Raw genomic sequence first — 227,734 nt, 5'->3', positions numbered from 1 at the left:
CTGTTCGACCCGAAGATGGCCCGCATCCGCCGCTGACGAAAGGCCCAGCATCATGACCGAACTCCCGCCGAGCCTGCTCCCCACCCTCCCCGGCTCCTCCTACACCGACCCGGAGATCTTCGCGCTGGAGCAGGAGAAGATCTTCGAGCAGCTGTGGTTCTGCGCCGTGCGGGCGGGTGACCTCGACAAGCCCGGCAGGTTCCAGACCGTGCAGGTCGGCCGGGAGAGCGTGCTGGTGACCCGGGCCCGGGACAACACCGTCAAGGCGTTCCTCAACATCTGCCGCCATCGCGGCGCGCGACTGTGCACGGAGGAGACCGGCGAGGTCAGGCGGGCCTTCCAATGTCCCTACCACGCCTGGACCTACGGCCTGGACGGCAAGCTGGTCGCCGCGCCCCACCTGACCGGTATGCCGGATGTGGACCGCACCACCTACGGCCTGGTGCCGGTGCACGTGCGTGAGTGGCTCGGCTATGTGTGGGTCTGCCTGGCCGAGGAGCCGCCCTCCTTCGAGGCGGACATCCTCGGCGCGGCGACCGAGCGGCTCGGCGATCCGGCCGCCATCGACCACTACCAGCTCGACGAACTCTCGGTCGGCCGCCGGATTCGCTACGAGGTGCGCGCCAACTGGAAGTTGATCGTCGAGAACTTCATGGAGTGCTACCACTGCGCGACCATCCACCCCGAACTGACGGAGGTGCTACCGGAGTTCGCCGACGGCTACGCCGCGCAGTACTACGTCGGCCACGGTGCGGAGTTCGCCGGTGAGGCCGAGGGATTCACCGTCGACGGCAGCGCGGGCGTGGACCGGATACCGACCGTCACCGCCGAGCAGGACCGCAGGTACTACGCGATCACGATGAAGCCGCAGGTCTTCGTCAACCTGGTGCCCGACCACGCCATCGTGCACCGGATGTACCCGCTGGCCGCCGACCACACCGTGGTCGAGTGCGACTGGCTCTTCCTCAAGGACGTGGTCGAGGCGGGCCGCGACGTCTCCCGCTCGGTGGAGCTCTTCCACCGGGTCAACGTGCAGGACTTCGACGCCTGCGAGCGCTGCCAGCCCGCCATGGACTCGCGCGCCTACCGGGCCGGCGGCGTGCTGGTGCCGAGCGAGCACCACATCGCGGCGTTCCACGCGTGGGTCACCGATCGGCTGCGCTGATCGACCTCCAGGTGCGCAGGCCCCCGCTCGCGAACACCGTCACCCCTGTTCGCTACCTTGTGGCGTTCAGATCACGACGGCCCAAGACGGAGACCCGCCCCGCCATGAACCCGACGCACGTCCCCGAGGGCACCCAGCCCCCCGAGGCGCCGCCCGCCCCCAGCTGCTACCGGCATCCGCAGCACGAGACGTACATCCGCTGCACCCGGTGCGAGCGGTACATCTGCCCGAACTGCATGCACGACGCGCCGGTCGGCTACCAGTGCCCCGAGTGCGTGCGGGCCGGCCACCAGGGCATGCGCGAGGCGCGTACGGTCTTCGGCGCTCGCCTCATCGCCGTTCCCGTCCTGACGTACGTCCTGATCGCGCTCAACGTGCTGGCGTACGTCCTGGAGCTGGCCCGGCCCACCACGGTCGACCGCTTCGACAACCTGGGCCAGGGCCTGCTCGGCCCGGACGGCAGGGCCTACCTCATCCAGGGCTCCGGCGCCCTGCCGCCCGGCTTCCATCTGGCCGGTATCGCGCACGGCGAGTGGTACCGCCTGCTCACCTCGGCCTTCCTCCACGAGCCACCCGGCCAGGGCTTCGGCGTCCTGCACATCCTGCTGAACATGTACTCGCTGTGGCTGTTCGGCCGGGTCATGGAGGTACAGCTCGGCCGGGTCCGGTTCCTGGCGCTCTACCTGGTCTCCGCGGTCGGCGGCTCGGTGCTCGGCTACCTGATCTCGCCGACCGAGGCCGCCCTCGGCGCTTCCGGTGCGATCTTCGGACTGGTGGGCGCCTACTTCCTGATGACCCGCCGCATGCACTCCGACCCGCTGGGCGGCGGGCGCCAGCTGATCGGCTCCGTCATCTGGCTGGTCGCCTCGGCCGGCATCACCTCCTGGCAGGGGCACCTCGGCGGCCTGCTCGCCGGCCTGCTGCTGGGGATGGCCTTTGTCTTCGCCCCGCGCCGGGGACGGGCGGTCCTCCAGGTGGCGGCGGTGCTGGCGGTCGGCGCACTGCTGGTGGTCGCCGTGCTGACGCAGACCGCCACCCTCACCGGGTAGCTTGCCGGTACTCCTCCATCGCGTCGAGCAGCCAGTCCGCCAGGTACTGCGCGAAGGATCCGCGTACCAGCAAGCGGTAGGTCGGCTCCGCGTCCAGCTGGTGGAGGATCACGCCGACCTTCGAGAGCAGGGTCTGAGCGCAGTGACCGGGTCCGAAGGAGCGCGGGTGCAGGTCCAGGGCGCAGCCCTTCTCCAGCACCTCGCGGGCTGCGGGGCCGGCCAGTTCGAGGGTGGTGCGGTTGGCGGAGACGTCCACCAGCGATCCGGGCTGGTCCGCCAGCGCCGCGCGCAGCAGGTCCGCCGTCGCGGGCGCCGAGCCGTCCGGGCCGATGAGCAGCCACTCCTGCGGGCCGAGCCAGAGCACCCGCAGGTCGCCCGCTCGCACGGCGGTGTTCGGGGCGGTCGGTAGCGGCTCGCCCAGGGCCGACGCGATCCGCTCGGCGGCCGAACTGTGCGGGAAGAGCTGGAGGTTGAGCTGCGCCAGGAAGGGCACCTCGCGCAGCCGCACACCGCGCTCACCGGCGGTCGAGCGCGCGGCGAAGACGTCGGCGAGGTGCCCGAGCGGGCTGCGCCGCAAGGTTCGCAGATTCTCAGCCGTCACGGCGGGTCCCCTTCGGGTCGTAGAGCACGGTGTCGGTGATGGTGGCGGCGATCACGGCGCCGCTCGCCAGCGGTGCGTACACCGTCTCGCCCAGCCGCGCCCGCCCGCCGGCCACCAGCGCCAGGGCGAAGGTGCGGCCGAGCGCGGTGCTGCGGTAGCTGGACGTGACGTGTCCCAACGCCCGTGTGGGCAACGCGACTTCGGCCTCCGCCACGAGTTGCGCGCCTTCCGGCAGCAGCATGTCGGGGTCCACCGGCAGCAGGCCGACCAGTTGCCTGCGGTCGGTGCGCGCGGTGTCCGCGCGGGCGAAGGAGCGCCTGCCGATGAAGTCCTTGTGCCGGGAGACGACCCACTCCATGCCGAGATCGTGCGGGGTGACCGTGCCGTCGGTGTCCTGGCCGACGATGGGGTAGCCCTTCTCGGCGCGCAGGGCGTGCATGGTCTCGGTGCCGTACGGGGTGATGCCCAGGGGTTCGCCGGCCTGCATCACCGACTCCCAGGTGGCGAGGCCGTACCAGCTCGCGACGTTGATCTCGAAGGCCAGTTCGCCGGAGAAGGAGATCCGGCAGATCCGCGCCGAAACGCCGTTGGCCAGGGTGGTCTGACGGGCCGTCATAAAGGGGAAGGCCTCGTTCGACACGTCCAGCTCCGGGGCGAGGGCGGCGAGCACCTCACGTGATCCGGGGCCGACCACCGCGACCGTGGCCCACTGCTCGGTCACCGAGGTGAACCGCACCCGCAGCTCGGGCCATTCGGTCTGCAGCCACTCCTCCAGCCAGTCGAGGACGGCTGCGGCGTTCCCGGTCGTGGTCGTCATGACGTAGTGGTCGGCGGCCAGGCGCAGGGTCACGCCGTCGTCGAAGACCATGCCGTCGGCGCGGCACATCACGCCGTAGCGCGCCGAGTTGACGGCCAGCTTGGCGAAGGCGTTGGTGTAGACCCGGTTCAGGAACTCGCCGGCGTCGGGGCCGATGACGTCGATCTTGCCGAGGGTGGTGGCGTCCATCACGCCGACGCCCTGGCGGGCCGCGCCGCACTCGCGCAGGACGGCCGCCTCCATCGCCTCCCCGGGCCGCGGGTAGTACCGGGGGCGCTTCCACTGGCCGACGTTCTCGAAGACGGCGGCATGCCGGACGTGCCAGGGGTGGATCGCGGTGGTGCGCACCGGGTCGAAGAGGGCGCCGCGTTCGCGCCCGGCGAGCAGCGCGAACGTGAGCGGTACGTACGGGCCGCGGAAGGTGGTGGTGCCGACCTCGCCCGGCGAGCGGGCGCCGAGCAGCCGGGCGATGACGCCGGTGGCGCTCACCCCGGAGGCCTTGCCCTGGTCGTGCGCGGTGCCGATGGTCGTGTACCGCTTGATGTGCTCGACCGAGCGCATGCCGGCCCGGATCGCGCGCTGCACGTCCGCGACCGTCGCGTCGCGCTGGAGGTCGACGAAGTGGTCGCTCCACTGCGACGGGTCGCCCTCCTCGCCGGGGACGACCCACACCGGTCGCGGCCGAGCGGGCCGGCCGTCACCGGAGTTGGGCGGGGTAGAGGGCACGGCGACCGGGAAGCCGGCCAGTGCGGCCGCCTCGGCGCCGGCGGCGAACCCGTCGTCCAGGCACCCGGCCAGGTCGAGGACGCCGCGCGCGGCGCCGACGCTGTCGACCAGCTGCGCCGCCTCCGCCGGGACGAACGCGGCCAGTTCCTCGTCATAGCGCAGGCTGCCCTGGGACTGGCTCCACAGCTGAACGGCCGGGCTCCAGCCCCCCGAGACGGCGAGCAGGTCGCACGCCACCTCGCGGACGGGGCCGCTAGGGGGGCTCCCCCAGCCGAAGGCTGGGGGAGCGTCGTCGGCATCGAGCGCGGCGATCCGCACCGCCTCCACACGCGCCGCGCCCTGAGCACCGACCACGGCCGATCCGGCGATCACCTCGATCCCGGCGCGGCGCGCGCAGTCCACCAGGTCAGCCGGTGGCCGGGGCCGGGTGTCGACGAGCGCCGCCACCTGCGCGCCGGCCGCGACCAGGTCGAGCGCGGTGGCGTAGGCGTGGTCGTTGGTGGTCAGCAGGACGCAGTGGTGGCCGGGGAGCACGGCGTACCGGTTGACGTACGCGCGCACGGCGGCGGCGGACATCACGCCCGGCAGGTCGTTCCCGGCGAAGACCATCGGCCGCTCGTGGGAGCCGGTCGCCAGGACCACCCGGCGGGCCCGGAGGTGCCAAAGCCTCTGCCTGGAGACGCCGGGAACGGGGTGCGCGCCGAGGTGGTCGGTGCGGTGCTCGGCGACGAGCAGGTAGTTGTGGTCGTAGTAGCCGGTCGCCGTCGACCTGCTGAGGATCCGGGTGTCGGCCTGCGCGGCCAGCTCCGCCCGGACCTCTGCCACCCAGTCGAGCGCCGGACGGCCGTCGATCTCCTCCCGCCCGGCGAGCAGGGAGCCGCCGAGTTCCGGCTGGTCGTCGACCAGGACCACCCGGGCGCCCGAGCGTGCGGCGGTGAGCGCGGCGGCCAGGCCGGCCGGGCCGCCGCCGACGACCAGGACGTCGGTGTGGACGTGCATCTTGTCGTAGACGGCTTCGTCGGTGGCCGGGTCGAGGCGGCCGAGGCCGCGCAGGCTGGTCGCCGAGAGGCCTTCGTAGAGCTCGACCGTCGTCGCGAGCCGCATCGGCTCCGAGCAGGGACCCTCGAGCTGCACCAGGGCGTTGGGCTCCTCGACCCCGGCCGTGGCGATGCCGCGCGGCCGCCCGCGGTGCAGGCTGGGGGCGGTGTGCAGCACGCCGTTGGCGAGCAGGGCGGAGGCGAGGGTGTCGCCTCGCAGCCCGGTGTACTCCACGCCGTCGAAGGTGAAGCGCAGGGGAGCGGAGCGGTCGACCCGCCCGCCGCGCGCCAGGCGATGATGGTTCGTCATGGGAGCACCGGCTTCGGCTGACCGGCCGCCACCGGGCGATTGCTCTGCACGGCCAGGATCTCGTGGGTGACGGTGTGTCGGATCAGGTTGAACCAGCGCCGGCACCCGGCGGCGTGCGACCAGCGTTCCGCGAAGGGGCCCTTGGGGTTGTCGCGGACGAAGAGGTACTCGGCCCACTCACCGTCGGACAGGCCCTCGGGGTCCGCCGGGTAGGGGACATGGGCCTGGCCGCCGTAGTGGAACTCGAGCTCTTCCCGTTCGCCGCACCACGGACAGGCGATCAGCAGCATGCTGCACTCCTAGTGCGCGACGGCGGCGGCGCCGTGCTCGTCGATGAGCGCGCCGGTGGTGAACCGCTCCAGCGCGAAGGGCTCCGCCAGCGGGTGCGGCTCGCCGGTGGCGATGGTGTGCGCGTACACCCATCCGGAGGAGGGCGTCGCTTTGAAACCGCCGGTGCCCCACCCGCAGTTGAGGTAGAGGTTCTCGATCGGCGTCGGGCCGATGATCGGCGAGGCGTCGGGGGTGACGTCGACGATGCCGCCCCAGGTCCGCAGCACGTGCGCCCGGGCGAAGATCGGGAACAGTTCGAGCGCGGCCGCCATCTGATGCTCGATCAGGTGGAACGACCCGCGCTGCCCGTAGCCGTTGTAGGAGTCCACGCCCGCGCCCATGACCAGCTCGCCCTTGTGCGCCTGACTCACGTACACATGCACGTGGTTGGACATCACGACAGTCGGGTGCACGGGTTCGAGCAGTTCGGAGACGAGGGCCTGCAAGGGGTGGCTCTGGATGGGCAGTCGCAGCCCGACCAGGTCGGCGAGGACGCTGCTGTGCCCGGCGGCGGCCAGCGCGACCCTGCCCGCGCTGATCGGGCCCCGGTTGGTCCGCACGCCGGTCACCCGGTCGCCCTCGCGCAGGAACCCGGTGACCTCGCAACCCTGGATCAGGTCGACGCCGTACGCGTCCGCCCTGCGCGCCAGCGCCCAGGCGACATGGTCGTGCTTGGCGATGCCGGCCCGCGGCTGCAGGGTCGCGCCGAGGACCGGATAGCGCACGTCGGGAGAGGTGTTGACGATCGGACAGAACTCACGGACCTGGTCGGGGTCCAGCCATTCGGCGTCGACCCCGCCGAGCCGGTTGGCGTTCACCCGGCGGGTGCCCTCGCGGACGTCCTGGAGGGTGTGGGCCAGGTTGAGCACACCGCGCTGGCTGAAGAGGAAGTCGTAGTCCAACTCCTGGGGCAGCACCTCCCAGAGCTTCAGCGCGTGTTCGTAGAGCGCCGCGCTCTCCTCGCACAGGTAGTTCGACCGGATGATGGTGGTGTTCCGGGCCATGTTGCCGCCGGCCAGCCAGCCGCGCTCGAGCACGGCGACGTTGGTGATGCCGTGGTTGCGGGCCAAGTAGTAGGCGGTGGCCAGCCCGTGGCCTCCCGCGCCGACGATGATCACGTCGTAGGAGCGCTTGGGGTCGGGGGTGCGCCACAGCCAGTCGGGGTGTTCGGGCAACTGATGGGACGGCAACTGATGGGACATCGCGGACTACCTCCTCAATGCTGTTTCAGACTACGCACGCTGTTGCGTCAAGCACAACAGTGCGGCGAGGGGAGGCAGTGAGGGGGTTGACGAGCCCTGGAACGATCCGGAGACTGTTGCGCAATCTGAACTCGGTCTCTCCTAGAGAAACGCTCGACCTCCAGAGCTGAACTCGCCACCTCGCCAGACTTGGCAGGACACCCATGACCTTGCAGCAGTACGACTTCATCATCGTCGGCGGAGGTTCGGCCGGCTGCGGGCTCGCGGCCCGGCTCAGCGCCGACCCCGCCAACCGCGTGCTGGTGCTGGAGGCCGGCCGGCCTGACTACCCGTGGGATGTCTTCATCCACATGCCGGCCGCCCTGACCTTCCCGATCGGCAGCCGCTTCTACGACTGGCAGTACGAGTCCGAGCCGGAACCGTTCATGAACGGGCGCAGGATCTACCACGCCCGGGGCAAGGTGCTCGGCGGCTCCAGCAGCATCAACGGCATGATCTTCCAGCGCGGCAACCCGCTCGACTACGAGCGCTGGGCCGCCGACCCCGGCATGAAGGACTGGGACTACGCCCACTGCCTCCCGTACTTCAAGCGGATGGAGAACTGTCTCGCCGACGGGGGGAGCGCCTTCCGAGGGCATCAGGGCCCCCTCGTGCTGGAGCGCGGGCCGGTCGCCAATCCGCTGTTCTCGGCGTTCTTCGAGGCCGTCCAGCAGGCCGGCTACCCGCTGACCGACGACGTGAACGGCTACCGCCAGGAGGGCTTCGCCGCCTTCGACCGCAACCTGCGCCGCGGTCGCCGCCTCAGCGCCGCCCGCGCCTACCTGCACCCGGTCAAGGAGCGCCCCAACCTCGACGTGCAGACCCGGGCCCTGGTCACCCGCGTCCTGTTCGACGGCAAGCGCGCGGTCGGCGTGGAGTACAGCCACGGCGGCACGCTGCATCGCGTGAGCGGCGGTCGGGTGATCCTGTGCGGCGGTGCGATCAACTCCCCGCAGCTGCTCCAGCTCTCCGGGGTGGGCAACGCCGCGGAGCTGGACGCGCTCGGTATCAGGACCGTCCAGCACCTGCCCGGCGTCGGCGAGAACCTCCAGGACCACCTGGAGGTGTACGTGCAGCACGCGTGCAAGCAGCCGGTGTCGATGCAGCCGGCCATGAAGCTGTGGCGGCGCCCCTTCATCGGCGCCCAGTGGCTCTTTCTGCGCAAGGGCCCCGGAGCGACCAACCACTTCGAGGGCGGCGGCTTCGTCCGCAGCAATGAGGAGGTCGCCTACCCCAACCTGATGTTCCACTTCCTGCCCATCGCGGTGCGCTACGACGGCTCCGCGCCGGCGGGCGGGCACGGGTACCAGGTGCACATCGGGCCCATGTACTCCGACGCCCGCGGCTCGGTGAAGATCAGGTCGAGGGATCCGCGCGAGCACCCCGCGCTGAGGTTCAACTACCTCTCCACCGAGCAGGACCGGCGGGAATGGGTCGAGGCGATGCGGGTCACCCGCACGATCCTCGGTCAGGACGCCTTCGCCGAGTTCAGCGACGGCGAGATCTCGCCCGGACCGGGCGTCGAGAGCGACGAGCAGATCCTGGCGTGGGTGGCCAAGGACGGCGAGACCGCGCTGCACCCCTCCTGCACCGCCCGGATGGGCACGGACGAGATGTCGGTGCTCGACCCGGCCACCTTGGCCGTGCACGGGCTCGAGGGCTTGCACGTGGTCGACGCGTCCGCGATGCCGTATGTGACCAACGGCAACATCTACGCGCCCGTGATGATGCTCGCCGAGAAGGCCGCCGACCTCCTGCTGGGCAACACCCCGCTGGAGCCCGACACCGCCGAGTTCTACCGCCACCGCCGTCACCAGGCCTGACCGCGCTCAGCGAACGCCGTGGGGGACGGCCATTCATGCGGTGGTACACGGGGTGGCCGGCGGTCTGGAGGGACAGAGCCAGGGGCGGCGGCGGGATGTCGGTCTGCGGAAGTAGCTCGGGATCCAGCCGCGGACTCTTCTACTGCTGATGCTGAACATCGCGCTCCTTGGTGAGGCGGGGGGATGAGTGGACCAGGGCCGCTTCGGTGCGGTTGCGGACGCCGAGTTTGTCGAGGATGTGGGAGACGTGGACGGCGACGGTGCGGTCGCTGATGAACAGGGAACGGGCGATCTGGCGGTTGCTCTCGCCGTTGGAGAGGAGGGCGAGCACCTGGGACTCGCGTTCGGTGAGGTCGAAGCGGGCACGGACGGCGTCGGGGGGGCCGGTCGAGCCGGTGTGGTCGGTCAACCGGCCGCGCTCCGCCAGGTGATGGGCGAGTCGGAGCAGCGGCCGGGCGGCGAGGTGGCGGGCCAGGCCGGCGCAGGCGGCGAGGGCGCGTTCGGCCTGGTCGCGGCGTCCGGCGCGGATCGCCGTCTCGGCTTCGCGGTAGCGCGCGTACGCCTCGCGGTAGGGCTGGTCGGCGACCTGCCAGGAGTCGGCCACGGCGCGCCAGGTCGCCCGGTCGTCCGTCCGGTCCTGGCGGGCGCGTTCGGCGTGGACCAGGGCGCCGAGGGCGGCCACCAGCGGTTCGGTGCCGTGCTGGTCGACGATGGCCCGCGCGCGGTCGGTGAAGGTGTCGGCGGCCGGACCCCAGCCGATGGCCAGGTCGCGCGGGCGCATCGGGTCGGGCAGCAGGGCGAGGTCGGCGGCGACGCGGCTGCCGTCCGCGAGCAGCCGGATCTCCTCCTCGGGCAGCGTGCCCTTGCTCAGGACGGCCAGTCCGCGCAGCACCTCCTCGGCCGCCAGCGTCAGGTCGCCCGCGCTGAGTGCCTGTTCGGCGAGGCAGGCGTGCAACGGGCCGATGAGTCGGGGATCGTCGGGGGAGCCGGCCAGCGCGGCGGCCAGTTCCCCGGCGCGTTGCCTTTCGTCCCGGGCGACGGCCAACTCCATTTGCAGGAGGTGCAGATACCGTGTGACGTTCGGGGCGGACTCGCCGACCAGTCCGGCCAACAGGTGGTCGGCCTCGGTCCAGCGCCCGGTGGCGACCAGGACCGCGGCGGTGTTGTTGTCCAGGACGGCGGTGAGCGTGGGTGGGGCGCCCAGGCTGCGCGCCGCCCGCCGGCCGTCGCGGGCCACGTCGAGTGCCTCGGTGAAGCGGCCGGCCGTGCAGAGCAGGTACATGTGGCTGCTGGCGGCGCGCACCACGTCCTCGACGTTGCCGGCGCGGTGGGCCAGGGCGAACGCGGCGCGCAGGGCGTCGAGTCCGGCCACCAGCTCGCCGCGTTGGGCACGCAGGATGCCGAGCGTGGTGAGGGCGTGGGCGTGCTCGGAGACCGCGCCGACCTGTTCGGCCACCAGGAGCGCCCGTTGCGTCAGCGGCAGCGCCTGGTCGGGCTCGCCGAGCAGCATGTGTCCGGTGGCGGTCGCGGCCAGCACCCGGGCCTGCAGCGCGCAGGGCGGGACGTCGTCCAGCAGCGCCACCGCCTGCTCGGTGGCCGCTACGGCGGCCCGGGGGTCGCCGGACTCCCACTGGTAGCGCCCGAGGCGTTCGAGGAGACGGGCCCGGCCGCAGACCCGGGCGTCCCCGCTGCCGGCAGCGGTCTCCCGCGGAGCTGACGATACGTCAGAGGCCAGGTCGGCGAGCGCGCGCGCGACGTACCCGGTGGCCCGCCCCGGATCGCCGGCGAGGCTCGCCGCGTAGGCCGCCTCCTCCCACACCCCTGGCCCCCACTGGGCCAGCCACTGCGCCAACTCCACGACCAGTGCGTACAGTCGGTCGGCCTCGGGATAGGCGCGCGCCGCGACGGCCAGCCGCGCCGCCACCAGCGCCGCGGCTGCGGCCCGGTCCGGGCAGTCGGCCAACTGCCAGTGCCGGGCCAGGAGCGCCGGGTCGGACCCCTCCCGCTCGGCGAGCGCGCCGGCGAACCGCCGGTGCAGGCGGCGGCGTTCGCCCGGTAGCAGGTCGGTGTAGAGGATCTGCCGGGTCAGTGCGTGCGGGAGGGCGTAGCCGTCGCCGATCGCGACGAGCAGCCGCAGCGCCACCGCCTGCCGGGTGGCGGCCAGCAGCACGGGCTCGGGTAACGGCACGGTCGCCGCGAGGAGTTCGTGCGACATCCCGCTGTCCGTCACCGAGATCTGGTCGATCACCTCCCGGACCGGCGGCTCGACACCGGCCACCCGGGCCAGCACGACCTCGGCGATCGAGGCCGGCGGCCAGTGCGGGCCGGCCCGGACGAGTTCCTGGGCGTAGAGCGGGTTCCCGCCGGCGGCCGAGACGACGGCCGCCAGCCGGGCCTGGTCGGCGTCGGGCGGCAGCAACGCGCCGACCAGGTCGGCGACTTCGGCGTCGGCGAGGCCGACAAGGCGCAGCCGGGTCACCCTGGGGCGTCGCGCCAGTTCGGCGAGCCAGCGCCGGGCGTCGCGGCTCAGGTCCTCCTCACGGATCGTGGCGACGATCATCACCCGCTGCTCGCGCAGCCGGACCGCGAGGAAGGCGAGCAGTTCGCGGGTGGACTCGTCGGCCCAGTGCAGGTCCTCCAGGACCAGCACCAGCGGCGACTGTGAGGAAAGTTCGCCGAGCAGGCCGAGCATCCGCTCGAACAGGCGCTGGCGCGCGGTGAGCAGATCGGCCGCGCCGTCGTCGGCGAAGAGCCAGTCGGCCCGGTCACGCAGTGCCGCCACGAACGGCCCGTACGCCAGGGTCGTTCCGCTCAGCGGCACGGACTCGCCGATCCGCAGTTGGGCAGCGCCGGTGGTGGCACTGACCAGCACGGCCAACTCCTCGATCAGCCGGGTCTTTCCGAGGCCGGCCTCACCGCTGACCAGCAGAACCTGGGCCCGGCCACCGGCGGCCCGTGCATAGGCGAGGGCCACGGCGGTCTGCTCTTCGGATCGTCCGACGAAGGGTGCCGACTCAGTCATGCGCAGAGTTTCCCGATGTCGGTGCGCTCTGTCGATGGGATGCGCAGCAGCTGTGAAGACTGGCCTGAATTCGGTCCATCCTGGCTGCGGAAGCCGACGCCGGCAGGGGCGGGTAGTCAATTCCCGCCGACCGGCCTACGTCATGTTGTCGACGTGCCTGAGCCCGCTTCCCCGCAGGCTTGGCGACGTTCGCCGTCACCGTCGAACGCCCCGGTGAAACCCCTGCGAGAGGACCGGGAGGAGGAAACCCCATGAAGAAGATGTCGATCCGCAAGGCCGGCACCATCCGGCTGACCAGCGCCGCGTACTACTGCTGCTCCTTCTAAGGCGCAGACAACGGTGGGAGCCGGGCTCCCGCACCCTGCCGGAGCCCGGCTCCCACCCCCCCCGGCGCCGCCCAACCGTCCGCCCAGAGCTCCGCAGCACAGAGAGGCACACGCCGGATGACCGTGACCGCATCGGGTGGCAGCACCGTCCGCCTGCACAGGCTCACGATGGTCGCCGAGGACGAGGGCGTCATGGTCGGCCGGCCGGACATCGCCTCGTACGCCATGTTCCCCGAGGAGGGCGCGCAGGCCCTGCGGATGCTCGACTCCGGCCAGCCGGTCGCCGGCGTGGCGGCCTGGTACGAACAGACCTGCGGGGAGCCGCTGGACGTCGAGGACTTCCTGGAAGCCCTGGAGGAGCTGCAGTTCCTGCTGCCCGAGGGTGAGGAGGCGCCGGTCCAGGCGCCGTTGCGCTGGCGGCGGTTGGGGCGCTGGACGTTCTCGTGGCCGGCCTGGCTGTGCTACGGCGCGCTGACGGTCGCCGCGCTCGTCGCGATGGTGCGCCACTCCTGGCTGCGGCCGTCCTACCACGACGTGTTCTTCACCGAGCACCTCGCGCTGATCCCGATCACCCTGACCGTGGTGCAGATTCCCTGCATCCTGCTCCACGAGGGGTACCACGCGCTCTCCGGCCGCCGGCTCGGCCTGCCCTCCAGGCTCACGATCAGCCGCCGGATGTACTACCTGGTCGCCGAGACGCAGCTGGACTCCCTGTTCAGCGTGCCCAGGCGGCGACGGTACCTGCCGTTCCTGGCAGGGATGCTCTCCGACGCCGTGCTGATGGCGGGACTGACGCTGCTCGCGCTGCTCCTGCGCGGCCCCGGCGTTCCGGCGTGGTGTCCCGCGCTCTGCCTGGCCGTGTCGTTCACCTGCGTGATGCGCATGATCTGGCAGTTCATGTTCTACCTGCGGACCGACCTCTACTACGTCCTGACCAACGCCCTGCGCTGCTCGGAGCTGCACGACGCCACCCGCTTCTACCTGCGCACGCGCTTCCAGCGCCTGCTGGGCCGCACGCCCTCCGAGCCCGACGCCGACGCCGACTGGACGGAGCGGGACCGCGCGATGGCGCGGGTGTACGCGCCCTTCCTGGTGGCAGGCTACGGCTTCTCCCTCGGGAGCCTCCTGTGGGCCGGCATTCCCACCACCGTGCACTTCTGCACGCTGATCATCGACCGCTTCAGGGGATCGGGGACCGCGACCACCGGCATCCTCGACGCGGTCAGTTTCGTCGGCCTGACGTCGCTGCAGTTCGGTCTGCTGCTGTACGTCGCCGTGCGGGACCGGCGAGCCCGCAAGGCCTCAACCCAAGGAGCTCTGTCATGACCTCGTCCCCGACCCGCCACTACTGGGCCGCCGCCCCCGCCCGGGCCCACGCCGACACCCCCGCCGGCCGGCTCCCAGCCGCGCCCACGCCCCACGTCGAGGTGCGCTGTCACCGCCGGCTGCGCGGACCGTACACCGGCGGCGGGGACCTGCTGCGCCGCGTCGTACCCGAACTGGCCCAGCGCGACGCCGACTTGGTGGCGGCCCGGGCCATCGAGATCATCGCCCTCGCACCGGACCTCGCCCCGCTGGTCCCGATCGCGCCGCAGACGCTCACCAACCTCGCCAGCCGCGCCGAGCGCACCCGCTTCTACCCGGTGGCCCGCACCCTGCGCATCGCGCACGGCGTCGCCGAGCTGCTGACGGACTGGGCCCGGCTGTGCCACCCGGGCGGCGTGGTCGTCGCGTTCCGCGAGCTGGCGGACGCCGACCCCACCGACAGCGAGCTGGTGGGCGTGCTGCTGCGCCGGTGCGACCCACGCGTGCTGACCGTGCTGGTGGAGAGCGAGGGCGAGGTGGACGACGACGCCCTCGCCCAGGCGCTGGCCGGCCACACGGACCGGGTGGCGAGCCCGCGCCAGGCCCCGGCCGAACGGACCGAACCGACCGCCGACGCCGACCTCGCGCAGCTGTTCGTCGACTCCGACGGCACCAGCGGGGACCCGGAGCTCCGGGCCGCCTACGCCGAGCTGCCGGCCGACGAGCGGGCCCGTCGGCACAGCGAGCGCGCGGCCCGGCTGGCCGCCCTGGACGAACCGGCCGTCAAGCTGGGGGCGCTGCTGTACCACCTGGAGCACGGCACGGACCCGGCCGGGGTCGGCGGGGAGGCCTTCATCGAGGCCGCCGACGTCTGCTTCGACGGGGGCTTCTACGAGGCGGCGCTGGAGATCTCGCTGCGCGGCCGGCTGCTGTTCGGCGCCGAGCGGCCCCGGCACTACTGGAACCTCACCGCCAAGGTCGGGGCCTGCCTGTCCTACCTGCGGCGCGGCGAGAAGGGCTTCGACTACTTCGCCGAACTGCGCGCGGGCACCATCGACCCCGAGATCCACATGAGCAGCTGCTACATGATGGCGATGCTCTACACCCGCCACCTGCCCAAGGGCATGCACGACGAGAACCGGGCGCTGGAGTGGGTCAACACCGCGATAGCGCTGGCCGACCGCCACCCGGAACCGCACCGGCGCGTCTTCGTCGGCGCGTTCATGCGCAACGCGAAGGCCTTGGTCGAGCTGCACCGCGGCGACCTGGAAGGCGCTCTGGCACTGGTGAACGAGGCGATCGCGATGACCGACGCCGACCTCGGTCCGGGTGAGCAACTCCTGCACCGCAGCGTGCTGGTGTACAACCGGGCGCAGATCCTGGCCGCCCGGGGCGAGCACGACGGCTCACTGGCGGACTACGACCTGGTGATCAGTCGCGACCCGGACTACGGCGACTACTACTTCGAGCGGGCCGGCGAGCGCCGCGCGGCCGGCCAGTACGCCGAGGCGCTGGCGGACTACGCCGAGGCGATCCGGCTGAGCCCGCCGTTCCATGAGGCGTACTTCAACCGGGCCGACCTGCTGCGGGAGTTGGGGGAGGAGGAGGCCGCCCTGCGGGACCTGGACCACGCCGTGCTGCTCGATCCCGTCCACGTCGACTCGTACGTCAACCGGGCCGACCTGCTGATGGCGCTCGGCGAGCTGGAGCGGGCCGGTGCCGACGTCGAGGTGGGCCTGGGGCTGGATGCGAAGAACGCGAACCTGCTCTCCGCCCAGGGCTCGCTGCTCGCCGAGGCCGGCGACGTGGACGCCGCGTTCGCGAGCTTCACCGCGGCGCTGGAGCAGGACCCGGGCTTCGTGGCGGCCTGGGCGAACCGGGCCGTGCTGGCGTACTCCGCCGGCCGGGCGGCGCAGGCGGTCGACGACCTCGACCACGCGATCGCGCTCGACGACGACGCCGCCCTGCGGGCCAACCGCGCGCTCGCGCTGCAGGACCTCGGGGAGCACCGCCGGGCGCTGGCGGACCTCGACATCGCGGTCGCCGAGCTGGCCGAGGAGGATCCCGACCTGCTCTACCGCCGCGGGGCCAGCCGCCACGCGCTGGCGGACGTCGAGGGTGCCCGCTCCGACTGGCGCGCCCACCTGGCGGCGTACGGTCCCGGCGAGAAGTCGCCGTTCCTGGCACAGCTCACGCTGGACGGTGCCGGCCTGCTCGACGAAGCCGGTGCGCCGGAGGGTGTGGCGTGACGACGGTCGCCTCCCAGGCGCGGGCCTCGGGTGACGGGGAGGGCGCGGCCGTGCCGGAGGAGGCGGCGGCCGACGGGCCGGCGCGGGAGGGCGCGCCCGCCGTGGGGGCGAGCCTGTTTCGGGTGGTCATGCGCCACCACGCCAAGGGCGTCGCCGTCATCACCGCCGGCCAGGAGTCGCCCGTCGGCTTCTGCGCCACCTCGCTGGCCTCGATCTCGCTCGACCCGCCGTTGCTCTCGTTCACCGTCGGCCTGCACTCGGCGTCCTGGGCGACCGTGCAGAGCGCGCCGCACGTCATGGTCCACCTGCTCGCGCAGGACCAGGAGGAGCTGGCGCGCAGGTTCGCCGAGCCGGGCAGCGCGAAGTTCGGGCCCCGGACGGCATGGCACCGCGGCGTCCTGGGCCTGCCGGTGCTCGACGGCGTCCTCGCCTGGCTGGCTCTCGCGCCGATCAGTCGCCTGCCGGTGCAGGATCACGCGCTGGTCATCGGCCGGGTGGTCGAGGCGGGTCAGATCGGGGACGGCGGCGGTGGACCGCTGATCCATCATGGGGGCCGGTTCTCCCAGCTGGCCACGTGAGGGAAGGCAGCCACGACCGACCGCCACCCATGGGCGGTCGGTCCGGGCGTTCCGCGGCGCCGCGCGGGTCCCAGCCTTGACGTGCCGTGGCGTTGCTGGGTTACTTGACCTTGCCGCAGGATGACCGAATGTTCGGTTGGTGCCAAGGTACCAAGGTGCCAAGGTGCCAAGGTGCCAGGGTGCCAGGGTGCCAGCGCGGCGGGGTGCCAGGGCGGCGAGCAAGGCAGGGGCGCGATGAGCAGCAGTGAACCGAAGTGGCAGGCGTCCCCGCGAGCCCGCCTGGGGGAGCCCCTGCCCGCGGAGCTGCTCGACGACGCCGAGCGGATGTCCCGCGCGGAGCTCCGGGATCTCCAACTCGCCCGCCTCCAGGCGTCCCTGCGGCACGCGTACGACCACGTCGAGCTGTACCGCAGGAAGTTCGACGAGGCCGGGGTCACGCCCGCCGACTGCCGCAGCCTGGCGGACGTGGCCAGGTTCCCCTTCACCACCAAGGCCGACCTGCGCGACACCTACCCCTTCGGCATGTTCGCCGTGCCCATGGACCAGGTCCGGCGCTTGCACGCCTCCAGCGGCACCACGGGACGTCCCGTAGTGGTCGGCTACACCGACCGCGACCTCTCGATGTGGGCCGACGTGGTCGCCCGCTCGATCCGCGCCGCCGGCGGCCGCCCCGGGCACAAGGTGCACATCAGTTACGGCTACGGGCTGTTCACCGGCGGCCTCGGCGCCCACTACGGCGCCGAGCGGGCCGGCTGCCTGGTGATCCCCGCCTCGGGCGGCATGACCGCACGCCAGGTGCAGATCATCCGGGACTTCGAGCCCGAGATCATCATGATCACCCCCTCCTATCTGCTCACCCTGCTCGACGAGTTCGAGCGCCAGGGCGTCGACCCGCGCTCGACCTCGCTGAGGGTCGGCATCTTCGGTGCCGAGCCCTGGACCGAGGAGATGCGCCGTGAGATCGAGGAGCGGATGGACATCCACGCGGTGGACATCTACGGCCTGTCCGAGGTGATCGGCCCCGGCGTCGCCCAGGAGTGCGTGGAGACCAAGGACGGCCTGCACGTCTGGGAGGACCACTTCTACCCCGAGGTCGTCGACCCGATCACGGGCGAGGCGCTGGCCGACGGTGACGGTGGTGAACTGGTGTTCACCTCGCTCACCAAGGAGGCGCTGCCGATCATCCGCTACCGGACCCGCGACCTGACCCGCTTGCTGCCGGGCACCGCCAGGCCCGCCTTCCGCCGGATCGAGAAGATCACCGGCCGCTGCGACGACATGATCATCCTGCGCGGGGTGAACCTCTTCCCCAGCCAGATCGAGGAGATCGTGCTGCGCACCCCCGGCGTCGCGCCGCACTTCCAGATCCAGCTGACCCGACGCGGCCGGATGGACCACCTGACGGTCCAGGTCGAGGCGCGCTCCGCGGCGCTCGGGCCCGAGCAGCGCGAGGCCGCCGCCCGGGCGATCGGCAGGGGCGTCAAGGACAGCGTCGGGGTGAGCGTCGAGGTCGCGATCGTCGACCCCGAGACACTGGAACGCTCAGTCGGCAAGATCCGCCGGGTCAGGGACCTGCGCGAGCAGTGATCGGGCAGGCCCGGGCGAGCTGACGCAGCCCTATCAGATAGTCATACCCGCTCGGCAGGCCCGAGTTGTGGTGAAACATGTCACGGCTCCGACCCCTGCGCCGGCCCGGCCCGGCCGTGTAGGTTCCAGCGGCCAAGGGGAGGACGATTGCGGACCACAGATCCCCGTCCTCAGATCCCCCGTCCTCAGCTCCTGTCCTCAGCTGCTGTCCTGCGACGAGAGAGAGCCACCAGAGATGTCCGTACCCGGCTCCACGCACCAACCCCCTCAGCGCATCGGTGTGGTCACCGAGTCCACCCCAGGAGAGACCCGCGTCGCGGCCACCCCGTCGACCGTGGGCGGGCTGCTCGCACTCGGCTACGAGGTGGTCGTCGAGTCCGGGGCCGGCTCGGCCTCCGGCTTCACCGACGACGCCTACGCCGAGGCCGGCGCGAGCATCGGCGACGCCTGGTCGGCCGACGCCGTCCTGAAGGTCAACGCCCCGTCGACCGGGGAGATCGCCCGGTTGAGTGATGGCGCGACCGTGGTCGGCTTGCTCGCCCCGGCCCAGCGGCCCGAACTCCTTGAGGCGCTGTCCTCGCGTCCGGTCACGGCACTGGCGCTGGACGCGGTGCCGCGGATCTCGCGGGCGCAGTCGATGGACGTGCTCAGCTCGATGGCGAACATCGCCGGGTACCGGGCGGTGATCGAGGCGGCTCACGTCTTCGGGCGCTTCTTCACCGGCCAGGTGACGGCCGCGGGCAAGGTCCCCCCGGCGAAGGTCCTGGTGGCCGGCGCCGGCGTGGCCGGGCTCGCCGCCATCGGCGCCGCCTCCAGCCTGGGCGCGATCGTCCGCGCGACCGACCCCCGGCCCGAAGTCGCCGACCAGGTCAGGTCGGTGGGTGGTGAGTACCTCGCCGTCCAGGTCGCCCAGGAGGCCGGTACGGACGGCTACGCCCGGGCGACCTCCGCCGACTACGACCGCGCGGCCGCCGAGCTCTACCGCGAGCAGGCGCGGGAGGTGGACATCGTCATCACCACCGCGCTCATTCCCGGCCGTCCCGCTCCGCGCCTGCTCACCGCCGAGGACGTGGCGGCGATGAAGTCCGGCAGCGTCATCGTCGACATGGCCGCCGTGCAGGGCGGCAACGTCGAGGGCACCGTGCCGGGGCGCGCGGTGGTCACCGGCAACGGCGTCACCATCATCGGCTACACCGACCTCGCGGCCCGGCTGCCCGCCCAGGCCTCCCAGCTGTTCGGCACCAACCTGGTCAACCTGCTGAAGCTGCTGACGCCCGGCAAGGACGGGCAGTTGGCCCTCGACTTCGACGACGTGGTCCAACGGGCGGTGACCGTGGTGCGAGTGGGGGAGATCACCTGGCCGCCGCCACCCGTGGCGGTCTCCGCCGCCCCCGCCGCGCAGCCTGCCGCGGCCGCACCGGCCGTGCAGCCGAAGCAGTCCCGGCTCACTCCGGCGGCCCGCTTCGGCCTGATCGGCGCCGGCATGCTGGCGATGTTCGCGACCGTCGCCTTCGCCCCGGCCCAACTCGCCGAGAACTTCACGGTGTTCGCGCTCGCGGTGGTCATCGGCTACTACGTCATCGGCAAGGTCCACCACGCCCTGCACACCCCGCTGATGTCGGTGACCAACGCGATCTCCGGGATCGTGGTGATCGGTGCCCTGCTGCAGATCGGGCACGAGAGCGTGGTCGTCACGGTCCTGTCCTTCGTGGCGATCCTGCTGACGAGTGTGAACATCTTCGGCGGTTTCGCCGTCACCCGCCGCATGCTGAACATGTTCTCGACCGCCCCCGCCCCCGCCCCCGCCCCGGAAAGGCGCTGAGCCCCGATGACGTCCACCACAGCCTCCCACGCCGCCGATCTGGTCGCGGCGCTGCTGTTCATCCTCAGCCTGGCCGGCCTGTCCCAGCACCGCACCTCCCGCGCCGGCGTCGTCTACGGGATCGCCGGCATGGCCCTCGCCCTGGTCGCCACGGTCGTGGTGGCGGCCCAGAGCATCGCGGCCGGCGCGGCCGCCCTGATCGTTCTCGCGATGGCGCTGGGCGCGGCGATCGGCCTGTGGCGGGCGCGGCAGGTCGAGATGACGCAGATGCCCGAACTCATCGCCGTCCTGCACAGTTTCGTCGGCCTCGCCGCGGTGCTGGTCGGCTGGGACAGCTACCTGGAGGTCGAGTCGCACGGCTCGGCGCAGACCCGCATCGCCGCCGACCTGCTGGGTATCCACCACGCCGAGGTCTTCATCGGCATCTTCATCGGGGCGGTCACCTTCACCGGCTCCATCGTCGCCTTCCTCAAGCTGTCCGCCCGGATCCCCTCGCGCCCGCTGACGCTGCCCGGCAAGAACGCGCTCAACATCGGCGCGCTGGCCGCCTTCGTGGCCCTGACGATCTGGTTCACCGCCACCCCCGACCTCGCGCTGATGGTCGCGGTCACCGTGCTCGCGCTCGCGCTGGGCTGGCATCTGGTCGCCTCGATCGGCGGCGGCGACATGCCCGTGGTCGTCTCCATGCTCAACAGCTACTCCGGCTGGGCCGCGGCGGCCGCCGGGTTCCTGCTCGACAACAACCTGCTCATCGTCACCGGCGCGCTGGTCGGCTCCTCGGGCGCCTACCTGTCGTACATCATGTGCAAGGCGATGAACCGCTCCTTCGTCTCGGTCATCGCGGGCGGCTTCGGCATCGAAGCCCCCTCGGGCGAGGCGCAGGAGCAGGGCGAGCACCGCGAGATCCGTGCCCAGGAGGCGGCGGAACTCCTGGTCCGGGCCCGGTCGGTGGTCATCGCGCCGGGCTACGGCATGGCGGTGGCGCAGGCGCAGCACGAGGTCGCGGAGCTGACCCGCCGGCTGCGCGAGCGCGGCGTCGAGGTCCGCTTCGGCGTCCACCCCGTCGCCGGCCGCCTGCCCGGGCACATGAACGTGCTGCTGGCCGAGGCGAAGGTGCCCTACGACATCGTCCTGGAGATGGACGAGATCAACGACGACTTCGCCGACACCGCGGTCGTCCTGGTCATCGGTGCCAACGACACGGTCAATCCCGCCGCCACCGACGACCCGTCCAGCCCGATCGCCGGCATGCCGGTGCTGCGGGTGTGGGAGGCGGAGCAGGTCGTCGTCTTCAAGCGGTCGATGGCCTCCGGGTACGCGGGCGTACAGAACCCGCTGTTCTTCCGCGAGAACAGCAGCATGCTCTTCGGCGACGCCAAGCACAGCGTCGGGCAGATCCTCCAGGCCCTCCCCGCCGAGGCCCCGCGCACCCCGGAGCCGGCCGCCCGCCGCACGACGGTGGCCGGCTGAGATCGGGTAAGGCCGGGTCTGATGGCGGGGCTGCGGATATCCGCTCGTCCTCGGCGCTGGGCGGCCGTTACGGTGGGCGGCTGATCAGATGATCAGCCGAACGAGAGGTGCCCGATGAGTCAGGCGCAGTCAACGACGCTGTGGCGTCCGACCGGCCCGGAGGAGCTCGCGCTGGTTGAGGCGTCCGGCTGGCGGGCCTGGCCGCCGCGCCTGCCCGAGCAGCCCATCTTCTACCCGGTGTTGAACGAGGACTACGCGGTCCGCATCGCGCGGGACTGGAACGTGCCGGCTTTCGGTGTCGGTTATGTGACGCGCTTCGAGGTCGACGCCGAGTTCCTGGCGCGTTACCCGGTTCGCCAGGCGGGCGGTGAGACGATCCTCGAACTGTGGGTACCGGCCGAGGAGTTGGCGGAGTTCAACCGGCACATCATCGGCGCCATCGAGGTCGTCCACGAGTTCCGGCCGCCCGCGTGAACGCGGGCCCGGTGCCGGTGCTGCTGACCCCCGCTCAGCAGACCGGCACGACCGTGTTGCTCGCCGAAGCCGCCGTGCGCCGTGGCCTGGAGGTCGCGCGGCTGGACGGGCCGCTGCCCCCGCAGACGCTGGCCGGCCGATGCGTGCACTGGTACGGCGGGCCGCTCGCGGCCGATCGGATCGGCGGCCGGCTGGATCTGGCGCTGCTGCAGCCCGCCGACGACTGGCTCGCCGGGCTGCCGGAGGAGTTCACGGGCCGCTGCATCGAGCTGACCACACTGTCCGAGGCACGGACCGCGCGTCGCCCGCTGTTCGCGAAACCACCCAGCGACAAGCAGTTCCCCGCGGCGGTCTACGCGGACGGCAGCCGGCTGCCCCGCCAGGGTGAGCGGATCGACCCCGACACGTTGGTGCTGCTCTCCGACGTCGTGACGTTCGCCGTCGAGTATCGGTTGTTCGTGCTGGACGGCCAGATCGCGACCGGCAGCCGCTACGCCCGGTACGGACGGCTGGACACCGCCCGGCTTGACGGGGACGGCAACGAGACCCAGGTGCGCGCTTTCGCCGAGACGCTGCTGGCCGCTGCGCGCGACACGCTGCCCAGCGCCGTGGCCGTCGACGTCGGGCTCATCCAGGACCCGGACACCGGACGCGAGCAGTGGGCGGTCGTGGAGGCCAACATGCCGTGGTTCGCCCACAGTTACGCCGCTGACCCGGACGCGGTCCTCGACGTCGTGCTGCGCGCGACCGGGCCACACGCCCAGGTCGCCGCAGCTGACCAACGGTTCATCAGACAGCACGACTAGTACTCCAGTGTGACTTAGCGATCATGTCGGTCTCGCGGCATACTCTTGCTGGCCATGGGCTACGACGTGCACATCACCCGCCGTGAGAACTGGTGGGATGAAGAGGGCCAGGACATCAGCGCGGCGGTGTGGGAAGCGGTGGTCGCTGCCGATCCCGGCCTCATGGTGGTTCCGCTGTGGTGGAACGCCGGGCGGATCGTGTCCAAGAACCCGAGCGCGATGCGGTGATCGCGACGATGGGCGAGATGGCGAAGGCGCTGGGCGCGCGGGTTCAGGGCGACGACGGTGAGTACTACGACGCCTGATACGTGCGGCCACCGCGAGATGATCAAGGGTTTGTGTGGACTCTTGAAGATCGTGCGGTGGCCGCGGGCCATAGCGTAGACCCTGATCGATGGCGGGCGTTGTTCGACCACGGCATGGCTCGGATCGCGGGCCTGTTCGGGCGGGTGGAACCTCGGGCCACTGCCCGCGCCTATCTCCTCGGGTTGTTGCCCGGGACCGAGCGCAAGAACTGCTGGCAGCTGGCAGAGCACGCCGGCCATCATCGTCCCGGTCCGATGCAGCGGCTGCTGCGCAGTGCCCGCTGGGACGCGGCCGCGGCACGTGACGAGGTCCGCCGCTACGTCGTGGATCGTCTCGGCACCGGCGATGGTGTTCTGATCGTGGACGAGACCGGATTCCTGAAGAAGGGCCGCGGCTCGGTAGGCGTCCAGCGGCAATACACCGGCACCGCCGGTCGGATCGAGAACAGCCAGGTGGGCGTCTTCCTCGCCTATGCCTCCAGCAGGGGAAGGGCGTTGATCGACCGCCGGCTCTACCTTCCCGAACACACATGGAGCAAGGACACCGAACGGCGCCGCAGGACCGGAGTGCCCGAGGACGTCGTCTTCGCGACCAAGCCCCGTCTCGCCCTGCAGATGATCACGGCGGCTCTGGATGCCGGAGTTGGGACGTCGTGGGTGACCGGCGATGAGGCCTATGGCCAGGATCCCGGCCTGCGGGCCGGGTTGGAGGCCCGCGAGGTGGGCTACGTGCTGGCGGTCTCCTGCGCGACCAGGGTACGGATCAACCAGGGCCGCACCTTGATCCGCGCGGACGAGGCCGCCGACCGGCTGCCTGCCTCGACCTGGCAGCGGCAGAGCGCCGGTTCCGGGGCGAAGGGGCCCCGCTAGAGCGCTTCCAGACGGCCAAGGGTCAGGTCGGCCTGGACCACTACCAGGTTCGCAACTGGACCGCCTGGCACAGGCACGTCACCCTTGCTATGTTCGCCCTTGCGTTCCTGGCCACCGACGACGCGCGGCCGACCAGACCTGCGGATCCGAACCGTCCCGCCCGAGGCGGAGAGCCGGTTGACCTGACCGTCCCGGAAATCCGCCGCTTGATCGGCGCACTGCTCAGCCCGCCGGTCACGTCCCTGAACGCGCTCCTGCACTGGTCGAACTGGCGCAGAAGCCATCAAGCTTCGGCACGTCGCAGCCACTACCGACGGCGACTCTCCATTCCCTCAAGCACGTAGATCGCGAAGTCACACTGGCGTACTAACCCGCCCTCTGCCACCAAACTCACGTCTTGACGGCGCCAGCGTAAGCCTCGAGCCGCCTGGAGGCCGTCCGAGCCTGCCTCGGACGGCCTGAAGGGGGCCCACTCCCTCCCGCGCCGGGCCACGCAAGACGCAGCCGTGGCGTTGCATCGGAGACCGGATGGAGCATTCCCGCGACGTGGGGTACGCGCCAGGCGATTAACGTAATGAGATATGGCTGTCGCACCGGCCTTATCCATGCGATTCATGTCCGCCAGAGTGAAGTTTATGGCCTGGGTGAGAGGCGAGGTGAGGCGTTGTGGCTGAGACGGATCCACCAGTGCCGCGGAAGAAGGATCCATCAGAGCCCCGGAAGGGGAGACAGCGGTTTTGGATTCTTCGTGCACTAGGGACAGGAGAGGAGTGGAAGCGCGCAGATACCTTGGCAGTACTAGGAATCGTGGTGGCCATCGTTTTCGCCATCGTCGGCCCTTTGTTGGCGGTGGGCGGCGGAAGCGGCACCACTAATATTAACAATAATAAGTACTACGGCCCTAGTGTGAGCAGCGACCCCCAGGAACAGATCGTTCAGCAAACCGGCTCCTATAGTGTGGCGGGATTCCACGATGCGATCGTCAACCGCGAGAACAGCATTGTCGCCCTGTATCTCGAGTCAGGCATGCCTGCAACGACCCTTGACAAGGGTGCAAGTATTATCCTCTTCGGATTTCAGGGCGAGCAGAACGGCGATCCCGTTGCTTTGGTCAAGACCGTTCAAGCAGCCAGGTTCAAGGTCGATGAAGAATTGCAAGACAGCTATCTAATGGGGGCGCTCACGGACAATATCTTTCCGTTGACGTTCAACACGCCCCTGGCGCCAAAGGGCTACACGGGTGGTTACCAAGGGGGAACATTCGTCGGCTCGTTGCTGTTCTGGATTGTCCAGCGGGCGCTCGGGACTAGTGCCACCGACCAGGACCTCCAGGTAATTAAGTACCTGATCAGCCAAGGCGCGGACTGCAAGATTCCCCTGTCATTCATTGAGTACAACGGCCCCATCGCGTTGGCCGGTACATCTCCATACAATGAGCTGCTTCCGATGATGCAGAGCTGCGCCTGAAACGATACGTGCAGATCGGTGTGTTCGTATTGGGTGCTGCGGCGATGGCGCCGGCGACGGTGGCGATGGCCGCCACGACGATCGTGGGGCGGATATGGCGGCAACTATGGTGGGTCTTCGAATTTAGGCGGTGCGGAGGTGGTCGCGGGCTCGGCGGGTGGTGACGCAGCGTGTGTGTAGGCGCTGGCTGGCTGGATTGCGTCGCAGCCACTGCCGACGGCGACTCTCCATCCCCTCAAGCACGTAGATCGCGAAGTCACACTGGCGTACTAGGGCCTGTTCTGAGTTCAGATCACGGTTTGGTGGTTCGCCGACGCCGGACGGTCTCGGCCCGGTAGAACGGCGGTGTGACGCGTGGTGATCTGAGCGATGCCGAATGGGAGTTGGTGGAGCCGCTCCTGCCGCTGGGCGAGCGTGGGCCGATCCCCGACCTGCGCCGACAGCTCGATGCGGTGATGTGGAGGTTTCGGACCGGGAGTCCATGGCGGGACGTCCCTGAGCGCTACGGATCCTGGTCGACCGTCTACGGCCGGTTCCAGATCTGGGCGACCACGGGGACCTTCCAGGCGCTGATGGAGGGGATGATCGCCGAGGCCGCAGCCCGTGGACAGGTCGATCTCAGCCTGGTCAGCGTGGACTCCACGGTCGCCCGCGCGCACCACCACGCGGCCGGGATGGTCGTCGACCCGGAGTTGCTGCAGGATCTGGAGAAGGCCGCCACGAAGGAAAAGGGGCTCCACAAAAGGGGCAAACCGATCCAGTAGTGGCGGCGCCCGGCCCGGCCGGCGAGACGGACGACGCGACTCGCGAGGAACGCCGTCGTGTCCGCCGTCGCCGCAAGGCCCGGCTCCGCGCGGCCGAGCTGGGACGCTCGCGCGGCGGGCTGACCACCAAGACCCACCTCGCGGCCGAACGCCAATGTCGGCCGCTGTCCTTCGTGCTCACGCCTGGGCAGGCCGCCGACAGCCCCCGCTTCATCCCGGTCATCGAGCGGATCAAGGTCCGCGTTCCGGTGGGCCGGCCCCGCACCCGCCCGGACGCGATCGCTGGCGACAAGGCGTACTCCTCCCGCGCCAACCGCGCCTACCTGCGCCGACGCCGGATCAAGGCCGTCATCCCGGAGAAGGTCGACCAGGCCGCCAACCGCAGGAAGAAGGGCTCGCGCGGCGGCCGTCCCGTCACGCACGACGCCGACCTCTACAAGGACCGCAACACCGTCGAGCGCTGTATCAACAAGATCAAGGAGTGGCGCGGTCTGGCCACCCGCTATGACAAGACCCCCGACAGCTACCTCGCCGGACTCCACCTACGCGGCGCCGTCATCTGGCTCCGCAGCCTACGGCCCGCCACATGATCTGAACTCAGAACAGGCCCTAGCACGCTGTTCAGTGCAGGGCGTTCAGGGCGTTCAGGGCGGCCCTGGTGGCCTGGGCGATCAGGGCGTCGTCCGAGGTGGCGCCGGCCTTGCCGCGGTCGGACAGGATGGCGATGACGACAGGGCTGCCGCCGCCGGCCGGCCAGAGGACCGCGATGTCGTTGCGGGTGCCGTACCCTCCGTTGCCGGTCTTGTCCGCGACCTTCCAGCCGGCGGGGACGCCGGCACGGATGTAGGGGGCGCCGGTCGTGTTGCCGAGCAACCAGTCGGTGAGCGTCTGCCGCCGGTCGCCGGGAAGGGCGTCGCCGAGGACGAAGCGGCGCAGGTCGGTGGCGAGCGCGCGGGGCGTGCTGGTGTCCCGGGGGTCGCCTGGGGTCGCCTCGTTGAGGGTCGGCTCGGTGCGGTTCACGTTGGTGGTCGGGTCGCCGAAGGCGCGCAGCGCCTGCTGGAGGGCGGCGGGGCCGCCGAGGTCGTCCGAGACGAGGTTGGCTGCGGTGTTGTCGCTGTACTGGAGGGCAGCGGCGGCCAGGTCGCGCAGTCGCATGCCCGTGGCCACATGCTGCGACGTGATCGGCGCGTACGCCTGGAGATCCTCGGAGCGGTAGGTCACCACCTTGTCCAGGTCCGCTTCGGAGGCGCGGCTCAGCAGGACGCCGACGGAGAGGGCCTTGTAGGTCGAGGCGTGCGCGAACCGCTGGTCGGCGTTGTAGGCCACCTCCCGGCCACTACCGGTGTCCATCGCGTAGACCCCCAGCCGGGCGCCGAAGTGCTGTTCGAGCTGCTGGAAGGCGTCGGCGTCGGCGGCGGGAGTCGAGGACGCGGCGGGAGCGGTGCTGCGGGATCCAGCCGGTTGCCGGGCGTCGTTCGCTGCGCAACCGGCCAGTAGAGCGGCCGTGAGGACGGGGACCGTGACGAGCAGGGCGAGTCGGCGCTTCGTGAAGGTCATGCCCGACAGCCTGCCTCGGCTGTCTCATGCGGGCAAAGACCGCCAACTGGCTGGAGTTCAAGCGGAGGCGTCCTCGACAGCGACTCGTCGCACTGTACGCAGCGTCGACTGGAGACTGTCCAGATCGGTCCAGCGCCTTCAACCAGCACGTTCGAAGCTGGCGAAGGCTCACCGCTCGTCGGCGGCCTCCAGGATCGCGCGGAGCCGCGACAGGCATTCGCTGACGAAGGCGGGATAGCTGTCCCAGTAGTACGACACCCCGCTGACTCCGACGGCGATGGCCCATGCCCGGGCGCGAAGCCACGTCAGGTCGTCGAGGCTCATGGTGTCCCAGTACGCCTGGCGGGCCCCGGGTGGAAGATCCCACAGCGGCGAGTGCTCCGCGTCGGGAAAGCCGACCGAGAGACTGCCGAAGTCGATGACGGCGTGCAGCTTCCCCTGCTGGACCAGGAGGTTGGTGGGCCTGAGGTCGCCGTGGAGCCACACCTGGCGGCTGGACGGCTCGGGCAGGGCGAGCGCGCTCTGCCACAGGTGTTGTAGCCGCGCGAGGTCGAAGTCGAAGTCGAGATCGAAGTTGAGGTCGAGGCCCTGGATCGTTCGGCAGTTGTCGAAGCACCTGCTGACCCACTCGTCGCAAGCGTGCAGGTCACCCCCGCGGTACCAGCTGAGCTCGCCCTGACCTGTGGCTCCCATCAGGGGCGTGGAATGCAGGCTCCGCACGATCGTCGCCAGGTCGGCCCCGAAGGCGGGCCAGTCGGTGACCGAGCCCAGGCCGGCTTCATCGCCGTCGATCCAGCGGTACACCGACCAGGCGAGCGGAAACGCGGAACCCGGAGCACCGTCGTGCACCGGCTCCGGGATGCGGCAGGGGAGATGCGGCGCCAGCCGCGGCAGCCAGGTCTGCTCCTTGCGTACGGCCTGCGCGTTGTCCGGGGTGCGCGGCAGCCGGATGAGCAGCTGGTCGCCGAGCCGGTACATCCTGTTGTCCGTGCCCGCACCGGCCGGCGAGATGGGGAGGGCCGCCCATTCCGGTCGCTGCTCCCGCAGCAGGGACCGGACGACCGCCTCATCCACCCGGATCTCGTTCTCATGAAGCTTCACGGGGAGAGCCTTGTGCCCAGGCTCCGCCGACGCCAGCGATTTTTCCCGAGCCCGGTGGAGTGTCAGTCCGATCTCGTGCGGCGTGCTGGGGAGTTGCCGAGGCGGTCCACGGCGGCGACGACCGGGCCGGCGCCGTCCTCCTGACGGATGCGGGCGGCCAGGGCTTGGGCGCGACGGGTGTAGGACGGGTCGGTGGTGGCCTGGACGAGAGCCGCGGTCAGGTCCTGGGCGGTGAGTCGGCGCAGCGGGATCGCGGCGGGTGCGACGCCCAGGGCGGTGAGGCGGGCGGCCCAGAACGCGGCGTCGAACTGGACGGGGAGGGGGATGGCGGGGATGCCCGCGCGCAGTGCGGCTGCGGTGGTGCCCGCCCCCGCGTGGTGGACGGCTGCGGCCAGGTGAGGGAACAGCAGCTGGTGCGGCACCTCGTCGACGGTGAGCATGTCGTCGTCCTCGAAGCACAGTTCGCTCCAGCCGCGCTGGATCACCCCCCGCAGCCCGGCCGCACGCAGGGCGCGCACGATGGTCCGGCTCAGCCGCTCGGGATCGGGAACGGTGGCGCTGCCCAGGCCGACGAAGACCGGTGGCGGGCTGGCGGACAGGAAGGCGCGCAGCTGGTCCGGGAGTTGTGCCTGGGGCGGGTCGTGGGGCCACCAGTAGCCGGCGATCCGAAGACCGGAGCGCCAGTCGCGGGGGCGGTTGACCACGAGGGGGCTGAAGCCGTGGTAGATCGGCCAGTCCTGGCGCTCGCGGGCTCGGCGGGCTGCGCGCGGCCGGTGGCGGGGGAGGTCGAGGCGGGCCTGCAGGGTGCGGACGCTGTCCGCGAAGATACGGTCCACGGCGGCGTTGACGGCCCGTCCGGCCACCCGGTTGCCCAGTGGTCCCCAGGAACGGGTGCCGGTGACCGGGGGAGCGAACTCGCCGGTGGCGGCGAGTGGTTGGAGGTACACGCCGATGCTCGGCAGTCCGAGTCCCTCGGCGATGGTGTGGCCGAGCGGGCCGAGCGAGCTGGACAGCAGCAGGACGTCGCTGGTGCGGGCGGCCTGCAGCAGGTCGTCCGTCGTTCGGTCGACCGCGGACCGGGCCAGGGCGATGACCCGGAGCAGCTTCCCGGCGCCGGTGCTGCTGCGGTGCAGGGCCTGCCCGCGCGCGGACTGCAGCTCCGCGAGCGGGTCGACCGGCAGGGCGTGGAACTCCATGCCCGCCGCGGCCGCGAGCGGCGCGAAACGGGTGTGGGTGACGAGCGTGACCTGATGTCCGGCCCGCACCAGAGCATGGCCGAGCCCCGTATAGGGAGCCACGTCCCCGCGCGAACCCGCCGTCATGACCGCCACTCGCATGCCCGCCATTCTCCCGCAGGCGCCGCCCGCCGGCAGCCACGCCGCGCAGGGCGTCGACGGTCACGGCATGGACGGTCAGGGTGATCGGCTCACGCTACGGGGCTGACTTCCCTGGGGTTTCGGCTGGCGACCACCGTGGCCTGCTGGGTCAGTCTGCCTGCGACAGGTCGGATCGCTCGGCCACTGCCACTCGCCAGACCCATGAGGTGGGGCGGGGACGGTCGCCCAGGTCGCCCCGGCCGGTGCACCAGAGGAGGACGTGAGCCGGGTCGCCGGGTGGGGCGTCGGGGAACAGCCGGTGGAGCACCGCCGCGCAGAGCGGCGCCGGGGGCAGCCATGGCACGCCCAGCCCCTGAGCGATGTCATGGGTGTGCAGCAGGACTTCAGCTACACCCATCGCCGCGAAGCCTGACGGGTCGCAAGGACCCCAGTGCCATGCCCGCACCTCTGGGCTGGCCGTTGCCAGTGCACTCCCGAGCAGCCCTGCGCACGCCGTGACCACCTGGAGCACTTCGCGCGGGGAGCTGTCCGCGCGGATGGCGAGGTCGAAGGGCAGATAGGCGTCGGTAGGGCGTGCGGCGAGCTGCCCGGCGTAGGCCAGCAGGTCATGGGCGATATGGGCGGCCGTCGTCCAGCAGCTCCATTCCAGCGAACCAGCCGGCACCGACCAGTCCTGTGCGTCGTGCGGGCCGAGTACTCGCACCATCTCGGTCACGGCCTCGTTGACGTCTCGGTTGTCGATGCAGCGCATCACGCGATGCTATCCATGACTGCGGACAAGCGGTTTCATCCCTGCACGATCAGGCCGCCGCGCTCAACTTGGTGAGACCGCCTACAGAATGTTCCAGCGCATCTGGTGGTCGCCGTGCTGGAGCCCCTCGATGCGACGGGTCACCTCGGCCAGCGTGGCGCTGGCAGCGGCCGCGCGCTTGGCGTTGGTGGTGATCATTCGCAGCTCGCGAAGGTCCCGCAGGACCGTGTAGCCGTCCCAGGTTGTGACGTCGAAGCCGTACGCGTTGGCGAAGGCCGCGTAGTGGGCCGGTCCGTAGCCGAAGCGGCGGCAGTGGATCTCGATGGTGACGAGGTCCATCTCGGGGGAGCCGAAGGCTGTGGTGTCCCAGTCGCACAGCACGGCATGGTCGCCATCGTGGAGAGCGTTCCGGTGTTGTGGGTCGCCTTGGAGGACCGCGGGCGGGAGGGCGAAGTGGAGGTCGGCCAGCTCCTTCTCCAGGTGGTCCAGGTGGGAGGAGAGGTACTGGAGGTCCTCGGACGGAAGCGCTGTGATGGTGGCGATTGATCGTCGGATGGCGCCGACGGTGTCCAGCGGGCGGATCTCGAAGGGTGGGTGGGGGAGTTGGTGGAGGGTGCGGAGCGGGCCGGCGATCTGTTCGGCGGTGACGGGGTGCTCGGGCTGTGGCAGGTAGGTCCAGAAGGTTACTGAGTGCCCATCAACGAGGACGGGCTGCTCGACCGGGTGAAGTGAGACCGTGGGGAAGTCGAGGCTGGTCAGCCACTCGATGAGTCGCACAGTGCGGTGGACGTCGGCTGATCGCGTGCCGGACCGGGCGATCTTGGCCACCACGGGAGCGGTGCGTAGGCGGAAGACGGCGTTGGTGTGGCCGCGGAGGACGGCGGCGCCTTCCGGGTCGAGTCCCACGCGGCGACAGGCGGTGGCCAGGATGCGGTTCACTTCGGGCTCGGCGAATCCGCCGATCAGTGCCGGTGCGCTCATGGGGCAAGGCTGACTGACGAACGGCCGGCTTGTCACGTCGAGCCGGTGGGGAGCGTCAGGAGTTCAGCAGCAGGTTCAGGCCGGTCGGGGCCGGTTCGGGAGCTGGCATGTTCCCGCCATGGCGTGTTCCTGCATGACCTTTGCTCTTCTCAACTCCCTTGGAGGAGGTCGACGCTGGCCGACAAGTGCGGAGCGTGGAGCGCCCCCAGGCTGATCCCCCGCTCCGTGGAACCCCCACGTCAGTAGGAGATCGACCATGGCCCGACACCTCTTATGCATGGCCGGAGCCGCGGCGGCCCTCGCGCTCGCCACCGCCGCCGCGCTCGCCGCCCCCGCCCAGGCCGCGCCCGCAGCTGCCAACCCCAGCGCGCACTTCGGGCCCGCGAGCGGCCAGCACCGTGACGCCAAGGCCCTGCGCACCCGCTTCGACGGCGGGGTCTGGGGTGGCTACGTCGCTCAGGGCAGCGGGTTCCAGAGCATCTCGGGGTCCTGGACGATGCCGCAGATCCAGTGCAACTCCACCAACGACCTCTTCGCGCCCTGGGTCGGTATCGACGGCTACGGCTCGCAGACCGTCGAGCAGACCGGCGTCCAGGCCGACTGCTCCTCCGGCTCGCCCGTGCTCAGCGGCTGGTACGAGATGTACCCGGCGCCGCCGCAGTACTTCAACGACCCGGTGTCCGCCGGGGATTCCTTCACCGGCACGGTGAGCACCGACGGCTCGGGCAACTACGCGCTGGCCCTCACCGACAACACCCAGGGCTGGACGGAGAACACCCAGCAGCAGCTCGACGCGCAGAACGTCAGTGCCGAGGCGGTCATCGAGTCCCCGTCCCAGAGCTACCCGTCCTTCAGCCGGCTCGACTTCTCGGGAGTCACCGTCAACGGGCAGGCCTTCGACGCCTTCAGCCCGCAGGCGATCGACAGCGGCCAGTACACCGAGACCGCGCTGCAGAACGGCTCGTTCTCGATCGTCCCGGCGGGATTCAGCCCGTGGGCCGCGCGCCCGGCGCACTCCACGGCCACCAGGCCGGCCGTGCCGCGCTACTGACGGGCGCCACCCCCGGAACGGAACGCGCACGGAACGCACATACATCCGCATCTCCACCGATCTCCCGAATGCGAGTGACATGAAACTCTCCTTCCACTCCCAGGCCCTGCAGCGGCCCGCGGCCGCGCTGGGCGTCACGGCGGCCGCCGCGCTGCTCGCGGCGGTCCAACTCACCGGTGCACCTGCGGCCTTCGCGCAGAGCCCGAGTGCCGCCTTGAACGCCGTCCCGAACGCCAGCGCGCACGCGGTGTCCGGTCACTCCTCCGCCGCCGGCAACCGGTACGGCGCCTCCCCGGCCGCCCCGGCCGCCACGTCGAGCGGGATGCAGTACGGCGGCGGCCCGGTCCAGCATTCCCCCAAGGTCTACCTCGTCTACTGGGGATCCCAGTGGAACACCGACACCAACGGCATCAAGCCGTACATGACCAGCCTGTTCAACGGCGTCGGCACCAGCTCGGACACCTGGTCGAGCAGCACGACGCAGTACACGGACTCCAGCGGCACCGGTCCGACCTTCACCGGCCCGGTGCTCGCCGGGAGTTGGAACGACAACCGGGCCAAGGCACCGTCGTCGGCCGGGCAGCAGAGCATCGCCTCCGAGGCCGACAAGGCCGCCGCGCACTTCGGCGTCACCGGGAACCCGGACGCCCAGATCGTGGTCATGAGCCCGCACGGCACCCACCCCGACGGCTGGCCGTCCTCCGGCTTCTGCGCGTGGCACGACTACACGGGCAGCGTCTCGTACACCAACATGCCCTACCAGCTGGACGCGCCGAGCGGCAGCCGCTGCCCGAACTCCGCCCTGGGCGGCAAGTTGGACGCGTTCAGCATCGTCGAGGGACACGAGTTCGCCGAGTCGGTCACCGATCCGCAGCCGTCGAGCGGCTGGGTGGACAGCAACGGTGAGGAGATCGGCGACCTGTGTGAGAGCAACTTCCAGCGGGTGGCGCTCTCCACGGGGGCCTTCGCCATGCAGCCGCTGTGGAGCAACAACGACGGCGGTTGCGTGATCACGCCGGGCGGCCCCGTCAGCTGACCCACCCTCGTACCCTCGCACGCTGTGCCGTGCCGTTCCCGGGTCTTCCACCGGGAACGGCACGGCACAGCCATGCCCGTGGGAGCCCGAGCAGCAGCGGCGGTATGCGTATGACTCGTCTCACACTGGGTCCTGACTCTCCGTTATCACTGCTGGTCAGTAGCCTCCCCGCGATCCGCGTCCCCGCCGATGGCCGAATTCGTCACTAGGCCGTCATTGCCGCCATCCCGCGCCGGATACAGGCTGTGACCGTGCATCAGCGACGTGTGGTGGTGGTGATCTACTCCGGTGCCCAGGCATTGGACATAGCGGGGCCGATCGAGGTGTTCGACACCGTCAACCGGCTGCTCGCGCCGACGGGCATCCCCTATCGGATCGAGTTCGTCTCGGCGGACGCGCCGCTCGTGCGGACCTGCTCGGGCATGGTGGTCGCCGCCGAGCCGCTGGAGAGCGGCGACGGCCCGATCGACACCCTGCTCGTCCCGGGCGGCTGGGGTCTGCGGGACGCCCTGGCGGACCAGGAGCTGGTCGGCTGGATCGGCCGGGCCGCTGCCCGCTCGCGCCGGGTCGCCTCGGTGTGCGGCGGCGCGTTCCTGCTCGCCGAGGCGGGCCTGCTCAGGGGGCGCCGCGCCACCACGCACTGGGCCTACTGCGAGGAACTGGCCCAGCGCTACCCGGACGTGACGGTGGACCGTGAGCCGATCTTCGTGTGGGACGGCCGGTTCATCACCTCGGCCGGGGTGTCCACCGGGATCGACATGGCCCTGTCGCTGGTGGAGGCCGACCACGGCGCGGCGTTCGCGCTGGAGGTGGCCCGCTTCCTGGTGCTCTTCTTCAAGCGCAACGGCGGGCAGTCGCAGTTCAGCGCGATCCTGGAGGCCCAACTCGCCGACCGCGCACCGATTCGCGCCGCCCAGGAGTGGATCCTGGAGCACCTTGAGGAGCCGCTGCCGCTGCCCGAGATCGCCGAGCGCGCCAGCATGAGCCTGCGCAACTTCGCCCGGGTGTTCCGGCGCGAGGTGGGCACGCCGCCCGGCCAGTACATCGAGCAGATGCGCATCGCCCGGGCCCGCAAGCTGCTGGAGACCACCGACCTGCCGGTCAGCCAGATCGCCCGCCGCTGCGGGTTCCCGGCCCCCGAGACGTTCTTCCGCTCCTTCGGCCGCGCCCTGGAGCTGACCCCGAACGAGTACCGCCACCGCTTCCAGACCATCGCGCCGTCGGGCCTCATCATGCCGCCCGACCAGGCGGACAGGAGTCCCGTATGACTGCCGACAGGAGTCCCGTATGACTGCCAAGGTCCGGCTCGTCGACTACCTGGCAAGGGAGTTGGCCCAGGCAGGCGTCCGGCACGTCTTCGGCGTCGGCGGCGCGAACATCGAGGACCTGTACGACGCGCTGCACGCCACCGGTGACGTCATCCGCACCGTGGTGGCCAAGCACGAGTTCTCCGCCGCCACCATGGCGGACGGGCAGGCGCGCGCGACCGGGCGCCTCGGCGTGGTCGCGGTCACCTCGGGGGGCGGCGCGGTGAACCTGCTGCCGGGGCTGGCGGAGGCGTATGCCTCGCGGGTGCCGCTGCTGGCGTTCGTCGGTCAGCCGCCCACCGCGCTGGAGGGGCACGGGGCGTTCCAGGACACCAGTGGCCGGGCGGGCTCCTTCGACGCGCGGGAGCTGTTCGCCCCCGTCAGCCGGTTCTGCGCCCGGGTCGAGGACCCGGACGCGATCCCGGAGCTGCTGGACCGGGCGCTCGCGGCGGCCCGCAGCCATCCTCGGGGACCGGCGGTGCTGCTGCTGCCCAAGGACGTGCAGCAGGCGCTGGTCGAGGTCCGCGAGCCGCTGCCGGCGCCGCCCGCGCCGCCGGTGCATGCCGAACCCCGGCTGCTGGACCGTGCGGTGGACGTGCTGCGCAGCGCCGAGCGGGTCCTGGTGATCGCCGGCGAGGGGGTGGCCGCGGGCGACGCACGGGCCGAGCTGGCCGAGTTGGCGCAGCGGCTCGGCGCCTGGGTGGCGGTCGCCCCGGACGCCAAGGACGTGTTCGACAACCACGACGCCCGCTTCGCGGGGGTGGCCGGCGTGATGGGCCACCCGAACGTGCTGCGCTGCCTGCAACGGGCCGACGCCTGCCTGCTGGTGGGCACCAGGCTGCCCGCGATGGCGCGGGCCGGCCTGGAGCAGGCGCTGGCCGGGACGCCCGTGGTCTGCGTCGACCCCGAGCCGCCGTTCGTCCCGGGGCTCTGGCTGGGCGGCGAGCTGCGCGAGGCCCTGCGGACGGTGACCGACCGGCTCGCCACCGCCGATCCGCTCGACCCCGCCACGCGGCCGGCTCCCGCGCACACCGGCCCGTCCCCGCTGGCGACCCCGCCCCTCGCCGGGACCGCGCCCACCGCCGGCGGCCGGACCTCGTACGCGGCGGCGGTGGCCGCCGTCGAGGCCGCGCTGCCCGCGCACGCGCACGTCTTCGTGGACGCCGGCAACGCCGGGGCCAGCACGATCCACCTGCTGCCCGCCCCGCGCCACGGCCGCTTCGTGGTGGCCGTCGGCATGGGCGGCATGGGCTACACCTTCGGCGCCGGCATCGGCGCCGCGCTCGCCACCGGGCAGCGCACGTACGTGATCGCTGGGGACGGGGCCTTCTTCATGCACGGCATGGAGGTCCACACCGCCCTCGAACACGGCGCACCGGTCACCTTCGTGATCCTCAACAACAACGCCCACGCCATGTGCGCCACCCGTGAGCAGATCTTCCTCGGCGCCGCACACCCCAGCAACCTGTTCCGCCCGACCGACATCGCCGCGGGCGTGGCGGCCCTGTTCCCCGGCCTGGACGTGACCGGCGCGGCCGACGCCGCGCAGCTGCGGCAGGCGCTGCTGCGCAGCAACGCGAGCAGCGGTCCGGCCTTCGTCACGCTGGACTTCGATCCCGCCGAGATACCGCCGTTCCTTCCCTTCCTGCCCCCTGTCCCATCCCCTGCTGCCGGCCGCATGTCGGCCCAGAACGAGGAGAGTTCCCATGAGTGCGGACCAGTCCATGTCGGCTGAGACCCCCGGCCGGACCGCTGAGATCCCCGGCCTGACCAGGGTGGAGGACACCGACCTGGAACAGCTGATGACCCGCTGCGCCGAGCTGACCCTGCCCGCCTATCCGCACCAGCAGGTCTACGGGCGCTACTGCACGATCGAGGAGTACGTCGACTGCCCGCCCGAGCAGGCCTACGCGTACCTGAAGCAGGGCCACCACCTGGAGGAGTGGACCTTCAGCCTGCGCGACTTCGTCCCCGCCGGCACCCCCGGACTCTGGGTCGGCGACGACCGGTTGGCGCCGGACACCCGGATCTTCTGCCGGGTGGAGACCAATGAGCAGGCCATGACCGTGGACTTCCACTGCGCCTGGGACCAGGGCGAGGAGCTGTGGATGATCTACCTGATGCGCGTGGTGCCGGCCCAGCTGGTGCTCGGCAAGCCCGGTTCGGTGATCACCTGGACCAACTGCCGCCACCCGTACTACGACGCCAACCCGCACCCCCAGTTGGCGCCGCAGGCCGAGCGGCCGTGGGTGGGTGACTACTGGGACTTCTTCTACGCCGGCCACACCGTGGAGATGGCGAACCTCAAGGCGATCCTGGAGCACCGCCACCGCGGCGGCCTGCCGATCGGCACCGCCCCCGCCACGGTGGTGGCGCGGTGACCGCGGTCAGCCTCGTCGACGTCTCCGGCTACCTGCCCGGCGAGCCGATCCCCGCCGCGTTCTACACCGACTACCCCGGCGCGGAGGACAAGCTGCGCGACAACCCCATGTTCAAGGTCCCCCCGCTGCGGCACCACGTCGCCGCGGGCGAGACCAACACGGACCTGGTCGAGCGCGCGGTCGCCCCCCTGATCGAGCGGCACGGCCGGGACGAGATCCGCGCCGTGGACGTCCTGCTGGTGCACAGTCAGCTGCCGGACACGCCGTTCGTGGGAGCCGGTACGGAGGTGGCCCGCCGGCTGGGGATCAAGCCGCGCTGGCTGGTCGACGTGGCCAACGCGGGCTGTGCGTCCTTCGTCCACATGCTCGAACTGGCCCGGCAGATCCTCACCACCACCGACGCCAGGACGGCGCTGATCTGCAACGCGCAGAGCGCCGCGGGCCAGCTGTTCACCCAGTCCGACGTCCGCCGGCTGGCCCAGGCCGCGATCCCCGGCGACGGCTGCGGGGTCGGCTACCTGACCACCTCCGCCGCCTCCCCGGTGCTGGATGTGCTGACCCGTCATCTCGTCGACTACGGCGGCGACATGACCGCCGTGCTCGACGACGGGCGCAGGTACTGGGAGCCCGGCGAGTCCCAACTGCGGATCGGCTTCACCGAGGACGCCGTCGCCACCGTCCTGGAACGCGGCAACCGGCTGGTGCCCGAGGTCGTCACGGACCTGTGCCGACGGCTCGACGTCTCAGCCGCCGACATCGACCTGCTGGTGACCAACCAGCCCAACCGGACCTTTCTGCACAACTGGCGCCAGGCGCTGGGACTCCCGGCGGAGCGGCACGCCGACACCTTCGACAGCTGCGGCAACCTCTTCGGCGCGGCGATCCCGATCACCCTGGACCGCGCCCTGCGCTCGGGCCGGGTCAAGGAGGGCGACCTGGTGGTCCTCGGCGGCTTCGCCCACGCGGGCGACTACGCGGGCGCCGCCGCGATCCGCTGGGGCGCCACGGCGTAGCGACGGAGCGTAGGGCCACGGCGTAGGGCCTACGGGTGGCGGATGCGCAGGGCGAGTGCCGGGCACTGGCTCACGGCACGGCGGGCGCCGTGTTCCTGCCAGGGGGCGACGGGGATGGTGGTCGACGCGGGATAGCCGTGCGGGCCGAGCCGGATGAGACCGGGAGCCAGCACGCCGCACAGCCCGTGCCCGGCGCAGCGGGACCAGTCCACCTCCAGCTGTGCGCCTTCGTCGCGCGGGAGCGGCAGTACGCCGAGGACCGGCCTCCCGCACCCGGTGCCGGCGACGTGGGCCTCGACGTCCCGGGCGAACACGTCGAGCGCGCTCAGCACGAAGCGGGCCGTGCCGTCGGGGTGCGAGCAGGCGCCACCGCCCTGCGCGCCGCCCAGGGCGCGCTGGACGTCCTCCAGTTCCGCGGGCCCGCCGGCGCCCGTGGCCAGCGCGGCGAGCGCTTCGGCGGCGTCCGGCAGCCCGCGCTTGCACGGCCCGCACTGCCCGGCCGACTGGCCCGCGAGCCAGGCCGCGACCCGGGTGAGCTCGCCGAGCGGGCAGGTGGCGGCGGGGAGCGCGACGATCGCACCGGCGCCGAGGGTACCGCCGAGCGCGGCGAGACCCGTGCGGGAGAGCGCCGCGCTGGCGGCGTCCACCGGGTCCAGCCAGGCGCCGTGATAGCCGCCTACCAGCACACCGTCGCCCGGCCGCAGCCCACCCGTGTCCAGCACGTCGCCCAGCCTCGTACCGAAGGGAGCCTCGACCACCAGGGGGCCGGCCCCTGGGCGGTTGACCGTCAGCAGCACCGTGCCGGGTTCGGAGTCGGTGCCGACGGCGGCGTACGCCTCGGGGCCGAGCCGGGCGGCCACGGCGAGCTGCGCCCAGGTCTCGGCGTTGGACAGCAGCGTCGGGCGCCGTCGGACGCCCCCTGTTCCGCCCTCGGCCGCGCGGGCCTTCACCGCGGCGGGCAGGACCGCAAGCCCGTTGACCCCGCGGATCAGCGCGCCGGACTCGCCGGAGACGAAGCGCTCGGGGAGGCAGACGGTCCGGGCCGGGCAGGGCAGGTCGCGCTCGGCGAGGGCGGCGGGAATCGAGACCTCGCCGGGGCTGCCGGCGGCGACGCCGATCACGATCTCCTCGGCCCCGAAGGCGGCTGCGGCCAGGCAGGCGCCGTCGAGCACCAGGTGCGGAGCCCGGGCGAGCAGCATCCGGTCCTTGGCGCTCGGGGGCTCGCCCTCCGCGCCGTTCACCACGATGACCGGACGGGTCCCGGTGCGGTCGGCGGCGGCCAGCGCGGCCCGGGCCTTGCGGACGAAGGGGAAGCCCGCGCCGCCGCGCCCGCGCAGATCGACCCGCTCGGCCAGGTCCAGCAGGTTGTCCCGGCTGGGCCGGGGGAGCGGAGGGTGGAGGCGGGTGTGCATGGCGAGGTCGAGGCGCTGGAAGCGGTCCAGCCCAGCGGTCAGCCGGGCCGACCCCAGGTGGCGCACCTGCGGCAGGTCGCTCCGGGCACTCACCGGCCACCGCCGGACTGGGCCAGCCCCAGGGGTCCGGGTACGGGGGGCGCGGCGTGCCGCGGCAGGCGCGGCCCCGTGGCCGGGCGGGCCGGGCGCGGCGCGCCGGCATGGTGAGCCTTGGAGCGGCGCAGCTGACGAGTGACGGTCCGGCGGCGTCCCAGCCACGAGAGGCCTCGTACCAGCAGAGCGAGGGCGACCAGCGCCGCACACAGCCCGTAGCCCCACAGGACCCAGGCGTGCGCCGCGCGCCCGGCGGTCAGACCGTGGGCCAGCGCGATCGGCCAGCAGGCGTACGCGCCCGCATGCATCACCCGCCAGGCCCAGGCGTGCCGACTCCCCGCGAAACGCCCGCGGATCGCGCCCGTCGCCGCGACCAGGACGAGCAGGTCGGCCGCGACGGTACCCAGGCTCACCGCGAGGGCGGTGCCGCCGGTGAAAGGCAGGATCGCGCTCTGCGGGCCGGCGTGCTGCTCGGCGACCTTGACCGCGATGTGGACGGCCAGGAATCCGAGCGCCGCGACGGCGGTCGCCCGATGCACGGACTGGACGGCGACCCGCAACCGGGGCGTGAGGACCAGGCGGTCGGTGGCGGCGAGCCCGCAGACCACCGCCGCGGTCAGCGCGAGCAGGGTGAAGACCCCGGCGAAGTAGTCCAGGAAGGCCATGACGCGGCCCGGCACGTCGACCGAGGCGCCGTCGACCGATGCGCCTGCCAGAAGGGCTGCTCCGGACATCTGGGTACCTTCTTCCGTGGGTTCGTTCGGGGCACCCGGCGGTATCGGATCGGCTGGACCTGCCTCGAATCCACCTCGGGGAGCACACCACCCGGCTGTGGGACGGGCGGCGTGGCTTGACCCGCCATTCTTAGCAGCGCCCGCACAGGGGACAAAGGTCCCCGACTACGACACCGGGTAGTAGGACGACCCCGTCACGCGGCGCCTGTCGGCAATCCGAGCAGGGTGGCCGTGCCTACGACCGAACGTAGTAGGCACCCGGCGTGACGTAACCGGGCTCACGTGAACATGTCCAGCAGTGTTGGGTATCCGTACTCCTGTACCTGGGCAGCCGGACCCTCCACACTCTCAGGCATGACGACACCCGTGCCGAGCTGCCCCGACTGCGAGGCCCCGCTGGACCTGGGGCGGTCCACCCGCTGCCCGCAGTGCCGACTGCCGCTGGTCGGCGCCGATGCCGCGGCCCTGTGGCAGTTGACGCTCGCGCTGCGGGGACTGGAAGTCCATCGGCTGACACTCGTGCAGCAGCGGGAGCGGCTGCTGGCCGGTCTGCGTGCGCGGCGGGACGATCCGGACATCGAGCTCGAGCGGGCCTGGACCGCACCGGCACCGAGCGGGGTCGACACGAGAGGGTGGACCGTACCGCCGCGCCGGGGCAGCGGGCGGGAGGTCTCCGGACCCTCGGCGCAGACCGTCCTGCTGGTCCTCGGTGGGCTGCTGGTCACGGTGGCCGCGCTGGCCTTCACCGTCGTCAACTGGGGACGGCTGGGGATCGGCGGGCGGACCGTCGTGCTGGCGGCGCTGACCGGCTGCGCCCTCTCGCTGCCGTACCCGCTGAGGCGCCGGGGGCTGAACGCGACCGCCGAGACCTCGGCCGCGATCGGGCTGGCTCTGGTGATGATGGACGCCTATGCCGGCCGGGCCGCCGACCTGGCCGGACTCGGTGCGGTGAACGGCCTCGGCTACTGGGCGGTCGCCACCCTGGTGATCAGCATCGGCGCCGGGGCGTACGGGTGGGCGACCGGGCTGCGCCTGCCGCTTGCGGCCGGCTTTGTGATCGGGCGTCTGCCGGCCCTGCTGGCGGTCAACGCGGTCGGGCTGCACGGCGCCGATGCCGGCGCGAGCGCGATGGTGGCCACGGCGGCCGTCGACTGCGCACTCCTCGTCAACCGGCCGCTGCGGACCGCGTCGCTGCACAGGGCGGCGGTCGCCGGCGCCGCGCTCTGGGGAGTGACGGGCGGGGCTGTCGCGGCTGTCGCCTCGTTGACGGCCGCACTGTCGTCGACCGTCCCGACGGCGGCGACGTCCGATGCCCTCGCCACCACCGCCTGGGCCTGGCTGCCCTTGGGCGGACTCGCGTTGCTCGCGCTCCTCGTGGCGCTGCGGCACCCGGAACTCGGACTCGGCGCGGGCCGCTCGGCCGGCTGCGTCGCGGGGGTGGCCGTCCTGGTGGCGGCGGGCGGATCGCTCGCCGTGACGTTCCCGCAGAGCTGGGCCGCCCTCGCCTACGCCGTGCCGGCCGCGCTGCTCGTGACGGTGTCGGCGGCGTTGCTGCGACGGGACCGGGGGGCGGCACCGGCGCCACACCTGCCTGCCCTCACCGGAGCGTTCTACGCCGCCGGCGGTGCGCTGCTCGCCGCCTCGATGCCCCTGATACCCGACCTCGCGCGCTCCGTCGCCGAGCCGCTCCGCCACGCTCGCGCTGCCTGGGCGGGCGGGCCGGGGCCCGGCTGGGACTGGACCGTCGCGCCCGCCGCCCTCACGGGGCTATGGCTGCTGGCCGGTGTCGTTGCCGTCGTCGCCGTCCTGCGCGTCACCACCGTCCCCGCCGCCCCTCTGCAAGCCGCCCTCGCACTCATGGCCGTTCCCGCCCTCGGGTTGCTGCCGGTGGCCTGCGGGCTGCCGTACGGTGCCGCAGTCGGCATCCTGGCGCTCCTCACGCTCGCGGCCGCACTGGTGGCAGTGCTGCGCGCCGCTGGTCCGGCGGTCCTGGTGGGCCTGACCGCGGCTCCCGCGCTCGCCTTGCTCTGGGCGCTCGCCGACCGCGCCGCGACCATCACCGTGCTCGGTGCCCTGGTGGTCCTGGCGGGTGCGCTGACGGTTCGCAGGGTCGGCGGAGTCCCCTCGGCCGCCACCGCCTGCTGCGCCGTCCTCGCGCTCGGCGCCGAAGCCGTCGCCATCGGGGACAGCGCCGGACTCGCGTTCACGGACAGCCTGGTCGTCGTCCTCGTGGTCGCCATCGGGACCGCGCCGGTGGCGACCCGCACGGCCGGCAGCGTCTCGCTCTCCATCGAGGCCACCGGCTACGGCCTCGCGGGCACCGCCCTCGCACTGACGGTCGGCCACCCCGGGTGGCTCGCCTTCGACCTGACCGTGGCCGGCGTCGCGGCGCTCGTCGTCGCATTGCGCGCCGACCGGCGCCGGGCCGCCGGGCTCACCGCGACGGCCCTGCTGATCGCCGCCTCCTGGATCCGGCTGGTGCTCTCCCAGGTGCACACCCCGGAGGCGTACACCCTGCCCCTGGCCTGCGTCGCGCTCACCCTCGGCCTGCTCCACCGGCGGCGCCGTCCCACCAGCGGCTCCTGGTCCGCCTACGGTGCCGGCCTGGGTCTGGGCCTGCTGCCCACCCTGCTGGCGCTCTGGTCGGACGGGCACTGGCTGCGCCCGCTGCTCCTCGGTTCGGCAGCACTGGCCGTCACCCTGATCGGCGCCCGGCGCCGCCTGCAGTGCCCGCTGCTGCTCGGCGGCGGCACTCTCCTCCTGGTCGGTGCGCACGAACTGGCCCCCACCGTCGTCCAGGTCCTCGGCCTGCTGCCCCGCTGGGTCCCGCTCGCCCTCGCGGGCCTGCTGCTGCTGGCCCTCGGTGCCACCTACGAGCAGCGCCTGCGCGACGCCCGCCGCCTGCGCGAGTCCCTGCAACGGCTGCGCTGACGCTGCGCACCCGGGGCTGATGTCCCGCGTGTGCCCAGTCCTCACAGCGCGTCGGCGGCCGCCGCTGCCACGGCGTCGGCGACCTCGGCCAGCGCCGGGGAGTCGAGCTTCCACTGCTGCCAGTACAGCGGGACGTCGATCGGCCGGTCAGGGGCGAGATCGCGCAGCCGTCCGCCGACCGCCCGGGCGGCGACATGGATCTCGGGGAGCATGCCCCAGCCGAGCCCGGACACCACCGCGTCCAGATAGGACTCCGAGGCGGGGACGAAGTGGCGCAGGGTCCCGGTCGCGGCTCGTGGGTTGAGACGTTGCAGGAAGCGATCCTGCAACTCGTCGCGGCGGTCGAAGACCACGACCGGCGCAGCGCCGAGCAGCTGTCGCAGCGGAGCGCCGCGGAGCCAGCGGTCGACGAACTCCGGGCTCGCCATGGCGCGGTAGCGCATCCGTCCCAGGGCCCGCACCGAACACCCCTGGACCGGCTGCGGGGAGGAGGTCACGGCCGCCATCACGGTGCCTTCGCGCAGCAGCCGGGTGGTGTGCTCCTCGTCCTCCCGGTGCACTTCGAGGCAGATCCGCGCCTCGCGCCCGGCGCGCGCGAGCGCGGGCAGGAACCAGGTCGCCAGCGAGTCGGCGTTGACCGCGATCGACACCCGGGCCGGCTCGCCGGAGTCGGACAGGCCCAGCTCGGCGCCGGCATCGCGCTCGAGGCGGGCGACCTGGCGGGCGAACCGCACGACGACCTCGCCGGAGTCCGTCAGCCGGATCGGCTTGGAGCGCAGCAGCAGGACCCGCCCGGTGCGCTCCTCGAGTGCTTTGATCCGCTGGCTGACGGCCGACGGTGTCAGCTGCAGGGCCCGGGCGGCCGCTTCGAAGGTCCCCTCGTCGGCAGCGGCGAGCAGGGTGCGTACCTGCTCCAGGGGAAGACCAGTCATCACAATCGCTAAGGATACGTAAGAAACATTAGCTGGGCTGATTACCGCGGCTGACCTAGCCTCGCCCTATGCACGACGTACTCATCGCGGCCGCCGCAGGACTGGGCACCGGCCTCTCCCTCATCGTGGCCATCGGCGCCCAGAACGCCTTCGTCCTGCGCCAGGGCATCCGCCGCCGGCACGTGCCGGTGATCGTCGCGATCTGCGCGGGCTCCGACGCGGTGCTGATCGCACTCGGTGTGGCCGGCATCGGCAGCGTGGTGCACGCCTGGCCTGCCGCGATCACCGCGCTGGCCTGGATCGGTGGCGCGTTCCTGGTCGGCTACGGGCTGCTCGCCGCCCGCCGGGCGCTGCGCTCGGCCCGGCTGGACCCGACCGCCGACACCGCCCCCTCGCTGCGCGCCGCCGTCCTCACCTGCCTCGCGCTGACCTGGCTGAACCCCCACGTCTACCTGGACACCGTGCTGCTGCTCGGCTCGATCGCCGGCTCCTACGGCGACCAGCGCTGGGCCTTCGGCGCCGGCGCCGCCGTCGCGAGCCTGTGCTGGTTCGGCGCACTCGGCTTCGGCGCACGGCTGCTGGAACGCTTCTTCGCCCGTCCCGCCTCGTGGCGCGTCCTCGACGCGCTCATCGCGGCGACGATGACCACGCTCGGCGCGGTGATGGTGGCGAGCCATCCGTGACCGCCTGACCTGGGCGCGGGCGACGTCGGGCCGTACCGCGTGTCGGCGAGCACACTGGAAGGGCTGTTGCCTCTCCGGCCCCGCGACAGTCTGGGCGGTGAACCATGGCAGAGACCACCGACGCGGCACGGACCGTGATCTTGACCGTGGACGACGATCCCGCGGTGTCCCGGGCCGTCGCCCGCGACCTGCGCCGCCGCTACGGCGACGCGTACCGCGTCGTGCGGGCCGAGTCGGGCGCGTCGGCGCTCGACGCCCTGCGCGAGCTGAAGCTGCGGGGCTCCCCGGTCGCGATGATCCTGGCCGACTACCGCATGCCGCAGATGGACGGTATCGAGTTCCTGGAGCAGGCCCTCGACCTGTTCCCCGGCGCGCGGCGGGTGCTGCTGACCGCCTACGCCGACACCGACGCGGCGATCGACGCCATCAACGTCGTCGACCTCGACCACTACCTGCTCAAGCCGTGGGAGCCGCCGGAGGAGAAGCTCTACCCCGTGGTGGACGATCTGCTGGAGTCCTGGCGGGCGACCGACGGCCGGACGGCGGGCACCATCAAAGTCGTCGGGCACCGCTGGTCGGCGCAGTCCTCGCAGATCCGGGAGTTCCTGGCCCGCAACCAGGTGCCCTACCGCTGGTACAACTCCGATGAGCCGGAGGGCCGCAGGCTGCTCTCCGCCGCGGGGCAGGACGGTCTCCGGCTGCCACTGGTGGTCACTCCGGACGGTGCGACGCTCGTCGAGCCGGAGGAACGGGAGCTGGCCACGCGGGTGGGTCTCTCGACGACACCGGCGGCCGACTTCTACGACCTCGTCATCGTCGGCGGCGGGCCCGCGGGACTGGGCGCGGCCGTGTACGGCGCCTCGGAAGGGCTGCGGACGGTCCTGGTCGAGCGCTCGGCGACCGGAGGCCAGGCGGGCCAGAGCTCACGGATCGAGAACTACCTCGGTTTTCCCGACGGCGTCTCCGGCGCGCAGCTCACGGATCGGGCACGCCGGCAGGCGGCGAAGTTCGGCGCCGAGATGCTGACCGCGCGCGAGGTCACCGCCCTGGAGGCGAACGGCGCCGCCCGCACCCTGCGGTTCTCGGACGGTTCCACCGTCTCGGCGCACAGCGTGATCCTCGCGACCGGCGTGACCTACCGGCAACTGGACGTGCCGGGAGCGGCCGCGATGACCGGGCGCGGTCTGTACTACGGCTCGGCGCTGACCGAGGCCGTCGCGTGCCAGGACCACGACGTGTACATCGTCGGCGGCGCGAACTCCGCGGGCCAGGCCGCGACGTTCCTGGCCCGGGGCGCCAAGTCGGTCACCCTGCTGGTGCGCGGCCCGTCGCTGGCGGCCTCCATGTCGCACTACCTGCTGGAGCGCGTCGAGAAGGCTCCCACGATCTCGGTCCGCACCGGCACGGTCGTGGCGGCCGTCCACGGCAAGGAGCACCTGGAGGGGCTGACCCTGCGCGACACCGTGACCGGGGAGAGCGAGGAGGTCGACGCACAGTGGATGTTCGTGTTCATCGGCGCGGCCCCCATGACCGACTGGCTGGACGGCACGGTGACCAGGGACTCGCACGGCTTCCTCCCCACCGGCCCCGACCTGACGGCCGACGGGCGCCCGCCGGCCGGATGGGCGCTGGACCGGCCGCCGTACCACCTGGAGACCAACGTGCCCGGAGTCTTCGTGGCGGGGGACGCCCGCGCCGAGTCCGCCAAGCGGGTCGCCTCCGCGGTCGGCGAGGGTGCGATGGCCGTCATGCTCGTGCACCGCTATCTGGAGCAGTCATGACCGGCGACGACCCGGTTCGGTGCGAGGAGGACGAGCTGCGTTCGCTGTTCCTGTTCGAGAAGCTGGATTCCGACCAGTTGGCGCGGCTGTGCCGTGACGGCCACGTGGAGTGGTTCGACCCGGGTCCGGTGTACCAGGAGGGCGATCCGGCCACGAACCTGTATGTGCTGTTCCACGGAACCGTGATCCTCACGCGCAGCGTCGGCGGCCAGGAGGTGGACTTCGGCCGCACGTCCGCACCCGGCGTCTATGCCGGGGCCTTCCAGGCGTACCTCGGCGACCAGGTGCCCCAGGTGTACAACAACTCGATGCGGGTGACCGAGCGGTCCCGGTTCTTCGTGCTGCCCGCGGACGCCTTCGCCCAGATCATGCGCGGCTGGTTCCCGATGGCCGTCCACCTGCTGGAGGGCCTGTTCTTCGGGTTCAAGAACACCCAGGAGGCGATCGGCCAGCGGGAGCGGCTGCTGGCGCTCGGCTCGGCGACCGCCGGGCTCACCCACGAGCTCAACAACCCTGCCGCCGCTGCTGTGCGCGCCGCCGCCGCACTGCGCGAACGCATCGCCGCGGTACGCCGCGAGTTCGGCGAACTCGCGGCCCAACCGCACCGAGCCGAAGACCTGGCCCGGCTGAGCGAGCTGGTGGAGATGACCGTCAGCCGGCTGGGCCAGGCCCAGCCGCTCAGCCCGCTGCAGGCCGCGGACCGCGAGGACGAGCTCGGCGACTGGCTGGAGGGGCACGGCGTCGAAGACGGCTGGCAGCTGGCGCCGGTCCTCGTCCAGGCGAACCTGGGCACCGACTGGCTCAACCGGGTCGCCGCCTCCCTGTCCGAGGAGCTGCTCGGCCGGTCCCTGAGCCTTCTGAGCTGCACGGTTGAGGCCGAACTGCTGCTGAACGAGATCGACGACGCCACGCACCGCATCTCCGCACTCGTCGGCGCGGCCAGGCAGTACACGCAGCTGGACCGGGCCCCCTATCAGAACGCCGACGTACACGAGCTGCTGGACAGCACGCTGATGATGCTCGCCGCGAAGATCGGCCCGGACATCACGGTCGTGCGCGACTACGACCCCGCCTTGCCCCGCATCCCCGGGTACCCCGCCGAGCTGAACCAGGTGTGGACGAACCTGATCGACAACGCGGTGTGGGCCATGCGCAGCACCGGCGCCGGTGGGACCCTCACCGTCCGCACCGCACAGGACGGTGACCACGTGCTGGTCGAGTTCCGCGACACCGGCCCCGGCGTGCCCCCCGAGGTGCGCGACCGCGTCTTCGACCCGTTCTTCACCACCAAACCGGTCGGCGAAGGCACGGGACTCGGCCTGGACATCTCCTGGCGCATCATCGTCAACCGCCATGGCGGCGACCTGCGGCTCGCATCCGTGCCGGGCGACACCCGTTTCCAGGTCCGCCTCCCCATCAACCCCGTCAGACCCGACACCCCGCTGGAGCAGCCATGAACACCGAGAACCCGATCGATCCCACCGTGCCGCCGAGCGGGACCGGTTGCGTCGAGTGCGACGCGGCCGGCGGCTGGTGGTTCCACCTGCGGCGCTGCACGCGCTGCGGCCACGTCGGCTGCTGCGACGACTCGCTGTCCCGGCACGCCACGGCACATGCCAAGGCCACCGGCCACCCGGTGATCCGCAGCTTCGAGCCGGGCGAGAGCTGGTTCTGGAACTACGACACGTCCGAGTTCTACGAGTCCGGTCCTGAGCTGGCCCCGCCCGACAGCCACCCTGCGCGGCAGCCGGTTCCGGGCCCGGCCGGACGGGTGCCGGCCGACTGGGCCGAGCAACTGAGCGCCCGCGACGCCGCCGGCGGAGCATGACAGCAGCGCGTCGCCCGCCGGCGTGAGCGTCCCAGCCGACGGGCTCTGACGACTTGTCAGTTGGACGAGCCACGTCTGTCTACGTCCAGCAGGACGGCGGCGTGCGGGGTCTGCTCGTACCGGACGCTCCGGCCGACTCGGGTACGCGTGAGCAGGCCCGCGCGGTGCAGGATGCCCAGGTGGTAGGAGACGGTGCCGATCGACAGCCGGTGGCGTTCGCCCAGTTCGCCGGTGGTGCGTGGGCTGTCGTGCAGGTCGGCCAGCAGCCGTGCCCTGGTGGCTCCGATGAGCTCGTGGTTGGCCCGGGCGTCGGAGGGCAGCGCCGGTCTGTCGGACCAGGCGAGCGCTGGATACGTGAGCATGGGCTGACGGTGGACCGGTGCGGGCATGGAGTCGATGACGAACCGCGGCCGGTGGCCGAAGGGCGATGGGGACAGCACCAGGCTCGTGCTGCCGCTCACCCGTCCCTGCAGGCCGATCATCAGGTCCAAGCACCCGTTGTCCCACGTGATGGTGGGATGAAGGCCGCTCAGGACCTCAGCCAGGCCGTTCCGGGCCATCACGCGGGAGCGGTGGGCGATGTCGGCCTCCAATCGGGCACGCAGCCGGGGCCAGCGCGGACCGATGGCCGTGAGCCCCCGCCCGCAGCCGGCGCGTCGTCACGTAACAGCCACAGGACCCCGGCAGCCGTTCCGATCGGTGAGATGGCGAAGCGCGTGTTGGCCAATGCGCCGCCCTGCATGTCGAGTTGAAGCACAGGACCCCCGCGCAAGTAGCCGCCGTCGCGGCTCCGCAACGGCTTGAAGCCGGCTCCCATCAAACCATCGTGGCTGCGGACTTGTCGTCATAACGGTTGATACCTGACACCGCTCCTGCGCTGATCCCACACGTGTGCATGTCATGTGGTGTACGGGCGAGAGTTCTTGGGGGTATGCGATCAAAAGGCGAATCGGGCTGTATCCGCCGAGAATCCCGCAAAACGGGACATAAGCCCGTACGTCGGGCCCGCCCTGGCCTACCCGCGCGAATTGTCACTGATATTGCGTGAAGATCTCGTCGATCTCTGATGGGCATGATCCGGTGCCAGTGGATCGCTTTGCCGCAACGTTCACCGAAACTCCGATGGGCTGGGTGGACGGGCCTCCTGCTGCCGTGGTTGGATTTTGCGTAAAGCGGTGGCTATCGAACCGATTTCGGCTTTTCCGAGATTCCGTGCGACCGTGAAGAAATAATCTGTGCTATGAAGGGAAAAGTGCCTCATGCGTAACGACTTCGCCTCCCAGATCGAGACCCGCGAGATCGCCGACAGTGACCTGGACAACGTTTCCGGCGGCCTCGCCGGCGTCGGCGTCTCCGTGCTGGGCTACGGCGCCGGCGTCGGTGTCGGTGACGTTCTCGGGACGGTCGAGTCCATCGTGCCCGTTTCGCAGGTCACTGGCCTGCTCTCGGGTGTCACCGGCCTGGCCTCGGTGAACAGCAGGGGCCTCGGTCTCTGACCCAGGCATGCTGTGCCATGGACCCCGGATGTCCTCCGATTCCGGGGTCCATGGACCTCGCCGGCAGACCAGTGCCAAAAAGCCAATGCCGCAGTCGAATGCCGTAGGCGCAGGCAGTTGAAGGAATAGTTTCGTGCAGTTCCGCCAAAAGGCGCTTTCCAAGCTGCAATCGCGAGAAGAGCTCGATATACCGGTGCGCTTCGCGCGGCCGCAGGGTCGGCTCGTATTGGCCGTGACGGCGGCCGTCATGGCAGTCGCCTGTTTCTGGGCGGTACTCGGGACGGTGTCGTCGAAGCTGAGCGCACCCGGAATCCTGACCCATGCCGAGGGCAGTTACATCCTGCAGAGCCCGGTCGCCGGTCAGGTCACCGCCGTATTCGCCAACGAGGGCGACACACTGCCGGTCGGCGCTCCACTGCTCAGCGTTCACACGGGTCAGACGGACGAGACCGTGCGCACGGTGGCGGCGGGCCGGGTGACCGCGTTGTCGGCCCAGATCGGTGCGGTGGTCGCCATCGGGGCGGATCTGGCGACCGTGGAGCGGATCGACCATGCCGACGACCCGATCGTGGCGCTGCTGTACGTGCCGGTCGGCAGTGGATCGACGGTGCCGGTGGGTGCGGCGGTGGACCTGAGCGTCCAGTCGGCACCAGCGCACCAGTTCGGTGTGCTGCGAGGCCACGTCAAGGCCGTCGGCCGGGTACCCCAGACGCAGCAGCAGATCACCAGCTTCCTCGGGGACGACCAGTTGGGCGAGCAGTTCTCGGCTCAGGGGCAACCTGTGGTGGTCGTGGTCGAGTTGGACCGGTCGGCCGGCACGGGATCCGGGTACGCGTGGTCGTCGGCGAGCGGCCCGCCCTATCCGATCGACTCCTCGACCTTGGTCAGTGGTGCCGTTCACCTGGCCGCGCAGCATCCGATCGATTGGGTTCTTCCTTGACCGCGCAGCACACGCCGACGCCAGCGCCGACGCGAGCGCCGACGCGGAGGAAGCAGAAGCAGAAGCAGAAGAAGCAGCGGGCCGTCCGCAGCCCCACCATCCTGCAGATGGAAGCCGTGGAGTGCGGTGCCGCCGCACTGGCCATGGTGCTCGGTCACCACGGTCGGCACGTCCCCCTCGAGGAGCTGCGGATCGCCTGCGGGGTCTCCCGCGACGGTTCCAGGGCCAGCAACGTGCTCAAGGCGGCCCGCGGGTACGGCCTCGACGCCAAGGGCATGCAGATGGAACCGACCGCCCTGGCCCAGGTGCGGGCGCCGGCCATCCTGTTCTGGGAGTTCAACCACTTCGTCGTCTTCGACGGAATGGGACGACGATTCGGCCGGCGCGGCGTGCACCTCAACGACCCCGCCCGGGGCCGCCGGTTCGTCTCGCCCGAGGACCTCGACACCAGCTTCACCGGCGTGGTGCTGACCTTCGAACCCGGCGCCAGGTTCCGTCGAGGTGGCCGGAAACCGGGCATCCTTCGTGCTCTACCGGCCCGGCTGCGCGGCACCACGGGCACGCTGCTGGCCGCACTGGCCGCCAGTTTCCTGCTGGTGGTCGTCGGCGCGGCCGCGCCGGCCGTGAGCCGGACGTACATCGACACGTTCGTGTTCGGCAGCGGGCTCGCAGGCAACCAGACCTCCCTGTTGCCGGTGCTCTTCGCCTCGATGGCCGCACTGGTGCTGTTGACCGCTGTACTGACGGGCCTTCAGCAGGCGAACCTGCTGCGCGGCCGGATCATCGCGTCGACCCTGAGCAGCGCCCGCTTCCTGCGGCATCTGCTCCGGCTGCCCGTCACCTTCTTCGCTCAGCGCAACCCGGCCGATCTCGTCCAGCGTCTGCAGTCCAACGATGCGGTGGCCGAGACGCTGGCCCGAGACCTCGCTGCCGCCGGCGTGGACGCCGTGGTCGTGGTCCTCTACGCGGTCCTGCTGTGGACGTACGACCCGCAGCTGACCCTGGTCGGCGTGTTCATCGCCCTGCTCAATGTGGTGGCGATGCGGGTGGTGGTCCGCATCCGGGCCACCGGCACCCAGCGGCTGCTCGCAGACAGCGCCCGGCTGACCAACACCTCGTACGGCGGGCTCCAGTTGATCGAGACGATGAAGGCGACCGGGGGTGAGAACGGGTACTTCCGCCGCTGGGCGGGCCAGCACGCGGCCACCTTGGACGGACAGCAGCGACTCGGCGTGCCGAGCGCCGTGCTGGCCGTCGTCGCGCCCACGCTGGCGGCATTGAACAGCGCGCTCATCCTGTTGGTCGGCGGGCTTCGAGCAGTGGAAGGCCATATCTCGATCGGTCTGCTGGTGGCCTTCCAGACGCTGGTGACCAGCTTCACCGCGCCGGTGGCCCGGCTGAACGGGGTCGCCGGCCGGGCCCAGGACTTCGCGGCCGACGTGTCCCGGCTCAAGGACGTCGAGAACTTCCCGGTGGATGCGCGGTACTCGCGGTACTCGCGCCACTCACAGCACTCACGCCACTCGCGGCAGGAGCCGGCTGCCGATACCCGCAGGCTCAGGGGGCATGTGACGCTGGAGAGCGTCACCTTCGGCTACAGCCCGCTCGACCAACCGCTGCTCACCGACTTCTCCCTGGCGGTCGGACCGGGTCAGCAGGTCGCCCTCGTCGGCGGGTCCGGAAGCGGCAAGTCCACCGTGTCCCGGCTGATTTCGGGTCTCTACAGTCCATGGGAGGGTGCGATCCGGATTGACGGAGAGCGGCTGGAGGACATCTCGCGCGGTTCGCTCAGCGCCTCGGTATCGTTCGTCGACCAGGATGTCTTCCTCTTCGAGGGCACCGTCCGCGACAATGTGACGCTGTGGGACCCGTCCATACCCGATGACGCCGTCGTCGCCGCCCTCAAGGACGCCGCCGTCCACGACGTGGTCTCCAGGCGCCCCGGCGGCATTCACAGCCGGGTCGAGCAGGACGGCCGCAACTTCTCCGGCGGCCAGCGGCAACGGCTGGAGATCGCCCGGGCGCTGGTGCGCCAGCCCAGTGTGCTGGTCCTCGACGAGGTGACCAGCGCGCTGGACGCCGAGACCGAGCAGGTGATCATCGACAACCTGCGGCGACGCGGCTGCGCCTGCGTCCTGATCGCGCACCGGCTGAGCACGGTGCGCGACAGCGACGAGATCGTCGTGCTGGACCACGGGACGGTCGTCGAACGCGGGCGGCACGAGGAACTGGTGGCCGCCGGGGGGCCGTATGCCGAGTTGGTCGGGGAGCACTGACATGACCTTCGTTCACCATCCGTCGGCCACCGGCGACTTGGTGGTCAGCGCTCTGGGCGGCCTGGGCACCCGGGTCGACTGCGCGAGCTCGCGCAGCCTGCGGCTGGAGGGGCCCCAGGTGCTCTGGCTGGTCGCGGACGGCGCGCTGGACCTCTTCGCGGTCGACGCCGTCAGTCAGGGCCGCTGGCACTACCTCGGCCGGCTCGAGACGGGGACCCTGCTGCTCGGGCCGGCCGACGGCCCGCAACACACCCTCGTGGGCAGGCCTTCGCAGGGATGCGTGCTGCACCGGATCCAGCTCAGGGAGCTGTTCCGGCCCGAGTACGAGTACCAGCATCAAGTTCAGCACCAGTACCAGCTGGAGGACGCGTTCGCCCGCGGCATCGGACGCGGTCTGCGCGTCCTGTTCGACATGCCCACTCCCGGCTCCGACAGGCCGGTGGGCGCGTACGAGCCGGCCGACGAGGACATCCTCTGGATGTCGGTGGATCCCGGCAGCCTGCAGTACGGTGCCCCGGGGAGCCAGGAGGCGGCCTGGGACCTGCTCATCGCGGGCGCGATGTGGCAGCGCCTGGTCGACCAGCAGTCGCGGCTGCTGTTCGCGCTGGACCGCTGGATCGAGCAGCTGGATCGTGCACACGAGGACCGGACCGCCGCCGGCATCAAGGCCGGCGAGGCCGTCCGCGCGCACGCGGATCAGGCGTTGCTGGCCTCGATCGAGTCGCCCGACAGGTCCGACAGGTCCGACAGGTCCGCGAAGGTCAACCGGTCCGCCAGGTCGGGGAGAGCCGCAACCAGCCGCGGCGCGGGAGGCGAGGACGCGACACTCGCCGCCTGCCGCAGGGTGGCCGAGGCAGCCGGGATCAAGATCTCGGCGCCCGCGGTGGCCGGCTCGCCGGACGACCGGACGAACCCGGTCGAGCGCATCGCCCTGAGCTCGCGATTTCGCACCCGCGCGGTCACGTTGAGTGGGCGCTGGTGGCGGGAGAACACCGGCCCCCTGATAGGCCACCGGGTCGCCGGCGCTGCCCCGGTCGCGTTGCTGTGGCGTCGCGGCCGGTACGAGGCGGTGGAGCCCGTCAGTGGCAGGCGGACCGGAATCGACGCGGCGAACGCGGAGCTGTTCGAACCCCGCGCTGTCATGTTCTACCGACCGCTGCCCGAACAGGCCCTGTCCGCCTGGCGGTTGATCGGATTCAGCGTGCGCGGCACCCGCGCCGACCTGCGCAACCTGATCCTGGGCGGCCTGGTCGCGGTCGGCCTCGGCACCCTGGTGCCGATCGCGACCGGACAGGTGCTCGGCAGCTACGTACCGCAGGGCGAAAACGGCCTGATCGTCCAGACCGCCCTGGCGGTCGTGGCCACCACCATCGTCTCCGCCGCATTCATGCTGCTGCAGAACATCTCCATCCTGCGCCTGGAGGGGCGGATCGAGGCCACGCTCCAACCGGCCGTGTGGGACCGGCTGTTGCGCCTGCCGACCAGATTCTTCGCTGAGCGCTCCACCGGCGAACTGGCCAGCGCGGCCATGGGCATCAGCGCGATACGCCGCGTGCTGTCCGGCATCACTTCGGTGACCGTCCAGGCCGCAACGGTCGGCGCGGTGAACCTCGTTCTCCTGCTCTGCTACAGCCCGCTGCTGGCGCTGGCCGCGATCGCCCTGCTGATCGTCATCGCGTCGCTCTTCCTCGGCCTGGGCCTGTGGCAGCTTCGTTGGCAGCGTCGGTTGCTCAAACTCAACCACAAGCTCAACAACCAGGCCTTCCAGACGCTGCGCGGACTGCCCAAGCTGCGCGTTGCCGCGGCGGAGAGCTTCGCCTACGCCGCCTGGGCACGGGAGTTCGCCCGAAGTCGCGAATTGCAGCAGCGGGTCGGCCGGATCAAGAACCTGATCACGGTGCTCAACGCGGTCTATCTGCCCTTCTGCGCGCTCCTCATGTTCGTGCTGCTCGCCGGCCCGGCCCGCGGGAGCCTGTCGGCGAGCAGCTTCCTCACCTTCAACACCGCTGTGACGATGATGCTGACCTCGGCGACGCAGCTCACCGGCGCGCTCATCTCGGCTGCCGCCGTCCTGCCGATGTTCGAGCAGATCAAGCCGGTGCTCGAGGAGGTTCCGGAGGTCCGCGGCGGGAGTGCCCAACCCGGCACGCTGGCCGGCGGGATCGAGGTGCGGCAGCTCGCCTTCAGGTACGCCGAGGACGGGCCGTTGGTTCTCGACGACGTGTCGTTCCAGGTCCGGCCGGGCGAGTTCGTCGCTGTCGTCGGAGCCAGCGGCTGCGGCAAGTCGACCCTGCTCCGGCTGCTCATCGGCTTCGACAGGCCGACCTCGGGCAGCGTGCTCTACGACGGCCAGGACCTCGCCGCCCTCGACCAGGCAGCCGTCCGCCGTCAGTGCGGTGTCGTCCTGCAGGACGCCCAGCCGTTCACCGGTTCCATCCTGGACAGCATCTGCGGCGCCGAACCGTTCTCCCTGGAAGAGGCCTGGGAAGCGGCCGAGATGGCAGGCCTGGCCGCTGACATCAAGCTCATGCCGATGGGCATGCACACCGTGCTCTCCGACGGCGGCGGCACCGTCTCCGGGGGGCAGCGACAGCGTCTGATGATCGCCCAGGCCCTCATCCGGCGCCCGCGAGTGCTCTTCTTCGACGAGGCCACCAGTGCGCTGGACAACGAAACCCAGCGCATCGTGATCGCCAGCACGCGCAAGCTTCGCGCGACCCGCATCGTCATCGCTCACCGGTTGTCCACCGTCATGGACGCCGACCGCGTGATCGTCATGTCGCAGGGCCGCGTCATCCAGCAGGGGCCGCCGACCGAGCTGCTGGCCGACCCGGACGGAGTGTTCCACGAGCTGGTCCGCCGTCAGATCCGCTGACCTCACACCCGCTGCCGGCCCCGGCGAGGCTTGGGCCCCTTGCCGCAGGTGTGGCGAGGGGCCCAAGCAGGGTGAGAGACCGGTGGTATGAGGGTGCGTCAGTGGGTGAAGGAGGCGGTGGCCCCGATGGAGTTGGCGCCGCCGGCGGGTTGGGCCCAGGAGTTCCAGCTGCGGGCGTTGTAGTCGGCGTCGATCTCGATCAGGCTGTTGCTGCTGCTGACGGCGAAGATGTGGTTGACGTCGGTCACGCTGGAGGTTGCGCTGGTGACGTGCTTGAGGCCGGTGGCGCCGTTGACGGCGGACCAGCCGTTCCAGGTGCCCTTGTCGTAGTCGCCCTCGGTGTTGAAGAGGGTGCCGTTGGTGTCGATCGCGTCCAGGTGGACGGTGTCGCCGTAGGCGGCGGCGGTGACGTCGATGCCTTGGAAGCCGCCGGCGGCGTCCGCGAGATTGCCCCAGGTGCCGGCCGCGTAGTTGGCGTCGACCTCCCACAGCCGGTTGCCGGCATCGAGGGCGAAGATGTGGTTGACGTTGTTGGCAGTTGAGGCGGAGGCGACCTTGACGAGGTTGCTGCCGCCGACGAGGCTGAAGCCGTTCCACTGGCCGCCGGGGAAGTCCTTGTCCGAGTTGTACAGGCGGCCGTCCGTCTCGACGACGTCCAGGTGGACCCTGCTGCCGAAGCTGGACGCGGCGATCGACGTGACCTGGGGCGCGCCGGCCAGCCGCTGCCAGCCGGACCAGGTGCCGGCGGCGTAATCGCCGTCGTTCTCATAGATGTTGTTGTCGCCGCCGATGATGAAGATCCGGTTGACCGAGCCGGTGGCGGCGCTGGTGACGGCCTTCACGCCGCCCACCCCCAGGTCGTTCCAGCCCGCCCATGAGCCGGCTGCGTAGTCGCCTTCCGTGAAGTGCAGGCCGCCGTCCGGCGTGATGTTCACCAGGTGCACCGTGTTCGCATTGTTCGCGGCGGGGGAGGGAGGCGGGGTGGTGCCGGCCTGGCCGTTGAGGGCGTTGATGATGAGCTGGGCGTCGGCCGCCTGCGCGTTGCAGGGGCCGGGGAAGGGGTAGTGCTGGACGCCGGAGCAGACGTCGCCGACCGCCATCGTCTGCCACATGGAGTTCGGGTAGGTGGCGAGCATGGCGTCGAGGAAGGTGCCGGTGGACCAGGCGGGGTCGAGCCGCTGGGTCTGGGTGCCGGCGGTGTCCGCCTGCTGGTAGAGGCCGGCGCTGGTGCCGTTCAGCAGTGCCGGGTCGAGCTCGGACGCCGTGATCGCGGTGTCCACGGCGATGACCGCGGCCTGGTCGGACAGCCCGCGGGCGCGCACCGTGCTGAGGATGGTCTGCGCGCAGGACACCCGGTTGGCGGTCATCGCAGCGGCGAGCGTGCCGGTGAGGGTGGGGTTGAGCTGGGCGGCGAGGGTGCTGTCGGCGGCGGTGACGGTGCCGCAGGGGGCATCGGGGTAGCCGGCGGCCTGCGCGGGAGCGGTGGTGACGGCGAGGGCCACGGCGAGCGCGAGAGCGGAGACGGCGCACCGGAGCTGTCTGGACATGAGTGAGATTCCCCCAGGTGAAGGCATGCTGAATGCCGGGTATCAGGACAGATCTCTGATGAGACCTCAGCGATCCTATGGAGAAGGCCGGTTCGAAGGATCGGAATCACCGAGAAGGCGTCCACCCGGCCGGCGCCGCACCCGCGCCCGAGCACCAGCTGCGGGCGCGCCTGTGCGGCATTTCGTGTACAACTCCACCCTTCTGCACGGGGCCGTCCTGGCCGGAACCATGTTCTGCGAGACCGATCTGACGTTCACCTGGTTCTCGTCCGCCGACCTTCGACCATGTACGGGACACCCACACGATCCTCGCGGGCGCGACGGTGCGGGCCGAGACGTTGGGCGCCGACTGGTCCTTCCTGGACATCTCGCGCGCCCGGGTCACCGGCCCCTGCACGATCGGCGGTCTCGACGCACGGCACGCGTGGGCCACGCGGTACTCGACGACCTGTCCTTCACGCCGGCGGCGTACTTCGGCTCCGCCGACCCGACCGGCACCTCGCTGGTCTGCCCCCGATTCCCGGGCGCGGACTTCCGGGGAGCGACGCTGAAGAAGGCGGTGCTGCGGGACGCGGACGGGCGGACCAACCGGTTCGAAGGTCAGTGCTCGGTGCCGTCATAGACCCGCAGCAGCACCTGCTGGACGGCGTCGTCGGCGGGTCCGGCCACCAGCAGGAAGAGGTTCTCGTCGTACCACGTGCACGTGGTCCGACTGTCGTGCTGGTCCTGGTAGCACGCGGTGGCGCCGGCGATCCGCAGTTGCGGGTGGGTGACCGTGCTGCCGTCCGTGGAGGGGGCGTTGGCGGCGAGCCACGAGCCTGCCTGATCGTGCTCATTGGGGGCCGTCATCACCACCCAGACGCCGGGCGTGCCCGGGGCGTCGCCATAGACACTCTGGCGAAGGCCGAGCAGCCCGGCGGAGGGGAGCCTGGCCCTGCTCGGCCATCCCTGCGAGTCCGGGGGTGAATCCACCTGGTGCTTCTGCTCGACGGTCTTCGGCAGGAAGACGTTCGCCGGGTCATGCCCGGTGCCACGCGCGCTTCCGTCGCTCTTGTTCGCCACGAACAGCAAACCGAGCAGCACCCCCAGCACCACCACGATCAGCACGCCGGTCAGCCCGCTTCCCGACCGTCGCCGGCCGGTACCCCCCGTGGCCATCACAAGCCTCCAACCCCCTCACTTGGACAGCTCGTTCCCTCAGAGGACCAGCCGATGCTATCGGAGGTGCGCCTGGGCGTCTGTGCCCCGGATCGCTGGGCGATCAACCAACGCGGCCACGGGTGCGTCGGTGACGGGCATGCAGAGCCCCTTCCGATGGCCGCCGCGACTGAACTACCGTGATCTCCATACGAACAGGGGGGGTCAACCGCATGGATATGGATGAAGTGTTCTCCGAACAGCCCACCACGTCCGCCGCCGCGCTTGCCAGCCGTCGCGGCCTCGGCGACTGGGTCAGGACCTTTGCCTCCAAGCAGGGTTGGAAGCAGCGGAAGTGGCGGGAGTGGCGGCTGTACGTCCACACCGGTGGTTTGGTGGTGACGGGTACCGACGGGTTCGAGGTCGCGTACGACTGGGCGACCACCCGGGCACTGCGGTACTACCGGACCGTCAACGGCGGACTGGTGGATGCCCGTTACACCCTGATCGACCCGAACGGCTGCGCCCTCAACATCGGTTTGGGCACCCGGCCGTTCCTCAACCGGCACAAGGAGCAGGCCGGCATCACTTCTCTGACGAGTGGCGCACCGTTCCAGTACCCGGGCGACTGGGGCGACTACATGCTGCGCGGCATCACCCGGGCGCAGCTGCCGGGAGTGCTCACCCGCATCGTGCGCGGCGAGACGGTGGCCTTCGGCCCCTTCAGCGCCAGCCGCCACGGCCTGACGGACAAGAAGCGCACCGTGGCGTGGTCGGAGATCGCCTCGTTCCACACGAACAACGGCTTCGTCATCTTCGACGGCCACAACAGCCTGCTCGCCGCAGGGCCCGGCTCGGCGCAGGACATCCCCAACCTCGACCTGTTCCTCAACCTCTGCGAGGAGCTCAAGGGCTGAGCTGCGACACGAAACCCTCAGCCGAACGGGAAACCTGACGGGACGGGGATCCGGCCTGGCAGCGGCGTGCCTCAGCGGGCATTGGGCCGAAGAGTGGAACTGCCTCAGGCTCATGCGGTGCGACGCCGAGTAGTCACCTATGGGAGTGATCCGGTGGTGGGTGCTGCCGTGGCTCGCGCAGGTTGCCGTCGGCGGTGTGATCGGGCTGATCACCGCTGGCGTGGCGATCGGTGTCGGTGAGTTGTTCGCCGTCATCACCGGTCCGGGCAGTGTGCCGGTGGTGGCGGTGGGGGCGGCCGTGATCGACCTGACGCCGACGTCGACGCAGGACTACGCGATCCGCTCGTTCGGGACGAGCGACAAGGCGGTGCTGCTGGCGGGCATCCTCATCCTGCTGGGTGCGATCGCCGTGGTGGCCGGGACGCAGGCGCTGCGACGGCCCTGGCTCGGCGCCGCGATCGTGGTGGGCTTTGGCGCGATGGGGGCGGTTGCCGCGACGACGCGTCCGGGGGCCGGGATCTCGGCGATGTGGCCGTCGGTGGCGGGCGCGCTCGCGGGTACGGCGGCGATGCTGTTGCTGGTTCTCCTCTACCGGCGGGGCTGGCCACCCGAGGCCGCCGAAGCCGAGCCAGCCGAGCCAGCCGAAGGAGTTGAAGCAGCCGAAGCAGCCGAAGCAGAGGGCGGCGCGCCCGCGCCGTCGCCCGCCGAGGCCCGCAGCCGCCGTGGGTTCGTGGCCGTCGGCGCCGGCAGCGCGGCGGCCGCCGCGCTGGCCGGGTTCGGTGGGCGCGCACTGCTCTCCAGCCGGTACGACGTCAGCGCGGCCCGCGCGGCCGTGCGCATCCCGACGCCGACTCACCGGGCGGCCCCGGTCCCGCCTGCGGCGCACCCGGCAGTCGCGGGCCTGAGCCCCTTCTTCACCCCCACCGACGCCTTCTACCGGGTGGACACCGCCCTGGTGCTGCCGCAGGTGGATCCCCGCAGCTGGGCGCTCCGGATCCGCGGCATGGTCGACCGGCCGATCGAACTGTCCTTCGACGACCTGCTCCACCAGCCCCTGGACGAGCACGACCTGACGCTCTCCTGCGTGTCCAACGAGGTGGGCGGCCCGCTGGTCGGCAATGCCCGATGGATCGGCGCCTCACTGGCCGGTCTCCTGCGGATGGCCGGCGTACGCGCGGGCGCCGACCAGTTGGTGGGCCGGTCGGCGGACGGTTTCACCACCGGCACCCCGCTCGAGGCCGTCCTGGACGGACGCGAGGGGCTGCTGGCTGTGGCGATGAACGGCGAGGCGCTGCCGGTCGTGCATGGCTTCCCGTGCCGGATGCTCGTCCCGGGCTTCTACGGCTACGCCGGCGCCACCAAGTGGGTGGTCGACCTGGAACTCACCACCTTCGCGGCCTTCGACCCCTACTGGGTCCGCCGCGGCTGGGACCGCTACGGCCCGATGAAGACGGCCTCGCGGATCGACGTGCCCCAGGGGTCCGCTCGACTGACCACCGGGCCGGTGACCGTGGCCGGTGTGGCTTGGGCCACCCATCGGGGTATCGAGGCGGTCGAGGTCCGTATCGACGGCGGGGCCTGGGCGCAGGCCCAACTCGCGGACGCGGACGGCAGTGACGTGTGGCGCCAGTGGACCTACGACTGGCTCGCCACGCCGGGCACCCACCGAATCGAGGTCCGCGCCACCGACGGCACCGGCGCTGTCCAGCCGGAGACCCGCCTCCCGCCGTTCCCCAGCGGCTCCACCGGCTGGCACACCATCGTCGTCACCGTCAGCTGATCAGGACTCACCTGCGGGCGTCCAGACGTTCCAGCGGCCGCTGCACGGCGCCGGGAGCCGCGATTCCACCTCGCCAACCCCCTGATTGGCCTACTGTGAAAGGTAGTTGACCTAGAGAACTGGAGCGATCCGATGTCGATGCGCCTCGCGCGAGCCGTTCTGGAGAAGTTGCCGCCCGAACGGCTGGTGCCCGACGAGCTCGCCGGCTTCGATGCCCACGCGGCCGCCTGGGACGAGCGGGCCGCCGCGGACGTGGCCAGCCGCGAAGGGGTCAACGGTTTCGGCTTCGACAGCATCACCCCCGAGGCCACCGAACTCGCCCTGATGGTGGCGCATGCGGCGATGGGCGTCGTGATCGAGAGCGGTCTGCACGCGTGGTGGAGGCGCCTGCGCAGGCACCCGAAGCAGCCGGCGCCCCTGTCGTCGGCCCAACTGCTGGAGATCCGTTCCCGCGTGCTCTCAACGGTTCGCCGGAGCGGCGCGGACGCGGGCACGGCCGAGCTGTACGCGGACACGGTCATCGAGGCGCTCAAGCAGGGCGGGGAAGACGGCGAAGCGGCTTGATGGCGAGAATGCGGGCTCTGGCCGGCCTGGTCATCCTGTTCAGCTGGTACCTCTCCTCCGTGGTGGTCGCCTATGGATTGCTGTGGTTCGGCCTCTTCTGCCTGCGAAACGTCCGAGTGGCCCTCGATACAGGGCTGTACATGTTCGTGTTCTACGCCGCGCCGGCCGCCCTGAGCATCGCCGCGCTGATCGTGGGCAATGTGGTGCGGTCCGTCCTGCCGCTGGCCCCGGTGCGCGAGGACTCGCTCCCGCTCAGCCGCGCGGAGGCCCCCGCACTGTGGCGCATGGTCGACGAGTCGGCGGAGCGGATCGGTGCCAGGCCGCCCGCCCAGGTCCGCCTGATCATGGACGCGAACGCGGCGGCCGTCGAACGGACGGCCCTGCTGGGACTGCTGGGTGGCGAGCGGCTCCTGTATGTCGGCGTGCCCTTGATGATCATGCTGGACGCCGACGAGCTGCGAGCGGTGCTGGCCCATGAACTCGGTCACGACGCCGCCCGGCACACCCGCTTCAGTGCGCTGACGATCCGGGCCTCGCACGCGCTGGACGTCACCCTGCGCCAGGCCCGGGCCGACCTGAGGACCACCGGCATGCTGCGCAGGTGCCAGCGGATCGCACTGGGTCCGCTGCTCCTCTTCGCGGCCGTCTACCACCACACGGTGCTGCCGGCACGCCGCGAGCACGAGTTCGCTGCCGACCGTGCGGCGGTGAAGGTCGTCGGCACGGAGGTGATGCTGAGAGCGCTGCATGCCTACCACGCCGCGAACCGTGCATGGCACGACTTCAGCCTGCGGCTCCTGCACCCGAGCCTGGCCATGGGAGTGATCCCGGACGATCCCTTCGCGGCCTTCGCGGCCGTCGTGGACCAGCCCCACTACCGGCAAGGTCTGCACGCCTTCCGGGAGGCTCCGCTGCCCTTCGCACGCAAGGACGGGCCGAACCCGCACCCGAGTCTGACCGAGCGGGCGGAGCGCTTGCGCCGTGGCGAGCCGACCGACGCGCCGAGCGGCAGCGAACCCACCCCCAAGCCGCTCGACGATGCCCTGGAGCTGGCCTCGCTGCTCGCCCGGACACCGTGGGCACGAGCCGAGGCCCTCCCCGCCGCCGGCTGCCTGCGGACCACGCCCTGGCCGCAGTGGCTGTCATCGGTCGGGGAGTCGGCATCGGCCCGCCAGGTGGACCGACTGCTGCGAGCGGTCTCACGCGTGGCGCCGGCTGAGCAGATTCTCGCGGGAGTGCCACCAAGCCTGGTCCTCCAGTCTGTCGGAAGCCGTCGCCAGCAGCTGGTGCAGCGCGAGGCCGCCCTCGGGCGCCGGATGGCCCCGCGGGAGGGCGAACGCTGGCTGGCCGAAGCCACCGCCGCGCTGATCCAGCGGCTGCTGGTCGCGGACGGCCAGGCGACCTGGCGCGTCGAGTGGGGTGCCGCAGTCGTGGCGGACTGCCCAGCGCTGGAGCGGGGAGAACTCGACGCTCTGGTCAGCGCCGTGCTGGCGGCTCAGCGAGGCGGCACGGAACTGCGCCACCGCCTTGAGGACTTGGGGCTGGACCTGGACACGGCGCTGACGCCGACCGGTCCCGTCTCCTCCGCGCAGGACCGCTGGAATGTGCAGGAGGAGAGAACACCCTGGTCGGTGAAGGCCGCCCGCACGGTCGGGGCCCTGGCGCTCGTCTTGCTCCTCATCGCCTCCTCCGCACACCTCTTCGCGGGGTGAACACCCTTTGCGTCAGGGCGGCGCGAGGCCGCCGCCGCGCGCCGCCGTGCGCTTCCGTGCAACCCGACGGGTGGGAACCGGGAACCGCTGTTTCTGCCTCTGAGCGGACGGGGCCGGCCGTGAGGGGCGGTCCGGATGTTCGAGGAGGAGCCACGCATGAGAAGTCTGGACGGAACGGTGCGCAGAGCGGTGGGACTGGCGGCGAAGGCTTCGTTGGCCGGTCTGCTGCTGGCAGCGACGGTCGCTTGCGATCCGACCACCGTGGCCCCGAGTGCCGGGCCGGGCACGTCGTCGGCCGGTGTCGCGCCGGGCGGCGTGGTGCCCGGGGGAACCGCGCTCCCCGCCGCCACCGGGACGCAGCGCCCAGCGCGGCCGCTGCCGCCGCACACCGCCACGGCCGCTGCCCCGGTCACTTCCACTTCCACCGCCACCGCCACTTCCGCCGGGGCGGCGACGGTGCCCGTGCTCGGCGCGTCGTGGGCACCGCACCAGCAGGGATACGGCCAGGCGCGGCCCGCCACCGTCTTCAACGGTGGCGACCCGACGGGCCTCGTGGAGCACCTGACCTGGTCGTCCTGGGGCGGCTCGTCGGCCACCGGCACCGGCACGGCCGAATACGTCGGCCCCGGGCAGAGCGTCGCGACCGGGACCCCGGAGAAGGCCGAGGTCGTCGCGTTCGACCTCGGGACGTGCAGCGGCCGGACGGCGTACCGGGCGGTCGAGTGGTACTTCCCCGACCACGGCCAGCACTTCGCCGCCGCCCGCTACCTCGACGCCTGCACCGGCACGGACCACGGCATGTGACGGCGCCGCACCTCGACGCCCGCGCCGGTGCGGCTCGTCACCGCCCGGTGCGGCTCGTCACCGCGACGTCGGGCCGAAAGCGTCGGCAAGGCTGGTCAGGATGGAGCCGGACCAGCGGCTCTCCCCGAACACGCTGAACACGCTGACCGGCATGGCGAGCAGGCCGTACTCGCGCTGGAGCGTCTGCGCCGGGATCTCCACCGGAAAGAAGTAGTTGCCGGGACACGTTCGGCTCGCCATGGGAATCGCCCCGAGCACCTCGTCCGGCAACCGTTCGAACAACCGCTCAGCCCGTGCGGCCAGTTCGTCGACGACCTGCCGGGGCACGTCACGGTGCTCGGTCAGCAGACGGTCGGCGAGCCTCAGCTGTGCCGGCGTCGGCGGATCCGCCCGGAACGCTTCGGCCAGTTCGGCTTCCGCCGGACCCAGCAGGACCACGCCGAAGGTGCGTGGCCACAGCCATCCCTTGGTGACCGAATGCAGCAGGACCGCGCGACCGGTGTCCAGCAATCGCCGCGTGCCGGCGGCGAACGGGGCTCCCAGGTCGTAGACGCTGTCGATCAGCAGCCGGCGGTGCGGTGATTCCCGCAGCCACGAAATCACCGCGGCGCACTCGGCGTCGGACAGGTACCGGCCGAGCGGCTTGCTGGGGTTGGCGAGCAGCAGGTATTCGGGCCGGTCGTCCGCCGGCGAGCCCGGCGAGCCCGGCGAGCCCGGCAGGGCCGGCGCCGGCAGCGTCGGGTAGGACGCGGGCGCCAGGCCCGCGGCGCGGGCCAGCTCGAAGTACACCGGGTACACGTCGCTGGGCAGCCACAACCGCGCTTGCACGGCGCGCAGCCAGTGGAACACCACGCCGAGCCCGTGACGGACCCCTCGACAGACCATGGCGCGGCCGGACCACTCCTCCGGCAGCTCGAACCGCCGCAGCCAGGCACGGGCGAGGTCGCACCGGTACACCGTGCTCAGGTCGGCCGGCGGTTGCGGTCCCGGCGGTTGCGGTCGCAGCGGAGCAAGCGCCCGGTACACATTGGTCTCGGCGGCGTCCAGCAGCGACGGGACAGCACTCAGTTGGCGCTGCCGGAATTCCTGGAACTCGTCGAACCTCATGCCGCTGCGCCTTCCGGCACGATCTCGCTGGCCCGGTCCTCCAGGGAGGCGTAGCAGCGTCCGTCGGCCAGGACGTTCCAGCTGCGTGCGATCCCGCTGGTGCGTTCCCAGAGCAGGCTGGGCTCGGTGTAGGCGGCGATCCGCATCGGTCGGCCGTCCCAGCTGCCGTGGTAGACCGGTGCGCCCCAGGGCAGGCGGCTCGCCAGTTCGAAGCCGTGCTGCGCGGCGAACCGGGTGACGACGGAGAGCGAGACCTGGTGCTCCCGGCTCCAGACGTTGGCGGCGCGGTCGAAGTAGAGCGACTCGGTGCTGGTGGAGACGTAGAGCTCTTTGAAGCAGACTTCCTCGACACCGAGAGCCGCGGCCCACGAAAGGTAGTCGGCGACGCCGGTCGCGTCGGCCACGCCGCCGTGCTGGAGCACGCAGATCAGCCTCATCCGCAGCCCCGGCCAGCGGTCACGTTCCACGCGCCAGGTGTCGATCACGGAGCCCACCGGCGTGCGCAGCATCATCAGCCGCTCGCTGGCGTCGTCGTCGTGATGGTGGCGGGAGACTGCCAGCACGCTCAGGCCTGCGGCGCTCAGGGCTGCCAGTCGGCCGGCCCGGTCAGTGTGCCGGCCCTTCGCCAGGGTGTGCGCGTTGGTGATCAGGACGACCTTCGGGAAGGCCGCCGAACAGGCGGACACCAGCCGCAGTTGCTGCTCGAACGGTATGAGTGTGGGTTCCCCGCCGCCGGTGATCACCGCACGCTCGGCACCCGCCGCACGGGCGCGCTCCAGCCAGTGGGCGACCGCGTCCCACGGGACCCGTGCCGGCGCCTGGTCGGTGGAGATCGAAGCCGCGGAGAAGCAGAACGAACACCGGGCCTGGCAGGCGGAGGCGACCGGCAGAAGCGAAACCGAGCGCGGTCGCAGGTCGGCGTAGCGACGCTGTGCCGATCCGTGCAGGTCCAGGTCCAGGTGCAGGTGCAGGGAAGCCGCCATCGCGTCCTCGACGGTGGTCGGGCGCAGCGTGAACTCATCGCCTACCTGGTCGAGTTCGTGGACGGCTGACAGCCGGATGCGATCCTCGTGCAGTTCCATGCCGAGGCCGGTCGACACGTTGGGTACCAGCTTGTCGGGGTCCACCGCGGTTTCCAGCACCAGCAGCCGGTCGCCCGCAATGGCCAGACGGTCCAACAGGCGTCGCGCCTTGCCGATGCCGATACCCAACTCCGCACGGGCCAGCAGGTGGAACCGGTCGGGATAGGTACTCTCCGGAATCCCCGCCTTGCCATAGGCGAACGCGTACTTGTCGAAGCCCTTCGCGAAGTTCGACAGCACAATGACGTGGAAGCGCTGGACGCTGCTGTTCATCCCGTCATCATGCATGAACGGGCCTGGTGTCCTACACGCGGCCGGGACCGTCGAGCAAGCCAAGGAGCACGGCGGCCTCCGCGCGGAGCCGCGCGGCCCGTTCGGCGTGCGCGGGCGCACTCAACTGCGCTGCAGCCTCCAGTCGTTCGACGGCCTCGGCGCGCACGACAGCCACCACATCGCGCTCGCTCAGCTCACGCCGCGCTGCTTCGGTGGTGCCGACACCGACCGGCGACTGCTCAAGGGCCATGCCGCGGAGCTCGGCTTCGTCGACGGGCACCGCCTCGGCGTTGTCCAGCGCGGCAAGCGTGGTGCGCAGGGCACTCACCGCGGCCTTGTCGCGGGCGCGCATCGCTTCGGGCAGTGCTTGACGCATACGAAGTCGTAGAGGAACACGTAGAGACGGAGACATGCCGGTGACCTTAGGGCGGTGCCCCCGAACCCACAACGCGATATCCGTGCAGGACCAGCACCACGAGTCCGCCGGCAACCCTCTTGGGGGTATATCTCATGCTTGGTCCGATATGCCGGGTAACGTGATGCCCTGAGCTGTGACCGATCCTGAGCTATGACCGATCCTGAGCTGTGACTGATCCACCGAGCGTGGGAGGTGCCGCGTGGATGTACCTGCCGCGCGAGTCGTGTTCGCGGAGGACGACCGGTCGGCGGTTGCCGACGCAGTCGTGGAGATACTGGCCGACGGGTCGCTGACCCTGGGGCCCCGGACCGAGCGGTTCGAGACCGCGTTCGCGTCCGTACACGAGGTCCCGCACGCGATCGCCGTCAACAGCGGCACCGCGGCGCTGGAGATCGCCCTGCGGATCGCGGGCGTCGCGGACCGGGAGGTGGTGGTTCCCGCCAATACCTTCTACGCCACCGCGGCGGCCGTGCTCCATGCGGGAGGCCGGCCGGTCTTCGCCGACGTCGAGGCCGCGACCTTCGCGCTGAGCGCGGCCACCGTCGAGGCGGCCCTCACCCCCGCGACCGCCGCCGTCCTGCTCGTCCACGTCGGTGGGCTGATCACACCGGAGGTGGACGCGATCCGGCAGCTCTGCGACGACCGTGGCATCCCCCTGATCGAGGACGCGGCGCACGCGCACGGCTGCACCTACGACGGCCGCTTCGCCGGCTCGTTCGGCTTCGCCGGGGCCTTCTCGTTCTACGCCACCAAGGTCACCACCAGCGGCGAGGGCGGCATGCTGGTCACCTCCTCCGAGCGGCTTCGCGACGAGGCACGGGTCTACCGGGACCAGGGCAAGGGCTCCTTCAACGCCAACCACCACGTCCGTGAGGGCTACTCCTGGCGGCTGAGCGAGGTGCACGCGGCGATCGGCGAGATCCACCTGCGCCGGCTCAAGGAGTTCATCGAGACCCGTCGCGAGGTCGCGGACCGCTACACCGCCGCGCTGGCCGACCTGCCCGGTCTCGTCCCCCTGGTCGAGCCGCCGGGCTGCCGGAGCAACTTCTACAAGTACGTGGTGCTGCTCCCGGAGGGCGTGGACCGCGCGCGGTTCAAGCGCGAGACCGCCGAGCGGTTCGGAGTGCGCCTGCCCGGAGAGGTGTACGACCTGCCGCTGCACCACCAGCCGGTGCTGGCCGAGTACGCGGACGGACCGCTGCCGGTGGCCGAGGACGTCTGCGCCCGCCACATCTGCCTGCCGGTCCACTCGGACATGCGGGACGACGAGATCGACCAGGTCCTCACCGCACTGTCCGCCGTACACACCGATCTGATCAGCTGAGGAGGCGTCATGAGAGCCGTGGTCACGGGCGGGTGCGGATTCATCGGTTCCCATGTGGTGGACCGGCTGCTGTCGGCAGGCCACGAGGTGGCCGTCGTCGACAGCGCGCCGGCCGGCAGCGCGGCGGCCCGGATCAACCCGGCCGCCGCGTACGTTCAGGCCGACGTCCTCGACGCCCGCGGGCTGACCGCCGCGCTGGACGGCGCCGAGACGGTGTTCCACCTCGCCGCGGCGGCCAACGTCGACCAGGTCGCCGCCGATCCCGTCCACACCACCCGGCTGAACGTCGAGGGCACGGTGTCCGTCCTGGAGGCGGCCCGCCGCAGCGGCTGCGCACGCGTCGTGCTGGCCAGCACCGTCTGGGTGTACGGCGCGGCGCACAGCGAAACCGGAGCGTCGGATGTCGAGCTCACCGAGGACGTCCCGTTCGACCTCCGCCGCACCGGGCACCTCTATGTGGCGGGCAAACTCGCCTCCGAGCTCGCGGTGCACAGCTACCACGACCTCTACGGCCAGCACTACACGATCCTGCGGTACGGCATCCCGTACGGGCCCCGGATGCGGGACGAGCTGGTCATCGCCCGCTTCGTGCAGGCCGCGCTGGCCGGAAACCCGATCACCATCGCCGGGGACGGCGGCCAGACCCGCAACTGGGTCTACGTCGAGGACCTCGCCGAGGCCCACGTACGGGCGCTGTCCCCGGCGGCGCAGGACCAGACCTTCGCGCTGGAGGGCAACACGGCGGTGTCGATCAGGGAGGTCGCCGACACGGTGAGCGAGCTGCTCGGCCCGCTCACCGTCGAACACGTCCCGGCCCGCGCCGCCGACTACAGCGGCCGGCCGATCTCCAACGCGAAGGCGAAGCGGCTGCTGGGATGGTCGCCGAGCACCCGGTTCGCCGACGGGGTCAGCCGCTACATCGACTGGTACCGGTCGACCCAGGCCTGAGCGGGAGTCACCGTGCCGCATGCGCTGCTGCTCTCCGGATCCCTCGGCCAGGGCCACGACGTGATGGCCGAGGCCTGCGCCGACACCCTGCGTGGCCGGGGGTGGAGCACCGAGACGGTGGATGCGATGGGACTGCTCGGACCGGCCGGTGCCGCCGCCGGGGAGGCCGTCTTCCGCCGGATGCTCGCCCTGCCGGGCCTCTACGACGCCTTCCACTTCTCCGCGCTGCGGCCCGGCACCCGGCTCGCGATGCTGGCCGAGTCGGCTGCCCGCTCCCGGTTGGTCCCCGAGGTACGCAAGCTGCTGGACCACCGGCCGGCCGAGCTGGTGGTCTCGGTCTTCCCGACCGCGGCGTCCGCCGTCAACCGCCTCCGCGCCCGGTGGCCCGGGATGGTCCACGTGGTCTTCTGCACCGACGTGACGCCGCACCGCCTGTGGGTGCAGGACGGTACGGACCTCTTCCTGGTCACCTCCGAGGTCGCGGCCTGCGCGGTGCGCCGCTACCGCCCGGAGGCCAGGATCGCGGTGGTCCCCCCGCCCCTGCGGGCCGGCTTCTACACCCCGCCCACCCGAGCCGAGGCGCGGGCCGAGTTCGGGATCCCGCAGGACGCGCGGTGCGTCCTGCTGATGTCGGGCGCCTGGGGGCTCGGCCCGGTTGCCGAGACCGCCCGCGCGCTGGCTGCGGCCGGTCCGCACGTGCTGGCCGTGGCGGGCCGCAACCAGCGGCTCGAAACCCGGCTCCGCGAGGCCGCACGCCGCGAGCCCCGACTGCACTGCTTCGGCTACACCGAGCGCGTCCCCGCCCTGATGACGGCCGCCGACCTGGTGATCACCAGCTCGGGCGACACCTGCAGCGAGGCCCGCGGCCTCGGCCGCCGACTGCTCCTCCTGGACGTGGTCCAGGGCCACGGCCGGGACAACCTCCAACACGAACTGGAACTCGGCCGGGCCGAGGTCACCTCGGCCCGCCCCCACGAGGTCGTCCGCAACGCCCTCGCCGCCCTCGCCGCCCTGGCCGACACCGCCCCGGTACCCAGCCAAGCCCCGTCCCGGGCCCCCTGGGAGACCGCCTTCGCCGCGGCCCTCGATCCTCTCCTCGGGTAGGGCGAGCTCAGAAAGTCAGGCCGTGGTCGCGGAGCGGGCCGACCTCCAGGCCGCGCTCCCGGCAGTGCTCCACCGCGAAGGGCAGTGCGCCGAGCGCCGAGCGCCACGCACCCCGCGCCGACGTGCAGTCCGAGTCGTGCAGCAGCAGCGTGGCCCCGCCCCGCAGTTCGGGGCGGAGCGTCTCGTACACCGAGGCCGCCGAGGCGCGGGCCGTCCAGTCCCGGCCCCAGCCCGTCCACAGCACCGGCCGCAGCCCCGATCGCCGGGCGGCCCCGAGCAGCCCGCTGGTCAGTACGCCGTACGGGGGGCGGTACCAGCGCGGCCGGGCCCCGCAGTACGCGGTGACGGCCTCGGCGGTGCGACGGAGTTCGGCGCGGTCGCGGGCGGGGTGCGGCCACCACGGCTGTCGGTGGTACCAGCCGTGCACGGCGACCTCGTGGCCGCGCTCGACCAGCTCGCGCCCGAGACCGGGGGCCCGGTCGAGCATGCTGCCGAGCAGGAAGAACGTGGCCCGCACGTCCAGTTCGTCCAGCGCCGCCAGGAAGTACGGCGTGCTCCGCGGATCGGGCCCGTCGTCGAAGGTGAGCGCCACATGCGTCGGGCTGCCGTACCCGGCGAGCCCCCGGCAGACGCTGCGCCGGACCACCCCGAGCCGGCCGGCGGCGGGGGCCAGCTGGAGCACCTCCACCGCGGCGGCGGCGCCGGCCCCGGCGAGCAGGGCCCGGCCCGCGCCGGGCATCAGTCGAACCGGCCGGCGAGGCGGCGGAACAGCGCGGGCGCGGCGCCGTGCAGCCGCTCGGGCACCCTCAGCCAACCGGGCACCACCGCCTCCTCCCGGCGCCCGGTCAGCAGGGCGAGCGCGGCCTCGGCGATCCGCTCCGGGGACACCGGGCGCGGCCGATCCCGGTGGTAGGGGGTGCCGCGTCGGCTGAAGTACGGCGTGTCGACCACTCCGGGAAGCAGCAGCCGGACCCGGACGCCGGTGCCCTGCAGTTCGTAGCGCAGGCTCTCCGCGAACATGCCCAGCGCCGCCTTGGTCGCCGAGTACACGGCCTCCTCCCGGACGCCGAGGCGGCCGACGATCGAGCCGGTCAGGACGAGGCACCCGCTGCCGCGCTCCACCATCCCGGGCAGCAGGACCCGGGCCAGCCGCAGCGGCGCGGTCAGGTTGAGCGCGACCATGTGGTTGAGCCGGTCGAGTGGCATCCCGGTGAACGGTCCGCGCCAGCCGACGCCCGCGTTGGCGATCAGCGCGTCGACGCGCCCGGACACCGCGAGGGCACGGCGGGCCAGCTCCTCCGGCCCGTCGGACTCCGAGAGGTCGCCGGGCAGCGCGGTGCCACCCGTCCGACGCGCGATCTCGGCCAGCCGGACCGTGTCGGTACCGGAGAGCAGCGGGTACCAGCCCACCCTGGCCAGCCGTGCGCAGGTGGCGGCTCCGATGCCGGACGACGCACCGGTCACCAGCACGACCGGTCGCCCGTCGGCCTCCGAGTCCTTCGTCATGCCCTCCACCTCACCCGTCCTGGCCCATGCCGTCCCTGGCATCCGTACGTAGCCACCGTCGCACGGAGGCTGATCGTCCGCGCGGCCGCGAGCCGCCGGCCGCCGGCCGCGGCCGGGCGGGCTCGATCTCGCCGAACCGGGACAGCACGAGCGCGCCGCCGACCGCGACGGCGAAGCCGAGCACCGCCGACCAGCCGAACCCGGGGCGCGCCCGGTCCCCCAGCAGGGTCACCCCGATCAGCCCCGGCACCAGGGTCTCGCCGACGACCACGGCGGCCGTCGCGATGGTCACCGAGCCCCGCTGCAGGGCGAGGGCGTAGCAGAGGTAGCCGCCGAGGCCGCCGATCATCAGCGCGTACGTCGCGGCATCGGTGGCCATGGCCACCAGGGAGGAGTGGTCCAGCACCCGCACCGCCAGATTGACCGCGCCGAAGCCCAACCCGGCGAGCAGCCCGAGGGCCGCCGCCACGGCGTTGCCACGCCGGTGCGCCAGCGGGAGGCTGAGCAGCAGCACGGCGGCGGTCGCGGCCAGCAAGGTGAGTTTGAACTCCGTCCCGACTCGCCTGCTGCCCTCGGGCCCCGAGCTGAGCGCCAGCATCGCCAGGCCCGCGACCACGGCCGCGATGCCGATCAGGTCGCGCCGGGCCAGCCTGCCCCCGAGCAGCCAGACAGCCCCCGCTGCGGTCACCGCCAGGCTCGCACTGGTCACCGCTTGGACGACGAACAGCGGGAGCCGGTACAGGGTGACCACGACCAGCCCGAAGCCGAGGATGTCCAGGCCCGTCCCCAGCAGGAACAGCCGGGAGCGCGCCACCCGGGCCAGCAGGCGCAGGCCGGGCCGGTCCTCCTCGGGCATCGTCTGCGCGCCACGGGCCTGGAGGACGGAGGCGAAGCCGTAGCAGAGGGTGGCGAACAGGGAGGTGACAAGTCCGAGAAGCATGGTCCCTTTCGGCGTTCAGGCAGACGGTCCACCTGACAGCCAGTCTTCACCCGCCACCGGGGCCGCGCAGCCCGGTACTGGTCGAGGACCAGGAAGGCGGATCGCGATGAGCAGCACGACCACCCGCATCGCTGCGGTCGTCCACAAGGAGCTCAACGAGTTCCGGCGCAACCGCCTCATCCTGTTCACGATGGCGGTCCTGCCGGTGTTCTTCCTCGTCTCACCGACGACCACCATCCTGGCGAGCAAGGCCGCTGCGGGCAGCCAGAAGCTGGACAACCAGGTCGGCCTCGGGCTGATGTTCCTGATGCTGATCCCCGTCCTCATCCCCCGGCCACGATCGCTCGACCGTGAACGCCTGATCACCGGGACCAAACCCAGCACCGCCCACTGAGCCGCGCAGCCCTGAGCTGTGTGCCCCTGTCCGGCGTAGCACCTCGCGCGGTCAGGCTGCTGGGCAGGCACGCTGTGGACCGTATGCACTGCGTGGTTCGGCTCCGTCAGCCGGACGTTCGGCTGAGGAGCGGATTGCGCATGGGAAAGCAGAGAACTCGCGGCTGTGCACTGCCGTCCGCCTCGGCGGGCGGCAGAACCGGACGCCCTGCGCTCAGGGGAGCCGCAGCCGTCGTGGCATGCTGGTTGACCCTGTTGGCCGGCGCACCTGCGAGCGAAGCCGCATCGGCGCCCGCCGTGGGCGCGCGATCGGCGGGATCGCCGCGTTTCGAGCCGGGCCCGTGCCCGAGGACCCCGCAGCCGATTCCGGCGCTGGCCAACGCACGGTGCGGGTTGCTGACGGTTCGCGAGAATCGCACCCGACCTGACGGCCCGACCATCAGACTGGCGGTGGCGATCATCCCGGCCGTCTCCTCGACGCCGGCCCCGGATCCCGTCGTTCACCTGACCGGTGGTCCTGGCAGCGACGCGATCGATGACGCGCAGTTCCTCGTCGACGCCGGGCTGAACCGCGATCGCGACCTGATCATCATGGCCCAGCGGGGGACGCTCTATTCGCAGCCGAACCTTGCCTGCCCGGAGGTGGACCGCTTCTACGCCCGCGCGGTGGGGCTGCGCTACGACGCGGCGTCGACGAAGCGGCTGCTGGTCCGCGCGATGGGCGACTGCCGGCAACGCCTCGCGGCCGGCGGGATCGACCTGAGCGCCTACAACACCTCACAGAACGCCGCCGACTTCGCCGACCTGCGCACGGCGTTGGGGATCTCCTGGTGGAACGTGTACGGGTACTCCTACGGCACCGACCTCGCGCTCACGTTCCTGCGCGAGCACCCCGAGGGGATCCGAACGGTGACGATCGATTCGGTCGTACCCCCGCAGATCGTGAGCCTCCCGTGGACCTGGAGCAGCGCCCAGGAGGGGATCAACACGATTCTCGGAGCCTGCCACGATCAGCCGGCCTGCGACCGCCGGTACCCGGACCTCGCCCGTACGCTGGCGCAGCAGGTGCGGAGGTTGGAGGCCGATCCGCTGACCCTGCGGGCGGCACCGCCGGGCGGCGGGCAGGCGGTGAAGGTCGTCCTCGACGGTGGTGCGCTGGTGAACCTCCTGGTCGGCAACGCGGTCCCCTCGGTCGACGTGCCCGCCGCCATCGACGAGCTGGCCCACGGCGATCCACACCGTTTCGCGGCAGCTCGCGCGGCCGGCTCGACCCCCGTCGTCGGTGACTTCGCCTACGGCCTGACGGAGAGCGTGGCGTGCAGCGAGTGGGTGCCGGGGACGTCGGCCGCCGATCTGCTGGACGCGGGACGCCGGGCCTTCCCGGGATATCCGGACTCGGTCCTCGCCCAGGCGCCGCAACTTCCCTACCAGAGCGAGGTCTGCGAGACGTGGAACGTCCCGGACCGCACGGCCTCCCAGCGCGTGCCGACCCGCAGCACCGTCCCCACCCTGGTCATCTCCGGCACGTTCGACGCCAAGACCGGGGCGCGCTGGGGACGGTACGCGGCCCGGACGCTTCCCAACGCGACCGTGGTGCGCATTCCCGGAATCGGCCACTGGGTGACCCCGCAGTCGCCCTGCACCCAGCGCGTCCTCGCCTCCTTCCTCACCGACCCGACCGCCGTCGACACCGAGTGCGTCGCCGGACTCAAGCCGAAGCCGTTCACGATCACCCCCTGACCAGGAGACCGGAATGTTCAATTCGTCAGTCCGCCGACCCCGCACCGCCGCGGGGTTACCGGTTCGGCTCGCCGGCGCTGCAGCGGGCGGCATGGTCCTCGTCGGCCTGCTCGGCGCGCCGGCGCACGCGCAGCCGCTCGCGACGGCTGCCCCCTCGGCTGCTCCGCTCGGGGCGGTCGCCGGGACGGCCGGATCGGCGACGTTCGTACCGGGGCCCTGCCCCCGGACGCCGGAGCCGATCCCCGCGCTGAAGGACGCGCGCTGCGGGACCCTGACCGTGCCCGAGAACCGCGCCAAGCACAGCAGACGGACCATCACCCTCGGGGTCGCGATCGTGCCGGCGCTCTCGCCCACGCCGGCACCCGACCCGATCGTGTGGTTCGCCGGCGGTCCCGGCGACGACGCGGTCGGGGAGGCGCAGCTGGCCATCGACGGCGGCTTGAACCGCGACCGCGACGTGATCTTCATGTCCCAGCGCGGGACCTACTCGGCCGATCCGGAGCTCACCTGCCCGGTCATCGACCGCTTCTACGCTCGCGCCGTCGGCCTCCTCTACGACGCGCCGTCCACCGGGCGCCTGCACGTCGCGGCGACCCGGGCCTGCCGGAACCAGCTGACGGACCGCGGTGTCGACCTGAGCGTCTACAACGGCACCGAGAGCGCCGCCGACTACGCGGACCTGCGGGTCGCGCTGGGCATCCCGCAGTGGAACGTGTACGGGATCTCCTACGGCACCGACCTCGCGCTCATCTATATGCGGGAGCACCCGGAAGGGATCCGCTCGGTCGGCATCGACGGGATCGTGCCGCCGTCCCTGGCCGGCCCCGCGATGACCTGGAGCAGCGCGAAGCAGGGCTTCGACAGCCTGTTCAGCACCTGCGCCCAACAGCCCGCCTGCGCACAGCGCTACCCGGATCTGGCGAACACGTTCACCGACCTGGTGAGCAAGCTCGAGGCGGATCCGGTCACCACCTACGTCAACGTCCCCTCGCGCGACAAGCCGGTCAAGGTCGTGATCGACGGTGGCACGCTGGTGAACTGGCTGACCTCCGCAACCCACGTGGCCCCGGGCGTGCCCCGCTCCATCGACGAGCTGGCCCATGGGAATCCGCAGCGGATCGCCGAGCAGTGGGCAGGAGGGAAGGTCAGTCCGCAGGCGATCGGACGGATCAGCCACGGGCTCGCCTACGGCGTGTTCTGCAGCGAATGGGTGCCGTACGAAAACCCCTCCGAAGTAATCCGGGCGGGAAAGCGCGCGTTCCCGTCGTTCCCGCGGTCCGTTCTCGCGCAGGCGCCGCAGCTGCCCTTCCTGGCGGATGACTGCCACGCCTGGGACGTCCCCAAGGCACCGTCCTCGGTTCGGGACATCACGCGCAGCGACATCCCGACCCTCGCCATGTCGGCCGGCTTCGACTCCCAGACCGGGGCATCGAACGGTGCCTACGTCGCGCGCACGCTGCCCAACGCGACCACTGTCACCATCCCCTACGTCGCACATGTCGCCTTCGCCGCCTCACCGTGCGCCCAGTCCATCGTCGGCTCGTTCTTCGACAACCCCGGTGCCCCGGACACCAGTTGCATCGCCGGCCTCGAACCGCCGGAGTTCGAGATCGGCCCGCCGCCTGCGCCATGAGGTCTCAGCCGAAGGTGCGCAGTGTCGCGGGGCAGGTGTTCCTGTGGCAGCTGGTCGCCTGGGTGCTGATCGTCGCCGCGGCGCTGACGGCGCTCATCCTGCAGGCCAGGAACTACGGCACGCACGATGCGAAAGACCGCACGCGCGTCGCGGCCATCGCGCTGTCGCACTCCCCAGGGATGGTGCAGGCCCTGGACAGCGGCAATCCGACGGCGGTCCTGCAGCCGCTCGCCGAGGAGACCCGGACGAGCGCCGGCTTCGATTACGTCATCGTCCTCAGCCCGGCGGGGATCCGCTACACCGGTCCCGATCCCTCGCTGATCGGCAAGCCCATCTACGGCCCGTACAAAGAGGCCTTCGGGTTCCCCTGGACCTCGCGTACCGCTATCTGCCGGCTCTCTACGGGGTCGGCGGGGACTGGTTCGACGTCATCCCGCTGCCCGGGTTCCGGGTGGCGCTGGTCGTCGGCGACGTCGTCGGCCACGGCCTGCACGCCGCGGCCACCATGGGCAGGCTGCGGACGGCTGTGCACAACTTCTCCACGCTCGACCTGCCTCCCGACGAGCTGATCGCCAGCGTCGACGAGCTGGTCGCCCGTCTCGACCAGGGTGAGCCGGCCGCAGGCGAGGGCGAGGGTGCGAGCGTCACAGGCGCCACCTGCCTGTACGCGATCTACGATCCGGTCTCCGGAAGCTGCACCATGGCGCGGGCGGGTCACCCTTCGCCCGCGCTCATCCGACCCGACGGCAGCGTCGAGTTCGTCGATCTCCCCGCGGGACTGCCGCTCGGCGTGGGAGGCCTGCCCTTCGAGACGGCGGAGCTGCGGCTGGAGGCGGGGACCCGGTTGGTGCTCTACACCAACGGGCTCGTCGAGGACCGGGACCGCGACATCGAGGACGGACTCGCTCTGCTGCGCGAGTCCCTGGTCAGCGCCCCCGCCGACGGGTCTCCGGAGGAGATCTGCGGGGCCGACTTCGATGCGATGGTGCCGCCGCGCCCGAGCGACGACATCGCGTTCCTCGTCGCGCGCACGCACCTGTTCGACCCGGGTCAGGTGGCCACCTGGGACGTGCCGCGCGATCCCGCTGCCGTCTCGCGCATCCGCTCCGCATGCGTCGAGCAGCTGACAGCGTGGGGGTTGGAGGAGCTGACCTTCGCCACGGAGCTGATCCTCAGCGAGCTGATCACCAATGCCGTCCGGTACGGGACCGAGCCGATCCAGGTCCGCCTGCTGCGGGACGGCAGCCTGGTCTGCGAGGTCTCCGACCACAGCAGCACCTCACCGCATCTGCGGTATGCGGCCACGACGGACGAGGGTGGCCGGGGGCTGTTCCTGGTGGCCCAGTTGGCGGAGCGGTGGGGGACCAGGTACACGGCCCGAGGAAAGGTCATCTGGGCCGAGCAGCCTTCATGACCCGGCGCACCGACACTCCGAGCAGCACCGCGACCACGGCCGGGAGCAGCCACCAGGCGTTCACCCCGGCGTGGACCAGGCCGGCCGTGGCGCCGAGGCCGGCGACCACGCCGACGGCGACCCGCCAGTCGTCGCCGACGATGAAGTCGTACCAGAACATCGCGAAGGAGCGGATCCAGGTCATCACAGGCTTCCTTCCACAGGTGCGCTCGCGGCCGGGCCGCCCGTGCGGCGCAGAAGCGCGGTGTAGCCGGCCGCGAGCAGTGCCACGGCCGGTACGAGGATCAGCAGGGCCGCGTCGGAGCCGGGCCAGTGGGCTCCCGCGCCTTCGGTCGACCAGAAGATCCCGAAGGCGGTGAGCATGGTCCCGACGGCGAACTTCAGGGTGTTCTCGGGGACTCGGGCCAACGGCGCACGGACCGCGAAGCCGACGCCGGTGACCAGCAGGACGGCGGCTGCCGCGCCGAGGACGGCGACCGGGATGTTGCGCTGGTTGTCGCCGAACGTGACGACGATGAAGGCGACTTCGAGCCCTTCGAGGAGGACGCCCTTGAAGGAGAGGGTGAAGGCGTACCAGTCGCGGACGATGCCGCGGCCTCCGTCGCCGGCCGCCTCAGCGGCGGCGACCTGCTTGGCGTACGCCTCGGCCTCGTCGTGCAGGGCCTTGAAGCCGGAGCCGCGCAGCACGGCCTTGCGCAGCCACTGCAGGCCGAAGACGAGCAGCAGCGCGCCGACGACCAGGCGCAGGGCGCCGAGCGGGAGTTGTCCGACAGCGGGCCCGAGGGCGGCCACGGTGACGGCGAGCACCAGCAGCGCGGATACGGTGCCCTGCAGGGCCGAGCCCCAGTGCCGACTGGTGCCGGCGGCCAGCACGATGGTCACCGCTTCGACGGCCTCGACGACGCAGGCCAGGAACACGGTGACGAACAGGACGTAGGAGGTCAAGCGGTTCCCCCAGCGCGAGTGACGGGGTGACGGAGCGTTATGGTACCTCCGGAGGTGGGCGGATGGCCGGGGAAGGCGAAGCAGCCGTCCGGTCGAGCAGGAGGTGGACGCGCGTGTCGCGTGGATGGGCGGTGCGCGTCATTCCGAAATGATCGGTGAGGCCTTGACGGGGATACTGCGAAGGTTTACCGAATGTGGCGCACCTCTATTTGTCAGATGATCGTGCACATTCCGGGGGAGTGGCGGGGGGTGACGGGGAGCGATCCGCAGGATTCACCAAATGTCTGCCCAGTTTCCTTGAGATCGCCACAATGTCGATGATTCGCCCGCCAGGTGACGGGGAAAGGCCGCCTGTCGTCACGACGCGAATGCAAGGCATCTCCTTTCTAGGCGAACGTTCTATCTGGGGAATCGCCACTCAAACAGGCATAGGGTCGTGTGGACGAGGCCCCTGGAGGCGCCGCGAGCCCGTCGGACGACGGCGCGGTCGCCCTCCAGGCGGGATGGGTTCCAGAGGAAGGCATTCAGCGTGACATTGAACGTCAGCTACGGGGAGCGGTATGGCTGGATGGTCGTCCAGGTCACGGGGGAGATGGACCTCGGCGGGGTGGCGGCGCTGCGCGAGCGGCTTCAGCGGCTGATCGCCGAGGGCTGCCAACGGATGGTCGTGGATATCAGCAGGCTCGGATTCTGCGATTCCACGGGGTTCGGGGTGCTCGTGGCCACCCGCCGCCTGATCGCCGCTCGCGGCGGCCGGCTGCGGCTGGTCCTGCCCGGCCCGGACGTGCACATCCGCCAGGTCCTGTCGCTCTTCGGCATTGAGAAGATCTTTGAGGTCTACGACTCGGCCGAGGAGGCGCTCGGCGACCAGCGCGCGACCCCGGACGGGCCCGGGGCCGGGGTTGCGCTACCCCAGCAGCGGGACGCCACGTCCGCGACAGCGGACTGAGGTGGGTGCTGTGGCGGCGCCGTAACCGGTGCTCTCGGCTGCACTGCGCTTGGCATGGCCTTCACGAAGTGCCCACACGATGCGCTGTCATCTCTCTGTACGAATGGCCTACCCATAGGTAACTTACTTCGAAGTCAGGAGTATCACCCGCCTCACGACTTCGGGGGAGTCATGTACAGAAGAGCTGCTCGACGCCTGGCCATCGTCGCCGTCACGGCCATGGCGCTGGCCACCGCCCCGTCCGCCTGGGCCGCGACTCCAAGGAGCACCACGAGCGATCCCTTCTACACCTACAACGGAAGCGCACCGCTGTCCTCGTTCGCGCCCGGCGCCGTGCTCAAGACACGAACACTGCCATACCACATCGAGGGCATCCCCACGCCGGTCACCGCGATCCAGCTGCTCTACCGTACGACCGACGCCCAGGGGCGACCGGCCGCAAACGTGACCTCGGTGGTGCGCAGCCTCACGGGCAACAGCACGACGGCGGTGTCCTACCAGTCGTTCTACGACTCCCTGAACCCGCAGGACGGACCGTCTCGGGCCATTGCCGGGAATGTGACGCTGGGCGGCACGATCGCCAACTTCGAATCCGCCGCCCTCTCGGCGCTGCTGCTGCAGGGTGACAACGTCGTCATCCCGGACACCGAGGGCCAGTTGGCGGACTTCGCGGCCGGACCGGAGTACGCCTTCAACACCCTGGACTCGATCCGGGCCGCGGCCGACTCCCCATTGACCGGCCTGAACAGCGCGACCAAGTTCGGCCTGATGGGCTACTCCGGCGGCTCCATCGCCACCGACTGGGCGGCGGCACTCGCCCCGAGCTACGCGCCTGACGTCAACAAGAACCTCGTCGGCTTCGCCGAGGGCGGGGTGCTCGTCGACCCGGCGCACAACCTGAACTACGTCAACGGCTCGCTGGTCTGGTCCGGCGTCATCCCCATGTCGATCATCGGGGTCTCCCGCTCGTACGGCATCGATCTGACGCCGTACCTGAACAGCTACGGTGTCCAGATCTACAACCGGCTGCAGAACGGCTCGCTGCTCGACGCACTCGGCCACTACCCGGGCCTGACCTGGCAGCAGATCGCGAAGCCCCAGTACGCCAACCCGGACTCGGCGACCGCGTTCGTCGAGGCGGTGAACAAGATCAACCTGGGCTCGGCCCCCGCCCCGACCGTCCCCGGCTACATCGCCCAGGGTGACGGGGGCGTGCTGGAGGGAACCTTCGGCGACCCGCCCGGCATCGGAACCGGCGACGGCGTCATGGTCGCCGGCGACGTGCGGGCACTGGCCGACCAGTACTGCGCCACCGGCGACAGCTCGATCAGCTACGACCAGTACGACGTGCTCAGCCACGTCGGAACGGCGCCGGTCTGGGCGCTCAGGGCGGCGTCGTGGCTGGGCGACCGGTTCGCGGGCAAGCCGGCCCCGTCCGACTGCGGACACATCCCGGCGGGCAACTCGCTCGCGCCGGAGCGGCCGGTTCCCCCGTCCTGAGCTCCCCCCGCACCACATTGCGTAGTCGAACCGCGTAGTTCTACCGATGCTGCTGTGCCGCCGAGTTGGCCATAGTCGGCTGTGCAACAGGAGTGAACGCGGAGAGGCAACAACAAGGCGATGACTGCGCCAAACGACCCGAGTGACCTGAATGTCCAGCAAGTGGCCGGCGATGATCGGCAGTTCACGCAAGGCAACCCGCCCGGCCAGTCGGCCGGGCAGCAGTTCGGCGGGCCGGCCACCGCGCCCCCCGGCTACTTCCCGCCTGCGAAGCCCAAGCGCAATCCCTTCCGGGTTGCGTACTTCTCCGCCCTGGGCGTGGTGTTCGTCGTCGGGATCGGCGTCGTCGCCTTCGGCCTGCTGAGCGGCAACCTGAAGAGCAGTGCCGCGCAGGTCGACGGCAACGGCAACGTCACCAAGAGCGGTGGGCTCGACCTGCGCAACCTGACCACCGGTCAGTGTTTCAACGAGCCGAGCACCGCCGACCAGAACCAGGTCGGCGGCGTCGAGGCCATCCCGTGCGCCCAGCCGCACGACGCCCAGGTGATCGGGTTCTCCATGCTCACCGACGACTCGTACGACGAGGCGACGGTCAAGAGCGAAGCCGGCGACGCCTGCCAGCAGACGTCCAACGGCCCGACCGTCGACCAGACCAAGCTCGACAGCAGTGCGAATGTCATCGACTTCATTCCCACGGCGCAGTCCTGGGCGAACCTTGACCGCAGGGTCACCTGCGCCGTGGACAACGGCACCGGAACCAAGCTCACCGGGTCGGTGCTGAAGTGACCCAGCGCAGCGAAATCCAGCTCGGTCCCGTGGTGGCGCGTTTCCGGGGCACCCTCGCCCCCGGGGGGTACCTGTCGTACCTCGCCGCCCTCGCGCTGATCGCGGGGGTGGCCGGTATCAGCACAGGGGCGGTCCTCAACGGGCTGTACGGCCTGGTGGTGGGCGCCCTGGCCGGCTCGCCGACCGTCCTCGGCTGGCGGCAGGAGGTGGCTGTCCACCAGCAGGGCTTCGTCTGGCGGCGGCTGACCGGGACCCGGACCGTCCTGCACACCGAGATCCAGGGCGTGCGACGGATCAGGGTCAGCAGCTCCATGCGCGGCAACTACGAGGTGGTGGCGGTGACCCTGCCCGGCGGGCGGGAGATCTTCCTCGGGCGGATCCAGGACGCGCCGCGGCTCGCGCGGCTGCTGTTCGGCGCGGAGCAGGCTCCGATGCCGGCCTGGCAGCCACCGGATCCGACGGCGCAGACAGCAGGCACGACTGAGACGACAGAGACGACGACGGATCGGAGTGCTCGGTGATCGCCGCCCTGATCGTTCCCCTGGTCGGCATCCTGGTCGGCGTCTTCGTCCTGGCCCGGGGCACCCTGCTGACGCGCGGGAGCAGCCGCACATACGCCCAGTACCAGGCGGGACAACTGGCCTGGCAGCTCGGGCTCGACCTCGTCGAGGGCGACCCGGCGACGAACCTGGGCGTCCGGATCGCGAACCCCGAGATGCGCCGCGGCCACTCGCCGGCCGCGCCCCTGCACGTGCGGGTCCGGCTGAGCGGCTCGCCGCAGGGCGTGCCGGTCGAGCTGTACTACGAGTACCGGGAGCAGACCACTCGGAGCCTCGGGTCGGTCACCCGCGAGGAGCAGTCCGCCTGCCGGATGACCGCGCTGGCCGGGCAGCCGTTCCCGCCGTTCGAGGTGATGTCCCGCAAGGTGCCGCACGGCAGCATCGACCGGCTCCAGGAACTGCCCACGATGAGCACCGGGCGGCCCGGGATCGACGCGACCTACCTCGTCGCCACCTCCGCACCGGCCATGGCGGAGCTGCTCGGCGAACTGCTGGAGGGCTTCGCGCCGCTCGCCGCATCCGGCGTGCACCTGGTCGGCGACGGGCAGCGCGTCGCATTCGTGATGCGGCACAAGGGATTCCCGTTCCTGCGCACCTCGCTCGACCACGCGGTCACCATGCGGGACCAACTCACCGCCCTCGCACAGCGGCTGGGCGGCTGAGCAGCCGACCGCCTCACCCCGCGCCGGACGCCTCGCTCAGCAGGGCGCGGGTGAGGCTCGCCCGGTTGGAGACACCGAGTTTGCGGTAGATCCGGCCGAGGTGGCTGTCGACCGTCCGCACGCTGAGGTACAGCGTGCCGGCGATCTCACCGCTGGTCAGGCCGGTGCTGGCAAGGCGGGCGATCTCCCGCTCCCGCCCGGTGAGCACGGCCGTCGGGTCGTGGGCGTCGCGGCCGTCGGCGCCCTGAGCCGCACCGCCCTGCGCGGTGTGCGCGCTCTGCGCCGCGAGTCGACCGCGTTGGTGGGCGACCTCGTCGGCCAGCCGGGCCGAGCCGCAGTGCTGGGCCAGCACCGCCGCCCGGTCCAGCCACCCGCCCACCTCCTCGGTCCGCCCCGCGTCCAGCGCGAGCGCGGCCACCGCGAGCAGCGTGCGGCACACCTCGATCCGCTCATCGCCGGCGGTGAAGTCCGCGATCGCCGCCAGGGCACTGCGTACCGCTCCATCGAAGTCCCCGCGCATCGCCTGGGCCCGCATCCGCGCGCGCCCGGCGAAGCCGCGCCGGCCCGCGGAGGGCAGCTCCTCGACACCGGCCTCGGCGAGGCGCGCCCAGTGCTCGACCATCGCCAGGTCCCCTTCGGCCAGCGCGCTCTGCGCCAGCAGGTCACAGCAGCGTGGTTGGCGCCAGACGGGGATCCGGGGCAGTTCGGGTCCGCCCGCGGCGTCCAGCAGCAGCTGGCCGGCCCGTGCCGGCTCGCCGGTGAGCAGCACGAGTTCGGCGTGGAAGCAGCGGACGTTGATGGCCCAGCCGGTCGGTCGACCGTCCACGAGCGCCCCGGCGCGAGCGGCCAGGGCGAGCACCTCACGCAGGTCGGCGGGCCCGTTCCGCCACAGCAGCGCCTCGGCGTGGAGCATCGCCAGCACCGCCTGGATCCCGGGGTTGCCGTCGAACTCGGCATGCCGGGCGGCGTCGTCGAGGGTGGCCAGCGCGCCGCGCAGGTTCCCGCCGCGCAGTTGGGTGTTGGTCAGCGACATGAGGAGCGAGGGCCGGATGTAGGTCTGCCCGGTGGACCGGGACAGCGCGGTGCCGCGGGTGAGGTGGCGTTCGGCGGCGGCCAGGCGTCCCAGGATCCCCTCGGTCAGGCCCAGTTGGTACAGGGCCTCCAGGTTGGTCAGCAGGACGGCGTCGGAGGTGGCGTCGATGAGTTCGGCCGCGCTGTCCGCCGCCCGCTCGGCCGCGCCCAGGTCGGTGGTGAAGAGGTGGGCGAGCGACAAATGGGCCAGGCACTTGGCCTCGCCGACCCGGTCGTGGTTCCGGCGCGCGATCGCGGCGGCTGTCCCGGCATGGTGCAGGCAGCTCTCGTAGTCCCGCTGGTCGTACGCGCAGTCGGCCAGCTCGGCGTGCAGGGCGGCGGCCGTCGCGCAGTCGCTGCCGGCCAGCGCCGCGAGCCCGGCGCGGGCCATCGCGCCGGCCTCGGTGTAGCGGCCGAGCCGCCGTTCGGCGCGGCTCGCGTCGGCGAGTGCGGTCGGGTCCTCGTTCTCCTGCGGCGGTCGACCGGGCACGGGCGGGCGCAGCGCGTCGAGCAGGGCCCGGCTCTCGGCGGCGTCCCCGGTCAGCAGCCGGGCCCGCGCGAGCAGCACCCGCGCCTCGTGCCAGTGCTCCTTGCCCTCCTGGAGCAGCGACAGCGCGGCCTCCAGGTGCTCGGCCGACGTCGCGGGGGAGGTGTGCAGCGCGTCGCGCGCGGCGGCGATCAGGGTCGCGGCGTGCTCCGGCTCGCCTGGGTTGGCGGCCCGCGCCACATGGTGGACCCGCCGGGCGATCGGCGCCGCCCGCTGGGCGAGCGCGGCCGCGGCACCACGGTGCAGGGCCAGGCGCCGACTGGGTTCGAGGCGCTGGTAGACGACCTTGCCCACCGCCCGGTGACGCAGCATCAGCTGCGGCGCGGGTTCGGCCGGCCGTACCAGGTCGAGGGCGGTGAGCGCGTCCAGCGCCCGCATGGCCTCGGTCATCTCCAACCCCGCGACCGCGGCGAGCAGTTCCGGGTGGAACGGCTCACCGAGCACCGCTGCGGCCTGGACGGCGGCGAGCGCGGTGTCGTCGAGGGTGGCCAGCTCACCGAGGATCGCCGTGCCGGCATCGGCGATCGCCTCGCCGTCGGCGGCCAGGATCTTGAGGTACTGCGGGTTGCCCAGGCCCTCCCGGTGGATCTCCTCCAACTCGGGGGACTCGCCGAGCAGTTCCCCGGCCTGCGCCAGGGAGAGCGCGCCGAGCTGCCACACGTCGAGCAGGCCCGCGGACGTCGCCCGGGACAGCACGGCGGCGAGCGCGGGCGAGAGCTGGCGCTGCCGGTAGGCCAGCAGGCAGAGCAGCGGACCGGTGAGCGCCGCGTGGAGCATCCGCTCCAAGCCCGGGATCTGGTCGGCCGCGAGCTGGTGCAGGTCGTCCAGGACCACCACGGCGGCGCCGCCCTGCGCCACCTGCCGGCGCAGATCGCAGTCGTCGTCCAGCAGCGGCCGGAATCCGGGGAGGGTGGCCGCGATCTCGTACTGCCCCTGGGCCGCGGCCACCCGGACTCCGACGGCCCTGGCATGCGCGGCGGCCGCGACCATCAGCGCGCTCTTGCCGATGCCCGGTTCCCCGACCAGTGCGATCGCCCGGCCGCCCGCCGACTTCAGGCCGTCCAGCACCGCCACCAGCGCCTCGATCTCCCGCGCGCGCCCGAACAGTTGACGCCTTCCGGCGGGAACCCCTCGCGGGGGCGAAGCAGTGAGGAGTGGGCCGCCATCCCGAATTTCGTCCAACATGACCGGCACAGTAGTCGCCCCGGACGACAACACCGTCAGGCGCCCAAGATCCGGGCCGCCCCGGGCCCGTCGGCGGTGAACCCGCTGGTCGCAGGTCGCTGCTCCGCGCGTGGGAAGCTCCGCCGGGCCGCAGCGGGAATCGCCGTGTACGAACATCCTGTCGACGATCGCCATCGGCTCCGCCGAATCGCCGCCGAACGCGGCCCAGCCGGCCGGCGGCGACCCGACCGTCACCACCAACGACGGCCGGATGCTCTCGGTCGTCTGGCAGAACAACCACCTGTGGGGCGTCTTCAACGTGAAGTGCACCCCCACCAACGACACGACCACCCGCGCCTGCCAGCGCTACATCCAGGTCTCGACCAACGGCGGCCAGTCCTTGGCGACCAACGTCGACCTCGGCCTGCCAGGGGGCGACATCTACTTCGGCTCGGTCGCACTCGACGACCAGGACGACCTGTTCTCGGGCTTCACCTCCTCCTCCGCCACCGCCGACCCCAACGCGGTGGCGATCGGCGTGCCGGGCGGCGACTTCCCGGCGACGACCTTCGGTGACTTCTACGCCTCGGGTACGCAGGCCTACACGTGCGGCGCGACGAACACCTCCAGCGCGAGCGTGACCTACACGGTGGCGTACGGGATCTGCCTGCGCTACGACCCGAGCACGCCGCGCCAACGGCGTCTTCGCGCTCAGGGTGCGGATCTGCGACGCGAACGGCAACAACCTCTCCAGCCCCACCATCAAACTGACGTCCACTCAGATCAGCGGGCCGGTCACGAAGCCCTTCACAGCCCCGTTCCAGTACCTCCCGGGAGCCGCCTCCGAATACCTCGTCACCGTCAACACGCAAGGGCTGACCAGCGGGAACTACAACCTGCAGTTCACCATCAGCGGCGCGGACACCACGACCCACGTGGCACCCTTCGTCGTGCGCTGAGTCGGCGCGCCCGATGGCGGCCCGGACCCGACCTCGGGTCCGGGCCGCCATCGGGCTCCCAAGAAGTTTTAGAGCATGATGAGCAGACGCGTCTTCGGCTTGAGCTTCCTGTTCACCGAACGACTCTGCACGTATACCTCCAACTTGGGATTACACCCGGCCTTTACCGAGACGGTCCCCTGAATGCCCGTACCGAACAGAAGACTGCGTGCCGCCTCGCCCGTATAGGCGCGGTCGGTGTCCTTTTCGACCACGATGACCTCCTTGTCGGGCTGGACCTGAACCCGGGTGCCCAACTGGTAGTAGCACGACCCGCGTTCGTACGTCACGCCCGGGTGCGAATCGACGAAGGCACGTATCTCGACCTCCGTGTCGACCTTCAGGAGTCGGTACTTGTCGGCCGGGACCGGTTCGAGATTCGCCCGCACATCGTCGACCGAGATGTCCTGGCCGACCGCGAACAGGTTCTTTGTGCCGCGCACGCCTTTCTCGCGGCCACGGAGGAAGCTGGTGGCGGCAGCGCGCACGGTGCCGATCGCCTCCTCGACACCCGCCTGCGAATCCGCATCCCAGATGGCGATATTTCCGGCGGGGAAGCCGTAGTTCTGGGCGGTTCGCTTCGCCAGGGAGTTCGGAACGAGGATCGCGGAAGTCCAGTGGCCCGGAAGCGAACCCAGCTTCGCCGCGATCCTGTCGCGCCAAGGGCCGAGAATGGCCAGGTCACCGTCGTGCCGCCGGTCGCCGCCGGACGCGTTCTCCTCGCCGTCCGTCACCACGATCTGAAGGAAACTGTGCTCGCCGTACGCCTCCCAGATATGGCCCAGGTCGTCCAGGGACTTCAGAGAGGCTTCAATGAGGGCCGTAGCGCCATTGTTGACCCGGTACAGACCGCGCATGGACGGCAGATGCTTCACGTCCATATCCCAGACCAGGTTTTCCACCCTGTGGTCGAAGGAGTAGAGGCTGATCCGGGTCTCATGACCGAGGCTGTCCGACTCGGCCTTCAAACCCGCCACGAACTCGTCCACGACGCGAATGAGTTGACTCTGGTGCGGACGCATCGAACCCGAACAGTCCACTACCAGCGCGACGTGATTCACCTTGTGCTGAATCTTGTTGGCGGACATATGTCTGCTCCTTCGCCGAGGCTCCCCGAGTTCTCCCCGAGTGATGTCTCCACACTATGGGGAGGCACTGACAACGGACCCTGACGGACGGTCACCCGGATCACCCGCCTGCGGTACGTGACGTAGTCCTGCGCGGTCATGCGACGCTGCGGGTCAGCGCCGTGGTGTCCGGTGAGATCGGCTCCTCGATGCCGGTGTTCCAAGCCCTGGCAGCTGTGCTGTCAGCGCTCAGCCACTCCAACAACCGCGCGGAGGCCGAACTCTGGGCCGTCTGGGACAGGACGTACCGCACGGGGGGCTGAAGACACGTTCGGGAGTGGATTTCGCTGCGCAGCCGATTTCTGCGAGCGTGTCACCAGCCCCCGAACAGGAGATCGCCTCGTGACCGACAAAACTGTCCTCGCCGAACAGATCCGGGCCCGTATCGCCGGATACGAGCACCGGTTCGGCACGCTCTTCGAGGAGTACTTCGAGAGCCTGAGCGCCACCCTCGACGCGCCGTCCTTCAGCAGCTTCACGCCCGACGCCGTGCGGCTGCTGCGGGAGTTGTCCCTGCGCGGGGGCAAGCGGATGCGGGTGGTGCTGCTCTTCGAAGCGGCTCGCCTGGTGACCGCCGAGCCGGTCGAGGGGCTGGATGCCGCGGCGCTGAGTATCGAACTGCTGCAGACCCACGGGCTGATCCACGACGACATCATCGACGACAGCCCCACCCGGCGGGGCGGCCCGTCGACCTACTACGCCTACCGCGAGAAGTTCGCCGACCGGCCGCAGGCCGCTCTGGGGCTGGCCGTACTGGCAGGCGACCTTGCGCTCGCCCTCTCCCTGCAGGTACTCCTCGACTCCAAGGCGCCCCTCGCCGTGCGCCAGGCCATGGTCGAGGCGCAGACACGGGCGGCGTCGGCCACCATCGTGGGCCAGATCGCCGATATGGAACGGGACTTCACCCCGATCCCGAACGAAGAAGCCCTGCACGGCGTCGCCGACTACAAGACCGCGCGCTACTCGGTCCTGGCCCCGATGCAACTGGGACTGCTCGCGGCGGGCGAGCAGCCGGCCCGCTTCGAGGCGGAACTGCGGCGCTATGCCCGGCTGGTGGGGATCGCCGGGCAGATGCGCGACGACTACCTGGACCTCTTCGGGGACGCGGCGACCATGGGCAAGCCCACGGGGACGGACATTCGCGACGGGCGGCGCAACTACACCGTGGCTGCCATCCTGACCGCGGCCACCGACGCCGAGCGGGCCGTGGTGGAGTCCGCACTCGGGAGCGAAACCTGCTCCGAGGAGGCCATCGCCGCCATCCGCGACATCGCCCAGCGCCATGGGGTCGAGGCGGCGCTGCGGGCGGACATGCGGCGCTACGCGGAACTGGCGTCGGTCGAAGCCGCCGGCTGGCGGCCGCGGTGGCGGGACGAGGCGGTCACCTTCTTCGAGTACCTGCCGCTGTGGAGCGTCGATCGAGTCCGATGACCGGTGTGTCGGTATCCGGGTGCCCCGTCCCGGCCCGTGAGGTGGGCCGGAACGGGGCACTGCGAGGGGTCAGCTCAGGTGGAAGGAGGTGTCGTCGAGCAGGAACGCGGTTTTGGCGTCGCCGGTCTCGTGCGAGGTGAACTTCACGATGACCGTGGAGCCGAACTCCGGTGCCACGTACGGCGTCAGGTCGATCGAGACCGGGACGTAGCCGCTGCTGGCGTCCAGGTTGGACCACGTCTTCAGGACGGCGATCTGCTTGCCCGAGTACTGGTCGTCCAGCTCCAGCGTCAGACTGTCCTGCGCGGTCGCCGCGCTGTTCGTGGAGTCGACGTGCAGCCAGAAGGAGAGCGAGGCGCGGGTGTAGCCGGGGGTGGTCTCCACGCCCTGGGAGAGCGAGTCGTCCTGGGTGGCGCTGTGGCCGAGCCAGGCGTACCCGGCGCCCGAGTGCGGCTGGTGGGCGGTGGACTGGGTGATGATCCCGGGCGCGGACTGGGACCACCAGCCGGGGTAGTTGCCGTTGGCGTCCGTGGGGACCTCGAAGCCGGGGTCGACGATCTGCTCGATGCCGAGGCAGCCGTACTCACCCGAGCTGAAGAAGCCGTACCAGAACCGGGTGCCCGCCTGGTGGCCGGCGTCGTCCCGGACCGTGACGGAGACGTCGTGGTACCCGCGCTCCTGGGTGCGGCCGTGGATGACCCCGGTGCGGGGGTCGATGGTGAGGCCGCGCGGCAGTCCGGTGGCGCGGTAGGTGAGTCGTCGCGCGCTCTGGTCGGTGGCGATCACCGGGACGCTGACCTGTTGGCCCGGTGCGGCGGTCTGGTCGCAGATCGTGCTGACGACGAGCGGCTGGTTGGCCACCACGGGATGCGAACCCGAGCAGGTGTGCTGGTCATTGGACCAGGTGGTCTGCACGGCGAACGGGCCGGTGGCGAGTTGCAGGTTGAACAGGCCGCCGGGCGTTCCCTGGGTGATCCAGGCGCACTTGTCGCCGTCCTCCTGACCGGCCGGGTCGATCCAACCGCCCATCGCGTTCTGGTCGGTGAGGGTCTCGGCGTACTCGTGGCCGCCGAGGATGGACCAGCCGTCCAGCCGGCCGCGCGGACCGGGGTTGATCCAGTTGGTACCGCAGTACTTGTTGTCGGTCAGGTACGGCATGATCGTGTACGCCAGCGTGCCGTAGCTGGAGCGCTCGAAGGTGTGCCAGGCGCACCAGGTGTTGAGCTCGTGCCAGCTGTCCGGGTCCATGCCCTTGGCCGTGGTGACCACGTACTGGACGTTGCGGTTCTGCGCCGTGGTGGTGTTGCCGAAGTGCTTGGCGGCAGCGGCTGCTTCGGCCGCGATCTGGGGTTCGGTGGCGCGGTCGGGCGCGGCGGCCGTGTTGTCGACCCAGACGCCGGCCAGTGCGCCGCCCTGCGGGTAGCCGACGTGCGGGGCGGTGGACGGGCAACTCCCGCTGCCGGAGGCCACGTTCTCGCAGTACTGGGTCAGCACGCCGCTCCAGGCGTCACCGTTGGTGCCGAGGCCCTTGAAGAACGACTGCTGGTAGGGCGCGGCGTTGTCGGGGTCGTTGGAGAGCGTGGTGTTGCCGTCGGCGTCCTGGCCGGCGGTGCCCCACTGGGAGCCCCAGTAGATGACGTAGACCTTGGGCGGTCCGGAGGTGACGCCGACCGAGTCCTGGCCACCGGCGTAGGCCAGGTTCGGCTGGCCGTTGTTGACCACGACGTCGGGCTTGGCCGGATCGGCGTTGGCGGTCGGCCCCGACGGCGACTGTGACGGCGACTGTGACGGCGACGACGACGAGCCGGGGCGCGCGCTCGCCGCGGCGTGCGGGTGGCCCGGCTGGATCTGCACCCAGTTGCCGTGCGTCTGGACCCACCCGGCCGATGCCGGATGTAACGGGGTGTCCGGCGTGGCGACTGCGGCCTGCGCGGTGCCGGCAAGCCCGGTCAGCACCATGCCGAGCGTGAGCAGGGCGGAGGCGAACAGCCCCGTCCCGCGCCGCGCGCCTGAACGTATAGCGGTCACAGCGAATCCCTTCCTGGTGTTCGGTGGCGGCTGGGCCACCGATCCGGTCGGGATGTACCATTGCACATGTCACACGCCAAGCGTGATCGTGTAACTGACAAAGTTTCGGTAAAGCCTGACGCTCCGAATCCGCGGGTGCGGTCGACGATGGGTCAGGTAGGGCCGGCCGTGGGCGCCGGCGGGCTGACGGGTCCTCAGCCCGCGGTCCTCAGCCTGCCGTCGTGGCTCTGCCGGTCGCGGTTTTGATGAGCGGCGCGTCCCGCGTGAACTTCCGGAACCCGACGCTGTAGTACAGCCCGCGCGCAGCGGGATGCCCCGGCGCACCCAGGCAGGCGACCGTCACCTGCGCGGCCCCGGCCGCCCGCGCCAGCCGCATCCCGTGCAGCAGCATCGCCCTTCCCAACCCCCGACGCCGGTAGTCCGGATGCGTCCCGACCGGCTCGAACTCAGCGGTCCTGTTGGCGTCGTCAAGCCACATGATCGTCGAGGCTGCCATCGTCCCGTCCGGCGCCTCCACCAGGATGTGCAGATCGCCGCGGTACGGCGCCGTCTGCCGGACCCCGAGGTAGCCCTCGGCCGTGTACGTCGAGGGAGCCCAGGCGTCCACATGGGCCTGGACCGCGGCCTCCGCGCCGGCCTCGTCCGCGGTGCGGAACCGGAATCCGTCGGGCAGCACTGGCTGCTCCATGTCGATGAGGTCCCGCTCGTTGAGCTGGGTCCACGACCCGTCGTCGCCGAGCGCGGCCGGGTCGGTCCGGTAGCCGTGCGCCGCCCATCGCGTCAGGGCGAACTCGTCGGCGGCGCAAGGGATCACCGTACGCTCGACGTCCGGCGCCGTGCTGTCGTACCAGTCGATCACCTCGTCGACCAGCCCGGAGTGGTCGGGATGGACCTGATACGCGAGGTAGGCCCCGGTGACGTCCTTCACCGACCCGTCGCTGCGCCGCACCCGGCGCGGAAGGGAGGCCCAGCCCCACGCCACCAGCTCGCCGCCGGAGAACCACAGCCGACGCGGCCAGCTATGACCGTCGGCGGCGTGCCCCTTGCCCCAGATCCAGGCCAGCTCGCCGAACGACGCGTCGGCGTTCACCAGGTCCGGGCGGGCGGCGGTGACACGCTGCGCCAGACCCTGCATGAGGTGGACGTCCGCGGCGGTCACCAGCTCGAAGTTCGCCATAGCGCATCACTGTGGCAGGACTGCGCCAAGCCGTCGAACCGTTTTCCGAGCCGCTTCCGAGCCGCTTTCCGAGCTGTTTCTGGGCCGCTTCTGGGCCGCCGATCGCGGCAGTCAAGCCCGTGGCGTCGGCGCACCGGCCCTCAGGCCGGAGCGCCGTCGCCGACGACCTCCAGCACCTCGGCCACGGAGCGGCGGGGCGCCGCCGGGCCGGCCGGCCCGTAGCCCAGGCGCAGCACGGTCTGGGCGAACCCGGGGCCCTCGTTCGGATCGCGCAGCTCCCACCGGGTCTGGGGCCACTCCAGGGCCTGGTGCATGACGGAGATCCGTATGCCGTGCACCGTCGCCAGCAGCCAGACGCGCTCCAGTGCCTGGCCGGCGTGGAGCCAGTCCGCGGGGTGGTCGGCGAGGGTGGACAGCAGGGCCAGCCGTGGCAGCGTCTCGAAGGGCTCGGACGGCACGCTGACGGCCGGCGGCAGGCCGGTGTAGCTGCGCATCGGCACGTGGGCCTCGCTGTCGGGCGGTCCCAGCGTGGTCAGGAGGATGCCGTCGGACGCCGGTTCCCACGGGCGCATCCACTCCCGGGTCTCCGCCTGGCGCGCCGGGTCGTCGGCGGTGCGGCGCTCGGCCTCCTTCGTCAGGTCCATCACCCGCCGGACCCCCTCCTCCCGCAGGACCGACAACACCGCCCCCTCCTCCCGGGCGGCCGCCATCAGCTCGCCGAGGACCGCCTCGGGCACCTCGCGGTCGGCATACGGCAGGCGGCTCGAGTGGCGCTGCGAGATCGCGTCGTACACGTCCACCTCGAACGGACCCGGGTGCGTGGCGGCCCGCGAGAGGTCGAGTTCGGCGAGCAGGCAGGGGTCGTCGGTCTCCGGCAGCAGCCGCACGGACGGCTCCCGGCCGAGGTGACCGGCCGCGACCCGCAGGTTGAACACCGCGGTACCCACCGAGAGGTGCAGCGCCCGGCCCTCCGGATCCGTCACGGGCAGGGCCCGCCGCGGGTCCGCGTACACCCGCAGCGTGCGGGCGCCGGAGAACGCGCGGAAGCGCCACGGCTGGGTGTTGAGCAGCGAGGGCGCGGCGATTCCGGCGGCGGCCAGGGACTGCAGCTCTTGCGGAGTCAGACTCGGATCGTTCATGGCGCATCTCCTCGTCCTTCACCTCCCAGCATGCCCACTTGCTGAAATGAATGACGAAACTCTGGCCTTCCACTTCAGGCGGTGCCATGCTGCCGGATGCACCTGCCAGAGACCCACCCCTGATCGACGATCTGTGGAGGCACTCATGATGATCAAGAAGGCCGTGACCATCGTCGCGGCGACGCTGCTTGCCAGCGTCTCGCTCACCGGCATGGCATCGGCGCAGCCGACTATTGCCCCGGGTCACTGGGTGTTTGCCGTCTTCGGTGGTCAAGGTCCCACCCAGGCCGCCGCGATCCAGGCCGCCACTGCCAGTGCCACGGCCCAGCACTGCAACACCCCCCTGGCCAACGTGGAGACCAACGTTCAGCCTGCCGGCACCTGGTGGGCTCAGGGGTCGACCTGGTGCTACGTCGTCGGCTAGGACCGACCGGCAAAATCGCCCGTAAGGGAGTACCCGCTGGGCCGCAGTCTGCCGCTGCATCAGATGAGCGGTAGTCAACTCCTGTCCCCGTCGGACTATAGGATCTAGGTCGGACGACCGCCTGACGCCTGATGGCCGCGGTCCGTTCCGGTTTCGGTTCACCTGGCCGGCGGGGCCGGCCCATGCACGGGGGTTTCACCATTTCCACGCGCCACGTCATCAGCGTTGCCCTGCTCGTCTCCGCCGCGCTTGCGCTGACCGCCTGCGGCCCGGACGACCCGACCGCCACCAACGCGGCCGGGTCGAGCCCGGCCGCCGCGCCGCCCTCGGCCGCGGCAAGCAAGCAGGGCGCCGCCCCGACCACCGGCGGCGGCAAGTCCGCGACGCCCACGAGCAGCAAGGGCGCCGGCAAGAGCGACTGCCCGACGCTTGCCCCGGGGCACCGGTACATCTGGGTCGACCACCTTGAAGGAGCCATGAACAACGTGGTCGCCGCCGACGCGCAGGCGCACTGCGACCCGACGATGAACGAGGGTGCCGCCTACTCGCACAATGGCACCCTGAAGACCTACGGCCTCTCCCTGGACGCGAAGATCACCGTCATCGCCAAGGACGGCCCGAAGACCGTCATCGCCAAGAACGGCGACCTCTACACCGGAATCGCCCACGTCAAGGCGTGCGCCGACCCGAACGGCGCCCAGCTCGACGGTGCGAAGCTGCCGGCCGGATACTTCTGCGCCGGCCAGAACTTCTTCGACGTGGTGGTCGACTCGCACAACACCATCACCGAGATGACGGAGCTGTCCGGCTCCTGATCCCGACAGTCCCCCCTCGGTGCTCGGCCCGCCCGCACAGCGTGGCCGGCCGAGCACCGAGGAGGACGCTCGCGCCCGGGCCGGCGACCCGGCCGCTCCGGCCCGGGATCCGGTGCTCGGTCGACTGTGGTCGCACGGGTGTTCCGAGGCGTCGACAATGGAGGTAGTCCGTCGGCAAGACCAGGAGCAACCGGGAGAACCCCGTCATGAGCACTGTCGCCGCCTACGCCGCACCCGCCGCCAAAGCCCCGCTGGAGCGGACGACCATCGAGCGCCGCGCGCTCGGCGAGAACGATCTACAGCTCGACATCACGTTCGTGGGCATCTGCCACTCCGACATCCACCAGGTCCGCGAGGGCTGGGGCAGAGCGATCTTCCCGATGGTGCCCGGCCACGAGATCGCGGGCGTCGTCTCCGAAGTCGGGCCCGGCGTAACGAAGTTCAAGGTCGGCGACCGGGTGGGCGTCGGCTGCATGGTCGACTCCTGCCGCGAGTGCGACAACTGCAAGGCGGGCCTGGAGCAGTACTGCGCCAACGGCCCGGTCTGGACGTACAACGCCGTTGGCAAGGACGGGCAGCCCACCTACGGCGGCTACTCGCAGAAGGTCGTCGTCGACGAGAACTACGTCGTACGCATCCCGGACGCCCTGCCCCTGGACGTGGCCGCCCCGCTGCTGTGCGCCGGCATCACCACCTACTCGCCGCTGCGGCATTGGAACGCCGGCCCCGGCACGAACGTCGCCGTCGTCGGACTCGGTGGCCTCGGCCACCTGGGAGTGAAGATCGCACACGAGCTCGGTGCCGAGGTCACCGTCCTGTCCCAGTCCCTGCGCAAGAAGGACGACGGCCTGCGGCTGGGCGCCGACCACTACCACGCCACCGGCGACCCGACGACCTTCGAGGACCTGGCGGGCAGATTCGACATTATCCTCAGCACCGTCTCCGCCCCGCTCGACTTCGCCGCCTACGCGTCGCTGCTGCGCACCGACGGGACCATGGTGCACCTCGGTCTCCCGGAGGAGCCGGTGCAGATCGTGCTGCAGTCGCTGTTCGGCAACCGGCGCAGCATGAGCAGCTCGGGCATCGGCGGCATCGCCGAGACCCAGGAGATGCTGGACTTCTGCGCCGAGCACGGCGTGGCAGCCGAGATCGAGCTGATCGGCGCGGACGAGATCAACGACGCGTACGAGCGGGTCCTCGCGAGTGACGTCCGCTACCGCTTCGTCATCGACACGGCCACTCTGTGACGCGCAGGGCCGAGGGCGCGGAGCAGGGACAGCCCTGCTCGATGGGAGCGGCAGGTCCTTCAGCGGGGTGGACTTGTCAGACCTGATCGGTAAGCTCGCGATCATGACTTTGGATCATGGCCGCAACGGCCACATCGGCACGGGGGCGGTACTCACGCGCGGTGGCGAGGCCGAGACCTGCGCCGAACGCCCGGTCTGGCGCGCGACCGAGGAGGCCTCGGCGTGATCACCCCAGAAACCCGCATCCGGATCGCTCGCCCCTCCCGGAATCTTGTGGCCGCCGAGCGCTTCTATGTCGAGGGCCTCGGGCTCGACGTTCTGTGGCGCACCACCGAGCGTGTCTCCGGCGAGCATGATCTGGTGATGCTCGGACTCCCGGGCGGCTCCTGGCACTTCGAGCTCACTTACGACCCCGAGCGGCCGCTGGAGCCCACGCCCACGGTGGACGACCTCTTCGTCCTCTATCTCGGTGCCGCCCTCGACGATGCCCTCGTCGACCGCCTCGTCGCCGCGGGTGGCACCCGCACCGCGGCGCACAACCCCTACTGGGACGAGCACGGCGTCACCGTTGCCGATCCCGACGGCTACCGCTTGGTGCTCTGCTCGCGTTCCTGGAGCTCCTGAACTCCACCGCCTTGCTTCGGCCCGTCTGGTGGGGGCTGCTCAGCGAACGTTCGGGAGGTCGGCGAGGGTGTTCCAGAACATCAGCTCGTAGGCCTGCAGCAGTCGGCCGTAGCTGTGCGCGGCGCTGACCGTCCCGGTCGTCGGGCCGGCCGAGGAGAGGACGGCGTCGGTCTCGTCCTCCAGCTCGGGCGCGGGCGCGGCGAAGAAGTCGAAGAAGGCGCAGGCGTCGGCGCCGAAGCCGTAGTGGGTGCGCAGGGCCCGGGAGACGGTCGCGCAGTAGCCGCCCCAGGCGGAGAAGTTGGCGGCGAGGGCCAGCACGACGGCGGTGGGCTCGCCGTTGAGCGCGAGCCAGGCCAGGTACGCGGGATACGCCTGACAGCCGGGGAGGGGTTCACGGGCACGCAGGTCGTCCGAGTCCAGGCCGCAGGCGGTGCCGAACCCGCTCAGGGCGTCGAGCGCGAGGCTCTCGCCCTGGGCCAGGTGGGCGAAGTACCCGCCCGCCGGGGTGTCGGCGCAGCGGGCGGCGAGCACCAGCAGGCTCCGGCGGTCGCTGGTGATGATGCGGTGCTGCTGCGCGGCGAGCTCACCGAGGACGGACACCGAAGCGCGCCCGTCCTCGATCAGCGGCAGCAGGCGGTTCTCCCGCTCGCCCGGCGCCAGCTCACGGCGGATGGAACGCAGGATCTCGCTAGGCATGCCCCCAGAATGCACTGCCCGCGCTCCCCGTCGCGGACGGGCTCGCCGCGCGTCGTCGAGACGCGTCAGCGCGCGGCGAGCAGCGCCTCGAAGTTCCCGACCAGCTCCGCGGGCGTTGGCAGGGCGTCGATCTCCGCGCGGATGGCGGCGGCCGACTTCCGCAGCGAGTCGTCGCCGACCAGACGGTCGAGCAGGTCGGCGTCGACCGCGTCCGTGCTCGAGCGCAGCGCGAATCCCTGGGCCTCGCCCGCGGCGACATTGATGAAGTGGTCGGCCCCCTGAGGGAGGATCAGCTGCGGGATGCCCAGCGCGGCCGCGGTCATCATCGTGCCGGAGCCGCCGTGGTGCACCACCGCGTCGCAGGCCTCCAGCAGCTGGTTCAGCGGCACCCACGGCAGCGGCCGGACGTTGGCGGGCAGCTCGCCGAGCGGGGCGAGGTCGATGTCCCCCAGCGCCAGCAGGATCTCCGCATCGGCGCGGCCCGCCTGCTCGATCAGACCGGAGAGAGCGCCGATGCCCTCCCACTGGGCGAAGACCGTCCCGAGCGTCATCGCTATCCGCCGCCGCGGGCCGCGCCCGATCAGGTCCGCCGGAACGGTCCCGCCCCCGTTGTGCGGGACGTACCGGACGCGCCAGCCGCCGCCGTCCCCGCCGAGCGAGGCCGGGACGACGTCCAGCACCGTGTGCTCCGCGGGGCCCTCCAGCCCGTGTGCGCGGTACTCGCCGGTGAGCAGCCCGGCCATGCGGCCGGTCATCCCTTCGCTCGACACGCCGAAGTTGTGCACCACGGAGGGTATGCCGAGGGCGGCGGCCACCAGCGGCGCGGCCGCCTGGAACGGGGCGTGCACGATGACGTCCGGCCGCCAGCCGCGGGCGACCTCCAGCAGACCGTCGATGGTCACCCGGCCGTGCTCGGCGAAGCCGCGAGCGGCCAGCGCCATCGTCTCCTCGTTCGTCCGCTCCCCGGACGCGAACCTGACCCCCTCGAGGACCCGGGAGAAGGCCTCGTTGACGGTGGTTCCGTCGCCCACCTCGACGACCGGCAGCCCGGTGCTGTGCAGCTGGTCGATCGGCGTCTGGCCGGCGAACAGGACGTCGTGGCCGGCCGCCCGCAGCGCCTGCGCGGTCGGAACCATCGGGAAGAGGTGGCCGACCGAGCCGGGGCCGGTGAACAGGATGCGCACGTGCTTCTCCTCGCGTGGTGGGGGTGTTCGGTTAGGGTCAACTCCGTTGCAACTGTTGGTATTACATGCCTGTTGATCGCAAACCATCTATTGGATGTTCCGCCAAGTAATGATCGATAGTCGGGCAAACGGATGTGACGACTTGTCAGTTTCTGCCCGAACGACCGACCCCGAACGACCGACCCCGAACGGCAGTCACACCTGGCGGAGGTCCAGCATGTAGAAGACCTTGTCGAAGCGGTAGGTACCGACGGCGACGAAGTCGGGCAGGCGGCCGTACTCGCTGAAGCCCAACGATCGGTAGAGGTGCAGGGCGTTGCTGTTGTCGCCACGGGCGTCCAGGGTGAGGACCTCGATTCCTGCCCGTCCGGCGTCAGCGATCAAGCCGGCGGTGAGTGCCCGACCGATGCCGTGACCATGGGCGGCAGCATCCACCGCGATCTTCTCCAGGTCGGCGTGCGGGCGATGGGTCGGCCGCGCGTAGCGCAGCCAGTACCCCAGTCCGACCAGCCGACCGCCGAGGTAGGCGGCACGCAGGGCCGCATCACCGGCGTGCGCCGCAGAGATGACGTGGCCGAGAAGCGCCGACACCTCATCGTGCGACGGCGGTTCGACCCAACCGAGCGCGGCCCCTCCACGGACCAGGTCCGAAAGGATCTCGTGAGCCGACTCCGCGAACCGGGCCTCAAGGTCCGGATCGGACGTCAGCTCCGTCGCGTCAAGGATGACGGGCTCACGGGTTCCACCGCTGGTCATGGCCGTATGCATGATCAGCAGCCTAACCAAGCCCTCAAGGTGTCGGCGATAATCCTCGGATGGACGATCCGGCGATACCGCCCGGCCCCACCGGGCCCCCTTCGCAAACGGTCGACCCGTTGGCCCACGGCGTCCTGCGCCTGATCCGCCGGGCCACCCGCTGGGGCGCCGGCTACGTGCTGCTGACCCTGGTGGTGCTGAACGCGATGGCGCTGCGCGCGCCGCTGCAGCTGATGCCGGTGGCGGTCATGGTGGCCTTTGCGGTGGGCGCGCTGGCCTCGATCCCGATGCTCGGCATAGTCGACTACGCGGCCGAACGGCTGCGCTCGGCCACCCGTCCACCGGTCGACAAGCCGGGTGCCTGGGGCGTGGGCACCCTGATCCTGCTGCTCTTGTTGGCGGCTTCGAGCGCGCTGGTCGTCGAGCAGGCCCGGATCAACCTCACGGTCACCTCGCCGATCGCCGTCACCCTCGACAACTGCGGCCGGACTGGCAAGAGCATCGGCTGCTCCGGCAGCTGGACCGTCGCCGGCACGACCTACTCCAGCGCCCAAGTTCCCACCGACGACCTGACCGCAGGCGACACGGTCACCGTCCTCTACGCTCCCGACGACCCCGCCTACGTCCGCGCCCCCGGGCAGTGGGCAAGCCCTGGCGGGGTCCTCGGAGCCATCGGCGTCCCCCTCGCGATCGGCCTGCTGATCAGGGTCCTCCCGCGCGAACGCCACCGCCGCCGGGCCTACCTGGCCACCCTCTGCGCCCGGCACAACGCCCCGTCCGCCTGACCGTCGACGTCACCGACCGGCTCGACGAACCGGCAGCTGCGGATCAACGGGCGATCTGACGCCCCATCGGAACGAGATCCGGTTGGGCGGAGCGGCACAACCGGTCAGGCAGCCCATAGACGGATCACGCCGTCGGCGAGCTGCACGAACTGCCGGGCGCCCGGGTGGTGATGTGTGGGGGAGAAGCCGGGAACGACGCTCAGGAGCTTCCCCTCGACCGGATCCCACGTCGACAGACCGGACCCACCGCAACTGAACAGGCGGGTGCCGTCGCTGAAGAAACGCCCGGTCGGGCCCTCGAACGCAATGAGTTCTACGGCCGTCGGCATTCCGCCCTGACCGGTTTGACTCGTATCGAAGATCCGGGCCCCGGGCTGCATGACATCGTCGTCATCGCCGAGACCCTCGACGGCGACCCGGACCGAGTCGATCCAGGTCATGGCGTGATCCCAGTAGTAATCCCGGCCGCACACATCCACCCGGCTCGGACCGTCCTCGGACTCCCACACGTTGCCCCCGATCCATTGGTCAAGGCCCCACACCGAGGGAACTCCGACTGGATGCCACATCCAGCCGTCGTCCAGGATCCGCTTCCCATCAGGGCTCACATACAGTGCGCCGTGGAAGTAGTCGAGGTAATGCTCCGGCACGGCATCCCCGTCAGCAGGCGCGGGGAGCAACCGATCAGTGAGCAGCACCCCCGTTTGCGCGTCCGAGACATCCAATCGGTTCCAGGCCGTGCGGTGGACAACGACGCACCGCCCATGGCTCCGCGCGAACTCCAGCGAGAACGGCACGGTCTCTTGGTGATAGCCCTGGTTGTCCAAGGCCAGCGTCACCTCGCCGGTTCGCAGGTCGATCACCTCACCAAAGCGGCCGTAATCGTTGACCACCGCGGCGAACATGCCGTCGTGGGAAGCATGCAGGCTCCTGCGAAGCCGGTGGCCGTCCCATGGTTCGTGGTCCGATTCCGCCGCAATGGTGGTGGTCCCGACCGCCTCGTGATCTCCGGTTGCCACGTCCCACCGGCTGATCGTGCCGTCCTCGCCCAGTGCCAGCCACACAGGCCGCTCGCGATCGCGCACCGGCGCGAGATCGACGACCGTCCCCAAAGGCAGTGGCACTGACATCTCACGGACGGCGTCGTCACTACTGATCACTGCTGACCCCCCACTCCCCGAGAACGAACCGACAGCATATCCAGGGTGTGACTTGGGGATTGTCGTGACTGGACCGCCGTGCAGGATGCCGTCCCGGGGCGCGACGGTGGGTCGATGCGGCGCGTCCCGTCCGGGCCGCCCGGCTGACCGGGCGGACCGGACGGGACGGGGCTGCGGTCAGGGGTTGGGCGTGGTGCGCCGTCGCCAGCCCGTCAGGGTGCTCCACCAGCTGCGGCGTTGCCGGGGCGGGGAGACGGGGGCGGCCGACTGGGCGGACGACGGCGGGAAGGTGGACGGGGCTGCGGGCGGGGGGCCTTCGGCTGGCGAGGGCTCGGGCGTCCGGGCGGAGAAGTGCACCGGCAGGGCGACCAGGTGCCGCGACAGCCATGCCGAGTTCCAGGTCAACTCATCTTCAGGACAGGCGAGTTGGAGGTCAGGCAGGCGGGTCAGCAGGATGTCGATGCCGGTCTCCGCGATGGCTCGGCCGATGTCCTGGCCGGGGCATTCGTGCGGTCCGCCGCCGAAGGACAGGTGGGAGCGGTTGCCGTGCAGCGGCGTCGACAGGTTGGGACGGACTGCCGGGTCGACGTTGCCGGCCGCGAGACCGAGCAGGAGCATGTCGCCGGCCCGGATCTGCTGGCCGCCGAGTTCGGTGTCGCCGGTGGCCCAGCGGCCCGCGACCAGCGACATCGGCGGTGAGTCCCAGAGGATCTGGTCCAGCGCGTCGGGCAGTGTCATGTGGCCGCCGGACAGGTGGGCGCGGAACCGCCGGTCGGTGAGGACGAGCTTCAGGGTGTCCGCGATCAGGTTGACCGTCGTCTCGTTCGCCGCGAGCAGCACCACCCGTAGGTGCTCGAGCACCTCGTCGTCGGTGAGCCCGGCGTCGTGCTGCATCAGCCACGACACGAGGTCGCTGCCGGGCGCCAGTCGCTTGCGGTCCATCATCCGGCGCAGGGTCGCCGTGACGTAGTCGTTGCTCGCGATGGCCGTCGCGGTGCCCTTCATCAGGTCGCGGGCGGCGTCGACCAGTCGGGGCCCGTACTCCTCGGGCATGCCGACCAGTTGCGTCATCACGAGCATCGGCAGGCACTCGGCGAACTGGGCCACCAGCTCGGCCTGGCCGGCGGGTGCGAAGTCCTGGATCAGCTGGTCGGCGAAGCGGGTGACGTGGCGGCGGATCCCGCGCCCCTCGAAGCGGTTCAGGCTGTCGGTGACCGCTCCGCGCAGGCGCTTGTGCTCCGCGCCGTCCGCGAAGACGCACAGCGGCTGCCAGGCGATCACCGGCATCAGCGGGGAGTCCGAGGAGACCCGGCCGTCCTGGAACGCCGTCCAGCGGCGGGAGTCCCGGGAGAACCGGGACGGCGTGCGCATCGCCGCGAGGTTCGCGGAGTGGCTGAGGATCAGCCAGGCCGGGACGTCACCGTGCAGCAGCACGGGCGCCACCTCGCCGTGCTCGGCGCGCAGTTTCTCGTACAGGCCCGCGGGGTCGGCCTCGGCCTGCGGTCCGTAGAGGCGGCGCAGGCCGTCGGCGCCGAGCCCGTGGGCGGGGCAGCCGGCCGGCGGGGTGAGGGTGGTGTCGTCAGGGAACGGGGCGGTCACGGTTTCTCCGGGGTCGGGGCGAAGTGGGCGGTGCGAAGTGGGCGGGGCGAAGCGGTCGGGCGAAGTGGGCGGGGCGGTGGGACGGTCAGTGTCCGGGCGGTGGCGGCGGGGCCGAGAGGCTGTGCAGGTAGCGCATCAGCGCCATCAGCACGTCCCGGGCGGATTCGCGGGTCCGGGCGTCGCAGGCGACTATCGGCACCTCCGGGGGCAGGTCCAGGGCGGCCCGCAGTTCCTCGGTCGGGTAGGACGGTGACTCGGGGAAGGAGTTGACGGCGACGACGAAGGGCACGCCGCGCGCCTCAAGCCGCCCGATCACGTCGAAACTGACTTCGAGCCGACGCGTGTCGACCAGCACCACCGCGCCGAGGGCCCCCTCGAAGAGGCCGTTCCAGAGGAACCAGAACCGCTCCTGCCCGGGGGTGCCGAACACGTACAGCACCAGCTCGTCGCTGATGCTGATCCGGCCGAAGTCCATCGCGACCGTGGTGGAGGACTTGCGCTCGACCCCGGCGAGGTCGTCGACGCCGGCGCCGGCCTGCGTCATCGTCTCCTCGGTGGTCAGCGGGCGGATCTCGCTGACGGCACCGACCAGCGTCGTCTTGCCGACGCCGAAGCCGCCGACGATCACCACCTTGACCGCCAGCGCGGTCGAGGCCGGCAGCAGGTCCGCGCTCGGCGGCCCCACCACGGTCTCGGAGCCTCTCTCAGAGCTTGCGGAGTCCATGCATCACCGCCTCCAACAGGGCACGATCGGGAAGGAACGCCTTCGGGACGTGGGCGCGGGCGCGGGCCTCGATCCGCCCCTCGGCGAGGAGGTCCGCCAGCAGCACGGTGACCACGCTCGCCGGGAACCGCAGGTACGCGGAGATCTCGGCCACCGACAGCGGCGAGCCGCAGATCCGCAGGATCGCCGCCTGCTCGGGCTGCATCACGGGCGTCGGTTCGGAGCGGGAGACGATCAGGGTGACCAGGTCGAAGGTGGTCTGCTCGGCCAGGCCGCTGCGGCCGCGCGTGATCACATAGAGACGTTCGGGCTTGCCTTCGTCCCACTCCTGGTCGGATGCGCTCATGCGACCGGCTCGCCGCTGCGCGCAGGAGTGCTGAGATGCTCACCGATCCGGGCGACCAGGTCGCGCATCCGCTGGCCCACCAGCCCGGCGTCGACGCCCTCGTCGGCCAGCACCGCCAGGTAGGCCCGCGGGCCGGCCGCCATCAGGTAGAAGAAGCCACCGCCCATCTCGATCACGACCAGCCGCATCCGGCCGTTGCCTTGCGGAAACTCGTTCCCGACCGCGGCGGCCAGGCTCTGCAGGCCGGCGCAGGCGGCGGCGAGGCGGTCGGCCGTGTCGGTGTCACTGCCGTACTGGGCCATCCGCAGACCGTCGGCGGAGAGCACAATGACGTGGCGGGTGTGCGGGACACCGTCCGCCAGCTCCTTGAGCATCCAGTCCATGTTGGTCCGCTGCTGAATCACTGCTTGCCCTTCCCTGCCGACTCGTCAGTGGTGGAGTCGGCCGTACTGGTGGATGACGGCTGACCGTTCACCCCCTCCTGGAACGCGGTCAGCCACAGGCCGGGCGGTGCGGGCGCCGCGGCCGGCTGCTCAGCCGCCCGCGCGGTCTCGGGCGACCACACGCTCTCAGGCGCCCGGACGGTCTCCGGGGCACCCCTGCGGCGGGACGCCGCGTGACGGCGGCGCTGCGGCAGGCCGTTCGGGGCCCGCTCGGTCACGATCGGGGCCTCGTCCTCCTCCGGTGCGGGCTGCGCAAGGGCTCCCGGGGAGGATCCGAAGGACGGCCCGGCGGGGAAGGCGGGCGCCGTCGTCGCCGTCCGCAGCCGCGCCGCGGGCATCGGGCGGGGGCTGGACGCCACGCCGATGCCGTGGGCCAGACCGGTGGCGGGCACCGTGGTGATGAGCTCCTGCGGCACGATCAGCACCGCGCGGACGCCGCCGTACGCGGAGGGCCGCAGCGAGACCTGGAAGCCGTACGCCTGGGCGAGGCGCCCGACCACCGCCAGGCCGAGCCGGGGGGTCTCGCCGAGGTCGTTCAGGTCGATGCCGGCCTGCGCCGCCTTGAGCATCCGCTCGGCGCGCGCCCGGCCCTCCTCGGTGAGGCTCAGGCCGCCGTCCTCGATCTCGACGGCGATGCCGGTCTGCACCTCGACGGCGGTCAGGTGGACGCGGGTGTGCGGCGGGGAGTAGCGGGTGGCGTTGTCGAGCAGTTCGGCCAGCGCGTGGATCAGCGGCTCGGCGGCGGGGCCGACGATGGCGACCTCGGACACCGGGTGCAGCTCCACCCGCTGGTAGTCCAGGATCCGGGACATGCCACCGCGCAGCACGCTGTAGAGCGGCACCGACCTGCTCCACTGCCGGCCGGGGCGGGCGCCGCCGAGTACGGCGATCGAGTCGGCGAGGCGGCCGACCAGCGCGTTGCCGTGGTCCAGGCGCAGCAGGTCGTCGAAGACCGCCGGGTCGTTGCCGTGCCGGTCCTCCATCTCCCGCAGCTCCTGGGCCTGCCGGTGGACGATCGCCTGCACCCGGCGGGCGATGTTCACGAACGCGCGCTGGGCGGACTCGCGCAGGCCCTCCTCGTTGTCGACGGCCTCCATGACGGTGCGCAGCACGGCCAGCAGGGCGGCCTGGAACTCCGGTCCCACGGCGGCGTCATGGGACTCGTACGTCTTCAGCACGTCCTCGGTGAACTCACCGCGCTGCAGGCGGGCGACCGCCTCCGGCAGGCTGGCCCTCGCCAGCTGGACCGTTGCGGCCTCCTGCTCGGCCAGCCGGCGGCGCAGCTCGGTCTCCTGCCGGGCGTAGCGCTCGTACAGGGCCGTCAGCTCACGGCCCCGGCGCGCCGCCTCGGCGGCCACCACGGCCACCGCCGCGGTGGCCGCAACCCCGCACCAGAGGACTCCCGTGCGGGGGCCGGTGGTGATCGACACGGCGATGGCGGCGGCGGCCGCCGTCACGACCATGGGCAGGAGCCACACGAGTACGGGTGCGGAGCGCTGGCTGCCGGGTAACGTTCCAGCACGAAGCATCGGCATCCTCAAACAAATCGGAAGATTACGGGGGTGGGCGGGCCGGTTCCGGCGGCGTCAGGCCGCGTTCGGGGCGCGGCCCGATGCCCGCGCCGGTCCACCCGACCTCTCGCCCCGTCGACCCGGGGGTTGTGCTGGGACCAGGTTTGTCCTCCCGGGCGCGTCGCACCGGCACCTGGGGTCAAGTTCGCCCATGCGAGGGGTCTCCCCGGGAATCCGCCACGCGGTACCGGAGCTCCGTGCTAAGGCGAGCCCTTCGCAGAGAGTCACGTAGCGTAGTCGGCTCCGAGCTGCGCGTGCTGTGGTCCTCGCCTAGCCTCGGAGCAGTGCTCGAACAGACCGGGTGCCTGATGCGGCGTGCGGCCGCATCAGGCCCGACGGCTCAGGCGCGGCTCGGCGTACTGGGGCACGGCACTCTCCGGGGAGATGGATCCTCGCAGGGTGCCCCCTCCGCTCGATGGAGACGTCAGCATGACCGGCTACAGCGGTTCCACTCGCATGCGGCTTCCACGGCCCGATCGCGCAGACCTCGCACGACGCCCTGCCGGTGACGAGCCGTCCGTGCCGGTCGGCGGCCGCGCCACCGGGCACCCGGTCGGGCAGCTGAGCGCGGAGCCTCCCGGGCGAGCCGGGGTGTCCCGCGGAGCGCGTTGGTGAACCCGATGGGAACGTGCGGGCCGGACCCGGGCGCCCGGCGGGCGGTGGGCGGCGACCCGCGCCGCGCCGTCCGGCTGTCGGAGCTGGTGGCCGCCTGGCCCGGTGCCGAGCACCGGGGCGGGGACGTCGGGGTGGTCGACTGCACGCACGACAGCCGGCAGGTCCGCCCGGGCTGGCTGTTCTGCGCCCTGTCAGGGGCTCACTTCGACGGCCACGACTACGCGCAGGCCGCCGTCCGGGCCGGTGCCCCCGCGCTGATGGTGCAGCGCTTCCTGGATCTGGACGTGCCGCAGCTGCGCGTGTCGAACGTGCGCTGGGCCATCGGTCCGGTGGCGGCGGCCGTGCACGGCCGTCCGGCCGACGGGCTGTCGATCGCCGGTCTGACCGGGACCAACGGCAAGACCACCGTGAGCTATCTGCTGCACTCCGCGCTGGTCGCGGCCGGCTGGCCCGCGGCCCGGCTGGGCACGGTGGAGACGCGGATAGGCCGCCACCGGTGGACGTCGCCGCTGACCACGCTGGAGGCGACCGACCTCCAACGGGTCTTCGCCCGGATGCGCAGCGAAGGGGTCCGCACGGTCGCGATGGAGGTGTCCTCCCACGCTCTCGACCAGCACCGCGTGGGCGGGATCGCCTTCGACGTCGGCGTCTTCACCAATCTGGAGGCCGAGCACCTCGACTACCACGGCACAATGGAGCAGTACTACTACGCCAAGTCGCTGCTGTTCACCCCCGAGCGCTGCCGGCAGGCGCTGGTGTGCGTCGACGATGACTGGGGTGTCCGGCTCGCGCATCAGAGCAGCGTTCCCACGACCACCTTCGGTCGCACCGACCGGGCGCAGTTCCGTATCACGGACGCGACCAGCGACCTGAGCGGTACCCGCATCCGCTTGGAGGGTGCGGACGGGTCCGTGGAGTTGTCGGCGCCCGTCGTGGGGACCTGCCACGCGACCAACGTCGCCGCCGCCTACCTGGCCGCGCGGGCGCTGGGAGTGTCGGCGCAGGCGGCGGCCATCGGGATCGCGAGCTGCGAACCCATTCCCGGGCGGTCCGAGCTGGTGGACGTGGGCCAGCCGTTTCTCGTGGTCGTCGACTACGCGCACACGCCCGGCGCGCTCACGGCCCAGATCTCCACGGCTCGCCGGCTGGTCGCGCGCGGGGGCCAGGTGCATCTGGTCGTCGGCTGCCGTGGTGGCCGGGACCGCTACAAGCGGCCCGATGCCGGACGGGCCGCGATGGCCGCCGACACCGTCATCCTGACCAGCGACAGCCCGGGTGACGAGGACCAGCAGGGGATCGTCTCCCAGATGCTCGCCGGCACGCTGGACCGCCCCGACCGGGAGGTGGTGGTGGAGCTCGACCGGGCCGCCGCGATCGACTCGGCCGTGGCGGCGGCACGGCCGGGCGACGTCGTCCTGATCCTCGGGCGGGGGCACGAGACGACGCAGTCCGTGGCCGGGCGCGCCGTCCCCTTCGACGACCGGGGCCATGCCCGCGCGGTCCTCACAGCCCGTGGCTGGGCCGACGGCGGCAGCAGGACCCCCAGGCGCAGAGGGACGGAACGCCTCCGGCTCGGGGTGGTGCACTGCCACCCGGCGCACGGCGCGCTCGCCAACGTCCCCAGCGGAGTCCTCGGCTTCGCCGAGGAGTGGCCCCCGGACGCGGCGCTGTCGCCGTGACCGGTGCCCGCGTCGCCCGGTGGCAGGGCGCTCTGCGGCCGGAGCTGACGATGGCGGTGGGCACCACGCTGTCCCGGCTGACCGGGCTGGGACGGGTCTTCGCCCTGTCGTACGCGCTCGGCATCAGCCCGCTGGCGGACGCCTACAACCTCGCCAACACCACGCCCAACATGGTCTACGACCTGGTCCTCGGCGGTGTGCTCTCCGCCACCCTCATCCCGGTTTTCGTCGCCCGACTGCAACGCAGGCAGGACCGGGCGCCGAACGACGACGACTGGGCGGGCGTGTCCGCCGTGGTGACCGCCTGCACGGTGGCCCTGATCCTCGCCGCGGCCCTGGTGGCGCTCTCGGCCGGGCCGCTGATGCACGGCTACACCCTGGTCACCCCGGCGCGGACCGCCGGCGCCGAGAGCCCCGTGGCGGTGCGGCTGCTGCGGCTGTTCGCTCCGCAGGTGCTGCTCTACGGTGTCGTCGCGCTGGGCACCGCCGTGCTGAACAGCCTGCGCCGGTTCGCGCTGGCGACCTTCGCCCCCATCGCCAACAACCTGGTGCTCATCGCGATCCTGCTCGCCCTGTCGGGGACCCTGCGGCACACCTCGACCGACCAGGCGCTCGCCGATCCGGCGCTGCTCACGGTGCTCGGTCTCGGCACCACCGCCGGTGTCGTCGCCCAAGCGCTGGTCGTGGCGGTCGGGGTGCACCGGTCGGGGGCGCGGCTGCGCTGGCGGTGGGAGCCGCGCCATCCGGCGGTCCGGCAGGTGGCGGGGCTGTCGGGATGGACCTTCGCCATGGTCGCCGCGAACCAGGCGACGCTCTTCGTGGTGCTGCTGCTCGCCAACAGCCGACCCGGCGGGGTGAGCGCCTACACCTACGCGTACACGTTCTTCCAGGTGCCGTTCGGCGTGGTGGCGGTGTCCATCACCGGTGCGCGCCAGCCCTCCTGGTCGGCGGACTGGGCCGCAGGGCGGGTCCGGGACCTGCGCACGGGGGTGGCCGCCGGACTGCGGCTGCTCATCCTCCTGATGGTGCCGATCGCCGCCGTGCTGGCCGCGCTGGCCGATCCGATCGTCCGCCTCCTGCTCGGGCACGGCGCGACCGGGGCGGCGGGGGCGGCCGTCACGGGTCAGGTGCTGGCCGTGCTCGCCCTGGGTCTGCCGGGGTTCTCGGCCTACCTCTACTTCGTCCGGGTCTTCCAGGCGATGCAGGATCTGCGCTCGGCCTTCGGGCTGTATGTGCTGAACAACGGGCTCACGGTGGTGCTGGCGACGCTCCTGTACCGTCCGGCGGGCGTCCAAGGGATCGCCGCCGCCGTCTCGCTCGGGTACACCGCCGCAGCCGTCGCCGCGGCCGCCGTCCTGCGCCGACGGCTGGGCGCGGCCACCGACGGGCCGCCGACGCTGCGGGCGCTGACCCGGGCGGTGGCGATCAGCCTGCCGACCGGTGTACTGGCCTGGCTCAAGGTGCGTTCGATGGCGCCGGTGACCGGGACGGGAGCCGCGCTGCCCCTGCTCGCGGGCCTGGCGGTCGCGGCAGCGGTGCTGCCCATCTGCCTCAACATGGCGGCGCTGGCGCCGGTCGCCCCGAATCAGCTCCGGCGCAGCCGGCGCAGCACCCGCCCACCGAGGAAGGGGGCGAGGTAGCGGACGGCTGCGGCGGGCACGTGCCGGGCCAGGCCCGCCACCCGTAGCTCGCGCAGGACGCCCCGCGTCCGTTCTGGCTGACCGGCCAGCAGGAACGCCAGGGCGAACCGCAGGTGGTGCCAGGCCACCACCTGGGCGAAGGCGGTCGCGCTCAGGGTGGTGCCCGAGCGTTCCCGGCTCAGCATCGCGAGCATCCTGCGGTACAGGCGCGGCAGGTCCTTGCTGTAGCCGGTGGGCTCGTCGCGGTAGACCACCAGCGGGACGTCGAGCTTGACGGCCGGGCCCGACTTGACGCACCGCAGCCACAGATCCCAGTCCTCGGCGCCGTCCAGCCCAGGATCGAACCCGCCGCACCGCGCCAGGACGTCGCTGCGCACCAGGACGGTGGAGGTCTGGAAGCGGTTGAGCACCAGGAGCTCCCGATAGCCCAGCAGTGTCTCCGGGGCATCGGCCCCGGCACCGACCGGGGGAGCGGCGCCCTCGCCGGGCTCGGCCCGCACCCAGTCGCCGGCGAGCAGGACGGTCGTCGGATGCCGCTCCCAGGCGGCCAGCTGCCGCGCCAGCTTGCCCGGCAGCCAGACGTCGTCCGCGTCGAGAAACGCCACCCAGGGCTGGGAGGCCGCCTGGATCCCGGTGTTCCGCGCCGCCGAGGGCCCCTGGTTCTGCTGCCTGAGCAGCAGGACGTCCGGGAAGGAGGCGGCCACCTCGGCCGTGCCGTCCCGCGAGCCGTCGTCGACGACGATCACCTGGGCCGGCCGGGGGACCTGCCGCAGTGCCGAGGCCACCGCCGCGCCCAGGGTGCGCTCCGCGTCGTAGGCGGCGATCACCACGCTCACGGGGGCCGAGTCGTCCGCCATCCCACTACCTCTTCCCATTGCCGCATTTCGCTGCTCTTCGCGGCATCGTCCCAGGCCCGGGGGGTGGGGCGTGGTCAGGTGAGGAGGGTGGCGGCCTTGGTGCACCCTCATGGCCTCATCCCGTGCGGCGGAGCGCGTCGCCCGGTCGTCCGGGCGCTAGCGTCTGGCCCGGACAAGCCCCGGCCGGGGCACACCACTTGCCGACGGATCGGAGCCGCCGTGGTCCCCATGACCCTGCAAGAGATCGCCGAGACCGTCGGGGGAGTGCTGCACGGCGTTCCCGATCCGGCCGCGGTGGTCGACCGGCCGGCGGTGGTCGACTCCAGGTTGGCCGAGCCCGGTTCGCTCTTCGTCGCGCTGCCCGGCGAGCACACCGACGGCCATCTCTTCGCGGCCGCCGCGGTCGGCGCCGGTGCGGTCGCGGTGCTTGCCTCGCGGCCGGTGGACGGACCGGCGATCGTCGTCCGGGACGTCCTGGAGGCGCTGGCCGCGCTCGCGCGGGCGGTGCTGGCGAGGCTGGCTGCAACGGCTTCACCGACTTCACCGACGGTGATCGCCCTGACCGGTTCGGCGGGGAAGACCAGCACCAAGGACCTGCTCGCCCAGGTGCTGCGGACCATGGACACCACGGTCGCCACGCCGCTGTCCTTCAACAACGACATCGGCCTGCCGCTGACCGTCCTGCACGCCGACGCCGGCACCCGGCACCTGCTGCTGGAGATGGGCGCCAGCCGGGCCGGACACATCGCACGGCTGACCGGCATTGCCCCGCCGACCATCGGTCTGGTGATCAATGTCGGCACGGCCCACCTCGGCGAGTTCGGCGGCAGCAAGGAGGCCATCGCCACCGCGAAGAGCGAACTGGTCCAGGCCCTCCCCGCGGACGGCCTGGCGGTCCTCAACGCCGATGATCCGTACGTCATGTCGATGGCCTCCAGGACCCTCGCCCCGGTGCTGACCTTCGGGCGTCGCGGCGGCGAGGTCCGGGCCACCGGCATCGCTCTGGACGAGGCCGGACGGCCGTCCTTCACGCTGGCCTGGCAGGGTTCGGCGGCGCGCGTGAGGCTCGGCATGTACGGGGAGCACCACGTGGCCAACGCCACCGCTGCCGCTGCCGTCGCGCTCGGGCTCGGCGCCGGACTCGACCACATTGCCGAAGTTCTCAGCTCTGCCCGGCAGTTGACGCCTGGTCGGATGGAGGTCGGCGAGCGCCCGGACGGCGTGACGGTCGTCAACGACGCCTTCAACGCCAACCCCGACTCGATGGCCGTGGCCCTGCGGGCCCTGGCGGCGATGGCCGGGGGCCGGCGGCGGGTGGTCGCGGTGCTGGGCGAGATGCGGGAACTGGGCGGGGAGTCGGAGTCGCACCACGCGGAACTGGGCAGGCGGGTGGCGGCGGCCGGTGTCACGGACCTGATCGCGGTCGGCGGGGCCGAGGCCCTGCTGGTGCACGACCAGGCGCGGGCCCTCGGCGTCACCAGCACGCTGGTGGCCGACCGGGACGCGGCTCTCGAACTCCTGCGGGACTACCTGAAGCCGGGGGACCTGGTACTGGTGAAGGGATCGCACAGCACCGGCCTGGAGGACACGGCCAGGCGCCTCACCAAAGCCGACGCCGCGGCCGACGAGCGCCTACGCGAGGCCGTCACCAGGGCGAACCCTGCCTGATGCGGCACTAGCATGAAAAGCGGAGGTTCTGCTCCAGGTCCGCGCCGCAACGGCAAGGAGGCCGGCATGGCGTTCGACACGACTGGTTTCGGGCAGGCAGACGACTGCCGCTACATACCGATCTCCGAACACGGCCTGATCGGCGATCTTCGAACGACCGCGCTGGTCGCCACGAACGGCACCATCGACTGGTACTGCTGCCCGCGCTTCGACTCGCCCAGCGTCTTCGGGTCGATCCTCGACGCCGACAAGGGCGGCTCGTTCGAGTTGGCCGCCGATGTGCCGACCCGCACCAGGCAGTTCTACTTCCCGGACACGAACGTCCTGATCACGCGGTTCTTCGCCGCGGACGGCGTGGCGGAGATCCAGGACTTCATGCCCGTGCTCGACGAGTCGCGTGAGGCGGCCCGGCACCGGCTGATCCGCCGGGTGGTCTGCGTCCGGGGAACCCTCCCGTTCCGGGCGCGCATCGCCCCGCGCTTCGGCTACGGCGCCGAAGCGCACACCGCGCACCTCGAAGGCCACACGGCGGTGTTCCGCTCCCCGTCACTGACGCTCGCGCTGACCGCCACCGCACCCGTGGAGAGCGACGGCCAGGACGTGTGGTCGCACTTCAAGCTCCTCGAGGGCGAGTCCAATGTGTTCGCCCTCGACAAGGTCGACGGCGACGTCCCACCCCGGTCGTGCCCGCGCGCCGAGGCGCAGGAGCAGGCCGACGAGACCGTCCGGTTCTGGCGCCACTGGCTGGCCAGCTCGCAGTACCACGGGCGCTGGCGGGAGATGGTGCACCGCTCCGCGCTGGTGCTGAAGCTGCTCACCTACGCGCCGACCGGAGCGATCGTCGCCGCACCCACCACCAGCCTGCCCGAGCAGCTCGGTGGCGAGCGCAACTGGGACTACCGCTACGTGTGGGTCCGCGACGCCGCCTTCTGCATGTACGCCATGCTGCGCCTGGGGTTCACCGCGGAGGCCGAGGCGTTCATGGGCTTCCTCTGCGAGCGCGGCATCATGAGCGGCGCCGGCGCGAGGGGGCCGCTGCAGATCATGTACGGCATCGACGGGCGCAGCGAGCTGCCCGAGTACGAGCTGCCCCACCTGGAGGGCCACCTCGGCTCCGCACCGGTCCGGGTCGGCAACGCCGCCACCGGCCAGCTCCAACTGGACATCTACGGAGCCCTGATCGACTCGATCTACCTCTACGACAAGTGGGGACAGCCGATCAGCAGCGCCCGCTGGGACGAGGTCGGCGCTATGGCGGACTGGCTCTGCGAGCACTGGGACCAGCCCGACGAGGGAATCTGGGAGACCCGCGCGGGCCGGCGGAACTTCGTCTACTCGCGGCTGATGTGCTGGGTGGCACTGGAGCGGGCCATCCGGATGGCCAACCGGCGCGGCCTGCCGGCCGACCTGCCCCGCTGGCGGCAGTCCCGTGACGCGATCTACCGGCAGATCATGGCCCGCGGCTGGTCGACCGAGCGCGGCGCCTTCGTCCAGTGCCTGGACGGCGACGTCCTGGACGCCTCGCTGCTGATGATGCCGATGGCCAAGTTCATCTCGCCCACCGACCCCAAGTGGCTCTCCACCCTGGACGCCCTCGGCACGGACCTGGTCTCCGACTCGCTGGTCTACCGATACGACCCCACCACCAGCCCGGACGGCCTGCACGGCCCCGAGGGAACCTTCTCGATCTGCTCCTTCTGGTACGTCGAGGCACTGGCCCGCGCGGGCCGGCTGGAGGAGGCCCGGCTCGCCTTCGAGAAGATGCTCACCTACGCCAACCACCTCGGTCTGTTCGCCGAGGAGATCGGCCCGACCGGCGAACAACTCGGCAACTTCCCGCAGGCATTCACGCACCTCTCGCTGATCAGCGCCGCCTTCAACCTCGACCGCGCTCTCGGCTGACCGCTGCCGACCCTGCGCCTCCCCGCCCGCCAGCCGACCTCCGTCTGCCTCACCCCGACCGGCAGCCTTCTGCTGATCACCACCGCCCGCCACGGCCTCGACCACCCGGCCGGCCCGGACAGATCCGTGTTCGGCACTCCGGTTGCCGCAGCTGCGTTGAGCGACGTCCCGATCAGTAAAATGTCAAATGGCAATAGCTGTTCTTTGTTCGAACGGATCCGAGGGTGGCGCTCGACCTCGGCAATTGTCCAGACATCAGCCCGCAGCTGCTGTGGCTGCCGGCGGGATCCCCCTCGGATTTCCGTCAACTTCTGTTACTGGAAGCCTCGGTGGGGGAGTGCCGGGCCATCGGGATGGTGGATGCGCGCCGGGGGCGAAATTTGTTCGAACTTGTTGACTCTTGCTTATTTGGCCTTCATATTAAGCAGGTCTGAACCCAATCCCCCACCCTTACCCCTGGAGTCCCCCATGGGTCGCAGCGCCATGCCCCCAAGATTCCGTACCGCCTTCGGCGCAGCCCTGCTCCTCCTCGGCTGCACCGCCCTCGGCACGCCGGCTGCCGCCGAATCCGCCGCGCCCGTCACCGCCGCGGCCACTCCTGCCCCTGCCACGGCTGTGGCACTCAGCGGTATCAAGCCCGGCCTGACCTTCGACGGTGTCGGGGCCATCTCCGGCGGCGGTGGCAACTCCCGTCTGCTGGTCGACTATCCGGAGCCGCAGCGCAGCCAGCTGCTCGACTACCTCTTCAAGCCCGGCTACGGCGCTTCGCTGCAGGTCCTGAAGCTGGAGATCGGCGGTGACACCAACTCGACCGACGGTGCCGAGCCGAGCATCGAGCACACCAAGGGCACCGTCGACTGCAACCAGGGCTACGAGTGGTGGCTTGCCGAGCAGGCCAAGGCCCGCAACCCGAACATCAAGTTCTACGGCCTGTCCTGGGGTGCGCCGGGCTGGATCGGCGGCGGCAACTTCTGGTCCCAGGACAGCATCGACTACCTGATGTCCTGGATGGGCTGCGCCGCGCAGCACCACCTGCCCGTCTCCTACCTGGGCGGCTGGAACGAACGCGGCTACGACAAGACCTGGTACGAGAACCTCAAGTCGGCGCTCACCACGCATGGTTACTCCGGAACCAAGGTGGTCGCCGCGGACAGCGACTGGTCGGTGGCGGACGACATGGCCACGGACCCGGCGTTCAAGAACGCCGTGGACATCGTCGGTGTCCACTACCCCTGCGGCTACCTCGGCGCCTTCACCTCCTGCCCGAGCACCGCGAACGCGCAGTCGCTCGGCAAGCCGCTGTGGGCCAGTGAGAACGGCTCCGAGGACGCCACTGCGGGCGCCCCGGCGGTGGCCCGCGCGATCAACCGCGACTACCTCGACGGCAGGATGACCTCGTTCATCAACTGGCCGGTCATCGCCGCGCTCTACCCCAACCTGTACTTCTCCACCGACGGCATGTCGATCGCCGACCAGCCCTGGTCCGGCAACTACGACATCGGCACGACCACCTGGGTCACCGCGCACACCACCCAGTTCGCCCAGCCCGGCTGGCGCTACATCGACTCGGCCAGCGGTTACCTCGGCGGCAACCGCGGCAACGGCAGCTATGTGACGCTCAAGTCGCCCACCGCCAAGGACTACAGCACGGTCATCGAGACGATGGACGCCACCACCGCGCAGACCGCGAACTTCACCGTCTCCGGTGGCCTGTCCACCGGCAAGGTCCACGTCTGGGCCACCAACCTCAACTCCACCGACCCCACCGCCTGGTTCGTCCACCAGCAGGACGTCACGCCCAGCGGCGGCACGTACACGCTCACCCTCCAGCCCGGCTACGTATACACCGTGACCACCACGACCGGTCAGGGCAAGGGCACCGCAACCCCGCCCGCCCCCGCCGCGCTCAAGCTGCCCTACGCGGACGGCTTCGAGACGCCGGCCACCACCACCTCGCCCAAGTACTTCACCGACATGAACGGCGCCTTCCAGACCGTCGCCTGCGGCGGCGGCCGCACCGGTACCTGCCTGCGCCAGATGACCCCGAGCACGCCGATCCGCTGGACCGACGAGCCCTACGACGCCCCGTACACCATCATGGGCGACGGCAGTTGGAGCAACTACACGGTCACTGCCGACACCATGTTCGAGCAGCCGGGCACCACCGAGCTGCTCGGACGGGTCAACCAGCAGGGCCGCAACAACAACGGCCTGAACGCCTACCACCTGCGCGTCAGCGACACCGGCGCCTGGTCCATCGACAAGAGCGACACCAGCTGGAACTTCACCACCCTCGCCAGTGGCACCACCAAGGCGCTGGGAACAGCCAGTTGGCACACCGTCAGCCTCACCATGCAGGGCAGCGCGCTGACCGCGACCGTCGACGGCACCACGGTGGGCAGCGCCACCGACACCAGCTTCACCAACGGCCAGGCCGGCCTCGGGGTGACCGGCTACCAGACCGAGCAGTTCGACAACTTCGCCCTCACTCCCGGCACGCCCAGCACCCAGACCGGCGCGGTCGCCTCCGCCCTGCCCGGCAAATGCCTGGACGACAACGGCGATTCCACCGTCAACGGCACCGCCGTGCAGCTCTGGGACTGCAACGGCGGCGCCTCGCAGGTGTGGACCTGGTCGAACGGCGCCCTGACCCACGACGGCAAGTGCCTCGACGCCACCGGTCAGGGCACCGTCAACGGGACGCTGATGGAGATCTGGGACTGCAACGGCGGCGCCAACCAGCAGTGGACGCCGCAGAACGACGGCACCCTGAAGGGCACCCAGTCCGGCCGCTGCCTGGACGATCCGGCCGCTTCCCTCACCAACGGCACCCGGCTGGAGCTCTGGGACTGCAACGGCGGCAGCAACCAGCGCTGGACGCTGCCCTAACCACGCCCTGCGGGCCGGGCGGGTTGCCTCGCCGGCGAGGTCATTGTCGAAGTCGACGATCGTCTCCAGTTCGGGGATGGTCTCGTCGGTGAGTTCGATGGCCCGTAGGGTGTGCGGCATGGTGGGGGCGGCGTCCGCGAGGATCGCGGATGTCGCCGCAGCGGAGGCGGGACTGTGGCTGTCCGTACCCTGGTGGTGTGCGTGCTGTCGGGCAGGGACTCTGCTCGTGGTGTTCCTCACCGACCTCAACCTGTTCGGCAGTCAGTGGGGGCTGGCACTCCTCTTCGTCGTCGCCGCCGCGGTTGCGGCGGCGCTCTGGGACCACCGCCGGCCCTGACACTCCGCAGAACAGACCGGGCTTCAGCCTTCCGTCCGCGGCCGGCCCTGGGTGCATGTCGAGCGGCTTCGGCGCGGCCGGCTGGCCGGCGGGCTGGCCGACGTCCGGGTGGCGGCGTCTACTGTTCGGGGCTGGGCCCGGCCGGCCGTTCGGAGGGTACAGGGGTGTGGGGCAGGAAGGCGGTGGCGGTGAGGCCGATGAGTCCGACTGCCGCCAGGGTGATCATGGCGGCGGCGTAGGCGTGGTTGGTGAGGCCGGCGACGAGGATGGTGCCGGCGATGGCGGTGCCGAGGGAGGACCCGAGGTTCGAGATGCTGCGGGACAGGCCGGAGATCTCACCTTGGCGTTCCTCGGTGAAGCTCGACTGGACGATGTTGACCGAGGGGGTGAGCATCACGCCGAGGCCCAGGCCGATCAGGAGCAGTCCGGGGGCGAAGGCCCAGGGACTGGGGGAGCCGGCGACGATGAGGATCAGGACGATGATCCCGGCGATCGTGGTGGCGAATCCCGTCAGGATGAGGGTGCGTTGGGCGTGCCGCTTCGCCAGGGGTTCGGCGGCAACGGAGGTGGTGAGGATGCCGAGGGTGGCGGCGGTGAAGATCACGCCGGTCTGGATCGCGTCGTATCCGCGCACGACCTGCAGGTAGGAGGCGACGGTGAAGGACACGCCCATCAGGAGCAGCCACTGGGTGTTCTGGGTGATGAGCCCGAGGTTGGAGATGCGGCTGCGGAAAAGGCTGGTGGACAGCAGTGGCTCCTTGCCGGCCCGTTCCCGGGCGCGGACCCACAGGAAGAAGCCCGCCAGGAACAGCGCGCCGAGGACGAGCAGGGCGAGCATCAGCCAGACGTTGTTGTCAGCGGCCAGGATGCCGGTGACGACGAGGACGAGCCCGACGGCGGACAGGACGGTGCCGACGGTGTCGAAGGGCCGGGTCGGGTCCGGCGGCAGGGGGTCCTCGATGCGTCGGCTGAGGGCGATGATCACGACGATGACCAGGGCCTGGAACACGAAGGCGGCCCGCCAGCTGAGTGCCGAGGTGATGAGTCCGCCGATCAGCGGGCCGGCCGCCGCTCCGATGCCGCCGAGCGCCATGATCGTGCCGAAGGCGCGGGCGCGTGAGGTCATGTCGGTGAAGAGCAGCGTGGTGAGGATGTAGACGGGTGGGATGAGCAGGGCGGTGCCGACGCCTTCGAGGATCGAGTTGCCGAGGATGAGGACGCCCAGGCCCGGGGCGGCGGCGCTGAGCAGTGCGCCGATGCCGTAGACGACGAGGCCGGTGAGCAGGCACCGCTTGCGGCCGTAGCGGTCGGTCAGTTTCCCGCCGGGGATCATCAGGGCGGCCATCACCAGCAGGAAGACGGTGATGGCGACCTGCACGCCCTGCACGGTGGTGTCGAGGTCCTCGCTGATGTCGTTGATCATCACGTTCATGTTGGAGCCGGCGAAGCTGCAGATGAACTGGGCGAGGGCGAGCGGGGCGATGACCCTCCGCAGGGCGGCGGGTGGGCGTGGGGCCGGGGTGGCGTCAGACATCCGCGCCCCCGAGCTCCGCGCGGTCGATCGCGGCATTTCGGAGGCTGCCGGTCATTCCGTGATCGGCTGCCGCGGGGTAGGCGCTCACAGGAAGGCTCCCTTGTTCGATCGCGTCCGCCCGCAGTGCCCGAGCGCCCCGTTTCCCGTCCCCGGGTGTGGTCGCACCCTTTCACCACGCTCCCGGCGGAGCAGGACCGACACGCGGGGCCGTCGCCCGCCCGGAGCGCAGGCCGAACCGGCACAGCCGGTGCCCGAGCCCAGTGACATCCGGGAGGCGAGCCGCCGACGGCCGCCGATGGCCTCCTAGCGGCCCACCGGCTCCCACCGGCTTCGTGGTGTACGCCTCGAACGACATCGGCAAGGAGCGTCACCTCGCGGTGATCCTCGCCGAGGCCGTCCCCCGTCAGGCACCGCAGGTGGAGGTTCTGGTGTCTGAGCAAGGCGACTGCACTACGGGTAGGCCTCTTGCGCGGACTGCTTCCGGACCAGTCCTTCCTTCCTGCCGGCGCCCGGGGCCTCGTTCATTCCCGCCCCGCCCCCTGACCCGTAGCTGGGCCTACGGTAGGAGAAACAAGCTGCTGCGTGAAGCCCCTGCGGGTGGTGGTGCGCGGACGACATGCCGACCTCAGCTGGGGCCGGCCGCCATCAGCACGAGCGGAGGGTGGACCCCATGGATCCGGAGGAAGGATCTGCGCGGGCGGGCGCCTCCGGCCTCGGCCACCGCTATGACGACGGTCTGGACCCGATCGTCGGGCACCTGCGGGACGCCGCACATGGTCAGGAGCGGTTCCAGGGTCTGCTGGACGCGATGATGGCAGTGGGCCGGGAGCTGGAGCTTCCGGTCGTCCTCCACCGCTTGATCACCACGGCCATGGGCTTGGTCGACGCCCGCTACGGCGCGCTAGGCGTGCTGAGCGAGGACGGCGGGCAACTGGAGGAGTTCATTCCCGTCGGGCTGAGCGAGCAAGAGCTGGCCGACCTGGCCGGGGTCGCGTTTCCGCACGGGCGCGGACTCCTGGGACACCTCATCGACTACCCCGAGCCGCTCCGCGTCCAGGACATCAGCTCCCACCCGCGCTCGGTGGGTTTCCCACCCGGCCACCCGCCGATGCGCACCCTGCTCGGAGTCGCTGTCACCTCCCGCAGACGCGTCTACGGCAACCTCTACCTGGCGGAGCGGCGCGATGGGCACCCGTTCGACGGGCCCGATCAGGACATCGTGCTGGCCCTTGCCGGAGCGGCCGGAGTGGCGATCGAGAACGCCCGCCTGTACCAGAAGGTCCGTGGCAGCTCAGAGCACTTCCAACGTCTCCTGCTGCCCCGCCTGCCTGACCTGGCGCCATTCTCGGTGTCCGCCATCTACCGCCCCGCCACGGCCCCGGATCAGGTCGGCGGTGACTGGTACGACGCCCTGCTCCTCCCCGACGGCACCTGCGCCTTGGTCATCGGCGACGTCGTCGGCCACGACCTGAACGCCGCCGCGACCATGGCCCAGACCCGCAACATGCTGCTCGCCCTGCTGTACGACCGGCGCAGCCCGCCCAGCGCTGTCCTCACCCAGCTTGACCGCACCCTCCAGGCGATCACCGACAGCCCGATCACCACCGTCTGTCTCACCCGCATCGAACCTGCGGACTCTGGCTGGACGCTTCGCTGGAGCACCGCCGGACACCCGCCACCGCTACTGATCGGGCCCGACGGCAGCGCCCGATACTTGAACGCCGACCCTGGCCTGCCGCTCGGCGTAGACGCTGACGTGCCCCGCCCCGACCACAAGCACCCCCTTCCTGGGAACGCCACGCTCGTGCTTTTCACCGATGGGCTGGTCGAGCACCCCGACCGCCCCCTGGACGCCGGCCTCACCACCCTCGCCCGGATCGCCGCCGACAACGCCGAGTTGCCCCTCGACGACCTGTCCCAGGTTCTGGCCGACGCACGCGTTGGCGACGGCCGTGACGACCTGGCACTTCTGGCCTTCCGCACCCCTCCCGGGATTGGGTGACTGCGCGGCCGTTCCGTCTGCTGGCCGCCTGCCGAGCCGAACAACCAAAGCGGCGAAGTGCCCGCCGACCAAGCCGGTCCGCCTGCCCGGGTGGGCCTCTGCTTTCGTCGGACGTTGCCAGCTCCGCAAGCACCCCGAGTTCGGATACCTCTTGCCACTGAAGATTGATCAACGTCATTTTCTGAGACTGAACCTTGACCGTGCAGGTCAGCGAACTGGCGCAGCAGCCCACAGCGACAGGACTTCCGCTGAAACGCCTGGTAGATGGTCGGTTCACCGCCCGTGGCGTCCAGATCGGCCCATCCGGAGCGAAGCCGCCGCCGCGGCGACCAGGCCGCGCCCCACGGCCATCCGCGTCGGCTCGGCGAGGCGACGCGCATAGCTCCCGCATCTGATGGACGCTGAAGGGAGGCAGCTGGCTTTCGTGCCGCTGAGCCAAGGAGGCCAAGCGATGAGGTTCGTTCAGATCATCGAGTTCAAGACCAGTCGCATTGACGAGTTCAATGCCCTGCTGGACCGCTGGGTCGAGAAGAACGCGGGCAACCGTGTTGCGTCACGGGCCCTGCAGGCCCGTGACCGTGACAAGGAGAACGTGTACCTGAACATCGTGGAGTTCCCGTCCTACGAGCAGGCGATGGACAACTCCAACCGCCCCGAGACGACGGAGTTCGCCGCGCAGCTCGCGGCGCTGTGCGACGGCCCCCCGGCGTTTCGCAACCTCGACCTGCTCAACGAACGGACCTTCCAGGACTGAGCCGACCGCGCCTTGCCCCGGCTGTCCTCGACCTGCGCGGTCAAGGTCAGCGGCAGAAAATGACGTTGATCAATCTTCAGTGGCAAACGGTCAAGGTTCAGTGTCAGAGGACACCGGCCTGGTGAGGACCTCGCCGCGCTCCGTTGCCAGCCCGAGCCCGCACAGCACGCCGATGCCGTCCGATCGCCAGGTGACTCGTCAGCAGCTACTGCGGGCGGGGGCCCGGCGATCTGAACAGATGCCGCCAGTCGCGCCCGGATCCCGTGCCCTCTTGTATCCACCGGCAGGTGCGCCTGATTCCTCACGGCGGTGTCCGTCCTCGGCCTCGGCTTCGGCCACGGCGATGGCGATGCCAAGGGCTTCGATGCAGAGCGGGGTCGATGTGGGCGAGGTAGGAGATCGCCGGGGCGTCCATGGGGGCCAGCGCGGCGATACGGGTGAGGATGAGCATCTCCGGGCGAGGCGGGCTGCTGGAGTCCGCATGCGTCGGGCGTCTGCGGTCCGACTCTGGGGACCTTCCTGGCCGGCCGCCCGGCAATCCGGGCATCCGGGCATCCGGGCATCCGGGCATCCGGGCGAACCGGCTCCCACCGTGACCGCCCCGAGTGAAACCCTTGGTATGTCGGGTTAGCCTGGATGGGCGGAATGGACCCGGGACGGCCGGCACCGACAGCCCGAGCAGAACCGGCACCGCGCCCGAAACGGCGGGCGTCCCAACGGGACTACAAGCCCCGGATCGTGGCCGAGTCTGACGCGGGCCACATGGGGAGATGAGAGCGAACGCGCGCCGGAGCGGCTGTCACACTCGCACGTCAGCGAGTAGCGGGCCGCGGGATGGAGACACGGTCACCAACCCTCCAGTCCAGCTGGCCGCTTGGGTGTCGTTGCGTGCTGCGCGGCGTACACGATCCCGTTGACCTGCGGCTGCGATCGTACTGGCCAAGAGCGCGGCCGGAACCAACCGTTCTGGCGGAAGGAGCAGACCCATGTCAACAACGGCGTGGCGGTTCAGTGGCACCGAAGGGGCCGATGACGCAGTTCTCAGGGTCAAGCAGCTGGGTGATCAGGAGCTCATCGATGTGCGTGATGTCGCCGTGATCCGCTGGCCGCAGTACGCGGCGGGGCCCCAGGTGCAGGAACACGTGACCGAGGAGGGCAGCAAGGCCTCCGCGTTCGCCAAGAGGCTGAGCAAGGCCGGCATCGACAGCTCGATGATCGAGTCTGTGAAGGGTGACATGACGCTGGGGACCTCGGCGCTCGTGCTCCTGAGCGCCGATGCCGTGGTCGACAGCGTCGCGAAGGCGTTCGAGGGGCACGCCATGGAGTTGATGCGCTCCGACCTCTCGGTGCAGCAGGAGGATCAGCTGAGGGCTGCCTTCAGCGGCTCGTCCGAGGCGGACCGGGGGCCGGCCGCCGGGTCATGATCCGGCTGCAAGCGATTTCCTCCGTTGGAAGGCTTCGATTCGCTGGCTGGTGAATGGCCGCGGTCACGCCGTGCCAGCCGTGGGCGGCCAGACCGGCTCGGCGGTGATCAGGCGAGATCAGCGAGGGACGCCTTGGGTGACGCCCCGGGCGGGGGGCGGGCCGCGCCGCTTCAGTGATCACGAAGGACTGCCGGACGGTCTTCGAGCACATCGTGCTCGCGCTGGTCCACGGCTCAGGCTACGAGCGCATCTCCACTCCGCCCTCGTCACGCTCCGCATGCTCATCCGCCGCTCGACGAGCCGCTACCGCTGGGACAGCCGCCCCACCACTCGACGTCTGAAGTGATCGATCTGCCGGTCGGTCTACGATCGCCGGATGGTGACCGTATTGGTGAACGGACTTCCAGGCGCGGGGAAGACTACCCTCGCTCAGGCTCTGGCACGGGAGTTGAAACTGCCGCTGTTCAGCAAGGACTCGGTCAAGGAGACCCTGGCTGACGCCCTCGGAATGGAACCCGCGGTCGGCACCACTGCGCGTGAGTGGAGCAACACCTTGGGCCGCGCCGCGGCGGAGACGCTGTGGACGCTGCTGACGTACGCGCCCAACGGTGCTGTGCTGGAGAGCCCGTGGCTGGGCCATGTGCGCCAGTTCGCGATTGCGGGACTCGCCCGGGCAGGCGTGGACGAGGTCCAGGAGGTCTGGTGCAACGTGCCGTTGCAGGTCGTGCGACACCGTTTCGCCGAACGGGCTGCGAGCAGGCACCCTGTGCACCTCGATGACCAGCCGGATTCCGACGAGCGGTGGGAGTTGTGGAGCCGGACGGCCGAACCACTGGGCCTTGGGCCAGTGCATCACGTCGACACGACCCGTCCGGTGGACATCCCGCTGCTCGCGAAGCAAATCCGGGAGACAAGCGGCGAAGGGCACGAGGTTTCCGCGCACCACACGCTGGAGCGGCTCACCCGCCAGGGGTGGGGCGGGTCCGTCAGCCGGGGTGCGTCAGTCGGGCAGCTGCTGCAGCTCGATCACCAGGAGGCCCAATGACTGGAAGCGGCCGAGCAGTCCCAGCAGGTGGGCCTCGTCGGTCACTGGTCCGAAGAACAGCGTCTGCTCGGGTACGGGGGCGCGGGCGAGTTCGGGGAAGGCTTCGGCGAGCGCCTCCGAGACGGCGCCGGCGATGCGGAATTCATAACGCATGCGAGCACTTCCCTCGAAGTCGAGTGCGGGACTGCTCTCTGCTGCCATCGTCCGCCCAGTCCGCCGTGCGCGGCATCGCCCGGTTCGGGCGACACGCCGCCCCGCGCAGTCACAGAATTCCGAGATCCTGGGCCCGGTGGACGGCTTCGCTGCGGCGGGTGACGGAGAGTTTGCGGTAGATGCTTTTCAGGTGGGTCTTGACCGTGTTCGCCGAGACGTACAGTTCGGCGGCGATCTCATCAGTGGAGAGCATTCGCGCGGCCTGGCGCAACACCTCGCTCTCCCGCTCGCTCAGTGGCTCCATCGCAGAGGGCGACTGTCCGTTGCTCCGCGCGCCCGGACTCCCCAGCAGATGTGCGGGCAACCAGTCGTGCGTACGGGCCAGTCGGGGGTTCTGGCGGAGCAGTCGGCGGACCCAGGGACCGCTCTCGACGAACACCCGGCGCAGCTTCTCGGGCCGGGCGCACGCGAGAGCCTCGAACAGGAAGCGCTGTGCCTCGTCGGTGGAACTGTTCTGCGCGGCTGCCTGCGCCTGGAGCAGGCACGCCTGGGTCCGGATGGTGGCCGTGACGTCCATGCGGGGGGAAAGGCCGGCCAGCGTCTCCATCGCCTGATCGCTGTGGCCGGCCGCCAGCATCGCGCGGGCCCGGGCCACGGTGTGCTCTGGTCGGTCGGACGCCGAAGCGTCCAGGATGTCGAGGGCTGCGCCCGGGTCACCGTGCGCCAGCTGGGCCCATGACTCGGCGATGGCCAGCTCGTCGGCCGTCCACTCGGGCAGGTACAGCGGGGCCGCAGTCGCGCCGACCGCGTGGATTACGGCCAGCGCTCCCTCCCAGTCGCCCTCGGCCGTCGCCAGCCTGGCGGCGATGACGGCTGCCGTCACCTCGGCGACGGGCTCGGGCATCGGTCCATCGGGTGCGGTCGACAGATCGAGCTGGGTGCGGGCATTCCTGAGGTCGTCGTGCTCGGTTGCCACACCTGCCAGGACGAGGTGGTCAAGACCGGTTCGGCGTTCCCGCGACAGGACGGACCGCTCGGCGACGATGCCGGAGCCTCGCGCGTGCTGTTCGGCCTGCCGCAACCGTCCTCGCAACAGCTCGACCAGGGCCAGCGACCCCAGCGCATCGCAGAGCGGGTACTCCGTCCCCGGGCCGTCGCACGCCTCGACAGCGGCGGTGAGCCCGGTCCCGGCGCGGTCGAGATGACCGGCGGCGAGCTCCGCCACACCCAGGCCGGTCAGCACCATCGCGCGGATCTCGGGATGCTGCCCCAGCACGGCTGCTGGGAGTGCGTGCAGCAGCTGATCGGCCGCCGCGGCCGCCTTCTCGGTGGCCTTCAGGTCGTGGGCGAGCCGCCCCGCGAGGACGCCAACGAGTTCGCGACTGAGCCGGGACGCCGGCCCGGCGGCGTCGGTCAACTGCTTGTCCGCCTGACGCAGCCCGGCTGTGCAACCGTCGAGATCCCGTTCGACGAGTCGGCACGCCGCCATCACCAGGGCCGGAGCCGCACCTGTCAGGTCGGTCGGCATGGCGGCGAGGGTGCGGCGCAGCTGCTCCGACTCAAGGCCGGTGAAGAGCCGGCCGATCGCCATGTTGCCGACCAGCTGGTCGGCCGCGAACTGCCAGTCGCCGGCCGCCGCTGCCTGCGTGACGGCGTCGGTGAGCCGTCCGGCCCCGGCGAGCCAGCGCGCCGCCCGCTCGTGCAGGACGGGTTCCAGGCCGGGGCAGCGGTGCCGCAGATGCGCGCGCAGGACTTCGGCGAACAGGGGATGCAGGCGATACCAGTTTGTTCCGTCGACCTGTTCCAGGAAGGCGTTGGCGCGGGCGAGTCCGGCCAGCGTCCCGTCGGCATCGTCACGGCCGGTCAGCGAGTCCGCGAGTTCGGGGTGGATTCGGTCCGTGATGCAGGTGCGCAGCAGCAGGTCCTGGGTGGGCGGTGGCTGCGCGTCGAGTACCTCGGTGAGCAGGTAGTCGGCGATCGTCGTGCGGTCGGCGGCGAACTCGCGGACGAACGCTTCGGGATCGGCAGTCTGCTGCATCGCCAGCGCGCACAGGCGCAGGCCGGCCGCCCACCCGTCCGTGCGGTCGAGCAGCAGCCGGAGTCCCGCCTCCGAGATCTCCAGCCCGTGCCTCTGCAGTAGCACCGTGGCCTGCGGCCTGGTGAACCTCAGGTCCGCGTTGCGGATCTCGGTGATCTCTCCGGCCGCCCGGTAGCGGTGCAGCGGTAGTAAGGGGTCCGTCCGGCCGGTCAGCACCAGACGCAGACCGTCGGCGGCGTGGTGGAGCACGAACTGCAGACCCTCGGTGATCTCGCGCCCGCAGGCCGTGTCGACCTGGTCGAGCACCAGCACCACGGGCTCCGCGGATTCGGCCAGCCCCCCGGCGAGCCGCACCAGGAACGACTGGTCCACCCCCTCGGCGCGGGTGGGCCTGCCCACCTCCGCCGGCAGCTTCACGTCGTGCCGGGCGAGCGCCTCCAGCGCGTAGGCCCAGAAGGTGCCGGGGGCGTCGCCGGGCTCAACGGTCAGCCACACGGTCGCCGGCGGCGCCAGGCCTGCGGTGACCCAGTCGGCGGTGAGCACCGTCTTGCCCGCACCGGCCGGGCCGTTGACCAGGGTGAGCGGGTGCTCCATCGCGGCTGTCAGACGTGTCATGAGCTCGGGGCGGTGGACGACAGTGTGCGGCACCCTTGGGACGGCGAACCTGGCGGCGAGCATCGGGTCGCCGGACGGCGAGAGAACGCGTCGATTCGGCGCTTCGGGGGGAGCAGGGTCTACGCGGTTCTGCATGTGGGTCACCGCGGTTCATGAGAGTGGGACCTGCGATCGGTCGACAGTTCCACTGAACTCCCATGCACCGGTGATCACCACTTGCGATGACCTTGGTTCAGGAGCCGAGGAGGCGCGCCTTCTGGGCGGCGAACTCGGCCTCCGTGAGGACTCCCTGTTCCTTGAGCGCGGCCAGCTCCTTGAGCTGGGAGATCGTGTCACCCGTCGACCCGGCTGAGGCCGCTGCGGCGGTCGCCGGCGGGGCAGCGGCCGGTGCGGACGGCTGGGCTTGTTGGTAGTCCTGCTGCGCCCAGCGGCCGGCTTGGCGGCGTGAGACGCGGTTGGAGACGGCGGTGGCCGTTCCGGCAACGACGGCCGTGCGGGCGACACCGCGCAGAAGTCCGGGCATGGCTTACTCCTCTGGACGGCCTCCGGGGGAGACCGGGCTGGGACTGGACGATCAGGTGAGGGCCTCCGTGGCCTCCAGTGCATTCAGGGCCTCGATGACGTCCTGGACCGGGATCCGGCCGCCGGCTACCAGCTGGGCACCGCTGCGGCGCAGGGCGGCGGCCAGGGGTGCGGCCCACAGGTTCTCGTAGAGCAGGACGGCGGCAGAGTCCCCGGGCTTGAGGAGGGAAGCAGCTTCAGCGGCATCCTCCTCGCTCAGCAGACCGGAGGACGACCCTTCGAAGACGGTGAGGTCGAGCAGTCCGTCTCCGGTCACGTCGGCCAGTTCAAGGCCGGTGACGGAGCCGTCCTGCTCCCTTTTCACGAAGGTCAGGTCGAGAATGCGGATGATGCCGCGGTCGACCAGGTCCACGAGCAGGGGCAGTCCCTCGCCGGTCAGGTGGCTGCCGGGGAACTCGATGACCAGGTAGTCGATCGGGCCGACGTCGTTCAGTTCGTTGCTCACGACGGCTCCTGATGGTGCGTCGGGAAGGATGGCTGCGTTCTTGGGCTATCGGGTAACTGCGAAGTTAGCCCGCAGGCGGTGGCACCGGATCACCCTCCGGGGGTGACCTCGCCGGCAGCGCCGTGCCGACACCTTCGAGGGGCGAGTTGCCGAGGATCAGGACGAGACGGATCACCCGTCTGGAGCAGTCGGCCACCCGATTGGGGCCTCTCTGGTCGTGCGGGGGCGGTGTCTCGGATCTGCTGCGTTGGAGAGGCTCGGCACTCGGACCTCGGCGGTTGAACCGGCGCCTCCCGCCGGAAGGGAGCCAACACCCATGTCGTCCACCGAGCCGGGGCCGTCCGAGTCGCCGAACGACCGGGAGCTGGACGAGATGCGCCGGCGCATCGCCCAGCTCGAGGCGTCGACCGAACCCCGTAAGGAGCACCACCGGCTGCGGATCTTCGGCGCGACCGTGCTGATCGTCGTCGCGTCCGTGCTGTCGCTGCTCGCGGTGATCGCGGTGTGGACGCACGACGTGGCCACCGACACGAACCGGTTCGTGGCGGCCCTGGCGCCGCTGGCCCACAACCCCGACGTGCAGGGCGCCGTCGCCGACCGCGTCACCAACAGCGTGGTGCAGCAGATCGACGTCGCCGGGGTGGTGAACCAGCTCTCCACGGCTGCCGCCGACCAGGGCGTGCCGCCACGGCTTGCCCAACTGGTCAACGGCCTGAGCGGCCCCCTCTCCAGTGCACTGACCGATCTCATTCACGGCGCGGCTGAGCGGGTGGTGACCAGCGAGGCTTTCGCGACCGTGTGGGAGCAGGCGCTGCGCGCCGGACACTCCACGATGAACAAGGCGCTGACGGGTGAGGGCGGCGGCGTGGTGCAGTTGACCAACAACGAGGTGACCGTCGACATCGCACCGGCCGTGCAGCAGGTGAAGGCGCAACTGGTCGACGCCGGCTTCGCCCCGGCCGCCAGGATCCCGGATATCCACACCGACTTCGTCATTTTCTCCTCCCCCGACCTCGCCAAGATCAAGAGCGCATTCCGTCTGCTTGGGATCCTGGGCGACTGGCTGCCCGTCGTCGCGGTGCTCGTCGCCGCAGCGGGGGTGTTCACCGCGGTCAGCCGGCGCCGGGCGCTGATCGGGGCGTCCCTGGGCATCGCGGCGGCGATGCTGCTGCTCGGCATCACGCTGGCCGTCTTCCGCTCCTACTTCCTCGACCATCTGCCGTCGGATGCCTCACCCGCCGCGGCCGGGGCCGTCTTCGACGCCCTGGTGGTGTTCCTGCGCCAAGCAGTGCGGGCGGTGGGCGTGCTCGCCGTCCTGGTCGCTCTCGGGGCCTTCCTCACGGGCCCTTCCCGCGCCGCCGCGGCCACCCGCCGGATCGCGGGCAGCGGCATGGCCGGTGCGCGCTCGGCGGCGGACTCCGTAGGTTTCCGGGCGGGGCCGGTGGAGCCGTTCGTGCGCAGGTGGAAGCGGTGGATCGGGATTGCGATCCTGCTCGTCGCCGCCGTCGTCTTCGTGTTCTGGGCCCACCCGACGGCCATTGTCGTCTTCTGGTTCGCCGTGGCGGTGCTGGCTGCCTTCGCCGTCCGGGAGTTCCTCGCCCCGAGCGTCCCGGCGTAGACGGCCACCAAGCACGCGTGTCAGCCGGGTGTCACTCCAGCACGAGGGCCTTGGCCCGCTCGTACTCCTCCGGTGTGATGTCGCCGTTCTGACGCAGGTCGGCCAGGTGCTTCAGTTCGTCCACCGGACTGGCCTTCGCGGTGGCCTCGGTGCCGGCGGCGTCGCGGACGGCGGCGCGGAACTCCTGCTCGCTCTGCTGCGCCTGCGCCATCTCCCGCTGGCCCATGCCCTTGCCTCGGGCGATCAGGTACACGAACACTCCCAGGAAGGGCAGGATGATCACGAACACCGACCAGCCGGCCTTGCCCCAGCCGTTCACCGTGTCGTCGCGGAAGAGATCCGCGAAGACACGGAAGAGCAGCATGATCCACACCACCCACAGGAAGATCCACATGGTGGTGAAGAAGATGTTCAGCAGCGGATAGTTCATCACGCGCCTCCCTGTCGGCGATGATCACCCGGATCGCGGCCAGGCGGCGCCTGGCCCGCGGAGCCGCCGTCACCACCGTCCAGCAGTTGTGCGTGCCGACGTATCCAGAACCACCGTGCGCCGCCACCGGTAGGCAACGCACCACCCCTGGCGGGTGATGCTGCCGTCAGCGGCGGGCAAGGGACGGCCGCTTCGTCAGTGGCCCAGCGCGGCCTTGGCCGCCACGATCACCAGCCCGAGCACCAGGTTGACCGCGCCCTCGATGAGGGCCTCGCGACGCGACGCACTGGCATGCATGGCACCGATGTAGGCCCAGCTGACCTGCTGGGCCACGGCGACCAGCAGGGCGAGCCAGCCGGTGGCGGTGAGGCTCAACCCCAGGAGCGGACTGATGGCCACCACGGCCGCCGGCAGCACGGCCGCTTCGGTGATCGACCACTCACTTCGCCCGACCTGGCGCACCTCGGGCCAGGTGATGAGGCGGCCGACCGACCTCTCGCCCGCCAGGCGCGCATACACGTGGGCGACCCAGAAGACCAGCCCGGTGACGAGCAGCAGCACGACCGTCTCGAAGCGGGGGAACTTGCCGGCCGTACCCGACGCGGCGATCACGGAGGCAGCCAGAAGTGATCCGTAGACGGCTCCGGCGTAGTCGGTACGGGACGGCGCAGGACCGCCCCGGCGGGGCCTGTGCAGCCACGGGATGATCTGCCTCACCGGCTCACCGTACCGGCGCCCGGGCGGTGGCCCAGGTACGCCACGCGTACTGGGCACTGGCCGGGGGCTGTCCGCAGACGGGTCCGCTCAGGCGGTCCACGCTGATCGTGGGCCCGGACGGTGACCCGGGCGCACGATCAGATTTCGCCGGGCTCTTTGGTCGTTCCGGCGCAGAGCGCCCAGATGACGAAGATGTCGATGGCGATCAACACGATTGCCCAGAAGGGGTAGTAGGGCAGCCAGAGGAAGTTGGCGAGCATGGCGAGACCGGCGACGACGACACCCACGACCCGTGCCCACGCGGCGCCGCCGAAGAGGGCCATGCCGGCGACGACGAGGATGACGCCCAGGGCGAGGTGCACCCAGCCCCAGCCGGTGGTGTTGAAGCTGTATGAGTAGTGGCGCGTGACGACGACTAAATCGTCCTTGGCGATGGCGGCGATTCCCTCGAATATCGTCATCGTGCCACCGAAGATCATCATCGCTGCGGCGAAAACGGTCCATCCGGTGGCGAAGGGTCGTCGGGTGGTCTGGGCGCCCGTCGGCGCTCCACTGGTGCTGCTGGCCATGTCCGGGCTCCTTCGGAACTTGGTCCGCCCAGTCGGGCGGCCGGTGGACACCTACCGTTCCAGGCTGGCATGGCGAGAGCCGGGCAGCGCGCTGAGTGGCCGGGGCCGGTCCCGTGAAGATGTCGACGGCGGGTGCCCGGGCTGTCCGCTGATGCCTGCGCGGGCCTGCTGCCCGGGTCCCGTGCGTTCGCCGTCCCGCAGGCCGGCACGAGCGGGCGTAGCGTAGGGATGCCAGGCCGTTCCGACGCCTGCTCCTCGCAACCCGGACCAACTCTCTGGCGTGTGGAGCGGCCGGACGCCAGGAGGTATCCCGGATGACTCTTTCACTGCGCGATCAGCAGATCCTCGCCGTCATCGAGCGCGAGTTCGCCGACCGTGATCCACGCCTCGCCCGTCAGCTGACGTCCTTCCGCAACCCCAGGCCGTTCTGGCGAAGGGCCGTTGGAGTCCTGCTGCGCCGCGGCAACCCCGATAGCCAGGAGACGGAGAACACGACCGGCAGCGACGGCCAGGACTACTGACCATGGACGCCCGGGACCGGGACCGTGGCCGCTGGAGCGCTACCGGGGCCGGGCTGCTCACAGGCCTGGGGTCTGAGGTGCCCAGCGATGCGCGGCGGCCGACACGGCGGCTGCGCAGGCGACGCCGATCATGATCCCGGCCGCGACGTCGCCCGGGTAGTGGACTCCGGTGTGGACACGGGAGTAGCCGACCACGCAGGCGAGTGCGCCGAGCGGTACGGCGACTTCGGGCAGTTCGGATCCGGCGGCGGTGGCGAAGGCGACCGCCGCCGCAGTGTGCCCGGAGGGGAAGGAGGCGGAGCTGGGCATCGGAACGTGGCGCTCGGTACTGCTTCCGGCCGCCGCTCGGTCCGGTCGCGGGCGCCGGACCAGCTGCTTGGCCACCAGGTTCGTGCTGGCCGAGGCGACGCCGACGGCAGCCACACCGAGTAGCGCCGCGCGCCTCGCACGCCCGGGGCGGAGGGCGAGCAGTCCGGCCGCGGTCAGGGAGAGCTTGGAGTGGTCGGCTGCGGCGGACAGGCGTCGCAGGCCCCGGTCAAGTGCGGGGGTCCGGGTCGCGGCCACCGCGGCGTAGACGGCGCTGTCGACGGCCATGAGATCGCGCCGCACCGCACGGAACTTATCCATCGGCACGCTCCGGCGTGCTCGCCACCGACGGCGACCGGTGGAGGGCCAGCGAGAGGATCTCGCGCCAGCCCGGGGGCGGGGCGGTCGCTGCTGATCCCGGCCGGTGCCTGGGAACCAGGACCCGCAACGCTCTCGGGCGGATGCTGCAGGTGACCGGGGTGGGCAGGCTCAGCGCCTCGCCGTCGACGGCAACCGGGATACTGTCCGCGTCCGCGACCACGGTGACCGTGGGGGCGGTGAGGACGTGCAGAGCGGAACCTTGGGCACCGCGGAGCACGAGCTCCGCCGCCTGGGCGGCGTTGCGTACGCGGACTCCGACGACCCCCAGGGTCCCGCGGTCCAGCCGGGGTCTGCGGCCGCCCGCAGCCGCGGGCTGAGGCACTGTGTAGGGGTTGTTGCTGATCAGGAGCGCCTGCTGGGCCTCCAACCGGGTGCCACCCGCCAGCGCGTCCAACGGGCGGCCGGAGTACCCGAGCAGGAGGTCGGGCAGCGCGTCCAGTGCGGTGGGGGCCTTGGCCTCCCGGTAATCGGGGCGTTGCACGATCTGCGCGTACACCCCGAAGGAGACCGTGTTGACGAACGCCCGGCCGGCGACCATACCCAGGTCGACACGGAGTTCCTCGCCGTCGCTGAGTGCGTCCAGGCACCGGGCTGGGACCTCGCGGTCCAGGCCGAGGTCCATGGCGAAGTGGTTGCGGGTGCCGGCGGAGATCACCAGGAACGGGAGGTCGTGCTCGGCGGCGACCGCGGCGACCAGGGCCTGGGTGCCGTCGCCGCCGGCGACCCCGAGCAGGTCGGCGCCGTCGGCCACGGCGCGTCGGGCGATCGCCTCGACGTCCTCGTGGGTGGAGGTGTCCAGCAGTACGACCCGGGCGCCGAGTGCCTCGGCCTTCTCCACCAGCCCGAAGCGGCCGACCTTGCCGCCCCCGGCCTTCGGATTCATGATCAGCACCGGATGCTCGGGCGGGGAGGACGGGCCCGCCCGCATGCCGCGCGGCCGTCGCATCACGCGCACTGCCGACCCAGCGACAGTGAGGGCGACTCCCCACAGCGCGACCGCGGTGAGGGCGCCCGGCCACAGGCCTGCCCAGGAGTAGAGCGCTACAAGGGCCACGGGCGCACCCACCGCGAGCAGCGCTCCGACGACCCGCATCGCGCCGTGGTGCGACAGCGCCCACCAGGTCCCGGCCGCTGTCACCGCCGCGCAGGCCGCTCCCAGTGCGAGGACCAGCAAGCCTCCCCGGCCCTCTACGGCCAGCAGCGCTACCAGTGAGCCCAGAAGGCAGAGCAGCGCGAGCCGGGCCAACAGACGTGCGTGCGCAACTGTCCGGGAATCGGTCGACGCCACGTGTTGCTCCCTCCGATTCTGTTGATGATGCCTCGACAGGCCCTGCCGCGGAGCTCACCGCGCCGCAACGGTGGTCGTCGACGCCGGTGGTGCCTCGCGGCCGCGGCCGGCATCAGCGGATGCCGGGAGTGGCTGCGAGGCGCAACACTTGGACCTACCTGATGTTCCTGCCGGTGGGAGGCACCGATGAAGGATCTCAAGTTCGAGCAGAAGGAGTCGCTGTCGCGACTCGAGGCCGCGGACAGGCTTTCGGCCCTCGCGGCCGCGCTGCGGCACGGCGGCAATGCCGAGCTGGACCTCGGCCCCGGGACGTTGAGCCTGCGGATCCCCGAGGAGCTCCACAGCGAGATCGAGATCGAGGTCGGCGACGGGCAGATCGAACTCGAGGTCGAGCTCAAGTGGCCGAGCGGGCAGGCCGATGCGGCCCCACCCCACTCGGCGGCGGGCCCGCCGGACGCGTCCGCACCGGGCTGACGCCTGGTGCCGGCGAGGTCCGGCCGCTGCGGAGCGCTCCGATGTGTGCTGCCGTCACTGTCGGCGGCGGTACCAGAGCGCCGTGTCGATCGCGGCGGCGGCGAACAGGATGAGCACCGCCAGCCACCACTGGCTGCCGAAGTCGTTCAGGTCGGTGAGGAGCACCATCAGCAGTGTCCCTGCCGACAGCAGGCACACGACCAGGGTACGGACGGCCACCAACAGTGCGCCCGGACGCAGCGCGAACCGCTCCTCGACGGCTGGTCCGGCCGCCCGATCACGGTCCAGCGCGAAGTACGCGGCGGTCCGGCGGGCAAGCCGACCGGTTGCTCGCCGGTACATCTCCCCGCAGGCCGGAACCCACACGAAGGGCAGCACCAGGCCGACGAGAACCAGCGCGCCGATACCCGCCCATCCGGCGGCCCTGCGCAGTCGCCCGCGTGGTTGGTCCTCGGGGGCCAGCAGCCCGAGTAGGTAGGCCTGCCGCCTGACGGTGTCCCACCACCCTGCCCGGACACCGGCTCCAGGGGAGGCCTTCGAGGCCTCTCGCAGCCCCGACTCCGCTGCGACGAGGTCGGCGTACACGCCCTGGATCACCAGCAGATCGGCTGCCAGTGCCCGGTCGCGCGGGTCGCGGCCAGCCAGTGCGGAGAGTTCGAGGAGCATCCTCAGTTGGGCCAGTAGCGCTGCACAGAATGCGATCGGCAGCAGCAGCATGAAAGGTCCGCCGAGGAACGCTCCTTCCACGACCGACCGGTGGACCCCCGTTCGGATCACCCGAGCTGCCGGATCAGGGGCGTCCGCGGGTGCTGTGGCGTGCGGATCGCGCAGGTCTGTCGCGGTCTGGGCCGCCTGGTCTCCGAGGAACTCCACGGCGAACACGGCCATCAGCTCCGGCATGTGCCGCGGATCGGCGCGGACGGTGCGCAGCAGTCGCCTCGTCGAGCCGGCTGGCCCGGGCCGGTCACGCTCATCCATGATTCGCACCTCCGGCGCGTCCATGGCGACCAGGGCCGCGATCCGCGTGAGGATCAGGTTGTCCGCCGGCAGCCCGCACCGGCGGAGGCTCTGGACGAGGCCGAGCAGTACCCCACCTGGATCGCAGCCACGCCTCGGCTTCAACTGCTGTCGGGGCAACCGGGGCTGTGCAAATCCAGCTGTGCGCCCGGACGGTGACCGGGCGCACCGTCAGATCTCGCCGGGCTCTCTGGTCATTCCGGCGCAGAGCGCCCAGATGACGAAGATGTCGATGGCGATCAACACGATTGCCCAGAACGGGTAGTAGGGCAGCCAGAGGAAGTTGGCGAGCATCGCGAGACCGGCGAGGGCGATACCCACGATGCGCGCCCACACGGCGCCGCCGAAGAGGGCCACGCCCGTAAGGACGACGAGGACGCCCAGGATGAGGTGCACCCAGCCCCAGCCGGTGGTGTTGAAGCTGTATGAGTAGTGGCGCGTGAGGATGACCAGATCGTCCTTGGCGATTGCGGCGATTCCCTCGAATATCGCCATCGCGCCACCAAAGATCATCATCGCTGCGGCAAAGAAGGTCCATCCGGTGGCGAATGGGCGCCGGCTGGCCTGGGCGCCTGCCGGCGCTCCACTGGTGTTGCTGGCCATATCTGGGCTCCTTCGAACGGTCTGCCGCCAGGTCGGTCGGCCGGCGGACAATTCCCATTCCAGGCTGGCACAGCGGGAGGCGGGCAGCGCGCTGAGCGGCCAGAGGCTGGTTCACCGGCGCAGCCGACCGTGACGACCGCATTCGCCGCTTCGCCGCTTCTCCGCTGCTGGCGATGGTTGCGCCCGGTTCGGTCCGGTCAAGCTCCTGGGGACGCCGATCCTGATGTCGTGCTGACAGATCATCGCCGGGCGACGGCGTTCAGCCTCGTTTGAAGAGTTCGGCCGCGCTCTGGTCGCAGGGGAGCAACTGGATCGCCGTGCCGCCGTTCACCGCGCCCGCGCACAGTTTGGCCTGCGCGGAGTAGAGCATGCCGCTGGTGAGGGAGAAGTGCTGCGCCGGGTTGCCGCTGCAGCGCGCGACCTGCACGACCGTGCCGGGAGCGGTGCTGCCCCAGGCGGCGTCCATGCAGAGGCCGTTGGTCTGGATCGTGCCGTCGGAGGTGGCGGCCCACTTCTGGGTCGCGGTGCCGTTGCACGCCGACAGGATCAGCGGTGTGCCGTCCGTGCCCGCTGAACCGCTGAGGCACTTGCCGGCGCCGGAGTTCACCAGCGTGGCCGCGGCCGCGGTCCCGGTCGCCGCGCCCGTGGCCGGCGCGCTGTTCGTCGGCTTCGAGGCTGCGGCTGCCTGAGTGCCGGAGGCCTGGGCCGCAGGCGCGGAGGGCGATGAGGAGCCGTTCAGCGCGAGAACGACGGCACCGCCCACCAGGCAGGCGAGGACCCCGGCCGCGATGGTGACCCACGGGCGGGCGAACAGCTGCTCGCGCAGGCGGTTTTCGGGTGCGCTCCTGCCGACCGGGGGGCTTACGGGATCGGGGTCGACTTCCTCGTGGGCAGGCGCGTCCACTGCCGAGTTCAGCCGGCGTGCCACGGGCTCGTCCAGAAGGCCGGTGTCCACGACACCGGTTGCGTCAATGGTGAAGCGCCACCGCGGATGGTCGACCCGGCCGAGGACGACCACCGACCACCGACCCTCCGGATCCTCGGCCAGCCGGTAGAGGGACTCGCGGTCGCGGCCGCCGGGTAGACCGGTCAGCAGGGCCACTCCGCCTGTCTCGTCGCCCAGTTCGGCCTCGCCGTCGGCCAGCGGCGGTGCCTCGGCCGATCCGAACCGCTCCGCGGGGCCGGGCTTGAACCCCATCCGGACCACCCGCACCTCCCGTGACCATGGGCTCGCGGTGAGCTCGTGGGTCCAGTCCTCGGCCAGGGCCCTCGCCTGCCGGGCGTCGCCTTCCAGGCTGATGATGCCGCCGGCCTGGCTGAGGTTGAGCAGAACGAAGCCCTTGCTGGTGTCACCGAGTGAGACCAGCCGCGGGTACGGCTCCGTCAGCGACTCCGCCACACTCTCGTTCTGCAGCCGGCGCAGTGGCGCATGCCAGGTCCGGCCGCCTTGCTCGGCGGTCCACCCGGTGGGGGGCCGCTCGTCGGGGGTCCGCAGGCGGAGCCAGACGGTGTCGGGGCCGACGACGACGGCGTGGGCCACCGGAACGGCGCGGTTCTCGCGGTCGCAGGCGGTGGCCAGGACGCGCACGATCCGGTCCACGGTCCACAGGCCGTGATCGGCGCGCGGGCCTGGTCCCGATCGCGGCTCGGCCTTTCGCGACCTGCGGATCCGGGCAAGCCAGTCACCGCGGCGATGAGCGCGATCAGCGGGTCGGCTCAGCAGTGTCACCTGTGTCTCCTCGGCTGTGGGCGGCGGGTCGTGTCGTTGTACACCCCGTCCGGCGTGGCTGTCGCATCGTCAGGAGCCGCCCCGCATCGACCGGCGAGGACGGGGCATTCGGTCTCCTCCAAACGTTGCTCTTCCCGCGCGGGAGGTGTCAACGCCGAGCCCGGGGAGGGCTTGGGCCCCTGGACCCAAGCCCTCCCCGGGGTTCTGGACCGGCATCGGGTCCGTTCCTAGCATCGAAGCGTCCGTGCCGAATGTGTCGCTGCTTACCGCGACGCTCGGCAGCTGCATCAGAAGGGACAGACCATGGCGAATCTGAACGTCACCTACCAGGAGATGGTGGACGCGGCGACCACGATGAGCAACAACAAGGCCGACATCGACGACAAGCTCAACCAGTGCAGGACCATCGTCGACAACCTGACCACCAACGGCTTTGTCACCGAGCAGGCGTCGGGCAAGTTCGACGAGGTGCACACCGAGTTCAACACCTCGGCCGTTCAGGCCATGGACACCCTGGAACAGCTGTCGAGCTGGCTCAACAAGGCCGTGACCGCGATGCAGGACATGGACACCCAGCTGTCCGGCTCCCTCAACAAGTAGTAGTCGGCCCGGAGTTGTCCGGGCACCGTATGCGCGCCCCGCGCCGGCCGAATCCCCGGCGCGGGCGCCCGCACTCATGAGGGGTTGGGAGCCATGCCCATGATGATCACCATTGCCCGGCGTCCGGACTGGTCGGCCGACGTGGTCGTGGATGCCGATCCCACCACGCTCCTGCGCGACGTCGTCAAGAACCTGCTGGACAGCCTCGACGGGTCGCAGGCCCCGCCAACCGGTGACCCGGGTGTGACGGCGGTCTATCTCGCCGATCAACTGCTCGACCTCTCCCAGCCGTTGGCGGGCAGCGGGATCCACGACGGGTCCGTCCTGTGGCTCGGTCGCCCCGGCCCGGTCCCGAACCGCCGCGCCGGCCTGGTCACCGTCCGGGTGGTGGCGGGCGCATGCGCCGGGCGGGTCTGGTATCTGGAGGCAGGAGAGCACCGCATCCGGTCCGGTGCCGGCCTCGGCCAATCCGGTGCCGGTGTCCACATCACCACGGGTGATGACCCGGCGGAGGTGCTGGCCGTCGTCCGGGTGTCCCTGAACGCCTCGGTGCATGTGCGGGCCGCCGGGGCCGGCGCCCTGCTGGGCCGCACCCCGCTGACCGACCGCGAGCTCGCCTGGCGGGAGACGGTCCAACTCCGGCTCGGGGAGAGCCTGTTGGAGGCGCACCCGGTGCTGCGCCCGGATGCCGTCGTCGAACCCTCGCACGACGGTGAGTACGTGAACTACAACCGCCCCCCTCGGCTGCTCCCCCCGGTGCAGCGCACCGCGTTTCGCCTCCCGGTCCAGCCCAGGCAGTCGGCCGCGAGCGCGCTGCCGTGGCTGGCAGCCGGTCTGCCCGCCGTCGGCGGCGGCCTGATCGCGGTGATGACGAACAACTCGATGTTCCTGATGATGGCGGCGATGTCCCCGGTCATGATGGTCGGGAACTGGCTCAGCGGGCGGCGTCAGGGCCGGATCGGCTACCGGCGGCAGCTGGCCGAGTACCAGACCCAACTCGCTGCCACCGAGGCCGAGATCGCGGCGGCGATGGAGCAGGAACGCCTGGACTGCCGCGCCGCCGGCCCGGACCCGGCCGAGTTGCTCGTCATCGCGACCGGTCCCAGGGCCCGGCTCTGGGAACGCCGCCGCACTGATCCGGACCACCTGCTGGTCCGGGTCGGAATCGCCGACCTGCCCACCGGGATCGTCGTCGAGGAGGTCGAAGGCGCGCAGCGCCACCTGGACCTCCGGCCGGCGCATGACGTCCCCGTCGCCTTCTCCATCGCGCAGACGGGAGTCGTCGGTGTCGCGGGGCCGGACGGATGGCCGCGGCGGATGTCGCGCTGGCTGGTCGGTCAGCTGGCCGTTTTGCAGAGCCCCCGCGACGTGCAGCTGTACATCCTGACCGACCCGGCGGGCGAACCCCTGTGGCAGTGGGCGGCCTGGCTGCCGCACACCCGGCCGATGCTGGGGCAGCAGGCCCTGGCGCTGGTGGGCGCGGACGCCGAGACGCTCGGCCACCGGGTCGCCGAGCTGATCGAGCTCATCACCGCCCGCCAGCAGGTGCGACTCAACACCGGTGCCGGGGCCGTGCTCGCCGACCCGGACGTCGTCGTGGTGCTCGACGGGGCCCGACGGCTGCGGGCGCTGCCCGGAGTGGTGACGGTCCTGCAGGAGGGGCCCGCGGTCGGCGTCTACAGCATCTGCGTGGACGCCGACGAACGCACCCTGCCGGAGGAGTGCGCGACCGTCGTCATCGGGGGCCAGGCGCAGCCGGTGACCCTGCGCCGGCAGCGCGCCGCGCAGCTCGACGGCATCCTCGCGGACGAGGTGGCGGACAGCTGGTACGAGGCGGTCGGGCGCCAGCTGGCGCCCTTGCGCGATGTCAGCGAGAACGGGGGCGAGGCCGCCCTGCCGCCCTCCGCGCGCCTGCTGGAGATCCTCGGTCTGCAGGATCCGACCGCCGCCGCGCTCGCTGCGCGCTGGCGCTCGTCGAGCCGCAGCACCAAGGCCGTGGTCGGTTCCTCGCTCAACGGCCCGTTCGCCCTCGACCTGGTCAACCACGGCCCGCACGGCCTGGTCGCGGGCACCACGGGCTCGGGCAAGTCGGAGTTCCTGCAGACCCTGGTGGCATCACTGGCCGTGGCCAACCGTCCGGACGCGATGACCTTCGTCCTGGTCGACTACAAGGGCGGTGCCGCGTTCAAGGACTGCGTCGACCTGCCGCATACCGTCGGCCTGGTGACGGACCTCGACACGCATCTCGTCGAACGGGCCCTCACCTCGCTGAGCGCCGAGCTGACCCATCGCGAGCACCAGCTGGCAGCCGCGGGCGCGAAGGACCTCGAGGACTACCTCGACTACGCGGGGCGACGGCCCGAGCTGGCGCCGATCCCGCGTCTGCTCATCGTCATCGACGAGTTCGCGTCCATGGCGCGTGAGCTGCCCGACTTCGTCAGCGGACTGGTGAACGTCGCCCAGCGCGGCCGCTCGCTGGGCATCCATCTGATCCTGGCGACGCAACGCCCGTCCGGTGTGGTCTCGGCGGAGATCCGCGCGAACACCAACCTGCGGGTCGCGCTGCGGGTGACCGACGCCGGAGAGAGCACCGATGTCATCGACGCCCGGGAGGCCGCGAGCATCTCGGCGGCGACCCCGGGGCGGGCCTACGCCCGGCTCGGGCACAGCTCGCTGATCCCGTTCCAGACCGGCCGAGTGGGGGGCCGCCGCCCGCGGGCCGACCGGACGGCCGAGGCGGCCCCTCCGTTCCTGCAGCCGGTCTCGTGGCTGGACCTCGGACTGCCCGCGCCGCAGCGCCCGCACAGCGCGGCCGAGACCGACGAGGTGACCGACCTCTCGGTCCTGGTGGCGGCGGTCCGGCAGGCCAACGACATGCTGGGCATCGCCCCGCAGCGCCGGCCGTGGCTGCCGCCGCTGCCGCTGTCGCCGGTGGTGGAGCTGGCGGTGGATCCGGTGGGCGCTGCGACGGGGAACCCGTCGTTCTCCTGGGCGGTCCAGGACCTGCCGGTGCAGCAGCGCCAGGAGCCGGTGACGGTGGACCTGGCCACCTTCGGGCACCTGCACATCATCGGCGCCCCGCGCTCCGGGCGCTCCGCGGCGCTGCGAACGTTCGCGGCGGCCGCGGCCAGCGCCTCCAGCGTCGCCGACCTGCACCTGTACGGGATCGACTGCGGCAACGGCGCCCTGCTGCCGCTCACCAAGCTGCCGCACTGCGGCGCGGTGGTGCAGCGCTCGGAGCCCGAGCGGGCCGCCCGGTTGCTGAAGCGCCTGCACGCCGAGGTGCAGAACCGTCAGCGGCTGCTCGGTGAGGGCGGCTTCGCCGACGTGACCGAGCAGCGCGCGGCCGCCCAGGAGGCCGAGCGGCTGCCCCATCTCGTGCTGCTGCTGGATCGCTGGGAAGGGTTCATGGGAACCCTCAGTGAGTACGACGGCGGGGTGCTGACCGAGCTGATCCAGACCCTGCACCGCGAGGGCGCCAGCGCCGGGGTGCATGTGGTCATCGCCGGTGACCACATGCTGCTGAGCGGCCGGATGAGTTCACTGTGCGAGGACAAACTGGTGCTGCGGCTGTCGGATCGCAGCGATGCCAGCCTGGCGGGGCTGAACCCGCGGAAGATCCCGGAGAACCTCCCGCCGGGCCGCGGCTACCGCGCGGGCAGCGCGATCGAGACCCAGGTCGCGCTGGTGGCGGCCGATCCGGCGGGCCCGGCGCAGGTCGCCGCGGTGCACGCGCTGGCGGCCCGGCTCGTCGAGCGGGAGGCGGGAGTCGCGAAGTCGGCGCGCCCCAAGCGGATCGCGGTGCTGCCGACCCAACTGCCGTTCGAGCAGGCGTGGGAGTCGGTCGGGACCCCGGGCCCCATGTGGGCACTGATCGGGGTCGCCGGCGACGACCTGGAACCGGTCGGGGCCGACCTGCTGGGCGATCAGCCGACCTTCCTGGTCGCCGGGCCGTCCCGGTCCGGGCGCAGCACGGCACTCGCCGTCATGACGGAGTCGCTGCTGCGTGGCGGGACCGAGGTCGTCATCGGCGCCCCCATGAACTCCCCGCTCCGCGGCTTCGCGGGCCGGCCCGGCGTGCGTGGTGTCATCACCGGCGACGTCCCCAGCGAGGCCGAGTTCGCCGAACTGCTGGACCCCGGTGCCGGTCCGGTGGTGCTCGTGGTCGACGATGCCGAGGTGTGGCGCGACCTGCCGTGCCGGGACTGGTTGAAGGCGTTCGTCCGCAAGGCCTTCGGCAGCAGGCGAGGCGTGATCATCGGCGGGGAGGTCGCCTCGGTGGCCAGCGGCTTCTCCGGCTGGCAGGCGGACATCAAGAAGAACCGGCGCGGTGTGCTGCTGTCGCCGCCCAACATGAGCGACGGCGACCTGGTGGGTGTCCGGCTGTCCCGCTCCCAGGTCGCCGCCCGGGTCGAACCGGGCTCGGCCCTGGTGCACCTGGGGAGCGGCAGCCTGCTGCCCGCCCGCATCCCGCTGCCGGCGCCCGCCCCGCCCGCCAGCCCCGCCCACGACAACCGGGAGCACGACAATCCCGCCCACGACAACCGGGAGCAATGATGGCAGACCTCGTGGTGAAGGACCTGCAGGACCTGGTCAACGACCTCAACGAGCTGATCAGCCAGTTCGAGGGGGCGCTGGACTTCCAGAACGACGACAAGGGGCTCTGGGGGCAGAAGAACGCCAATCTGTCGATGGGCGACTTCGCCGACAACTGGACCGTCCACCGCGACGCGATGGTCAAGGACATGAAGACCCTGCGCGACCAGGTGACCAAGATCGACACTGCCTGGTCGCAGGGGGAGAAGCAGCTGCTGGATTCCCTCCAGAAGAACTGACGATTCGTCAAGTCGGGCAAGTTGGGTAAGGCCAAGGAGAACTGAATGTCCATCAGAAATCTCGACTGGTCGCCGTTGGACCGGGACTCGGACCCTGTCCACGCCGACCCCGACGTGGTGGTCGCGGCACAGAAGCGCTACGCCCACATCGCGACGACCATCGACGACGCGACCGCCAAGCTGCAGCAGATCGTCAGTACCAACAGCGACAGCCTCGCCGGCCAGTACGTCCAGGGGCTGAAGTCCGAGGCGAGTTCGCTCAACGACAGACTCAGCAAGGCCGCCGTGCGCTACCACGACGTCGCAGGCGAGATCGGCAAGTACGAGCCGGACCTGGACCAGGGGCTCAGCGAGACCGCCGCCGCGCTGACGGACGCCGAGGCGGCCAAGACCGCCCAGACCAAGGCGAACGGCATGCCGGATCCGCAGAAGAGCTCGGACGGCACCACCACCCCCGCGGAGCAGCAGAAGGGCAACGACAAGAACAAGGCCAAGTCCGACGCCGACGCGAACATGTCGGCGGCCAAGACGCGGCTCAACAACGCGCTGGACGCGCTCAACGTGGCCGGCAAGCGCTTCGGCGACGCGGTCAGCGCCAGGAGGTACGACGACGGGCTGACCGACACCTACAAGGACAAGCTCGACGCCGTGATGGCCAAGATCAGCCAGATCTTCGCCATCATCGGCATGATCCTGGGTGTCCTCGCGATCCTCATCCCCGGTGTGGACGTGCTGGTCCTCGCCGGAGTGGTCGCCGGCGCCATCACGCTGATCGCCAACATCGTGCTCTACAAGGACGGCAAGGGCAGCCTGGCCGACGTGATCCTCGGGGCCGTCGGGCTCGGCCTGGCCGGCCTGGGCGCCATCGCCTCCGTGGTGGCCAAGGGCATGGCCAACGCCGCCAAGACCCTCGGCACGCTCGCCGGCCGGCCGCGCCCGATCACGGTGAACCCGCCGCAACTGCGCTGGGGTCCTGGCGCGCCCATCGAACTGCAACCGGTGGGACCGGCGGGGGTGAGGACCGGACCGAGCGTCACCACCGGGGTCAACACCACCCCGGGCGACTTCACCATTCCGGTGAACCCGGCCACCGGGTGGACGAACATGTCGGACTGGTTCAACAACCCGGCCACCAACTGGCTGTTGGGCAAGTTCGGCGGGATCACCCCCGAGATCGGATTCTGGCAATCGGCGGGGATGCAGTTCGGGAAGGCCGGCGAGCTGTGGGCATCGTTGTTCAGCAATCCGTTGAAGTTCCTGGGGGACTGGTCGGGCGTCATCGGCGGCCTGAGCGGCTTCCGCGACCTCTCGGGCATCATGGCGGCGATCGGCGGCAAGATCTCGCCGCTCTGGTTCGCCTGGGGCGGTCTGAACGGTGCGTTCGGCATGGGCGGGTTGATCTACACCGGCGGGCGGCTGCAGGGTTGGATTCCCTCGGTCAACCCCTCCTAGCGAGCACGGGAGAGAAGATGAACGACGATCTGGCGGCGCTGACGCAGCAGCCGTGGCACTGGGAGTGGGTGCCGGCCGTGCGACCGGGCGAGCCGGCGTACGAGGAGTGGACCGAGTACCTGGTGGGCCTGTTCGAGGAATGGACGTCCGAGGGCCTGGCCGCCGTACGCGCGACCTGGCCCGCCGACGCCGGGGCGGAGTTCCCCATCACGCCGGACATGCCGGGACGTGACGCCGCCCGCTGGCTGCTGGAACGCGCGGGCCAGCTGCCCGCCGGGGCCCGGCTGGCCTGGGGCGCGGCGTTCGTGGGCGATCGGCCGAGATGGGCGCCGGTCCCGGTGGTCGTGGAGTTCCGCGGGCCCGCGGTGGGGGATCCCAACTACCTCATGGACCTGGTCGGCGCCCGCGGCATGGAGGGTGACGCGCGCGAGCCCGTCGTCGACTACGTGACCACCTCGATCGGTGACGGGCTGCGGGTGTTCGCCCTGTGCCGCAGCGCGGAGGGCGCCGCCTACGCGCGCGTCCACGCGGCGATGCGCCTCGACGTGCCGCCGACCGGTGGCGCGCCGGGCGTCGGCATCGACGTCATGCTGACCACCCTCGTCTTCGAGATGGGACTGATGGCCTTGATCGGCAACGGAGTCGAGCAGTTGATGCACCGGACAGCCGACGAATGCGCTCCCAGCGACGGGGGTCCGGCCCTGCTGGGCTTCGTCGCAGCCGCCGAAGTCGCCGCCGCCGAAGTCGCGTCCACCGAAGTCGCAGCCACCGGGGGAGGGCCGGCATGATCGACTTCGAACTCGTCCTCCCGGACGGCTGGGTGCAGATTCCCACCACCGCGGACACCACCAGGCTGCGCCGCCGGATCATCGACGACGTGGTCCACCACCACCTGCCCGACTCGCTGCCGCGGGACAAGGCGGGTCCGTGGCGCAAGATGCTGCGCAAGGAACTCACCGAGGCGACCGACGAGGCCGCGCGGCAGAGCGCCCGCTCGGTCCTGCTGCCGCTGCAGGAGTTCAGCGGCATCCGGCTGCCCGGATCGATGCTGGTGACCGTGCTCGAAGGCGAGGACGGGACGGAGGACCCGGAACAGCTGCTGGCCTCCATCCTGGCCGATGCGGGGGCCGGCGGGACCTTCCTGGAGATCGGTGGCGCTCCGGCGGTGCGGGTGGCCTCGGTCGTGGACAGCGGCCGGATCCGGCGCAAGGCGCCGTCCTGGCAGGTCTCGTACTACGTGTCCAATCCGGACGCGCCCGGCGCGTGGGGACTGCTCACCTTCACCGTGCTGACCGACGGCGACGTCGACGCCGCGCCGGTCCAGGCCGTCGTCCTGCTCTTCGACATGATCGTGTCGACGCTGCGCTGGGCGGACCGCGTCGACGTCCCGACCGAGGACGACGTGCTCGCCCAGCTTGCTCCGGCGTCTGAACCGGACGTGAAGGAGGTCTGAAGCCGGCTCCGCCACGCTGAGCGTATGACAGTTGCCGCCGCCTCCGTGCCGATCAGTCCCAGCTACGTCGCTCCCACCTGCGTACGGATCGCCATCACGAGCCCGGACATCCTGGCCCAGATCCGGCAGGTGTTCGCCGGCAAGAACCTGGCCGTGGAGATCGTCCGCATGCCCTACGTCGAGGTCACCGTCAGACCGGCGGCCGGCGCGGCCGGCCTGGTCGGTGCGGCCGTCACGGACCGGTCGGCCGCTCGCCGGCTGTGCGCGGAGTACCGGCTGAGCGTGGTCGAGGTCGCCGGCCGGCCGGCGGCCGAGCACCCTGTCCCGCACAGCCGGCCGCACCTGGCCGCGGTGCCGGACACCGACGCCGACAGCCCGGTGGCGGTCCTGTCGCAGCGTCAGCACGAGGTGATGGCCCTGGTGTCCCGCGGTGTGCGCAACGCCGACATCGCCGCGCGACTGCACGTCAGCGAGAAGACCGTGAAGAACCACATCAACCGGATCTTCCGGTCGCTCGGGGCGGGCAGCCGGGTCGAGGCGGTGCTGATCTGGCAGCAGCACCAGCGCAGCGCGGCTAGGGCCTGTCCGGGCGATCTTGCCGGGCGCGCGACGCCGGGCATCCCGCCTGGACGCACGCCCGAATCATCCAAGTACGGCCCAGTACGAGGACGATCCGGGCGCACGCCCAGCCGGGCGCCCAACGCCGCGCGCTGATCCGACAAGATCGCCCGGACAGGCCCTATCCGGCGCGGCGCACCGAATCCTCCGCTGTCACCGGTGGGGAGCCGGCATCCAGGCCACGGAGGAAATCCGTGAGCTCGGCGACCTCCCCGGCCTCCAACTCCCGCAGCCGCAGCAGCGCCCGGGTTGCCAGGCCGTGCGCCGCCTGCCGGGCCGATCCCGAGCGGTGCACCTTGGCGAGACCGAACAGGGCCAGGGCCTCGTGGTAGTGGTCGCCGCCGGTCTCGGACAGCGACAGCGCGTCCTGGAGGTAGCGCACTGCCTTCTCGGCGTGGTGCAGCCCGTGTTCCGCCAGGCCCAGGTTGATCAGGATGTTGGCCTCGACCAGCACGTTCCGGCAGCTTCGTGCCGCCGTGAGGCCTGGTCTCCCGTACCGCAACGACTCCTCGAACTCGCCCAGTTCGGCGTGCAGTTCGCAGAGGATGTCGAGGCATCCCGCCTTGAGGTGCTCCAGCCCGGCGCGGCGGGTCAGGTCCAGAGCCGCTCTGGCGTAGGACAGCGCGGCCGCGTAGTCCTTGGTCTGCCGAAGCGTGGCTGCCAGACTGCCGAGCAGAGCGCCGCGCAGCGCGTCGTCGTCGCCGGGATCCTCCAACAGCCGCAGACCATGTCGAAGATGGCGCAGCGCGGCACTGTGCTGCCCCAGCCGCGAGTTGGCCACGCCCAGGTGGTTGAGCAGGACCGCCTTGGCTCGTCGGTCCTGGACCAGTTCGGCGCTGCGCATCCCGATCGCGAGCGTGTGCACCCAGGTCCGGGCCTGCCCGGCCGCGGAGAAGTAGTCGAAGAGCAGGTACGCCAGCTGCCAGGCCTGCTCGTGACAGCCGATCCGCTGCGCCGTGCGCACCAGCCGAGCGAGGTTCTCCCACTCCTTCGCACACCAGGCCACGTCCTTGTGGTCCTGCGTCAGGGTCCGGACGTACCACCGGAGTACCCGCTCGAGCGCCGCTCGACGTGACGCGCTCGTCTCGTCGCCGCGGGACACCTCCTCGGCGTAGATATGGGTCAGGTCGTGCATCCAGCAGCTGCTGCCGGCGGTCTCCACCAGATGCTGGGCAGCCAGGCTCCGCAGCGCTGTCGCCGCCGCCGACGGCGGGACGTCCAGCAGGGCGGCGGCCACCTCGACGCGGATGCTCACCCCCGGGAACAGCCCGAGCATGCGGAACGCGTGGGCCGCCGCGGCGTCCAGCCTGGCGTAGGACCAGGAGAGCACGCCGCGAACGGAGGACAGCTCGTCGTCCGGGATCTGCAGGGCATCGAGCCGACGCCGCACATCCTCCAGGTCGGTGATCAGGTCGGCGATCCGCGACCGGGGGCCCGCGGTCACCTGCTCCGAGGCGATCCGCAACGCCAACGGCAGGTGGTCGCACAGGTCGGCGAGCTGCCGCGCCGCCGACGGTTCGGCGCCGACCCGAGCGCTCCCGATCGAGTCGCGGAGCAGGCTCAGCGATTCCTCGGCGGTGAACGGCGACAGGGTCACCCGCCGGGCCGAGTATCGGACCGCGAGGCCGCTGAGCCGGTTGCGGCTGGTCACGACGGTGAAGGACGGACCGCCGCCCGGCAGCAGGTCCTCGACCTGGTCGGCACAGGCGGCGTTGTCCAGCACGATGAGCATGCGCTTGTGCTGCACGATGCTGCGCCACAGCGCGACCCGCTCCTCCTGGTCCGCCGGGATCTTCCCCGGGTTCAGCGAGCTGAGCAGGTGGTGCAGCGCGTCCACGGCCGAACTCGCCGGGTGCTTGGGGTCGAATCCGCGAAGGTTCACATACAACTGGCCGTCGGGGTATTCGGCGGCCAGCAGATGACCGCAGTGCACGGCCAGCGCGGTCTTGCCGACGCCGCCGACTCCGACGAGCATCACGATCTGCGGGCACCCGGCCTCGTCGACCCCGCTGTCACCCGACGCGGTGCGCGCCGCGTCCAGCACCTGCTGGACCGGAGCGACCCGACCCACGAAGCCGCCGACGCCGCGGGGAAGTTGCGCCGGCCGGACGGGAGCTGCGCCGGCCGGGGCGACGTCCCGGCGGGGCAGGCGGTCGCGCGGCCCGGCGTTGTCGGTCAGGATCGATGAGTACAGGGCTTGCAGCTCGGCCGACGGGTCGATCCCCAGATCCTCGGTGAGCAGCTTGCGCAGGTCGTGGTACTGCGTGAGCGCATCGGCCGTCCGGCCGCTGTGGCGCAGCGCCGTCATCAGGAGGGCGCGCAACCGCTCGTGGTAGGGGTTGTCCGGCAGAAGACCTCTCAACTGGTCAGCCACCGTGGTCGGTTGGTTGAGCTCCAGGAGAAGCTCGGCACGCTCCAGCAGCAGGCGCAACCGCAGGTCCGACACCCAGGTGCGGTGCTCGGCGGCGAACGGACCCGGCAGGCCGCTGAGCGCGGAGCCCGGGTGCCAGCGGACCAGTGCCTCGTCGAAGGCGGTGACCGCAGCGGCCGGGTCCTGCTGGGCCCGGCTGGTCCGAGCCCGCGCTGCCAGCCGCTCGACTGCTCTGATATCCAGCTGCCCGGGGTCGAGTTGGAGCGCATAGCCCGATCCCGAACTGATCAGCGGCTCGCCCAGACCGGCCAGCGCTCGGCGAAGGCCGGACACATAGGTGTGCAGGCTGCCGGCCGCGGTGGCCGGGGGCGACTCGCCCCAGATGCAGTCGATCAGATCGTCACGCGAGACGAGGCTGTTGGTCCTCAGCGCGAGAACGGCGAACACCGCGCGCTGCTTCGGTGAGCCGAGGAGAAGCTCTCTTCCTTCGGCATAGGCGCGCAGTGGTCCGAGAGTCTCGACCCTCAGGCAGCCGTTCTCCATGACGGTGTCTCCCTTGGAGGAAGCAGAGTCCTGACTCGGCGCAGCTGTAAGGGCGTTGTCTCGCTCTGCGGAGCGTGTGAGTGCGTGTGGGTGCGTGTTGTTGCGACAAGGGCATGCGATATGGGCATTGCGACAGGGGCATTGCGACATGGGCATGGGTCTGCCGACCGCTCCCGGACACAGCTCCGCAGTGTCTCCGGGGTCACCATCGGGGTCCGAGTGTGCCGGTGGCCGACATCCGGGTCAAGCCCCGTGACCGTGTTCGATCAACGCGCCCTGACCAGGGCAGAACCCGGCAGTCCGGCAGCCATTCCCGGGCGAAGTGCCCGGGAATGGCGGTCATCGGGGCCGGAATCTGGGCAATCGGGCATCCGGGGCGGGCCGCTGGGCCGTCGGACGTCGCTGACCTGCTGTCATCTCCGTCGGGCGCGGGCACAATTCGGGCTTGTTCCGGTCGACTGCGGAGCTGTCCGTGGTCCCGACATGGGGGTATAAATCTTCCACGGGCACATTCGGGCTTGCGATGTCCGAACGGGCGGAAGGAGAACCGGAGATGCGGGCAACGGACCGGCAGCACCGGATTCTGGCCCTGGCCCGCCAGGAGGGGCGCGTCGAGGTCACCACCGCGGCCGCTGATTTCGAGGTCGCGGTGGAGACCATCCGGCGCGACCTGAGCGAGTTGGAGCGCCGGGGGCTGATCCGCCGTACCCACGGCGGTGCCTACCCGGTCGAGAGCACCGGCTTCGAGACCGACCTGGCTCAGCGCGTCACCCGGCATGTGGAGGCGAAGCGCCGGATCGCGGCCGAAGCTGTCAAGCTCGTCGGCGAGGCAGAGAGCGTCTTCATCGACGAGGGCTACACCCCGCAGCTCCTCGCCGCGCTGCTGCCGGCGGACCGTCCACTGACCGTGGTGACGGCGTCGCTGTCGACGGCGGCGGCCGTGGCCGACTCGGCCAACATGACCGTCCTGCTGCTGGGTGGCCGGGTCCGCGGCCGGACCATGGCCACCGTGGGCTCCTGGGCCTGCGCGATGCTCTCGGGTTTCGTCATCGACCTGGCGTTCCTGGGAGCGAACGGGATCTCCCGCGACCTCGGATTGACCACCCCCGATCCGGTGGTGGCCGACGTCAAGGCCAAGGCCCTCGAGGTGTCCCGCAGACGGGTCTTCATGGGGCACCACAGCAAGTTCGGAGCCAGCAGCTTCTGCCGCTTCGCGGGGGTCGGCGACTTCGAGGCGATCGTCACCGACACCGAACTGTCCAGTGCGGAAGCCCATCGCTACGCGCTACTTGGACCGCACGTCATTCGGGCCTGAGGCACCAGGCCCGAGAAAAAAACCGCGCTCCGGGGCGCGGCTGCCGGCGTCTCCGCAGGACGCCCGGCCGCCGCCTCGGTCGCACGTGCCCCGAACCGGTCCCACCCGGCCGGGTTCGCCGAGAGTAAGGAACACGCATCATGACGATCAGACAGACAGTCCAGCGCGTCACCGTGCCGCTGGGCGTGGCAGTCCTCTGCGCCGCCACCCTCGCGGGCTGCAGCGGCGCCGGTGGCGCCGGCGGTGGCTCGCAGGCGCACTCCATCAATGTGCTGATGGTGAACAACCCGCAGATGGCGGATCTGCAGAAGCTGACCGCGGCCAACTTCACCAAGACCACCGGTATCACGGTCAACTTCACCGTGCTGCCGGAGAACGACGCCCGGGACAAGTTCACCCAGGACTTCTCCAGCCAGTCCGGCCAGTACGACATCGCGACCATCAGCAACTACGAGGTCCCGTTCTACGCCAAGAACGGGTGGCTGGCCTCGCTCAGCGGCCACGCCGCCGGCGACACCGGGTTCCAGCAGAGCGACATCCTGCCCACCATCCAGCAGGCGCTGACGTACAACGGCCAGATCTACGCCGAGCCGTTCTACGGCGAGTCGTCGTTCCTGATGTACCGCAAGGACGTCTTCGCGGCCAAGGGTCTGACCATGCCCGCCAACCCGACCTGGCAGCAGGTCGCCGACCTCGCGGCTGCCGCCGACGGGGCGCAGCCAGGGATGAAGGGCATCTGCCTGCGCGGGCAGCCGGGCTGGGGTGAGGTGATCGCGCCGCTGACCACGGTGGTCAACACCATGGGCGGCACCTGGTTCGACCAGAACTGGCAGGCCCAGCTGACCTCCCCGGCCTTCACCGCCGCCACGAACTTCTACGTCAACCTGGTGCGGGCGCACGGTGAGGCGGGCGCGCCGCAGTCCGGGTTCACCGAGTGCCTCAACGACCTGGAGCAGGGCAAGGTCGCCATGTGGTACGACGCGACCTCGGCGGCCGGTTCGCTGGAGGCGTCCGACTCGCCGGTGGCCGGCAAGATCGGGTACGCGCCCGCTCCGGTCGACCAGACGAAGAGTTCGGGCTGGCTCTACACCTGGGCCTGGGGCGTGCAGAAGGCCAGCAAGCACCAGGACGACGCCTGGAAGTTCATCTCCTGGGCCTCCGGCCAGGGGTACGAACAGCTGGTCGGCCAGACCCTCGGCTGGCCCCGCGTCCCGGCCGGCAAGCGCACCTCGACCTACAGCAACCCGAGCTACCTGGCCTCCGCCTCGGCGTTCGCCCAGGCCACCGAGACCGCGCTGACCAGCGTCGACCCGCAGAACCCGGGCGTCCAGCCGCGGCCCGCGCCGGGCATCCAGTTCGTCGGCATCCCGGAGTTCACCGATCTGGGAACCCAGGTCTCGCAGCAGATCAGCGACGCGATCGCGGGCCAGATCAGCGTGGACCAGGCGCTGAAGAACAGTCAGGCGCTCGCTGCCAAGGTCGGCGCCAAGTACGCGGGCCACTGACACCACCCCCGCGCACCCACCCGAGCGGAGACATGCACGTGAGCACTACCTCGATCACCGGCCACCCCAGCAGACTGTCGCGGTCCGCCGAACCCGGCGCTCGCCGGGCGGCGGGCCGGCCGCGGGGCGCCTGGTCCCGTCGGGCGCCGCTGCTGCCGGCGCTGGTATTCATGATCGTCGTCACCCAACTTCCCTTCGTGGGAACCCTGGTGATCTCGTTCATGCGCTGGAACGCGCTGGACCCGGGCAACCGCGGGTTCGGCGGCCTGTCCAACTACACCGCGGCGTTCGAGGATCCGACGCTGCGCTCGTCCATCGAGACCACGGTCCTGCTGACCGCCACCGTGGTGCTGGTGAGCCTGTTGCTCGGGCTGGTACTGGCGCTGCTGCTCGACCGCCGCTTCCGGGGCCGCGGCATCGTGCGCACCATGCTGATCACACCCTTCCTGGTGGTGCCCGCGGCCTCCGCGCTGCTCTGGAAGCACGCGATCTACAACGCCTCCTACGGTCTGCTGAACGGCACGCTGACCTGGCTCTGGAGCCTGTTCGGCAGCGCTCACGCGCCGCAGCCGGACTGGCTGTCGACCACTCCGCTGCTCGCGGTGGAGGCTTCGCTCATCTGGCAGTGGACGCCGTTCATGATGCTGATCCTGCTCGCCGGACTGCAGAGCCGCCCGATGGACGTCGTCGAGGCGGCCCGAGTGGACGGGGCGAGCACCTGGCAGGTGTTCCGCTACCTCACCTTCCCGCACCTGCGCCGCTACCTGGAACTCGCCTCGCTGCTCGGCAGCATCTACGTGGTGCAGAACTTCGACGCGGTCTTCACGTTGACCTCCGGCGGTCTTGGCACCGCCAACCTGCCCTACGCCGTCTACCGGACCTTCTACCAGGGCCACGACTACGGTCAGGCGTCCGCCGAGGGCGTCCTCGTGGTCATCTGCACCATCCTCCTCGCGACCTTCGCGTTGAGGACCGTCTCATCGCTGCTCCGGGAGGAGTCATGACGGCCGCCACAGCGACCACGCGGGCTTCGGCCCGGCGCAACGGCGCCCTGCTCGGGCTGCTGGCCTGGTTCTGCGGGGTGCTCTTCTTCCTGCCGTTCGCCTGGATGGTGCTCACCTCGCTGCACAGCGAGTCGGCCGCGGCCACCAACCCGCCGAGTGTCGGGGCCGGGCTCACCCTGCAGGGCTACCGGGAGTTCTTCGGTGCCGGTACCGGGGTGAGCCCGTGGCCGCCGCTGATCAACTCCCTGACGGCCAGCGTCGCCTCGACCCTGCTGGTGCTGCTGCTGTCGATCCCCGCCGCGTACGCGCTGTCGATCCGGCCGGTGCGCAAGTGGACCGACGTGATGTTCTTCTTCCTGTCCACCAGGATGCTGCCGGCCGTGGCGGGCCTGCTGCCGATCTACCTGATCGCCCAGAACGCCGGGATGCTGGACAACATCTGGCTGCTGGTCATCCTCTACACCTCGATGAACCTGCCGATCGCGGTGTGGATGATGCGCTCCTTCCTGGCCGAGGTGCCCAAGGAGATCCTGGAGGCCGCCTCGATCGATGGCGCGGGGCTGCCGACCGTCCTGCTGCGGATCGTGGCACCCGTGGCCATGCCGGGCATCGCGGCCACCGCGCTGATCTCCTTCATCTTCAGCTGGAACGAACTGCTGTTCGCCCGGGTGCTGACCGGCGTCGTCGCCGGCACCGCACCCGTCTTCCTCACCGGCTTCGTCACCAGCCAGGGCCTCTTCCTGGCGAAGGTGTGCGCGGCCGCCGTCTGCATCTCCGTGCCGGTGCTCGTCGCCGGCTTCGCCGCCCAGGACAAGCTCGTCCAGGGCCTTTCGCTGGGGGCAGTGAAATGACCGGTCAGATCTCCTGGGGGGCGGCGCGGTGAAGGCTGCCGTCATCAGCTCGCCCGGTGTGGTGAGCGTGGAGACCGTCGAGGATCCGGCACCGGGCCCGCGGGAGGTGGTGGTCAGGGTGGCGGCCTGCGGCCTGTGCGGCACCGATCTGCACATCCTGCAGGGCGAGTTCGCGCCCACCCTGCCCATCGTCCCGGGCCACGAGTTCGCCGGGGAGGTGGTCGCCGTGGGCACCGGCGTCAGTGAGCTGTCGATCGGCGACCAGGTCGCCGTCGACCCGTCGCTGCCCTGCCACGAGTGCCACTACTGCCGGATCGGGCGGAGCAACCTGTGCGAGCGCTTCGCCGCGATCGGGGTCACCGCTCCGGGCGCGGCCGCCGAGTTCGCCCTCGCCCCGGTCGCCAACTGCGTACGCCTGCCGGAGCACGTCCGCACCCAGGACGCCGCCCTCATCGAGCCGCTCTCCTGCGCGGTGCGCGGATACGACGTGCTGCGCAGCCGGTTGGCCGACACCGTGCTGATCTACGGCTCCGGCACCATGGGCCTGATGATGCTGGAGCTCGCCAAGCGCACCGGCGCGGCCAGCGTGGACGTGGTCGACATCAACAGCGAACGGCTCACCGCCGCCCGCCTGTTGGGCTGCAGCAACGCCGTCACCGCCGCCGACGAGATCGAGCGACCGCGCGGCTGGGACGTGGTCATCGACGCCACCGGCAACGAGCGGGCCATCCAGGAGGCGCTGGGCCGGGTCGGCAAGGGCGGCACCTACCTGCAGTTCGGCGTCGCCGACTACGCCGCCCGCGCGATGATCGAGCCCTACCGCATCTACAACCAGGAGATCACCATCACCGGCTCGATGGCGGTCCTGCACAGCTACGAGCGCGCGGCGGACCTCTTCGCCGCCGGGGTGCTGGACCCGCAGGTCTTCATCAGCGACCGGCTCCCGCTGGCCGACTACGCCGCCGCGCTGCAGCAGTTCCAGGCCGGCAAGGGCCGCAAGATCGTCATCACGCCATGAGCCGCCCGGGGTCAGGAGAGCCGTCGACTCTGGTCATCGGTGAGGCGCTCACCGACATCCTGACCGGCCCGGACGGCCGCCGAAGCGCCGTCCCCGGGGGCAGCCCCGCCAACGTGGCGCTCGGCCTGGCCCGGCTCGGCCACCCGGTGCGCCTGGCCACCCGGGTGGGCGGCGACGCGTACGGCCTGGAGCTGCGGCGCCACCTCGGCGAGAGCGGTGTGCTGCTCACCGGCGGGTCGGTCGTCGACGCCGCCACGTCCACCGCCACCGCCGTCCTCGATGCCGACGGCGCGGCCGGCTACCGCTTCGACGTCAGCTGGAGCCTGCTGCCCACGGCGACCGATCCGGCCGCCACCGGCCCGGTCGCCCATCTGCACACCGGATCGATCGCGGCGCTGCTCGCCCCCGGCGCCGCGCAGGTGCTCGCGGCCGTGCGAGCGGCGCGGCCGGGCGCCACCCTCTCCTACGATCCGAACCTGCGGCCCGCGCTGCTGGGAACGGCGGCGCGGGAGCGGCCGCGGGTCGAGGAGCTCGTCGCCCTCAGCGACGTGGTGAAGGCAAGCGACGAGGACCTCGGCTGGCTCTACCCCGGGCACGACGCCGCCGCGGTGGCCGCGCGATGGGCGCGGACCGGCCCCTCGCTCGTGGTGCTCACCCTCGGGGCCGGCGGCGCGCGGGCCTTCTGGCGGCACGGCAGCCACCGGGTCAGGCCGACCCCGGTCGAGGTGGTGGACACGGTCGGCGCGGGTGACGCCTTCATGGCCGGCCTGCTCAGCGGGCTGCTGCGGGCCGGGCTGCTGGGCGGCGGTGCGGGGGAGCGGGGGAGCGCCCGAGACGAGCTGCGGGCCGCCACCGGCGCGGAGCGGCTCCCCGCGAAGGCGGTCGAGTCGCTCGCCCTGGCAGCGTGCACCGCGGCCCTCACCTGCACCCGCCCGGGCGCCGACCCGCCACGCCGCGCCGAGCTCCCGGACTACTCGCCGCCCGGGTAGCCCGTACCGCGCGGAGCTGCTCGTGGTCGTCTTACGCTGGTCGCAGGGGGCAGAGCTGCCAGGGAGCTGCCATGGCGACGGCAAGATGGTTCTTCGAGCCCAGCCACACCGGCGCGGAGTTCCGTGCCAGACACATGATGGTCACCGACGTGCGCGGTCAGTTCAAGAACATGCACGGCTTCCTGGAGGTCGACCCGGAGGAGCCGGAGAAGGCCCAGGTCGAGGCGACGATCGACGCGACCCAGGTCTACACGGGTTCGCCCGAGCGCGATGCGCACCTGCGCAGCGCCGACTTCTTCGATGTCGAGCACCACCCGACCTGGAAATTCGTCGGGACCCGGGTTCACCAGGTGAGCGCGAGCGGCTTCGAGGTCACCGGCGATCTCACCATCCGCGGGGTGACGCGACCCGTCGTGCTGGAGGTGAGCTATCTGGGCCAGTGGGACACGCCCTGGTGGGAGGGCGACCAGAATCTCGGACCCAGGCGGCGTGCCGGGTTCGCGGCCAAGGCCCGGCTCAACCGTCACGATTTCGGCGTGAGTTGGAACGACACACTCGACCGGGGCGGCGTGGTGGTCAGCGACATGGTCGACGTCGCGATCGATATCGAGGCCGTCCTGGAATCCGCCGGGACGGGGTCCGAACAGTGACCGGTGCAGCTCCTTCGACAGCGGACGGCCGCCGGGTCGCGGTTGTGACCGGCGGCGCCGGTGCGATCGGCGGCGCGATCGCCGTCACGGCTGTTGCCCCGGGGCTGACTCGCACTCCGGCCACCGGCGCGGTGCCGACGGAGGAGTTCGAGGAGGTCGCGGCGCACCAAGCGCTGCCGCGGCCGCTCACCCCCGACGACACCGCAGCGGTGGTGGCGATGCTCGTCGGGGACGACGCCGCCGCCCTGACGGGCCAGATCCTCACGGTCGACGGCGGCCTGGTGATGCGCTAGGACGCGCGCGGCGGGAACCTCAAGTCGGAGTCAACAGAAAGTTAGGGACAGAGATGACCACCGCAATCGTAGGCGTCGGCAATATCGGGAGCGTCGTTGCCCGGCACCTGGTGGCCGGGGGCGAGAGCGTCGTCCTGGCGGGGAGGGGCGCCGCCGCCCGCGCGCAGGAGCTCGCGGACGAGCTCGGGCCGCTCGCACACGCCGCCTCTGTGCAGGACGCGATCGCGGAGGCGGACACCATCGTGCTCGCGGTCTGGCTGGACGTCATGAGGGAGCTGATCCCGCAGGTCGCACCCCTCCTCGACGGCAAGGTCGTGATCGACCCGTCCAACCCGATCGCGTTCGACGAGAAGGGCCAGATCGTGCGGTCGCTGCCTGACGGGCAGTCGGCCGGGTCGGTGGCCGCCGCCCTGCTGCCCGCGAACGCCCGTTACGTCAAGGCGTTCGGGACCCTGGCCGCGGAGGCGCTCGCCGCGGGCGCGAACCGCACACCGCGGCGTGCCGTGCTCTTCTACGCCACCGACGACGACAGCGCCGCGGCGACGACCGAGCGGCTGATCCGTGCGGCCGGGTTCGACCCCGTGAAGGCTGGCGGCCTGGCCCAGGCCGGACGCATCGAGGCGCCCGGCGGCGACCTTCACCAGTTCGGCTTCAACGGCGAACTCGTCGACCTCGACCGGGCGCGCGCCGCTGTCGGCTCCGCCCACCCGTGATCCATGATCCCGAGTTGAACCCCGGCCGGTCACCCGGCCGGTCACCCGGCCGGTCACGCGGCCTGACCGAGGTCGAGGCTGATGTCGTCCCCGCGCAGGATCGCCCGCCGCGCCCGGCATAGGGTTCCGCTCGGGGCCACCCCCAGGTCGTCGGTCAGTTGCTGACGCGTCCGGTCGAAGACCGCCAGCGCCTCGGCCTGCCGGCCGCTGCGGTGCAGCGCGCACATCAGCAGCGCGGCGAGCGGCTCGTTCAGTGCCCAGGGTGATGAGGATTTCGCGAAAACCACTCTGCCCGCGATTCCGTGAATGATCTTGACTAGGCGATGGCGCGGCTACGTCTACCGTTGTTCGAAAGGCGGCCAAGAGAGATGTGGGGGCAGCGATGAGGGTTGTGTTCGTGCATGGGGCGTGTGTGCGGGACGGATCGTGGTGGTGGCACCGGACCGCCGAGCTGCTGCAGGAGCGAGGGGTGCTGAGCGTGGCCCCGGCGCTGCCGAGCTGCGGCGAGGCGGGCCTGCCCGGAGGAACCGGCGGTCCGGGGCTTTCCGAGGATGTTGCCGCAGTGCGGCGGGTGCTGCAGGCCAGCGACGAGCCGACCGTTGTGGTCGCCCACAGCTACGGCGGCATCGTCACGGCGGAAGCCGCCGCAGGCGTCGAGTCGGTACGCCACCTGCTGCTGGTCTCCAGCTATCTGCCCGAGGTCGGGCAGAGCCTGTCGGAGTTCGGGGACAGCGGCCCCGCCCCGTTCCTCGACGTCGACCCCGACGCCGGCACCTTCGGGGTTCGCTCCGAGCTGCTCGTGGACACGTTCCTGCAGGACTGCGACCCCGAGGTCCAGGCGCAGGCAGCGGACCACCTCGCCCGGCAGAGCGTTCGGGTGACCGCGCAGCCGGTCGAGGCGGCCGCATGGCAGCAGGTGCCCTCGACATACCTCGTCTGCGCTCAGGACCGCGGCACCCCGCCGCGCCTGCAGCGCGAGTTCGCCCGCCGGGCCGGCAGCGTCGTCGAGCTCGGCGCTGGCCACCACCCGTTCCTGTCCCAACCTGCAGCAGTAAGGGACCTGCTACTGAGCCTGTGACGGCAGCGGCAAGATCATTCACGGAACCGCGGCCAGAACCAATTTCAGGCATCCCCATCACTGGTCGCGGATCGGGTCGAGAATGCGAAAGCCCCGGCCGTAGACCGTCTCTACCAGCCCCGGCACACCGAGCTTGCGACGCAGCGCCGCCATGTGGACGTCCAACACCTTCGTCGGGCCGTACCAGTGCGCGTCCCACGCCCGCTCCAGGATCTCCTGGCGGGTCACCACCCGGCCGGGTTGATGCGAGGCGCCGACAAGGCCATGACAAGTCAGCCATTCAGAGGGTTCTCTGAGCTGGGAAGGCTAGCCCAGCTCCTGGCAGCACGTCAGAGTTGACCACGCCGCGTCAATGCTCGTGCGGTGCGTTGCGGACCCGTGAAATCACCCGCGGGGCCCTCGCCGACGATCGTGCCCCGGTTGCCGAGGCATGACAACGGATGCCGGTGCCAGTCGTGGGGCCGGCCGGTACGAGCCGCTCGCGGACCGACCGCAGGCGGAGAACAGGAGAACTGCTCGTGATCAGCAAGTCCCTCCTCCTCGCGGCGACAGCCGCCGCGGCCGCAGGCGCGATCGCGGTACCCCAGACGGCCGCAGCACAGACAGCACCGATCAGCACCATCTACTCGGCCGCGCAGAACACCTGTCTGGACACCAGCACCACCGACCCCGGTCAGTACTTCCTCGACACCTACGGCCACCCCTGCAGCGGGAACACGACCCAGAACTTCGCCTTCCAGGCGGTCGCCGGCACGCCCGCGACCTACCAGATCGTCAGCCAGGCCAACGGGCTGTGCATCGGGAAGCTTCGCTGGGGCGTTCGCCAGGCGGCCTGCAGCAGCTACACCGAATGGACACTCCACCCCGTCGGCGCAGGCGGCAACCAGTACCAGTTCGCCGCTCCCAGCACCTACGCCTACCCCAACGCGGACTGCATACAGGTTTCCCCGACGCCCAACGGATACCCAGGCCCCCTGTTCGACCTGGCGGGCTGCAGCTCCGATCCCGCACAGATCCTCACGCTCGGCACCACGCCGTAGCACCCACCATCACCCGGCACCGCGCCGACGCACGCGCTCCGCTCGAACGATTCATGTCGAGTTTTGGCTGCAGGCGCAGTTCGACCTGTCCTGCTGGCGGAGAGCACTTATTCCTGACGCGTCGTATTCTCCGCCAGCGCGGGTGGAGCCAGCTTCGGCACCGGGCTTCGGCTACCTCCGCCTAGCTCGGAGGTTGTCAGGTCTCTGGGACCTCTTCGCCCTTCACGGAGTCGAGGACCCGTACCGGGCAGACGCACGAACAACTCGCCCTGAAAGGCGGCATCGCACTCCCAGAAGTACTGGACATCTTCAGCATTCGCCCCCCGGCTGCTTTGCGGCGTAGGAGCGGAGCAGGACGAGGGTCTGCCGTAGTGCGCGGGCGAGGTGCTGATGGGATCCGGTCGCCTTGTCGATGACCGCGCCGCCCTGGAGTGCGGCGAGCATCATGGAGGCGAGTTCGGTGACGGGGGTTCCTTCGCGCAGCAGGCCGCTTGCCTGCATGGCAGTGAGCTGGTCCCGTAGCTCGGCGGCCCATTGTTCGTACATCCGGCCGACCAGGTCCCGGGTGATCCGGTCGGTGTCCAGCGCCCGGCCCGCCAGGGCCGCGACCTCGCAGGCGTCGTCGCGCCCCTGCTGCTCGTGCAGCCGCAGGATCTGCTCGATCCACGACTCCCAGTCCTGCCACGTGGCCAGCGGCACCGCGGGTGCGTCGGCCTGGGCCAGTCGCGCGAGGTGGCACTGGGCGGCCGCGCGGCGCAGTTCCTCCTTCCCGTCGGGGAAGTAGTAGAACACCTGTCCCTTGCTGGTGCGGGTCAGCCGCATGACCTCGTCGAGGTTGATGTCGTTCGCGGTGATCAGCAGGTCCGCTGCGGCCTCGACGATGCGGGCCTTGGTCGCTTCTCCCTTGGGCGTAGGCATGCGGCAAGCCTAGCTTTCTGGACTTGATAGTCCAAATTTTGCATGCCAGCCTTATGGACGTGAAAGTCCAAAACCCCGTAGCCCGCATACGCGGCGCAGGAGCACTCCTCGTACTCGCCGCCGTGCAGTACGCGGTGCTGGAGTACGTCGCCGCCGCGGCCTGGCACAACCCTTCCTACAACTACGCCGTCGACTTCATCAGCGACCTGGGCAACCCGGTCCCCGGGAACGTGTTCCAGGGCCGGACCGTCGACTCGCCGCTGCACCTGGTGATGGACACCGCGTTCATCGCCCAGGGAGCACTGTTCATCGCAGCCAGTGTGCTGCTGCTCAGTGCCGTGAACGTGGGACGGTTCAAACGCGTGCTGCTCGGGCTGGCGATCGCCCACGGCGTGGGCGTGATCCTCGTCGGCTTCTTCCACGAGTCCTCCGCCGCTCTGCACAACGGCGTGATCGTGGTCCACAGCATCGGCGCGGCCGCCACCATCATCGCCGGCAACGTGATCCCGATCCTGGTCGGCACACGCGGCGCAGCCTTGGGCGCCCCCCGGTGGCTGCGCGCAGCCGGCACCGCGCTCGGGGTCCTCGGCCTGGCCGCATTCGTGCTCCTGCAGGCTGACCGGCCGCTCTACAACTCCTACGGAGGAGTGCCCGAGCGCATCGCGGTGTACACGATTCTGGCGTTCGAGCTGCTGCTCGGAGGGATCCTGCTGCTCCGCCCGCCGCGCCAGACCACCCTCCCTCCTGTGCCCAACACTCCCGAAAGGCTCGCATCATGACGGCTGTTCCCAACTCCGTGGCGCGTCTGGCCGGCCGTCGCGCCCTGGTCACCGGCTCGACCTCCGGCATCGGCCGGTCGATCGCCACGGCCTTGGCTCGCGAGGGCGCCACCGTGGTGGTCTCCGGCCGCAACAAGGACGCCGGCGCCAAGGTGGTGGACGAGATCCGCTCGGCCGGCGGCGCGGCGCACTTCGTGCGCGCCGACCTGGCCGACGGAGCCCGGGCGGCCACGCAGCTGGCACAGGCCGCGGCCGAGGCAGCGGGCGGACCGATCGACGTGCTGGTCAACAACGCGGCGCTGCTCATCCCCGCGCAGTCGCTCACCGAGGTCGACGAGCAACTGGCAGACCTGGCCCTGGCGGTGAACATCAAGGCGCCGGCCCTGCTGACCGCAGCCCTGGTCCCGGCCATGATCGAGGCCGGCGCCGGCGTGGTGGTCAACGTCGGGTCGATCAACGGCGCGATCGGCATGTCCGTCGCGGCACTGTACGGAGCGACCAAGGCGGCGCTCCACTCGCTCACCGCGTCGTGGGCCGCGGAACTGGCCTCCAAGGGCATCCGGGTCAACGCGGTGGCGCCCGGACCGACGATGACCGAGGAGAACGCCGCCTTCCACGACGCGCTGCGCGGCTACACGGCCACCACCCCACACGGCCGGCCGGGCACCTCCGACGAGGTCGCCGACGCGGTCGTGTTCCTGGCCAGCAGCCAGGCCACGCACATCCACGGCGTGACCCTTCCGGTCGACGGGGGATACCTGGCCACCCGATAGGGCCACCGACGGGCTGGTCGGCGTGCCCTGGGCATGGCCGATCGAGCCGTCGATCCCCCGGAGCGAGCCGGTGCCGTGGTCGCATTCCGAGCCCTTGAGCGGGCTTCGACGATCCATGGCGTGGCGCCTCCGGTCGACGGCGGGCATCAGCGGCCCGCGAGGGCGAGGGCTGTCCGAAAACACAGCGTGGTGCCGCGAGCTCGACCCGTGGCACCGTGGGCGCCGGCCCCGGCGGAGCCGACGTCGCAATCGCACTACCCAACCCACACCGAAGCGGGAGAGAAACTGCGATGAAACGCAACGCACGGATCGCCGGCCTGGTCGCGGCGGCACTCGTGGCCACCGGGCTGTCGACGGTCGCGCTCACCTCCAGCGCCCAGGCCAGGTCGTCCCAGGCCAACGCGGTGCAGGCCCACGCCGTCTCGGCCCAGACCCAGGCCATCGCGGACTGGCACGGAGCCAAGCCCACCATCGTGCTGGTGCACGGCGCATGGGCGGACGCCGCCGGCTGGACCCCGGTCATCGAACGGCTGGAGGCAGCCGGCTTCCCGGTCAAAGCACCGCCGAACCCGCTGCGCGGCCTGGACTCTGACGCGCAGTTCATCCACAGCGTCCTGGAACAGATCCAGGGCCCGGTCATCCTGGTGGGCCACTCCTACGGCGGCGCCGTGATCACCAACGCCGTCCAAGGCGACCCCAACGTCAAGGCCCTGGTCTACATCGCCGCCTTCGCACCGGCCAAGGGCGACTCGCTGGCCGGCCTCAACGGCTCGCAGCTGGGCAAGACCATCCCCGCGCTCCCTGTCATCGCGACGAGCTACCCGAATGCCGACGGCACCACCGGGACGGAGCTGACCATCGACCCGGCCCACTACCCCAGCGTCTTCCTCGACAACGAGCTCCCGCTCGACCAGGAGGAGGCGCTGGCCGCCGAACAGCGGCCGCTGAGCCTCGACGCGGTGACCGAGACCTCCGGCACGCCGGCCTGGCAGACCATCCCGTCGTGGTACATGGTGGCCAAGGGCGACCACGCCATCGCCCCGGCCCTCGAAGAGTTCATGGCCACCCGGGCCCACGCGCACACCGTCGAGGTGGCCGGCCCCCACCTGATCATGCTCACCAACCCCGGAGCAGTCACCGACCTGATCGAACAGGCCGCCCGGACCACCGCCCGCTGTGACTGAGCGCTTTAGACCGACCGGCAAATGGAGGGTGGGAGAAGAAGGGGGTCCCCCCGGCCGGAGGCTGGGGGAGGGTCGAGGGCCGAGTCCAGGCGGTGCCGACGAAGGAGCCATGGCGGAGCCCTGGCGACTGAGGAGAAGCCGTCAGGGGGGCACCTCCCGGCCGAAGGCTGGGGGAGAGAGCCATCGGCCCGCGACGCCGCCCTCCATTTGCCGGTCGGTCTTAGTTGGCGGGTGGGCGCAGGCGGTCCGAGCGGGGCCCAGGCGGCGTCCCGCCAGCAAAGCGCCCCGTGGTCAGCGGTGGGGCGGGCCGGGTTCGGCGGCGCGCTGGTATCGGTCAGGCCGAGCCTGCGGACCTAGGGCACCGAAGGATCACACCATCCTGTTAGAGGTCGGCGCGGCGCGTGGCCAGATAGTCGGCCCAGTCGCGCCCGCGGGGGATCATGCTGCCCGCCGGTGGCGCCACCTGATGCTCCGGCAGGGCACTCCACTGGTCCAACTGCGCCAGAGCCAGCAGGCACACCCGCGGCACCGGGTCCGCCGGCGCCGCCGCCTCCCAGCACACCGCCCGCGCCTCGTTCGCCAGCACCTCGGACCAACTGCCGTGCTGCCGACTCGCCCGCAGCGCTCGCTCCACCGCCACCCGGGCCCGCATCACCACCAGATCCGCACTGCCGCGCTCCTCCCGCTGCCACGCCTCCAGCGCGTTAGAGCCGGCCGCCACCGTCGCCAGGACCTGGCTGCGCGCGGTCCGCATCCCCCACTGCATGCCGGCGGAGCAGGCCTTGGGCGGCCCAGCCTTCGCTGTGCTGACCTTCGGTCACCCCACCAGCCTGCCCATAGGGTTGTGTTTTCAAACTTACTATCGCTAGCATGCCTGCGCATGGAGATAGTTGGAATATCAAACCCAGTGCCCGTATCGGCCGACCGGGACCTGCCGCACCGTCGGGCCGCGTTCCTGGTGGTCGCCGCCGCGGTGTTCGTCTCGAACCTCGACCTGTTCATCGTCAACGTCGCCCTTCCGGCGATGCAGCGGCACTTCCACGGCAGCAGCCTGGCCACCCTCTCCTGGGTGCTGAACGGCTACGCCATCGTCTTCGCCGCCCTGCTGGTCGCCGCCGGACGGCTGGCTGACCGGATCGGACATCGCAGGGTGTTCCTCGGCGGGCTGGCCGTCTTCACCACCGCCTCCGCACTCTGCGCGCTCGCCCCGGCCGTCGGCTGGCTCGACGCGGCCCGGGTGGTCCAGGCGGCGGGCGCCGCCGCACTGATGCCGACCTCCCTCGCGTTGCTGCTGGACGCCACTCCTGCGGCCGAGCGCCCCGCCGCCATCCGGGCCTGGGCCTCGATCGGCGGGATCGCCGCCGGGCTCGGCCCGGTCCTGGGCGGACTGCTGGTCGAGGCCGACTGGCGCTGGGTGTTCATCGCCAACGTCCCGGTCGGCGCCGCCGCCATCGCGGTCGGCGCCCGTGTGCTGCCCAGGCTGCGCGGCAAGGAGGACGGACCGCTGCCGGACCTGTTCGGCGCGGGACTCCTCACCACCGCCATCGCCGTTCTCGCCGTGGCCCTGGTCAAGGGCGACGACTGGGGCTGGGACTCGGCCCAGGTCCTCGGCGGCCTGCTCGCGACCGTTCTGCTGACTGGCTGGTTCCTGCGCCGCTCGGCACGCCACCGCGCCCCCATCGTCGAACTGCCGCTCCTGCGGGTGCCCAGCTTCGCCGCCGCCAACACCGCAGCCCTGCTGTTCACCGTCGCCTTCGCCGGCATGCTGCTGACCTCGGTCCTGTGGTGCCAGCAGGCATGGGGGTACTCGGCGCTGCGCACCGGACTGGCCATCGCCCCGGGCCCGCTGCTGGTGCCGCCGGTCGCACTGGGCAGCGCCGCACTGGTGCGCAGGCTCGGCCCCGGACGGCTGGCCGCGCTCGGCACCCTCCTGTTCGCCGCGGGCATCGGCTGGTGGGCGGTCACCATCGAGGTCAGGCCCGGCTACGCCACCGAACTGCTGCCCGGGATGCTGCTCACCGGCCTGGGCGTCGGACTGACCCTGCCCACCCTGATCGGGTCCGCCGCGGCGGCGCTGCCGCCCACGCGCTTCGCCACCGGCTCGGCGGTCACCACGATGGCCCGGCAGATCGGCGCGGTGGTGGGAGTGGCGCTGACGGTCAGTCTGATCGGCACTTCGCACGGACCGCAGGCCGCACTGGACGCCTTCCGACGCGGCTGGACGGCGGTGATCGTGGCGGTGCTGCTGGCCTCCGTGGCCTCCCTGGTACTCGCCGGCGCCCAGCGCCGAGCAGCAGCGAGGTAGCCCCCCGACCTTTCGTCGCCACCGCCACGATGTGGTTTGGGCCTGGGGTTCGCCGTCCACGGGGTCGCGCCGCGTATGACCCCGTGCCCGTGAAGGGTCCCTTCACCCAGGCCGGGCGGCGGGCGGCAGGCCCGCCCGCCGCCCGGCGTGGGCGGTTGGAGGGCTGGCGAGAAGGTCGGGTCAGCAGCGCGACGGAAGCCGGGGTTCCCGCGCCAGGCCGAAGGTGGGACCAGGCGCGGCGGTGCGAGGCCCGTCTGCCGTGCTCGGCCCTGGGGTGGGGCAGGCCACACCTCAGGTGGATGGCATGCCTCAGTGACCGGGTGATCGACGGTGCGAAATGGTGATCGGCATGACAACGGCGGCCCGCCCACCGGGTGGTTCGGACAGCTGTCCACATGTCGGATCGAGTCGAAGGAATCTCCATGCGCACTCATAAAGCCCTGTCGCGATCGACGGACATGTCCGGTCGGGCACTGGCTCTGCTCGTCGCTCTCGCCGTGGCACTCGGCACCGCCTTCGTCCTCGCCCCGAGCGCGCTGGTGGCGAACGGCTCAGAAGGCGGCTTCTCCGAACGGCACAACCTCGTCGACGCCCTGCACCCGGCGTTCATCGAGTACTGGAGGTCCGGCGATCGGGGGTTCCCCCCGGACCTGGAGCGGGTTGTCGACTACTGGTTCCGCTACCACGTGGCCAAGGCCGTGCTCGCCGCGGCCCTGCTGATCGTGTTCGTCGCGCTCGGCGTCCTGCTCTGGAAGGCGTTCCTGCGGTCCAGCGGTCCCGGGGCTGGAGGCAGGGTCGCTCTCGCTTCGGCCGGGACCTTCGTCAGCCTGCTCGCACTGGTGTCGGTGGCGGCGGTGATGGCGAATGTCCAGGGTGCGATGGACCCTTTCTCCTCGGTGATCTCGATGCTGCCGCTCGGCGCACCCGACGGACAACTCACCGGTACGGTTGACCAGATCAGGCAGGGCTTGGCCCACTACCCGAGCACGAGCGGCCAGAACGCGGCTGCCCTCCAGGCGATGGTCGACGACTTCGGTCGGTACCACGCGGTGCTTGCCGTGATGGTTTCGATCGTGGCGGTCGTCCTCATCGGCGTGAGCGTGATGGTGTGGAGGAGGTTTGCCGCAACAGGCGCTTCCGGCAGCGCCGCAACCGATGGGCGTACGCAGCGCATGCGGCGTACGCGGCGCACGCTGGGATCGTTCGGTGTGCTCTCGGCCTTGCCGGCGCTGGCCGCGATCGTCATCGCGGTGGCGAACACGGGCACTGCGGCAGACCCGGCGCCGGCCCTCCTGGCCTTCTTCAACGGTGGCTGGTGACGCGCCTCATGGCGGATCAGCCGGATCAGCCGGGTCAGCCGGATCGGACGCAGGCGCGTCAGGCGCCGAGGTAGGCGAGGACGGCGAGTACCCGGCGGTGCTGGGCGTCGTCGGGCGGCAGGCTGAGCTTGGCAAAGACGTTGCCGATGTGCTTCTCCACCGCACTGTTGGAGAGCGCCAGTTGCCGGGCGATGGCGGTGTTGGAATGGCCTTCGGCCATCAGCGCCAAGAGCTGGCGTTCACGCGCGGTCAGTGCCTGCAGCGGGTCGTTGCGGCGTTGCCCGGCCAGCAGCTGGGAGACGACCTGCGGGTCGAGCACCGTCGCGCCACGGGCGACCCGGTGCAGGGCATCCAGGAACTCCTCGACTCTGGCGACCCGGTCCTTCAGCAGGTAGCCGACCGCGCCGGAGCCGTCCGCGAGCAGCTCGGCAGCGTAGGACACCTCCACATACTGGCTGAGCACCAGCACGGGGGTGCCGGGCAGCTGTGCGCGGGCGCTGATCGCCGCGCGCAGGCCCTCGTCCGTATGGGTCGGTGGCATCCGTACATCGACGACCGACACGTCCGGGCGGTGTGCGAGCACCGCTGCGACCAAGGCCGGACCGTCACCGACCGCCGCCACCACCTGGTGACCGTCCTCGGTGAGCAGGCGGACAATGCCTTCACGCAGCAGCACCGCATCATCAGCCACGACGATCCGCAGCGGACTGCGGGCCGCGCGGGTCTGCGATGCCTCGGCAGCTGTTCCGAGAGCTGCTTCGGGAGTTGTTCCGGGAGCTGTTTCGGCCGAGGTCAGTTGCATGGCAGTTCCCCAGTGATCGTCGTCGGGCCACCGTCGGGGCTGGCTACCCGCAGCCGGCCGCCGACCGCGTGCAGTCTGTCGTCCAGGCCCCGCAGGCCGTGTCCCTTGGCCATAGCCGCGCCGCCAACGCCGTCGTCCGTCACCCAGACCCGCAGGATTCCCTCGCCGTGGCGCATTCCGATGGCGCACCAGTGGGCGTGGCTGTGTTTGGCCACGTTGGTCAGGGCCTCAGCGACCACGAAATACGCGGCCGTCTCGACAGCGGCGTCCGGCCGACGGGCAAGGGGGCCGAGGTCGAGCTCAGCGGGTACGACACAGCGCGCGGCCAGCGCGGAGAGCGCCGCGTGCAGGCCGCGGTCGGCGAGGATCGGCGGGGCGATGCCGCGCGACAGGGCCCGTAGCTCCTCCAGCGTCTCCTGGGCCTGGACGATCGCGTCGGCGAGTGCCTCCCGGGCGGCTTCCGGCCTGCTGTCGAAGTGGTGCTGGGCGCGGCCCAGTTCCATCGCCAGGCGAACCAGACGCTGCTGGGGGCCGTCGTGAATATCGCGTTCGAGTCGGCGCAGCGCGGCCGCCTCGGCCGTCACCGCGGCGACGGTCTGTGCGCGGGCGGTGTCCCGTTCCTGCTCCAGCCCGTTGATCCTGCGGTGCAATGACGACAGGTCGGACAACAGTGCCTTCCCCAGCCCGGCCTGGGCGGCGACGCATACGCGGGTCACCAGCGGCAGGGTGGCCAACACGAGGAGGCCGACCGTGACCGCGAAGGCGAACCGCTCGTCCGGTGACGTCAGCCCCAGGCTCAAGGCGATGTGGGATTGGGGACTGCCCACGTACAGGTTCAGCGGTCGCAGTGACCCGGGCGTCGCGTACGGGCTGCGCAGGGGAGACGTGACGGCAGCCACGCCGACGAACCACCACAGCGCCGTTACCGCCCACGTGACCACAACGACGGGGAGCGCCAGGACGGTGTGCGCCACGTCGAGCCACAGCCCCGGGTCGGACGCGGCGGCTGTCTCCCGCGACCGCGACCGCGACCGCGGCCTCGGGAGACAGCCGCCGACCTGGGGACGCACCTTGGCGATCCGCCACCGTTCCAAGTCGGCGGACCACCGCGCCAGTTCCGGAGCACCGGTCATGACCGACGACCCGCTCGGCAGCAGCAGGCCGACCGCGCCGACGCACAGGCCGCTGAGCACGAGCAGCAGGCCGAGCGCGGCACTCACCGGCGCGGTCAGCAGGTATAACGAGTCCAGAAGCGTGCGGCGCCCCGAGCGCACCGCGAACCGGGCACCCAGCCGCCACCGACCCGCAACCACGCCGCCCGCAACCACGCCGCCCGCGACCACGGAAGACAACGACTCAGCCATGCGCCCAGCCTAGGTCAGCCGGTGGCCGGTGCGGTCGCGCATCATCTGGGCGAAACCAGACGGTCAACCCGAACCTGCTGCAGCACCTGCGCCCCGTCGAGGAGGACTTCGTCTGCGCCCTGCTGGACGGCTGAGAGCGCCCGCCAGGACGCTGCTGCCTGATCGCCTGTCTGGCACAAGCCTGGGCACAGGCTGTCCTGGCGCGGCGCGCATGGGCAGGGCATCGTAGGCGCCATGGACGATCGCACAGGCTGGTGTCGTCCAACTACCGTGTGTCGTCGTGTGATTGCCTCGCGCACGTGCACGCGCACGGGAACGCGGCCGATCGGCCAGATCGCCGGCCGCGGTATCCGTCGCCCGGGCGGTCAGTCGGGGAGGTCGCTGGGGCGGATGCGGTAGACCTGCAGGCTGAGTCCGTAGTACTTGGTGGTCTCGCCGACCCACTGCATGCCGAGCCGTTTCGCCATGGCGATGGCGCGAACGTTGTTCGGGCGCGCGACGGCGAAGACTTCCTCGATGTCCTGCGTGAACGCCCAAGCGATCAAGGCGCGGCCGGCTTCGGCCGCATAGCCGTGCCCCCACGCTCCGGGGGCCAGTTGCCAGCTCACCTCGAGGTCGTCCTCGTAGGGCGGCAGCAGTCGGATGCCGAGGCCGCCGACGACCGTCTGGTCGTCCCGCAGTTGCACCGCCCACCGTCCTCGGGGCGGGGGCAGGTTCGGTTGCGCTTCGTGCCAGGCCTGCAACACCGCGCGCATGGCCGCCAGGTCGCCGACGCGGTCCATCGCCGGAGTGAGCCAACGCGCGACGTCCGCGGAGCCGTAGATCGCCAGCGCCGCTTCCGCGTCGTCGAGGGACCAGTCCCGGATGACGAGCCGATCGGTGGTCAACGAGATGTCCATGGCACCGAAACCTCCTCGGTCCTCCTGACGAACATCATGCCCTCGCCCGTCGGCTCTGCGCGAGGGATCGCGGACGGTCGGGAGATCGTCGTCCTGGGCGCTGGTCATCGTGGCATCCCGTTCGCCGGGCCTCGTCAGGGCCGCAGGAAGCGGCGCAGGCGGGTGAGTGGCCAGGTGTTGATGACCTCGTCCTTGGTGAGCCAGCCGCGCTGGGCGGTGCCGACGCCGTAGCGGAAGTTGGCCAGGTGCGGAATCGAGTGGGCGTCGGTGTTCACCGCGAAGCGGACGCCGTGCCGCCGGGCGGCCAGGATCTGCTCGTCGCCCAGGTCGAGGCGCTCCGGCGAGGAGTTGACCTCCAACGCGGTGCCGGTGCGGGCGCAGGCGGCGTAGACCGCGTCGAGGTCGACGTCGATGGCGGGTCGGTGGCCCAGCTGCCGGGTGGTCGGATGGCCGATGATCTGCACGTGCGGGTTCTCGCAGGCCCGGATCAGGCGGCGGGTCTGCTGCTCGCGGTCGGCCCTGAAGTGCGAGTGGATGGACGCCACGCAGAGGTCGAAGCCGGCCAGGAACTCGGCCGGCCAGTCCACACCGCCGTCCTGGTCGATGTTGAGCTCGGTGCCGTGCAGCAGGTGCATCCGGCCGAAACGCATCCCCAGCGCCCGCAGTTGCTCGCGCTGGGCGAGCATCTTCGACTCGGTCATCCGCTGCATGTAGAGGTTGGGAGCGTGGTCGGTCACCGCGTAGTAGGCGTAGCCGCGCTCGCCGGCGGCCGCCAGCATCTCCTCCAGCGGAGCCAGGCCGTCGGTGAGGTCGGTGTGGGTGTGCAGGTCGCCACGGATGTCCCGCTCGGTCACCAGCTGGGGGAGCTCGCCCGTCAGGCCGGCCTCGATCTCGCCGCGGTCCTCGCGCAGGGTGGGCGGGATCCACGGCAGGCCGAGGGCCTCGTACACCTCCTCCTCGGTCCGCGAGACCAGTTTCTCGCCGCTCTCCACCTGGAACAGCCCGTACTCGGAGAGCTTGAGCCCGGCCTTGACGGCCCGGGCGCGCAGCTTGATGTTGTGTGCCTTGGAGCCGGTGAAGTAGACCAGCGCCGCGCCCCAGTCCTCGGGTCGCACGACGCGCAGGTCCACCTGCAGGCCGCCGCTGGTGCGGATCGAGGTCTTGGTGCTGCCGTGGACCAGCACCTCGGCAGTGTCCGGGTGGTCGGTGATGGCAGCCATCAGGGCGCTGGAGTCCTCGGCGGCGGCGAGGATGTCGAGGTCGCCGACGGTCTCGCGCATCCGGCGCAGTGAGCCCGCGTAGCCGCAGCGCACACAGCCCCGCACCCGCGACAGTTCGCCCACCAGCGACTCGGCCAGCTCGGTGGCGGCGTTCAGCAACGTGCGCCCGCTGTTCTGCCGCAACTGCTCGATGCCGTGCAGGATGTTCTCCGCGGTGCGCTCACCGAGCCCGCGCAGGTCGTTCAGCCGATCGCTGCTGGCCGCCTCCACCAGCTCGGCGACGGTCGAGACGCCCAGTTCGCGGTGGATCAGCGCGGCCTTCTTGGGGCCGACGGTCGGGATCGCCATGATCTCGCGCAGACCGTCGGGCACCTTGGCGCGCAACTGCTCCAGGGCCCCGATCCGGCCGGTTGTCAGCTGCTCGGTGATCTTTTCGGCGATGGACTTGCCGACGTTCGGGATCTCCAGCAGCCCCTTGGCATCCAGGCGGGCGAGATCCTCGTGGTAGCCGCCGACCGCCCGCGCGGCCTTCTCGTAGGAGCGCGCCCGGAAGGCGTCCCCGCCGGTCAGCAGGATGAGGTCGGAGTACTCATGGAGCAAGGCCTCGACCTCGTCGTTGAGACGGACCATGCGTTCAGTCTAGGTTCCGGCCGGGCGGGGTGCTCCTGCGGCAGTCAGTCGTCCGCGACGGGGATGAGCCGGCTGGCCCGGCGACAGGTCCGATCCCCCCGGGGGGTCCTTGCAGAGCATGTCTTCGTGGTCGGACGGATCGTCAAGACTGGTACCCTGGAGGGGTTTTGGTGACGAGTGGCACGCACGCCCCGGCCGGTGAATTCACCGTTTCATGGAGTGGACCAGCGATGATCGACGGATGGCAGTGGGACAGTTCCCTCTTCAAAGGCGCTTCCACCTACTATGAGCGCGGACGCCTTCCCTATGCTTCGGGCTTCGTCGACGCGCTCACGAAGCTCCTCGAGCTGGACGGCACCGGACGGCTCCTCGATGTCGGTTGCGGCCCCGGGAACGTCACGCTCGCCCTGGCGCCGGTGTTCGGCGAGGTGGTCGGGCTTGACCCGGACGAGGACATGCTGGCCGAAGCGCAGCGGCAGGCGGCGCTGCGCGAGGTGACGAACGCGCGCTGGGTCGCCGTACGGGCCGAGGATCTGCCCGCGGGCCTCGGGGTGTTCCGGGCCGCGGTGTTCGCCAACTCGTTCCACTGGATGGACCGTGACCAGGTCGCCGCGGCCGTGTTCGCGATGCTGGAGCCCGGCGGCGCGTTCGTCCATATGAGTGACCTCAAGGACAAGTCCGGCGAATCCGTGCCGCTGCCGCTGCCGGAATCCGCCCCACACCCCGCTCCGCCCAAGGCGGAGATCCGCGAGCTGGTGGCGCGGTATCTCGGCTCGGTGCGCCGTGCGGGGCAGGGAACGATTCGCAATGGCACGCCGAACCGCGAGGACCTGGTCCTCGCGCGAGCCGGATTCGTGGACTTCGAGCGGCACGTGGTCGCCGCCGGGCAGATGGTCGAGCGCAGCGCGGACGACATCGTGGCGTGGGTGTATTCGCTGTCCAACTCGGTGCCGCACCTGTTCGGAGACAGGCTGGCGGACTTCGAACAGGACCTGCGGGCGGTCTTGCAGGAGGTGTCGCCCGACAATCGCTTCACCGAGCTTGTCCCGGCGACCGAGATGATGATCTGGCGTAAGCCGCAGGACGCGCGCTGACGACGGACCCAGCTGACGACGGGCCAAGCGAGCGAGCGCGCACCGGTGGTCTACTCGCGGTCGTGACCTGGGCTCGCGGCGACCGACCGGCGGACCGCCTCCGGCCAGCCGGTCGGATCGAGGCCGTGCTGGCACACGAAGGCGTACGCGAGGCGTTCGAGGCCGAAGGCGACACAGCCGGTATGGGCGACCTCGCCGTCCGGAGTCCTGATGGCGAACGCCTCACCCAGCGAACTGCCGTGCGCATTGAAGGACACGGCAGCGACGGAGCGACCACCCGCGACCGGGAGAATCAACTCGTGCTTCAGCTGCAGGAGGCGCTGAGTCCAGATCTTCTCAGCGGTTTTGGCATCGCAGAAGAACGGGTCGCTGGCGGTCTCCGCATGGCCTGCGAGGCCGAGCCCCTCGATGGCGGCGAACACCTCGTGCATGAACGAGCTTCTCGCCTCCGTGACACGGTCGTCGGTCCCGATGAACACCACCTCGCGCATGGTGAACTCCCACAGACGCTCCAGCGACCGGTGGTATCGCGATTCGTGTCGGAAGCAGGTACCACGCGCCGTGACCGCTACCAGCTCGGCGCCGAGGCGCTGCCCGACGTGCTGCTCGTAGGTGTGATAGCACACAGCCGGGGACAGCGTGTAACCCGAGTGCGTACTGTGCACGGCCAGGGCTTGCGACATGGCCGCGCCGGCGTCCTCGGCCGGGGCATCGCGGCTGACCTGCGCAACGAAGTCCTTATAGGAATCCAGCTCGCCGTGCAGCCTTCCGGCGAACATCAGGAACTGCGGGAACGACGCGAGATAGCCGCTGCGAGCGAGTACCCCGGTTGGAATGAGACTGGGGTAGCTGTGTTCCAGCGCACCGAACGAGCGCTGCGCGGCGGCCCGGAAGACTCCGTCCAGATGGGCGATCAGAGCGGGGAACGGCTCCCTGAATCCGAACTGGCCCTCGCCCGAAGCGATGGCCACCCCCTGGTCGATCATGCTCTCGAACGCATCGTCGTGGGTTGTCGCGGCGTGTCGGGATCGCCAGATCCGGTGTTCCTTCACGGAACGCTGCGGAACGATCTCGTCGGAGACCAGCTGATTCAGCTTGCGCCGCATCGCTGCCTCGTCCAACGGGGCACGCGTGGCGATGCGCACCGCGCAGACGGCCGTGGACCCGCCTTCGGTCTCTTCGAGCAGCTCGAAGCTGTCGATGGCCTCGGATACGAAGAACACGCGCTTCGACAGCTCTCCGGTGAGTCGCAGCGGAACCCGCCGGCTCAGCGGAATCGTGTACTCGTGCATGCTCGTCTCCTCCTGCGCCTAGAGCAGAGTGACTTTCGGGTCCAGCAACGTGAGAGCTCCCGTGGCCGGCCACATACGGTCGTTGGAATGGTTGAGCCGGGCAGATCGCAGGTCACGGAAGTGGCGCTCGAATTTGAGGGGCGCGAGCCGGCTGTAGCCGCCGTTCATCCCGGCGAGCTGAACCATGCTGTCGGCCGCTTGGAACGTCAGCTCCGACGCCGCGAGTTTCAGCGTGTTCACCCGAAGACGGGTGCGGGCGTCGGACCACGACCGTCCCGCCGAGCGAGCGGCCGTGAGTTCGTCGCACAGGCGCGTGAGGTAGGCGCTCACGAGATCGAGGTCCACCCTGATCCGGGCCAGCCGTTCCCGCACGAGCTCCGAATGAACGTCGGGACCGCCGCGCCGCTCGGGAGACCGAAGCCACCGCAGCAGGTCGGAGAACGCGCCGTGGGCCGCCCCCAGCCAGCAGGCGGACCAGCCCACGTGAGCGAGCGGGATCATGCTGTCCCTGGCGATGTCCTCGAACCGCCCTGGCCGGCCCACCACTTGGTCGAGCGGCACCGATCCTGAGATCGTCAGCCCCACGCTCTCGGTGCCCCGCATACCCATCGGGTCCCAGGCCCCGTGCTCACTGATCCGCAGCTGCTCGCGCTCGGCGTACACCAGGCTCACCTCGTGCGGCTGCGCCTCAGGCGTGGAGCGGAGGGTGATGAGGAAGGCGTCGGCGTGTCGTCCTCCGGTGACCACCGGCGCGTCCCGCTCGAAGCAGGCCAGCCCGTCGCGCCGGGCGAGCGCGGCCTCGGCCGTGAACAGGTCGGCTCCCTTGCGTGCCTCCGTCGTGACCGAGGCGAGATAGATCTTTCCCTCGGCGATGGCGGGCAGGACGGTCTGCCGCAGCCGGTCTCCGGCGAAGCGTGACAGCCCCTCCACCTGGAACGCGTGCATCGTCCAGATCGCAGCGGTCGACATGCACGCCGCCGCGAGCCGACCCGCTATCCGCGCGTAGGAGTGAAGGTCATCGCCCAGCCCCCCGTACCGGCAGGGCACGAACATCCCCAGCAGGCCGGAGGTCCGCAGCGCGGCCATGCTCTCGGCGGGGAAGACGGCTTCCCGGTCGACCCGCTCGGCGTGTTCGCGCGCGATCTCCAGGACCTCGGCCAACGCCGGTTCATACTCGGCTTCATATTCGGCGGCGCTCATCGGCTTTCCGCGTCCAGCTCGATCTGCGGTGCGACGAAGGTCCACAGGCTGCGCGGGGTGGCGAAGTTCTGGTAGTCCAACTCGTCGAAGAGCGTGGTGCCGTATGCGGTTTCCAACCCGAGGAGAAGCTCCACCGTCTTGAGGGAGTCCAGGCCCAGGCTTCTGAGTTCCTGGTCCGGGTCGATCGACGACTCGGGGGCGAGCTTCGGCAGGATCTGGCGAAGGACAAGGTCAAACGTTTCGTCCCATTGCGGGCGCTCCGCCTTGTCGAATGTCATGCCAGTTCCCTCCTCCTTGATGGCAAGTACCGCAGCAGGTCCCAGGATCGGCGAAACGCATTCTGGCAGCTGCAGCCTTCGACGTCACACCATGAACATCGCACAGAGAGCGGAGGTGATCGGGAGACAGGCGATCACCGGACGGCCGGCACGCGTGTTCAACCGGGGAACGCATGCGGTTGAACAGGCTCGGGTGTCACTCGGGCATGGTGTCGCAGGGGCGGTCCGGACGGCTTGTCGCCGTCTGCGATGACCACGATGATGGCGGCTCAGCGCCCGGATGGCCGTCGACACACCAGCGCCCAGGCGATGGGAGCCGTCGGCACCACGGCTGACAGCTGATCCTTTTCGAACTGGAAGGTGTGTGCTCGTGAACTCGACGGGAGATATCCGGGTTTCGACTGTGGTGATGGCCCATCCGGCCCGCAGGGAACAGGCGGAACAACTCGTGCGGCGCCATCCCGAGCTGGACGCGGAGATTGTCTTCGATCCCGATCCGCAGGGAAAGCCGGCCACCTTGCGCACGGCCAAGGCGGCCTGGAGCCGGATTCGGGAGGGCGCGACCCACCAACTCGTGCTGCAGGAAGACGTGCAGCTGTGCCACGACTTCAAGACCGTCCTGCACCAGGCGCTGTCGGTTGCCCCGCAGGGAGCCATCGCCCTCTTCGCCAACTGGGTCATGTCGAGTGCGCAAGCGGTCCGCCTGGCCGCACTCTGCGGGGCGTCCTGGACACCCAACATCGAATCCTGGACCCCCACCCAGGCGCTGCTCCTGCCCGCGGAGGTGGCACGGCAGTTCGCGGACTACACCGAGCGGTACTCGGAGGACAAGCCGGACAACCGCGCGATGGCCGAGTTCCTCGCCGATCGCGGCATCACCGCTTACATCGCCATCCCGAACCTCGTCCAGCACCGTCCGACGCCGAGCCTGCTCCTCAACGATCTGCTGTACGGCATCCGCAATTCCGTGGTGTTTCCGGCGTCCGCCGATGTGGGCACAGCGCCGTTCAACGACCGCGTCGTCGCGCCGCCGGCCGTGGCGCACATGGGTCTTGGCGACTTCGAGACGATGTGTCACTACGACCCGGTGATCGGCGATCCCCGGTTGCCGACCACCGGACACGAAGTCCTCATCACCTACGGGATGTCGACCACCGAGTTGTCCGAGAGTTTCCTGGGCGACCTCGACTACCACCCGGAGGCCGTCGCAACAGGCTGGTCGGAGACCCTGCTGTTCCAGTTCTGGATCACCATGTTCATCCAGGGTGTCATCGCGAGGGGGCTGCCGGACCTCGCCAAGCTCGAGGATCTCGACGCGGCGTTCGAGAACAACCGGTGGGCGCGAGCGGCCTTGGACACCGTGCCGGCCGCCGCGCTGCGTAAGATGTACACGCATGCCGAGCTGCGACGTCATTCCGACCCGCTGACACCGCTGTGCGTCTCGGCGATGCGCGCCGGATTCGCCGCGGTGGACCACTGGCCCGGCCTCAGCGCGCTCTGGCAGCCGGATATCCACCAGATCGTGCCGCAGTGGAACCTGGGGGACAAGCAGTCCACTGGTCAGGTGCGCGCATGATTGTTCTCGGTCTCGCCGGCGGCCTGGGCCACGATGCCTCCGCGGCGTTGGTGATCGACGGCCGGTTGCACGCACTGGCCGAGGAGGAGCGCTTCGTTCGACGCCGGCACGCACACGACACTCTTCCGCTGGAAAGCGTGGCCTACTGTCTGGACGCGGCAGGGATCACCATGGCTGATGTCGACGTCATCGCGACGAGTTGGACCGACATCGACAGCGACTACGCCCAGCAGGACATGCAGCAGACCTTGCTGGACCATCCCTACCTCGCCGGCGCCGGCGGGAGGCGACCGCGCTGGGAGAAGGTCAAGCATCCGTTGGCGCACGCCGCTGCGGCGTACTACACCTCCGGCTTCGACGAAGCCACGATCATCAGCGTGGACGGTGTGGGCGACGGCATAGCGACCCTCGTCGGGCACGCCCGGGGAGAGACGATCACGGTCCGCCGCGCATACGACATCAGCGACTCGATCGGTCTCTTCTACCTGGGCGTCACCAACTACCTGGGCTTCCGTTTCGGCCAGGAGGGGAAGGTCATGGGGCTGGCGTCGTATGCCAAGCCCGATGAGGACTGGATGCCGTTCGTGCTGGACGACGAGGGATACCGCAGCGGGCTGAGCCCGCTGGGGGAGGACCGGCCCAACTTCGGTCCGCCGGTGGTCCGGGCCTGGAAGGCCCGTCTGGCAGAGCACTTCGGCCCGTCGAGGCCGCCTCGTCACACCTACCGGCGTTCGACGGCTCGGCTGGACGCGTTCGTGGAGCCGGACAGGTGGCGACAGCGGGTGGCGGCGTCCGGTCAGCAGGTCCTGGAGCGGGTGCTGCTGCACGTCATCGAGGGCGCCGTGCGGGAGACGGGCTGCCGCAATGTCGTGATAGGCGGTGGTGTGGGCCTCAACTGCACTGCCAACGGTGTCATCTGGCAGTCGGGACTGGTCGATCGGCTCGCCGTCTTCCCGGCCAGCGGCGACGCCGGAACGAGCGCGGGAGCCGCACTGGCGGTTGCCGCGGCGGCCGGCGAGCGCGACGTCCAGCCGCTGGCGAAGGCCGCCCTCGGCCCGGAGTTCGAGGACGCCGAGATCGCCGCCGTGCTGCGGGAGTACGGCGTGCCCTTCTCCGAGGAGAACGACATCGCCGCTGCGACCGCCGACCTCCTCGCCGACGGACTGGTGGTGGGCTGGTTCCAGGGGCGGGCTGAGACAGGCCCTCGGGCGTTGGGGCAGCGTTCCATCGTCGCCTCCCCGCTGACCCGGTCGATGCACGACCGGGTCAACTCGATCAAGAACCGCGAGCAGTGGCGCCCGTTGGCGCCGAGCATGTCGAGCAGCGCGGCTGCCACGTACCTGGTCAACCCGGGACAGGGGCCGGAGAAGTTCATGCTGGCGGCCTGTGCGGTAAGGGAGTTGGTGCGCGAGCAGATCCCGGCCGTGGTGCATGTCGACGGGTCGTGCCGACCGCAGATCCTGGGTGACGGTTCGTCAGAACTCTTCCGTGGCCTGCTGGGAAGCCTCGGCGCCAAGGGGCACCCCGAGCTCGTTCTCAACACGTCGTTCAACCTCGCCAATGAGCCGATCGTGCACTCACCGCACGACGCGCTGCGTTCGTTCTACAGCTCCGGACTGGACGCCCTGGCCATCGGATCCATGCTGGTGCGAAAGCCGAAGGGATGAGGTCGGTGCGGATCGCCGGGTTACCCGCCGACAGCCACGTTCACAGCGAGTGGTCCTGGGATGCTCCCTACACCTCGATGGAGCGGGCCTGTGAGCGGGCTGCTGAACTGGGGCTTCCCTCCATCGCCTTCACCGAGCACGCCGACTTCACCTCGCGGCACCTCGGTCACGGTGTCGAGCCGTCCGACTGGCAGCGGGACATCGTGACCGATGGCATCCTGACTCCGCCCGCGTTCGACGTGGACGGCTACCTGGTATGCCTGAGCCGCTGCCGGGACCGATTCCCCGGACTCAGGATTCTCAGCGGTGTCGAACTCGGCGAACCGCACTGGCACGACCCGAAGGTCGCCGAGCTCATCAAGCGCGCGCGGTTCGACCGGGTACTCGTCTCGCTGCATACCCTGCCCGCTGTCGACACCGGTCACACGACGGTCGACGCGGCGTACGCCACCGCGCTCCCCGGGCAGATCGTCCGTGCCTACCTGCGGGAACTCCGTGCCCTGGTGACCGGCTTCGACGACTTCGACGTGCTGGCCCACATCGACTACGCGGCGCGGTACTGGCCGCGTGCCGCGGGTGAGTACCCGCTCGAGGACTTCAGGGACGAGTACCAGGCCGTGCTCTCCCCGCTGGCGGCCAAGGGCAAGGCGCTGGAGGTGAACACCGGTGGTCCCCTGGCCTTCGACATCGTTCGCTGGTGGCACGAGCTGGAAGGCCAGGCGATCACCTTCGGCAGCGATGCCCACCGCCCCGAGCAGGTCGCTCGCGGGTTCGCGCAGGCGGCCGCGTTCGCCGAGGCGGCCGGCTTCGCTCCCGGTCGGGATCCGCAAGGCCCGTGGATGCGGTGCTGACGCTGACTTACCGAGCCCGCCCGACCAGGTGGCGGGCACGGACGGAAGCACGGACCTCCGCTGTCGGACGCCGGAAGTAAAGCACGTCCCTGGTGGTGTCCAGGCACTGGACGGGGCCGGCGAGCACGGCTGCGGCACTGTCGTCGATGATGATCAGATCCTGGGTGGCGGCACGTTCCGGCAACCCGGCGAGAATGTCCGCGACGTTCGTGTCATCGGCCTCGACCCACGCGAAGGAGGCGGGGCGGGGCAACCGGCCGGCGAACGCCCGTGCCGCGAACTCCAGTCGGCGCATGCTCTCCAACCAGCCGATGCTGCGGTCGGCCGGATCGAACACCCGGCAGACGACCGTCTGCGCGCAGACTTCGGGCGCGCTCCGGTGCTTGTCCATGAAGTACGCGAGGTTGCGGCGCCACTCGCCGAACATGTCCGGCGTGACGTCACGGCCCTTCTGGTAGACCACGGCCGTGGAGTTGAAGGCGAACACGTGGCCTGCTCGGCGCAAGCGGTATCCGAGCTCGGAGTCCTCCAGACCCCATCCGACGAATCCCTCGTCGAATCCGCCGACGGCCAGCAGGTGTTCGCGGCGGACCGAGACGTTGCAGCTGAACATGTGGTGCCAGCAGGTTTCGAGGTTGTTGAAGTTCTCGGAGAACTCGGCGAGGACGAGTTCGCGGCCGTCCCCGGCAACCACCTCGGGCAGCGCGGACAGGGCGAAGCCCTGGGCCAGCCGCGCGTCGTCGAACGGACCGTCGGCGAGATCATGGCGAGGGCCGACGACCACCAGGTCGTCGCGGAGCCGATGGAAGCGGAGGTGCTCGAGGACGAAGTCGGGGCCGCAGAGCTGGTCGGCGTCGGCCATCAGGACCAGCTCGCCGCTCGCCTTCTCGATGCCGGCGTTGCGGGCGGCCGCGCGGCCGGAGGTAGGACTGCGCGGCAGGAAGACGTAGACCAGGTCCAGATCGGCAGTGAACTCCGAGACCAGATCGCCGGTGCCGTCGGTCGAGCCGTCATCCGCGACGACCACCTCGAGTGAGTCGCCGGCATCGAGCCAGCAACCGGCCAAGCACCGCAGCAGCCTTCCCAGTTGAGTGCGAGCGTTATAGGACGGGATGACGACGCTGACCTTCATCTGAACCCCCTGCGGCGAGACCTGCGCTCATTGATCCCATCGTGGCGCACCGGTTGTGCCACCACCACTGACAGGAACGGAAATGGACGAGACCACCCGCGAGAACCGTCGCACCTGGGACAGCTGGAGCGACAGCTACCAGCGCAAGCACGGCGCCCTGCTGGACGGTCCGCAGGCGGAGGCCTGGGGCCTGTGGCGTCGTCCGGAGGACGAGCTGCGCGTCCTGGACCCGGTCGCCGGGAAGGACGTCCTCGAACTCGGGTGCGGTGCCGCCCACTGGTCGGCGTCCTTGGCCGGACGCGGCGCACGGGTCGTCGGGCTGGACATCTCCGGTGCGCAACTGCGGCATGCCTCCCGCGGGGATCGCTTCCATCCGGTGCTGGCTGACGCCCAGGCGCTGCCGTTCGCCGACGGTTCGTTCGATCTGGTGCTCTCCGACTACGGCGCGATGTCCTGGGCGGATCCCTATCTGACGGTCCCCGAGGCCGCACGGGTGCTGCGCCCCGGCGGCCAGCTGGCCTTCTGCACGAACTCGCCTTTCTTCGCCATGTGTTGGGACAGTGAGGACCGCACGCTGACTCCCCGTCTGCGGCGCGGCTACTTCGACCTGCACACCCGCAGGGTGGCGCCGACCGCGGTCGACTACGTGTTGGGCTTCGGCGAGTGGCTCCGGCTGTTCCGATCCCACGACCTGGTGGTCGAGGCGCTCATCGAGCAGCCGCCGCCACCCGGCGCTGCCACCAGTTTCAGCGACCGGCCGGCCGAATGGACCAGCCGGTGGCCGGTGGAGGCGATCTGGAGTGCGCGCAGGGTGTGACTGGGGTGTGACTAGGGCCTGCCTGCGTGGTCCTGCGGGTACGCGTCGAACAGCCGGCGGATACCCGGACGCAACTCGTCGATCGTCCGGAATCCGCCGTGGTCGAGCGATCGGGTCACCTCCCAACCGCGGTAGCGGCCGATCAACCCACCGACCACGCGGAACACCTGCCCGGTGACGAACGGAGCGTCGCCGCTGGCCAGGTAGGCCGCCAGCGTCCCCACGTGATCGGGCGAGCTCGCGTCGAAGGCGCTGTCACCGCAGGACAGTTGGGCGCCGACATGAGTTGCCACCCGGCCCCGGACGTTGGCTTCGGCGACCGCGTTCACGCTGACGCCGTAGGGATACATCTCGTGCGCGAGCTCCAAGGTCATGCCGACGATGGCGCCCTTGGAGGCGCTGTGGGCCACGCCCAGGTCCGGACGGCCGACGAGGCCGGTCGCTGCGGTGAGAGTGACCAGCGAGCGGGGCGAGCCGGACCGCGGCGCGGCGGCCTGCCGCCACCGCCGGCAGGCTGCCGCCGCCACGAGGTACGTGTGCGAGGCCTGGGAGTCGAACACCGTGCGCCAGTCGTCCGGCGTCAGCTCCCAGACCGGCCGGACCCGAACGGTGGCGGCGGCCGCGACCACGGCGTCGACGGCCCCGTGTTCGGAGAGCATGTCCTCGAACAGCTCGTCGACCTGATCGGCGTCCGTGAGGTCGCAGTGGTGGCCGACCACCGAGCCGTACTCGGCCGCGAGTCGCTCGGCCACTCGGACGGCTCGGCCCGGGTCCTCGCCGACGCCGGTGACGCTGGTCCCGTTGTCGGCGATGACCACCGTGGCTCCGAGCCGGGCGGCTTGGGCGGCGACGGCCGAGCCGATGTCGCCGGCGCCGCCGGTCACCAGGACGACGCGGCCGGACAGGTCCAGGGGACGGGAGGTATCAGGCCTCCGCATGGCTCGCCGCGTCGTCGAGCATGGCCCGCCGGTCGTACACCACGGGTGCGAGCCGGCCGTCGTCCAGATGAGCCACCTGACGGGCTGCGGAGCGCAGTTCGCAGCGGTCCGTGCGGATCCGGATGGCAAGTGAGATCCGGGCCTGCGAGGACAGGTTGGGACCACTCGCGTGCAAGGTGTCCCGGTGGTGCATCGCGACTCCGCCCGCCGGCACCTCGGCGGCCACCTCGTTCCAGACGAACCCTTCCGGCAGCGCCAGGCCGGTGCCCGCCGGATCGAGGTCGGTGCGGAAGAGGTCTGCCTTCCCGACCGGACCGAGGCGGTGCGAGCCGCGGACGTACCGAAGGGGCGAGCTGCCTGCCGAGACCTCGGACAACGCGACCCACACGGTGAAGATGTCGCCCTTCCAGTAGGTGGCGTACGGGCCGTCCTGATGCCAGCCGATGTTGGTCTGTGACGTGGTCACAGGCCGCTTGATGAACAGGTCCACGGCCCATACCTGGAGCATGAGGGCGTCCATGACGGCCGCGATCACCTGCCATGGCTCGGGGCAGGTGATCAGCGTGCGAAGGGCTCTGCTCGCGTTGTGCGGCTCCGCGATCTTGACCAGCCGCTGCGGTCCGTCGCCCGCTTCACGTTCCCGGATGCGAGGAAGCAGCCCGGTGTCGCTCTCGCCGCCGGCCACCGCCTCGGCCGCCACGACGGCCTCGGCGACGAGCTCGGGAGGAAAGAGCCGCGGGATCACGCAGAAGCCGTCGTCGGCGTAATCCCGGCGAAGTGCCCCGACAGTGGAATCGGACGCCGTAGCCCGCCCCGCCGACGAATCGCCGTTCATCTGTCATCCTCTCCTCGGCAGGGACGGGCCGTGGCTGCGGGTCGCAGGCTTCGAGCGGGAATCCGAACCGTCGTTCAACCGGGGAATGACCTCGGTTGAACGCGCCCTCGGCCACAGGCTCCCCGGGCGTCGCCCCGGGCGTCAACAAGCTGCGTTCCAGCGACCGCTGTTGACATGCCGAGAGGGGTGTCAGCATTCTACTGATACGTGAACTCTGGGCGCTATCGCCCTTCTTCGGGAACCGGGCCACTTGCCCTTCCCACGATTTCTGCCATTTCGCCGAAGGTTGTCGATCCAGGTTGTCGATCCAACCGTGGGAATTCGGGCCATCAGCGCAGTCGGGGAAAGGACGCAGTACATGAAGGCAGCGGCTCTGTCTGTTCCGCTCAACCTGGCGGGCCGGGTCATTCTGGTGACCGGCGGCGCCGGTGACATCGGCTCGTCGATCGCGGCCCGGGCCGCATCGCTGGGCGCCACGGTGGTCATCGCCGACAACGGGACAAGCGTGACGGGGGGCGGCCAGGACGCGGAGTACGTCACCTCGGTGGCGAAGCGGCTCGCCGATGCGTACGGATCCGTTTCGGGCTACTTCTGCGATGTCACCGACGCCGAGCAGGTCGAGGCGATGTTCGCGGATCTGTTCGAGAAGCACGGGAACGTGGACGTGGTGGTCGCGGGCGCCGGCACCCTGCGGGTCAGCCCGATCTGGGAGTCGACGCTCGACGACTGGCGGTCGGTGGTCGACTCGCACGCCACCCACACGTTCCTGGTCGCCGCGGCCGCCTGCCGTCGCTGGCGGGCCAACAGCGGGCAGCGGGGCGGATCGCCGTGCTCGCTGATCACCTTCACGGCCGCCACCGGCCTGGTGGGTCGCCCCGACCTCGGCGTGACCCATGCCGCGGCGAAGGGGGCGATCGCCGCCATGACCCTCGAGCTGGCCCACGAGATGTACCCCTACGGCGTCACGGTCAACGCCGTCACGGCGGCGAACGTGCGCGGCCGGATGGCGGACCACGTCGGCGCCCGGGTGTCCGAGGAAGGCGACCCCTTCGACGGCAGCTCGCCCGAGCACGCGGCGCTGCTGTCGGCCTACCTCGCGACCGAGGACGCCGGGTGGATCACCGGCCAGATCTTCCGGGTGATGGGCGGCATAATCGGCCGCTACAGCCCGTGGGAGGTCAAGGAGTCGATCGACAAGCAGGACTTCTGGAGCATCGAGGAGGTCCGTCTGGGCGTGCGCCGGCTGCACGGCGCCTACCCGGAGTACAAGGCTCTTCAGGGACCCCACCGTGAGTTCTGAGCCGACGGCCCCCGCCGGTGTCGATCAGGAGCGGACCCAGGACGTCCCCGGCATCCGGACCGTGACGACAGCGGAGATCGAGAGTTTCTGGGAGAACGGCTGGGTCCGCCTGCCCCGGCTGATCGACCCCGATCTGGTGCGTGGTCTCATGGACCGGGCGCAGGGGCTGATGGGTCCGGAGGGCGACCAGAACGAGGCTCGGATCGGATTCGACTTCGAGACCTCGCCGGCCTCGCAGTCGTTCCGGCGTCCCTCGGAGGTCGATCCGCTCTTCCAGCGGATCTCCCACGCGGAGCAGATCGGACGCAACGCGGCGCTCCTGCTGGGCCGGGACCACGGGCACAGCTTCTTCGACGACATCCTGCTGGTGAAGATTCCGCTGAGCCGCAGGCAGGATCTGGGGCAGGCGTTGGGCTGGCACCAGGACAAGAACCCCACGGACCGTTCGTGGATCTACTTCTGGATCCCGCTCGATCACATCGACCCGGAGCAGGGCGGGGTGCGCTATCTGTCGGGCTCGCAGAAGCTCGGTCCGCTGTGGCGGGGCGGCGCGTGCGTCTCGCTGGAGGAGGCCTACCGCCTGGCGCCCCGGCTGCGGTCCTGCCCGATGTCCGAACCGATGAGCTTCGAGCCGGGGGACGTCATCGCGCACGGCAGCTGGGTGGTGCACGGCACCGACGCCAACGTGAGCTCGGCGCCGCGATGGGTCTATCGTCCGACCTACTTTCCCGCGGACGCCGTGTACATGGGGGTCCCCTCGGAGACGATCGGCGAACGCGGCATCCGTCCGTTCGAGGTGCTCCAGCACGACGACTTCCCAGTCGTCTACCAGCCGAGGCCGACCGAAGCCGGCTGAAGCCGGCTGACGCCCCGGCCGTCCCGCACGCCCGGGCCCAGTGACGGCTGGTCACTGGGCCCGGGCGCGCTCATCCAGCCGCTTCGAAAGCGTGGATGGCCGCCCTGATCTCCTCGCGGACCAGCCGGGATTCCGGGAATCCTCCGATCTCCACCTCCTCGAGGCCGGGGGTGGTCTGGAAGGTCGAGGTGACCTCGCCTCCCCGGAACTCGTACAGGACGACACCCAGTTGCTCAAGACCGGCCGGCAGCTTCACGGATTCCTCCCGGTGCACGAGGAATCCGGTCGCCGGACCCCACAACTCGAAGGCCTCGCCGTGCCAGACCTTCCGGTAGCGGTGCACGTCGCCGTTGGCGGAGCCCAGGAACCGCGCTTCGCGGAACAGGTGCAGGAGGCGTTCGCGATCCGCCGGAGCGAGACAGCCGGGCCGTCCGTCGCTGCCCATGGCCCCGGTCCGGAACGATGTGTGCTGGAACAGCATGATGCTTCGGGAGCCGACCGCCCGGGCCATGTCCTCGAGCCGGCGCCACTGCTCGTCCTCCTCGGGCAGCCCGTTCCCGAGCAGCTGGCTGTCGAGGCCGATCAGGCCGACGCCGCCGAACCATTCGAGCCACGGTGTTTCGCCGAAGTGGCCGCGGAAGCGGGCCAGGCGTTCGCTGGTCGTGCCCCACCAGCTTCGGTCGTAGGCCTCTCCGACGTCATGGTTGCCGGGCACCAAGCGCACGGGTGCGGCGAGCAGACCGAGGAGCTCGGCCGCCGCCCGGTAATCGGCGTCCGCGTCGGGATTGGAGAAGACCACGTCCCCGGTGTGCACGATGAGATCAGGCCGCAGGACATCGTTGACGTAGCCCGCCAAGGCGGTGAAGTTCCGCCGCAACGGACCGTCCCAACGCGAAAGATGGGTGTCCGAAATCTGGACCAGGCGTAGCGGTGCGTCGGGGGTGGGGGCGGATGTAGTCACAGATCTCCTCGTACCTCGTCGGTCCTGGCGGCGGAGCAAGTGAAAATCTACGTGCGGTGAACCGCATTTCGGTATACCGCGGCAGCTGAACCGACATTCATTGACAAGCTCTGCGGGGGCTGGAACGGTGGATTTTCGGCTGCTGCAGGGAAATCACCCGAAAATACGCGACGGGACGTCAGGAGCATCGTGACCGAAGGTGGGGATGGCGCTCAGCCGGGCACGACGACCACGGAGTCGGCCGTGACGGGACGGTTCCGGGCCCGGGCCCTGGCCAGTCGCGGGGCGGTCCGGGAGACGGGGCCGGTCGCCGAGTCGCCGTGGTCGATGGGCGGCGGCACCGGAGCGGAGCGCAGCCGACGGGCGGTTCTCCACGGGATACGGGCCGCGCGTGGGCGCCAGCGGATCCCGGTGCGCGTGCAGGCCCAGGTCAGCGACTGCGGGCCGACGAGCCTGCAGATGGTCCTCGCCTACCACGGCATCGATGTAGGGATCGAGGAGCTCCGCCAGCAGACCAACACCGGCCGCGACGGCGTGTCAGCCCGCGTTCTCCTGGAGGCGGGCCGTCGTTTCGGGATGCCGGCCCGCGCTGTGCGGACCACGCTGGACGGTCTGCGGCGGCTGCCGCCGGCCACCGTGCTCTTCTGGAACTTCTCCCACTTCGTCGTCCTGGAGCGGGCGACCAGTGACTTCGTCTACATCGTCGACCCGGCGCTGGGCCGCCGGCGGGTGTCGAGGGACACCGCCGACCGCTCGTTCACCGGTGTGGCGCTCGAGTTCCAGGCGCCGGTGGCCGCCGACGGGAGCCGGATCCCGGCCAAGCGATCAGCCGGCCGTGCTCGCGCCGGCCATTGGCGCTACCTGAGATTCTTCCTGCCGAGGACCCGGGCCTGGATTCCGCTGTCCGTCACCTCGCTGGTCCTGCTCCTCTTCAACTTCGCGATGCCGTTCGCGTCGGCCTATGTGATCGACCGCACGACGTCCGGCACGTCCGGAGTCGGCGTGCCGGTCATGATGCTGGTGGTCCTGCTCCTCGTCGCGTCGTTCCTGGTGCTCCAGGTGGTACGGAACGTGGCGATCCTGAGTCTGCAGACCGTGGCGGACCGGCGGGTGACTCTCGGCGTGCTCCACCACCTCCTCGCGTTGCCGTACGAGTATTTCGTCCGGCGCAATCCCGGGGACCTGAGGCTGCGGGTCCGTACCAGCACCGCGGTTCGCCAGGTCCTGACGAACTCCGCGCTGTCCGCGGTCTTCGACGGGCTGCTGGTGGTGGTGTACCTGGGGCTGCTCGCGACGGTGGACGTCCAACTGGCCCTGGTGGTCATCGCGATGGGCGGCCTGCAGGTCAGTCTGCTGTTCGCGGGTTGGCGGCGCCAGGAGTACCTGACCGCCGACGCCCTGGAGGCCCAGGCTCAGGCCGAGGCCGAGCTCGACGAGCTCCTGGAGGGCGCCATGACGCTCAAGGCGGCCGGGCTGGAGGGCATGGCGGGCGAGCGGTGGAGCCACACCTTCACCGAGGAGGTCAACACCCGGATCCACGCCCGGCGCCATCTGGCCCTGATGACGGCGCTGAGCACGAGCCTGCAGTTCGCCGCCCCGCTCGCTGTGCTCGTGCTGGGCACGGTCCAGGTGTCCCGCGCGCATGCCTCGCTCGGCTCCGTCATCGCCTTCGCCTCGCTCGCCATGGGGCTCTTCGTGCCGCTGGCCAGCCTGGTGCAGACCGGTCTGCAGGTCTCCTCGCTCGGGCCGACGCTGGCCCGCCTGTCGGACATTCTCGAGACGGAGCCGGAGCAGCGGGCCGCTCCGGTGGCGTCGGGCGGCCTGTGCGGCGACGTGGAGCTGAGCGGCGTCCACTTCGGATACCCGGGCGCCGACGCGATGGCGCTGCACGGCGTCGACCTGCGGGTGGCAGCCGGCGAGTTCGTCGCGGTGGTCGGGCGATCGGGGTGCGGCAAGACGACGCTCGCCGCGATGCTGGCCGGGCTGTACCTGCCGACCCGCGGCACCGTCCTGGTGGACGGCATCGCGACCGCTGACCTGGATCGGGTCGCCCTGCGCCGCCAGGTCTCGTTCGTCAATCAGGACACCCGGCTGTTCGCCGGCTCGATCCGCGACAACATCGTGCTGAGTGCGCCGGGTGCCTCGCAGGACGACGTGGCCGCCGCCGCCGAGGCGGCCCAGATCCATGCGGACATCATGGCGATGCCGATGAAATTCGAGACCCTCCTGGGACCGGCCGGCGCGGGGTTGTCCGGCGGGCAGCGGCAGCGGATCGCCTTGGCGCGCGCGCTGGTACGACGCCCGCGGCTGCTCATCCTGGACGAGGCGACCAGCGCCCTCGACCCGCAGACCGAGCAGCGGATATTCACCAACCTGCTGCAGCTGAACTGCACTCTGGTGGTGATCGCGCACCGCCTGTCGACGCTGGCGGACGCGCAGCAGATCGTCGTCCTCGAGCGCGGGCGGGTCGTTCAGCGCGGTCGTCACGCCGATCTCCTGACGGAGGTGGGACCGTACCGCGGCCTGATCGGAGTCAGGGGGTGATCGCCGTCAGCAGGCGGGCGCGCAGGGCAGCCGAGAAGGCGGCCGATCGGGTCCGGTCCCATTGCTCGGGCGCGAAGCCGAGGCTCAGGTCGAGCGAGTCGGGGAACGCTCCGATGATGAAGTCGATGCCTTCGGACGCGTAGGACGGGACGGGGGGAGGGTATGCCTCCTGCGCCAGGCGCAGGCCGTCCGCAAGCGTCACGACCGGGGCATCGAGGTACTCCAGGTACCGGAGCTTGAAACGCTCGCTGCCGGCACTCGTCGACCCGTACCCGGAGTCGACGAGGTCACGGGCGCGGATGTGCCGATGGAGCAAGGCCTGCATCATCTCGTTCTTCACCGATCGCAGGACGGTCGAAGGGTCGTGGCTGCGGGTGACGACGAGCGGCAGAGCGAGGCTGAACATCCCCATCACGTCCTGGTCCTGGGACTCCCGGGTGTCCATGGGGATTGTGATCGCCACTCGGTCGGCAGCGGTCTCCTGGAAGAGCATCAAGGCGAAGCACATGACGCTCCATTGGCACAGCGTGGCGGATTCCCGGTCGCAGTTGCGTCGCACCTGCTCCAGTTCCGCGCCGGCGAGCCGGGCTTCGTGGGTCACGGCCGGGCGCAAGGTCACGCCGTCAGCTCGCGCAGGCGGGGCGGTGCTCGCCGAGATCGCCGAGAAGCGGTTGGTCCAGTAGCGACGGTTGACCGTGGCGGAGCGTTGGGAGAAGCGCGTCTGCTCGCGGTTCAGCGCCTCGCCCAGCCGGCCCGCTCCCGGCAGGCCGCGGGGACCGCCGGCCGCGGCGCCGTCCCGGTGCTTCTCGTAGGAAGCCCAGAGATCCCGCATGAAGACGCCCCTGGAGAGGCCGTCGACCGCGAAGCTGGCGAACTGTGCGAGCAGGACATGGAAGTCCGGCGAGTAGCGGAGCAGGTGGAACTGCGCAGGCGGCTCTGCCGACCAGTCCCAGGGCCGGCCGCTCAACGCCTGCCCCAACCGGCCGGCGTAGTTGCCGAATTGGTCCTCGGAATCGCACTGGACGAGTTTCTTGGACAATGTGATCCCGGCCTGATCGGGCGGTAGGACGACCTGGCGCATGGTGGCGTCCGGCGCCTGCACCAGACGTACGCGCAGAGCGGCATGGCGTTCCGTCATGTCCCGCAGGCTTCGGGACAGCGCACCGGTGTCCAGTGGCCCGGAAATCCTGACCCAGGCCTGCAGTGGGGCGTTGGGCAGTCTGCCGGGCCCCAGTGACAGGACCCGCTTCTCCTGCCCGAAAGACAGCGGATAGGTCTCCGCGGTCGTGCCGTCGTCCACCAGGTGGTCCCTTCCGAATCCCGGGACGGAACCCGGGCCGGGCTGATGGCAGCCCGGCCCGGACTCGCGCCCGACTGTTCATCGTCAGCCGCAGATCGCCGTCATGGGCGCTACCGACCCGCCGCCGACGATGTCGTCGAGCGCCTCGTCGGAAAGCTCGCAGATGTCGACTGCGTCGAAACCGTCCTCGAACTCCTTCATATTCCACCTCCTCTCGGACTCGCGTCTCCCATGTGATCCCCGGATTGCGCAAGGAAAAAGGCGGCCTGGCAACCCGAAGCTTCGACGCCTGCGCTGCGGCAGGCGGAGGGTGGGCATACGGTCGCGGGCGGCGACAAGGCCTCTGGAACTATGCGAATCACCGGTGCCGGTCTTATCCGCGAGCCCAGCGAATTCCTGAATCCCTGCGCGATTCGCAACGTAGCACGCGGTCATCCGGCGTTCAATGGCCGTGGCGCCGCGCGGTCGTTGAACAGCAGGTCGGGTTTTATCGGGCGCTCCCGGTTATTGATCATCCCACCGACCAGCGCCCGCATCGTGGCGGATCCCGACGGGACCTGTTGACGGCAAGGTCTGCCTCGGGTAGAACCTAACGGTGGCCGTGGCCTTTGCTTGCTGGGCGAACCATGGGGGATGTCGCGCATGAATACGGAGACTATCGAAGATGGTTTAGCGGCGTGTACTGGAGGAGGAACCTCCGGTCCGATCGAGAACGCCGCCGGGAATGAGAAGCAGGTCATATCGGTCGCCGTCGCTGATCTTCTGCCCGCCGATTCGCCAAGGCTGACGGGAGAAAGCGCCGAGCACATCAGCATGCTCGCGGATTCGGAGGCGGAGCTTCCGCCGATCATCGTTCATCGGCCGACGATGCGTGTGATCGACGGGATGCACAGGCTGCACGCCGCCCTGATTCGCGGTTCCCAGCGAATCGACGCGCTGTTCGTCGATGACACGGACGGGAACGATCTTTTCGTCCTCGCGGTGAAAGCCAACATTGCGCACGGCCTGCCGCTCACCCTTGCCGACCGGCAGGCAGCGGCGACTCGTATCGTCATCTCGCACCCGCAGTGGTCGGATCGCTCCATCGCGAAGGTCACCGGTCTGGCCGCGAAGACGGTGCGGACCATCCGTCAGCAGACGAACGGGGATGCCCAGCCGCCGCACAGCCGAGTCGGCCAGGACGGCAAAGTGCGACCGTTGAGCACGGCCGCGGGGCGAAAGGCGGCCGGCGAGATCCTGAGCGCCAATCCCCACGCATCGCTGCGGCAGGTCGCCAAGGACGCGGGGATCTCGCTCGGTACCGCGTTCGACGTGCGCAAGCGGCTGCTGTCCGGCGAGGATCCGGTGGCGTGTCGGCACTCCGGCCCGCTGTCGGACGGGGAGCCGAGTGATCGCCCGGAAGACCCGACAGGGAGCCCGGAGACGGATCAGGCCCACGACACGGCATCGGCTCGGCGGCGCGAGGCCAGGCTGGCCGAGCAGGCGGTGGTGCAGGATCCCTCGGTGATCATGCACATGTTGATGAAGGACCCCTCCCTGCGTTTCACCGACTCCGGCCGACTCCTGCTGCGCTGGCTGAACAGCCGGGGGATCAGCCTGTCGGACTGCGAGGAAATGGTGGAGAGCGTGCCCCCGCACTGCACGGGCACCGTGGCCGACTACGCGCGCCGGGTCGCCGAGTCGTGGGCGCTGTTCGCCGAACAGCTGGAGCGCCGTGAGAAGGCCATGGCGTGACCGAGGCCGTGGTCACGGGAACGTCCCAGGAGAGCTCGCCCTGCACGTACTCCGCAGGGGCCGGAGCGGGAACAGGCGCACTGACATGGGCCCAACAGTTCATGAGGGAGGCGGTTCTGGCCTCGGGAGCCCCGGTCGGCGACTTCGACGTCCTCATCGTCCACGACCTGGCCAGACCGCTGCCGGTCGATCAGGCGCGGGATCTGGTGCGCCGACTCGCGCTGCGCCATCCGACGCTGCGGACCTCGATGTCGGAAACCGCCGAGGGGACGGTGGTCCAGCGGGTCAGCGCTGCCGGCGCGCTGCCGGTCTGCGTCCACCACAGCGCTGACCCCCTCTCGTCGGATCCCAGGCAACTGCTGGCGGGCACCACCTTCGAGACGATGGTGCGGGTGCTCTTCGTCGTCCAGGGCGATGCGGTGGCGCGGATCGCGTTGCGGGTCAACCACCTCATCGCCGACGCCGACGGCTCCCGGGTCGTGTTCACCGACTTCGCGGCGGTGGCGGCCGACCAGCCTACGGCGACGATCGCCGAGCCCGTCACGGCGTCGCCGTTGGACCTCGGACGATTCGAGGAGTCCGAGGCGGGTCTGCGGGTTCAGCGCCAGTCGCTCGATCACGCGACCGCCGTCTACGACCGCGCGCCGCCAACGATGTGGCGGGGCCGACGGCCCCCGGAGGCCGAGAGGTTCTGGCTGGGTGAGTTGCGGTCGGCCGAGCTGCTCCTGGCGTTGGACGTGCTGAAGAACAGGTTGGGCGTCACTCGGGCCGGCGTTCTTGCCGGATCGCTGGCCGCGTCGACCGCGTGCCGGGCGCACACCGAGTCCGCTCTGTTGTTCCTCATCTCCAGCAACAGGTTCGACCTTGCCTGGACTTCCTATCCCGGACTGCTGACGCAAGAGGCGATTCTGCATCTCCCGATCGGCGAAACCGCGGCGGACACCATGCGGGCCGCCACGACCGCGGCGCTGCGGTCCTTGCGAAAAGCCCGTTACGCGCCGGCGGAGTTGGACAAGGTCAGGCGTTCTGCCGAGCGGCGCCGCGGCGTCGGCTTCGACAAGCTGGGGACCGCTGTCGTGCTGAATCTCCTGTCCCTCGATGCCCCCGTCGCAAAAGCCCGTCCTACTCCCACCGTTTTCACGTGGAACACGACGACGAACAGAGAGAATCTCGGGCTCTACATCGATGCGTATCAGGCCGATGGCGAATTCGTGCTGGGTGTCCGCGTCGATACCGGCTTGATGGCGCCGGATGAAGCGGAAGGGCTGCTGCGCGCGATGGAGTGGCTCATTGTCTCCTCGGCCTCGCGTGACGTGACTGTCGACGAGCTGCGCGGCCGTATTCGATCCGGCGGGCGGGAAGTAACGTGATCCGCTGCGTCGAGGGACGTTCAACTGCATACGTTCCCTGGTTGAACAGCCGGATTCGATCGCTGGAACCAGCACCGTCGGCATACGATGCCGACTGGCTGAAGGGGGTACCCGCCTTATGAGGGTTCTGGCCGAAGCAGAGGCATTGCAAACCGTCGCGGCCCTGGACGCGGGCAAGATCGTCGTCCTGCCCACGCGACGCTGGTACATGCTGTGCGCCGACTCGACCAATGCCGAAGCGTGCCGGATGCTTTTCGAGGGAAAAGGGCGGCCCGCCACCAAGCCGCTCGCGCTCGTCATGGCGTCGGACGCCGCGGTGGCCGCACGGTTCTCCTTCTCCGGCCAGGCCCGGCGCCTGGCTGAAGGGCTCTGGCCTGGTGATCTGGCCTTGCTGCTGCCGTGGTTGACGCCGGAGTCCGCTCAGGACCGAGGCTGGCTCGGTACGCGGACCGCGATGGTCACCCGTGATCCCGGGCCGCTGGGGGAGGTGGCCGCATGGACCAGGAATCCGCCCGCAGTGACGGTCGTCAGCCGCAGCGACGGTCGGGACGCCGTCGAACGGCAGCCGGCACTGAGCCCGGTCGAGGTCAGGCGGTTCGTGGAACGCACCGCCATGCCCGTGGAGATCCTCGTGGACGGTGGCGTCTGCCCGTTGGGCCGCGGCCTGACGGTGGTGGACTGCTCGTCCGCCCCGCGGCTGGTCCGGGAGGGCGCCGTGCACGCACGGGCCGTCAGCCAGGCGCTGGACGTGCCCGCGTCCGAGTTCTGAGCATTCCGACCGCTTACCCAGCAAACCGAACCCGGAGGTGCCTGTTGGTCGAGCTCAGTCCCGGCCCGAACCAGAAGTCCGTCCTGGTCCTCTCCGGCGAGGGGCCGTATTTCAAGAACAGTACGTACTACGACGGAACGATGTTCGATGCGCACGCGACCCGTCCGCTCGCGCCGGAGTACGTCGGGCATCCACTCGGTGAGCTGCGGCTGACCGACCTGGTCTGCTCGGACGGTTCGCGGTGGCAGCCGCTGCTGCGCCCCAAACGCGGCAGCGTGCCGCATCTGACCTCTTACACGCTCGAGTCCATTCTGCTTGCGGCTGATCGGCGTTTCGAGCTGATGGATCTCGGACACGTCTGGGACGCCGACGGGGAGCCGGCCGCCCGGCATCCCGTCGTCTTCCTGTCCACCACCTTCATCTGCGACAAGGGCACCCTGCGCCGCGCGCTGACCTGGATCCGGGAACGCTGCCAGGGCGCACTCGTCGTTCTGGGCGGGCAGTACAGCAACCTGAAGTTCGACTCGATCCTGCGGACGCACCCTGAGGTCGACCTCGTCGTCCGAGGCGACGGCGAGCAGGCCATTCCGTTGCTGCTGGACGCCCTCGACCGGGGTGACCCGCTGGACCAGGTGCCGAACCTGGTGATCCGCACCGGCCCGACCACGTACCGGTTGACCGGGTTCGGGTACATCGACCTGGAGGAGCACCCGTCGCCGGGTTTCGGGACCGGTCATCGTCCGGTGGTGCCCTACGAGTCGATGCGGGGCTGCCCGTTCTCCTGCAAGTTCTGCTCGTTCCCCTTCGCCTCTCCGGAATGGCGCTACAAGTCCGCGGAGAAGATCGCCTCGGACTGGGCGCGCTATCGGGAGGTCAACGAGGCGCGCCACATCCGGGCCATGGACTCGACGTTCACCGTGCCGCCCACCAGGATGCGGCGGCTGATGGAACTGCTGCCCTCGGTGAACGTGACCTGGGAGGCGTACACCCGGGCCAACGTCATCACCGGCCGGGAGACGGTCGAGCGGTTGGCCGAGGCGCACTGCGCCACCCTGTCCATCGGATTCGAGTCGATGAGCCCCAAGTCCCTGGACCTGATGCACAAGCAGGTCCGCGCCGAGCAGAACCGCCGGGCGCATGAAGCGCTGTCCGGCGGCCCGGTCAGGTACCGGACGTCGTTCATGGTCGGTTACCCGGGCGAGGCCCCGCAGGACTACGAACTCACCCACCGGTTCCTGCTCGGTGAGTACACCGGCCACTTCATGCTGTCGGTGTTCTCGATGACCGACGAGACGATGCCGGTCTGGCAGGACGCCGAACGACTGCGCATCGAGGTCGAGGACTTCGAGGACCCCGACGCGGCGTGGACGCATATCGGCATGGACCACGTCACGGCCAAGCAGTTGCGCAAGCGGACGCTGGACGAAGTCCGGCTGCGCAATGATGACGCCGTCCTTCTGCTCTGGCAGTCCGACTATCACACCCCACTCCTTCCGAAGGAGTCCGCCAAAACCAACCTGTGGGCCGAGAAGCTCGTGGAACGGCTGGGCATGCTGCCGGTCGACGTCCCCGACGTTCGGCGGCGCGTGGAAGCCGCGGCCGACCTGCTCGGCTCGCTCGAGTCCCTCGGCGTACGTGTGAACACGTCCGCCCCCAGCAGAACTCAGGAGCCGGCGCTGTGACCGACCGCCGATACAGCTACCTCCGGCTCGGGGAGGTCCCGGGGGAGGTCGACGACGGCATCCTGTACTGCGATCCACTGACCTCACTGGTCGCGTACCCGTCCTTCGAGAAGTACCTGACCGAAATGCTCCCGCTGTTCGCCGGAGACGGCCTGCACGTCGCGATCGGCGACGTGGACGGACTGCGGGAGTACGTCTCCGAGCGGCGGGCCGGTGATCCGACGAGTTTCGGGCACCTGGCCGGCAACGCGTGCATGCAGACCGTCGGCAAGGTGACCGCCGGCTGGGCGGCGGCCGAACTCGCCGACGCCGAGTTCCACGTCTGCGGGACGTTCGGCGGAGACGAGGTCATCGTCGCGGCCTCGGGCCTCAGCCACGAGCGGTTCGCCGACAAGATCCACGAACTGTGCCGCCTGATCAAGGCCACGGCCCCGCGGCCGTGCAGCTTCGCCCTCGGCACGCTCGAAGACCACACCGTGACCCAGAGCGGGGCCTTCACCGCCTACCGGCACATCGTGTCGATGGTCGACGCACGCCTCTTCCACGTGAAGGAAGAGGCCCGAAACAACGGCGGACACCTGGACGGGGCCGTGACCGACCTGGGTCTCGTCAACCTGCTGGACCAGCAAGGGGCCGGGCGTCCGGCGCGGATTGGAGGCGGACAGTGAACACCACCACGACGACCGGCCTGAACGGCGAACAGCTGCGGGCACTTGCTCGGCAACACGGCGTGCCGTACCTGGACGTGGCGCTCATCGCGGCCAACTCCGAAGGTGCCCGCCCGCTGAAGGGCTACCCGAGGGCCCGGATGCAGCTGCGGCCGCACGGCTCGGACGAGAACTGGCAGATCATCCTCCCCTTCGACAACGCGCAGTCCCCGTTCGAGGTGAGCGACGGCGCGCTGCGGCTCGCGGGTGAGCCGGTCGCCGACGTGGTCGCGCTGGAGAACGACGACGTCGTGCTGACCTACCTGCGGGCCGGCGGCCGCTCGATCACCCTGAACACGCACTCGCGGTCCAAGTGCACGGGATGCCTGTTCTGCCCCAACGTGATCGAGGACGCCGCAGACGAGACCCTGGCCACGGCCGACCAGCTGGCCGAGGTGCTGGAGTGGCTGATGGCGGACAACGATTGGCCCGACCTGGGTCACGCAGAGGTCATCACGGTCTGCAGCGGTTGCTTCCACCACCCCGGGATGGCGATCGATCACATGGCGGCGCTGCGGATCGCGGCCGACCGCTACGGCTTCACCGGCCGGCTGCACCTGCTGTCCTCGGTGCTGCGCGACCGGGCCGATCTGGAGCGGCTGCGCGAGACCTGCGGCCCGTTCCACCTGACCCTGACGATGGAGTGCTTCGAGCGCAGGTCGCTGCTGCTCAAGGACACCAAGGCGTCACTCACGCTGGAGCGGGCCGGCGAGATCCTGGAGGACTGCCGGGACCTGGACATCATCGGCGACTTCACCTACGTCGCCGGGCTCGACTCCCTCGACACCGCCGTGCGCGGAATCGCCCAACTGGCCCCGCGGGTCGGCACGTTCCCCAGGATCCAGGTCTTCCAGGCGCACAACGATTACATGCGGCGGGCCCGGCACCGCGAGGCCGAAGACCTGGCTTACTACCTCGCTCTGCGCTCGGAGCTGGAGTCGGTGTTCGCCCCGACCGGGCTGGCCCCCAAGTCCTGGGAGAACTACCGACCGCTGTGGTACTCGCAGTTCGCCGGCCTGCCGGTGCCGGGGCCCAGGGTATGAGTCCGGGCACCGTCACCGGCCACAGCGTGCGGGTCGCGGAGGTCCGGCTGCGCGAGTTCACGGTGCCGGCGCCCGCGGCGGCTCTGCACCATCCGGCAGTCCGGCCCGACATCCGTCGCGATCCCGTGCACGGATGGCTGGTCGGAGTCAGCGACGGCCTGCACTGGGGGTGGTGGGGGCCGGTCGACCAGGCCGTGGCCGCTCGGGTCCCCGGCCTGCTGGCCGCCGCCTTCTCCGTCCTGCCGGCCCAGGTCGACGCGGCGGACTTCGCGCGCCGACTGCGCCGGGCCACCCGGCACGGGCACACCGGCCTGCTCGCACTCAGCGTCGGCGCGCTAGAACTCGCCCTGTGGGACCTGCTCGGACAGCGTGCCGGGCTCCCGGTCTGGTCCCTGCTGCGGCCGCAGGCCGTCGAGCACGCCGTTCCCGCCTACGCCACCTGCTTCGGCGTGGACCCGACGCCGAGCCGGGTGCCGCAGGTGATGGACGAGGTGGCCGACGGGTTCGCGGTCCAGAAGTGGCATCCGGACGTGCTCGGCGCGGAGTTGATCGAGCTGACGAAGGAGTTCGCCGCACGGCGGGGACCGGGGCGGCTGGCCGTGGACTTCCACGGTGCCTGGCCCCCCGAGCGGGTTCGCGACGCCTGCCGTCCGCTGGGCGACGCGCTCGCCTGGGTCGAGGAGCCGTACCACCCGGACGAGGTGGACACGGCGAGGGCGGACGAGTTCGCCGTGCCCCACGCGGCGGGCGAGCACTGCTACGCCCCTGCCGACGCCGCGCAGTTGCGGGCGGGGCATGTCGACGTCTGGCAGCCTGACGCGGTGTTCTGCGGCGGCCTGGTGAATCTGCTGCGGCTGGTGCGGGCGGCGGCGCGGGCTGGCGCACGGTGCGCCCCGCACGGCGGCGGGTTCCTCCCGGCGCTGCACCTGGCCGCGGCCGGTGAGCGGATCGACCTCGTGGAGCTGCACCTGCTGCTGGAACCGCGGCGCAGTGTGCACTTCGCCGAGCCGCCCGCCCTGAAGGAGAGTCAACTGGCCATCCCGACAGCCCCCGGCTGGTGCGGTGAACTTCGAACGGATCTCTTCGATGGCTGAGCCACAGCCCGTGCTCCTGATCGACGCGGGCGGAACACTGATCACCCGGACGCGGCCCGGGTTGACGACCCGGGTGGTCCAAGCCGTCCGCCAGGCCCGGGAGCTGACCGCCGACCAGGAGAGCCGCCTGCGGGCGGCCGTCCTGACAGCGGCAGACCCGGACGCCTGCCTGCGCGCGCTCGACCTCGCGCCGGACACCCGGAGCCTGGTGGCGGCGGTGCTGGCCGAGGATCCGGGGGAGGCCCTCGTGCTGCCCGGTGCGGAGGAACTGCTGCGCACCGCCTGCGAACTCGGCTGGCGGGTCATCGTTGCCAGCAACGCGGGTCCCGGGACGCCGGAGCTGCCCGAGGAGCTCGGGCGGCATCTCAGCGGTGTCGTGGAGTCGCGCGACTGCGGTCTGGTCAAGGAGGATCCGCGGTTCTGGACCCGACTGATCGAGACCGAGCGGATCGACCCGCGGCTGGCGCTGGTGGTCGGCGACCACGAGCAGGCCGACCGGCGGGCCCCGGCGGCGGCCGGACTGCAGTCCCGGTTGGTGGCCGCCGGCCTGGCGTCGCTCACGGCGGATCTCCAGGCGGCCGGCCCGGCGCCGGCGCAGGCCCTCGCGGTGGTGGCCGGCGACCACGAGGACTGGGCCGGTCGGGACATCGTCGTCGCACCCCACCTTGAGCCGATGGTGGTCCGGGTGACCCGCGCACGGGTGAAATACTCCTCGGGCGCCGGGGCCGGGACCGCGGTCGTCGTGAAGCGCCGCTCCAGCCTGCCCGCAGTGGTCGGCCATCAGGAGGAACTGCCCGGCATGCTGTGGCTGCTGCAGGGCAGGGAGCGCTCGCCGTACACGGTCCCCGCGAGTCTGCACCGACTGCTCGAGGAGAAGGGCCTCTCCCTGGACGTGCTGTCCGCAGCGGACCAGCGGCACGCGCTTTCCATGCTCCACGAGGCCAGGGCAGACTCGACAGTCGCAGAGCGCACAGCGGATCTGGTGCGCTTCCTCGAAGATCGCACCTCGAAGATCGCAAGGATCATGGAGCCCCGTGATGACGCACGACCGTGAGCTGTTCTCCGGCACCGCGCACTACTACGCGCGCTACCGCTCGCCGTACCCTGCCGACCTCCTCGACGGTCTCACCGCCCCCTTCGGACTCGGCGCCGGCACCGACGTCCTGGACCTCGGCTGCGGCAGTGGCCAGCTCGGACTGCCGCTGTCGCGGACCGGCTGCACCGTGTGGGCCGTGGACCCCGATCCGGACATGATCGCCGAGGGCGTCCGCACGCAGGCCGACGGGGAATACGGCACCGTGCGCTGGATCCTGGGCCGGGGTGAGACAGTGCGCTCGGCGGGGTTGCCCGAGCTGAGGCTGTGCACGATGGGGGCCTCGTTCCACTGGATGGACCGCGAGCTTGTGCTGAAGACGCTGGACGAGATGATCGAGCCGCAGGGCGGCGTGGCACTGGTCTCCGGTTCCGCCAGCATCTTCTCCAAGTCCGGTGCGGTGGAAGGCGCCTGGCTCGACGTCACCCGAGAGGTGGTCACCGAGTTCCTCGGGCCGCAGCGGCGGGCCGGACGCGGCACGTACAGCCACCCGAAGCGCGGCCACGAGGAGGTCCTGCTCGACTCCGCGTTCCGTAGGCTGGAGACGAGCCGGTTCACCGCCACCCGGCTGCTGTCGGTGGACGAGGTGGTGGGGCAGCAGCTCTCCACCTCCTATGCCTCGCCGGTTCAACTCGGCGAGCGAATGGGGGAGTTCCGGGCGGAGCTGACCCGCCGGCTGCTGGAGCTGAACCCGGGTGACGGGTTCGAGACCGTGGAGCACTTCGATCTGATCGTGGCCCGCCGGTGACGACGCCGGGCAGCGGTGCGGCCGTGGACTACTGGCGGGCAGCCTGCCTGCTCGGCTTCAGCCACGCCGCCGGGCTGGCCTGGCCGCCGCCGGGCGCGCCGCAGCGCCGGCGAGCCGCCGGACACTGGGGTTGCAACCCCGGCATCGCCTGGGCAGCCGGTCACCTCGCGCAGGCCTCGGGCGGGGAGTTCCTGCTGATCGTCGGCACGGGACATGCGGGCAGCTATCTGTTCGCCCAGCAGGCGCTGCGCTGCTCGGCCGCACCGGCTTCGATCCGCGAGGCCAACCGCCGGTACGGCCAGCCCGGCGGCGAGCCCACAGAACTGCTGGGCATCCCCGAACTGCCCTATGTGGGCGGTGAACTGGGGCCGGCGCTGGGCGTCGGTCAGGGCATCGCCGCGTCCTCGCCCGGACTGCGCGTGGTGACGGTGATCGGCGACGGGGAGTGCGAGACCCCCGCCGCTCTGGCCGCCTTCGCCCACCACGACGTGCTCACGAGGGCGCCCGACAGCTGCTGGCTGCCGGTGGTCAACGCCAACGGCGCCCGGATGGGCTCCTCGGCGCGGTTCTCACCCAAGCGCCTGCAGAGCCTGCTGGAAGGTATGGGCTACACGGTGCTCAGCAGCGGCGCGCACACCGCCGAGGCAGCCGAAGCGGCCCGGCGCGCCTGGGAGTTGAGTGAGTCCGGGGTGCCGGCGGTGTGGCTGAGCATCACCGAGAAGGGCTGGCCCGCCCCGGAACTGCTCGGTGGCCTTCCCTTCCGCGGCCCACAAGCGCACAAGCCGCGCGGCTTGGACCTGACCGACCCGCAGGTTCGCGCCGACATCCAGGACTGGCTCGGCCGGCTGAACGACCCCCCGGTGGTCGCCGAGAACGGCAGCGTGTCGCCCGCGGTGCGGAGCCTGGCCGCCCGGATCCGGCTGGACCTGCCGGCCGAGCCAGGCCGCCGGGTGTCGACCGGGCCCGGCCGCCGGGTGCCGGACGCCGGCCGTGGCGGTGCCACCGTGCGGGCTGTGGTCGGCACCGCTTCGCCGATGGCGGCCGTGGACGAAGTGCTCGCGGACCGGTCTGTGCGGGTCTTCTCGCCGGACGAGGCGGTCTCCAACGGTATCGATCGCTGCCTCAGCGCGGGCCTGGTGACCGAGGTCCTCGCCGAGGAGGTCTGCTCGGCCTGGACCTGGGGCAGCATCGAGGCCGGTACTCCGGCCGCGCTGGTGTCCTACGAGGCGTTCGCGCCGCTGGTGGCGACGCAACTGGCCCAGTACCTCAAGCTGATCACGGTCCGCCCGCCGGCCGGGCGTCCGCCCTTCGCGGTCGTCCTGACCAGCCTCGGCTGGGGAAACGCGCCAACGCATCAGAACACGGATCTCGCGGGTGGACTGCTCGCCCGCGCTGCGCACTGCCCGGTCCGTGTCGTGTTTCCGCTCGGTGCCCAGTCCGCGCGGCATCGACTGCGGGAGGTCCTCGACGACCGCGATGTCCTCGTCGCGCTCTCGTGCTCCAAGCAGGCATTGCTCGACCTTCCGGATCCCGGCGGCGCGGCGGTGGGAATCAGGATGCAAGGCGCGACCGATGACGACGCGGTGATCGTCGCGGTGGGCGACGTCGCTGTCACCGAAGCGGTTGCCGCCATGGCGTCGGCGGCGGAGCACGGCCTGCGGGTGGGGGTCGTCGCCCTGGTGGAACCGGCGCGGGTGGATCCCGCGGCGGTACGGCAGGCCGGTGGTCCGGGGCTGCCCGGGGTGTGCGTCTCGTGGGTGGCGGGCCATCATCTCGCGTCCGTCTACCACACGGTGCGCCCTGGGCACTCGGCGCAGCTGGGGTACCGCGAACGCTGGGGGCCGACCGCGTGGGAGACCCTGGCGGCCAATGGGTTGACCAGATGGTCGCTGCTCAGCCGGCTGCGTGCCGCAGGATGCCCGCTGCCGCCGGAGCTGGATCGCCCCGCCGGTTCGGAACCCGGACCTGTTGACCCCGCGACGCTGTCCTATGAGGTGAGAGCGATATGAACCCGTTCCGTTTCGGTGTCCTGACCAAAGGCGCTTCCTCCCGGAAGGCCTGGCTGGACCTGCTGGCCGAGGTCGAGGACGCCGGTGTCAGCAGCCTGCACCTGCCGACGCATTCGACGCCGCAGTACTCGCCCGCCGTGGCGCTCGCCGACGCCGCGGCGCGGACCTCGTTGCGGATCGGCACGCTGGTCCAGAACAACGACCTGCAGCACCCGGCGCTGCTGGCCCGCGAGGCGACCACACTGGCCCTGCTGTCGGAGGGCCGATTCGAGCTGGGCATCGGCGCGGGCTGGATGGAACGCGACTACCGGCATTTCGGACTGCCGCTGGATCCGGGTGGGGAGCGGGTCTCCCGACTGGCCGAGGCGATCGAGGTGCTGCGCCGGTGCTGGAGCGGCCGGGAGGTCTCGTTCCACGGCAAGCACTACACGGTCGACTCGCTCCAGGGACTCCAGGGTCCGCCGGTACCGCTGCTCGTCGGCGCCGGTGGCGGGCGGATGCTCCGGCTGGCCGCGGAGTGCGCCGACATCGTGAGTTTCTCCCGTGATCTGTCCGCCGGTTCGACCCCCCACCAGATCGCCGTGGACGCGTCCCTGGAGTCGACCGAGGACAAGGCGCGGATCCTGCGCGGCCACCTCGGGGCACGGGCAGCCGAGGTCGAGCTGAACGTCCTGGTCATCCGGGCCGGAGTCGGCTCCGACGCGCAGGCCAAGCTGGACCAGTACCTGTCGGACACCGGGGTGAGCCCGCAGACCGCCCGCGAGACCCCGGAGAACCTGCTCGGCTCTTCGATCGACGAGCTGGTGGACCTGCTCCAGGAACGCCGGGCGCGCACCGGGATCAGCTACTACGTCCTCCGGGAGCCCGATCTGCAGCTGGCTCGCCTGCTGGCCGCGAGGCTGTCGGGCAGCTGATGACGAACTCAACTCAACGGAAAGGGAAGTGACGATGCTTCACATAGCGCGCGATGTCCAATCGGCTGAGCTCACCGACGTTCCCGCCGTCATCGAACGGCTGGAGGCGGACGGCGTAGTGCTGGTGCCCGGCTACCTGGATGCCGCCGCCGTCGCCCACGCGAGCGCCGAGTGCCACGAGTTGTTCGAGCGGACACCCTCCTGGGCGCATCACGAGGACTACTCGGTGGGCCAGTCCGTCCGGATGGAACGCGGCGACATCGACCCGACCGCCTTCCCGGTCATCTCCTCGACCTTCGCCCGCCCCGAACTTGAAGCGGTGGTGGGCGCGTTCTTCGGCGAGGACCACATCTTCAGCCGGACCATCTACGGGATCCTCGACATCGTCGGCAGCACCACCCATGTGCAGCAACTGCACTACGACAAGATGCGGCACCTCAAGTCGTTCGTCTACCTGACGGATGTGGGATCCGCAAACGGCCCGTTCCACTGCCTGCCGGGTTCACACCTGGTGGCCCGCGAGCAGCAGCGGGAGAACCGGGAACGGCACATCGTGCCGACGGACGAGGACGTGCGGCAGCTGCCGCCGGAGCTGGCCGGCCGGGGCGTTCCGGTGCTGGGCCGGGCGGGCACGCTGATCCTGTTCGACAGCGACATCCTGCACCATGCCGGTGTCGTCACCGAGGGGGAGCGTCTGGCGATCCGCAGTCTCAGCTTCGGCTCCTACCGGTCCGAGACCTGGTACCGCCAGGACGGCAGCGTCGAGATCGCCCCTTGAGCGCCGTGGTGGGAGCGACCCGGTGAAGGACACCGCCGTCCGCTGGTGCGGCTCTCGGCTCGACGTGGGCGAAGGACCGCGGTGGGTCGATGGACGGCTCGTCCTGGTGGACATCATGGCCGGCGCCCTCTACGAGACCGACGGAGATCGACCGGCGCCACTGCGGCGGCTCCATCGCCTGGAGGTACCCCTGGGCGCGGCCGCGCCGGTCGCCGGGGCGCCGGGGACCTGGATCGTCGCCGCCGGGCGCGGGATCGCCCTGCTCGACCGGTCGGGTGAGCTGGACTGGCTCGCTCGACCGGCCAAGGGAGGACGCGCACCCCGGCGTATGAACGACGGGGTCTGCGATCCCTTCGGCCGCTTCTGGGCGGGCTGCACGGCCTGGGACACCACCCCTGGCGCCGGGGCGCTCTTCCGTGTCGACACCGACGGAACCGTCACCGAGGTGCTGGACGGGCTCACCACCCCCAACGGCCCGGCCTTCAGCCCCGACGGAGCGCTGCTGTACCTGGCCGACAGCCACCATCGGGTCGTCTACCGCCACCCCGTCGACCCGGTGACGGGGGAACTCGGCGAGCGATCCGCGTTCCTGGCGTTCGACCTCGGCGCTCCCGACGGAATGACCGTGGACGTCGACGGCAATCTCTGGGTGGCGCTCTGGGGATGCGGCGAGGTCCGGCAGTTCACCCCTGACGGCGTTCTGAAGGCGGTACTCACGGTTCCGGTGCCGCAGGTGACCGCGCCCTGCCTGGGCGGTCCTGGGGGCAGGAGGCTGTTCGTCACGACGGCCGGGTACGGGCGGGGCGACGATGCCACCGACGGCAGCGGCGAGGTGTTCGCCTTCGACGTGCTCACGCCCGGTGCTTCGGCTGCCGCATTCCGCCCGTTGGCACGTGGGGGAGCCGGCGGCCCGGGGTGACCGTCCGTGGTGACCGCCCGGGGTGACCGTCCGTCAGCGAGCGCGATAGCGCAGGGCGAACACCGACCACGACGTGCGACCGGAGGACAGCGCGAGCAGCGGAGCGCCGTCCGGCAGGGCTTCCTTGTCGACCAGGTCCGCCAGCCCGCGAATGACGTCGACGCTGAAGCAGTGGCCTGCCTCGATCGCGGGAACGATCTGGCGGGAGATTCCCGAGCCGTGGGCCAGGAACCTGCGGGTACCGGTCGAGTACGAGCCGACCAGCATTCCCGTGACCTCGCTCGCCGTCCAACCCGCCGCCGAGAGCGCGGCTCGGGTGGCCGCACCGACACCGTCGACCGTGGATCGCAGGGCTGCCAGGCCCGGTCGGGGATCCGGCGAGGCCACGCGCGTCGTGGTGCAGAGAGCGACCAGTTCGAAGCTCGGCCCGGGTGGTGGCCCGGGCGTGACAGTGCAGAGGCCTGCGGCGTCGCCGAGGATACTCATGCTGTCGGTCTGCACCCGGCTGTCCGGCTCGGCGGTATCGGCGGTGACGACGAGGACCGGACCGGTCCGGCGACACGGCCCGCCCGCACTGAGGACCGCGAATCCCAGGTTCGCGCAGCCGTTTCCGGTCACGATGAACCCCGGCGTCCGCTCGTGTCCGGACGAGTGCAGGAGCGTGTTGAGCACCACGGACGCCGAGGTGTTCTGGACGTCCTCGGTGGCGTAGACGATGCCGCTGATGTCCTTGGACCGATGCGTCATGGAGCGCATCAACTCGGCTGCCAGCATCACCGAGTGCCCCTCGTACACGGTCGCGCCCGTGGCCCCGGACTCGCGCAGAGCGTCGCGGTTGGCCATGACGTCGGCGTCGCGCAGGTCGTCGAGCGCGACGATCCCTCCCAGCGCGACGCGGAAGTCGGAGAGGTGAAGCCGTGGGCCGTCGCTCATGTCAGTCATGGCGTCGGCGGCTCCGATCGCCTGATCGCCAGCGCGCCGACGACGAGCGCCACCGAGGCGACCGACTCGAACGTCGTCAAGGAGAGCGCGGAGTCGGGGAATTCGATGTCAAACTCCTGCTCGGACGCGGCGATGAGCTGCATCAGCTGGAACGAGGTCAGACCCAGATCTTCCAGCCGGTCGCCGGCCGTGATCTCGTGACCCTCGGGAAGGTCAGTGAGGATCTTGCGCAGAAGCCGCACGAGCGCCCCTACGGTTGCCTCATCGGTCTGCGATTCAGTCATGACCTGACTCCCTCCCTGGAAAGGGTGCACCGGCGGCAGAGTAGCCCGAATGCGTTCAACCGCACACGTTCCCCGGTCGAACGCACACCCGCCTTCGTTTCGCTGAACGTTGACAGATCAAGCCGCACTGGAAACGCTGGCCGAGCCGGTTTCGATGCGTCTCGATCCGTCTCGATCCGAAGGGGGCACCGATGAGCATGCCGAACCTCACGTTCCATAACGCGGATCGTGCGATCCCATTGCTGGAGAAGGACGGTTACGCCCTCATTCGCCATGCCCTGTCGGCAGAGGATGTCGAGCGGGCCCGCGCGGTCTGCGATGACCACCTGCTGCCCGATGCCGATGCTGAGAACGAGATCGAGGCCACGGCGCTGCTGCAGATGCCCGAGCTGGCCTTCATTTTCGAGGAGCGCCTGATGGCGGCGCTGACCGGATGGCTCGGCGGGACCCTGGTGCTCTATCCGAATTATGTGGCACGACTCAACCGGTTCACGGACTGGCACATCGACAACGGATTCTCACCAAGATTTCTGGCCGATGCGAGCCATCTCTACAGCCCGGACTTCCGGCATCTGCAATGTGTGGTCTATCTCCAGGACAACATCCCCGGATCCGGCGGAGGGCTGGACGTGCGGCCGGGGTCGCACGCATGGGCAGCCGGCGGTCTGCTCCCCGATGACGACGAACTCGCGCGCAGCTACCCCGAAATCGTCTCGGTCGATTCCAAGGCGGGCGACCTCATCGTGTTCGACGGAAGGCTGATGCACCGGGGGACACCGACGGACGGCTCACACAAGGCCCCGCGCCGCCGCAAGTACGGCATATTCTGGAGTGCGTCACGCGATGACCAGGTGCAGATCGACCGGTTCATCGAGTACTTCCTGGGCCGCGTGGATTATCTGCGCACGCTGAATCTGTCGCCGGATGAAATTCAGCGCGAGGTCCGGCGGCATGAGCTCATGCACGACGTCCGCTTCCCGAAGAGCTACCTTCCGCAGGCGGCCGAGGTCATCCGCAGGTTCGGCGTCACCCTCGCCGAGATGCCCGAACCCGGTACGGAACGTTCGTGATGGTGCCCGGCGAACATAGGCATGCCCCTGCCCCTGCCCCGTTCCGATTCTGTGTGGCAACGGGCGGCGTTGAGACCGCGCAGGAATGGCCAGAACTCGCCCGCAAGGCCGAGGATCTGGGCTACGACCTCCTGGCGGTCACCGATCACGTCCAGCAGGAGATGGCACCGTTCACGGCGCTGGCCACGGCTGCCGCGGTCACCACCAGGCTTCGGCTCGGAACCTACGTCATGTGCCATGACCTGCGCAGCCCGGTCGTCCTTGCGAAGGAGTTCGCGACCCTGGACCTGCTGAGCGGCGGGCGGGTTGAAATCGGTCTCGGCGCCGGTTGGTTGGTGAGCGACTACACCCGAACCGGGACACCGTTCAGCAGCCGCACGCGACGCTTCGAGCGGTTCGCGGAGTACGTCGAACTCCTCTCCGGGCTCCTCGCCGGCGGCTCGGTCAGCTATCAGGGGCAGTACTTCTCGGTGTCCGACGTGATGTGTGTACCGTCCCCGGTGCAGCCCATCCCCCTGCTGATCGGTGGCTCACGGCGGCGCGTGATCGAGCTCGCGGCGAAGCGGGCGGACACCGTGAGCATCGCACCGACAACCGGTGCCGATGGCCGCCGGTCCTCCTACTGGGACACCGAGATCGACGACCGGGTGGGCTGGGTGCGCGCAGCTGCGGCTGATCGCCCTGCTGTGCCCGAGATCGACGTTGCGGTTCACGAATGCAGGGTCCTGCCGCGGCCCAAGGCGGTGACAGCCGCGCTGAGCGCCGCTCGAGGAATTCGCGAAGATCAGCTTGATGCGATCCCCAGCCTCCTCGTGGGGACGGCCGAGCACGTGGCTGAGCTGCTGCTTGCCCGCCGCGAACGTTGGGGGGCTTCGCGGGTGACGATTCCGGCCTCCGCGGTGGACGAGATGGCTCCGATCGTCGCTCGCCTTTCCGGTAGCTGATACCAGCCGTCCGTTCCTGTGGCGGTCGGCTGTAGACGGAGGACGTCGACCCGACCTCGCGGCTGCTTGCTTGCTGACAGGCGACCCACTGCTGAGGGCGAAGCGGCTCCACCCGGGATCGGTTCGGCGGCCTACGGGTGGGTGCCTTGCAGACTGAGCTGCTGTGACAGCCAGGGCAGCGCCTGGGCGAAGGAGGCCGCGCCGGTCTGCCAGGTGTGCGCGCCGGAGCAGCTGGTGACGACCGTGCGGATGCCGTCCTTCCTGGCCGCCGCGCTCAGCTCCTTGGCCGCCGTTGTCTGGCTGTGCTCCTGGTCGCCGTCCTCGAACCAGCCTGAGACGCCCTTGTACTTGGCGTGGTGCGCGAGCACGGTCGCCGGGTCGTGTGCCGCCCAAGCCGTCGCGTTTCCGCCGTAGAGCTGCTGGATGGTGCTCTCCTTGTCGCCGATGTACGGACCGTGGTCGCCGGAGAAGTCCCCGAAGTGGGTGAACACGTTGGGGTGTTCGACGGTCAGGTCGATCGCACAGGTGCCGCCCATCGACCAGCCGGCCACGCCCCACTTGTGCGGGTCGGTGGCGGTGTTGAAGGTCTTCTCGATGTACGGCGGGATGTCCTTGACCAGATGGTCCTCGGAGTTGCCGTGCGGACCGTCGACGCACTCGGTGTCCACCTTGAAGCCGCCCGTCGCGTCCGCGAACACCAGCACGGGGGCGAAGCCGTGGTGTTCGGCCGCGTAGGCGTCCGCCGTCTTCACCGCGTCACCGGCGCGGATCCAGTTGTCGGGCGCCGCGAACTCGGCGCCGATCATCTCCAGGACCGGCAGCTTGGGCCGGTGCACACTGCGGAACCAGGCGGGCGGCAGGTAGACCAGCTCCTGCCGGTGGGTGAAGCCGCTGGCGGTGTCCGGGATGTCCACCTGGACGATTCGGCCGGTCGTGGTCCTGCCGTGGATCGAACCGAGCTGGGCGAGGGTGATCTGGCCCGGCAGCGGGGCACCGCTCAGCTCACCGATCGCGTCGTCCAGCGTCGGGTAGTAGCCGGTTGAGATGTTGAGCGCGTTGGCGGCGGCCACCAGGGCCAGCAGTGCGGCCACCGGCGCCAGCAGCCGCCGCCACCAGCGGGCGCTGCGCCAGCCGAAGCCCAGCACGCTGAACGACGCGATCGCCACGCCGGTCCACAGCCACAGGCCGAACGGGATCGGGTCGTTGATCCCGGCCAGGCCCGGCACCGTGACCGCACCGACCGTGGTGACAAGCGCCGCGACGGCGAGAGCGATCGGTGCCCGCTGCAGCCGCCAGCGCCGGTCCCGCCGGCCGAGCGCGAGGAGGAAGGCAGCGGCGGCGGCGAGTTGAAGGGCCCAGGGAAACCAGCCGTCGAGCAAGGAGACGTTCATGCCCGGAAGCCGTTCAGGCCGTTCAAGCCGTTCGGGCCGTTCAAGCCGGGCACCGGCAGGCCGGCGCATCGGGCTGCCACCGCGCGAGGAGTGAGGGTCCGGTGGGTTCTGGTCCTGGGCATCGGATCGGTGCTCACTTTCGGGCAGAGCGCGGCCACATCGCCATGGGATGTGTGCGGGCAGAGCGTGGGCTCGGTTGGCTGCCGGTGTCGGGTGATCCGGCGGATCCCGCGCGACGTTAGGGCCGAATCTTGTGGATTCCCTGTGATCCGGGCGTCCGTCACCCCGCTCGTGCCGGACTGCCATCAGTATGACGATCAGACTGCCACCCAGATGAAGATGTAAATCAGAGATGATCAGTTAGCGTTTGTTCGGTGATGACCTATCTCCTGGGCGTCGACGACCTCGCCGCCACCTGGTGCGGGTACTCCCCACTGCACGAGACGGTACGCAGCCTGCGATTACGCGGTCAGCCCGGCGAATTCCCCGAGCAGCGCGGCTGGATGCTGTCCTGGGCGCGCGGATACGCCGGACTGGACACCGAACTGCTGGATGCCCTGGTGACGCCCCGGGGCTTCTGCCCGGACGCGCTGACCCCGCGCCCGCGTAGCTGCCGGCCGTGCATCCGGGACGAGTTGACGCTGCTCGCCGCGACGCCCCCGGGCCAGCTGCTCGCCGACATCCGCACGGCCTACGCGTGCGACGGCAGCCCGCTGCCGCAGCTGCTCGACCGATTGTCCGACGATCCGCTCGCGCTGCGCGTCCGGGTGGTCACCGCGCTCGGCACGTACTGGGCGCGCTGCCTGGAGCCCGCCTGGTGGCCGCGGGCGCGGACCGTCCTGGAAGCCGATCTCGCCTACCGGGGCCGCCGGCTCGCCGAATCCGGGGTGGCCGGGCTGTTCGCCGATCTGGACCCGCGGGTCTCCTGGGCCGACGGCGCACTGCGGATCCTCAATGACCGGTCCCCAGCGCCCGAACCGGCCCGGCGGGAGCCGGTGGCCGGGCGCGGACTGGTGCTGGTACCCACGCTCTTCGCCCGCGCGGCGCGCACCGAGATCTCGCCGAGCGGTGCCCCGGTGGTCGTCTACCCGGCCCGGGGCCGCGGCACCATGGCCGAAGGCCTGGCCACCTGCGCGGTCGCCGCCTCCACCGCCCTCGCGGAGCTGATCGGTGCGCCCCGGGCCCGCCTGCTCGGCCTGCTCGGCACGCCGGCGACCACCACCGCGCTGGCGCAACGGCTCGGGGTCACGCCCGGCGCGGTGAGCCGCCACCTCGGAGCACTGGCGGCCGCCGGGCTGCTGGAGCGCACCCGCAACGGCCGGGCGGTGCTCTACCAGCGCTCCTCGCTGGGCGACTCGCTGGCCACCGGCCCGGGGTAGCCGGTCGCCGTACCGCACCGTTGTTTCTACAAAGTCTGTGTCCCACGCTGGTCGCGTCGCTTTGTAGATCCGCCGGAGCCGATGGACGTGTCGCTCTGAAATTGCCTGGCTGTCTCTTGCAGTACCCGATCGCGTGACTGAGATCACATCGCTGGTGACGGGAAGTCAGGTTTTACTAGCCGGCTCGGCTGGACGTGGTGCGGGTACCCGGAAGGCGTTGAGCAGGGCCGAAGTCGCGAGGTATGCGCCGATCAGGTTGACCATGTCCAGGACGCCGGTCTGCCCTACCGCCTCGACCGCGAGGCGGTACGTGTCGTCGCAGACGGACCGCGTGCGTGCCAGTTCGTCGGTGAAGCGGTGGACGGTTGCCTCGGTGGACGAGAAGTCGACACTTGAGCGCCCGGCGAGGACGGCCTCGATCACCGGCTCCGCGACGCCGGTGTGCCGGGCCATCGCGGTGTGGACGTAGATCTCGTACTCGCAGTTCCACACCGCCCCGACGGTGAGGATGACGATCTCACGCAGGGGCGCGGTCAGGGACGAGTGGGCCTGGTCGGCGAGGACCCAGTCCAGGAAGGCCATGCCAGCGGCGGGACGGTGCACGAACGCGTTGAATGGGCCGATCGGATCTCCTTCGGCCGTGGCCGCAGCGGTCCCCGCCTCCCGGGCCCACGGCACTACCTCGGCCTGTATACGTCGTTGCGCGGCGAGCTGGTCCTCGGTGAGCGGACCGCGGGAGGCCAGGGGCAGTCGCCCGCCCCAGTCCCGGTCTGCGGTCGATGGCTGAGCGGCGCCGGTCATGACGCGGCGAAGGCGGTGATGAGGTCGGACAGGGCCTGCGGCGCCTCCAGCGGCACCTGGTGTCCGGAGTCGACCGAGGCGATCGTGACGTTGGACAGGTGGGGCACCGTCAGCTTCTTCTGCATCTCCAGGCCCCAGACCGGGTCGCTGTCGGCGACGATCAGCAGGGTCTCGACGTCGATCGGCGCGGCGCGCTCGGTCCAGTCCTCATAGATCCCCTTGTGCAGCCAGGCGTCCCAGGCCTTGCGGTTCATCCGCGCGTAGTCCTCGCAGGTGCGGTCGAACACCTTCGGCGCCAGCGGTACCGCGGTGCGGTCCAGCACGAACTTCTCCGCGTCAGCGTGGCCCCTGCGGCTCTCGAACAGTTCGCGCGGCAGGTCCTCGCCGCCGACCTCCTGCCCGAGCGGGGTGGGGGTGATCAGCACGAGCTTCGCCGGGGGATGCTTGAGCCCCAGCCCGGTGCCGGCCCGGCTGGCGAGGATCTGCATGACCTTTCCGGTCATCGAGTGGCCGACCAGCACGTAGTCGGTTAGGCCGAGCTCGTTGATCGTGGCGGCGAACGCGGCGGCCATCTCGGCCATCGTGTAGCCGGGGATCTCCCGCGCCTCGCCGTGGCCGGGCGCGTCCACGGCGACGACCCGGAACTGCTCCGACAGCGGAGCGCTGGCCTCGATCCATTCGCGGCGGGCGAAACTGAACGAGTGCGAGGCCACGAGGGTGCGCCCGGGGTGCTTCGCCTGGGGCTGCTGAGGAGTGTCGGTGATGGGCAGCATGGTCTAACCTCCGGTTGCCTTCGGTGCGGGGGACGGTGTGGTCGGTCGGGTGAGGATCAGGCCCTGCAGGGCGGTGCGGGCCAGGTGCACGCAGGAGTCCACGTCGACGGGCTGGTGGCCGAGCATCAGGCGGAACGCTGCCGGGCCGAACAGCAGATCGATCGCCGCGTCGGGCTCGACGTGCGGGTCGAGCTCGCCGCGCGCGACCCCGCGTTCCCACAGCTCGCGCAGCGCCGCGCGGCGCGGCGCGAAGAACCGGGAGTTGAGCAGGTCGGCGGTGCCGGGTTCCAGCACGGCGGCGGCGACCAGCTGGGCGAAGACGACGCCGTCGCGACCCTGGTAGTACTCAGCCAGACGGGCTACGGCCTGGACCAGGTCGTGCGCACTGTCCCCGGTCTCGACCAGCGGCACCAGACGGCCGATGTGCGCGGCGAAGGCCTCGATCGCCAGCGCGGTGCGGTGCGGCCAGCGCCGGTAGATCGTGGGCTTGCTCACGCCGCTGCGGCGGCTCACCGCCTCGACCGTGCACGCGGCGACGCCGCCTTCCAGGAGCAGTTGCGTGGCGGCGGTGAGCACCAGCTCCTCGTGCTCGGGCTCGCGAGGCCGTCCCCGGCCGCGGGTCTGCGGGCCGTTCACGGCTGAGCCGGGGGTTGGACGGCCTGGAGCGGGCCGTGCCGCTCGCCGGACACTTCCCGGGCGAGCGGATCGAGCCGCGCCAGCACCGCGTCGTCCAGCGAGATCGTGAGCGCGGCCACGTTCTCGGCCACGTGCTGCGGGCTGCTGGTGCCGGGAATGGGTGCCACGCAGATCCCCAGCTGCCGACCGCGGGCGTACACCCAGGCCAGCGCGAGCTGCGCGCCGGTCACACCCAGCTGCGCCGCCAGCGCGCCCACCGTCTCGGCCAGCCGCCGGTTGGCGGCGGCGTGATCGCCCTGGAACCGGGGATGGGCGCGTCGGGAGTCGTTCTCTCCCAGCGAGCCCGGATCCACCTCTCCGGTCAGGAAACCGCGCCCCAGCGGCGCGTACGGCACCAGGCCGACGCCGAGCTCGGCCATGGCCGGTACGACGGCTTCGACCTCCCGGCTCCACAGGGAGTACTCGCTCTGCACTGCGGCGATCGGGTGCACGGCGTGCGCCTGCCGCAGCTGGTCCGCGTCGACCTCGCACAGCCCGAGGTGGCGCACCTTGCCTGCGGCCACCAGCTCCGACATCGCCTGTACGGTCTCGGCGAGCTCGACGTCCTGCGGTGGCCGGTGCAGGTAGTACAGGTCGATGTGGTCGACGCCCAGGCGCAGTAGCGAGGCGTCGCAGCTGCGGCGCACGTAGTCCGGCTCCCCGCGCACACGGCGACGGTGATCGCCCGCCGAGCGGTCGATGCCGAACTTGGTGGCTACCACGACGCCCTCGCGCCGGTCCGCGATCGCGCGGCCGAGCAGGACCTCATTGTGGCCGGCGCCGTAGATGTCGGCGGTGTCGAGCAGGGTGACACCCAGATCCAGTGCGCGGTGGACGGCCGAGAGGGCCTGGTCCCAGTCGGACCGGCCGTAGTACTCGCTCATGCTCATACAGCCCAGTCCCTGCGCCGAGACTTGGAGTGATCCGAGTGTGGTGTGGCGCATCGCCACCTCCTTTACGTTCCGGTACGTAATCTAATCCGGGTTCCGCCGGTCCGCAACACCCGGGCTCCGGGACACGGGCGGCATGGCACCGAACCGCCCTGGAAAGGTCCAGGTCCGAGGCGTGGTCCGGGGGGAAGACGATGCGCGCGGCCACGGATCCCGGCGAGCAGGCAAGCCTGAGGTCACCGCCGGCTTGCCGGAGTAGTTGGGTCGGTCCGCGGTCTCAGAACGTAGTGCTGGATTACATCCCCATCCGCCAGAACGTGACCGGTGAACTGCCCGTCCACTGCGCCATCGCCACCATGGCCCCCGCCCTCATGCTGCGGTTCAGCTGGTCTTCGGCGGGCTCGGCGGCTTCCGCAGCGCGGCTGTACGACTCGAACGTGCCGTGCTCGTAGTCCTTGTTGAAGATCCGCCCGTCGACCAACTCCCGTACTTCCGGCCGCAGCAGTTTGTGCAGGTCGTCGGCGCGCCTGAGCATCGCGCGCGGCCCGCTCCTCGATCCCCGGGCGGCGCCCGTGCGCCCCTATCCACAAGCCGGCGAGCGTTCCGCGCGTCAGGTCGGCGCAGGTCCCCAGGAAGCCTTGCTCCGCCAGACCGTTGGTCAGCGCTCTGATGGACGACAGGTAGTGCGCAACAGCCCCCTCCGAGTCGAGCTCTCCGTGCGGATGGACCAGGTCCACCAGACCGAGCAGCAGCTCACGGGCAAGAGCGGGATTTCGGGTGACGGCCTTCTGGTGCACCTGGCTGCTGACGAAGCGGCTGCAGGTGGTCCCGTCGCTGAAGGACGCCTCGATGCCCAGCGGTGTCTCGACCATGGTTGCGGGCATCAGATGTCGTCCTCGTCGTCGAACTCGGCAGCCGCTTCGTGCTCGGCGGCCCGCATGTCGGCCTTCGAGTGTCCGGCTGCGGCCGGGGGCAGTTCGGCGAAGATCCGGGTGGTGTCGAGCCGGTGCAGGTACTTCTCCGTGGTCAAGGCGCTGGAGTGGCCGAGCAGGTCACGCAGGACCAGCAGCGGTTCGTGGCCGGTCAGGTAGAGCGCGAGCGCGGCGTCCGCATCACACAGCATCGACCCGCCGCCGGGTGCCACCAGGCGGCGGCGCTCGCCGGGCCCCAGGTCCTCCCAGCGCAGCCGGGAGCCGTTGACCCGGCCGCCTAAGGCGTCGGCCTCGGTCACCATCAGCGGCTCGCCCCAGCGGCTCGGCGGCATCCACGATGAGCCCCGCACCGCGCTCGCCCGCTCGAACGCCAGGTAGTTGTGCAGCTCGGCCAACGTGTCGTAGTCGATCCACGTGTGCCGGAACTTGCCGCCCTTGGTGATGCCCCACGGCAGCGAGAAGGGGAGCGGCATCGGTGTCCGGCGCGCGGGCAGCGCGGGCACTTCGGCGGCCAGCAGATAGCTGAACTCCTGGTTCCTCGGCCCGGACGCGAACATGAACCGGCCCACCGCCGCGTTGCGCGCCATCTCCCGGCCCCGGTAGCCCCGCTCGGGGCTGCCGTCCGGCTGCAGCCGGGCCAGACCCTTGAAGAAGAGCTCGGCGAAGTCCTCCTCCAGGTACTTGATCGTCACGTGCTCCTTCGGCTGCCGCCGACGGGCCTGGTTCACCGTCATCTCGCGGATCTGGCCGCCGAACACCCCGGTGGCGTAACGGTAGGTGAACGGCACCGCCGTGGCATGGCCGTTGTCGGTCGCCCAGGAGTAGAACCTGCCGAGGATGGCCATGTGGTGGTTCCACGTCGATGCCTTGAACCGGTCTTTCAACGGGCCGCGCGAGCGGTGGACCGAGTACGCGCCGAGCAGTGCCTTCAGCCGGTCCCGGCTATCCAGCAGACTCACGCCGTACTCGGCGCCGAATTCCATCCACTCCCGGACAACCCGGACGTACGAGGGCCAGGAGTTGTCCGCCGGGACCTTGTGGGTCGGCAGCTCGCAGGCCCACCGTTCACCACCGCCGAGCACCTCAGGCCGTCCGCGTCCTCGAAGAGCAGGTCATCGTCGAAGATCAACGACATGCCCTCCGGTATGACCGGCTTGAACTCCAGCCCCCAGGTTTCCCAACCTGCTGATGAGTAGAACACTTGTTGCATGCCGGTGGACCCTACTGGGTGAGACGCGCCCTCCCGACATCCACAAACAGACGGTCAGACCCGGTGTCGGCCTACAAACCGACACTGCAAGTAAGACCGGCCGGCAAATGGATCACTTGAGGCGTCGGGTGGTGGGGCGGCCGTCCCAGCGGTAGCGGCTCGTTGCTCGGCGGATCAGCATGCGGAGCGTGACGAGGGTGGCGGCGAGGTAGAGGTAGAAGTCCACGACGCTGCCACTGCGCTCCGTGCAGCGACGCAGCTTGCCGAAGTCGTTCATCCACGAGTGCGTGCGCTCGACCACCCAGCGCTTGCCGGCCTGGATCGGGGCGGGAACGCCCTTGCGTGCGATCTCTGCCGTATATCCCAACTGGGCTATCAGCGTGCGCGACTTGGCGCTGTCGTAGCCGCGGTCGAGGTTGACGTTGACCGTCTCGGGCATCGTGCCGACCTGAGCTTTCGCCGCGTCCAGCGTGGGGCCGAGCAGGGGCGAGTCGCCCCGGTCCACTGGCGACCGTCCGGCCTTCTCGCCGCCGGCCGGGGCCTTGGTGATGCAGCCGTCGACCGAGATCTCGCCCAGCCCGAGGCCGATCATCCGGTCGTACGCCGCGAGCGCGAGGGCGTGCACCTTCTCGGATATCCCCAGCTCGGCCCACTCGTTGACACGGCGTCTGATCGTGCGGTCGGAACAGCCGGGGGTGGAGATGCGCTCGTAGCCGGAGCCGTGGACCAGCGCGAGCACGATGTGCTCGAAGACCGTCCGGTCGGAGATCCGGCGGCGATGACAGCCGAGCGGATGGTCCACGACGAACTCTCCCCGGACGGGCAGGAGAGCGGCGAACTGGTCCCAGAGGGGTTCGAGCAGGCAAAATGGCAGCGCGGGCACGGCCGTCCTTCGTGATCACTGAGCGTAGAGAACATCCCAATGCCGTTGTCAACCCGCCGCCGTGACTGGTGGTGCTGCCTGGTAGCACGCTCCGTCGCGGATCATCGCCCACAGCACGTTCACTCTTCGGCGCGCGAGCGCGATCAGGACCTGCTTGTGCCCCTTACCCTCGGCGCGCTTGCGGTCGTAGTAGGTCCGGGACGCGGGGCAGGATCTGAGGCTGGCCATCGCGGAGAGGTAGAAGACCCGCAGCAGGCCCCGGTGGTAGCGCCGAGGGCGGTGAAGGTTGCCGCTGATGCGGCCGGAGTCCCGGGGAGCCGGGGCGACGCCGCCGTAGCCGGCCAGGCGGTCCGCGCTGGCGAAGGCACCCATGTCACCGCCGGTGGCGGCGATGAACTCGGCCCCGAGCTGGCTGCCCATCCCCGGCAGGCTGCGGATCACCTCGGCATGCGGATGCTCGCGAAACCGGGCCTCGATGAGTGCGTCGAGCTCGGCGATCTCCTCGTCGAGGGCCATCACCGCCTTGGCCATGCGGATCACCATGGCGGCGGCGAGCTTCTCGCCGGGCAGCGCGCTCTGCTGAGATTGCGCCGCTTCCACGGCGGTCTTCGCCAGGATCTCTGCGCTTCGGACCTTGCGGTTGCGCAGCCAGGTCTCGATGCGCTTCGCGCCGCTTCGGCGGATGGCGGCCGGGGTCTGGTAGCCCGTCAGGAGAACGACAGGACCCTTGTTGGTAAGGTCCAGTGCGCGTTCCAACGCTGGGAAGAACTCCAGCAGTTGGGCGCGGAGCCGGTTGATCTGGCGGGTGCGGTCGCTGACCAGATCGGTGCGGCGGGTGGTGAGAATGCGCAAGTCGACAGCTATCTCGTCGCCAGGCCGCAGCCGGCCCAGATCACGGCGCATGCGGGCCTGGTCGGCGATGACGAATGCGTCCTTCGCATCCGTCTTGGCTTCGCCGCGGTAGGTGCCCGAGGCTCGGTGGACCGCCAGGCCGGTGAGGTAGGCCATGGGCAGGTCGTGGTTGAGCAGCAGGCCGATCAACAGGGCTGCACCACCGTGGTTGATGTCCACTGCCCACAGCACGTCCTGGTCGATGTCCAGGACGTCGCGGATCAGTTCCAGCAGGACCCCTTCGTCATTCAGGACCCGGCGGGAGAGCAGACGCTCGCCCCGATCGTTGAGCACCACGCAGTGGTGATGCTCCTTGCCGATGTCCACTCCGGCCCAGATCCGGGGCACGGCCACCTCCGTCAGCTTGTCGTTGCCAATCGATCCAGCAGACGACCTCGCCGACGTAGTCCTACAGAGCGATCAAGTCGCACATCCCAATTGGCGGTCGAGTCGTCGCGGGGCTCCGGGCGGCCATGTTCTCTGAGCCATCCGATCGGCTCCTCCATGACAGCCATACCCAGAGCCCCTGGGCCCACCGATCTTACGAGTGACCAGTACGAACCCACGCCTGAAAGGTAGGACTCCATGATCACGTGGACCCGTGCCCGCACTGCACTCGACCGGCCACCTCGCCGCACACCGCTGCCTATTGCCGGTCGGTCTAGGGCCTGTTCTGAGTTCAGATCACGGTTTGGTGGTTCGCCGACGCCGGACGGTCTCGGCCCGGTAGAACGGCGGTGTGACGCGTGGTGATCTGAGCGATGCCGAATGGGAGTTGGTGGAGCCGCTCCTGCCGCTGGGCGAGCGTGGGCCGATCCCCGACCTGCGCCGACAGCTCGATGCGGTGATGTGGAGGTTTCGGACCGGGAGTCCATGGCGGGACGTCCCTGAGCGCTACGGATCCTGGTCGACCGTCTACGGCCGGTTCCAGATCTGGGCGACCACGGGGACCTTCCAGGCGCTGATGGAGGGGATGATCGCCGAGGCCGCAGCCCGTGGACAGGTCGATCTCAGCCTGGTCAGCGTGGACTCCACGGTCGCCCGCGCGCACCACCACGCGGCCGGGATGGTCGTCGACCCGGAGTTGCTGCAGGATCTGGAGAAGGCCGCCACGAAGGAAAAGGGGCTCCACAAAAGGGGCAAACCGATCCAGTAGTGGCGGCGCCCGGCCCGGCCGGCGAGACGGACGACGCGACTCGCGAGGAACGCCGTCGTGTCCGCCGTCGCCGCAAGGCCCGGCTCCGCGCGGCCGAGCTGGGACGCTCGCGCGGCGGGCTGACCACCAAGACCCACCTCGCGGCCGAACGCCAATGTCGGCCGCTGTCCTTCGTGCTCACGCCTGGGCAGGCCGCCGACAGCCCCCGCTTCATCCCGGTCATCGAGCGGATCAAGGTCCGCGTTCCGGTGGGCCGGCCCCGCACCCGCCCGGACGCGATCGCTGGCGACAAGGCGTACTCCTCCCGCGCCAACCGCGCCTACCTGCGCCGACGCCGGATCAAGGCCGTCATCCCGGAGAAGGTCGACCAGGCCGCCAACCGCAGGAAGAAGGGCTCGCGCGGCGGCCGTCCCGTCACGCACGACGCCGACCTCTACAAGGACCGCAACACCGTCGAGCGCTGTATCAACAAGATCAAGGAGTGGCGCGGTCTGGCCACCCGCTATGACAAGACCCCCGACAGCTACCTCGCCGGACTCCACCTACGCGGCGCCGTCATCTGGCTCCGCAGCCTACGGCCCGCCACATGATCTGAACTCAGAACAGGCCCTAAGCAGAAACAAGTGAACGGAACGCCGGCGTGCCGTGGATCTCGTCGCCCGTGAGTCCGGGAACGGCGTGAATTCGGAATGGCGGAACCTGTCAACGTGATCAAGGCAGGTGATCGTGCCTAACTTTGGGTCTGCAACTCCTTCTCGTCGGTCTCGTCGTCGGCGGGCCTGTTGATCCAGGCATGCTCGGGTATGGCCGGTGGTTCGGGGTGCTTGCGGACGAACCGCTCGGGGTGCTGGTTGTAGGCGTCGGTGAGGACCTTGGCCCGGAGTTCGCGGACGAGGTCGGCTTCGCCGTGGTGGACGTCGTAGGGAGTGTGATAGCCGATGCCGCTGTGCCGGTGGTCGAGGTGGTACCAGTCGAAGAACTCAGCGCACCACTGACGGGCGTGGGGCAGGGAAAGGAACCGGTCCGGGTAGTTGGGCCGATACTTGATCGTCTTGTACTGGGCCTCCGAGTAAGGGTTGTCGTTGGAGACCTTCGGCCTGGAGTGCGACTTCGTGACACCCAGGTCGGCCATCAGGACCGCGACGGACTTGGCGGTCTGGATCGCTCCCCGGTCCGAATGGATCGTCAACTCACCCCTGTCAACGCCCTGTTTGCCGACGGTGTCCTCGATGAAGTGCCTCGCGAGGTCCTCGCTCTCGCACGTGGTGACCATCCAGCCCACCGTGTAGCGGGAGTAGATGTCGATCATCGTGTAGAGGAAATAGAAGACCCGCTTGTCCGGACCTCGCAGCTTGGTCACGTCCCACGACCACACCCGGTTCGGCGCGCAGGCCATCAACTCGGGTTTCTTGCGCGGCGGGTGAGTGGCCTGCCGACGCCGCTCACGGACCTCGCCGCGCTCACGAAGGATCCGGTACATCGTCGACTCCGAGCACAGGTACACGCCCTCGTCCAGCAGCGTTGCGTAGACCTCGGCCGGTGCCGTGTCCTTGAACCGCTCGCCGTTGAGCTTGGCCACCACCGTCTCCCGCTCGGCGGGCGACAGCGCCTTCGGATGCGGCCGGCGCTCGCGCGCGGGCCTCGGCAGAGGCGGTGATTTGCGATGATGGCGATACCAGGTCGCCCGGTTGACGCCCAGCGCCGCGCAGGCCCGCACCCGCCCGACCACGCCGGACAGCTTCTCCAGGGCAGACGTGCGAGCGTCCTCGAAAACCGTTCCGGCCGTCCCTGTCAGACGGCGCCCGGCCATGGCTACTTCGTCTCGCCGTTGTCCGTCGCGCTGCCCGTGGCGAGCTGGTCCAGCAGCGCGGAGAGTTTTCCCTGCACCTCGATCACGGTGCGGGCGTTGCCCAACTCCTTCTCCAGTCGGGCAACTTCATTCCTGAGCTTGGCGATCTCCTTGTCGCGGGGGTCGGCCTTCGGCCTGCCCGCCGGTGCGGCCAGTGCCGTCGCGGCCCCGGTGTCGCGCTGCGACTTCCACGCCGCGATCAGCGACGAGTACAGGCCCTCCCGGCGCAACAGCGCGCCCTTGCCCTGCTTGTCCAGCCGCTCGTACTCGGCCAGGATCCTCTGCTTGTACGCCGCCGAGAACCGGCGGTTCGTCGAACGTGGTTCCACCTGCGGATTCGGGACCCCGTGGTCGTCGGTGCTGGCCACCTGGGACTACTCCTTCTCCGCCCTCGACTCAATGAATCATCCAGTATGCCTGACTTGTCTCACTTTGCCAGAGAGGGTGGTTCGCTGCCAATTGACCCATGCGGTCAAAGGATTCCGGCGTCGCGAACACCCGCCTACGTTGGGTGTCGCTCGCCCGCACCACCGGGCCACGCGGCCCGGTCGCGGTCTCATGCACCAAGGGGGAACCATGCGTATTCGCACCACTGTCGCGGCGCTCGCCACCGCTGCCGCGCTCGCCGCACCGCTGCTGGCCACCAGTGCCCAGGCAGCCACGCCCGCCGGCGTCACGGGCCGACTGACGCTCGGTCAGAATGCCGCGCACCGATCCGGGGCAGCCACCGGCACCTACGTCCGGATCAACAGCCTCTACCGGGTCACGCCCGGCCAGTGCCTGGACGCGGACGCCACCAACGGGGGCAACGGCACCAAGGTGCAGGCCTGGGGTTGCAATGGCTCCACCCAGCAGGAGTGGATCTCCTGGGACAACTACAGCATCGAGAGCGTGCGCTTCCCGGGGATGTGTCTGGACGCGGACACCAACGGCGGCGGCGCCAACGGCACCCGGCTCCAGCTGTGGCAGTGCAACGGCAGCACCCAGCAGCAGTGGTTCATGCGCTCTGGCGACCTGGCGATCTACAACGAGCGGTTCAACAACAACCTGAACACCGTGGTGGACCGCGACGCTAACGTGCCCGGCAACGGTGCCCAGGCACAGCTGTGGCAGAAGAACTTCCAGTCCCAGCAGTGGTGGCAGATCAACAACGCCTGATCTTCGGGGATGGCCCGTGTGCCGGCCGGGCGCCCGGCCGGCACACGGGCCATCCCGCGGCCGGGCAACTGTCCCGGCCCGTTCGGGGGTCCCGGTAGTACTCGCCGAAAAAACAACGAAGTAGGCGCTGACCTGGCCATTTGGCGTGGAATTGGTTGGCTGTGCGGCAATCGCCTAGTTCAGGGGCTCGGTTCACATCCTGGTGGCCTCGTCGTGTTCGCGCAGCATCCGCATGACGGTGGCAGCTGACGGGTGTTGGCCCTTCTTCTTGCCAGTGGTGATGACGAGCCGGGAAGCGATGTCGCGCAGGCTCATCTGCTGCTCGCGCAGGTGGAGGGCCATGGACAGCATGGCCTCGTCGGTGACATGCGCGCCGCCGATGGTCTTGCCGCGCCGGCGGGCGGATTCGTGGCCTTCGAGGGTGCGGTCGCGGATGTACTCGCGTTCCATGCCGGACAGCGCGGCCAGTACGGTGAACACCACCCCGGATGGGTCGTGCGAGCCCTTCAGCTCCCCGGTGAGGAACTCCAGGCCGACATTGCGGGCCTTGAGGTCCTCGGCGAGCGCGGCGAGTTCGATGCCGCGGCCGAGCCGCTTGTGCTCGTGGACGACGAGGGTGACGTGCACACCGGAGGCGCGCAGTTCGCCGGCGAGGGCGACGGCCGCGTCCAGTTCGGGCCGCTTGGTGGAGCGCGTGGAGATCTTCTCCGCGAAGATCCGGGTCGCCCCGGCCTCGGCTAGGGAGTCGAGCTGCGAGTCCAGGGACTGCCGCGCGGTCGATGCACGGGCGTATCCGAGGCGGACGTGCCCGGTTGGCTCGGCGCCCGCGTTCACCGGCCGCGGCAGCTCCACCCATGCCGAGCCTGGCCTGCGTACGGCCGGGGTGGGCACGTTGAGTGCCTTGGCCAGCGAGGGCACGAGCCTGAAGCGGGCGGTGTGGTACTGGACGGCCACCTTGCCGCTGCCGGTACGGCACGGCGAGCCGGCCGGGGCGCCACAGGTGGACATCGGGCAGTCGTGTGATTCCACGCGCTTGAAGTCGTCGCTCACGCCCCCGACTGCTTCATGTGTATGTTTCAGTCGTCCAGTCGTTTGCAACGACTCATGAAACATGAAAAGCCCTGGCTGGCCACGGCCGTGACGGTGTTTCACAGGCGACCACCTCTGAAACATCCGCCATCACGCCGCAGACGGGGAGGCCAGAGGGTGATCCTGAAAGGCCGGGAGCCTCCGTGTGTGGCGGCTTTCGTGGCGGGTGCCCGTTGACGAGGCGCCGGGGCAGTGGTGTTCACGTTGTCTCGGGTGGGTCGGTGGGGAGGGAGCGGTGGAGGAGGGTGTGACGGAGGTAGGCGAGGAGGGTGGCGGTGGCGAGGAAGGCGAGGACGACGCCGGTGTTGCGCAGGAAGTAGTAGGAGATCACCTGCACCCAGAGGCCGGGCGGGGGGAGCAGGTAGTACGAGGCCGGGGGGAGCACGGCCGTCCAGGGGAGGACTGCCAGAGCGATGCCCGTGGCGCGCAGGCGGTCGGGCCGCCGGGCGCCGAGGTGGAGGAGCATGGCGAGGCTCATGACGGCGGCGGGCCAGGCCACGGTTACGTCGAGCAGGTCCACTTCGGTGCTCGAGAAGGGAGCGGTGGCGGGGCTGAGATCCGGCCGGAACCAAAAGATGGCTAGCACGCTCATCGGGACCGCGAGGGCGAGGGCAGTGAGCACGGTCTCGCCCCGACCGTGTGGGGAGATGTCGACGGCGTCGGCCGGGGCGATCAGCAGTACCGTGCCGGGCACGATCCCGAACGGCAGCAGCAGGTCGTAGGGGAGGACGTCGGCGAGCGGGTCATCGGGGGTGGCGAACGCCAGCATGGCGCCTATCCGTCCGAGGATTCCCAGCAGGACCAGCAGTCGGGCCGGTGTCCACCGGCCCAGGGAGGCCAAGATCAGGGCGAGGATCCAGGGGCCGGTCTGTGCCACGACCAGGGAGGTCCAGGTGCCGGGGTGCCACACCTGTTGTACGTGCTTGAGGGGGTCGGGCAGGAAGAGTCCGACCAGCAGCTGGAGCACGCTCAGGCCTGCCCCGCCCGCGAGGATGAACGGTGCGGCGCCGGCCGTGATCCGGCCGGCGGGGTCGGAGGAGCTGAGCCGGGTGCGCAGCCGCCCTGCGTGGGCGGCGAGCGCGGCCCACTCACGCAGGGCCGTACGTGGCCCTGAGTCCTGGACGGTCTCGGCGAAGACGGCGGCGATCTCCTCGCCGTACGCGGCACGGTACTTGGCCGGGTAGAGGCCGAGCAGCGGGAGCCTCGCTGCAAGGGAGCGCCGCGCGGGCGGTAAAAGGGTCTCGGGTGTGGTCATGGGCGGGGCGGTCATGCCGTGCCTCCGTTCGGCTGGGGCCGGCCGAGGGCGAGGCGGCGTTCGGCCTCGGCCACCCCGGCGCGCAGGTGCTGCGCTTCCGCGGTGAGGACGTCGCGTCCCTGGTCGGTCAGGGCGAAGTAGCGGCGCAGTTTTCCGGCGACGACCTCCTCGTGGTCGACCTGGATGAGTTCCTGTTGGAGGAGGCGGTCCAGGGCGGTGTAGAGGGTGCCGGTGAGCAGTTTGGTGCGGCCGCCGGAGATGGCCAGGACTTCCTGGAGGATCGCGTAGCCGTGTCTGGGGGCGTCGGCCAGGGCGGTGAGCACGAGCCGGGTCGGCTCCTGTAGGTGACGGGCTGCCATAAGCCAATCTTACATTGACCATTGAGATACGTCGATGGGTTAGCTACGCTCCTGGCATGCCGCTCACACCGGGCTTTCAACGGTGTGTCACCAGAACGGTCGGCATAGTTGGTCGCATCCCGCCGGGCCCCATCCCGCCGGGCTGTTCCAGCTATTGGCATGCGCATGCCCATTGAGTGGCCACTGATGGACCGTCAGGGGCCGTGTCAGCACGCACTCCCTCCCAGGAACCAAGGAGAAGATCATGCACTCTGCCACCAAGACCGCGCTTCGCGCCCTGGCCGCCCTGGCCTTCACAGCCTCGGTCGTCTCTGTGGCGCCGGCCGCCATGGCGGCGCCCGCGGACTCCATCGGAACCAACCAGATCCGCACCTTCGCGGGCAAGTGCCTGGACGTCTGGGGCGCCGGCGTCAACGACGGGGCCGGCATCGACCAGTGGACCTGCACGGGCGCCGTCAACCAGCAGTTCACGATCGTGCCGGCCAACAACAACCAGGTCCAGATCCGC

General features: G+C 70.7%; 201 protein-coding genes and 10 pseudogenes (2 of these 211 running past the window's edge). 123 read left to right on the top strand and 88 right to left on the bottom strand.

All coding sequences use genetic code 11. From position 1 onward, the window contains the following. The 3 genes from P3T34_RS02895 to P3T34_RS02885 form a co-directional block, all read left to right on the top strand. Positions 1-36 carry the final stretch of an FAD-dependent oxidoreductase gene (locus P3T34_RS02895; protein ID WP_280664369.1) on the top strand. Its footprint begins 2,406 nt before the window's first position, so only the last 36 of its 2,442 coding nucleotides appear in the window; its start codon lies beyond the left edge, outside the window; the stop codon is at positions 34-36. 16 nt (positions 37-52) lie between these two features. Then, on the top strand, positions 53-1,165 hold the full coding sequence (locus P3T34_RS02890) for an aromatic ring-hydroxylating dioxygenase subunit alpha (protein WP_280664368.1): 1,113 nt from the start codon (positions 53-55) through the stop codon (positions 1,163-1,165). A 104-nt stretch (positions 1,166-1,269) separates the two neighbouring features. Then, positions 1,270-2,214 (top strand): rhomboid family intramembrane serine protease, encoded by a 945-nt coding sequence (locus P3T34_RS02885; protein WP_280664367.1) that lies wholly within the window; start codon positions 1,270-1,272, stop codon positions 2,212-2,214. Here the strand turns inward: P3T34_RS02885 and P3T34_RS02880 are convergent. From P3T34_RS02880 to P3T34_RS02865, 4 genes are read right to left on the bottom strand one after another with little or no spacing between them, the layout of a single operon-like run. Continuing rightward, on the bottom strand, positions 2,204-2,815 hold the full coding sequence (locus tag P3T34_RS02880) for a sarcosine oxidase subunit gamma family protein (protein WP_280664366.1): 612 nt from the start codon (positions 2,813-2,815) through the stop codon (positions 2,204-2,206). The two genes, P3T34_RS02885 and P3T34_RS02880, sit on opposite strands and share 11 nt — an antisense overlap. Beyond that, positions 2,805-5,705: a sarcosine oxidase subunit alpha family protein gene (locus P3T34_RS02875; protein WP_280664365.1), complete on the bottom strand. Its 2,901-nt coding sequence runs from the start codon at positions 5,703-5,705 to the stop codon at positions 2,805-2,807. Before P3T34_RS02875 ends, P3T34_RS02880 begins: the two co-directional genes overlap by 11 nt. After that, positions 5,702-5,995 carry a sarcosine oxidase subunit delta gene (locus P3T34_RS02870; RefSeq protein ID WP_280664364.1) on the bottom strand — a complete coding sequence of 98 codons (294 nt, stop codon included), beginning with the start codon at positions 5,993-5,995 and terminating at the stop codon, positions 5,702-5,704. The genes P3T34_RS02875 and P3T34_RS02870 overlap by 4 nt, the downstream gene beginning before the upstream one ends. A gap of 9 nt (positions 5,996-6,004) precedes the next feature. Continuing rightward, positions 6,005-7,237, bottom strand: coding sequence for a sarcosine oxidase subunit beta family protein (locus P3T34_RS02865; RefSeq protein ID WP_280664363.1), 1,233 nt, complete (start codon positions 7,235-7,237; stop codon positions 6,005-6,007). A 203-nt stretch (positions 7,238-7,440) separates the two neighbouring features. On the opposite strand from P3T34_RS02865, the gene betA reads away from it, so the two are divergent. Beyond that, positions 7,441-9,099, top strand: coding sequence for a choline dehydrogenase (gene betA / locus P3T34_RS02860; RefSeq protein ID WP_280664362.1), 1,659 nt, complete (start codon positions 7,441-7,443; stop codon positions 9,097-9,099). Positions 9,100-9,238: 139 nt separating this feature from the next. On the opposite strand, the gene P3T34_RS02855 is transcribed toward betA, so the two are convergent. Then, on the bottom strand, positions 9,239-12,121 hold the full coding sequence (locus tag P3T34_RS02855) for an AAA family ATPase (RefSeq protein WP_280664361.1): 2,883 nt from the start codon (positions 12,119-12,121) through the stop codon (positions 9,239-9,241). A gap of 179 nt (positions 12,122-12,300) precedes the next feature. Between P3T34_RS02855 and P3T34_RS02850 the strand changes: the two genes are divergently transcribed. From P3T34_RS02850 to P3T34_RS02790, 13 genes and pseudogenes are all read left to right on the top strand, one after another. Then, positions 12,301-12,447 carry a hypothetical protein gene (locus P3T34_RS02850; protein ID WP_280664360.1) on the top strand — a complete coding sequence of 49 codons (147 nt, stop codon included), beginning with the start codon at positions 12,301-12,303 and terminating at the stop codon, positions 12,445-12,447. Positions 12,448-12,564: 117 nt separating this feature from the next. Continuing rightward, on the top strand, positions 12,565-13,773 hold the full coding sequence (locus P3T34_RS02845; RefSeq protein WP_280664359.1) for a hypothetical protein: 1,209 nt from the start codon (positions 12,565-12,567) through the stop codon (positions 13,771-13,773). Then, positions 13,770-16,001 carry a tetratricopeptide repeat protein gene (locus P3T34_RS02840; RefSeq protein WP_280664358.1) on the top strand — a complete coding sequence of 744 codons (2,232 nt, stop codon included), beginning with the start codon at positions 13,770-13,772 and terminating at the stop codon, positions 15,999-16,001. Before P3T34_RS02845 ends, P3T34_RS02840 begins: the two co-directional genes overlap by 4 nt. 128 nt (positions 16,002-16,129) lie before the next feature. Then, on the top strand, positions 16,130-16,579 hold the full coding sequence (locus tag P3T34_RS02835) for a flavin reductase family protein (protein WP_280671792.1): 450 nt from the start codon (positions 16,130-16,132) through the stop codon (positions 16,577-16,579). Between the two features lie 234 nt (positions 16,580-16,813). Further along, entirely contained in the window at positions 16,814-18,166 is a 1,353-nt protein-coding gene (gene paaK, locus P3T34_RS02830) for a phenylacetate--CoA ligase PaaK (RefSeq protein ID WP_280664357.1), read from the top strand. A 235-nt stretch (positions 18,167-18,401) separates the two neighbouring features. After that, positions 18,402-19,988 (top strand): Re/Si-specific NAD(P)(+) transhydrogenase subunit alpha, encoded by a 1,587-nt coding sequence (locus tag P3T34_RS02825; RefSeq protein WP_280664356.1) that lies wholly within the window; start codon positions 18,402-18,404, stop codon positions 19,986-19,988. Positions 19,989-19,994: 6 nt separating this feature from the next. After that, positions 19,995-21,458, top strand: a complete 1,464-nt coding sequence (gene pntB / locus P3T34_RS02820; protein WP_280664355.1) for a Re/Si-specific NAD(P)(+) transhydrogenase subunit beta — start codon at positions 19,995-19,997, stop codon at positions 21,456-21,458. Positions 21,459-21,572: 114 nt separating this feature from the next. Beyond that, positions 21,573-21,932 carry a hypothetical protein gene (locus tag P3T34_RS02815; RefSeq protein ID WP_280664354.1) on the top strand — a complete coding sequence of 120 codons (360 nt, stop codon included), beginning with the start codon at positions 21,573-21,575 and terminating at the stop codon, positions 21,930-21,932. Beyond that, positions 21,929-22,738, top strand: coding sequence for an ATP-grasp domain-containing protein (locus P3T34_RS02810; protein ID WP_280664353.1), 810 nt, complete (start codon positions 21,929-21,931; stop codon positions 22,736-22,738). Before P3T34_RS02815 ends, P3T34_RS02810 begins: the two co-directional genes overlap by 4 nt. A 54-nt stretch (positions 22,739-22,792) precedes the next feature. Next, positions 22,793-22,966, top strand: coding sequence for a hypothetical protein (locus P3T34_RS02805; RefSeq protein ID WP_280664352.1), 174 nt, complete (start codon positions 22,793-22,795; stop codon positions 22,964-22,966). A 191-nt stretch (positions 22,967-23,157) separates the two neighbouring features. Then, positions 23,158-24,026: pseudogene (locus P3T34_RS02800) on the top strand (IS701 family transposase); the annotation flags it as partial. Positions 24,027-24,723: 697 nt separating this feature from the next. After that, positions 24,724-25,380, top strand: a complete 657-nt coding sequence (locus P3T34_RS02795) for a hypothetical protein (protein WP_280664351.1) — start codon at positions 24,724-24,726, stop codon at positions 25,378-25,380. A gap of 347 nt (positions 25,381-25,727) precedes the next feature. Continuing rightward, positions 25,728-26,734, top strand: a pseudogene (locus tag P3T34_RS02790) (IS5 family transposase). Positions 26,735-26,765: 31 nt separating this feature from the next. Here the strand turns inward: P3T34_RS02790 and bla are convergent. The 5 genes from bla to P3T34_RS02765 form a co-directional block, all read right to left on the bottom strand. Next, a complete protein-coding gene (bla, locus tag P3T34_RS02785; protein WP_280664350.1) occupies positions 26,766-27,701 on the bottom strand; it encodes a class A beta-lactamase in 936 nt (311 codons plus the stop codon). Positions 27,702-27,869: 168 nt separating this feature from the next. Continuing rightward, entirely contained in the window at positions 27,870-28,802 is a 933-nt protein-coding gene (locus tag P3T34_RS02780) for an aminoglycoside phosphotransferase family protein (protein WP_280664349.1), read from the bottom strand. A gap of 62 nt (positions 28,803-28,864) precedes the next feature. Beyond that, a complete protein-coding gene (locus tag P3T34_RS02775) occupies positions 28,865-30,139 on the bottom strand; it encodes a glycosyltransferase (protein ID WP_280664348.1) in 1,275 nt (424 codons plus the stop codon). 148 nt (positions 30,140-30,287) lie between these two features. Then, positions 30,288-30,890: a maleylpyruvate isomerase N-terminal domain-containing protein gene (locus tag P3T34_RS02770; RefSeq protein ID WP_280664347.1), complete on the bottom strand. Its 603-nt coding sequence runs from the start codon at positions 30,888-30,890 to the stop codon at positions 30,288-30,290. 81 nt (positions 30,891-30,971) lie between these two features. Next, positions 30,972-31,871 (bottom strand): aminoglycoside phosphotransferase family protein, encoded by a 900-nt coding sequence (locus P3T34_RS02765; protein ID WP_280664346.1) that lies wholly within the window; start codon positions 31,869-31,871, stop codon positions 30,972-30,974. A gap of 277 nt (positions 31,872-32,148) precedes the next feature. Between P3T34_RS02765 and P3T34_RS02760 the strand changes: the two genes are divergently transcribed. The 6 genes from P3T34_RS02760 (at position 32,149) to P3T34_RS02735 (ending at position 38,659) form a co-directional block, all read left to right on the top strand. Then, positions 32,149-32,922: a G1 family glutamic endopeptidase gene (locus tag P3T34_RS02760; RefSeq protein WP_280664345.1), complete on the top strand. Its 774-nt coding sequence runs from the start codon at positions 32,149-32,151 to the stop codon at positions 32,920-32,922. Positions 32,923-33,001: 79 nt separating this feature from the next. Continuing rightward, positions 33,002-33,958 (top strand): hypothetical protein, encoded by a 957-nt coding sequence (locus P3T34_RS02755; protein WP_280664344.1) that lies wholly within the window; start codon positions 33,002-33,004, stop codon positions 33,956-33,958. Between the two features lie 251 nt (positions 33,959-34,209). Then, positions 34,210-35,226 (top strand): GlxA family transcriptional regulator, encoded by a 1,017-nt coding sequence (locus P3T34_RS02750; protein ID WP_280664343.1) that lies wholly within the window; start codon positions 34,210-34,212, stop codon positions 35,224-35,226. Positions 35,227-35,245: 19 nt separating this feature from the next. Then, on the top strand, positions 35,246-37,000 hold the full coding sequence (locus P3T34_RS02745; protein WP_280664342.1) for a thiamine pyrophosphate-binding protein: 1,755 nt from the start codon (positions 35,246-35,248) through the stop codon (positions 36,998-37,000). Further along, positions 36,972-37,646 carry an SRPBCC family protein gene (locus P3T34_RS02740; RefSeq protein WP_280664341.1) on the top strand — a complete coding sequence of 225 codons (675 nt, stop codon included), beginning with the start codon at positions 36,972-36,974 and terminating at the stop codon, positions 37,644-37,646. The genes P3T34_RS02745 and P3T34_RS02740 overlap by 29 nt, the downstream gene beginning before the upstream one ends. Next, positions 37,643-38,659 (top strand): ketoacyl-ACP synthase III family protein, encoded by a 1,017-nt coding sequence (locus P3T34_RS02735; protein ID WP_280664340.1) that lies wholly within the window; start codon positions 37,643-37,645, stop codon positions 38,657-38,659. The genes P3T34_RS02740 and P3T34_RS02735 overlap by 4 nt, the downstream gene beginning before the upstream one ends. Before the next feature lie 29 nt (positions 38,660-38,688). On the opposite strand, the gene P3T34_RS02730 is transcribed toward P3T34_RS02735, so the two are convergent. Continuing rightward, entirely contained in the window at positions 38,689-40,164 is a 1,476-nt protein-coding gene (locus P3T34_RS02730; protein WP_280664339.1) for an NADH-quinone oxidoreductase subunit NuoF family protein, read from the bottom strand. After that, positions 40,161-40,898, bottom strand: a complete 738-nt coding sequence (locus tag P3T34_RS02725) for a hypothetical protein (RefSeq protein ID WP_280664338.1) — start codon at positions 40,896-40,898, stop codon at positions 40,161-40,163. Before P3T34_RS02725 ends, P3T34_RS02730 begins: the two co-directional genes overlap by 4 nt. A 354-nt stretch (positions 40,899-41,252) precedes the next feature. Between P3T34_RS02725 and P3T34_RS02720 the strand changes: the two genes are divergently transcribed. Next, positions 41,253-43,829 carry a hypothetical protein gene (locus P3T34_RS02720; protein ID WP_280664337.1) on the top strand — a complete coding sequence of 859 codons (2,577 nt, stop codon included), beginning with the start codon at positions 41,253-41,255 and terminating at the stop codon, positions 43,827-43,829. Between the two features lie 41 nt (positions 43,830-43,870). Here the strand turns inward: P3T34_RS02720 and P3T34_RS02715 are convergent, their stop codons facing one another. After that, complete coding sequence (locus P3T34_RS02715) at positions 43,871-44,761, bottom strand: LysR family transcriptional regulator ArgP (RefSeq protein WP_280664336.1); 891 nt, start codon at positions 44,759-44,761, stop codon at positions 43,871-43,873. Positions 44,762-44,829: 68 nt separating this feature from the next. Here P3T34_RS02715 and P3T34_RS02710 point away from each other — a divergent pair, with 68 nt between their 5' ends. From P3T34_RS02710 to P3T34_RS02695, 4 genes are all read left to right on the top strand, one after another. After that, positions 44,830-45,444: a LysE/ArgO family amino acid transporter gene (locus P3T34_RS02710; RefSeq protein WP_280664335.1), complete on the top strand. Its 615-nt coding sequence runs from the start codon at positions 44,830-44,832 to the stop codon at positions 45,442-45,444. A 104-nt stretch (positions 45,445-45,548) separates the two neighbouring features. Further along, positions 45,549-47,225 carry an FAD-dependent oxidoreductase gene (locus P3T34_RS02705; RefSeq protein ID WP_280664334.1) on the top strand — a complete coding sequence of 559 codons (1,677 nt, stop codon included), beginning with the start codon at positions 45,549-45,551 and terminating at the stop codon, positions 47,223-47,225. After that, a complete protein-coding gene (locus tag P3T34_RS02700; protein WP_280664333.1) occupies positions 47,222-48,682 on the top strand; it encodes an ATP-binding protein in 1,461 nt (486 codons plus the stop codon). Before P3T34_RS02705 ends, P3T34_RS02700 begins: the two co-directional genes overlap by 4 nt. After that, a complete protein-coding gene (locus P3T34_RS02695) occupies positions 48,679-49,053 on the top strand; it encodes a UBP-type zinc finger domain-containing protein (RefSeq protein ID WP_280664332.1) in 375 nt (124 codons plus the stop codon). The genes P3T34_RS02700 and P3T34_RS02695 overlap by 4 nt, the downstream gene beginning before the upstream one ends. A gap of 56 nt (positions 49,054-49,109) precedes the next feature. Here the strand turns inward: P3T34_RS02695 and P3T34_RS39840 are convergent, their stop codons facing one another. Continuing rightward, positions 49,110-49,415, bottom strand: a complete 306-nt coding sequence (locus P3T34_RS39840; protein WP_348534610.1) for a winged helix-turn-helix domain-containing protein — start codon at positions 49,413-49,415, stop codon at positions 49,110-49,112. Positions 49,416-50,312: 897 nt separating this feature from the next. Between P3T34_RS39840 and P3T34_RS02685 the strand changes: the two genes are divergently transcribed. From P3T34_RS02685 to P3T34_RS02670, 4 genes are all read left to right on the top strand, one after another. Further along, on the top strand, positions 50,313-50,549 hold the full coding sequence (locus P3T34_RS02685) for a hypothetical protein (protein ID WP_280664331.1): 237 nt from the start codon (positions 50,313-50,315) through the stop codon (positions 50,547-50,549). 133 nt (positions 50,550-50,682) lie between these two features. After that, positions 50,683-51,489, top strand: coding sequence for an HlyD family efflux transporter periplasmic adaptor subunit (locus P3T34_RS02680; protein WP_280664330.1), 807 nt, complete (start codon positions 50,683-50,685; stop codon positions 51,487-51,489). 98 nt (positions 51,490-51,587) lie between these two features. Beyond that, positions 51,588-53,765: an NHLP family bacteriocin export ABC transporter peptidase/permease/ATPase subunit gene (locus tag P3T34_RS02675; RefSeq protein ID WP_280671788.1), complete on the top strand. Its 2,178-nt coding sequence runs from the start codon at positions 51,588-51,590 to the stop codon at positions 53,763-53,765. Between the two features lies 1 nt (position 53,766). After that, positions 53,767-56,640, top strand: coding sequence for an NHLP bacteriocin export ABC transporter permease/ATPase subunit (locus P3T34_RS02670; RefSeq protein WP_280664329.1), 2,874 nt, complete (start codon positions 53,767-53,769; stop codon positions 56,638-56,640). Positions 56,641-56,738: 98 nt separating this feature from the next. Here the strand turns inward: P3T34_RS02670 and P3T34_RS02665 are convergent, their stop codons facing one another. Further along, the gene (locus P3T34_RS02665) at positions 56,739-58,187 is read right to left on the bottom strand and encodes a hypothetical protein (RefSeq protein ID WP_280664328.1); all 1,449 of its coding nucleotides are present in this window, start codon (positions 58,185-58,187) and stop codon (positions 56,739-56,741) included. Positions 58,188-58,611: 424 nt separating this feature from the next. On the opposite strand from P3T34_RS02665, the gene P3T34_RS02660 reads away from it, so the two are divergent. Beyond that, the gene (locus P3T34_RS02660) at positions 58,612-58,809 is read left to right on the top strand and encodes a pentapeptide repeat-containing protein (protein ID WP_280664327.1); all 198 of its coding nucleotides are present in this window, start codon (positions 58,612-58,614) and stop codon (positions 58,807-58,809) included. Here P3T34_RS02660 and P3T34_RS02655 read toward each other — a convergent pair. Next, complete coding sequence (locus tag P3T34_RS02655; protein ID WP_280664326.1) at positions 58,788-59,345, bottom strand: hypothetical protein; 558 nt, start codon at positions 59,343-59,345, stop codon at positions 58,788-58,790. The two genes, P3T34_RS02660 and P3T34_RS02655, sit on opposite strands and share 22 nt — an antisense overlap. Before the next feature lie 212 nt (positions 59,346-59,557). Here P3T34_RS02655 and P3T34_RS02650 point away from each other — a divergent pair, with 212 nt between their 5' ends. From P3T34_RS02650 to P3T34_RS02630, 5 genes are all read left to right on the top strand, one after another. Then, entirely contained in the window at positions 59,558-60,241 is a 684-nt protein-coding gene (locus tag P3T34_RS02650; RefSeq protein ID WP_280664325.1) for a DUF6585 family protein, read from the top strand. 139 nt (positions 60,242-60,380) lie between these two features. Further along, entirely contained in the window at positions 60,381-62,021 is a 1,641-nt protein-coding gene (locus P3T34_RS02645) for a molybdopterin-dependent oxidoreductase (protein ID WP_280664324.1), read from the top strand. A gap of 132 nt (positions 62,022-62,153) precedes the next feature. Next, on the top strand, positions 62,154-62,585 hold the full coding sequence (locus P3T34_RS02640; RefSeq protein WP_280664323.1) for a hypothetical protein: 432 nt from the start codon (positions 62,154-62,156) through the stop codon (positions 62,583-62,585). Then, positions 62,585-64,297 carry a M48 family metallopeptidase gene (locus P3T34_RS02635; RefSeq protein WP_280664322.1) on the top strand — a complete coding sequence of 571 codons (1,713 nt, stop codon included), beginning with the start codon at positions 62,585-62,587 and terminating at the stop codon, positions 64,295-64,297. Before P3T34_RS02640 ends, P3T34_RS02635 begins: the two co-directional genes overlap by 1 nt. A 156-nt stretch (positions 64,298-64,453) precedes the next feature. Continuing rightward, the gene (locus P3T34_RS02630; protein ID WP_280664321.1) at positions 64,454-65,101 is read left to right on the top strand and encodes a hypothetical protein; all 648 of its coding nucleotides are present in this window, start codon (positions 64,454-64,456) and stop codon (positions 65,099-65,101) included. 57 nt (positions 65,102-65,158) lie between these two features. Here P3T34_RS02630 and P3T34_RS02625 read toward each other — a convergent pair whose 3' ends face one another. The 3 genes from P3T34_RS02625 to P3T34_RS02615 are packed head-to-tail and all read right to left on the bottom strand — an operon-like array spanning position 65,159 to position 67,915. Further along, positions 65,159-66,208, bottom strand: a complete 1,050-nt coding sequence (locus tag P3T34_RS02625; RefSeq protein WP_280664320.1) for an aminotransferase class I/II-fold pyridoxal phosphate-dependent enzyme — start codon at positions 66,206-66,208, stop codon at positions 65,159-65,161. Then, positions 66,205-67,563, bottom strand: a complete 1,359-nt coding sequence (locus P3T34_RS02620) for a radical SAM protein (protein WP_280664319.1) — start codon at positions 67,561-67,563, stop codon at positions 66,205-66,207. Before P3T34_RS02620 ends, P3T34_RS02625 begins: the two co-directional genes overlap by 4 nt. A gap of 31 nt (positions 67,564-67,594) precedes the next feature. After that, positions 67,595-67,915 carry a hypothetical protein gene (locus tag P3T34_RS02615; RefSeq protein WP_280671786.1) on the bottom strand — a complete coding sequence of 107 codons (321 nt, stop codon included), beginning with the start codon at positions 67,913-67,915 and terminating at the stop codon, positions 67,595-67,597. A 265-nt stretch (positions 67,916-68,180) separates the two neighbouring features. On the opposite strand from P3T34_RS02615, the gene P3T34_RS02610 reads away from it, so the two are divergent. Genes P3T34_RS02610 through P3T34_RS02600 form a run of 3 tightly spaced genes read left to right on the top strand, consistent with a single transcriptional unit; the run spans position 68,181 to position 71,357 of the window. Further along, a complete protein-coding gene (locus P3T34_RS02610) occupies positions 68,181-69,305 on the top strand; it encodes a DegT/DnrJ/EryC1/StrS family aminotransferase (protein WP_280664318.1) in 1,125 nt (374 codons plus the stop codon). A gap of 9 nt (positions 69,306-69,314) precedes the next feature. Further along, complete coding sequence (locus P3T34_RS02605) at positions 69,315-70,253, top strand: NAD-dependent epimerase/dehydratase family protein (protein WP_280664317.1); 939 nt, start codon at positions 69,315-69,317, stop codon at positions 70,251-70,253. Positions 70,254-70,265: 12 nt separating this feature from the next. Continuing rightward, positions 70,266-71,357 (top strand): hypothetical protein, encoded by a 1,092-nt coding sequence (locus tag P3T34_RS02600; protein WP_280664316.1) that lies wholly within the window; start codon positions 70,266-70,268, stop codon positions 71,355-71,357. Between the two features lie 7 nt (positions 71,358-71,364). Here the strand turns inward: P3T34_RS02600 and P3T34_RS02595 are convergent, their stop codons facing one another. From P3T34_RS02595 to P3T34_RS02585, 3 genes are read right to left on the bottom strand one after another with little or no spacing between them, the layout of a single operon-like run. Continuing rightward, entirely contained in the window at positions 71,365-72,096 is a 732-nt protein-coding gene (locus P3T34_RS02595; protein ID WP_280664315.1) for a polysaccharide deacetylase family protein, read from the bottom strand. After that, complete coding sequence (locus tag P3T34_RS02590; protein ID WP_280664314.1) at positions 72,096-72,863, bottom strand: SDR family NAD(P)-dependent oxidoreductase; 768 nt, start codon at positions 72,861-72,863, stop codon at positions 72,096-72,098. Before P3T34_RS02590 ends, P3T34_RS02595 begins: the two co-directional genes overlap by 1 nt. Positions 72,864-72,873: 10 nt before the next feature. Then, positions 72,874-73,803 (bottom strand): hypothetical protein, encoded by a 930-nt coding sequence (locus P3T34_RS02585; protein ID WP_280664313.1) that lies wholly within the window; start codon positions 73,801-73,803, stop codon positions 72,874-72,876. Between the two features lie 106 nt (positions 73,804-73,909). Between P3T34_RS02585 and P3T34_RS02580 the strand changes: the two genes are divergently transcribed. Beyond that, positions 73,910-74,197 (top strand): hypothetical protein, encoded by a 288-nt coding sequence (locus P3T34_RS02580; protein WP_280664312.1) that lies wholly within the window; start codon positions 73,910-73,912, stop codon positions 74,195-74,197. Positions 74,198-74,303: 106 nt separating this feature from the next. Here P3T34_RS02580 and P3T34_RS02575 read toward each other — a convergent pair whose 3' ends face one another. Next, entirely contained in the window at positions 74,304-74,657 is a 354-nt protein-coding gene (locus P3T34_RS02575) for a hypothetical protein (protein ID WP_280664311.1), read from the bottom strand. On the opposite strand from P3T34_RS02575, the gene P3T34_RS02570 reads away from it, so the two are divergent. From P3T34_RS02570 to P3T34_RS02560, 4 genes and pseudogenes are all read left to right on the top strand, one after another. After that, positions 74,647-75,936 (top strand): alpha/beta hydrolase, encoded by a 1,290-nt coding sequence (locus tag P3T34_RS02570; RefSeq protein WP_280664310.1) that lies wholly within the window; start codon positions 74,647-74,649, stop codon positions 75,934-75,936. The genes P3T34_RS02575 and P3T34_RS02570 overlap by 11 nt on opposite strands. A gap of 13 nt (positions 75,937-75,949) precedes the next feature. Further along, positions 75,950-77,569, top strand: coding sequence for an alpha/beta hydrolase (locus P3T34_RS02565; protein WP_280664309.1), 1,620 nt, complete (start codon positions 75,950-75,952; stop codon positions 77,567-77,569). Continuing rightward, positions 77,566-77,853, top strand: a pseudogene (locus P3T34_RS39835) (histidine kinase); the annotation flags it as partial. The gene P3T34_RS02565 and the pseudogene P3T34_RS39835, both read left to right, overlap by 4 nt. Positions 77,854-77,936: 83 nt before the next feature. Then, positions 77,937-78,983 (top strand): annotated as a pseudogene (locus P3T34_RS02560) (ATP-binding SpoIIE family protein phosphatase); the annotation flags it as partial. Here P3T34_RS02560 and P3T34_RS02555 read toward each other — a convergent pair. Continuing rightward, positions 78,958-79,167 (bottom strand): hypothetical protein, encoded by a 210-nt coding sequence (locus P3T34_RS02555; RefSeq protein WP_280664308.1) that lies wholly within the window; start codon positions 79,165-79,167, stop codon positions 78,958-78,960. The pseudogene P3T34_RS02560 and the gene P3T34_RS02555 overlap by 26 nt on opposite strands. Then, on the bottom strand, positions 79,167-79,928 hold the full coding sequence (locus P3T34_RS02550) for a TMEM165/GDT1 family protein (RefSeq protein ID WP_280664307.1): 762 nt from the start codon (positions 79,926-79,928) through the stop codon (positions 79,167-79,169). The genes P3T34_RS02555 and P3T34_RS02550 overlap by 1 nt, the downstream gene beginning before the upstream one ends. Before the next feature lie 529 nt (positions 79,929-80,457). On the opposite strand from P3T34_RS02550, the gene P3T34_RS02545 reads away from it, so the two are divergent. The 5 genes from P3T34_RS02545 to P3T34_RS02525 all read left to right on the top strand — a co-directional run bounded on the left by P3T34_RS02545 (position 80,458) and on the right by P3T34_RS02525 (position 84,385). Continuing rightward, complete coding sequence (locus P3T34_RS02545; protein WP_280664306.1) at positions 80,458-80,877, top strand: STAS domain-containing protein; 420 nt, start codon at positions 80,458-80,460, stop codon at positions 80,875-80,877. Between the two features lie 171 nt (positions 80,878-81,048). Beyond that, positions 81,049-82,377, top strand: a complete 1,329-nt coding sequence (locus tag P3T34_RS02540) for a lipase family protein (protein ID WP_280664305.1) — start codon at positions 81,049-81,051, stop codon at positions 82,375-82,377. Positions 82,378-82,539: 162 nt separating this feature from the next. Further along, positions 82,540-83,163 (top strand): septum formation family protein, encoded by a 624-nt coding sequence (locus P3T34_RS02535; RefSeq protein WP_280664304.1) that lies wholly within the window; start codon positions 82,540-82,542, stop codon positions 83,161-83,163. Beyond that, a complete protein-coding gene (locus P3T34_RS02530; RefSeq protein ID WP_280664303.1) occupies positions 83,160-83,684 on the top strand; it encodes a hypothetical protein in 525 nt (174 codons plus the stop codon). The genes P3T34_RS02535 and P3T34_RS02530 overlap by 4 nt, the downstream gene beginning before the upstream one ends. Next, positions 83,681-84,385, top strand: coding sequence for a hypothetical protein (locus P3T34_RS02525; protein WP_280664302.1), 705 nt, complete (start codon positions 83,681-83,683; stop codon positions 84,383-84,385). Before P3T34_RS02530 ends, P3T34_RS02525 begins: the two co-directional genes overlap by 4 nt. Positions 84,386-84,398: 13 nt before the next feature. Here P3T34_RS02525 and P3T34_RS02520 read toward each other — a convergent pair whose 3' ends face one another. Beyond that, the gene (locus P3T34_RS02520; RefSeq protein ID WP_280664301.1) at positions 84,399-87,188 is read right to left on the bottom strand and encodes a LuxR family transcriptional regulator; all 2,790 of its coding nucleotides are present in this window, start codon (positions 87,186-87,188) and stop codon (positions 84,399-84,401) included. Between the two features lie 695 nt (positions 87,189-87,883). Here P3T34_RS02520 and P3T34_RS02515 point away from each other — a divergent pair. Then, on the top strand, positions 87,884-88,126 hold the full coding sequence (locus P3T34_RS02515) for a hypothetical protein (protein WP_280664300.1): 243 nt from the start codon (positions 87,884-87,886) through the stop codon (positions 88,124-88,126). A gap of 68 nt (positions 88,127-88,194) precedes the next feature. Here the strand turns inward: P3T34_RS02515 and P3T34_RS02510 are convergent, their stop codons facing one another. After that, positions 88,195-89,253, bottom strand: coding sequence for a VWA domain-containing protein (locus P3T34_RS02510; protein WP_280664299.1), 1,059 nt, complete (start codon positions 89,251-89,253; stop codon positions 88,195-88,197). A 381-nt stretch (positions 89,254-89,634) separates the two neighbouring features. Between P3T34_RS02510 and P3T34_RS02505 the strand changes: the two genes are divergently transcribed. Continuing rightward, on the top strand, positions 89,635-90,723 hold the full coding sequence (locus tag P3T34_RS02505; RefSeq protein ID WP_280664298.1) for a polyprenyl synthetase family protein: 1,089 nt from the start codon (positions 89,635-89,637) through the stop codon (positions 90,721-90,723). 69 nt (positions 90,724-90,792) lie between these two features. Here the strand turns inward: P3T34_RS02505 and P3T34_RS02500 are convergent, their stop codons facing one another. The 3 genes and pseudogenes from P3T34_RS02500 to P3T34_RS02490 all read right to left on the bottom strand — a co-directional run. Then, positions 90,793-92,751 carry an Ig domain-containing protein gene (locus tag P3T34_RS02500; RefSeq protein WP_280664297.1) on the bottom strand — a complete coding sequence of 653 codons (1,959 nt, stop codon included), beginning with the start codon at positions 92,749-92,751 and terminating at the stop codon, positions 90,793-90,795. Positions 92,752-92,959: 208 nt separating this feature from the next. Next, positions 92,960-93,928, bottom strand: coding sequence for a GNAT family N-acetyltransferase (locus P3T34_RS02495; protein ID WP_280664296.1), 969 nt, complete (start codon positions 93,926-93,928; stop codon positions 92,960-92,962). 140 nt (positions 93,929-94,068) lie between these two features. Then, positions 94,069-95,070, bottom strand: a pseudogene (locus P3T34_RS02490) (hypothetical protein); the annotation flags it as partial. 142 nt (positions 95,071-95,212) lie between these two features. Here P3T34_RS02490 and P3T34_RS02485 point away from each other — a divergent pair. From P3T34_RS02485 to P3T34_RS02465, 5 genes are all read left to right on the top strand, one after another. After that, a complete protein-coding gene (locus tag P3T34_RS02485; protein WP_280664294.1) occupies positions 95,213-95,491 on the top strand; it encodes a hypothetical protein in 279 nt (92 codons plus the stop codon). A 182-nt stretch (positions 95,492-95,673) separates the two neighbouring features. Further along, positions 95,674-96,306 (top strand): hypothetical protein, encoded by a 633-nt coding sequence (locus P3T34_RS02480; RefSeq protein ID WP_280664293.1) that lies wholly within the window; start codon positions 95,674-95,676, stop codon positions 96,304-96,306. 206 nt (positions 96,307-96,512) lie between these two features. After that, on the top strand, positions 96,513-97,553 hold the full coding sequence (locus P3T34_RS02475; protein WP_280664292.1) for an NAD(P)-dependent alcohol dehydrogenase: 1,041 nt from the start codon (positions 96,513-96,515) through the stop codon (positions 97,551-97,553). A gap of 103 nt (positions 97,554-97,656) precedes the next feature. After that, complete coding sequence (locus tag P3T34_RS02470; protein WP_280664291.1) at positions 97,657-97,779, top strand: hypothetical protein; 123 nt, start codon at positions 97,657-97,659, stop codon at positions 97,777-97,779. After that, positions 97,776-98,177: a VOC family protein gene (locus P3T34_RS02465; RefSeq protein WP_280664290.1), complete on the top strand. Its 402-nt coding sequence runs from the start codon at positions 97,776-97,778 to the stop codon at positions 98,175-98,177. Before P3T34_RS02470 ends, P3T34_RS02465 begins: the two co-directional genes overlap by 4 nt. Before the next feature lie 39 nt (positions 98,178-98,216). On the opposite strand, the gene P3T34_RS02460 is transcribed toward P3T34_RS02465, so the two are convergent. The 3 genes from P3T34_RS02460 to P3T34_RS02450 all read right to left on the bottom strand — a co-directional run bounded on the left by P3T34_RS02460 (position 98,217) and on the right by P3T34_RS02450 (position 100,825). Then, positions 98,217-98,873, bottom strand: coding sequence for a transcriptional regulator (locus P3T34_RS02460; protein WP_280664289.1), 657 nt, complete (start codon positions 98,871-98,873; stop codon positions 98,217-98,219). A gap of 65 nt (positions 98,874-98,938) precedes the next feature. Next, positions 98,939-100,057, bottom strand: a complete 1,119-nt coding sequence (locus P3T34_RS02455; RefSeq protein WP_280664288.1) for a glycosyltransferase — start codon at positions 100,055-100,057, stop codon at positions 98,939-98,941. Between the two features lie 195 nt (positions 100,058-100,252). Continuing rightward, the gene (locus P3T34_RS02450; RefSeq protein WP_280664287.1) at positions 100,253-100,825 is read right to left on the bottom strand and encodes a GNAT family N-acetyltransferase; all 573 of its coding nucleotides are present in this window, start codon (positions 100,823-100,825) and stop codon (positions 100,253-100,255) included. 107 nt (positions 100,826-100,932) lie between these two features. Between P3T34_RS02450 and P3T34_RS02445 the strand changes: the two genes are divergently transcribed. Continuing rightward, positions 100,933-101,598: a hypothetical protein gene (locus tag P3T34_RS02445; protein WP_280664286.1), complete on the top strand. Its 666-nt coding sequence runs from the start codon at positions 100,933-100,935 to the stop codon at positions 101,596-101,598. A 104-nt stretch (positions 101,599-101,702) separates the two neighbouring features. Here P3T34_RS02445 and P3T34_RS02440 read toward each other — a convergent pair whose 3' ends face one another. The 6 genes from P3T34_RS02440 to P3T34_RS02415 form a co-directional block, all read right to left on the bottom strand. Further along, the gene (locus P3T34_RS02440) at positions 101,703-102,758 is read right to left on the bottom strand and encodes a hypothetical protein (RefSeq protein WP_280664285.1); all 1,056 of its coding nucleotides are present in this window, start codon (positions 102,756-102,758) and stop codon (positions 101,703-101,705) included. A gap of 177 nt (positions 102,759-102,935) precedes the next feature. After that, positions 102,936-104,357 carry a cytochrome P450 gene (locus P3T34_RS02435; RefSeq protein WP_280664284.1) on the bottom strand — a complete coding sequence of 474 codons (1,422 nt, stop codon included), beginning with the start codon at positions 104,355-104,357 and terminating at the stop codon, positions 102,936-102,938. 85 nt (positions 104,358-104,442) lie between these two features. Beyond that, positions 104,443-105,081 (bottom strand): ATP/GTP-binding protein, encoded by a 639-nt coding sequence (locus tag P3T34_RS02430; RefSeq protein WP_280664283.1) that lies wholly within the window; start codon positions 105,079-105,081, stop codon positions 104,443-104,445. Beyond that, the gene (locus P3T34_RS02425; RefSeq protein WP_280664282.1) at positions 105,062-105,427 is read right to left on the bottom strand and encodes a DUF742 domain-containing protein; all 366 of its coding nucleotides are present in this window, start codon (positions 105,425-105,427) and stop codon (positions 105,062-105,064) included. Before P3T34_RS02425 ends, P3T34_RS02430 begins: the two co-directional genes overlap by 20 nt. Next, positions 105,424-105,831 carry a roadblock/LC7 domain-containing protein gene (locus P3T34_RS02420; protein ID WP_280664281.1) on the bottom strand — a complete coding sequence of 136 codons (408 nt, stop codon included), beginning with the start codon at positions 105,829-105,831 and terminating at the stop codon, positions 105,424-105,426. The genes P3T34_RS02425 and P3T34_RS02420 overlap by 4 nt, the downstream gene beginning before the upstream one ends. Continuing rightward, positions 105,828-107,333, bottom strand: a complete 1,506-nt coding sequence (locus P3T34_RS02415; RefSeq protein WP_280664280.1) for an ATP-binding protein — start codon at positions 107,331-107,333, stop codon at positions 105,828-105,830. The genes P3T34_RS02420 and P3T34_RS02415 overlap by 4 nt, the downstream gene beginning before the upstream one ends. A 728-nt stretch (positions 107,334-108,061) precedes the next feature. On the opposite strand from P3T34_RS02415, the gene P3T34_RS02410 reads away from it, so the two are divergent. Next, complete coding sequence (locus P3T34_RS02410) at positions 108,062-109,735, top strand: UDP-N-acetylmuramoyl-L-alanyl-D-glutamate--2,6-diaminopimelate ligase (RefSeq protein ID WP_280671784.1); 1,674 nt, start codon at positions 108,062-108,064, stop codon at positions 109,733-109,735. Then, positions 109,732-111,375: a murein biosynthesis integral membrane protein MurJ gene (gene murJ / locus P3T34_RS02405; protein WP_280664279.1), complete on the top strand. Its 1,644-nt coding sequence runs from the start codon at positions 109,732-109,734 to the stop codon at positions 111,373-111,375. The genes P3T34_RS02410 and murJ overlap by 4 nt, the downstream gene beginning before the upstream one ends. On the opposite strand, the gene P3T34_RS02400 is transcribed toward murJ, so the two are convergent. After that, positions 111,321-112,232, bottom strand: a complete 912-nt coding sequence (locus P3T34_RS02400) for a glycosyltransferase family A protein (protein WP_280664278.1) — start codon at positions 112,230-112,232, stop codon at positions 111,321-111,323. The two genes, murJ and P3T34_RS02400, sit on opposite strands and share 55 nt — an antisense overlap. Before the next feature lie 219 nt (positions 112,233-112,451). Between P3T34_RS02400 and murF the strand changes: the two genes are divergently transcribed. The 4 genes from murF (at position 112,452) to P3T34_RS02380 (ending at position 118,691) form a co-directional block, all read left to right on the top strand. After that, positions 112,452-113,900: a UDP-N-acetylmuramoyl-tripeptide--D-alanyl-D-alanine ligase gene (murF, locus tag P3T34_RS02395; RefSeq protein ID WP_280664277.1), complete on the top strand. Its 1,449-nt coding sequence runs from the start codon at positions 112,452-112,454 to the stop codon at positions 113,898-113,900. A 66-nt stretch (positions 113,901-113,966) separates the two neighbouring features. Then, positions 113,967-115,802 carry a glycoside hydrolase family 15 protein gene (locus P3T34_RS02390; protein ID WP_280664276.1) on the top strand — a complete coding sequence of 612 codons (1,836 nt, stop codon included), beginning with the start codon at positions 113,967-113,969 and terminating at the stop codon, positions 115,800-115,802. Positions 115,803-116,026: 224 nt separating this feature from the next. Beyond that, positions 116,027-116,236, top strand: a complete 210-nt coding sequence (locus tag P3T34_RS02385; RefSeq protein WP_280664275.1) for a hypothetical protein — start codon at positions 116,027-116,029, stop codon at positions 116,234-116,236. A gap of 34 nt (positions 116,237-116,270) precedes the next feature. Continuing rightward, a complete protein-coding gene (locus tag P3T34_RS02380; RefSeq protein ID WP_280664274.1) occupies positions 116,271-118,691 on the top strand; it encodes a ricin-type beta-trefoil lectin domain protein in 2,421 nt (806 codons plus the stop codon). A gap of 12 nt (positions 118,692-118,703) precedes the next feature. Here P3T34_RS02380 and P3T34_RS02375 read toward each other — a convergent pair. Continuing rightward, positions 118,704-118,841 (bottom strand): annotated as a pseudogene (locus P3T34_RS02375) (IS110 family transposase); the annotation flags it as partial. Positions 118,842-119,146: 305 nt separating this feature from the next. After that, the gene (locus P3T34_RS02370; protein ID WP_280664273.1) at positions 119,147-120,562 is read right to left on the bottom strand and encodes an MFS transporter; all 1,416 of its coding nucleotides are present in this window, start codon (positions 120,560-120,562) and stop codon (positions 119,147-119,149) included. Between the two features lie 808 nt (positions 120,563-121,370). On the opposite strand from P3T34_RS02370, the gene P3T34_RS02365 reads away from it, so the two are divergent. Both P3T34_RS02365 and P3T34_RS02360 read left to right on the top strand, forming a co-directional pair. Then, positions 121,371-122,564, top strand: a complete 1,194-nt coding sequence (locus tag P3T34_RS02365) for a SpoIIE family protein phosphatase (RefSeq protein WP_280671782.1) — start codon at positions 121,371-121,373, stop codon at positions 122,562-122,564. 451 nt (positions 122,565-123,015) lie between these two features. Continuing rightward, entirely contained in the window at positions 123,016-123,318 is a 303-nt protein-coding gene (locus tag P3T34_RS02360) for a hypothetical protein (protein ID WP_280664272.1), read from the top strand. 198 nt (positions 123,319-123,516) lie between these two features. Here P3T34_RS02360 and P3T34_RS39830 read toward each other — a convergent pair. Beyond that, positions 123,517-123,766, bottom strand: a pseudogene (locus P3T34_RS39830) (hypothetical protein); the annotation flags it as partial. 538 nt (positions 123,767-124,304) lie between these two features. Between P3T34_RS39830 and P3T34_RS02350 the strand changes: the two are divergent. The 3 genes and pseudogenes from P3T34_RS02350 (at position 124,305) to P3T34_RS02340 (ending at position 125,787) form a co-directional block, all read left to right on the top strand. Next, positions 124,305-124,742: a DUF1269 domain-containing protein gene (locus P3T34_RS02350; protein ID WP_280664271.1), complete on the top strand. Its 438-nt coding sequence runs from the start codon at positions 124,305-124,307 to the stop codon at positions 124,740-124,742. Positions 124,743-124,989: 247 nt separating this feature from the next. Further along, positions 124,990-125,088 (top strand): annotated as a pseudogene (locus P3T34_RS02345) (IS5/IS1182 family transposase); the annotation flags it as partial. A gap of 30 nt (positions 125,089-125,118) precedes the next feature. Further along, positions 125,119-125,787: an AAA family ATPase gene (locus P3T34_RS02340; RefSeq protein ID WP_280664270.1), complete on the top strand. Its 669-nt coding sequence runs from the start codon at positions 125,119-125,121 to the stop codon at positions 125,785-125,787. Here P3T34_RS02340 and P3T34_RS02335 read toward each other — a convergent pair. The 4 genes from P3T34_RS02335 to P3T34_RS02320 form a co-directional block, all read right to left on the bottom strand. Further along, positions 125,743-125,940, bottom strand: coding sequence for a hypothetical protein (locus P3T34_RS02335; protein ID WP_280664269.1), 198 nt, complete (start codon positions 125,938-125,940; stop codon positions 125,743-125,745). The two genes, P3T34_RS02340 and P3T34_RS02335, sit on opposite strands and share 45 nt — an antisense overlap. A 109-nt stretch (positions 125,941-126,049) precedes the next feature. After that, a complete protein-coding gene (locus P3T34_RS02330) occupies positions 126,050-128,593 on the bottom strand; it encodes a LuxR C-terminal-related transcriptional regulator (RefSeq protein ID WP_280664268.1) in 2,544 nt (847 codons plus the stop codon). Between the two features lie 232 nt (positions 128,594-128,825). Next, positions 128,826-129,116 (bottom strand): SHOCT domain-containing protein, encoded by a 291-nt coding sequence (locus tag P3T34_RS02325; RefSeq protein WP_280664267.1) that lies wholly within the window; start codon positions 129,114-129,116, stop codon positions 128,826-128,828. A gap of 51 nt (positions 129,117-129,167) precedes the next feature. Continuing rightward, the gene (locus tag P3T34_RS02320) at positions 129,168-129,620 is read right to left on the bottom strand and encodes a DUF6325 family protein (protein WP_280664266.1); all 453 of its coding nucleotides are present in this window, start codon (positions 129,618-129,620) and stop codon (positions 129,168-129,170) included. 316 nt (positions 129,621-129,936) lie between these two features. Here P3T34_RS02320 and P3T34_RS02315 point away from each other — a divergent pair, with 316 nt between their 5' ends. Next, the gene (locus P3T34_RS02315) at positions 129,937-131,238 is read left to right on the top strand and encodes a hypothetical protein (RefSeq protein WP_280664265.1); all 1,302 of its coding nucleotides are present in this window, start codon (positions 129,937-129,939) and stop codon (positions 131,236-131,238) included. A gap of 31 nt (positions 131,239-131,269) precedes the next feature. On the opposite strand, the gene P3T34_RS02310 is transcribed toward P3T34_RS02315, so the two are convergent. The 3 genes from P3T34_RS02310 to P3T34_RS02300 form a co-directional block, all read right to left on the bottom strand. Next, positions 131,270-131,668, bottom strand: coding sequence for an SHOCT domain-containing protein (locus P3T34_RS02310; protein ID WP_280664264.1), 399 nt, complete (start codon positions 131,666-131,668; stop codon positions 131,270-131,272). 195 nt (positions 131,669-131,863) lie between these two features. Next, positions 131,864-132,385 (bottom strand): hypothetical protein, encoded by a 522-nt coding sequence (locus tag P3T34_RS02305; protein WP_348534609.1) that lies wholly within the window; start codon positions 132,383-132,385, stop codon positions 131,864-131,866. A gap of 137 nt (positions 132,386-132,522) precedes the next feature. Further along, on the bottom strand, positions 132,523-132,954 hold the full coding sequence (locus P3T34_RS02300; protein ID WP_280664263.1) for a hypothetical protein: 432 nt from the start codon (positions 132,952-132,954) through the stop codon (positions 132,523-132,525). A gap of 314 nt (positions 132,955-133,268) precedes the next feature. Between P3T34_RS02300 and P3T34_RS02295 the strand changes: the two genes are divergently transcribed. Beyond that, positions 133,269-133,475 (top strand): DUF3040 domain-containing protein, encoded by a 207-nt coding sequence (locus P3T34_RS02295; RefSeq protein ID WP_280664262.1) that lies wholly within the window; start codon positions 133,269-133,271, stop codon positions 133,473-133,475. A gap of 57 nt (positions 133,476-133,532) precedes the next feature. On the opposite strand, the gene P3T34_RS02290 is transcribed toward P3T34_RS02295, so the two are convergent. Together P3T34_RS02290 and P3T34_RS02285 are read right to left on the bottom strand one after the other, a co-directional pair. Next, a complete protein-coding gene (locus P3T34_RS02290; protein WP_280664261.1) occupies positions 133,533-134,102 on the bottom strand; it encodes a phosphatase PAP2 family protein in 570 nt (189 codons plus the stop codon). Then, positions 134,095-135,450: a diacylglycerol kinase family protein gene (locus P3T34_RS02285; RefSeq protein WP_280664260.1), complete on the bottom strand. Its 1,356-nt coding sequence runs from the start codon at positions 135,448-135,450 to the stop codon at positions 134,095-134,097. The genes P3T34_RS02290 and P3T34_RS02285 overlap by 8 nt, the downstream gene beginning before the upstream one ends. A 186-nt stretch (positions 135,451-135,636) precedes the next feature. Between P3T34_RS02285 and P3T34_RS02280 the strand changes: the two genes are divergently transcribed. Continuing rightward, positions 135,637-135,924, top strand: a complete 288-nt coding sequence (locus P3T34_RS02280; RefSeq protein WP_280664259.1) for an amphi-Trp domain-containing protein — start codon at positions 135,637-135,639, stop codon at positions 135,922-135,924. A gap of 54 nt (positions 135,925-135,978) precedes the next feature. Here the strand turns inward: P3T34_RS02280 and P3T34_RS02275 are convergent, their stop codons facing one another. From P3T34_RS02275 to P3T34_RS02265, 3 genes are all read right to left on the bottom strand, one after another. Beyond that, the gene (locus P3T34_RS02275) at positions 135,979-136,902 is read right to left on the bottom strand and encodes a hypothetical protein (protein ID WP_280664258.1); all 924 of its coding nucleotides are present in this window, start codon (positions 136,900-136,902) and stop codon (positions 135,979-135,981) included. A gap of 210 nt (positions 136,903-137,112) precedes the next feature. Continuing rightward, entirely contained in the window at positions 137,113-137,544 is a 432-nt protein-coding gene (locus P3T34_RS02270) for a hypothetical protein (RefSeq protein ID WP_280664257.1), read from the bottom strand. A gap of 259 nt (positions 137,545-137,803) precedes the next feature. After that, positions 137,804-139,144, bottom strand: a complete 1,341-nt coding sequence (locus tag P3T34_RS02265) for an RICIN domain-containing protein (protein WP_280664256.1) — start codon at positions 139,142-139,144, stop codon at positions 137,804-137,806. A gap of 432 nt (positions 139,145-139,576) precedes the next feature. On the opposite strand from P3T34_RS02265, the gene P3T34_RS02260 reads away from it, so the two are divergent. The 7 genes from P3T34_RS02260 to P3T34_RS02230 all read left to right on the top strand — a co-directional run bounded on the left by P3T34_RS02260 (position 139,577) and on the right by P3T34_RS02230 (position 148,327). Then, the gene (locus P3T34_RS02260; RefSeq protein WP_280664255.1) at positions 139,577-139,873 is read left to right on the top strand and encodes a WXG100 family type VII secretion target; all 297 of its coding nucleotides are present in this window, start codon (positions 139,577-139,579) and stop codon (positions 139,871-139,873) included. A gap of 99 nt (positions 139,874-139,972) precedes the next feature. Beyond that, positions 139,973-144,430, top strand: coding sequence for an FtsK/SpoIIIE domain-containing protein (locus tag P3T34_RS02255; RefSeq protein WP_280664254.1), 4,458 nt, complete (start codon positions 139,973-139,975; stop codon positions 144,428-144,430). Then, positions 144,430-144,708, top strand: a complete 279-nt coding sequence (locus P3T34_RS02250) for a hypothetical protein (RefSeq protein WP_280664253.1) — start codon at positions 144,430-144,432, stop codon at positions 144,706-144,708. The genes P3T34_RS02255 and P3T34_RS02250 overlap by 1 nt, the downstream gene beginning before the upstream one ends. Before the next feature lie 45 nt (positions 144,709-144,753). Beyond that, entirely contained in the window at positions 144,754-146,160 is a 1,407-nt protein-coding gene (locus P3T34_RS02245) for a hypothetical protein (RefSeq protein ID WP_280664252.1), read from the top strand. 17 nt (positions 146,161-146,177) lie between these two features. After that, a complete protein-coding gene (locus P3T34_RS02240) occupies positions 146,178-146,948 on the top strand; it encodes a hypothetical protein (protein ID WP_280664251.1) in 771 nt (256 codons plus the stop codon). Then, positions 146,945-147,613 (top strand): hypothetical protein, encoded by a 669-nt coding sequence (locus P3T34_RS02235; protein WP_280664250.1) that lies wholly within the window; start codon positions 146,945-146,947, stop codon positions 147,611-147,613. Before P3T34_RS02240 ends, P3T34_RS02235 begins: the two co-directional genes overlap by 4 nt. A gap of 24 nt (positions 147,614-147,637) precedes the next feature. After that, the gene (locus P3T34_RS02230; protein ID WP_280664249.1) at positions 147,638-148,327 is read left to right on the top strand and encodes a helix-turn-helix transcriptional regulator; all 690 of its coding nucleotides are present in this window, start codon (positions 147,638-147,640) and stop codon (positions 148,325-148,327) included. Between the two features lie 25 nt (positions 148,328-148,352). Here P3T34_RS02230 and P3T34_RS02225 read toward each other — a convergent pair whose 3' ends face one another. Continuing rightward, positions 148,353-151,145: a BTAD domain-containing putative transcriptional regulator gene (locus P3T34_RS02225; RefSeq protein WP_280664248.1), complete on the bottom strand. Its 2,793-nt coding sequence runs from the start codon at positions 151,143-151,145 to the stop codon at positions 148,353-148,355. A 553-nt stretch (positions 151,146-151,698) separates the two neighbouring features. Here P3T34_RS02225 and P3T34_RS02220 point away from each other — a divergent pair. From P3T34_RS02220 to P3T34_RS02180, 9 genes are all read left to right on the top strand, one after another. Beyond that, positions 151,699-152,460 carry a DeoR/GlpR family DNA-binding transcription regulator gene (locus P3T34_RS02220; protein ID WP_280664247.1) on the top strand — a complete coding sequence of 254 codons (762 nt, stop codon included), beginning with the start codon at positions 151,699-151,701 and terminating at the stop codon, positions 152,458-152,460. Positions 152,461-152,600: 140 nt separating this feature from the next. Further along, complete coding sequence (locus tag P3T34_RS02215; RefSeq protein ID WP_280664246.1) at positions 152,601-153,965, top strand: sugar ABC transporter substrate-binding protein; 1,365 nt, start codon at positions 152,601-152,603, stop codon at positions 153,963-153,965. 170 nt (positions 153,966-154,135) lie between these two features. After that, entirely contained in the window at positions 154,136-154,969 is an 834-nt protein-coding gene (locus P3T34_RS02210) for a sugar ABC transporter permease (protein ID WP_280671778.1), read from the top strand. Continuing rightward, on the top strand, positions 154,966-155,820 hold the full coding sequence (locus P3T34_RS02205; RefSeq protein WP_280664245.1) for a carbohydrate ABC transporter permease: 855 nt from the start codon (positions 154,966-154,968) through the stop codon (positions 155,818-155,820). The genes P3T34_RS02210 and P3T34_RS02205 overlap by 4 nt, the downstream gene beginning before the upstream one ends. A 28-nt stretch (positions 155,821-155,848) precedes the next feature. Continuing rightward, positions 155,849-156,838 (top strand): zinc-dependent alcohol dehydrogenase family protein, encoded by a 990-nt coding sequence (locus P3T34_RS02200; RefSeq protein WP_280664244.1) that lies wholly within the window; start codon positions 155,849-155,851, stop codon positions 156,836-156,838. Beyond that, positions 156,835-157,827: a carbohydrate kinase gene (locus P3T34_RS02195; protein WP_280664243.1), complete on the top strand. Its 993-nt coding sequence runs from the start codon at positions 156,835-156,837 to the stop codon at positions 157,825-157,827. The genes P3T34_RS02200 and P3T34_RS02195 overlap by 4 nt, the downstream gene beginning before the upstream one ends. 71 nt (positions 157,828-157,898) lie before the next feature. Continuing rightward, the gene (locus P3T34_RS02190) at positions 157,899-158,477 is read left to right on the top strand and encodes a YceI family protein (protein WP_280664242.1); all 579 of its coding nucleotides are present in this window, start codon (positions 157,899-157,901) and stop codon (positions 158,475-158,477) included. Continuing rightward, positions 158,474-158,770, top strand: a complete 297-nt coding sequence (locus P3T34_RS02185) for an SDR family oxidoreductase (protein ID WP_280664241.1) — start codon at positions 158,474-158,476, stop codon at positions 158,768-158,770. Before P3T34_RS02190 ends, P3T34_RS02185 begins: the two co-directional genes overlap by 4 nt. A 53-nt stretch (positions 158,771-158,823) precedes the next feature. Next, the gene (locus tag P3T34_RS02180; protein WP_280664240.1) at positions 158,824-159,483 is read left to right on the top strand and encodes an NAD(P)-binding domain-containing protein; all 660 of its coding nucleotides are present in this window, start codon (positions 158,824-158,826) and stop codon (positions 159,481-159,483) included. Between the two features lie 53 nt (positions 159,484-159,536). On the opposite strand, the gene P3T34_RS02175 is transcribed toward P3T34_RS02180, so the two are convergent. Then, the gene (locus P3T34_RS02175; RefSeq protein WP_348534608.1) at positions 159,537-159,770 is read right to left on the bottom strand and encodes a BTAD domain-containing putative transcriptional regulator; all 234 of its coding nucleotides are present in this window, start codon (positions 159,768-159,770) and stop codon (positions 159,537-159,539) included. Positions 159,771-159,865: 95 nt separating this feature from the next. On the opposite strand from P3T34_RS02175, the gene P3T34_RS02170 reads away from it, so the two are divergent. Then, a complete protein-coding gene (locus P3T34_RS02170; protein ID WP_280664239.1) occupies positions 159,866-160,561 on the top strand; it encodes an alpha/beta hydrolase in 696 nt (231 codons plus the stop codon). A gap of 57 nt (positions 160,562-160,618) precedes the next feature. Here the strand turns inward: P3T34_RS02170 and P3T34_RS02165 are convergent. Beyond that, positions 160,619-160,801: pseudogene (locus P3T34_RS02165) on the bottom strand (helix-turn-helix domain-containing protein); the annotation flags it as partial. Between the two features lie 278 nt (positions 160,802-161,079). Here P3T34_RS02165 and P3T34_RS02160 point away from each other — a divergent pair. Then, positions 161,080-161,601, top strand: coding sequence for a hypothetical protein (locus P3T34_RS02160; RefSeq protein WP_280664238.1), 522 nt, complete (start codon positions 161,080-161,082; stop codon positions 161,599-161,601). Positions 161,602-161,910: 309 nt separating this feature from the next. On the opposite strand, the gene P3T34_RS02155 is transcribed toward P3T34_RS02160, so the two are convergent. Further along, a complete protein-coding gene (locus tag P3T34_RS02155) occupies positions 161,911-162,519 on the bottom strand; it encodes a TetR/AcrR family transcriptional regulator (RefSeq protein WP_280664237.1) in 609 nt (202 codons plus the stop codon). 59 nt (positions 162,520-162,578) lie between these two features. Here P3T34_RS02155 and P3T34_RS02150 point away from each other — a divergent pair, with 59 nt between their 5' ends. From P3T34_RS02150 to P3T34_RS02140, 3 genes are all read left to right on the top strand, one after another. Further along, complete coding sequence (locus P3T34_RS02150; protein WP_280664236.1) at positions 162,579-163,298, top strand: DUF998 domain-containing protein; 720 nt, start codon at positions 162,579-162,581, stop codon at positions 163,296-163,298. Next, on the top strand, positions 163,295-164,071 hold the full coding sequence (locus tag P3T34_RS02145; protein ID WP_280664235.1) for an SDR family oxidoreductase: 777 nt from the start codon (positions 163,295-163,297) through the stop codon (positions 164,069-164,071). Before P3T34_RS02150 ends, P3T34_RS02145 begins: the two co-directional genes overlap by 4 nt. A gap of 290 nt (positions 164,072-164,361) precedes the next feature. Beyond that, on the top strand, positions 164,362-165,255 hold the full coding sequence (locus P3T34_RS02140) for an alpha/beta hydrolase (protein WP_280664234.1): 894 nt from the start codon (positions 164,362-164,364) through the stop codon (positions 165,253-165,255). Between the two features lie 382 nt (positions 165,256-165,637). On the opposite strand, the gene P3T34_RS02135 is transcribed toward P3T34_RS02140, so the two are convergent. Further along, complete coding sequence (locus P3T34_RS02135; RefSeq protein WP_280664233.1) at positions 165,638-166,009, bottom strand: hypothetical protein; 372 nt, start codon at positions 166,007-166,009, stop codon at positions 165,638-165,640. A 153-nt stretch (positions 166,010-166,162) separates the two neighbouring features. Here P3T34_RS02135 and P3T34_RS02130 point away from each other — a divergent pair, with 153 nt between their 5' ends. Then, positions 166,163-167,560: an MFS transporter gene (locus tag P3T34_RS02130; RefSeq protein WP_280664232.1), complete on the top strand. Its 1,398-nt coding sequence runs from the start codon at positions 166,163-166,165 to the stop codon at positions 167,558-167,560. Positions 167,561-168,099: 539 nt separating this feature from the next. Then, positions 168,100-168,879 carry a hypothetical protein gene (locus P3T34_RS02125; protein WP_280664231.1) on the top strand — a complete coding sequence of 260 codons (780 nt, stop codon included), beginning with the start codon at positions 168,100-168,102 and terminating at the stop codon, positions 168,877-168,879. Positions 168,880-168,937: 58 nt separating this feature from the next. Here P3T34_RS02125 and P3T34_RS02120 read toward each other — a convergent pair whose 3' ends face one another. The 4 genes from P3T34_RS02120 to polX all read right to left on the bottom strand — a co-directional run bounded on the left by P3T34_RS02120 (position 168,938) and on the right by polX (position 173,794). After that, the gene (locus P3T34_RS02120) at positions 168,938-169,582 is read right to left on the bottom strand and encodes a response regulator transcription factor (protein ID WP_280671776.1); all 645 of its coding nucleotides are present in this window, start codon (positions 169,580-169,582) and stop codon (positions 168,938-168,940) included. Between the two features lie 89 nt (positions 169,583-169,671). Continuing rightward, entirely contained in the window at positions 169,672-171,045 is a 1,374-nt protein-coding gene (locus P3T34_RS02115; protein WP_280664230.1) for a sensor domain-containing protein, read from the bottom strand. A 365-nt stretch (positions 171,046-171,410) separates the two neighbouring features. Beyond that, complete coding sequence (locus P3T34_RS02110; protein WP_280664229.1) at positions 171,411-171,944, bottom strand: GNAT family N-acetyltransferase; 534 nt, start codon at positions 171,942-171,944, stop codon at positions 171,411-171,413. Between the two features lie 134 nt (positions 171,945-172,078). Beyond that, entirely contained in the window at positions 172,079-173,794 is a 1,716-nt protein-coding gene (gene polX / locus P3T34_RS02105) for a DNA polymerase/3'-5' exonuclease PolX (RefSeq protein ID WP_280664228.1), read from the bottom strand. Between the two features lie 230 nt (positions 173,795-174,024). On the opposite strand from polX, the gene P3T34_RS02100 reads away from it, so the two are divergent. Then, the gene (locus P3T34_RS02100; protein WP_280664227.1) at positions 174,025-174,888 is read left to right on the top strand and encodes a class I SAM-dependent methyltransferase; all 864 of its coding nucleotides are present in this window, start codon (positions 174,025-174,027) and stop codon (positions 174,886-174,888) included. A gap of 50 nt (positions 174,889-174,938) precedes the next feature. Here P3T34_RS02100 and P3T34_RS02095 read toward each other — a convergent pair whose 3' ends face one another. From P3T34_RS02095 to P3T34_RS02085, 3 genes are read right to left on the bottom strand one after another with little or no spacing between them, the layout of a single operon-like run. After that, positions 174,939-176,180 carry a hypothetical protein gene (locus tag P3T34_RS02095; protein WP_280664226.1) on the bottom strand — a complete coding sequence of 414 codons (1,242 nt, stop codon included), beginning with the start codon at positions 176,178-176,180 and terminating at the stop codon, positions 174,939-174,941. 18 nt (positions 176,181-176,198) lie between these two features. Next, on the bottom strand, positions 176,199-177,380 hold the full coding sequence (locus tag P3T34_RS02090; protein ID WP_280664225.1) for an acyl-CoA dehydrogenase family protein: 1,182 nt from the start codon (positions 177,378-177,380) through the stop codon (positions 176,199-176,201). Beyond that, complete coding sequence (locus P3T34_RS02085; RefSeq protein ID WP_280664224.1) at positions 177,377-177,658, bottom strand: acyl carrier protein; 282 nt, start codon at positions 177,656-177,658, stop codon at positions 177,377-177,379. The genes P3T34_RS02090 and P3T34_RS02085 overlap by 4 nt, the downstream gene beginning before the upstream one ends. Positions 177,659-178,028: 370 nt before the next feature. Between P3T34_RS02085 and P3T34_RS02080 the strand changes: the two genes are divergently transcribed. From P3T34_RS02080 to P3T34_RS02070, 3 genes are read left to right on the top strand one after another with little or no spacing between them, the layout of a single operon-like run. Further along, a complete protein-coding gene (locus P3T34_RS02080) occupies positions 178,029-179,234 on the top strand; it encodes a hypothetical protein (protein ID WP_280664223.1) in 1,206 nt (401 codons plus the stop codon). Then, complete coding sequence (locus P3T34_RS02075) at positions 179,231-180,901, top strand: carbamoyltransferase C-terminal domain-containing protein (RefSeq protein ID WP_280664222.1); 1,671 nt, start codon at positions 179,231-179,233, stop codon at positions 180,899-180,901. Before P3T34_RS02080 ends, P3T34_RS02075 begins: the two co-directional genes overlap by 4 nt. A gap of 5 nt (positions 180,902-180,906) precedes the next feature. Continuing rightward, positions 180,907-181,752: a PHP domain-containing protein gene (locus P3T34_RS02070; protein WP_280664221.1), complete on the top strand. Its 846-nt coding sequence runs from the start codon at positions 180,907-180,909 to the stop codon at positions 181,750-181,752. Positions 181,753-181,759: 7 nt separating this feature from the next. On the opposite strand, the gene P3T34_RS02065 is transcribed toward P3T34_RS02070, so the two are convergent. Beyond that, the gene (locus P3T34_RS02065) at positions 181,760-182,884 is read right to left on the bottom strand and encodes a glycosyltransferase (protein WP_280664220.1); all 1,125 of its coding nucleotides are present in this window, start codon (positions 182,882-182,884) and stop codon (positions 181,760-181,762) included. Between the two features lie 82 nt (positions 182,885-182,966). Between P3T34_RS02065 and P3T34_RS02060 the strand changes: the two genes are divergently transcribed. Further along, positions 182,967-183,701, top strand: coding sequence for a class I SAM-dependent methyltransferase (locus tag P3T34_RS02060; protein ID WP_280664219.1), 735 nt, complete (start codon positions 182,967-182,969; stop codon positions 183,699-183,701). A gap of 11 nt (positions 183,702-183,712) precedes the next feature. On the opposite strand, the gene P3T34_RS02055 is transcribed toward P3T34_RS02060, so the two are convergent. Further along, positions 183,713-184,639 (bottom strand): SDR family oxidoreductase, encoded by a 927-nt coding sequence (locus tag P3T34_RS02055; RefSeq protein ID WP_280664218.1) that lies wholly within the window; start codon positions 184,637-184,639, stop codon positions 183,713-183,715. Then, positions 184,626-185,474 carry a phytanoyl-CoA dioxygenase family protein gene (locus tag P3T34_RS02050; RefSeq protein WP_280664217.1) on the bottom strand — a complete coding sequence of 283 codons (849 nt, stop codon included), beginning with the start codon at positions 185,472-185,474 and terminating at the stop codon, positions 184,626-184,628. Before P3T34_RS02050 ends, P3T34_RS02055 begins: the two co-directional genes overlap by 14 nt. 358 nt (positions 185,475-185,832) lie before the next feature. Between P3T34_RS02050 and P3T34_RS02045 the strand changes: the two genes are divergently transcribed. Beyond that, positions 185,833-186,774: an SDR family oxidoreductase gene (locus P3T34_RS02045; RefSeq protein ID WP_280664216.1), complete on the top strand. Its 942-nt coding sequence runs from the start codon at positions 185,833-185,835 to the stop codon at positions 186,772-186,774. Beyond that, entirely contained in the window at positions 186,764-187,630 is an 867-nt protein-coding gene (locus P3T34_RS02040; RefSeq protein WP_280664215.1) for a phytanoyl-CoA dioxygenase family protein, read from the top strand. Before P3T34_RS02045 ends, P3T34_RS02040 begins: the two co-directional genes overlap by 11 nt. A 70-nt stretch (positions 187,631-187,700) precedes the next feature. Here the strand turns inward: P3T34_RS02040 and P3T34_RS02035 are convergent, their stop codons facing one another. Then, the gene (locus P3T34_RS02035) at positions 187,701-188,591 is read right to left on the bottom strand and encodes a metallophosphoesterase family protein (RefSeq protein ID WP_280664214.1); all 891 of its coding nucleotides are present in this window, start codon (positions 188,589-188,591) and stop codon (positions 187,701-187,703) included. A gap of 243 nt (positions 188,592-188,834) precedes the next feature. Here P3T34_RS02035 and P3T34_RS02030 point away from each other — a divergent pair, with 243 nt between their 5' ends. Further along, complete coding sequence (locus P3T34_RS02030) at positions 188,835-191,135, top strand: peptidase domain-containing ABC transporter (RefSeq protein WP_280664213.1); 2,301 nt, start codon at positions 188,835-188,837, stop codon at positions 191,133-191,135. Here the strand turns inward: P3T34_RS02030 and P3T34_RS02025 are convergent. Further along, positions 191,125-192,435 (bottom strand): condensation domain-containing protein, encoded by a 1,311-nt coding sequence (locus tag P3T34_RS02025; RefSeq protein WP_280664212.1) that lies wholly within the window; start codon positions 192,433-192,435, stop codon positions 191,125-191,127. The genes P3T34_RS02030 and P3T34_RS02025 overlap by 11 nt on opposite strands. Positions 192,436-193,077: 642 nt before the next feature. Between P3T34_RS02025 and P3T34_RS02020 the strand changes: the two genes are divergently transcribed. The 13 genes from P3T34_RS02020 to P3T34_RS01960 all read left to right on the top strand — a co-directional run bounded on the left by P3T34_RS02020 (position 193,078) and on the right by P3T34_RS01960 (position 207,295). Beyond that, complete coding sequence (locus P3T34_RS02020; protein ID WP_280664211.1) at positions 193,078-194,169, top strand: ParB/RepB/Spo0J family partition protein; 1,092 nt, start codon at positions 193,078-193,080, stop codon at positions 194,167-194,169. After that, positions 194,166-195,539, top strand: coding sequence for a hypothetical protein (locus tag P3T34_RS02015; protein ID WP_280664210.1), 1,374 nt, complete (start codon positions 194,166-194,168; stop codon positions 195,537-195,539). Before P3T34_RS02020 ends, P3T34_RS02015 begins: the two co-directional genes overlap by 4 nt. 118 nt (positions 195,540-195,657) lie before the next feature. Next, positions 195,658-196,308 carry a Sua5/YciO/YrdC/YwlC family protein gene (locus P3T34_RS02010; protein ID WP_280664209.1) on the top strand — a complete coding sequence of 217 codons (651 nt, stop codon included), beginning with the start codon at positions 195,658-195,660 and terminating at the stop codon, positions 196,306-196,308. A 44-nt stretch (positions 196,309-196,352) separates the two neighbouring features. Further along, positions 196,353-197,990, top strand: a complete 1,638-nt coding sequence (locus P3T34_RS02005) for a radical SAM protein (protein ID WP_280664208.1) — start codon at positions 196,353-196,355, stop codon at positions 197,988-197,990. Further along, on the top strand, positions 197,987-198,658 hold the full coding sequence (locus tag P3T34_RS02000; RefSeq protein WP_280664207.1) for a hypothetical protein: 672 nt from the start codon (positions 197,987-197,989) through the stop codon (positions 198,656-198,658). The genes P3T34_RS02005 and P3T34_RS02000 overlap by 4 nt, the downstream gene beginning before the upstream one ends. Continuing rightward, complete coding sequence (locus P3T34_RS01995; protein WP_280664206.1) at positions 198,655-199,740, top strand: radical SAM protein; 1,086 nt, start codon at positions 198,655-198,657, stop codon at positions 199,738-199,740. The genes P3T34_RS02000 and P3T34_RS01995 overlap by 4 nt, the downstream gene beginning before the upstream one ends. Continuing rightward, positions 199,737-200,834, top strand: coding sequence for an enolase C-terminal domain-like protein (locus tag P3T34_RS01990; protein WP_280664205.1), 1,098 nt, complete (start codon positions 199,737-199,739; stop codon positions 200,832-200,834). Before P3T34_RS01995 ends, P3T34_RS01990 begins: the two co-directional genes overlap by 4 nt. Further along, positions 200,827-201,888 (top strand): HAD family hydrolase, encoded by a 1,062-nt coding sequence (locus P3T34_RS01985; RefSeq protein WP_280664204.1) that lies wholly within the window; start codon positions 200,827-200,829, stop codon positions 201,886-201,888. The genes P3T34_RS01990 and P3T34_RS01985 overlap by 8 nt, the downstream gene beginning before the upstream one ends. Beyond that, the gene (locus P3T34_RS01980) at positions 201,872-202,675 is read left to right on the top strand and encodes a class I SAM-dependent methyltransferase (protein WP_280664203.1); all 804 of its coding nucleotides are present in this window, start codon (positions 201,872-201,874) and stop codon (positions 202,673-202,675) included. The genes P3T34_RS01985 and P3T34_RS01980 overlap by 17 nt, the downstream gene beginning before the upstream one ends. Continuing rightward, positions 202,672-204,684: a hypothetical protein gene (locus P3T34_RS01975; protein WP_280664202.1), complete on the top strand. Its 2,013-nt coding sequence runs from the start codon at positions 202,672-202,674 to the stop codon at positions 204,682-204,684. Before P3T34_RS01980 ends, P3T34_RS01975 begins: the two co-directional genes overlap by 4 nt. Beyond that, positions 204,681-205,598, top strand: a complete 918-nt coding sequence (locus P3T34_RS01970; protein WP_280664201.1) for a TIGR03621 family F420-dependent LLM class oxidoreductase — start codon at positions 204,681-204,683, stop codon at positions 205,596-205,598. The genes P3T34_RS01975 and P3T34_RS01970 overlap by 4 nt, the downstream gene beginning before the upstream one ends. A 34-nt stretch (positions 205,599-205,632) precedes the next feature. Beyond that, positions 205,633-206,376 (top strand): phytanoyl-CoA dioxygenase family protein, encoded by a 744-nt coding sequence (locus tag P3T34_RS01965; RefSeq protein ID WP_280664200.1) that lies wholly within the window; start codon positions 205,633-205,635, stop codon positions 206,374-206,376. 22 nt (positions 206,377-206,398) lie between these two features. Beyond that, entirely contained in the window at positions 206,399-207,295 is an 897-nt protein-coding gene (locus tag P3T34_RS01960) for an SMP-30/gluconolactonase/LRE family protein (RefSeq protein ID WP_280664199.1), read from the top strand. A gap of 33 nt (positions 207,296-207,328) precedes the next feature. Here the strand turns inward: P3T34_RS01960 and P3T34_RS01955 are convergent, their stop codons facing one another. Then, positions 207,329-208,237, bottom strand: coding sequence for a hypothetical protein (locus P3T34_RS01955; RefSeq protein WP_280664198.1), 909 nt, complete (start codon positions 208,235-208,237; stop codon positions 207,329-207,331). Further along, entirely contained in the window at positions 208,234-208,521 is a 288-nt protein-coding gene (locus P3T34_RS01950; protein WP_280664197.1) for a phosphopantetheine-binding protein, read from the bottom strand. Before P3T34_RS01950 ends, P3T34_RS01955 begins: the two co-directional genes overlap by 4 nt. A 191-nt stretch (positions 208,522-208,712) precedes the next feature. Here P3T34_RS01950 and P3T34_RS01945 point away from each other — a divergent pair, with 191 nt between their 5' ends. Further along, positions 208,713-209,591 carry a phytanoyl-CoA dioxygenase family protein gene (locus P3T34_RS01945; RefSeq protein WP_280664196.1) on the top strand — a complete coding sequence of 293 codons (879 nt, stop codon included), beginning with the start codon at positions 208,713-208,715 and terminating at the stop codon, positions 209,589-209,591. Next, the gene (locus tag P3T34_RS01940; RefSeq protein ID WP_280671774.1) at positions 209,591-210,535 is read left to right on the top strand and encodes a TIGR03621 family F420-dependent LLM class oxidoreductase; all 945 of its coding nucleotides are present in this window, start codon (positions 209,591-209,593) and stop codon (positions 210,533-210,535) included. The genes P3T34_RS01945 and P3T34_RS01940 overlap by 1 nt, the downstream gene beginning before the upstream one ends. A gap of 131 nt (positions 210,536-210,666) precedes the next feature. Here P3T34_RS01940 and P3T34_RS01935 read toward each other — a convergent pair whose 3' ends face one another. Then, positions 210,667-211,926 carry an alpha/beta hydrolase-fold protein gene (locus tag P3T34_RS01935; RefSeq protein WP_280664195.1) on the bottom strand — a complete coding sequence of 420 codons (1,260 nt, stop codon included), beginning with the start codon at positions 211,924-211,926 and terminating at the stop codon, positions 210,667-210,669. A gap of 377 nt (positions 211,927-212,303) precedes the next feature. Here P3T34_RS01935 and P3T34_RS01930 point away from each other — a divergent pair, with 377 nt between their 5' ends. Next, a complete protein-coding gene (locus P3T34_RS01930) occupies positions 212,304-213,305 on the top strand; it encodes a DUF5937 family protein (RefSeq protein ID WP_280664194.1) in 1,002 nt (333 codons plus the stop codon). A gap of 165 nt (positions 213,306-213,470) precedes the next feature. Here the strand turns inward: P3T34_RS01930 and P3T34_RS01925 are convergent, their stop codons facing one another. The 8 genes from P3T34_RS01925 to P3T34_RS01890 form a co-directional block, all read right to left on the bottom strand. Continuing rightward, on the bottom strand, positions 213,471-214,106 hold the full coding sequence (locus P3T34_RS01925) for a carboxymuconolactone decarboxylase family protein (RefSeq protein ID WP_280664193.1): 636 nt from the start codon (positions 214,104-214,106) through the stop codon (positions 213,471-213,473). Beyond that, positions 214,103-214,879 (bottom strand): alpha/beta hydrolase, encoded by a 777-nt coding sequence (locus P3T34_RS01920; protein ID WP_280664192.1) that lies wholly within the window; start codon positions 214,877-214,879, stop codon positions 214,103-214,105. The genes P3T34_RS01925 and P3T34_RS01920 overlap by 4 nt, the downstream gene beginning before the upstream one ends. A 3-nt stretch (positions 214,880-214,882) precedes the next feature. After that, positions 214,883-215,515, bottom strand: a complete 633-nt coding sequence (locus tag P3T34_RS01915) for a TetR/AcrR family transcriptional regulator (RefSeq protein ID WP_280664191.1) — start codon at positions 215,513-215,515, stop codon at positions 214,883-214,885. Next, on the bottom strand, positions 215,512-216,498 hold the full coding sequence (locus tag P3T34_RS01910) for an aldo/keto reductase (RefSeq protein WP_280664190.1): 987 nt from the start codon (positions 216,496-216,498) through the stop codon (positions 215,512-215,514). Before P3T34_RS01910 ends, P3T34_RS01915 begins: the two co-directional genes overlap by 4 nt. Before the next feature lie 241 nt (positions 216,499-216,739). Then, positions 216,740-216,979 (bottom strand): hypothetical protein, encoded by a 240-nt coding sequence (locus P3T34_RS01905; protein ID WP_280664189.1) that lies wholly within the window; start codon positions 216,977-216,979, stop codon positions 216,740-216,742. Positions 216,980-217,327: 348 nt separating this feature from the next. Continuing rightward, positions 217,328-218,458, bottom strand: coding sequence for a site-specific integrase (locus P3T34_RS01900; protein ID WP_280664188.1), 1,131 nt, complete (start codon positions 218,456-218,458; stop codon positions 217,328-217,330). 240 nt (positions 218,459-218,698) lie between these two features. Further along, complete coding sequence (locus P3T34_RS01895; protein WP_280664187.1) at positions 218,699-219,469, bottom strand: transposase; 771 nt, start codon at positions 219,467-219,469, stop codon at positions 218,699-218,701. A gap of 48 nt (positions 219,470-219,517) precedes the next feature. Continuing rightward, on the bottom strand, positions 219,518-220,714 hold the full coding sequence (locus P3T34_RS01890; protein WP_280664186.1) for an IS110 family transposase: 1,197 nt from the start codon (positions 220,712-220,714) through the stop codon (positions 219,518-219,520). Positions 220,715-221,099: 385 nt separating this feature from the next. Here P3T34_RS01890 and P3T34_RS01885 point away from each other — a divergent pair. After that, a pseudogene (locus tag P3T34_RS01885) lies at positions 221,100-222,106 on the top strand (IS5 family transposase). 140 nt (positions 222,107-222,246) lie between these two features. Here P3T34_RS01885 and P3T34_RS01880 read toward each other — a convergent pair. Next, complete coding sequence (locus P3T34_RS01880) at positions 222,247-223,326, bottom strand: IS3 family transposase (protein ID WP_280664185.1); 1,080 nt, start codon at positions 223,324-223,326, stop codon at positions 222,247-222,249. 2 nt (positions 223,327-223,328) lie between these two features. Further along, positions 223,329-223,733, bottom strand: a complete 405-nt coding sequence (locus tag P3T34_RS01875) for a hypothetical protein (RefSeq protein ID WP_280664184.1) — start codon at positions 223,731-223,733, stop codon at positions 223,329-223,331. 208 nt (positions 223,734-223,941) lie between these two features. Here P3T34_RS01875 and P3T34_RS01870 point away from each other — a divergent pair, with 208 nt between their 5' ends. After that, complete coding sequence (locus P3T34_RS01870; protein ID WP_280664183.1) at positions 223,942-224,523, top strand: ricin-type beta-trefoil lectin domain protein; 582 nt, start codon at positions 223,942-223,944, stop codon at positions 224,521-224,523. A 192-nt stretch (positions 224,524-224,715) separates the two neighbouring features. Here P3T34_RS01870 and P3T34_RS01865 read toward each other — a convergent pair whose 3' ends face one another. The 3 genes from P3T34_RS01865 to P3T34_RS01855 form a co-directional block, all read right to left on the bottom strand. After that, a complete protein-coding gene (locus tag P3T34_RS01865; RefSeq protein WP_280664182.1) occupies positions 224,716-225,573 on the bottom strand; it encodes a recombinase family protein in 858 nt (285 codons plus the stop codon). 238 nt (positions 225,574-225,811) lie between these two features. After that, positions 225,812-226,882, bottom strand: coding sequence for a hypothetical protein (locus P3T34_RS01860; RefSeq protein WP_280664181.1), 1,071 nt, complete (start codon positions 226,880-226,882; stop codon positions 225,812-225,814). Beyond that, positions 226,879-227,226, bottom strand: coding sequence for a PadR family transcriptional regulator (locus P3T34_RS01855; protein ID WP_280664180.1), 348 nt, complete (start codon positions 227,224-227,226; stop codon positions 226,879-226,881). The genes P3T34_RS01860 and P3T34_RS01855 overlap by 4 nt, the downstream gene beginning before the upstream one ends. Before the next feature lie 244 nt (positions 227,227-227,470). Between P3T34_RS01855 and P3T34_RS01850 the strand changes: the two genes are divergently transcribed. After that, positions 227,471-227,734: the 5' portion of an RICIN domain-containing protein gene (locus tag P3T34_RS01850; RefSeq protein WP_280664179.1), read on the top strand. Its footprint extends 249 nt past the window's final position; 264 of the gene's 513 nt are visible here — the first part of the coding sequence; its start codon is at positions 227,471-227,473; its stop codon lies beyond the right edge, outside the window.

This window comes from Kitasatospora sp. MAP12-44, assembly GCF_029892095.1.
In the GTDB taxonomy this organism is placed as follows: Bacteria; Actinomycetota; Actinomycetes; order Streptomycetales; family Streptomycetaceae; genus Kitasatospora.
Note: the sequence above shows the minus strand (reverse complement) of the source record. Positions and strands in the feature narration are given on the sequence as shown.

Bases quoted from the DNA above. Each gene is read 5' to 3' on its own strand.
- P3T34_RS02890 (WP_280664368.1), top strand. From the start codon at position 53: ATGACCGAACTCCCGCCGAGCCTGCTCCCCACCCTCCCCGGCTCCTCC.
- P3T34_RS02885 (WP_280664367.1), top strand. From the start codon at position 1,270: ATGAACCCGACGCACGTCCCCGAGGGCACCCAGCCCCCCGAGGCGCCG.
- P3T34_RS02875 (WP_280664365.1), bottom strand. From the start codon at position 5,705: ATGACGAACCATCATCGCCTGGCGCGCGGCGGGCGGGTCGACCGCTCC.
- P3T34_RS02870 (WP_280664364.1), bottom strand. From the start codon at position 5,995: ATGCTGCTGATCGCCTGTCCGTGGTGCGGCGAACGGGAAGAGCTCGAG.
- P3T34_RS02865 (WP_280664363.1), bottom strand. From the start codon at position 7,237: ATGTCCCATCAGTTGCCGTCCCATCAGTTGCCCGAACACCCCGACTGG.
- betA (WP_280664362.1), top strand. From the start codon at position 7,441: ATGACCTTGCAGCAGTACGACTTCATCATCGTCGGCGGAGGTTCGGCC.
- P3T34_RS02855 (WP_280664361.1), bottom strand. From the start codon at position 12,121: ATGACTGAGTCGGCACCCTTCGTCGGACGATCCGAAGAGCAGACCGCC.
- P3T34_RS02845 (WP_280664359.1), top strand. From the start codon at position 12,565: ATGACCGTGACCGCATCGGGTGGCAGCACCGTCCGCCTGCACAGGCTC.
- P3T34_RS02840 (WP_280664358.1), top strand. From the start codon at position 13,770: ATGACCTCGTCCCCGACCCGCCACTACTGGGCCGCCGCCCCCGCCCGG.
- P3T34_RS02835 (WP_280671792.1), top strand. From the start codon at position 16,130: ATGCGCCACCACGCCAAGGGCGTCGCCGTCATCACCGCCGGCCAGGAG.
- paaK (WP_280664357.1), top strand. From the start codon at position 16,814: ATGAGCAGCAGTGAACCGAAGTGGCAGGCGTCCCCGCGAGCCCGCCTG.
- P3T34_RS02825 (WP_280664356.1), top strand. From the start codon at position 18,402: ATGTCCGTACCCGGCTCCACGCACCAACCCCCTCAGCGCATCGGTGTG.
- pntB (WP_280664355.1), top strand. From the start codon at position 19,995: ATGACGTCCACCACAGCCTCCCACGCCGCCGATCTGGTCGCGGCGCTG.
- P3T34_RS02815 (WP_280664354.1), top strand. From the start codon at position 21,573: ATGAGTCAGGCGCAGTCAACGACGCTGTGGCGTCCGACCGGCCCGGAG.
- P3T34_RS02805 (WP_280664352.1), top strand. From the start codon at position 22,793: ATGGGCTACGACGTGCACATCACCCGCCGTGAGAACTGGTGGGATGAA.
- bla (WP_280664350.1), bottom strand. From the start codon at position 27,701: ATGACCTTCACGAAGCGCCGACTCGCCCTGCTCGTCACGGTCCCCGTC.
- P3T34_RS02775 (WP_280664348.1), bottom strand. From the start codon at position 30,139: ATGCGAGTGGCGGTCATGACGGCGGGTTCGCGCGGGGACGTGGCTCCC.
- P3T34_RS02770 (WP_280664347.1), bottom strand. From the start codon at position 30,890: ATGCGCTGCATCGACAACCGAGACGTCAACGAGGCCGTGACCGAGATG.
- P3T34_RS02765 (WP_280664346.1), bottom strand. From the start codon at position 31,871: ATGAGCGCACCGGCACTGATCGGCGGATTCGCCGAGCCCGAAGTGAAC.
- P3T34_RS02760 (WP_280664345.1), top strand. From the start codon at position 32,149: ATGGCCGGAGCCGCGGCGGCCCTCGCGCTCGCCACCGCCGCCGCGCTC.
- P3T34_RS02755 (WP_280664344.1), top strand. From the start codon at position 33,002: ATGAAACTCTCCTTCCACTCCCAGGCCCTGCAGCGGCCCGCGGCCGCG.
- P3T34_RS02745 (WP_280664342.1), top strand. From the start codon at position 35,246: ATGACTGCCAAGGTCCGGCTCGTCGACTACCTGGCAAGGGAGTTGGCC.
- P3T34_RS02740 (WP_280664341.1), top strand. From the start codon at position 36,972: ATGAGTGCGGACCAGTCCATGTCGGCTGAGACCCCCGGCCGGACCGCT.
- P3T34_RS02725 (WP_280664338.1), bottom strand. From the start codon at position 40,898: ATGTCCGGAGCAGCCCTTCTGGCAGGCGCATCGGTCGACGGCGCCTCG.
- P3T34_RS02720 (WP_280664337.1), top strand. From the start codon at position 41,253: ATGACGACACCCGTGCCGAGCTGCCCCGACTGCGAGGCCCCGCTGGAC.
- P3T34_RS02715 (WP_280664336.1), bottom strand. From the start codon at position 44,761: ATGACTGGTCTTCCCCTGGAGCAGGTACGCACCCTGCTCGCCGCTGCC.
- P3T34_RS02710 (WP_280664335.1), top strand. From the start codon at position 44,830: ATGCACGACGTACTCATCGCGGCCGCCGCAGGACTGGGCACCGGCCTC.
- P3T34_RS02705 (WP_280664334.1), top strand. From the start codon at position 45,549: ATGGCAGAGACCACCGACGCGGCACGGACCGTGATCTTGACCGTGGAC.
- P3T34_RS02700 (WP_280664333.1), top strand. From the start codon at position 47,222: ATGACCGGCGACGACCCGGTTCGGTGCGAGGAGGACGAGCTGCGTTCG.
- P3T34_RS02695 (WP_280664332.1), top strand. From the start codon at position 48,679: ATGAACACCGAGAACCCGATCGATCCCACCGTGCCGCCGAGCGGGACC.
- P3T34_RS39840 (WP_348534610.1), bottom strand. From the start codon at position 49,415: ATGCTCACGTATCCAGCGCTCGCCTGGTCCGACAGACCGGCGCTGCCC.
- P3T34_RS02685 (WP_280664331.1), top strand. From the start codon at position 50,313: ATGCGTAACGACTTCGCCTCCCAGATCGAGACCCGCGAGATCGCCGAC.
- P3T34_RS02670 (WP_280664329.1), top strand. From the start codon at position 53,767: ATGACCTTCGTTCACCATCCGTCGGCCACCGGCGACTTGGTGGTCAGC.
- P3T34_RS02665 (WP_280664328.1), bottom strand. From the start codon at position 58,187: ATGTCCAGACAGCTCCGGTGCGCCGTCTCCGCTCTCGCGCTCGCCGTG.
- P3T34_RS02655 (WP_280664326.1), bottom strand. From the start codon at position 59,345: ATGGCCACGGGGGGTACCGGCCGGCGACGGTCGGGAAGCGGGCTGACC.
- P3T34_RS02650 (WP_280664325.1), top strand. From the start codon at position 59,558: ATGGATATGGATGAAGTGTTCTCCGAACAGCCCACCACGTCCGCCGCC.
- P3T34_RS02645 (WP_280664324.1), top strand. From the start codon at position 60,381: ATGGGAGTGATCCGGTGGTGGGTGCTGCCGTGGCTCGCGCAGGTTGCC.
- P3T34_RS02640 (WP_280664323.1), top strand. From the start codon at position 62,154: ATGTCGATGCGCCTCGCGCGAGCCGTTCTGGAGAAGTTGCCGCCCGAA.
- P3T34_RS02635 (WP_280664322.1), top strand. From the start codon at position 62,585: ATGGCGAGAATGCGGGCTCTGGCCGGCCTGGTCATCCTGTTCAGCTGG.
- P3T34_RS02630 (WP_280664321.1), top strand. From the start codon at position 64,454: ATGAGAAGTCTGGACGGAACGGTGCGCAGAGCGGTGGGACTGGCGGCG.
- P3T34_RS02625 (WP_280664320.1), bottom strand. From the start codon at position 66,208: ATGAGGTTCGACGAGTTCCAGGAATTCCGGCAGCGCCAACTGAGTGCT.
- P3T34_RS02620 (WP_280664319.1), bottom strand. From the start codon at position 67,563: ATGAACAGCAGCGTCCAGCGCTTCCACGTCATTGTGCTGTCGAACTTC.
- P3T34_RS02615 (WP_280671786.1), bottom strand. From the start codon at position 67,915: ATGCGCGCCCGCGACAAGGCCGCGGTGAGTGCCCTGCGCACCACGCTT.
- P3T34_RS02605 (WP_280664317.1), top strand. From the start codon at position 69,315: ATGAGAGCCGTGGTCACGGGCGGGTGCGGATTCATCGGTTCCCATGTG.
- P3T34_RS02595 (WP_280664315.1), bottom strand. From the start codon at position 72,096: ATGCCCGGCGCGGGCCGGGCCCTGCTCGCCGGGGCCGGCGCCGCCGCC.
- P3T34_RS02590 (WP_280664314.1), bottom strand. From the start codon at position 72,863: ATGACGAAGGACTCGGAGGCCGACGGGCGACCGGTCGTGCTGGTGACC.
- P3T34_RS02585 (WP_280664313.1), bottom strand. From the start codon at position 73,803: ATGCTTCTCGGACTTGTCACCTCCCTGTTCGCCACCCTCTGCTACGGC.
- P3T34_RS02580 (WP_280664312.1), top strand. From the start codon at position 73,910: ATGAGCAGCACGACCACCCGCATCGCTGCGGTCGTCCACAAGGAGCTC.
- P3T34_RS02575 (WP_280664311.1), bottom strand. From the start codon at position 74,657: ATGATCGCCACCGCCAGTCTGATGGTCGGGCCGTCAGGTCGGGTGCGA.
- P3T34_RS02565 (WP_280664309.1), top strand. From the start codon at position 75,950: ATGTTCAATTCGTCAGTCCGCCGACCCCGCACCGCCGCGGGGTTACCG.
- P3T34_RS02555 (WP_280664308.1), bottom strand. From the start codon at position 79,167: ATGACCTGGATCCGCTCCTTCGCGATGTTCTGGTACGACTTCATCGTC.
- P3T34_RS02540 (WP_280664305.1), top strand. From the start codon at position 81,049: ATGTACAGAAGAGCTGCTCGACGCCTGGCCATCGTCGCCGTCACGGCC.
- P3T34_RS02520 (WP_280664301.1), bottom strand. From the start codon at position 87,188: ATGTTGGACGAAATTCGGGATGGCGGCCCACTCCTCACTGCTTCGCCC.
- P3T34_RS02510 (WP_280664299.1), bottom strand. From the start codon at position 89,253: ATGTCCGCCAACAAGATTCAGCACAAGGTGAATCACGTCGCGCTGGTA.
- P3T34_RS02495 (WP_280664296.1), bottom strand. From the start codon at position 93,928: ATGGCGAACTTCGAGCTGGTGACCGCCGCGGACGTCCACCTCATGCAG.
- P3T34_RS02485 (WP_280664294.1), top strand. From the start codon at position 95,213: ATGATGATCAAGAAGGCCGTGACCATCGTCGCGGCGACGCTGCTTGCC.
- P3T34_RS02480 (WP_280664293.1), top strand. From the start codon at position 95,674: ATGCACGGGGGTTTCACCATTTCCACGCGCCACGTCATCAGCGTTGCC.
- P3T34_RS02475 (WP_280664292.1), top strand. From the start codon at position 96,513: ATGAGCACTGTCGCCGCCTACGCCGCACCCGCCGCCAAAGCCCCGCTG.
- P3T34_RS02470 (WP_280664291.1), top strand. From the start codon at position 97,657: ATGACTTTGGATCATGGCCGCAACGGCCACATCGGCACGGGGGCGGTA.
- P3T34_RS02460 (WP_280664289.1), bottom strand. From the start codon at position 98,873: ATGCCTAGCGAGATCCTGCGTTCCATCCGCCGTGAGCTGGCGCCGGGC.
- P3T34_RS02450 (WP_280664287.1), bottom strand. From the start codon at position 100,825: ATGCATACGGCCATGACCAGCGGTGGAACCCGTGAGCCCGTCATCCTT.
- P3T34_RS02430 (WP_280664283.1), bottom strand. From the start codon at position 105,081: ATGGACTCCGCAAGCTCTGAGAGAGGCTCCGAGACCGTGGTGGGGCCG.
- P3T34_RS02425 (WP_280664282.1), bottom strand. From the start codon at position 105,427: ATGAGCGCATCCGACCAGGAGTGGGACGAAGGCAAGCCCGAACGTCTC.
- P3T34_RS02415 (WP_280664280.1), bottom strand. From the start codon at position 107,333: ATGGTCGTGACGGCGGCCGCCGCCGCCATCGCCGTGTCGATCACCACC.
- P3T34_RS02410 (WP_280671784.1), top strand. From the start codon at position 108,062: ATGGGAACGTGCGGGCCGGACCCGGGCGCCCGGCGGGCGGTGGGCGGC.
- P3T34_RS02400 (WP_280664278.1), bottom strand. From the start codon at position 112,232: ATGGCGGACGACTCGGCCCCCGTGAGCGTGGTGATCGCCGCCTACGAC.
- P3T34_RS02390 (WP_280664276.1), top strand. From the start codon at position 113,967: ATGGCGTTCGACACGACTGGTTTCGGGCAGGCAGACGACTGCCGCTAC.
- P3T34_RS02380 (WP_280664274.1), top strand. From the start codon at position 116,271: ATGGGTCGCAGCGCCATGCCCCCAAGATTCCGTACCGCCTTCGGCGCA.
- P3T34_RS02370 (WP_280664273.1), bottom strand. From the start codon at position 120,562: ATGTCTGACGCCACCCCGGCCCCACGCCCACCCGCCGCCCTGCGGAGG.
- P3T34_RS02365 (WP_280671782.1), top strand. From the start codon at position 121,371: ATGATGGCAGTGGGCCGGGAGCTGGAGCTTCCGGTCGTCCTCCACCGC.
- P3T34_RS02360 (WP_280664272.1), top strand. From the start codon at position 123,016: ATGAGGTTCGTTCAGATCATCGAGTTCAAGACCAGTCGCATTGACGAG.
- P3T34_RS02350 (WP_280664271.1), top strand. From the start codon at position 124,305: ATGTCAACAACGGCGTGGCGGTTCAGTGGCACCGAAGGGGCCGATGAC.
- P3T34_RS02340 (WP_280664270.1), top strand. From the start codon at position 125,119: ATGGTGACCGTATTGGTGAACGGACTTCCAGGCGCGGGGAAGACTACC.
- P3T34_RS02335 (WP_280664269.1), bottom strand. From the start codon at position 125,940: ATGCGTTATGAATTCCGCATCGCCGGCGCCGTCTCGGAGGCGCTCGCC.
- P3T34_RS02330 (WP_280664268.1), bottom strand. From the start codon at position 128,593: ATGACACGTCTGACAGCCGCGATGGAGCACCCGCTCACCCTGGTCAAC.
- P3T34_RS02325 (WP_280664267.1), bottom strand. From the start codon at position 129,116: ATGCCCGGACTTCTGCGCGGTGTCGCCCGCACGGCCGTCGTTGCCGGA.
- P3T34_RS02315 (WP_280664265.1), top strand. From the start codon at position 129,937: ATGTCGTCCACCGAGCCGGGGCCGTCCGAGTCGCCGAACGACCGGGAG.
- P3T34_RS02310 (WP_280664264.1), bottom strand. From the start codon at position 131,668: ATGAACTATCCGCTGCTGAACATCTTCTTCACCACCATGTGGATCTTC.
- P3T34_RS02300 (WP_280664263.1), bottom strand. From the start codon at position 132,954: ATGGCCAGCAGCACCAGTGGAGCGCCGACGGGCGCCCAGACCACCCGA.
- P3T34_RS02295 (WP_280664262.1), top strand. From the start codon at position 133,269: ATGACTCTTTCACTGCGCGATCAGCAGATCCTCGCCGTCATCGAGCGC.
- P3T34_RS02290 (WP_280664261.1), bottom strand. From the start codon at position 134,102: ATGGATAAGTTCCGTGCGGTGCGGCGCGATCTCATGGCCGTCGACAGC.
- P3T34_RS02280 (WP_280664259.1), top strand. From the start codon at position 135,637: ATGAAGGATCTCAAGTTCGAGCAGAAGGAGTCGCTGTCGCGACTCGAG.
- P3T34_RS02275 (WP_280664258.1), bottom strand. From the start codon at position 136,902: ATGGATGAGCGTGACCGGCCCGGGCCAGCCGGCTCGACGAGGCGACTG.
- P3T34_RS02270 (WP_280664257.1), bottom strand. From the start codon at position 137,544: ATGGCCAGCAACACCAGTGGAGCGCCGGCAGGCGCCCAGGCCAGCCGG.
- P3T34_RS02260 (WP_280664255.1), top strand. From the start codon at position 139,577: ATGGCGAATCTGAACGTCACCTACCAGGAGATGGTGGACGCGGCGACC.
- P3T34_RS02255 (WP_280664254.1), top strand. From the start codon at position 139,973: ATGATGATCACCATTGCCCGGCGTCCGGACTGGTCGGCCGACGTGGTC.
- P3T34_RS02250 (WP_280664253.1), top strand. From the start codon at position 144,430: ATGGCAGACCTCGTGGTGAAGGACCTGCAGGACCTGGTCAACGACCTC.
- P3T34_RS02245 (WP_280664252.1), top strand. From the start codon at position 144,754: ATGTCCATCAGAAATCTCGACTGGTCGCCGTTGGACCGGGACTCGGAC.
- P3T34_RS02240 (WP_280664251.1), top strand. From the start codon at position 146,178: ATGAACGACGATCTGGCGGCGCTGACGCAGCAGCCGTGGCACTGGGAG.
- P3T34_RS02235 (WP_280664250.1), top strand. From the start codon at position 146,945: ATGATCGACTTCGAACTCGTCCTCCCGGACGGCTGGGTGCAGATTCCC.
- P3T34_RS02230 (WP_280664249.1), top strand. From the start codon at position 147,638: ATGACAGTTGCCGCCGCCTCCGTGCCGATCAGTCCCAGCTACGTCGCT.
- P3T34_RS02225 (WP_280664248.1), bottom strand. From the start codon at position 151,145: ATGGAGAACGGCTGCCTGAGGGTCGAGACTCTCGGACCACTGCGCGCC.
- P3T34_RS02220 (WP_280664247.1), top strand. From the start codon at position 151,699: ATGCGGGCAACGGACCGGCAGCACCGGATTCTGGCCCTGGCCCGCCAG.
- P3T34_RS02215 (WP_280664246.1), top strand. From the start codon at position 152,601: ATGACGATCAGACAGACAGTCCAGCGCGTCACCGTGCCGCTGGGCGTG.
- P3T34_RS02210 (WP_280671778.1), top strand. From the start codon at position 154,136: ATGATCGTCGTCACCCAACTTCCCTTCGTGGGAACCCTGGTGATCTCG.
- P3T34_RS02205 (WP_280664245.1), top strand. From the start codon at position 154,966: ATGACGGCCGCCACAGCGACCACGCGGGCTTCGGCCCGGCGCAACGGC.
- P3T34_RS02195 (WP_280664243.1), top strand. From the start codon at position 156,835: ATGAGCCGCCCGGGGTCAGGAGAGCCGTCGACTCTGGTCATCGGTGAG.
- P3T34_RS02190 (WP_280664242.1), top strand. From the start codon at position 157,899: ATGGCGACGGCAAGATGGTTCTTCGAGCCCAGCCACACCGGCGCGGAG.
- P3T34_RS02180 (WP_280664240.1), top strand. From the start codon at position 158,824: ATGACCACCGCAATCGTAGGCGTCGGCAATATCGGGAGCGTCGTTGCC.
- P3T34_RS02170 (WP_280664239.1), top strand. From the start codon at position 159,866: ATGAGGGTTGTGTTCGTGCATGGGGCGTGTGTGCGGGACGGATCGTGG.
- P3T34_RS02155 (WP_280664237.1), bottom strand. From the start codon at position 162,519: ATGCCTACGCCCAAGGGAGAAGCGACCAAGGCCCGCATCGTCGAGGCC.
- P3T34_RS02145 (WP_280664235.1), top strand. From the start codon at position 163,295: ATGACGGCTGTTCCCAACTCCGTGGCGCGTCTGGCCGGCCGTCGCGCC.
- P3T34_RS02140 (WP_280664234.1), top strand. From the start codon at position 164,362: ATGAAACGCAACGCACGGATCGCCGGCCTGGTCGCGGCGGCACTCGTG.
- P3T34_RS02135 (WP_280664233.1), bottom strand. From the start codon at position 166,009: ATGCGGACCGCGCGCAGCCAGGTCCTGGCGACGGTGGCGGCCGGCTCT.
- P3T34_RS02115 (WP_280664230.1), bottom strand. From the start codon at position 171,045: ATGGCTGAGTCGTTGTCTTCCGTGGTCGCGGGCGGCGTGGTTGCGGGC.
- P3T34_RS02110 (WP_280664229.1), bottom strand. From the start codon at position 171,944: ATGGACATCTCGTTGACCACCGATCGGCTCGTCATCCGGGACTGGTCC.
- polX (WP_280664228.1), bottom strand. From the start codon at position 173,794: ATGGTCCGTCTCAACGACGAGGTCGAGGCCTTGCTCCATGAGTACTCC.
- P3T34_RS02100 (WP_280664227.1), top strand. From the start codon at position 174,025: ATGATCGACGGATGGCAGTGGGACAGTTCCCTCTTCAAAGGCGCTTCC.
- P3T34_RS02095 (WP_280664226.1), bottom strand. From the start codon at position 176,180: ATGCACGAGTACACGATTCCGCTGAGCCGGCGGGTTCCGCTGCGACTC.
- P3T34_RS02090 (WP_280664225.1), bottom strand. From the start codon at position 177,380: ATGAGCGCCGCCGAATATGAAGCCGAGTATGAACCGGCGTTGGCCGAG.
- P3T34_RS02085 (WP_280664224.1), bottom strand. From the start codon at position 177,658: ATGACATTCGACAAGGCGGAGCGCCCGCAATGGGACGAAACGTTTGAC.
- P3T34_RS02075 (WP_280664222.1), top strand. From the start codon at position 179,231: ATGATTGTTCTCGGTCTCGCCGGCGGCCTGGGCCACGATGCCTCCGCG.
- P3T34_RS02065 (WP_280664220.1), bottom strand. From the start codon at position 182,884: ATGAAGGTCAGCGTCGTCATCCCGTCCTATAACGCTCGCACTCAACTG.
- P3T34_RS02060 (WP_280664219.1), top strand. From the start codon at position 182,967: ATGGACGAGACCACCCGCGAGAACCGTCGCACCTGGGACAGCTGGAGC.
- P3T34_RS02055 (WP_280664218.1), bottom strand. From the start codon at position 184,639: ATGCGGAGGCCTGATACCTCCCGTCCCCTGGACCTGTCCGGCCGCGTC.
- P3T34_RS02050 (WP_280664217.1), bottom strand. From the start codon at position 185,474: ATGAACGGCGATTCGTCGGCGGGGCGGGCTACGGCGTCCGATTCCACT.
- P3T34_RS02045 (WP_280664216.1), top strand. From the start codon at position 185,833: ATGAAGGCAGCGGCTCTGTCTGTTCCGCTCAACCTGGCGGGCCGGGTC.
- P3T34_RS02020 (WP_280664211.1), top strand. From the start codon at position 193,078: ATGAATACGGAGACTATCGAAGATGGTTTAGCGGCGTGTACTGGAGGA.
- P3T34_RS02010 (WP_280664209.1), top strand. From the start codon at position 195,658: ATGAGGGTTCTGGCCGAAGCAGAGGCATTGCAAACCGTCGCGGCCCTG.
- P3T34_RS01990 (WP_280664205.1), top strand. From the start codon at position 199,737: ATGAGTCCGGGCACCGTCACCGGCCACAGCGTGCGGGTCGCGGAGGTC.
- P3T34_RS01985 (WP_280664204.1), top strand. From the start codon at position 200,827: ATGGCTGAGCCACAGCCCGTGCTCCTGATCGACGCGGGCGGAACACTG.
- P3T34_RS01980 (WP_280664203.1), top strand. From the start codon at position 201,872: ATGACGCACGACCGTGAGCTGTTCTCCGGCACCGCGCACTACTACGCG.
- P3T34_RS01970 (WP_280664201.1), top strand. From the start codon at position 204,681: ATGAACCCGTTCCGTTTCGGTGTCCTGACCAAAGGCGCTTCCTCCCGG.
- P3T34_RS01965 (WP_280664200.1), top strand. From the start codon at position 205,633: ATGCTTCACATAGCGCGCGATGTCCAATCGGCTGAGCTCACCGACGTT.
- P3T34_RS01955 (WP_280664198.1), bottom strand. From the start codon at position 208,237: ATGACTGACATGAGCGACGGCCCACGGCTTCACCTCTCCGACTTCCGC.
- P3T34_RS01950 (WP_280664197.1), bottom strand. From the start codon at position 208,521: ATGACTGAATCGCAGACCGATGAGGCAACCGTAGGGGCGCTCGTGCGG.
- P3T34_RS01945 (WP_280664196.1), top strand. From the start codon at position 208,713: ATGAGCATGCCGAACCTCACGTTCCATAACGCGGATCGTGCGATCCCA.
- P3T34_RS01940 (WP_280671774.1), top strand. From the start codon at position 209,591: ATGGTGCCCGGCGAACATAGGCATGCCCCTGCCCCTGCCCCGTTCCGA.
- P3T34_RS01935 (WP_280664195.1), bottom strand. From the start codon at position 211,926: ATGAACGTCTCCTTGCTCGACGGCTGGTTTCCCTGGGCCCTTCAACTC.
- P3T34_RS01930 (WP_280664194.1), top strand. From the start codon at position 212,304: ATGACCTATCTCCTGGGCGTCGACGACCTCGCCGCCACCTGGTGCGGG.
- P3T34_RS01925 (WP_280664193.1), bottom strand. From the start codon at position 214,106: ATGACCGGCGCCGCTCAGCCATCGACCGCAGACCGGGACTGGGGCGGG.
- P3T34_RS01920 (WP_280664192.1), bottom strand. From the start codon at position 214,879: ATGCTGCCCATCACCGACACTCCTCAGCAGCCCCAGGCGAAGCACCCC.
- P3T34_RS01910 (WP_280664190.1), bottom strand. From the start codon at position 216,498: ATGCGCCACACCACACTCGGATCACTCCAAGTCTCGGCGCAGGGACTG.
- P3T34_RS01905 (WP_280664189.1), bottom strand. From the start codon at position 216,979: ATGCTCAGGCGCGCCGACGACCTGCACAAACTGCTGCGGCCGGAAGTA.
- P3T34_RS01880 (WP_280664185.1), bottom strand. From the start codon at position 223,326: ATGGCCGGGCGCCGTCTGACAGGGACGGCCGGAACGGTTTTCGAGGAC.
- P3T34_RS01870 (WP_280664183.1), top strand. From the start codon at position 223,942: ATGCGTATTCGCACCACTGTCGCGGCGCTCGCCACCGCTGCCGCGCTC.
- P3T34_RS01860 (WP_280664181.1), bottom strand. From the start codon at position 226,882: ATGACCGCCCCGCCCATGACCACACCCGAGACCCTTTTACCGCCCGCG.
- P3T34_RS01855 (WP_280664180.1), bottom strand. From the start codon at position 227,226: ATGGCAGCCCGTCACCTACAGGAGCCGACCCGGCTCGTGCTCACCGCC.